Annotated in this window: 196 protein-coding genes, 3 tRNA genes and 4 pseudogenes (2 of these 203 running past the window's edge); 135 read left to right on the top strand and 68 right to left on the bottom strand. The window is 72.0% G+C overall.

All coding sequences use genetic code 11. The features are described 5' to 3' along the window. The 5 genes from ACF08N_RS20190 to ACF08N_RS20170 form a co-directional block, all read right to left on the bottom strand. Positions 1-501, bottom strand: partial view of an ABC transporter ATP-binding protein gene (locus ACF08N_RS20190; RefSeq protein WP_392326014.1) — the 5' portion only. 435 nt of this gene lie to the left of the window's left edge; the window shows 501 of its 936 coding nt (coding positions 1-501); the start codon lies at positions 499-501; the stop codon falls past the left edge of the window. Positions 502-590: 89 nt separating this feature from the next. Next, positions 591-1589 carry an ABC transporter ATP-binding protein gene (locus ACF08N_RS20185; RefSeq protein WP_392325983.1) on the bottom strand — a complete coding sequence of 333 codons (999 nt, stop codon included), beginning with the start codon at positions 1587-1589 and terminating at the stop codon, positions 591-593. Then, positions 1586-2575, bottom strand: a complete 990-nt coding sequence (locus ACF08N_RS20180) for an ABC transporter permease (protein WP_392325982.1) — start codon at positions 2573-2575, stop codon at positions 1586-1588. Before ACF08N_RS20180 ends, ACF08N_RS20185 begins: the two co-directional genes overlap by 4 nt. Further along, complete coding sequence (locus ACF08N_RS20175) at positions 2572-3519, bottom strand: ABC transporter permease (RefSeq protein WP_392325981.1); 948 nt, start codon at positions 3517-3519, stop codon at positions 2572-2574. The genes ACF08N_RS20180 and ACF08N_RS20175 overlap by 4 nt, the downstream gene beginning before the upstream one ends. A gap of 14 nt (positions 3520-3533) precedes the next feature. Next, a complete protein-coding gene (locus ACF08N_RS20170; protein WP_392325980.1) occupies positions 3534-5285 on the bottom strand; it encodes an ABC transporter substrate-binding protein in 1752 nt (583 codons plus the stop codon). Positions 5286-5479: 194 nt separating this feature from the next. Here ACF08N_RS20170 and ACF08N_RS20165 point away from each other — a divergent pair, with 194 nt between their 5' ends. From ACF08N_RS20165 to ACF08N_RS20125, 9 genes are all read left to right on the top strand, one after another. Beyond that, positions 5480-6643 (top strand): NAD(P)/FAD-dependent oxidoreductase, encoded by a 1164-nt coding sequence (locus ACF08N_RS20165; RefSeq protein ID WP_392325979.1) that lies wholly within the window; start codon positions 5480-5482, stop codon positions 6641-6643. 113 nt (positions 6644-6756) lie between these two features. Further along, on the top strand, positions 6757-7071 hold the full coding sequence (locus tag ACF08N_RS20160) for a (2Fe-2S)-binding protein (protein ID WP_392325978.1): 315 nt from the start codon (positions 6757-6759) through the stop codon (positions 7069-7071). Continuing rightward, on the top strand, positions 7052-8506 hold the full coding sequence (locus ACF08N_RS20155) for an FAD-dependent oxidoreductase (RefSeq protein WP_392325977.1): 1455 nt from the start codon (positions 7052-7054) through the stop codon (positions 8504-8506). Before ACF08N_RS20160 ends, ACF08N_RS20155 begins: the two co-directional genes overlap by 20 nt. Positions 8507-8577: 71 nt before the next feature. Then, a complete protein-coding gene (locus tag ACF08N_RS20150) occupies positions 8578-9486 on the top strand; it encodes a dihydrodipicolinate synthase family protein (protein WP_392325976.1) in 909 nt (302 codons plus the stop codon). A gap of 20 nt (positions 9487-9506) precedes the next feature. Further along, positions 9507-10511: a proline racemase family protein gene (locus tag ACF08N_RS20145; RefSeq protein WP_392325975.1), complete on the top strand. Its 1005-nt coding sequence runs from the start codon at positions 9507-9509 to the stop codon at positions 10509-10511. Further along, the gene (locus tag ACF08N_RS20140; protein WP_392325974.1) at positions 10508-11890 is read left to right on the top strand and encodes an aldehyde dehydrogenase family protein; all 1383 of its coding nucleotides are present in this window, start codon (positions 10508-10510) and stop codon (positions 11888-11890) included. Before ACF08N_RS20145 ends, ACF08N_RS20140 begins: the two co-directional genes overlap by 4 nt. A gap of 51 nt (positions 11891-11941) precedes the next feature. After that, positions 11942-12628, top strand: coding sequence for a GntR family transcriptional regulator (locus ACF08N_RS20135; protein WP_392325973.1), 687 nt, complete (start codon positions 11942-11944; stop codon positions 12626-12628). A gap of 182 nt (positions 12629-12810) precedes the next feature. Further along, a complete protein-coding gene (locus ACF08N_RS20130) occupies positions 12811-14076 on the top strand; it encodes an alpha/beta fold hydrolase (protein ID WP_392325972.1) in 1266 nt (421 codons plus the stop codon). Positions 14077-14118: 42 nt separating this feature from the next. Beyond that, entirely contained in the window at positions 14119-15324 is a 1206-nt protein-coding gene (locus ACF08N_RS20125) for a M6 family metalloprotease domain-containing protein (protein ID WP_392325971.1), read from the top strand. A gap of 342 nt (positions 15325-15666) precedes the next feature. Here ACF08N_RS20125 and ACF08N_RS20120 read toward each other — a convergent pair whose 3' ends face one another. Beyond that, positions 15667-16893: a M6 family metalloprotease domain-containing protein gene (locus tag ACF08N_RS20120; RefSeq protein ID WP_392325970.1), complete on the bottom strand. Its 1227-nt coding sequence runs from the start codon at positions 16891-16893 to the stop codon at positions 15667-15669. Positions 16894-17608: 715 nt separating this feature from the next. Here ACF08N_RS20120 and ACF08N_RS20115 point away from each other — a divergent pair. The 6 genes and pseudogenes from ACF08N_RS20115 to ACF08N_RS20090 all read left to right on the top strand — a co-directional run. Then, the gene (locus ACF08N_RS20115) at positions 17609-18016 is read left to right on the top strand and encodes a hypothetical protein (protein ID WP_392325969.1); all 408 of its coding nucleotides are present in this window, start codon (positions 17609-17611) and stop codon (positions 18014-18016) included. Positions 18017-18477: 461 nt separating this feature from the next. Further along, positions 18478-19275, top strand: coding sequence for a hypothetical protein (locus tag ACF08N_RS20110; RefSeq protein WP_392325968.1), 798 nt, complete (start codon positions 18478-18480; stop codon positions 19273-19275). 395 nt (positions 19276-19670) lie between these two features. Further along, the gene (locus ACF08N_RS20105) at positions 19671-20024 is read left to right on the top strand and encodes a PadR family transcriptional regulator (RefSeq protein ID WP_392325967.1); all 354 of its coding nucleotides are present in this window, start codon (positions 19671-19673) and stop codon (positions 20022-20024) included. Between the two features lie 12 nt (positions 20025-20036). After that, positions 20037-20603, top strand: a complete 567-nt coding sequence (locus ACF08N_RS20100) for an HAAS signaling domain-containing protein (protein ID WP_392325966.1) — start codon at positions 20037-20039, stop codon at positions 20601-20603. 110 nt (positions 20604-20713) lie between these two features. After that, positions 20714-20968, top strand: a complete 255-nt coding sequence (locus tag ACF08N_RS20095) for a PLD nuclease N-terminal domain-containing protein (protein WP_392325965.1) — start codon at positions 20714-20716, stop codon at positions 20966-20968. A 39-nt stretch (positions 20969-21007) separates the two neighbouring features. After that, positions 21008-21730 (top strand): annotated as a pseudogene (locus ACF08N_RS20090) (tyrosine-type recombinase/integrase); the annotation flags it as partial. Between the two features lie 51 nt (positions 21731-21781). Here ACF08N_RS20090 and ACF08N_RS20085 read toward each other — a convergent pair. Beyond that, positions 21782-21855, bottom strand: a tRNA-Gly gene (locus ACF08N_RS20085). A gap of 221 nt (positions 21856-22076) precedes the next feature. Between ACF08N_RS20085 and ACF08N_RS20080 the strand changes: the two genes are divergently transcribed. The 3 genes from ACF08N_RS20080 (at position 22077) to ACF08N_RS20070 (ending at position 23414) form a co-directional block, all read left to right on the top strand. Further along, complete coding sequence (locus tag ACF08N_RS20080; RefSeq protein WP_392325964.1) at positions 22077-22253, top strand: hypothetical protein; 177 nt, start codon at positions 22077-22079, stop codon at positions 22251-22253. 73 nt (positions 22254-22326) lie between these two features. After that, positions 22327-22902, top strand: coding sequence for a dCTP deaminase (dcd, locus tag ACF08N_RS20075; protein WP_307714409.1), 576 nt, complete (start codon positions 22327-22329; stop codon positions 22900-22902). A 14-nt stretch (positions 22903-22916) separates the two neighbouring features. Then, entirely contained in the window at positions 22917-23414 is a 498-nt protein-coding gene (locus ACF08N_RS20070) for a phosphoribosyltransferase (RefSeq protein WP_392325963.1), read from the top strand. Between the two features lie 94 nt (positions 23415-23508). Here the strand turns inward: ACF08N_RS20070 and ACF08N_RS20065 are convergent, their stop codons facing one another. The 3 genes from ACF08N_RS20065 to ACF08N_RS20055 all read right to left on the bottom strand — a co-directional run bounded on the left by ACF08N_RS20065 (position 23509) and on the right by ACF08N_RS20055 (position 27570). Continuing rightward, positions 23509-24408 (bottom strand): Yip1 family protein, encoded by a 900-nt coding sequence (locus ACF08N_RS20065; RefSeq protein ID WP_392325962.1) that lies wholly within the window; start codon positions 24406-24408, stop codon positions 23509-23511. A 239-nt stretch (positions 24409-24647) separates the two neighbouring features. Then, positions 24648-26918, bottom strand: coding sequence for a heterodisulfide reductase-related iron-sulfur binding cluster (locus ACF08N_RS20060; RefSeq protein ID WP_392325961.1), 2271 nt, complete (start codon positions 26916-26918; stop codon positions 24648-24650). 130 nt (positions 26919-27048) lie between these two features. Then, positions 27049-27570, bottom strand: a complete 522-nt coding sequence (locus ACF08N_RS20055; protein WP_392325960.1) for a sugar transferase — start codon at positions 27568-27570, stop codon at positions 27049-27051. 219 nt (positions 27571-27789) lie between these two features. On the opposite strand from ACF08N_RS20055, the gene dnaK reads away from it, so the two are divergent. From dnaK to ACF08N_RS20035, 4 genes are all read left to right on the top strand, one after another. After that, entirely contained in the window at positions 27790-29634 is a 1845-nt protein-coding gene (gene dnaK / locus ACF08N_RS20050) for a molecular chaperone DnaK (protein ID WP_392325959.1), read from the top strand. Beyond that, positions 29631-30284, top strand: a complete 654-nt coding sequence (gene grpE, locus ACF08N_RS20045; protein WP_392325958.1) for a nucleotide exchange factor GrpE — start codon at positions 29631-29633, stop codon at positions 30282-30284. Before dnaK ends, grpE begins: the two co-directional genes overlap by 4 nt. Before the next feature lie 103 nt (positions 30285-30387). Next, complete coding sequence (gene dnaJ, locus ACF08N_RS20040) at positions 30388-31566, top strand: molecular chaperone DnaJ (protein WP_392325957.1); 1179 nt, start codon at positions 30388-30390, stop codon at positions 31564-31566. Position 31567: 1 nt separating this feature from the next. Next, complete coding sequence (locus ACF08N_RS20035) at positions 31568-32038, top strand: heat shock protein transcriptional repressor HspR (protein WP_177149732.1); 471 nt, start codon at positions 31568-31570, stop codon at positions 32036-32038. Positions 32039-32319: 281 nt separating this feature from the next. Here the strand turns inward: ACF08N_RS20035 and ACF08N_RS20030 are convergent, their stop codons facing one another. Continuing rightward, on the bottom strand, positions 32320-32826 hold the full coding sequence (locus ACF08N_RS20030) for a hypothetical protein (protein WP_392325956.1): 507 nt from the start codon (positions 32824-32826) through the stop codon (positions 32320-32322). A 352-nt stretch (positions 32827-33178) separates the two neighbouring features. Between ACF08N_RS20030 and ACF08N_RS20025 the strand changes: the two genes are divergently transcribed. The 4 genes from ACF08N_RS20025 (at position 33179) to ACF08N_RS20010 (ending at position 37842) form a co-directional block, all read left to right on the top strand. Continuing rightward, the gene (locus tag ACF08N_RS20025) at positions 33179-33553 is read left to right on the top strand and encodes a hypothetical protein (protein ID WP_392325955.1); all 375 of its coding nucleotides are present in this window, start codon (positions 33179-33181) and stop codon (positions 33551-33553) included. Between the two features lie 80 nt (positions 33554-33633). Continuing rightward, complete coding sequence (locus tag ACF08N_RS20020) at positions 33634-34341, top strand: ABC transporter ATP-binding protein (RefSeq protein ID WP_392325954.1); 708 nt, start codon at positions 33634-33636, stop codon at positions 34339-34341. A gap of 338 nt (positions 34342-34679) precedes the next feature. After that, positions 34680-36599: an ABC transporter permease gene (locus tag ACF08N_RS20015; RefSeq protein ID WP_392325953.1), complete on the top strand. Its 1920-nt coding sequence runs from the start codon at positions 34680-34682 to the stop codon at positions 36597-36599. Positions 36600-36867: 268 nt separating this feature from the next. Continuing rightward, the gene (locus tag ACF08N_RS20010) at positions 36868-37842 is read left to right on the top strand and encodes a LuxR C-terminal-related transcriptional regulator (protein ID WP_392325952.1); all 975 of its coding nucleotides are present in this window, start codon (positions 36868-36870) and stop codon (positions 37840-37842) included. A gap of 71 nt (positions 37843-37913) precedes the next feature. On the opposite strand, the gene ACF08N_RS20005 is transcribed toward ACF08N_RS20010, so the two are convergent. Further along, complete coding sequence (locus ACF08N_RS20005; protein ID WP_392326013.1) at positions 37914-38903, bottom strand: helix-turn-helix transcriptional regulator; 990 nt, start codon at positions 38901-38903, stop codon at positions 37914-37916. A 196-nt stretch (positions 38904-39099) separates the two neighbouring features. Between ACF08N_RS20005 and ACF08N_RS20000 the strand changes: the two genes are divergently transcribed. Both ACF08N_RS20000 and ACF08N_RS19995 read left to right on the top strand, forming a co-directional pair. Continuing rightward, a complete protein-coding gene (locus ACF08N_RS20000) occupies positions 39100-39237 on the top strand; it encodes a hypothetical protein (RefSeq protein WP_392325951.1) in 138 nt (45 codons plus the stop codon). Then, a complete protein-coding gene (locus ACF08N_RS19995; RefSeq protein WP_177149720.1) occupies positions 39234-39551 on the top strand; it encodes a (2Fe-2S)-binding protein in 318 nt (105 codons plus the stop codon). Before ACF08N_RS20000 ends, ACF08N_RS19995 begins: the two co-directional genes overlap by 4 nt. Positions 39552-39681: 130 nt before the next feature. Here the strand turns inward: ACF08N_RS19995 and ACF08N_RS19990 are convergent, their stop codons facing one another. Next, positions 39682-40095 (bottom strand): pyridoxamine 5'-phosphate oxidase family protein, encoded by a 414-nt coding sequence (locus ACF08N_RS19990; RefSeq protein WP_392325950.1) that lies wholly within the window; start codon positions 40093-40095, stop codon positions 39682-39684. A 122-nt stretch (positions 40096-40217) separates the two neighbouring features. Between ACF08N_RS19990 and clpB the strand changes: the two genes are divergently transcribed. Next, positions 40218-42803, top strand: a complete 2586-nt coding sequence (clpB, locus tag ACF08N_RS19985; protein WP_392325949.1) for an ATP-dependent chaperone ClpB — start codon at positions 40218-40220, stop codon at positions 42801-42803. 129 nt (positions 42804-42932) lie between these two features. Then, positions 42933-43478: a YbjN domain-containing protein gene (locus tag ACF08N_RS19980; RefSeq protein ID WP_392325948.1), complete on the top strand. Its 546-nt coding sequence runs from the start codon at positions 42933-42935 to the stop codon at positions 43476-43478. A 64-nt stretch (positions 43479-43542) separates the two neighbouring features. On the opposite strand, the gene ACF08N_RS19975 is transcribed toward ACF08N_RS19980, so the two are convergent. Beyond that, positions 43543-44730, bottom strand: a complete 1188-nt coding sequence (locus ACF08N_RS19975) for a pyridoxal phosphate-dependent aminotransferase (protein ID WP_392325947.1) — start codon at positions 44728-44730, stop codon at positions 43543-43545. 204 nt (positions 44731-44934) lie between these two features. On the opposite strand from ACF08N_RS19975, the gene ACF08N_RS19970 reads away from it, so the two are divergent. The 7 genes from ACF08N_RS19970 (at position 44935) to fbaA (ending at position 51829) form a co-directional block, all read left to right on the top strand. After that, complete coding sequence (locus ACF08N_RS19970; protein WP_392325946.1) at positions 44935-45195, top strand: hypothetical protein; 261 nt, start codon at positions 44935-44937, stop codon at positions 45193-45195. A gap of 368 nt (positions 45196-45563) precedes the next feature. After that, positions 45564-46112 carry a DUF2617 family protein gene (locus ACF08N_RS19965; protein ID WP_392325945.1) on the top strand — a complete coding sequence of 183 codons (549 nt, stop codon included), beginning with the start codon at positions 45564-45566 and terminating at the stop codon, positions 46110-46112. A 53-nt stretch (positions 46113-46165) separates the two neighbouring features. Continuing rightward, entirely contained in the window at positions 46166-47770 is a 1605-nt protein-coding gene (locus ACF08N_RS19960; protein WP_392325944.1) for a polyamine aminopropyltransferase, read from the top strand. A 105-nt stretch (positions 47771-47875) separates the two neighbouring features. Further along, a complete protein-coding gene (locus ACF08N_RS19955) occupies positions 47876-48907 on the top strand; it encodes an SRPBCC domain-containing protein (RefSeq protein WP_392325943.1) in 1032 nt (343 codons plus the stop codon). Positions 48908-48926: 19 nt separating this feature from the next. After that, on the top strand, positions 48927-49736 hold the full coding sequence (locus tag ACF08N_RS19950) for an aldose 1-epimerase (protein ID WP_392325942.1): 810 nt from the start codon (positions 48927-48929) through the stop codon (positions 49734-49736). A gap of 9 nt (positions 49737-49745) precedes the next feature. After that, positions 49746-50285, top strand: a complete 540-nt coding sequence (pyrE, locus tag ACF08N_RS19945) for an orotate phosphoribosyltransferase (protein ID WP_392325941.1) — start codon at positions 49746-49748, stop codon at positions 50283-50285. Positions 50286-50806: 521 nt separating this feature from the next. Next, entirely contained in the window at positions 50807-51829 is a 1023-nt protein-coding gene (gene fbaA / locus ACF08N_RS19940; protein WP_392325940.1) for a class II fructose-bisphosphate aldolase, read from the top strand. Between the two features lie 71 nt (positions 51830-51900). Here the strand turns inward: fbaA and ACF08N_RS19935 are convergent, their stop codons facing one another. From ACF08N_RS19935 to ACF08N_RS19925, 3 genes are read right to left on the bottom strand one after another with little or no spacing between them, the layout of a single operon-like run. Then, the gene (locus ACF08N_RS19935) at positions 51901-52350 is read right to left on the bottom strand and encodes a nuclear transport factor 2 family protein (RefSeq protein ID WP_392325939.1); all 450 of its coding nucleotides are present in this window, start codon (positions 52348-52350) and stop codon (positions 51901-51903) included. Beyond that, positions 52347-53009, bottom strand: coding sequence for a DUF1579 family protein (locus tag ACF08N_RS19930; RefSeq protein WP_392325938.1), 663 nt, complete (start codon positions 53007-53009; stop codon positions 52347-52349). Before ACF08N_RS19930 ends, ACF08N_RS19935 begins: the two co-directional genes overlap by 4 nt. Then, a complete protein-coding gene (locus ACF08N_RS19925) occupies positions 53006-53896 on the bottom strand; it encodes an alpha/beta hydrolase (protein ID WP_392325937.1) in 891 nt (296 codons plus the stop codon). Before ACF08N_RS19925 ends, ACF08N_RS19930 begins: the two co-directional genes overlap by 4 nt. Positions 53897-54052: 156 nt before the next feature. Here ACF08N_RS19925 and ACF08N_RS19920 point away from each other — a divergent pair, with 156 nt between their 5' ends. Both ACF08N_RS19920 and ACF08N_RS19915 read left to right on the top strand, forming a co-directional pair. After that, positions 54053-55024, top strand: coding sequence for a LuxR C-terminal-related transcriptional regulator (locus ACF08N_RS19920; protein ID WP_392325936.1), 972 nt, complete (start codon positions 54053-54055; stop codon positions 55022-55024). An 87-nt stretch (positions 55025-55111) separates the two neighbouring features. Next, positions 55112-56578 (top strand): MFS transporter, encoded by a 1467-nt coding sequence (locus tag ACF08N_RS19915; RefSeq protein ID WP_392325935.1) that lies wholly within the window; start codon positions 55112-55114, stop codon positions 56576-56578. 152 nt (positions 56579-56730) lie between these two features. On the opposite strand, the gene ACF08N_RS19910 is transcribed toward ACF08N_RS19915, so the two are convergent. Then, entirely contained in the window at positions 56731-57150 is a 420-nt protein-coding gene (locus ACF08N_RS19910; RefSeq protein ID WP_392325934.1) for a DUF3151 domain-containing protein, read from the bottom strand. Positions 57151-57284: 134 nt separating this feature from the next. On the opposite strand from ACF08N_RS19910, the gene ACF08N_RS19905 reads away from it, so the two are divergent. The 12 genes from ACF08N_RS19905 (at position 57285) to ACF08N_RS19850 (ending at position 69866) form a co-directional block, all read left to right on the top strand. Then, the gene (locus ACF08N_RS19905; RefSeq protein WP_392325933.1) at positions 57285-58184 is read left to right on the top strand and encodes a DUF3152 domain-containing protein; all 900 of its coding nucleotides are present in this window, start codon (positions 57285-57287) and stop codon (positions 58182-58184) included. An 88-nt stretch (positions 58185-58272) separates the two neighbouring features. Continuing rightward, on the top strand, positions 58273-59094 hold the full coding sequence (locus ACF08N_RS19900) for a tryptophan 2,3-dioxygenase family protein (protein ID WP_392325932.1): 822 nt from the start codon (positions 58273-58275) through the stop codon (positions 59092-59094). Next, positions 59087-60307: a kynureninase gene (kynU, locus tag ACF08N_RS19895; RefSeq protein WP_392325931.1), complete on the top strand. Its 1221-nt coding sequence runs from the start codon at positions 59087-59089 to the stop codon at positions 60305-60307. The genes ACF08N_RS19900 and kynU overlap by 8 nt, the downstream gene beginning before the upstream one ends. A 317-nt stretch (positions 60308-60624) precedes the next feature. Next, complete coding sequence (locus ACF08N_RS19890; RefSeq protein WP_392325930.1) at positions 60625-61494, top strand: alpha/beta hydrolase family protein; 870 nt, start codon at positions 60625-60627, stop codon at positions 61492-61494. Positions 61495-61550: 56 nt separating this feature from the next. Then, positions 61551-62372 (top strand): NAD(P)H-binding protein, encoded by an 822-nt coding sequence (locus ACF08N_RS19885; protein WP_392325929.1) that lies wholly within the window; start codon positions 61551-61553, stop codon positions 62370-62372. A gap of 126 nt (positions 62373-62498) precedes the next feature. Continuing rightward, the gene (locus ACF08N_RS19880; protein WP_392325928.1) at positions 62499-63470 is read left to right on the top strand and encodes an alpha/beta hydrolase; all 972 of its coding nucleotides are present in this window, start codon (positions 62499-62501) and stop codon (positions 63468-63470) included. Beyond that, positions 63463-64629 carry an acyltransferase gene (locus ACF08N_RS19875; RefSeq protein WP_392325927.1) on the top strand — a complete coding sequence of 389 codons (1167 nt, stop codon included), beginning with the start codon at positions 63463-63465 and terminating at the stop codon, positions 64627-64629. The genes ACF08N_RS19880 and ACF08N_RS19875 overlap by 8 nt, the downstream gene beginning before the upstream one ends. Next, a complete protein-coding gene (locus tag ACF08N_RS19870) occupies positions 64622-65929 on the top strand; it encodes a sensor histidine kinase (protein ID WP_392325926.1) in 1308 nt (435 codons plus the stop codon). The genes ACF08N_RS19875 and ACF08N_RS19870 overlap by 8 nt, the downstream gene beginning before the upstream one ends. Then, positions 65926-66591 carry a response regulator gene (locus ACF08N_RS19865; RefSeq protein WP_392325925.1) on the top strand — a complete coding sequence of 222 codons (666 nt, stop codon included), beginning with the start codon at positions 65926-65928 and terminating at the stop codon, positions 66589-66591. The genes ACF08N_RS19870 and ACF08N_RS19865 overlap by 4 nt, the downstream gene beginning before the upstream one ends. 53 nt (positions 66592-66644) lie before the next feature. After that, complete coding sequence (locus tag ACF08N_RS19860) at positions 66645-67985, top strand: sensor histidine kinase (protein WP_392325924.1); 1341 nt, start codon at positions 66645-66647, stop codon at positions 67983-67985. Next, a complete protein-coding gene (locus tag ACF08N_RS19855; RefSeq protein ID WP_392325923.1) occupies positions 67982-68641 on the top strand; it encodes a response regulator in 660 nt (219 codons plus the stop codon). Before ACF08N_RS19860 ends, ACF08N_RS19855 begins: the two co-directional genes overlap by 4 nt. Positions 68642-68660: 19 nt before the next feature. Beyond that, a complete protein-coding gene (locus ACF08N_RS19850; RefSeq protein ID WP_392325922.1) occupies positions 68661-69866 on the top strand; it encodes a cytochrome P450 in 1206 nt (401 codons plus the stop codon). A 241-nt stretch (positions 69867-70107) separates the two neighbouring features. Here ACF08N_RS19850 and ACF08N_RS19845 read toward each other — a convergent pair whose 3' ends face one another. After that, entirely contained in the window at positions 70108-71718 is a 1611-nt protein-coding gene (locus ACF08N_RS19845) for an ABC transporter permease (RefSeq protein WP_392325921.1), read from the bottom strand. Continuing rightward, complete coding sequence (locus ACF08N_RS19840) at positions 71715-72626, bottom strand: ATP-binding cassette domain-containing protein (protein ID WP_392325920.1); 912 nt, start codon at positions 72624-72626, stop codon at positions 71715-71717. Before ACF08N_RS19840 ends, ACF08N_RS19845 begins: the two co-directional genes overlap by 4 nt. 75 nt (positions 72627-72701) lie before the next feature. On the opposite strand from ACF08N_RS19840, the gene ACF08N_RS19835 reads away from it, so the two are divergent. Beyond that, positions 72702-73172: a GbsR/MarR family transcriptional regulator gene (locus tag ACF08N_RS19835; RefSeq protein ID WP_392325919.1), complete on the top strand. Its 471-nt coding sequence runs from the start codon at positions 72702-72704 to the stop codon at positions 73170-73172. A 114-nt stretch (positions 73173-73286) separates the two neighbouring features. On the opposite strand, the gene ACF08N_RS19830 is transcribed toward ACF08N_RS19835, so the two are convergent. After that, a complete protein-coding gene (locus ACF08N_RS19830) occupies positions 73287-75092 on the bottom strand; it encodes an FG-GAP repeat domain-containing protein (protein WP_392325918.1) in 1806 nt (601 codons plus the stop codon). Between the two features lie 191 nt (positions 75093-75283). Continuing rightward, entirely contained in the window at positions 75284-76045 is a 762-nt protein-coding gene (locus ACF08N_RS19825; protein WP_392326012.1) for a diacylglycerol kinase, read from the bottom strand. Between the two features lie 204 nt (positions 76046-76249). On the opposite strand from ACF08N_RS19825, the gene ACF08N_RS19820 reads away from it, so the two are divergent. Further along, positions 76250-77533, top strand: a complete 1284-nt coding sequence (locus ACF08N_RS19820; protein ID WP_392325917.1) for an adenylosuccinate synthase — start codon at positions 76250-76252, stop codon at positions 77531-77533. An 87-nt stretch (positions 77534-77620) separates the two neighbouring features. On the opposite strand, the gene ACF08N_RS19815 is transcribed toward ACF08N_RS19820, so the two are convergent. The 4 genes from ACF08N_RS19815 to ACF08N_RS19800 all read right to left on the bottom strand — a co-directional run bounded on the left by ACF08N_RS19815 (position 77621) and on the right by ACF08N_RS19800 (position 81264). Continuing rightward, positions 77621-79561, bottom strand: coding sequence for a WD40 repeat domain-containing serine/threonine protein kinase (locus ACF08N_RS19815; protein ID WP_392325916.1), 1941 nt, complete (start codon positions 79559-79561; stop codon positions 77621-77623). 138 nt (positions 79562-79699) lie between these two features. Further along, entirely contained in the window at positions 79700-80149 is a 450-nt protein-coding gene (locus ACF08N_RS19810; protein ID WP_392325915.1) for an SRPBCC family protein, read from the bottom strand. Between the two features lie 30 nt (positions 80150-80179). Beyond that, on the bottom strand, positions 80180-80431 hold the full coding sequence (locus ACF08N_RS19805; protein WP_392325914.1) for a DUF397 domain-containing protein: 252 nt from the start codon (positions 80429-80431) through the stop codon (positions 80180-80182). Further along, positions 80428-81264, bottom strand: a complete 837-nt coding sequence (locus ACF08N_RS19800; protein WP_392325913.1) for a Scr1 family TA system antitoxin-like transcriptional regulator — start codon at positions 81262-81264, stop codon at positions 80428-80430. Before ACF08N_RS19800 ends, ACF08N_RS19805 begins: the two co-directional genes overlap by 4 nt. Positions 81265-81420: 156 nt before the next feature. Between ACF08N_RS19800 and ACF08N_RS19795 the strand changes: the two genes are divergently transcribed. Further along, on the top strand, positions 81421-81828 hold the full coding sequence (locus ACF08N_RS19795; RefSeq protein WP_392325912.1) for a hypothetical protein: 408 nt from the start codon (positions 81421-81423) through the stop codon (positions 81826-81828). A 30-nt stretch (positions 81829-81858) separates the two neighbouring features. Here ACF08N_RS19795 and ACF08N_RS19790 read toward each other — a convergent pair whose 3' ends face one another. After that, positions 81859-83691 carry a serine/threonine-protein kinase gene (locus ACF08N_RS19790; RefSeq protein WP_392325911.1) on the bottom strand — a complete coding sequence of 611 codons (1833 nt, stop codon included), beginning with the start codon at positions 83689-83691 and terminating at the stop codon, positions 81859-81861. A gap of 134 nt (positions 83692-83825) precedes the next feature. Here ACF08N_RS19790 and ACF08N_RS19785 point away from each other — a divergent pair, with 134 nt between their 5' ends. Continuing rightward, a complete protein-coding gene (locus ACF08N_RS19785) occupies positions 83826-85172 on the top strand; it encodes a S1 family peptidase (RefSeq protein WP_392325910.1) in 1347 nt (448 codons plus the stop codon). 22 nt (positions 85173-85194) lie between these two features. Here the strand turns inward: ACF08N_RS19785 and ACF08N_RS19780 are convergent, their stop codons facing one another. From ACF08N_RS19780 to ACF08N_RS19770, 3 genes are all read right to left on the bottom strand, one after another. Continuing rightward, positions 85195-86919, bottom strand: coding sequence for a serine/threonine-protein kinase (locus tag ACF08N_RS19780; RefSeq protein WP_392325909.1), 1725 nt, complete (start codon positions 86917-86919; stop codon positions 85195-85197). 110 nt (positions 86920-87029) lie between these two features. Then, positions 87030-87575: a MarR family winged helix-turn-helix transcriptional regulator gene (locus ACF08N_RS19775; RefSeq protein WP_392325908.1), complete on the bottom strand. Its 546-nt coding sequence runs from the start codon at positions 87573-87575 to the stop codon at positions 87030-87032. Further along, positions 87572-88165: a DJ-1/PfpI family protein gene (locus ACF08N_RS19770; RefSeq protein ID WP_392325907.1), complete on the bottom strand. Its 594-nt coding sequence runs from the start codon at positions 88163-88165 to the stop codon at positions 87572-87574. The genes ACF08N_RS19775 and ACF08N_RS19770 overlap by 4 nt, the downstream gene beginning before the upstream one ends. Positions 88166-88323: 158 nt before the next feature. Here ACF08N_RS19770 and ACF08N_RS19765 point away from each other — a divergent pair, with 158 nt between their 5' ends. Both ACF08N_RS19765 and ACF08N_RS19760 read left to right on the top strand, forming a co-directional pair. Next, entirely contained in the window at positions 88324-89679 is a 1356-nt protein-coding gene (locus tag ACF08N_RS19765) for an aspartate aminotransferase family protein (protein WP_392325906.1), read from the top strand. A 456-nt stretch (positions 89680-90135) separates the two neighbouring features. Next, complete coding sequence (locus tag ACF08N_RS19760; RefSeq protein WP_392325905.1) at positions 90136-91902, top strand: FG-GAP repeat domain-containing protein; 1767 nt, start codon at positions 90136-90138, stop codon at positions 91900-91902. A 71-nt stretch (positions 91903-91973) separates the two neighbouring features. Here ACF08N_RS19760 and ACF08N_RS19755 read toward each other — a convergent pair whose 3' ends face one another. Then, on the bottom strand, positions 91974-92909 hold the full coding sequence (locus ACF08N_RS19755) for an NADP-dependent oxidoreductase (RefSeq protein WP_392326011.1): 936 nt from the start codon (positions 92907-92909) through the stop codon (positions 91974-91976). Between the two features lie 114 nt (positions 92910-93023). Between ACF08N_RS19755 and ACF08N_RS19750 the strand changes: the two genes are divergently transcribed. Next, entirely contained in the window at positions 93024-94040 is a 1017-nt protein-coding gene (locus ACF08N_RS19750) for a GlxA family transcriptional regulator (RefSeq protein ID WP_392325904.1), read from the top strand. Positions 94041-94073: 33 nt separating this feature from the next. Here ACF08N_RS19750 and ACF08N_RS19745 read toward each other — a convergent pair whose 3' ends face one another. Next, positions 94074-94523 (bottom strand): hypothetical protein, encoded by a 450-nt coding sequence (locus tag ACF08N_RS19745; RefSeq protein ID WP_392325903.1) that lies wholly within the window; start codon positions 94521-94523, stop codon positions 94074-94076. A gap of 104 nt (positions 94524-94627) precedes the next feature. On the opposite strand from ACF08N_RS19745, the gene ACF08N_RS19740 reads away from it, so the two are divergent. The 6 genes from ACF08N_RS19740 to ACF08N_RS19715 all read left to right on the top strand — a co-directional run bounded on the left by ACF08N_RS19740 (position 94628) and on the right by ACF08N_RS19715 (position 102706). Further along, the gene (locus ACF08N_RS19740) at positions 94628-95434 is read left to right on the top strand and encodes a GntR family transcriptional regulator (protein WP_392325902.1); all 807 of its coding nucleotides are present in this window, start codon (positions 94628-94630) and stop codon (positions 95432-95434) included. After that, positions 95431-97863, top strand: coding sequence for a dolichyl-phosphate beta-glucosyltransferase (locus tag ACF08N_RS19735; RefSeq protein ID WP_392325901.1), 2433 nt, complete (start codon positions 95431-95433; stop codon positions 97861-97863). Before ACF08N_RS19740 ends, ACF08N_RS19735 begins: the two co-directional genes overlap by 4 nt. A 133-nt stretch (positions 97864-97996) precedes the next feature. After that, on the top strand, positions 97997-98647 hold the full coding sequence (locus ACF08N_RS19730; protein WP_392325900.1) for a hypothetical protein: 651 nt from the start codon (positions 97997-97999) through the stop codon (positions 98645-98647). Between the two features lie 84 nt (positions 98648-98731). After that, a complete protein-coding gene (locus ACF08N_RS19725; protein ID WP_392325899.1) occupies positions 98732-99700 on the top strand; it encodes a class I SAM-dependent methyltransferase in 969 nt (322 codons plus the stop codon). 185 nt (positions 99701-99885) lie between these two features. Further along, on the top strand, positions 99886-101538 hold the full coding sequence (locus ACF08N_RS19720) for an FG-GAP repeat domain-containing protein (protein WP_392325898.1): 1653 nt from the start codon (positions 99886-99888) through the stop codon (positions 101536-101538). Positions 101539-101824: 286 nt separating this feature from the next. After that, entirely contained in the window at positions 101825-102706 is an 882-nt protein-coding gene (locus ACF08N_RS19715) for an SGNH/GDSL hydrolase family protein (protein ID WP_392325897.1), read from the top strand. Between the two features lie 22 nt (positions 102707-102728). Here the strand turns inward: ACF08N_RS19715 and ACF08N_RS19710 are convergent, their stop codons facing one another. Beyond that, entirely contained in the window at positions 102729-103478 is a 750-nt protein-coding gene (locus ACF08N_RS19710; RefSeq protein ID WP_392325896.1) for an SLATT domain-containing protein, read from the bottom strand. A 324-nt stretch (positions 103479-103802) separates the two neighbouring features. Between ACF08N_RS19710 and ACF08N_RS19705 the strand changes: the two genes are divergently transcribed. The 7 genes from ACF08N_RS19705 to ACF08N_RS19675 all read left to right on the top strand — a co-directional run bounded on the left by ACF08N_RS19705 (position 103803) and on the right by ACF08N_RS19675 (position 110394). Next, a complete protein-coding gene (locus ACF08N_RS19705; protein WP_392325895.1) occupies positions 103803-104138 on the top strand; it encodes a YbaB/EbfC family nucleoid-associated protein in 336 nt (111 codons plus the stop codon). Between the two features lie 92 nt (positions 104139-104230). Continuing rightward, complete coding sequence (gene recR / locus ACF08N_RS19700) at positions 104231-104830, top strand: recombination mediator RecR (protein ID WP_392325894.1); 600 nt, start codon at positions 104231-104233, stop codon at positions 104828-104830. Then, on the top strand, positions 104823-105482 hold the full coding sequence (locus ACF08N_RS19695) for a DUF5063 domain-containing protein (protein ID WP_392325893.1): 660 nt from the start codon (positions 104823-104825) through the stop codon (positions 105480-105482). The genes recR and ACF08N_RS19695 overlap by 8 nt, the downstream gene beginning before the upstream one ends. 230 nt (positions 105483-105712) lie before the next feature. Then, positions 105713-106984, top strand: a complete 1272-nt coding sequence (locus tag ACF08N_RS19690; RefSeq protein WP_365992437.1) for an aspartate kinase — start codon at positions 105713-105715, stop codon at positions 106982-106984. A 184-nt stretch (positions 106985-107168) separates the two neighbouring features. Next, complete coding sequence (locus tag ACF08N_RS19685) at positions 107169-108194, top strand: aspartate-semialdehyde dehydrogenase (protein WP_392325892.1); 1026 nt, start codon at positions 107169-107171, stop codon at positions 108192-108194. 350 nt (positions 108195-108544) lie between these two features. After that, positions 108545-109207, top strand: coding sequence for a SigE family RNA polymerase sigma factor (locus ACF08N_RS19680; protein ID WP_392325891.1), 663 nt, complete (start codon positions 108545-108547; stop codon positions 109205-109207). Between the two features lie 95 nt (positions 109208-109302). Next, on the top strand, positions 109303-110394 hold the full coding sequence (locus ACF08N_RS19675) for a hypothetical protein (RefSeq protein WP_392325890.1): 1092 nt from the start codon (positions 109303-109305) through the stop codon (positions 110392-110394). Positions 110395-110820: 426 nt separating this feature from the next. Here ACF08N_RS19675 and ACF08N_RS19670 read toward each other — a convergent pair whose 3' ends face one another. The 5 genes from ACF08N_RS19670 to ACF08N_RS19650 form a co-directional block, all read right to left on the bottom strand. Then, a complete protein-coding gene (locus ACF08N_RS19670; protein WP_392325889.1) occupies positions 110821-111579 on the bottom strand; it encodes an SURF1 family protein in 759 nt (252 codons plus the stop codon). Positions 111580-111646: 67 nt separating this feature from the next. After that, a complete protein-coding gene (locus ACF08N_RS19665; RefSeq protein WP_392325888.1) occupies positions 111647-113461 on the bottom strand; it encodes a prolyl oligopeptidase family serine peptidase in 1815 nt (604 codons plus the stop codon). A 205-nt stretch (positions 113462-113666) separates the two neighbouring features. Further along, positions 113667-118643, bottom strand: a complete 4977-nt coding sequence (locus ACF08N_RS19660; RefSeq protein WP_392325887.1) for a DNA repair ATPase — start codon at positions 118641-118643, stop codon at positions 113667-113669. A gap of 353 nt (positions 118644-118996) precedes the next feature. After that, positions 118997-121090 carry an SPFH domain-containing protein gene (locus tag ACF08N_RS19655; RefSeq protein WP_392325886.1) on the bottom strand — a complete coding sequence of 698 codons (2094 nt, stop codon included), beginning with the start codon at positions 121088-121090 and terminating at the stop codon, positions 118997-118999. Between the two features lie 179 nt (positions 121091-121269). Further along, positions 121270-121929, bottom strand: coding sequence for a hypothetical protein (locus tag ACF08N_RS19650; protein WP_392325885.1), 660 nt, complete (start codon positions 121927-121929; stop codon positions 121270-121272). A 288-nt stretch (positions 121930-122217) separates the two neighbouring features. On the opposite strand from ACF08N_RS19650, the gene ACF08N_RS19645 reads away from it, so the two are divergent. Then, positions 122218-123258 (top strand): PucR family transcriptional regulator, encoded by a 1041-nt coding sequence (locus ACF08N_RS19645; protein ID WP_392326010.1) that lies wholly within the window; start codon positions 122218-122220, stop codon positions 123256-123258. A gap of 34 nt (positions 123259-123292) precedes the next feature. On the opposite strand, the gene ACF08N_RS19640 is transcribed toward ACF08N_RS19645, so the two are convergent. The 6 genes and pseudogenes from ACF08N_RS19640 to ACF08N_RS19615 all read right to left on the bottom strand — a co-directional run. After that, positions 123293-123991 (bottom strand): 4'-phosphopantetheinyl transferase family protein, encoded by a 699-nt coding sequence (locus ACF08N_RS19640; RefSeq protein ID WP_392325884.1) that lies wholly within the window; start codon positions 123989-123991, stop codon positions 123293-123295. Between the two features lie 190 nt (positions 123992-124181). Next, positions 124182-124757 carry a TerD family protein gene (locus tag ACF08N_RS19635; protein ID WP_392325883.1) on the bottom strand — a complete coding sequence of 192 codons (576 nt, stop codon included), beginning with the start codon at positions 124755-124757 and terminating at the stop codon, positions 124182-124184. A gap of 402 nt (positions 124758-125159) precedes the next feature. After that, the gene (locus ACF08N_RS19630) at positions 125160-127211 is read right to left on the bottom strand and encodes an ABC transporter permease (protein WP_392325882.1); all 2052 of its coding nucleotides are present in this window, start codon (positions 127209-127211) and stop codon (positions 125160-125162) included. Between the two features lie 68 nt (positions 127212-127279). Next, complete coding sequence (gene modA / locus ACF08N_RS19625; protein WP_392325881.1) at positions 127280-128083, bottom strand: molybdate ABC transporter substrate-binding protein; 804 nt, start codon at positions 128081-128083, stop codon at positions 127280-127282. Positions 128084-128249: 166 nt separating this feature from the next. Then, the gene (locus ACF08N_RS19620; protein ID WP_392325880.1) at positions 128250-128645 is read right to left on the bottom strand and encodes a molybdopterin-binding protein; all 396 of its coding nucleotides are present in this window, start codon (positions 128643-128645) and stop codon (positions 128250-128252) included. 144 nt (positions 128646-128789) lie between these two features. After that, positions 128790-129305: pseudogene (locus ACF08N_RS19615) on the bottom strand (ABC transporter permease); the annotation flags it as partial. 91 nt (positions 129306-129396) lie between these two features. Here ACF08N_RS19615 and ACF08N_RS19610 point away from each other — a divergent pair. The 4 genes from ACF08N_RS19610 (at position 129397) to ACF08N_RS19595 (ending at position 133344) form a co-directional block, all read left to right on the top strand. After that, on the top strand, positions 129397-129612 hold the full coding sequence (locus ACF08N_RS19610; protein ID WP_392325879.1) for a hypothetical protein: 216 nt from the start codon (positions 129397-129399) through the stop codon (positions 129610-129612). A 160-nt stretch (positions 129613-129772) separates the two neighbouring features. Further along, entirely contained in the window at positions 129773-131461 is a 1689-nt protein-coding gene (locus ACF08N_RS19605; protein WP_392325878.1) for a LuxR C-terminal-related transcriptional regulator, read from the top strand. Positions 131462-131611: 150 nt separating this feature from the next. Continuing rightward, positions 131612-132505, top strand: a complete 894-nt coding sequence (locus tag ACF08N_RS19600) for an alpha/beta fold hydrolase (protein ID WP_392325877.1) — start codon at positions 131612-131614, stop codon at positions 132503-132505. After that, complete coding sequence (locus ACF08N_RS19595) at positions 132502-133344, top strand: class I SAM-dependent methyltransferase (protein ID WP_392325876.1); 843 nt, start codon at positions 132502-132504, stop codon at positions 133342-133344. The genes ACF08N_RS19600 and ACF08N_RS19595 overlap by 4 nt, the downstream gene beginning before the upstream one ends. A 262-nt stretch (positions 133345-133606) precedes the next feature. Here the strand turns inward: ACF08N_RS19595 and ACF08N_RS19590 are convergent, their stop codons facing one another. Together ACF08N_RS19590 and ACF08N_RS19585 are read right to left on the bottom strand one after the other, a co-directional pair. Further along, entirely contained in the window at positions 133607-133948 is a 342-nt protein-coding gene (locus tag ACF08N_RS19590; protein ID WP_392325875.1) for a hypothetical protein, read from the bottom strand. A 943-nt stretch (positions 133949-134891) separates the two neighbouring features. Further along, positions 134892-135281 (bottom strand): annotated as a pseudogene (locus tag ACF08N_RS19585) (NUDIX hydrolase). Between ACF08N_RS19585 and ACF08N_RS19580 the strand changes: the two are divergent. After that, positions 135232-136016 (top strand): annotated as a pseudogene (locus ACF08N_RS19580) (tyrosine-type recombinase/integrase). The pseudogenes ACF08N_RS19585 and ACF08N_RS19580 overlap by 50 nt on opposite strands. A gap of 77 nt (positions 136017-136093) precedes the next feature. Here the strand turns inward: ACF08N_RS19580 and ACF08N_RS19575 are convergent. The 4 genes from ACF08N_RS19575 to mptB form a co-directional block, all read right to left on the bottom strand. Next, positions 136094-136167, bottom strand: a tRNA-Pro gene (locus tag ACF08N_RS19575). A gap of 123 nt (positions 136168-136290) precedes the next feature. Further along, the gene (locus ACF08N_RS19570) at positions 136291-137229 is read right to left on the bottom strand and encodes a metallophosphoesterase (RefSeq protein WP_392325874.1); all 939 of its coding nucleotides are present in this window, start codon (positions 137227-137229) and stop codon (positions 136291-136293) included. A 21-nt stretch (positions 137230-137250) separates the two neighbouring features. Then, positions 137251-138489, bottom strand: coding sequence for a glycosyltransferase 87 family protein (locus ACF08N_RS19565; protein ID WP_392325873.1), 1239 nt, complete (start codon positions 138487-138489; stop codon positions 137251-137253). Next, positions 138486-139943, bottom strand: coding sequence for a polyprenol phosphomannose-dependent alpha 1,6 mannosyltransferase MptB (mptB, locus tag ACF08N_RS19560; RefSeq protein ID WP_392325872.1), 1458 nt, complete (start codon positions 139941-139943; stop codon positions 138486-138488). The genes ACF08N_RS19565 and mptB overlap by 4 nt, the downstream gene beginning before the upstream one ends. A 189-nt stretch (positions 139944-140132) precedes the next feature. Here mptB and ACF08N_RS19555 point away from each other — a divergent pair, with 189 nt between their 5' ends. Then, positions 140133-140597, top strand: a complete 465-nt coding sequence (locus tag ACF08N_RS19555; RefSeq protein ID WP_392325871.1) for a GatB/YqeY domain-containing protein — start codon at positions 140133-140135, stop codon at positions 140595-140597. 144 nt (positions 140598-140741) lie between these two features. On the opposite strand, the gene ACF08N_RS19550 is transcribed toward ACF08N_RS19555, so the two are convergent. After that, positions 140742-142979: a transglycosylase domain-containing protein gene (locus tag ACF08N_RS19550; protein WP_392325870.1), complete on the bottom strand. Its 2238-nt coding sequence runs from the start codon at positions 142977-142979 to the stop codon at positions 140742-140744. A 393-nt stretch (positions 142980-143372) separates the two neighbouring features. Here ACF08N_RS19550 and ACF08N_RS19545 point away from each other — a divergent pair, with 393 nt between their 5' ends. Further along, on the top strand, positions 143373-143717 hold the full coding sequence (locus ACF08N_RS19545; RefSeq protein ID WP_177149633.1) for a WhiB family transcriptional regulator: 345 nt from the start codon (positions 143373-143375) through the stop codon (positions 143715-143717). Between the two features lie 217 nt (positions 143718-143934). On the opposite strand, the gene ACF08N_RS19540 is transcribed toward ACF08N_RS19545, so the two are convergent. Together ACF08N_RS19540 and ACF08N_RS19535 are read right to left on the bottom strand one after the other, a co-directional pair. Continuing rightward, positions 143935-145287, bottom strand: coding sequence for an ArsA family ATPase (locus ACF08N_RS19540; protein WP_392325869.1), 1353 nt, complete (start codon positions 145285-145287; stop codon positions 143935-143937). Then, the gene (locus ACF08N_RS19535; RefSeq protein WP_392325868.1) at positions 145284-146246 is read right to left on the bottom strand and encodes an ArsA family ATPase; all 963 of its coding nucleotides are present in this window, start codon (positions 146244-146246) and stop codon (positions 145284-145286) included. Before ACF08N_RS19535 ends, ACF08N_RS19540 begins: the two co-directional genes overlap by 4 nt. Positions 146247-146388: 142 nt before the next feature. Between ACF08N_RS19535 and ACF08N_RS19530 the strand changes: the two genes are divergently transcribed. The 6 genes from ACF08N_RS19530 to ACF08N_RS19505 all read left to right on the top strand — a co-directional run bounded on the left by ACF08N_RS19530 (position 146389) and on the right by ACF08N_RS19505 (position 152124). Then, the gene (locus tag ACF08N_RS19530; protein ID WP_005314434.1) at positions 146389-146550 is read left to right on the top strand and encodes a DUF4177 domain-containing protein; all 162 of its coding nucleotides are present in this window, start codon (positions 146389-146391) and stop codon (positions 146548-146550) included. Further along, a complete protein-coding gene (locus tag ACF08N_RS19525) occupies positions 146547-147017 on the top strand; it encodes a RidA family protein (protein WP_392325867.1) in 471 nt (156 codons plus the stop codon). Before ACF08N_RS19530 ends, ACF08N_RS19525 begins: the two co-directional genes overlap by 4 nt. A 221-nt stretch (positions 147018-147238) precedes the next feature. Then, on the top strand, positions 147239-149359 hold the full coding sequence (locus ACF08N_RS19520) for a PQQ-dependent sugar dehydrogenase (protein ID WP_392325866.1): 2121 nt from the start codon (positions 147239-147241) through the stop codon (positions 149357-149359). Positions 149360-149431: 72 nt separating this feature from the next. Continuing rightward, on the top strand, positions 149432-150295 hold the full coding sequence (locus ACF08N_RS19515) for an NUDIX hydrolase (RefSeq protein WP_392325865.1): 864 nt from the start codon (positions 149432-149434) through the stop codon (positions 150293-150295). Next, on the top strand, positions 150292-151131 hold the full coding sequence (locus ACF08N_RS19510) for an MBL fold metallo-hydrolase (RefSeq protein ID WP_392325864.1): 840 nt from the start codon (positions 150292-150294) through the stop codon (positions 151129-151131). Before ACF08N_RS19515 ends, ACF08N_RS19510 begins: the two co-directional genes overlap by 4 nt. Before the next feature lie 108 nt (positions 151132-151239). After that, positions 151240-152124: a prohibitin family protein gene (locus tag ACF08N_RS19505; protein ID WP_392325863.1), complete on the top strand. Its 885-nt coding sequence runs from the start codon at positions 151240-151242 to the stop codon at positions 152122-152124. Between the two features lie 67 nt (positions 152125-152191). On the opposite strand, the gene ACF08N_RS19500 is transcribed toward ACF08N_RS19505, so the two are convergent. After that, positions 152192-152866 (bottom strand): Crp/Fnr family transcriptional regulator, encoded by a 675-nt coding sequence (locus ACF08N_RS19500; RefSeq protein ID WP_215183860.1) that lies wholly within the window; start codon positions 152864-152866, stop codon positions 152192-152194. Positions 152867-153159: 293 nt separating this feature from the next. On the opposite strand from ACF08N_RS19500, the gene nth reads away from it, so the two are divergent. From nth to ACF08N_RS19485, 3 genes are all read left to right on the top strand, one after another. Next, positions 153160-154002 carry an endonuclease III gene (gene nth, locus ACF08N_RS19495; RefSeq protein ID WP_392325862.1) on the top strand — a complete coding sequence of 281 codons (843 nt, stop codon included), beginning with the start codon at positions 153160-153162 and terminating at the stop codon, positions 154000-154002. A 58-nt stretch (positions 154003-154060) separates the two neighbouring features. After that, positions 154061-154783 carry an NUDIX hydrolase gene (locus ACF08N_RS19490; RefSeq protein WP_392325861.1) on the top strand — a complete coding sequence of 241 codons (723 nt, stop codon included), beginning with the start codon at positions 154061-154063 and terminating at the stop codon, positions 154781-154783. A 115-nt stretch (positions 154784-154898) separates the two neighbouring features. Beyond that, entirely contained in the window at positions 154899-156098 is a 1200-nt protein-coding gene (locus ACF08N_RS19485; RefSeq protein ID WP_392325860.1) for a MarP family serine protease, read from the top strand. Between the two features lie 195 nt (positions 156099-156293). Here ACF08N_RS19485 and ACF08N_RS19480 read toward each other — a convergent pair whose 3' ends face one another. The 6 genes from ACF08N_RS19480 to ACF08N_RS19455 all read right to left on the bottom strand — a co-directional run bounded on the left by ACF08N_RS19480 (position 156294) and on the right by ACF08N_RS19455 (position 164389). Next, positions 156294-156482, bottom strand: a complete 189-nt coding sequence (locus ACF08N_RS19480) for a hypothetical protein (protein WP_392325859.1) — start codon at positions 156480-156482, stop codon at positions 156294-156296. Positions 156483-156646: 164 nt separating this feature from the next. Continuing rightward, on the bottom strand, positions 156647-157594 hold the full coding sequence (locus ACF08N_RS19475; RefSeq protein WP_392325858.1) for an alpha/beta fold hydrolase: 948 nt from the start codon (positions 157592-157594) through the stop codon (positions 156647-156649). Between the two features lie 79 nt (positions 157595-157673). Continuing rightward, positions 157674-158165 (bottom strand): phage holin family protein, encoded by a 492-nt coding sequence (locus tag ACF08N_RS19470; RefSeq protein WP_392325857.1) that lies wholly within the window; start codon positions 158163-158165, stop codon positions 157674-157676. 40 nt (positions 158166-158205) lie between these two features. Next, on the bottom strand, positions 158206-159600 hold the full coding sequence (nhaA, locus tag ACF08N_RS19465) for a Na+/H+ antiporter NhaA (RefSeq protein WP_392325856.1): 1395 nt from the start codon (positions 159598-159600) through the stop codon (positions 158206-158208). A gap of 242 nt (positions 159601-159842) precedes the next feature. After that, positions 159843-161798, bottom strand: coding sequence for an acetate--CoA ligase (gene acs / locus ACF08N_RS19460; RefSeq protein WP_392325855.1), 1956 nt, complete (start codon positions 161796-161798; stop codon positions 159843-159845). Between the two features lie 251 nt (positions 161799-162049). Further along, positions 162050-164389 (bottom strand): bifunctional SulP family inorganic anion transporter/carbonic anhydrase, encoded by a 2340-nt coding sequence (locus ACF08N_RS19455; protein WP_392325854.1) that lies wholly within the window; start codon positions 164387-164389, stop codon positions 162050-162052. Between the two features lie 296 nt (positions 164390-164685). Between ACF08N_RS19455 and ACF08N_RS19450 the strand changes: the two genes are divergently transcribed. Further along, positions 164686-165972 (top strand): hypothetical protein, encoded by a 1287-nt coding sequence (locus ACF08N_RS19450; protein WP_392325853.1) that lies wholly within the window; start codon positions 164686-164688, stop codon positions 165970-165972. 56 nt (positions 165973-166028) lie between these two features. Here the strand turns inward: ACF08N_RS19450 and ACF08N_RS19445 are convergent, their stop codons facing one another. Continuing rightward, a complete protein-coding gene (locus ACF08N_RS19445) occupies positions 166029-167015 on the bottom strand; it encodes an ATP-binding protein (RefSeq protein ID WP_392325852.1) in 987 nt (328 codons plus the stop codon). A 102-nt stretch (positions 167016-167117) separates the two neighbouring features. On the opposite strand from ACF08N_RS19445, the gene ACF08N_RS19440 reads away from it, so the two are divergent. Then, positions 167118-167948 (top strand): oxidoreductase, encoded by an 831-nt coding sequence (locus ACF08N_RS19440; protein ID WP_392325851.1) that lies wholly within the window; start codon positions 167118-167120, stop codon positions 167946-167948. Positions 167949-168295: 347 nt separating this feature from the next. Here ACF08N_RS19440 and ACF08N_RS19435 read toward each other — a convergent pair whose 3' ends face one another. Next, a complete protein-coding gene (locus tag ACF08N_RS19435; RefSeq protein ID WP_392325850.1) occupies positions 168296-169174 on the bottom strand; it encodes an HAD family hydrolase in 879 nt (292 codons plus the stop codon). A 490-nt stretch (positions 169175-169664) separates the two neighbouring features. Between ACF08N_RS19435 and ssd the strand changes: the two genes are divergently transcribed. The 7 genes from ssd to ACF08N_RS19400 all read left to right on the top strand — a co-directional run bounded on the left by ssd (position 169665) and on the right by ACF08N_RS19400 (position 174749). After that, positions 169665-170768 carry a septum site-determining protein Ssd gene (ssd, locus tag ACF08N_RS19430; protein WP_392325849.1) on the top strand — a complete coding sequence of 368 codons (1104 nt, stop codon included), beginning with the start codon at positions 169665-169667 and terminating at the stop codon, positions 170766-170768. Then, the gene (locus ACF08N_RS19425; RefSeq protein ID WP_392325848.1) at positions 170765-171913 is read left to right on the top strand and encodes a TadA family conjugal transfer-associated ATPase; all 1149 of its coding nucleotides are present in this window, start codon (positions 170765-170767) and stop codon (positions 171911-171913) included. Before ssd ends, ACF08N_RS19425 begins: the two co-directional genes overlap by 4 nt. A 14-nt stretch (positions 171914-171927) precedes the next feature. Further along, positions 171928-172761, top strand: coding sequence for a type II secretion system F family protein (locus ACF08N_RS19420; RefSeq protein WP_392326009.1), 834 nt, complete (start codon positions 171928-171930; stop codon positions 172759-172761). Further along, positions 172758-173552, top strand: a complete 795-nt coding sequence (locus ACF08N_RS19415; RefSeq protein ID WP_392325847.1) for a type II secretion system F family protein — start codon at positions 172758-172760, stop codon at positions 173550-173552. The genes ACF08N_RS19420 and ACF08N_RS19415 overlap by 4 nt, the downstream gene beginning before the upstream one ends. 180 nt (positions 173553-173732) lie before the next feature. Further along, complete coding sequence (locus ACF08N_RS19410) at positions 173733-173870, top strand: DUF4244 domain-containing protein (RefSeq protein WP_392326008.1); 138 nt, start codon at positions 173733-173735, stop codon at positions 173868-173870. A gap of 40 nt (positions 173871-173910) precedes the next feature. Further along, a complete protein-coding gene (locus ACF08N_RS19405) occupies positions 173911-174357 on the top strand; it encodes a TadE family type IV pilus minor pilin (RefSeq protein ID WP_392325846.1) in 447 nt (148 codons plus the stop codon). Beyond that, on the top strand, positions 174354-174749 hold the full coding sequence (locus tag ACF08N_RS19400; protein ID WP_392325845.1) for an Rv3654c family TadE-like protein: 396 nt from the start codon (positions 174354-174356) through the stop codon (positions 174747-174749). The genes ACF08N_RS19405 and ACF08N_RS19400 overlap by 4 nt, the downstream gene beginning before the upstream one ends. Before the next feature lie 229 nt (positions 174750-174978). On the opposite strand, the gene ACF08N_RS19395 is transcribed toward ACF08N_RS19400, so the two are convergent. After that, positions 174979-177567 (bottom strand): DEAD/DEAH box helicase, encoded by a 2589-nt coding sequence (locus tag ACF08N_RS19395; protein WP_392325844.1) that lies wholly within the window; start codon positions 177565-177567, stop codon positions 174979-174981. Positions 177568-177646: 79 nt separating this feature from the next. Here ACF08N_RS19395 and ACF08N_RS19390 point away from each other — a divergent pair, with 79 nt between their 5' ends. The 11 genes from ACF08N_RS19390 to ACF08N_RS19340 all read left to right on the top strand — a co-directional run bounded on the left by ACF08N_RS19390 (position 177647) and on the right by ACF08N_RS19340 (position 194605). Further along, positions 177647-178000 (top strand): STAS domain-containing protein, encoded by a 354-nt coding sequence (locus ACF08N_RS19390; protein WP_003967428.1) that lies wholly within the window; start codon positions 177647-177649, stop codon positions 177998-178000. 93 nt (positions 178001-178093) lie between these two features. After that, positions 178094-178522 carry an ATP-binding protein gene (locus ACF08N_RS19385; RefSeq protein ID WP_392325843.1) on the top strand — a complete coding sequence of 143 codons (429 nt, stop codon included), beginning with the start codon at positions 178094-178096 and terminating at the stop codon, positions 178520-178522. A 662-nt stretch (positions 178523-179184) separates the two neighbouring features. Then, entirely contained in the window at positions 179185-181593 is a 2409-nt protein-coding gene (locus ACF08N_RS19380; RefSeq protein WP_392325842.1) for a sodium-translocating pyrophosphatase, read from the top strand. A 189-nt stretch (positions 181594-181782) separates the two neighbouring features. After that, a complete protein-coding gene (locus tag ACF08N_RS19375) occupies positions 181783-182370 on the top strand; it encodes a small secreted protein (RefSeq protein ID WP_392325841.1) in 588 nt (195 codons plus the stop codon). A 143-nt stretch (positions 182371-182513) separates the two neighbouring features. After that, the gene (locus tag ACF08N_RS19370; protein WP_392325840.1) at positions 182514-184049 is read left to right on the top strand and encodes a methyltransferase; all 1536 of its coding nucleotides are present in this window, start codon (positions 182514-182516) and stop codon (positions 184047-184049) included. Between the two features lie 321 nt (positions 184050-184370). Then, the gene (locus ACF08N_RS19365) at positions 184371-184568 is read left to right on the top strand and encodes a hypothetical protein (RefSeq protein ID WP_392325839.1); all 198 of its coding nucleotides are present in this window, start codon (positions 184371-184373) and stop codon (positions 184566-184568) included. A gap of 224 nt (positions 184569-184792) precedes the next feature. Further along, complete coding sequence (gene topA / locus ACF08N_RS19360) at positions 184793-187663, top strand: type I DNA topoisomerase (RefSeq protein WP_392325838.1); 2871 nt, start codon at positions 184793-184795, stop codon at positions 187661-187663. A 264-nt stretch (positions 187664-187927) separates the two neighbouring features. After that, positions 187928-191104, top strand: a complete 3177-nt coding sequence (gene tmk, locus ACF08N_RS19355) for a dTMP kinase (RefSeq protein ID WP_392325837.1) — start codon at positions 187928-187930, stop codon at positions 191102-191104. Between the two features lie 428 nt (positions 191105-191532). Then, positions 191533-192738: a DNA polymerase III subunit delta' gene (locus ACF08N_RS19350; protein WP_392325836.1), complete on the top strand. Its 1206-nt coding sequence runs from the start codon at positions 191533-191535 to the stop codon at positions 192736-192738. A gap of 130 nt (positions 192739-192868) precedes the next feature. Beyond that, positions 192869-194401, top strand: a complete 1533-nt coding sequence (locus tag ACF08N_RS19345) for an alpha/beta hydrolase (RefSeq protein WP_392325835.1) — start codon at positions 192869-192871, stop codon at positions 194399-194401. A 130-nt stretch (positions 194402-194531) separates the two neighbouring features. Then, positions 194532-194605: transfer RNA gene (locus tag ACF08N_RS19340), tRNA-Thr, on the top strand. Between the two features lie 76 nt (positions 194606-194681). On the opposite strand, the gene ACF08N_RS19335 is transcribed toward ACF08N_RS19340, so the two are convergent. Further along, the gene (locus ACF08N_RS19335) at positions 194682-195422 is read right to left on the bottom strand and encodes an ArsR/SmtB family transcription factor (RefSeq protein ID WP_392325834.1); all 741 of its coding nucleotides are present in this window, start codon (positions 195420-195422) and stop codon (positions 194682-194684) included. 66 nt (positions 195423-195488) lie between these two features. Between ACF08N_RS19335 and ACF08N_RS19330 the strand changes: the two genes are divergently transcribed. Together ACF08N_RS19330 and ACF08N_RS19325 are read left to right on the top strand one after the other, a co-directional pair. Then, positions 195489-196211, top strand: a complete 723-nt coding sequence (locus ACF08N_RS19330) for a flavin reductase family protein (protein ID WP_392325833.1) — start codon at positions 195489-195491, stop codon at positions 196209-196211. A 144-nt stretch (positions 196212-196355) separates the two neighbouring features. Next, on the top strand, positions 196356-196937 hold the full coding sequence (locus tag ACF08N_RS19325) for a histone deacetylase (protein ID WP_392325832.1): 582 nt from the start codon (positions 196356-196358) through the stop codon (positions 196935-196937). A gap of 7 nt (positions 196938-196944) precedes the next feature. Here ACF08N_RS19325 and ACF08N_RS19320 read toward each other — a convergent pair whose 3' ends face one another. Beyond that, positions 196945-199512, bottom strand: coding sequence for a polysaccharide lyase family 8 super-sandwich domain-containing protein (locus ACF08N_RS19320; protein ID WP_392325831.1), 2568 nt, complete (start codon positions 199510-199512; stop codon positions 196945-196947). Positions 199513-199724: 212 nt separating this feature from the next. Between ACF08N_RS19320 and ACF08N_RS19315 the strand changes: the two genes are divergently transcribed. The 14 genes from ACF08N_RS19315 (at position 199725) to ACF08N_RS19250 (ending at position 215866) form a co-directional block, all read left to right on the top strand. After that, a complete protein-coding gene (locus ACF08N_RS19315) occupies positions 199725-199949 on the top strand; it encodes a hypothetical protein (protein WP_392325830.1) in 225 nt (74 codons plus the stop codon). Positions 199950-200312: 363 nt separating this feature from the next. Continuing rightward, the gene (locus tag ACF08N_RS19310) at positions 200313-200972 is read left to right on the top strand and encodes a hypothetical protein (RefSeq protein ID WP_392325829.1); all 660 of its coding nucleotides are present in this window, start codon (positions 200313-200315) and stop codon (positions 200970-200972) included. 22 nt (positions 200973-200994) lie between these two features. Next, the gene (locus ACF08N_RS19305; RefSeq protein ID WP_392325828.1) at positions 200995-203928 is read left to right on the top strand and encodes a BTAD domain-containing putative transcriptional regulator; all 2934 of its coding nucleotides are present in this window, start codon (positions 200995-200997) and stop codon (positions 203926-203928) included. Positions 203929-203993: 65 nt separating this feature from the next. Then, positions 203994-204503: a SigE family RNA polymerase sigma factor gene (locus ACF08N_RS19300; RefSeq protein WP_392325827.1), complete on the top strand. Its 510-nt coding sequence runs from the start codon at positions 203994-203996 to the stop codon at positions 204501-204503. 76 nt (positions 204504-204579) lie between these two features. Further along, entirely contained in the window at positions 204580-205824 is a 1245-nt protein-coding gene (locus tag ACF08N_RS19295; RefSeq protein ID WP_392325826.1) for a hypothetical protein, read from the top strand. Positions 205825-206209: 385 nt separating this feature from the next. After that, a complete protein-coding gene (locus ACF08N_RS19290) occupies positions 206210-206746 on the top strand; it encodes a hypothetical protein (RefSeq protein ID WP_392325825.1) in 537 nt (178 codons plus the stop codon). A 514-nt stretch (positions 206747-207260) separates the two neighbouring features. Next, positions 207261-208484 carry a 3-deoxy-7-phosphoheptulonate synthase gene (locus ACF08N_RS19285; RefSeq protein WP_392325824.1) on the top strand — a complete coding sequence of 408 codons (1224 nt, stop codon included), beginning with the start codon at positions 207261-207263 and terminating at the stop codon, positions 208482-208484. Between the two features lie 213 nt (positions 208485-208697). After that, positions 208698-209483, top strand: coding sequence for a 2,3-dihydro-2,3-dihydroxybenzoate dehydrogenase (locus ACF08N_RS19280; protein ID WP_392325823.1), 786 nt, complete (start codon positions 208698-208700; stop codon positions 209481-209483). A gap of 36 nt (positions 209484-209519) precedes the next feature. Continuing rightward, positions 209520-210176, top strand: coding sequence for an isochorismatase family protein (locus tag ACF08N_RS19275; RefSeq protein WP_392325822.1), 657 nt, complete (start codon positions 209520-209522; stop codon positions 210174-210176). A gap of 1 nt (position 210177) precedes the next feature. After that, entirely contained in the window at positions 210178-212061 is a 1884-nt protein-coding gene (locus ACF08N_RS19270; RefSeq protein WP_392325821.1) for an anthranilate synthase family protein, read from the top strand. A gap of 207 nt (positions 212062-212268) precedes the next feature. Beyond that, on the top strand, positions 212269-212601 hold the full coding sequence (locus ACF08N_RS19265; protein WP_307714227.1) for a YdhR family protein: 333 nt from the start codon (positions 212269-212271) through the stop codon (positions 212599-212601). After that, entirely contained in the window at positions 212585-213148 is a 564-nt protein-coding gene (locus ACF08N_RS19260; protein WP_392325820.1) for a shikimate kinase, read from the top strand. Before ACF08N_RS19265 ends, ACF08N_RS19260 begins: the two co-directional genes overlap by 17 nt. After that, complete coding sequence (locus ACF08N_RS19255) at positions 213145-214263, top strand: 3-dehydroquinate synthase family protein (RefSeq protein ID WP_392325819.1); 1119 nt, start codon at positions 213145-213147, stop codon at positions 214261-214263. Before ACF08N_RS19260 ends, ACF08N_RS19255 begins: the two co-directional genes overlap by 4 nt. Positions 214264-214666: 403 nt before the next feature. Further along, a complete protein-coding gene (locus tag ACF08N_RS19250; protein ID WP_392325818.1) occupies positions 214667-215866 on the top strand; it encodes an IS701 family transposase in 1200 nt (399 codons plus the stop codon). 261 nt (positions 215867-216127) lie between these two features. Here ACF08N_RS19250 and ACF08N_RS19245 read toward each other — a convergent pair whose 3' ends face one another. Further along, complete coding sequence (locus tag ACF08N_RS19245; RefSeq protein ID WP_392325817.1) at positions 216128-217024, bottom strand: shikimate dehydrogenase; 897 nt, start codon at positions 217022-217024, stop codon at positions 216128-216130. Between the two features lie 368 nt (positions 217025-217392). On the opposite strand from ACF08N_RS19245, the gene ACF08N_RS19240 reads away from it, so the two are divergent. The 11 genes from ACF08N_RS19240 to ACF08N_RS19190 all read left to right on the top strand — a co-directional run bounded on the left by ACF08N_RS19240 (position 217393) and on the right by ACF08N_RS19190 (position 229303). Then, complete coding sequence (locus ACF08N_RS19240; RefSeq protein WP_392325816.1) at positions 217393-218847, top strand: multicopper oxidase family protein; 1455 nt, start codon at positions 217393-217395, stop codon at positions 218845-218847. A gap of 159 nt (positions 218848-219006) precedes the next feature. Then, positions 219007-219624 (top strand): NAD(P)H:quinone oxidoreductase, encoded by a 618-nt coding sequence (wrbA, locus tag ACF08N_RS19235; protein ID WP_392326007.1) that lies wholly within the window; start codon positions 219007-219009, stop codon positions 219622-219624. A 37-nt stretch (positions 219625-219661) separates the two neighbouring features. Continuing rightward, on the top strand, positions 219662-220579 hold the full coding sequence (locus ACF08N_RS19230; protein WP_392325815.1) for an arylamine N-acetyltransferase: 918 nt from the start codon (positions 219662-219664) through the stop codon (positions 220577-220579). A gap of 90 nt (positions 220580-220669) precedes the next feature. Next, positions 220670-221767, top strand: a complete 1098-nt coding sequence (locus ACF08N_RS19225) for a DUF6081 family protein (protein WP_392325814.1) — start codon at positions 220670-220672, stop codon at positions 221765-221767. A gap of 281 nt (positions 221768-222048) precedes the next feature. Continuing rightward, the gene (locus ACF08N_RS19220) at positions 222049-222792 is read left to right on the top strand and encodes an SDR family NAD(P)-dependent oxidoreductase (RefSeq protein WP_392325813.1); all 744 of its coding nucleotides are present in this window, start codon (positions 222049-222051) and stop codon (positions 222790-222792) included. Beyond that, positions 222792-224060, top strand: a complete 1269-nt coding sequence (gene aroA, locus ACF08N_RS19215) for a 3-phosphoshikimate 1-carboxyvinyltransferase (protein ID WP_392325812.1) — start codon at positions 222792-222794, stop codon at positions 224058-224060. The genes ACF08N_RS19220 and aroA overlap by 1 nt, the downstream gene beginning before the upstream one ends. Positions 224061-224141: 81 nt before the next feature. Next, positions 224142-225356, top strand: coding sequence for a 3-hydroxybenzoate 6-monooxygenase (locus ACF08N_RS19210; protein ID WP_392325811.1), 1215 nt, complete (start codon positions 224142-224144; stop codon positions 225354-225356). A 2-nt stretch (positions 225357-225358) separates the two neighbouring features. Further along, positions 225359-226543, top strand: a complete 1185-nt coding sequence (gene aroC, locus ACF08N_RS19205; protein WP_392325810.1) for a chorismate synthase — start codon at positions 225359-225361, stop codon at positions 226541-226543. Positions 226544-226588: 45 nt separating this feature from the next. After that, entirely contained in the window at positions 226589-227647 is a 1059-nt protein-coding gene (locus ACF08N_RS19200) for a ketoacyl-ACP synthase III family protein (RefSeq protein ID WP_392325809.1), read from the top strand. Between the two features lie 124 nt (positions 227648-227771). Beyond that, positions 227772-228188 (top strand): PPOX class F420-dependent oxidoreductase, encoded by a 417-nt coding sequence (locus ACF08N_RS19195; RefSeq protein ID WP_392326006.1) that lies wholly within the window; start codon positions 227772-227774, stop codon positions 228186-228188. A 26-nt stretch (positions 228189-228214) separates the two neighbouring features. After that, positions 228215-229303 (top strand): LLM class flavin-dependent oxidoreductase, encoded by a 1089-nt coding sequence (locus tag ACF08N_RS19190; protein WP_392325808.1) that lies wholly within the window; start codon positions 228215-228217, stop codon positions 229301-229303. Between the two features lie 69 nt (positions 229304-229372). Here the strand turns inward: ACF08N_RS19190 and ACF08N_RS19185 are convergent, their stop codons facing one another. Both ACF08N_RS19185 and ACF08N_RS19180 read right to left on the bottom strand, forming a co-directional pair. After that, on the bottom strand, positions 229373-230467 hold the full coding sequence (locus ACF08N_RS19185; RefSeq protein ID WP_392325807.1) for a sensor histidine kinase: 1095 nt from the start codon (positions 230465-230467) through the stop codon (positions 229373-229375). A gap of 153 nt (positions 230468-230620) precedes the next feature. Beyond that, on the bottom strand, positions 230621-230686 hold the 3' portion of the coding sequence (locus tag ACF08N_RS19180) for an oxidoreductase (RefSeq protein WP_392326005.1). The gene runs 870 nt beyond the window's last position; 66 of the gene's 936 nt are visible here — the last part of the coding sequence; its start codon lies beyond the right edge, outside the window; its stop codon occupies positions 230621-230623.

The following is a 230686-nucleotide window of genomic DNA, read 5'->3' as shown; positions in this document are numbered from 1 at the left end:
GGAGACCGGTTCATCGGCGACGACGAGCCGGGGGCCGGTGGCCAGCGCGCGGGCGATGCCGATGCGCTGGGCCTGGCCGCCCGAGAATTCGTGGGGATAGCGGTCGACGTGCTCAGGGATGAGACCGACCAGATCCATCAGCTCGACGGCGCGCTGCCGCGCCTCCGCCGCCGAACTGCCCTGCACCATCAGCGGATCGGAGATGATCCTGGCCACGGTCTGCCGTGGGTTGAGTGAGGAGTGCGGGTCCTGGAAGACCATCTGCAGTTCGCGTCGCAGGGGCTTGAGTTCGCGTTGCGAGAGGTGGCTGATGTCCTGGCCGTCGTACGAGATGGAGCCGGCGGTCGGTTCGAGTAGCCGCACGATCATGCGGCCGGTGGTGGACTTGCCGCAGCCGGACTCCCCGACCAGCCCGAGCGTCTCCCCAGCGGCCAGGTCGAAGCCGATGCCGTCGACGGCCCGCACGGGTGCGGTCCCGCGCCGCTTGGCCGGGAAGGCCATCGACACGTTCCGAAGGGAGAGCAGCGGTTGCGGCGCTGCGCTCGTCGGCCTTGCCGCACTCGTCGTGTTTGCCGTGCTTGTTGTGCCTGTCATGCGGTCACGCCTTCGTACGAGGGGAGGTGGCAGGCGGCCGGATGGCCGGCCGGCCCGCTGAGCAGGGGCCGTTCGGTTTCGCAGCGCAGCCGCTCGCTCGCCGGAGCGGCCGCCGCCAGGGCGCAGCGGGGTGCGAACGCGCAACCGGGGGCGGGGGTGAGGAGCGAAGGAGGGCTGCCGGGGATCGCCCGGAGCGGGGCGTCGTCGGTGTCGTCGAGGCGGGGCAGGGAGTCGAGCAGGCCACGGGTGTACGGATGGGCCGGGCTCGCGAACAAGGCGTCCACGGGTGCCTCTTCGACCGCACGGCCTCCGTACATCACCAGGACGTCGTGGGCCACCCGGGCCACCACCCCCAGATCGTGGGTGATCATGACGACCCCGAGCCCGCGTTCCTGCTGGAGGCGGGCGATCAGCTCCAGGATCTGGGCCTGCACGGTGACGTCCAGGGCGGTGGTCGGTTCGTCGGCGATGAGCAGCTCGGGTTCACAGGCCAGTGCCATCGCGATCATCACGCGCTGGCGCATCCCTCCGGAGAATTGGTGCGGGTACTCGCCCGCCCGGCGCTCCGGCTCGGGGATGCCGACCTCGGCGAGCATCTCCACGGCCCGCCGCCGGGCGACGGCGCGGCGGGAGCCGAAGTGGACGCGGTGGTGCTCGGCGATCTGCTCGCCCACCGTGTAGTAGGGGTGGAGGCTGGAGAGCGGGTCCTGGAAGATCATGGCCATCCGGCGGCCGCGCAGCCGGCCCAGTTCGCGTTCGGTCAGGCCCGTCAGTTCCTGTCCGTCGAGACGGATGCAGCCGGTGACCTCGGCCGCGGTGTGCAGTCCCATGACCGCCATGGAGGTGACGGACTTGCCGGAGCCGGACTCCCCGACGATTCCGAGGGTTCGACCGCGCTGGACATCGAAGCTGAGCGCGTCCACGGCCTGGACCGGTCCGTTCCTGGTCGCGAATCGGACGGTCAGGTCCCTGACGGAGAGCAGCGCGCTGGTCATCTGAGCCTCACCCTCGGGTCGACAACGGCGTACAGCAGATCGACGGCCAGGTTGGCGACGACGATGAAGGTGGCGGCGAGCAGGGTGACGCCGAGGATGACCGGCTGGTCGCCGGTGGACAGGGCGCCGTAGAAGAGCCGTCCGATGCCCGGCAGGCCGAAGATGGACTCGGTGATGACGGCGCCGGCGAGCAGTCCGCCCAGGTCCATGCCGAAGATGGTCAGGATCGGGGTCATGCCGGCCCGCATGCCGTGCTTCACGACGACCGTGCGCCGCGGGAGCCCCTTGGCGCGGGCCGTGCGGATGAAGGGTTCCGCCATCGTCTCGATCATCGAGCTCCGGCTCTGGCGCGCGTACATGGCCGCGTACAGGACGGCGAGCGCCAGCCACGGCAGCAGCAGGTTCGCTGCCCAGCCGACGGGGTCGGAGCCGAACGCCACATACTGCGGATAGGGCAGCAGGCCCGCCACCCGGATGAGGCCGTAGATCAGCATCATCGAGGTGAAGTAGACCGGCACCGAGGCGGCGCCGACGGCGCCGACCATCAGGGCGCGGTCGGTGAGGGTGTCCTTGCGCAGGGCGGCGGTCACTCCCGCGGTCAGCCCGAGGAGCAGCCAGAGCGCCGCGGCGCCGACGGCGAGTGAGGCGGAGACCGGCAGCCGGTCCATGAGCAGGTCCCACACGCCCTGGCTGTTCTCGTAGGAGTAGCCCAGACAAGGGAAGTCGCAGTGCAGGGCGTACGTGCCGCTGCCCATGGTGCGCCCGGTGAAGATGCCGGTGACGAAGTCCGCGAACTGCCGCCACAGCGGCTGGTCCAGGCCCATGTGGGCCCGGATCGCCTCCAGCCGTTCGGCGCTGCACGACTTGCCGCAGGCAGCCGCCGCCGGGTCGGAGGGCAGAACGTAGAAGATGGTGAAGGTGACGGCGCCGATGGCGATCAGCACGCCGGCCACGCCGAGCAGTCGTCGGCCCAGGTAGAGGATCACGAGCGGCTTCCCCTCGGGTCGAGGACGTCCCGCAGCGCGTCTCCGAGCAGGGTGAACGCCAGCACGGTCAGGAAGAGGCAGGCGCTCGGGATGACGAAGTACATGGGGTCCGTGTCGTAGAAGGCGACGCTCTCGGCGATCATCTGGCCCCAGGAGGGGGTGGGCGGTCGCACCCCGACGCCGAGGTAGCTCAGCGCCGCCTCGGTGGCGATCATGCCGGGGATGATCAGGGTGGTGTACGCGATGACGGGCCCGGCGACGCCGGGCAGGATGTCGCGGGTGAGGATCCGCCAGGAACCGGAGCCGCCCACGCGAGCGGCGTCGACGTAATCGCGGTGCTTGAGCGAGAGGGTCTGGCCGCGTACGACGCGGGCGATGCCGGGCCAGCCGAAGAGGCCGATGACGGCGGTCATCAACAGGATCCGGTTGACGTCCCTGGCCACCGACATCATCGCGATCATGAAGATGAGGGAGGGGAAGGACATGGTCAGGTCCATGATCCGGCTGAGTACGGCGTCGGTGCGGCCGCCGAAGTAGCCGGCCGCGATCCCGGCCGCGGTGCCCGCGACCACGACGATGGCGGTCGCGGCGAAGGCGATGAGGAGGGAGACCTGGGCGCCGTGCACGACCCGGGCGAACAGGTCGCGGCCGGTGACGGGTTCGACGCCCAGCCAGTGCTCGGCGGAGATCCCGCCGAACGGTCCGATGGGCAGGCCGCCGAGGTAGGGGTCGACGGCGGTCTTGTCGAACTCGTCGGGGGACCAGCCGCCCAGGCCGCTGAGCAGAGGAGCGGCTGCCGCCATCACGGCGAAGAGCGCGACGATGACGAGGGAGACCCTGACGGAGGCGCGGCGGAGCAGTTCCGCGCGGGCCAGCTGCCAGGGACCGCTGCCCGCCGGTGGCGCCGCCGGTGTCTTCACCGGAGTTCCTGCCTGCGTGGTCATGATGCGACGGCCCCTCAGCCCTGGCTCGTCGAGGGGTTCTTGAGCCCGACGGTGGCGTAGTCGATCTGGCCCCCGAAAGAGGTGTGGCCGTAGGCGCCCGCGATGTTGGTGCCGAGCAGCAGAGGCATGCGCTCGACGACGGTCGGCGCCGTCGGCGCCTTGGCGAGGATCTCCCCGTCCAGCCGCTGCCAGGCCGCGTTGGCCTGTGCGGCGTCGGTCATGGCGGCGATCTCGTCCATCCGCTTCATCGTGGGCTGGTCACGGAAGAGCGAGTGATTGCCGGAGTTGCCCTTCTCCTTGATGTACCGGCCGTCGAAGACGAAGGGCAGGAAGGTGGAGCCGGAGGGATAGTCGGGGCACCAGCCGGTGTAGACGAGGTCGGTGCGGTTCTTGGTGTCGCCGATGGTGTCGTAGAACGCGGACGGGTCGACGGTCTCGATGGTGACCTTGATGCCGGCGCGGCCCAGGGACTGCTGGACCGCCTCGGCGACTCCCTTGTCCCCGTTGGACACGGTGATGCTGGTGGCGAAGCCGTCCGGCTTGCCCGCCTCCTTCAGGAGCTGCTTCGCCTTCTCCACGTCACCGGACACCGGGATCTTGAGGGTGTCGGGCTGCTTGCCGTCGAACAGCGGCCCCGGCATCAGGGCGGTGGCCACGTCGTTGAGGGCCGGCCCGCCCGAGGCGGTCATGACGGCCTCGCGGTCCAGGGCGTATTGCACGGCCTGGCGGACCTTGACGTTGTCGAAGGGGGCACGCCCCGTGTGCATCTGCACCATCTCGGTGCAGTTGGTGGACTCGGCGAGCAGCCGGGCCCTGACGTCGGCCTTGGTGAGCACCTTGGGGGTGGACTCGGGGCGCAGCTTGCCCCAGGAGACGGCGGAGGCGTCCGCGCCCTGGGAGGCGATCAGCCGGTCGTCGATCTGGTTGGGCTTGAGCCCCATCGTCACGACCACCTTGTCCGGGTACGCCTTGCGTACCGTGTCCGTGGCCGGGTCCCAGTGGGTGTTGCGGACCAGGACGAGCCGCTTGTCCCGGGCGTACGACTCGATCTTGTACGGGCCCGAGGAGAAGGGCCGGTTGTCGTACTGGGGTCCCTTGTCCTGCTTCCGCGGCACGGGGGCGAAGGTCGGCAGGACGGTCGCGTAGGGGAATTCGGCGAAGGGCTTGCGCAGCTCGAAGACGACCGTGCGGTCGTCCGGGGTCTTGATGGAGTCGAGGTGTCTGCCCTGGGCCGGGCCCTGGTAGCCCTCGGCGCCGGCGAGATAGCGGGCCGCGTAGTCGGGGCCGCCGGGCAGGTCCGGGGAGAAGGACCGCTCCACGTTGTACTTGATGTCCTGGGCCGTGATCGGGGTCCCGTCCTCGTACTTCAGGCCCTTCTTGAGCTTGAAGGTCCAGGTCTTGGCGCCATTGGAGGAGCTGCCGAGGTCCTCGGCGAGGTCGGGGACCAGCTCGCCGCCCTTCACGCCGGGTTCCGCCTGGTACGTCACGAGGGTGCGGTAGAGGAGCCGGGTGCCGAAGTCCATGTCCCCGACCACCCAGTTGCGGGCCGGGTCGAGGTGGGTGAAGTCCTGGTTGGACAGCACGGTCAGCGTGCCGCCCTTGACGGGGGTGCCTCCCACCGCCGTGCCGATGTTGGCCGTCGCCGGGTTCTTGCCGTCCGCGTCGCGGCTGCCGCCCGAGTGCTTGTTGTTGGTGCAGCCGGCCGCGCCGAGGGCGAGGGTGGCCGCCGCAGCCGTGGCGACAGCGTGCAGGGTGCGCTTGTTCATCAGTGGTCACTCCGTAAATGGCCGAACGATTGTTCGAGGCTGATGGAATGTGACCTGTAACATAGTAATGTGAAATTGTACTGTGCAAGCCCCGGGGCCCTCCGTTATCGACCCGTGTCCGAGGTGGCGTGCCGCGCCGGTGCGATCGATCGAGGGGTCTTGGCAACGGCAGTGCAATGTGAAATGTTACTGCCGTGCTCAAGGGAAACACGTCGGACGTCATCGTCGTCGGGGCGGGTGTGGTCGGCGCTGCCTGCGCCTACTACGCGGCTCGGGCCGGGCTCACCGTCACCGTGATCGACCGGGGCGCCGTCGCGGGCGGCACCACGGGCGCGGGCGAGGGGAACCTCCTGGTCTCCGACAAGGAGCCCGGGCCCGAGCTCGAACTCGCCTTGCTCTCCAGCCGGTTGTGGCGAGAGCTGGGTGAAGGGATCGCGTCCGCGGTCGAGTACGAGGCGAAGGGGGGACTCGTGGTCGCCTCCGCCGAGTCCGGCATGGCGGCGCTGCGCGCCTTCGCGGCCGGACAGCGTGCGGCGGGCGTCGCGGCCGAGGAGGTCCCGGCGGACGGGCTGGGCGAGTTGGAGCCCCACCTCGCCCCCGGTCTGGCGGGCGGCTTCCACTATCCGCAGGACGCCCAGGTGCAGCCCGCGCTGGCCGCCGCTCATCTGCTGCGGGCGGCGGGGGAACGGGTGCGGTTGCGGCTGGGCGAGGAGGTCACCGGCCTGCTCACCGGGGCGGCGCGCGAGGTCCGCGGCGTCCGCACCGCGAAGGGGGAGGTTCATGCCCCGTACGTGGTCAACGCCGCCGGGACCTGGGGCGGCGACCTCGCCCGGCTCGCCGGGGCGGAGCTGCCCGTCCTGCCCCGGCGAGGGTTCGTCCTGGTCACCGAGCCACTGCCGCGCGTGGTGCGGCACAAGGTGTACGCCGCCGATTACGTCGCGGACGTTGCCAGTGGCTCGGCGGCGTTGCAGACCTCCGCCGTGGTGGAGGGGACCCCCGCGGGCCCGGTCCTGATCGGTGCCAGCCGGGAGCGGGTGGGGTTCGACCGCTCGCTGTCCACCGAGGTGCTGCGGCGGCTGGCGCTGGGGGCCGTGGCCCTGTTCCCGGTGCTTGCGGGTGTGCGGGTGATGCGGACGTACGCGGGTTTCCGGCCCTACCTGCCGGACCACCTCCCCGCGATCGGCGCCGACCCGCGCGTACCCGGGCTGCTGCACGCCTGCGGCCACGAGGGCGCGGGCATCGGGCTCGCCCCGGCCACCGGCCTCGTGATCGCACGGTGCCTGACCGGCGGCGAACCACCGGTCGGCATCGCCCCGTTCGACCCGACCCGGTTCGGGCCGGCGCCCCGAGCCGACTGACCCCTCGGCCGGGCGGCGCAGCCGCACCGCCGAGGTGACCGCCCGGGTTCCTTGTGTACGAGACCCGCGGTCCAGACCCGTACAAGACGACGCTGGAAGAGAGGAGGCCCGCCGTGGCCCGTACCCCCGCCGAACTGGTCGGCGCGCAGCCCGGCCCGCCCTTCGAGATCACCCTGGACGGGCGGCCGCTACCCGCCCTGTCCGGGCAGTCCGTCGCCGCCGCGCTGTGGTCGGCGGGCATCCTCGCCTGGCGCACCACGCGCGTGGGGGGCCGGCCGCGCGGCGCCTTCTGCGGCATCGGGCAGTGCTACGACTGCCTCGCCACCGTCAACGGCACGCCCAACCGCAGGGCTTGCCTGGTCCCGGCCCGTCCGGGCGACGAGATCACCACCCAGGAAGGACACGGCCGTGCCGAGCTCAGCGTCTGAACCGTACGACCTCGCGGTCATCGGCGCCGGGCCGGCCGGGCTGTCCGGGGCTGTTACCGCCGCCGAATCCGGCCTGTCGGTTGCTCTGCTGGACGCCTCCGGCCACGTCGGCGGACAGTTCTACCGGCACCCCGCCGCCGCCCTCGGAGCCGTACGCCCCGAGGCCCTGCATCACGACTGGTCGGTCTTCGCCGATCTGCGCCGCAGGCTCGAATCGAGCGGCGTCAGCCGCCTGGCCGGGCACCACGTCTGGTCCGTGACCGGAGAGGACGGCTGTTGGGCGGTGCACGCCGTGACCGGGGCGGACGGCGACGAGAAGCGGCCCGTACGCGTGCGGGCCCGGACGCTGCTCCTGGCGACGGGGGCGTACGAACGTCAACTTCCCTTCCCCGGCTGGACCCTTCCCGGTGTCGTGGGGGCCGGAGGCGCGCAGGCGATGCTCAAGTCCGGGCTCGTGCTGCCCGGCAAGCAGGTCGTCGTCGCGGGGAGCGGACCGCTGCTCCTGGCCGTCGCCGTCTCGCTCGCCGCCGCCGGGGCCCGTGTCCCCGCCGTGGTGGAGGCATCCGGCTATCTGCGGTACGCCCGCCATCCCCGGGCGCTCGCCGCCAACCCGCACAAGCTGGTCGAGGCGGTGGTGCACGGCGGAGCGATGCTGAGGCACCGGGTGCGCCCGCTGCTGCGCAGTGCCGTGACGCACGTGCACGGTACCGAGCGCGTGGAGGCGGTGACCGTCGCCCGGCTCGACCGCGACTGGCGGCCCGTGCCCGGCTCGGAGCGGCGCATCCAGTGCGACGCCCTCGCCGTGGGACACGGCCTTGCCCCCCAGATCGAACTCGCCACGGCACTCGGCTGCGCCACCCGCCGCACCGCGGACGCCACAGAAGCCCTCGTCCTGGACGGACTTCAGCGGACGACGGTGCCCGGCGTCTGGTCGGCGGGCGAGACCGGCGGCGTCGGCGGCTCCCGACTGGCCATCGCCGAGGGCGAACTGGCGGCGCTCGCGATCGCCGCCCGGCTGACCGGGCGGAGCGGGCTGACCCGGGGAAGGCGTGCGGAGAGGCTGCGCCGCCGGCGCGACCGCATGCGCGCCTTCGGCGACACCCTGGCCGCCTGCCACGCGCCCGGACGGGGATGGCCGCAGTGGCTTCCCGACGACACGGACGTGTGCCGCTGCGAGGAGATCACCGCCGGGCGCGTCCGCGAGGCGGTCACCGACCTCGGTGCCGGCGACGCACGGACCGTCAAACTCCTGACCAGGGCGGGCATGGGGTGGTGCCAGGGCCGGATGTGCGGTGCGGCCGTGGCCTGCCTCGCGGCGGGCGGCGGCGAGGTGCCGCCGCCCGCCGGACGACGCCTGTTCGCGGTCCCCGTACCGCTCGGAACACTCGCCGGGCTCGAACCGGCCACCGCTCCCTCCGACCCGACCGACGACTGACCCCCGGCGTACCCAGCCGGGGTAGCCGCTGCCCTTGTGAAATGTCACATTCCATAGAGAGGTTCACTGACATGACCGCCACCACCTGGAACTCCACTCAGCCCTGGCGCGGCATCATGGTCGCCACCGCCCTGCCCCTGCGCGCGGACCTGTCCGTCGACTACGACGCGTACGCCGAGCACGTCGCCTGGCTGATCGAGAACGGCTGCGACGGCGTCGTCCCCAACGGCTCGCTCGGCGAGTACCAGACGCTGACCGACGAGGAGCGCGCCCGCGTGGTGCGCACCGCCGTCGAGGCCGCGGGCGACGGCGCCCGGGTGATGCCCGGCGTCGCCGCGTACGGCAGCGCCGAATCGCGCCGCTGGGCCGAGCAGGCCGCCGAGGCGGGATGCGGCTCCGTGCTGCTCCTGCCGCCCAACGCCTACCGCGCCGACGAGGACGCCGTACGCGCCCACTATGCCGAGGTCGCCAAGGCCGGTGTTCCGGTCGTCGCGTACAACAACCCCATCGACACCAAGGTCGACCTCACGCCCGGTCTGCTCGCGCGGCTCCACCAGGACGGGACCATCGTCGCGGTCAAGGAGTTCACCGGCGATGTGCGCAGGGCGTACGAGATCGCCGAGCTTGCCCCGGGCCTCGACCTGCTGATCGGCGCCGACGATGTGCTTCTCGAACTCGCCCTCGCCGGCGCGGTGGGCTGGATCGCGGGCTACCCCAACGCTTTCCCGACCACCTGCGCCGCCCTCTACCACGCCGCCGTCTCCGGCGACCTGGAGACGGCCGTCCCGCTGTACAAGTCGCTGCACTCGCTGCTGCGCTGGGACTCCAAGACCGAGTTCGTCCAGTCCATCAAGCTGTCCATGGACATCGCCGGGCGCCACGGCGGCCCGGTCCGCCCGCCACGCGCCGCGCTGACGGGTCCGGTCGAGGCCGCGGTACGCGAGGCGACCGAGAAGGCCCTCGCCCACGGCCACCACTGACCACGCCGCAAGGAGCCGTCATGCGCACCCGCCATGTCTTCCACGCCGTCGACTCGCACACCGAGGGGATGCCCACCCGTGTGATCACCGGTGGTGTCGGGGTGATTCCCGGCGCCACCATGGCCGAGCGGCGGCTGCACTTCATCGAGCACCTGGATCACCTCCGTACGCTGCTGATGTACGAGCCGCGCGGGCACGCGGCAATGAGCGGCGCGATCCTCCAGCCCCCCACCCGCCCCGACGCCGACTACGGCGTGCTCTTCATCGAGGTCTCTGGGCTCCTGCCGATGTGCGGACACGGCACCATCGGGGTGGCCACCGTGCTGGTCGAGACCGGGATGGTCCCGGTCGCCGAACCGGTGACCACCGTGCGTCTGGACACGCCCGCGGGTCTGGTGAGTGTGGACGTACACGTCGAGGACGGTGCGGCGAAGTCGGTCACCCTGACCAACGTGCCGGCGTTCTGCGCGGGGCTCGGGCTGGCGGCCGAGGTCCCCGGGTACGGGACGGTCGGCTACGACCTGGCGTTCGGCGGGAACTTCTACGCATTCGTCGAACTCGACGCGCTGGGGCTGCCGTTCGACCGGACCCGCAAGGACGACCTGTTGGCCGCCGGGCTCGCGATCATGGACGCGATCAACCGGTCGCCGAACCGGCCGGTCCATCCCGAGCGCCCGGAGATCGCCGGCGTCAAGCACGTCTACCTCGCCGCGCCCGGATCCGATGCCCGCCGCTCGCGGCACGCGATGGTCATCCATCCGGGCTGGTTCGACCGCTCGCCGTGCGGTACGGGCACCTCGGCCCGGATGGCCCAGCTGCACGCCCGCGGCGAACTCCCGCTGGACCGGGACTTCGTCAACGAGTCGTTCATCGGCACGGAGTTCACCGGCCGACTCGTCGCGGAGACGGAGGCCGGCGGGGTGCCCGCCGTCGTACCCGCCATCACCGGTCGCGCCTGGATCACGGGCACCGCCCAGTACTTCCTGGACCCCGACGACCCCTTCCCCGGAGGCTTCCTCCTGTGACCACCCACCTGGACACCCTCACCTCCCGCAGCCCGGCCGACCCCTCCGATGTCCTCGTGCGGATCCCGGCTCCCGGCGCCTTCGCCGCGGTGGACGCCGTGGACCGGGCACGAGCCGCACAGCCGGACTGGCAGGCGGGCGGGGCGGCCACCCGGTCGGCCGCGCTCACCGCGGTCGCCGACGACGTCGAGGCCGCCGCCGGCGAACTGGCTGCGCTCGCCGTACGCGAGGTGGGCAAGCCGCTCACCGAGGCCCGCGCCGAGGTCGCCCGTACCGCCGCGATCTGGCGGTACTACGCCCAGGCGCCCTACGAGCCGACCGGCGAGGTCCACGAAGTGGCCGCCGGAGCCGGACTGCTGCTGAGCCGGCGCCGCCCGCACGGTGTCGCCGGGCTGATCACCCCGTGGAACTTCCCCTTCGCCATCCCCAGTTGGAAGGCCGCACCCGCCCTCGCGGTCGGCAACGCGGTCGTCCTCAAGCCCGCCCCCGAGGCGACCGCCTGCGCTCAGCGCCTCGCGGAGATCGTCCAGAGGGCGCTGCCCGCCGGGGTGTTCACCGTCGTCCCCGGCGGTGCCGTCGAAGGCAACGCGATCGTCTCCGCCGCCGACGTCATCTCCTTCACCGGCTCGACCGCCGTCGGCCAGGCGGTCGCGCGCGCCGCCACCGGCCGGGGCGTCCCGGTCCAGGCCGAGATGGGCGGCCTCAACGCCGCGATCGTCCTTCCGGACGCCGACATCGGGCAGGCGGCGGGCCACATCGCCGCCGCGATCGCCGGATACGCGGGCCAGAAGTGCACCGCCACCAGCCGTGTCATCGCGGTCGGCGCCGCGCTCGACCCGCTGCGCGAGGCGCTGGCCGAGGCGCTGCGCGCCGTCCCGGTGGGCGATCCGGCCGACGCCGCGACCGTGTGCGGGCCACTCATCAGCGAGCATGCCCGTGGCCAGGTCCTTGACGCCTTGCACGGGCTGCGCGCGCTCGTCGGAGGAACTGTTCCGCACGGCCCCGGCTGGTATGCCGCCCCGACCCTGGTCGAGGGAGCGCCGGCCGGACACCGGCTGCTGCGCGAGGAGGTCTTCGGCCCCATCGCCGCCCTGCTGCCGGCCGACGACCTCGCCCATGCGGTGCGGATCGCCAACTCCGTTCCGTACGGGCTGGTCACCTCCGTCCACACCGCCGGTCTGAACACGGCCCTGTCCGGTCTCGACCGGCTGGACACCGGCATGATCCGGATCAACGCCCCGTCCAGCGGTGTCGACTTCCACCTGCCCTTCGGTGGCACCAAGGCATCCAGCCACGGCCCGCGCGAGCAGGGCCGCGCCGCCCTGGAGTTCTATACGGCCGGCCGCACCTACACCCTCTCACCAGCAGGAGAAATGTGACATTGTAATCTGGAGGTCCTGTTCGGTACGAAGAGAACGCCAGGGGACCCCATGGGCCATCTGATCCGCCGCGACCTCGGCGCCACCCGCGAGCGGCTGCGCGACCAGGTTGCCCACGCCCTGCGCGCCGCCTTGATCTCCGGCGAACTGCGGCCGGGGCAGGTGTATTCGGCACCCGCGCTCGCCGAGGACTTCGGGATCTCGGCGACGCCGGTGCGCGAGGCGATGCTCGACCTCGCCCGCGAGGGCCTGGTCGAGCCGGTCCGCAACAAGGGCTTCCTGGTCACCGAGGTCGACGAGCGCGACCTGGACCAGTACACCGAGATCCGGTCCCTGATCGAGGTGCCCACGGTCGGCAGGGTCACGCGCACCGCCGCCCGCGCCGACCTGGAGGCGCTGCGCCCGGTCGCCGAGGAGATCGTGCGCGCCGCTCGTGAACACGACCTGATCGGCTACCTGGAGGCGGATCGCCGATTCCACCTCTCCCTGCTCGCCCTGGCGGGCAACGACCGGCTGGTCGAGGTCGTCGGCGACCTGCGCAAGCGCACCCGTCTGTACGGCCTGACGGCCCTGGACGAGCGGGATCGGCTGCTGCCCTCCGCCGAGGAGCACTTGGAGCTGCTGGACCTGATGCTCGCGGGGGACGCGAAGGGGGCGGAGGAGTGCATGGTCAAGCACCTCGGTCATGTCCGCTCGCTCTGGGCCAAGCCTGATTCCGCTACGGGAGCCGACGCGTAGCGGCGGGCGGGATCGCCGCGTTCCGGATCCCGAGCCGGCGCGAAGGGCAGCTCCATAACGCGGAGTTATGGGCGAACGAGGGCTCCTCACAGGCCGCCGATCGCAGCATGCTGGCTGTGCCATGTCACACCGTACGGTGGGCTGCGACCGGAGTCGCGGCTCCCGGGCCGTGAAAGGGATCCATGAACCCTGCGTACGCGACCGTCGACCACGTCTTCACCGTTCCCCTGGACCACGCGGCCCCGCACGGTCCGACCATCGAGGTCTTCGCCCGCGAGGTCGTCGACCCCGGCCGGGCGAACGAACGCCTGCCCTGGCTGCTCTACCTGCAGGGCGGTCCGGGCGGCAAGTCGCCCCGCCCGTCGGCCGGTTCACCCGGCTGGCTCCCCCAGGCGCTCAAAACGCACCGGGTGCTCCTCCTCGACCAGCGCGGCACCGGCCGCTCCACCCCGGTGACCGCCCGGGTGGCGGCCCGCTGCGCGTCCCCCGGCCGACTCGCCGACCATCTGGGCCACTTCCGCGCCGACGCCGTCGTCGCGGACGCCGAGCTGATCCGCCGGGAGCTGTGCGGTGACGAACCCTGGGAGACGCTGGGCCAGAGCTACGGCGGGTTCATCACGCTCACCTACCTCTCCCTGGCACCCGAGGGACTCAAGGCGTGCTACGTGACCGGAGGTCTGCCCGGCCTCGCCGCGACCGCCGACGACGTGTACGCCCGCACCTACCCGAGGGTGCGGGACCGCGTCCTCGACTTCTACGCGCGCTATCCGGGCGACGAGCCCCTCCTCCGCAAGATCGCCGATCGCTTCACCGCCGGTGATGTGCGCCTGCCCGACGGGGACCGTCTCACCGTCCGCCGCCTGCGGACCCTCGGTCTCGCCCTCGGCATGGGCGATGGGTTCGAGCGGATCCACTGGCTCCTCGACGAGGCCCTGGACGCGCAGGGCGAGCTGACCGACACCTTCTTGCAGCAGGTGATGGTCCTGACCGGTTTCACCGACAACCCGCTCTTCGCCGTCATGCAGGAGACGCTGTACGGCCAGGGCGCGGGGCCCACCGGCTGGGCGGCGTCCAGGGCGCTCGCCGGCCGGTCGGAGTTCGCCGAGGACGCCGACCCCCTCCTGCTCACCGGAGAGATGATCTACCCCTGGATGTTCCGCGAGATCAGGGGCCTGCGCCCCTTCGCGGACGCCGCCGACCTCCTGGCCGAACGCACCGACTGGCCACCGCTGTACGACCCCGCCCGCCTCGCCGCCAACGAGGTCCCGCTCGCGGCGGTCGTCTACCACGACGACATGTACGTGGACGCCGGACTCTCTCTGAGCACCGCGCGCCAGGTCGGCGCCACCCGCGTCTGGGTCACCAATGAGTGGGAGCACGACGGGGTCACCGCCTCCAGCGGGCGTGTGCTCAGCCGTCTGATGGACCTGGCCGCGGGCCGGGCGTAACTCCTGCCCCTTCTCTTCCTCCTCTTCCCTCTCAGGAGAGTCATGCCCGCTCTGCCGACCCGGCTGTCCCACCTCGCTCCGGCGCTCGCTCTCGTCCCGCATCTCCTCCTCGCCGTTCCCGCCGCGGCGACCGCGGGCACGCCGGCCGGCTCGCCCGCCGCCCGCCCCGCTTCCGCATCCGCCTGTGCGCTGGAAGGCAGGACCGGCTGGACCGACGAAGGCCATGACACCGACCGGAACCAGTTCCAGCCGTCCACCGGAACCCGACGCGTCCTGACGCTGTTCGTGGACTTCCCGGACGCCCCGGCCACCGGTTCCACGGCGCCGTACGAGGCCCAACTCGCCCCGTCCGCCGACTGGTTGAAGCGCGCCAGCTACGGGCACCTCCGGCTGGAGGACACCGCGCTGCCCCGCTGGATCCGCATGCCCGCCGACTCCACCTCGTACGGGTTCCAGCGCGGCCTCACCTTCGAGACCCACGAGAAGTACGTACGCGACGCGATCCGCGCCGCCGATCCATACGCCGACTTCGCCCGCTACGACATGGTCTACGTCGTTCCCTCCAAGACGGCCGCGGCCATTCCCTTCTCCCCGACGTACCTCTACGACCCGGCCACGCCCGGAGTCACCGCCGACGGCACCCGCCTGAAGTGGGCCGTCACCTTCGGCCAGGACATGTGGCGCTGGGGCCACAAGGTCGCCGCCCACGAGACCGGCCACACCTTCGGCCTTCCCGACCTGTACTCCTTCACCGGGGACACCCACCGGTACGTCGGCGGCTGGGACGTCATGGGCAACATCGCCGGGCACGCCCCGCAGTTCCTCGGCTGGCACTCCTGGAAGCTCGGCTGGACCCGCGACAACCAGGTCGCCTGCCTGTCCGCGCCCGGACACCGCACGGTCCGCCTGACCCCGGTGGAGCGCCCCGGCGGCACCAAGATCGCCGTACTGCGCACCGGGGAGACGACGGCGTACGTTGCCGAGTCCCGCCGTGCCCGGGGCAACGACCGAGCCGCCTGCTCGACCGGCGTCCTCGTCTACAAGGTCGACTCCGCGACGCAGACGGGAGAAGGACCGGTGAGGGTCATGAACGCGAACCCGACCGCCACGCCGCCCACCGGCTGCACCCAGCAGGACATGGCCGCGCTCGCACCGGGCCAGACCTTCACCGACCCGGACACCGGCATGCGCATCGCCGTCCTCGCGGGCGGCCCGGCCGGGGACACCGTACGGATCAGCAAGGGGTGACCACCAAGGCGGCCGGTGGGTCCGCCGCTCGCCGCCCCTCTGCTTTTCGGCAGAGGGGCGGTCCTCCGTGAGGGGCAGGAGCCGCGCAGGGGCGGGAGCGACAATCGGCGGTACGCCATCCAATGCCCCGCCGGCCTCTGCCACCGTCCGGCCACTCAGAGCCCCTTCGCGGCGACGGGTGTGCTCGGGCTGTCCGTGCTGACGGGCCTTCTGCCCCCACGGGGCTGCTCACCGCGGTGGTCTCGTAACCGCGGCCCGGCTGCTGGAGCGTACCGCCCTCTCGGGCTGGGGCTGCCCGCCGACTCCAGGCGGGCAGTCCCGGAAACGTCCGGTGCTATGCGGTCACCACTTGTAGGTCCAGACGGTGTCGTTGTACGCGTCGGAGCTGTTCACGTGGATGCGGATACGGGCAGTGCTGTCCTGGAACGTCTGGCCGGGCTTCCAGGTCTGCATGTCCAGCGTGGTGCAGTTCCCGGTGGGTGCGGTGGCCTTGGGGTTGCTCACCACGCGGACCGGTCCGTCGCCGCTGGCGACCGAGGTGTCGACCTTGTAGATCAGTACGCCGGTGGCGCAGGCGCCTGAGTCGTTGTTGGCGGCCTTGCGGGACTCGGCGACGTAGGCGGTCGTGGCGCTGGTCTTGATCACCGCGAGCTTGTAGCCGTTGCCCCCGTACTCCACGCCGTTCAGGGTGGTGGAGTACGTGTTGTTCGTGGACAGGCAGGAGATCTGGCTGTCGGTGATCCAGCCGAACTTCCACGCGTGCCAGCCGAGGAACTGCGGGGCCGGGCCGCTGATCTTGCCCATGAGGTCCCAGCCGCCGACGTACTGGTGCTGTTCGCCGCTGAAGGCGTAGAGATCGGGGAGGCCGAAGGTGTGGCCGGTCTCGTGGTTGGCGACCTTGTACCCCCAGTGCCACATGTCCTGTCCGAAGGTCACCGCCCACTTGATCGCCACCCAGCGGTTCGTCGCCTTGTTCCAGACCCAGGTCGGGTTGGCGGGGTCCTGGACCCAGGTGGGGGTGTGACTGATCGCGGCCGCGGTGCTGGTCGCCACGATGTAGAACATGTCGTAGTTGGCGAGGTTGACGCCTGCGTTGGCGGCACCGGCGAGCGCGTCCTTCACATAAGTCCGGTGCGTGTCCCAGGAGAACCCGCGCGCCCAGTTGTAGTCGGCGGAATTCTTCGGCATACGCACCCAGTTGCCGTACGGGGCCTGCATGTCCAGCCAGACCTTGCCGTTGGATGCCTTCCACATCCAGTCGGCGGCACCGGATATCTGGTTGTAGTAGGGCGTGAGAGGCAGGGACGTCCCGGCGGCGTCGGGGAAGTCCACGTAGATCACGCCCACGCGCTTGGTGCCCTCCGGTCTCTGGAACCGGTTGTAGTCGGTTTGCTGCCCCTCATCGGTGTAGCCGGTCGTCCCCTGGAGCGCACACGCCGAGGTGCTCCCGTTGTACGCGTGGGCGGGGCCGGCGGGGACGACGACCAGGGCAAGCAGAGCGAGCATGGCGGACAGGACGAGGAGGGGCGCTGCGCGGAAAGTGCGCCACGTCCCAGGTGAAGAGCCCATGTTGTGCCTCCGTGGGGGAGTGATCCGGGCAGTGTGGCCCGGGTGGCTACGACTGGAGCGGTCGGTGTCAACGGGGATGGCCGCCTGTTCGCAGCTCTCTATGAGTGATGCGGGCATGACAGGGAGTTGGTCGTCGCCGCCATGAGATCGCATCGGCTTCCGGAGCTTCACGCCGGATCACCCGCGATCGCGGACCTTGCGCGCCCGTCAGAGGCGGGCACCTCCCGAAACGGCCACTGAGCAGGACCCGCTGGCGGATACGTTGGAGACAGCATGCGGATGCGGCACTGACACCGGAAGCTCTTGCATTCCCATAACGTCGCGCTATGGGCTCGCCGTTCGGATCGGCTCACACGCCGACCAGCAGGCCGCCCATCGGGCGCCCGGTCCGCGCCCCGATCGGAATGGCGAGCGCGTACCGGCCGACGTGTTTGGGCGTACTTGAGGCACGCGGGTGGCACGGGCGCCGATAGAGATCTAGACAACAAGAAGGGCCCGGGTCTGTGACCTGGGCCTTCTGCGTGGAGCGGGTGACGGGAATCGAACCCGCGCTCTGAGCTGGGAATCACTGATCGTTTGACCACGACTTCGTCCCTGAACTGCAAAGATGCTCCCATCCGGCCCGGTCGCTGCCCTTCGGACTTCGCCCCGGAATGACCGTGGTTCACCGCTGCTTCTGGTGCTCATCCGGTGCGGCTGCTGGTAGACAACCGCCATGACGTACTACGCAGACCTGACGCCGTACACGTACGACAGGGACAACCGGGATCCGTCGGCGTCGGGCGTCTGGCGGGGCGTCACACTGCTCAACGTCGGCTGGCTCGACCGTGGCAAGATGTACGCGAAGGGTGCTCCACCGCCCGGCCTGGTGGAGGCGCTGAAGGGTATGACCCGCACCTACCGAGCACAGCAGACCCGAGGCTTCCACCTCTGTCCATGGTGCACTTCGCTCCTCGCGGCAAGGCGACTCGACGGCCCTCGGGGAAGCGCCGAGATACGAGTGATGGGCGACGGCGTCGCCTACGCCGCCCCTGAGCTGATCGCCCACTACGTCGAAGCCCATGGCTACCAGCCGCCGGCCGACTTCATAGAGGCGGTGCTGTTGCAGGACGAAGCTGTCTGAGTTGCGAATCACCGTGCTTCTGGGCGGCGTTGGTGACCTGACCAGCGGCAACAGATGCCATGGGAAGCCGGAAGGTCTCCCTGGCGCCCGCTGTTGACCGTGACTTACCGACGCGTCGGGCACGCATCGGGCACGCGCAGAGCACCGCGAGGTCTGACGGGCAGGCCGCTCGGCTCCTCCGATGCTTTGGCGGTCGATTGCGGCCGGCGTGGTTGCTGTACTGCGCTGCTGCACAGCACGACCACTGACCACCGCCTCAGGAGCTCGATCAGAGGGGCGTAACGGCACTCAGGGACGTGGGAGGCACGGTCGTAGCGGGTCGCTCTTGGCTGCTGTCGTCTGGCGTCGTTGACGTCAAGCCTGGATGTCAGGGCGAGGCCGGGGCCTCGGACATCGCCAAGTGGTAGAGTCCCGCTCTTCGCCAGGTCTCCTTGTGCGGAGTCCCCTCGGCAGGTCGTATCATGTCCGATCTTCTTGACCCCGATCCGTACACAATGTGGCGGCACGCGCTGGCCGAGGCTGACCGGGTCTTCGCGTCACCTCCCGAGATTGACCGCCCGGTGGACGGCTGCACTTACTGCACCCCGGAGTCGGAGCTGCGCATTCTCGGTGGCGATCCCGCTGCCGTACCAGACGATCTCCTGGGGCATTTCATGCGTGAGGTCGTCAGCCACTGGGAAGCGGACCAGTACCCCGTCCTGTGGCGTCGTCTCATGCCCCGTGCGCTGCGCTACTGGGGGCCGGAGGGCCATGGCGCCGATCCGTCTGAGGAACTCAGTCATCTCGGCCGGCACGGGGCGAAGTTCGTTGACTGGCCTGCGCCCGAACGTGCCGTTGTAGAACAAGCCTTCCGAGCGCTGCTGGCGATCGCCCTGGTTGATGGTCGGCCCCCTTCTGATATCACCGACCTTTTGGAAGGAGTCGCCCACGCAACGGGTGATATGGAGCCGTGGCTGGAGCATATTGCTGGGCTTGCCGGCCCCGAGGCGGACGCCGGGCACATCCGCCTCGCCCTCGACTGGGCAACCGCCCTACTCTGGGAGGAACTCCAGTTCACGTGGTGGTACGACGGCGATCCCCAGGTGATCGCCGCCTGGCTGCCCACCCAGCGAGCCCGCATCGCCACCTTTGCCACGCGGCATCCGCGCTGCAAGACCGCGGCCGACGCGCTGATCGCGGTCGACCGACTCCAAGCCGGTGACCATAGCCCATGGCTGTACCCATACGGTATGAACGAGTTCCTCAGGCTGGCCCCATGAGCAGGAAGTGTCGTCGGCGGTCAGCACCGGTCGACGTTACCTGACCAGACGACATCAGCCGCGCGTTGCCCTTTTTCTCGATCGGCCGGTGCGCTCATCGTCACGGCGGGCGACCCTGTTCTCACAAGTGCGCGCTAGCCACGGCAGGCGGCGCCTCTACCCGCGCGGGTGAACCGAGATCCGCCAGGCATGTGCGGCGAGGTGGTGCGTGACAGAGCGGTGCTGTACAGCCCGAGTGGCACGTTCTCCCACGGTTCGGCCAGGTGCAGACGTGACGGAGGGCGGCGTCGTCCCCGTGGGTGTCCCAGGCGGCGGGGCTTGAGTGCGGGGGCCGCATCCCGGGTGCACCGACATCACCTTTGGACTTGTAGAGATAACCAGGTACTGTGCAATGCATGGAACCTGACATCGCAGGTAAGCCGGTCGCGGGTAAGGCGGAGAGCCAGCTCCGCAAGGGGGTGCTGGAGTACTGCGTGCTTGCGATCTTGAGGGACCGCCCGCGCTACGGCGTGGAGCTGCTCGAAACCCTCGGCGCGGTGAACGTCATGGTCACCAGCCAAGGGACCATCTACCCCTTGCTGTCGCGGCTGCGCCGTGACGGCCTGGTGGAGACCCACTGGCAGGAGTCCCCCAGCGGGCCCCCGCGGCGCTACTACGAGCTGACGCCGTCGGGGCATGCGGCGTTGAAGGAGTTCACCGCCATCTGGCCGCACTTCCGTGACGCGGTCGACCACTTCATCACCGACTGACAGGAGACCACCGTGACCATCACCGAGCACCCGCTGGTGAAGAGTTACCTGGCCGCCGTGGCGCGTGAGACGGCCGGACTCAGCCCGGAACGCCGCAACGAGCTGCTGGCCGACCTGGAGGAGCACATCGCCGTGGCACTCGCGGAAGAGGCCGCATCCGGCGACGACGAGATCCGCACCGTGCTCGCCCGCCTCGGCGACCCGCGCACCATCGCGGCAACCGCACTCGGCGACGAGCCCCACGCTCCGCAGGCGAGCCTGTGGCGCACGCTGGCCATCCTCGCACTGCTGTACATGACCGGCCCCCTGACGCTCTTCACACCCCTGCTGGGCGTACCCCTCCTGATCGGCGCGCTCTGGTGGCTGTGGACCGCGCCGCAGTGGCGCAACCGGGACAAGATGATCGGAACGGCAGCCGCCCTCGCGCCGCTGCTGTTCTGGGCGGCGCAGTTCGTGGTGGCCACGGGCGGGCTGCACTTCGGCCTCGGAGCGTTGTTCATCCCGGCCACCCTGGCCGCCCTGGCCCTCCCGGCCGCCATCGGCCTGTACCTGCTGCTTACGGCGAGGCGCCCGTCGTGACAGCGGCTTGCCTATGACGCGGTCGGCATCCCGGAACAACCGGACTGCCATCAACCGAGGCTGCCCGACCGGGGGCTCTGAGAATCCCCCACGAGCAAGAGGAATGAATGATGCACGCACAGCTCACACACCAGATGGCCCTTGCCCCTACGGGCGACATCGTGATCGCCTGCGCAGGAGCCGCTGTGGTCCTCGGCGCTCTCGCGTTGTTCTTCGGCGCTCTGCTCAGCATCGTCAGGTCTGACCTCACTGGAGGAATGCAGCTGGTCTGGGTCGTCTTCGCCCTCATGGCCCCCTTCCTCGGGAGCCTGCTCTGGTTCCTCATCGGTCGCCGCGGCACCCAGCGCCGGCCAGGCATCGCCTGATTCCAAGAGCGCACCATCGCCCTCGTCGCGATCGGTAGTGAGACCGCAGCCGATGACGAACTGATCCGGCGCAGCCCGTGCCGCATCAGGGGAGCAGGCAAGGAAGCGGCAGCCGAGCGGGAGATCGCCACCGTGGAACAGGTGGATGCCCTCGCCAACGCCGTCGGTCCGCGCTGGAGGCTGATGGTGTTCCTCGGGGCGTACGGGCCGCTGCGGCCGGAGGAACAAGCCGAGCTGCGCCGCAAGGACGTGGGCCTCGACAACCTGACGATCCGTGTCCGGCGGGCCGCGCCGGAACTCACCACCGGGAAGCGGGCCGAAGGGCCGACCAAGTCGGAGGCGGGCAAGCGGTTCGTCGTCCTGCCGGCCTTTCTGCGGACCGACCTTCGGCGGCATCTCGACTGGTACGCGGAGAAGGGGGCGGACGGACTTCTGTTCGTGGGCGAGAAGGGCAAGCCGTTCCGGCGGTCCACCTTCGGGCGGAAGTGGCGCGCGGCCCGTACGAAGGTGGACCTTCCCGAGGGCTTCCGCTTCTACGATCTTCGTCACACCGGGCACACTCTGACGACCCGCTCCGGCGCGACGCTCAAGGACACGATGGTGCGGGCCGGACAGTCGACCGAGCGAGCCGCGCTGATCTATCAGCACTCGGACGTCGAGCGTCAGCGCGAGGTCGCGGCCGGTCTCGACAGGCTCGTCCGGCAGCGGCGGGATGCAGTGGATTCGCCAGCATCTGGCACGGATGTGGCACGGGACGCCTAGACAGGTCCAGACAACAAAGAAGCCCCGGGCCGCTGGCCTGGGGCTTTCTCGTGGAGCGGGTGACGGGAATCGAACCCGCGCTCTGAGCTTGGGAAGCTCATGTTCTACCATTAAACTACACCCGCGTAGCGCACCGGTGATCGGTGCCGCATCGTCGCACACTCTACCTCATCGCCCACCCCTCGGTGTATGTCGCCGCGGGGTGTTCGTGGTGTCCGGGGGTCGGATGTGTGTGCGGGGGGCGGGAGTTGGGGCGTAACCTCGGGGCGCGGAGTGCCGCCTGTGGTGCTGTCCGGGTCATCCCCTAATGTGGGCCTTCGTCCGTATTCGTTGGGGAAGGGGCCCGATGGACTTGATGGAGCGCACCGTCGTCCGCTGTGCCGAGGGGCACGTGTTCACCACCGCTTCGTTTCCGATGCAGCAGCTCGGCCCCGGCCGGCTGGGACCGGGGCGGCTGATCCGGTGTCCGCGGTGTGCGCGGCTGCGGCATGCCGTGCCCGTCGTGGAGCAGAACAAGCGGTAGCCGGGGCGGCGGCGAGGCGCGTGGGCCGGTGTCCGATTGGGGGCCGCCCGCGCGCTCTGCGTATCCTCGGGGCGTGCTTCTCTCAGACAAGGACATCCGGGCCGAGATCGACGCCGGGCGCGTGCGCATCGATCCGTACGACGAATCCATGGTGCAGCCCTCGAGCATCGATGTGCGGCTGGACCGCTACTTCCGGGTGTTCGAGAATCACCGTTACCCCCACATCGACCCCGCCGTCGAGCAGGCCGACCTGACGCGGCTCGTCGAGCCGGAGGGGGACGAGGCGTTCATCCTGCACCCGGGCGAGTTCGTGCTCGCCTCGACCTACGAGGTCATCTCGCTGCCGGACGACCTCGCGTCGAGGCTGGAGGGGAAGAGCTCCCTCGGGCGGCTCGGGCTGGTGACGCACTCGACGGCCGGCTTCATCGACCCCGGGTTCTCCGGGCACGTGACCCTGGAGCTGTCGAACCTCGCGACGCTGCCGATCAAGCTGTGGCCGGGAATGAAGATCGGGCAGCTCTGCATGTTCCGGCTCAGTTCCCCCGCCGAGGAGCCGTACGGCAGCGAGCGGTACGGGTCCCGGTACCAGGGCCAGCGGGGGCCGACGGCCTCCCGCTCCTTCATGAATTTCCATCGGACGCAGGTGTGAGGGCCGGAACGACCATGAGTGAAGTACGGGAGAACCTGACGTACGAGAGGTTCGGCGGCGCGATCCGGGAGCTCGCGCAGACCATCGCCGACGACGGGTACGAGCCCGACATCGTGCTCTCCATCGCGCGCGGCGGCGTCTTCGTGGCCGGCGGGCTCGCGTACGCGCTGGACTGCAAGAACATCCACCTGGTCAATGTGGAGTTCTACACGGGCGTGGGGACGACGCTGGAGATGCCGGTCATGCTGGCGCCGGTGCCCAACGCCATCGACTTCTCCGACAAGAAGGTCCTGATCGCCGACGACGTCGCCGACACGGGCAAGACGCTGAAGCTCGTCCACGATTTCTGCGTCGACCACGTCGCCGAAGTCCGCAGCGCGGTGATCTACGAGAAGTCGCACTCGCTCGTGAAGTGCGAGTACGTCTGGAAGCGCACCGACGACTGGATCAACTTCCCCTGGAGCGTGGAGAAGCCCGTCGTCCGCAGGTCCGGGCAGGTTCTCGACGCGTAAGGCACACAGGACCGCTCAGGGACCTCAGGGGCCTCAGGGACACGGAAAGGCCCCCGCCGGCTGCTCGCCGGCGGGGGCCTTTCCTTCGTCCGGATCAGATCGTGCCGAGCTTGATGATCGCCAGCAGTGCGATCAGCTGGATCGCCGACGCGCCCAGCGCCTTCGGCCACGGCAGGTCGTGGGACTTGCTCACCATCGACGTGAACAGCGTCCCGGCCGCCAGCCAGGTCAGCCAGCCCAGGATCTGGACCAGGGAGTTCTCGCCGCCCAGGAAGACGGCGAAGACAAGACGCGGTGCGTCCGTGATCGACATGATCAGCATGGAGAGGCCGACGGTCGGCTGCCACGCGCCGTCGCCGCCGAGCTGGCGGGCCAGCGTGTGGGTCACGGCGCCGAGGATCAGACCGCTGATGACGAACGCGACGCCCGTGCTCAGCACGTACGGGATCGCGGTCGAGATCGTCGCGTTGATCGCCTCCTCGCGCGGCTCGTCGAATCCGAAGATCGCGAGCAGGCCGTAGAGGAACGTGACGACGAGCGCGGGGCCCCACACCGGGTGGTCGCGCATCTGCAGGAACGTCGGGCCGGGGCGCAGCACGATGCCGCTCAGCAGCTGCTTCCAGTGCAGGCGCGGGCCGACGGGCGCGGCCGGGGCGGCGCCGGCGCGGTAGGTGGCGCCGTCGCCGTAGACGTCGTCGTCGTGGACGCTGAACGCCTGCGTGTGGCCCGGGTGGTTGGCCGCGTACGGGTCGGGCGCGGGCGGCGCCTGGTGGTACGGGTCGCCGAAGTACTCCGGCTCGTCGTACCCGCCCTGGTGGCGGTGCTGCTGCTGGTACTGCTGAGGCCCGCCGCTCGTCTGGGGCCACTGCGGCGCCTGCTGCCCGTACGGAGGCGCGGCACGGCCGCCGCCCGGGTAGGGCGGCGGCGCCTGGGGCGCCTGCTGCTGTTGCGGGGTGCGGTTGTCCCGGCCGCGTCCGATCCTGAATCCAGCCACGTCATCGAACGTACCGGGTCCGCGCAGGCGCGGTGACGGCGGACCGGGGAACCGGGGGCCTTTGCGGCCGAGCTGTGACATCCCCTAGGGGAACCCTGGGGTGTTGGCCGTAGTGCGCTTTCGCCGAGGTCAGCGCGGTGGGCGGGAGAAGCCTGCCGCAGAACGGCAGAAGCGGCCGGTCCTGCCCCCGAGGCAGGTCCGGCCGCTCACTGTTTCGCGCGGTTCGTACGGGAGGACGGTTACTTCACCGGCTCCGGTTCCGGCGTGTCCTCCGTCTCGGCGGAGGGCTCCGGGTCGGTCGGCGGGGTCTTGACGGAGTCGAGCAGCAGCTGCGCGACGTCGACGACCTGGAGCGACTCCTTGGCCTGGCCGTCGTTCTTCTTGCCGTTGACGGAGTCGGTGAGCATGACGAGGCAGAAGGGGCAGGCGGTGGAGACGATGTCGGGGTTGAGGGACAGGGCCTCGTCGACGCGTTCGGTGTTGATGCGCTTGCCGATGCGCTCCTCCATCCACATGCGCGCGCCGCCGGCGCCGCAGCAGAAGCCGCGTTCCTTGTGGCGGTGCATCTCCTGCTGGCGCAGGCCCGGGACGGCGGACATGATCTCGCGCGGGGGCGTGTAGACCTTGTTGTGGCGGCCCAGGTAGCACGGGTCGTGGTACGTGATCAGGCCGTCGACCGGGGTGACGGGGATCAGCCTGCCCTCGTCGATGAGGTGCTGGAGCAGTTGCGTGTGGTGGATGACCTCGAACTCGCCGCCCAGCTGCGGGTACTCGTTCGCGATCGTGTTGAAGCAGTGCGGGCAGGTGGCGACGATCTTCTTCGCCGACTTCGGCTTCTTCGTCGAGGGGTCTTCGTCGTCCTCGCCGAAGGCCATGTTCAGCATCGCGACGTTCTCCTGGCCGAGCTGCTGGAATAGCGGCTCGTTGCCCAGGCGGCGCGGGGAGTCGCCGGTGCACTTCTCCTCGCCGCCCATGATCGCGAACTTGACGCCCGCCATGTGCAGCAGTTCCGCGAAGGCCTTGGTGGTCTTCTTGGCGCGGTCCTCCAGGGCGCCGGCGCAGCCGACCCAGTAGAGGTAGTCGACCTCGGTGAGGTCCTCGACGTCCTTGCCGACGATCGGGACCTCGAAGTCGACCTCCTTGGTCCACTCCACGCGCTGCTTCTTGGCCAGGCCCCAGGGGTTGCCCTTCTTCTCCAGGTTCTTGAGCATCGTGCCCGCCTCGGACGGGAAGGCAGACTCGATCATGACCTGGTAGCGGCGCATGTCGACGATGTGGTCGATGTGCTCGATGTCGACCGGGCACTGCTCGACACAGGCGCCGCACGTGGTGCAGGACCACAGCACGTCCGGGTCGATGACGCCGTTCTCCTCCAGCGTGCCGATCAGCGGGCGCTCGGCCTCGGCCAGCGCGGCCGCGGGCACGTCCTTCAGCTGCTCCTCGGACGCCTTCTCCTCGCCCTCCATGGTCTTGCCGCCGCCGGCCAGCAGGTAGGGGGCCTTGGCGTGCGCGTGGTCGCGCAGCGACATGATCAGGAGCTTCGGGGAGAGCGGCTTGCCCGTGTTCCAGGCGGGGCACTGCGACTGGCAGCGGCCGCACTCGGTGCAGGTGGAGAAGTCGAGGATGCCCTTCCAGGAGAACTGCTCGACCTGGGAGACGCCGTAGACGTCGTCCTCGCCCGGGTCCTCGAAGTCGATCGGCTTGCCGCCCGACGTCATCGGCTGCAGCGCGCCCAGCGCGCTCTCGCCGGTCGCGTTGCGCTTGAACCAGATGTTCGGGAAGCCGAGGAAGCGGTGCCAGGCCACACCCATGTTCGTGTTGAGCGCCACCGTGATCGCCCAGATGAACGAGGTGGAGACCTTCACCATCGCGGTGGCGTAGATCAGCTGCTGGAGCGTGGACACGCTCAGGCCCTTGAAGGCGAGCACCAGCGGGTACGACGCGAAGTAGGCGGCGTCGTAGCTCTCGACGTGGTGGATCGCGCCCTCGAGGCCGCGCAGGACCAGGATCGCCAGGCCGATGGTGAGGATGACGTACTCGACGAAGTACGCCTGCCAGGCCTTCGAGCCCGCGAAGCGCGACTTGCGGCCGGCCCGGGAGGGCAGGTTGAGCAGCCGGATCGCCATCAGGACGACGATGCCGACGACCGTCATCACGCCGATGAACTCGACGTACATCTCGAACGGCAGGAACCCGCCGACGATCGGCAGTACCCAGTCCGCCTTGAACAGCTGGCCGATGGCCTGCACCAGGGTGGGCGGCAGCGTCAGGAAGCCGACGGCGACGAACCAGTGCGCGAAGCCGACGATGCCCCACCGGTTCATCCGGGTGTGGCCGAGGAACTCCCTGACCAGGGTGATGGTCCGGGCCTTCGGGTTGTCGGTGCGGCTGCCCGCGGGCACCGGCTGACCGAGCTTGACGAACCGGTAGATCTGCGCGACCGCTCGGGAGATGAGCGCAACGCCGACCACGGTCAGGGTCAGCGACACAATGATCGCGGCGAGTTGCATTGGGGGCTCCTCGGGCCTGCGAGGGTGGGATGGTCCAGCACTACTACTAAGCGGTAACTTATTCAGTCCGTGCTGAGCGTACCCACTTATTCCGCCGCACTGTAGCTGGGCGGGCGGTGATCTGTGTCGCTCAGGCAACCCTGACCGGAGGGCGCCCGGCGACCGCGGTGGGGACCGTTCTGACCAGGATCATCAGGTCGAGTCCCAACCAGTGCTGTTCCACATAATGCAGGTCGAGCACCGTCATTTCCTCCCAGGGCAGGTCGGACCGACCGCTGATCTGCCACAGGCCCGTGATTCCGGGCCGTACGGCGAGACGGGCACGTTCCGGGCCGGTCGGGGCCGCTTCGACGGGGAGCGGGGGCGGGCCGACGAGGGACATCTCGCCGCGCACGACGTTGATCAGCTGCGGCAGCCCGTCCAGGAAGCGGCGGCGCAGCGCACCGCCCACCGGGGTGAGCCGGCCGGCGCGCGTCGTGCGGAACGTGAGCCTGTCGAAGGGGCGGCCGCCCAGGCCCCTGCACGGTGAACGGTGCAGGACCGGGCCCGGCGAGGTCGCGGCGACGGCAGCCGCAGCGGCCAGCAGGACGGGGGACAGCAACAGCAGCAGGACCAGGCCGCCTGCGAGATCGACGACTCGCTTCGCCGGCATGAGCGCCCACCCTTCGTCGCGAATGATGGTTCTTGACCGTTTTTGCGACTATGACTGTGGCAGACGGGCCCGATTCGCACGGTGCGCCACGCGCGCGTCACCAGGCTGCATATAAGCGCCGGATAAAACTTGAGCCGCCTCGACTCAGGTCTGTTGACTCGTTGGAACAGGTGGGGCATCCTTGAGCCAGTTCCACTCAAGTCAGCTGGAGGAATTGAAATGGCACGTGCGGTCGGCATCGACCTGGGCACGACTAACTCCGTCGTCAGCGTTCTGGAGGGCGGCGAGCCCACCGTCATCACCAACGCCGAGGGTGCCAGGACCACGCCGTCCGTCGTCGCCTTCGCGAAGAACGGTGAGGTGCTGGTCGGCGAGGTGGCCAAGCGTCAGGCGGTCACCAACGTCGACAGGACCATCCGGTCCGTCAAGCGCCACATGGGCACGGACTGGAAGATCGAGCTCGACGGGAAGAACTTCAACCCGCAGCAGATGAGCGCGTTCATCCTGCAGAAGCTGAAGCGGGACGCGGAGTCCTACCTGGGTGAGAAGGTCACCGACGCGGTGATCACCGTCCCGGCGTACTTCAACGACTCCGAGCGCCAGGCCACCAAGGAGGCCGGTGAGATCGCCGGTCTGAACGTCCTGCGCATCGTCAACGAGCCCACCGCGGCCGCCCTGGCCTACGGCCTGGACAAGGACGACCAGACGATCCTCGTCTTCGACCTCGGTGGCGGCACCTTCGACGTCTCGCTGCTGGAGATCGGCGACGGCGTCGTCGAGGTGAAGGCCACCAACGGTGACAACCACCTCGGTGGTGACGACTGGGACCAGCGCGTCGTCGACTACCTGGTGAAGCAGTTCGCGGGCGGTCACGGCGTCGACCTGTCCAAGGACAAGATGGCTCTCCAGCGTCTGCGCGAGGCCGCGGAGAAGGCGAAGATCGAGCTGTCGTCCTCGACCGAGACGACGATCAACCTGCCGTACATCACGGCCTCCGCCGAGGGCCCGCTGCACCTGGACGAGAAGCTCACCCGCGCCCAGTTCCAGCAGCTGACGGCCGACCTGCTGGAGCGCTGCAAGACCCCGTTCCACAACGTCATCAAGGACGCCGGCATCCAGCTGTCCGAGATCGACCACGTGGTCCTGGTCGGCGGCTCGACCCGTATGCCCGCCGTCGCCGAGCTCGTCAAGGAGCTCACCGGCGGCAAGGACGCCAACAAGGGTGTGAACCCGGACGAGGTCGTCGCGATCGGCGCCTCGCTCCAGGCCGGTGTCCTCAAGGGTGAGGTCAAGGACGTCCTGCTCCTCGACGTGACCCCGCTGTCCCTCGGTATCGAGACCAAGGGCGGCATCATGACCAAGCTCATCGAGCGCAACACCACGATCCCGACGAAGCGTTCGGAGATCTTCACGACGGCCGAGGACAACCAGCCGTCCGTGCAGATCCAGGTCTACCAGGGCGAGCGCGAGATCGCGGCGTACAACAAGAAGCTCGGCATGTTCGAGCTGACCGGTCTGCCGCCGGCCCCGCGCGGTGTCCCGCAGATCGAGGTCTCGTTCGACATCGACGCCAACGGCATCATGCACGTGACCGCGAAGGACCTGGGCACGGGCAAGGAGCAGAAGATGACCGTCACCGGCGGCTCCTCGCTGCCGAAGGACGAGGTCGACCGCATGCGCCAGGAGGCCGAGCAGTACGCGGACGAGGACCACCGCCGCCGCGAGGCCGCCGAGACCCGCAACCAGGGCGAGCAGCTCGTCTACCAGACGGAGAAGTTCCTCAAGGACAACGAGGACAAGGTTCCCGCCGAGGTGAAGACCGAGGTCGAGACCGCCGTCGGCGAGCTGAAGGAGAAGCTCAAGGGCGAGGACACGGCCGAGATCCGCACCGCGACCGAGAAGGTCGCCGCGGTCAGCCAGAAGCTCGGCCAGGCGCTGTACGCGAACGCCGCCCCCGAGGGCGCGGCCGCGGGTGCCGGTGCCGGTGAGGCCAAGGCCGACGACGACGTCGTCGACGCCGAGATCGTGGACGACGAGAAGGACGCCAAGGGTGGTGCCGCATGACGGAGGAGACCCCGGGCTTCGACGAGAAGCCCGACGTCCCCTCCGGCGCCACCCCTGAGGACGCCGCTGAGACCGCCGAGTCCTCCGAGAAGGAGGGCTCGGCGGCCCCGGCAGGGGACGAAGCGAAGATCGCCGGCCTGACCGCGCAGCTGGACCAGGTCCGCACCGCGCTCAACGAGCGCACGGGCGACCTCCAGCGGCTCCAGGCCGAGTACCAGAACTACCGCCGCCGCGTGGAGCGCGACAGGATCACGGTCAAGGAGATCGCCACGGCGACGCTTCTGACCGAGCTGCTGCCCGTGCTCGACGACATCGGCCGCGCGAGGGAGCACGGGGAGCTGGTGGGCGGGTTCAAGTCCGTCGCCGAGTCCCTGGAGACCGCCGCGGCCAAGATGGGTCTGCAGCAGTTCGGCAAGGAGGGCGAGCCCTTCGACCCGACCGTGCACGAGGCCCTGATGCACTCGTACGCGCCCGACGTCACGGAGACGACGTGCGTCGCGGTCCTCCAGCCGGGGTACCGCATCGGCGAGCGCACGATCCGCCCCGCGCGGGTCGCGGTGGCCGAGCCCCAGCCGGGCGCGGCGCCGGCGGCGGCAAAGGAAGAGAAGCCGGCCGACGAGGAGAGCGGTGGCCCGGAGGAGGGTGCGTGATCTGGCGCCGCGTGGATGAGGGGCCGGGAGTCGCGAGCCCACGCGGAGCCGGGGCACGAACCCTGCGGGCTGACGCAGGAAACGTCCGGGAGGAGGGACGTCGATGAGCACGAAGGACTTCGTCGAGAAGGACTACTACAAGGTTCTCGGCGTCCCCAAGGACGCCACCGAGGCCGAGATCAAGAAGGCGTACCGGAAGCTCGCCCGCGAGAACCACCCGGACGCCAACAAGGGCGACGTCAAGGCCGAGGAGCGCTTCAAGGAGATCTCCGAGGCGAACGACATCCTCGGCGACCCCAAGCGGCGCAAGGAGTACGACGAGGCCCGCGCCCTCTTCGGCAACGGCGGCTTCCGGCCCGGTCCCGGCGCCGGCGGCACCTTCAACTTCGACCTGGGCGACCTCTTCGGTGGCGCCCCGGGCGGGGGCCAGAGCGGCGCCGGCGGTTTCGGCGGCGGCCTGGGCGACGTGTTCGGCGGCCTGTTCAACCGGGGCGCCGGCGCGGGCACCCGCACCCAGCCGCGCCGCGGCCAGGACATCGAGTCCGAGGTGACGCTCAGCTTCACCGAGGCGGTCGACGGGGCCACGGTCCCGCTGCGGATGTCCAGCCAGGCGCCCTGCAAGGCCTGCTCGGGCACCGGCGACAAGAACGGCACGCCCCGGGTGTGCCCGACCTGCGTCGGCACCGGCCAGGTCTCGCGCGGCGGCAGCGGATCCTTCTCGCTGACCGACCCGTGCGTGGACTGCAAGGGGCGCGGTCTGATCGCCGAGACGCCCTGCGACGTCTGCAAGGGCAGCGGACGCGCCCGCTCCTCGCGCACCATGCAGGTGCGCATCCCGGCGGGGGTGTCCGACGGGCAGCGCATCCGGCTGCGCGGCAAGGGCGCGCCCGGCGAGCGCGGTGGACCGGCCGGCGACCTGTACGTCGTGGTCCATGTCGACGCCCACCCGGTCTTCGGCCGCAGGGACGACAACCTGACCGTCACCGTGCCCGTCACCTACGCGGAGGCGGCGCTCGGCGGCGAGGTGAAGGTGCCCACCCTCGGCGGCCCCGCGGTCACGCTGAAGCTCCCCGCGGGCACGCCCAACGGCCGCACGATGCGCGCCCGCGGCAAGGGTGCCGTCCGCAAGGACGGCACGCGCGGGGACCTGCTGGTCACCATCGAGGTGGCCGTGCCGACCGAGCTCAGCGACAAGGCGAAGGAAGCGCTGGAGGCCTACCGCGAAGCCACCGCGGAGGAGGACCCGCGGGCCGAGCTGTTCCAGGCCGCGAAGGGAGCATGACATGGAGGGCCGTCCGGGACGCAGTCGCAGCCCCTACGAACTGACCGACGAGTCGCCGGTGTACGTCATCTCGGTGGCCGCGCAGCTGTCGGGCCTGCACCCGCAGACCCTGCGGCAGTACGACCGCCTGGGCCTCGTCTCCCCCGACCGCACGGCCGGACGGGGCCGGCGCTACTCGGCCCGCGACATCGAACTGCTGCGCACCGTCCAGCAGTTGTCGCAGGACGAGGGCATCAACCTGGCCGGGATCAAGCGCATCATCGAGCTGGAGAACCAGGTCGCGGCGCTCCAGGCCCGTGTCGCCGAGCTGTCGGCGGCCGTGGAGGGCGCTGCGGCGGCGATGCAGCAGCGTGAGGCGCAGGTCCATGCCTCCTACCGGCGCGACCTCGTGCCGTACCAGGACGTGCAGCAGACGAGTGCGCTGGTGGTGTGGCGTCCCAAGCGGCCCGACCAGGGCGGCAGATCGTCCTGATCCATGTGCGTGAGGGCCGGGGAGCGTGTGCTCTCCGGCCCTTTCGTGTGTCCGGGGCCACGGCGGCGGCGCGGCAGGAAGGTGCCGGGCCCCGGGCAGGAAGCTGACATACCGTCAGCCGATTGCCGGTAGAGCCGCCCGGCGTCGGCCGGCCGCGCCAGCAGGGTTCCGGTGTGCCTAGGTGAGGGAGCCGATCTCGACGTACGCGTCCGGGGCGTGGCCGTGTTCGGCCCGTACGGGGCCGGTGATCGCGCACACCGGCATGGGGCGCAGCAACCGCCTCATCCGCCGGTCCACTTCCGCAGCAGCGCCAGACGCTCGGACGGCTTCGGAGTCGTGCCGCCGGCGACCCTGCCCCGCGCAGTGACAGTCCGGGGGGATGCGGCGCCGTCGACGAACCGGGCGAGCAGGTCCTGGGAGAGGGCGGACTCCCCCTCGCCGTACGCACCGGCGGCCGCCGAATGGACGGCCAACCCCTCGGCGCCCTCGGCGGTTTCGAGCCGCAGGAGCATCTCCGGCGATTCGCCGGTGCCGCCCAGAGCCGGCGTGAGCACGGTCTCCACGGCCAGCGCCAGCCGCCGGCGGGAGTCTCCGGGTCCGCGGAGGCGAGCGGGCCCGGTCCGGTGAGGTTCGGCACTCTCAGCACACACAGCCGGGCGCACGCTCGCGCCCACCTCGTGCCGATCCAGTCCCAGCAGTGTGTGGATCTCGTCGTCGGAGGTGTCCAGGTTCCTCAGGAAGTCCCGGTACACGGCCTCTTCCGGGACGGAGAGTCCCAGCCCGGACATGTCTGATCCCATTGCGTCACCCCCGGTCGTCCGCCGCCCCGACCAACCCCTGCGCACGCCGGGCAGGATTCTCGGTCCCGCCCTGGCACAAGGCCGCTCCGGCCGGTGACCTGGAGTCTAACCAGGCGCTGTTGCGGGGGAGTTCGGTGTGCGGTGTCGGCGACGCCTGTGCACAGCTCCGCTTCGTGCAGTGCAACAACATGACTGTGGCGGCTGCGTCGTGGTTGGGCGAGAGTCGACGACGCGGCGGCGGGAGACGCGATGGGCGCCGGCCTACGGAGCCCAGACCGGTGGGAGAACAAGCCTTCACCGCGTCCGCATGTTCAGTGACTCGAACAACAGGGGAGGATTCATGTCCATCGGCAGAACTGCAGCCAAGATCCTGGTGGGTGGCGCGGCCGTGCTCGCGCTGTCAGGGGCCGGCCAGGCTTACGCCGGAGCCGGGGAGAACCTGGACTCGTCGGTCTACGGAGCGTCGGCCTGGAGCCACGGCACCAACGGCCAGGTGGCCGTCAAGGACACCGCGCGAGACAGCCACTCCGTCTACACCCTGTACGACCGGCGATACAACACCGGCCTGCGCCTCGACAACTCCAAGGGCTACAGCTACACCGTCTACAGCGGCATGGACGAGATCAACTACGTCCGCAAGGTGACCGCCTGCGTCAACGTTCAGCTCAGCCCGGACCGCTGTGGCCCTGACGACCGACCCGGTGACGGTATCTAGGAGACAGTGATGCGGTGGGGCGTTCCGGAACGCCCCACCGCTTTCCGTGTTTTCGGGCACATGCAGTGAGGACAGGACGAGTGGGGACAGAACACGGTGCCGCAGGGAACGCGCGGCAGGTACTTGAGATCGCGGGACTACGGCATGCGATCGGTGAGCGGCTGCTGTTCGATGGTCTTGCCCTGTCGTTGCGGGCAGGCGAGTCGATCGCCGTGACCGGGCCTTCCGGCTCCGGAAAGAGCACGCTGCTGTCGTGCGTGCTCGGCCTGATCAGACCGGACAGCGGATCGGTCACAGTGACCGGTACCGAGATCGCCGGCCTGCGGAACGCCCGGCTGGCCCAATTGCGTGCGCAGTCGATCGGCATGGTCTTCCAGTTCGGTGAACTCCTCCCGGAACTGAGCCCGCTGGACAACGTCGTTCTCGCGGCCCTGCTGTCTCGTCGCAGCCGTCGCGATGTGCGGGAGCGGGCACAGAGGCTCCTCGACGAGCTCGGGGTGCCGCAGGCGGCGACGAGTCAGGAACTGTCCGGCGGGGAGCGGCAGCGTACGGCAGTGGCACGCGCCCTGATCAACGAGCCGGCTCTCCTGCTGGCCGACGAGCCGACGGGTGCACTGGACGCCGAGACCCGTGACAAGACCGCCGAGATGCTGTTCGCCCTGCCTCGGCAGTACGCCTGCGGACTGCTCGTGGTCACCCACGATCCGGGCATCGCCGCCCGTGCGGACCGCACCCTGCGGCTTGCGGCCGGGACCCTGGAGCAGGCCTCCACCCGAGGGGTGGAGTGATGGTCACCACTGACACTGGGGGGCTGGCACGCCAGCTCCTCGCCGCCGGGCGTACCGCCGGCCGACGGGCCGAAGCCGGTGGCGTGCGCTTCGTCGCGCTTCTTCTCGCCACCGCGGTCCTCACTCTTGGGCTGGGCAGCCTTGTCGCGGTGCACGCCGTGTACGCCGGCAAGGAGGAACGCCGGGTCGGCAGAACCCCAGTACTGGCAGAGCAGGCTCCAGACCGCTCGCGTGACTCCACCATCTGGCTCGTGGGTTCCGACTCCCTGGACGGCGAGCGGCGTTTCAGCGTCGTATACCTGGCCCCGCACCAGGGCAACGCCCCGCTGCCGCCCGGAGTGGAACGCTGGCCGGCGCCCGGTGAGGCAGTGCTGTCTCCGGCCCTGAGGGAAGCGGGTGCAGATGAGGGCATCGACCACCGATACGGCGAACTGACCGGCACCATTCAGTCATCCGGCCTGGACGAGCCGACCGAATGGCTCGCCTACGTCCGCCCGCGCGAAGGCCTCAGCGCCGAATGGCCGAACGAGGTCGTCACCGGTTTCGGCCCGGCCAGCGGCCGACTCGATGCCGGCCTGGAGCCCGGCTCGGGACGACAGGACGACAAAGCTGAGTGGATGTTCCAGGCCGCCGTGGCCGGCATGTTCGTCCTGCCGGGCCTCGTCCTGCTGGTGGTCGCCGCGCGCACGGGGGCGCACGCCCGCGACCGCAGGACCGCACTGGTCGCCGCGCTCGGCGGGCGGCGCAGGGATCGTGCCCTCGTAGCCGTCGGGGAGGCTGGGCATCCGGTCCTGTTCGGCGCGCTGCTCGGTGCCGCAGCTGTCGCCTCGGCCTTGCTGTATGACATCCACGTCCCCTACACCGACTACGTCATATCGTCCGCGTATCTGCGCGAGTACGGCTGGTGGGCCGGGCTCACGCCTGTTGCGGCGCTCCTGGCCGTTGTGGCGGCAGCAGTCGTGGCCGACCTCGCACAGCGCCGGAGCACTGTCGGTACGCGGCCCCACAGCACGGTCCCATCCGCCTGGTTGCCCCGTCTTGCCGCATTGTGTCCTGTCATGTTCTTCCTCGCGGTGCGTGGCCCCGGCTTGTTCGGGTCGGAATCCGTCTGGCGCATTCTCATCAGCTGGGCGGGGATTGCGGGCACGATCCTCACCCTGCCTGCCGCTGTCGCGGTGCTGACCGCGGCAGCGGGGCGTGTCCTCACCCGCCACGCGCAGGCGCACGGCTTGGCGGGGACTCTTGTGGCGGGACGCCGCACCAGCACCTATCCGGGGGCGACCGCCCGGCTCGTCACCGGTGTCACGGTGGCGCTCATCGTCCTCATGCAGGCGGTCGCCTGGCAGGGACTGTTCGGCTCACAGAGCGCTGAAGCACAGCGCACCCTCGACCGCATCGGCCGCAGTGCCCTCGTCGTCGGGACCAACGGCAAGGTGTCCGCCTCGGACATGACCACCTTCCTGAACCGGCTGCCCGACACCGAAGCAGCCCTGCTCCTACCACCAGCCGGCGGCCCCAACAGCGCTGACAGCCCCATGACGCTGTACGGCGGCTGCGCCGCCCTCGCCGCCCTGCATCTTCCATGCCCCTCCGAAACAGTCCGCACCAGCGAGGTTCCGCAGGATCCCAAACTGCAGGAAATAATCAGGTGGACCACGCACGGCGCACTGATCCTGGATATCCGCCGCACCGATGCTCGCGAGCTCGCGAAGCGTGCCGCGTCCTCCGGGGAGGATTCCCGCCTTATCGTCCTCCGCCCGGACGGGCAAGATCTCTCTGTCCCCACCATCAAGCGGCTGTCCTACGAGGTGTTCCCGCGCGGCGCAGGAGCCCGCGCTCCGGGCGAGGAGCATGTGACCGCGGGTATCCCCAACCGGGACCAGGGGCGTTGGAGCACGCTGCTCGGCGTGGCAGGCATCGCCGTGTTGGCGGTGGCAGCCGGCCTCAGTGGAATGGCGGAGTTCCTGCGCCACGGGCGGGCGCTAGCGCCTCTGACTGTTCTGATCGGCGGCCTGCGCGTCTTCCGTACGAGCGCGGCGTGGTCCGTCCTTGCCCCGCTGGCCCTGGCAGGTCTCGCCGGGAACGTCGTCGCTGCGGGCCTTGCCGCACCGGTCAACGCTGATGGGCAGTCCTACATCACCCGCGAACTGCTCTGGTCCGCGTCGGGGATCGTCCTGCTCGTCAGCGTCCTCATGTGGCTGTGGGCAGCCACCGTCGCGGTCCGTCAGGCCCGCGCGTGGCGCCCGCGGGGCGACTGACCGCGCCAGCACAAGTGACCCACAGGCGGCTCCGCTTCGTGCACTGCAACAACATGACGGTTCCAGCTGGGCTGCGTCCGCGAGAGAGTCGACGGCGAGGCGGTCGGACCGTGATGGGGTCCGGCCTCCATGCGGGCCGTGGCCGTGCGACCCCCTCGTACGGCCACGGCTGTCATCGTCTCCCGGACGGCTGCATCCCCCCACCGGGCCTCGTAGGATCACCGGTTGGCGTTGACGGTGGTCCACGTGGCGGCCCGGGGGGGCGGGGATGACGCATCACACGCATGATCTGGAAGAGCTGTGCGAGGCGGGCGCCTCAGGCTACGGAGAGGCACTGCGGCGCGGCCGCGTGCGGCGCGGGGAGGTGGCGGAGGCGCCGTGCCTGATCGACCTGGGCCTGGTGCACCCGGACCCGGATGACGGGGAGTGGCTGGTGCCGACACCGCCGTCGGTGGCGCTGCACACGGCGCTGGAGAGCATCGAGGCGGAGATCCACGAGGGGCGGGCGCGGGAGGCGAGGATTGCCCGCGTACTCGAGGGCTTCCGCTCGCCGGAGCGCGGTGACCGGATCGCTTCCGCGGGCGGGCTCGTCGTTCTTGAGGGTCTCCCGCGTATCAACGCCGCGATCGACCGGGCGCTGCGCGCCTGCCGCACGGAGCTCCTGTGCGTACAGCCCGGCGCGCGCAGTGAGTCCGTCCTTCGCGAGGCTCTGCCGAAGCATCTGCGGCTGCGGGACAAGGGCGTGCGGATGCGCAGCCTGTATGGGCGCGCCTCGCTGCACAGCCCGGCGCTGAAGAGCTTCCTCCACCACGTCGGTGACGCCCTGGAGGTGCGCAGTCTGAGCGACCTGCCGCAGCGCATGTTCATCATGGACCGGGTCGTGGCTTTCATCCCTGCCGGCCCGGACGGCCTCTCGTCGGCGCTGGAGCTCCGTCAGCCGGCCCTGGTCGAGTACCTGGTCTCCGTATTCGAGCGGTTGTGGCACCAGGCGTTGCAGATGTCCGGGGCCACGCCGTCCTCTTCCACGGTGGACGGTGTGACCGAGCGGCAGGCGGCCATCGCGCGGTTACTTGCCGAGGGACACGCCGACGAGATCGTCGCGCGACGGCTCGGCATCAGCGTGCGCACCTGCCGCAAGCATGTCGCGCACCTGTCCGCGGTCTTCGGCAGCACGAACCGGGTGCAGCTGGGGGTGAGCATCGTGCGGTCGGGGCTGCTCGACGCTCCGGTTGCTGCACTGTAACAAGAGGACGGTGGTCCCGGCGCGCCCGCCGCAGGCATAGTGGAGTAAAACCGTCCGGTACTGAGGGGTGATCAGTCGTTCGCGACGCTGGGCAGGCACTCCTCTTCCAGGATGCCGGATTTCGCGATGAGGAAGCCGAGTTGGGCGCGGCTGCCGCTGCCGAGCGCGGCGGCGAGCTTGGCTATGTGGGCGCGGCAGGTGCGGACGTTCATGCCGAGCCGGCGGGCGATGGCCTCGTCGACGTGGCCCTCGATCAGAAGCCTTGCGATGGAGCGCTGGACGCCCGAGATGCCGTCCGGTGTGTGATCGTACGGCACCTCTTCCACCAACGGCACAGCACGCCGCCAGAGTTGCTCGAAGACCTTAATGAGGTACTCGACCAGTCCCGGGTGTCGCAGCTCCAGGGCCACGCGGCGGTCGTCCCGTGCCGGGATGAAGGCCACCGTGCGGTCGAACACGATGAGTCGCTCGATGAGTTCCTCGAGGGTGCGGATCTCCACCTTGCCGGCGGATATGCGCTCGACGTAGGCGAGTGTGCCCTGGCTGTACCTGACCGTGTGCTGGTACAGCGTGCGGATGCTGACACCGCGGTCGATCAAAGGGCGGTCGCGCTCCAGGGCCTGGGTCAGGACATGCGCGCTGCGTCCCCCGCCGGGCTGGATCGTCAGCATCTCCGTGTGACACTCCGCCGTGGCGAGATTGAGCGCGGCGTTTATCCGGTCGAAGCCTTCCAGCACGGTGATGGCGTGGGTGCTCGCCGGGCTCTGGGCGCTGATGGCCATGAACGGTTCGAACGCGTCGGTCAGTTCGATGGACAGCCGACGGCGGTCCACGATCTCGCGTTCGATGGGGTGCAGTCGCTGCGCCAGCGCGACGGACGGCGGGACCGGACGCAGCCAGTTTGCATCGTCCGGATCCGGATGCAACAGGGCGAATTCCAGGAGGCAGGGTGCGGCTTCCGCGTCGGATCGGCTGATCCGTCCGGTGTTGAGCGCACTGACGTAGAGCCGTGCTCCTTCGTCGCAGAGATCGGTGACCGCATGGGGATGTGTCGGTTTCATGGTGTTCTGCGGCAAATCTCCACCCCCCAGGGTCCTGTACGTACAGGAACATGATGCATCGACCCTGTGGCATTGACATGCCTGAATGAGCCATCGTCTTGTGATGCGGGGGAGAAGAAACCATCAAGTGAGGACGAAGCCGACTATGCGCGAAAGAATGCTTCGCTCAGTGCTTGCCGCTGTCTTCTCTGCGCCCGTGGCGTTCGGCGTCTTGGGTGCCACGGGGTTCCATCTGGCCGACTTCCCGGCGGACAGCGGTTGGGACAGTGTGCAGGCCGTCGCCGAACCGCCGGACAGCGGTTGGGACGCCCCGCCGGCGAAGGCGGACGCATGACCATACCCCCGGACGACAGGGTCTTCCGACGGGAGATGGCGACGGCATATCGCTCCGGGTGGCACTTCATCGACCTCGTCACGGCAATCCCCCACCGTGGCGACTCGTTGATGGTCACCCTGTTCGGAGAGCCCATCGTCGTCGCCCGCGAAGAGGACGAGGACGTCCGCGCCTACCGGTGCCTGCGACGGCCGCGCGGAGCCCCGCAGCCCGTCCGCTGCGCCATCCGGTACGGCATGATCTTCGTCAATCTCGACGCGCGTGACCACCAGCTCGTCGAACCAGACACCACCGCCACCCCCCGCAGTGCCTGAGCGATTCCCCCGTCGTTTCAAATCGCTCGGGTGCTTCCCCCACACAACGGCGCCATCGTGGACCTGAAACACGATGGCGCCGTTGTGCTGCCCGGAGTCCGCGAGAAAGACCTCTCCGGTGCTCGGCCGGCTACGCCCGGCCCATCGCGCGGGTCAGCGCGATCTCGATGACGACCCGGTCCGGGTTGGGCGCCGGCGTGCGCCCGTACCGCTGCGCGTAGCGGCTCACCGCGTCGGCGACGACCTCCGGCTCCGTACGGATCGTCGCGACGCCCTCCAGCGTCGCCCAGCGGCCCTTGTCGACCTGGCACACCGCCACCCGTGCCCCCTCCGGGCCGGCGGCCAGGACGTTGGCGACCTTGCGGCTGTGCTTGTTGGTGATCACTCGCGCCAGGCCCCGCGTCCCGCCCTCGGGGTCGTACGTCACGCCCACCGCGACGACGTGCGGGGTGCCGTCCGGGCGGGGGGTGGTCAGCGTGCACATGTGGTAGTCGCGCCAGAAGCTGAGATACGACGCGCCGGGGTTGCGGGGATCGATGGCCATGGGCCGGAACCTACCTCCGCAACCCCTGTCCCTCCGCACCCTGAGTGGAATAGACTCAACTTTGTGTACGTTGACGGAGTCAGCGTTGGGGAGAGCCCATCAGCAAGGAGGAGAGAGGGCACGTGGACGCCGAGCTGACCAACAAGAGCCGTGACGCGATCAACGCGGCCAGCAACCGGGCCGTACAGGACGGGCACGCCGACCTGACCGCGGCGCACCTGCTGCTCGCGCTCCTGGCGGGCCAGGAGAACGAGAACATCACCGACCTGCTGGCCGCCGTCGACGCCGACCAGGCCGCCGTCCGGTCCGCTGCCGAGCGCCTCCTCGCGTCGCTGCCCAGCGTCACCGGCTCCACCGTCGCGCCGCCGCAGCCGAACCGGGAGCTGCTCGCCGTCATCGCCGACGCCGCGCAGCGCGCCAAGGAGCTGGGCGACGACTATGTCTCCACCGAGCACCTTCTCATCGGCATCGCCGCCAAGGGCGGGCAGGCCGGAGAAGTACTGGCCGGGCAGGGTGCCACGGACAGGAAGCTGCTGGACGCGTTCGAGAAGGCAAGAGGAGGGCGCCGGGTGACCACACCCGACCCCGAGGGTCAGTACAAGGCGCTGGAGAAGTTCGGCACGGACTTCACGGCCGCCGCCCGCGAGGGCAAGCTCGACCCGGTCATCGGCCGGGACCAGGAGATCCGCCGCGTCGTGCAGGTGCTGTCGCGGCGCACCAAGAACAACCCCGTGCTCATCGGCGAGCCCGGCGTCGGCAAGACCGCCGTCGTCGAGGGCCTCGCCCAGCGCATCGTCAAGGGCGACGTGCCCGAGTCGCTGCGCAACAAGCGGCTCGTCGCGCTCGACCTCGGCGCGATGGTCGCGGGCGCGAAGTACCGCGGTGAGTTCGAGGAGCGGCTGAAGACCGTGCTCTCCGAGATCAAGGCGAGCGACGGGCAGATCATCACCTTCATCGACGAGCTCCACACCGTCGTGGGCGCGGGCGCCGGCGGCGACTCCGCGATGGACGCCGGCAACATGCTCAAGCCCATGCTCGCCCGCGGCGAGCTGCGCATGGTCGGCGCCACCACCCTCGACGAGTACCGCGAGCGGATCGAGAAGGACCCGGCGCTGGAGCGGCGCTTCCAGCAGGTGCTGGTCGCCGAGCCGACGGTCGAGGACACCGTGGCGATCCTGCGCGGTCTCAAGGGCCGCTACGAGGCCCACCACAAGGTGCAGATCAACGACTCCGCGCTGGTCGCCGCCGCCACCCTCTCCGACCGGTACATCACCTCCCGCTTCCTGCCCGACAAGGCCATCGACCTCGTCGACGAGGCCGCCTCGCGGCTGCGCATGGAGATCGACTCCTCGCCCGTGGAGATCGACGAACTCCAGCGCGCCGTCGACCGTTTGCGCATGGAGGAGCTGGCGCTCAAGAACGAGTCCGACCCCGCCTCCGTGCAGCGCCTGGAGAAGCTGCGCCGCGACCTCGCCGACCGCGAGGAGGAGCTGCGCGGGCTGACCGCACGCTGGGAGAAGGAGAAGCAGGGCCTCAACCGCGTCGGTGAGCTCAAGGAGCGGCTGGACGACCTGCGCGGCCAGGCCGAGCGCGCCCAGCGCGACGGCGACTTCGACACCGCGTCCAAGCTGCTCTACGGGGAGATCCCAGCCCTGGAGCGCGACCTGGAGGCCGCGTCCGAGGCCGAGGAGGAGGCGTCCAAGGACACCATGGTCAAGGAGGAGGTCGGCCCGGACGACATCGCGGACGTGGTCGGCTCCTGGACCGGCATCCCGGCGGGCCGCCTCCTTGAGGGCGAGACGCAGAAGCTGCTGCGCATGGAGCAGGAGCTCGGACGGCGGCTGATCGGGCAGGGCGAGGCGGTGCGGGCCGTGTCGGACGCGGTCCGGCGTACGCGCGCGGGCATCGCCGACCCGGACCGGCCGACCGGCTCGTTCCTCTTCCTCGGCCCCACCGGTGTGGGCAAGACCGAGCTGGCGAAGGCGCTCGCCGACTTCCTCTTCGACGACGAGCGGGCGATGGTCCGCATCGACATGTCGGAGTACGGCGAGAAGCACACCGTCGCCCGTCTGGTCGGCGCGCCCCCCGGCTACGTCGGCTACGAGGAGGGCGGCCAGCTCACCGAGGCCGTGCGGCGCCGCCCGTACAGCGTGGTGCTGCTGGACGAGGTGGAGAAGGCCCATCCCGAGGTCTTCGACGTCCTGCTCCAGGTCCTCGACGACGGACGGCTGACCGACGGCCAGGGCCGGACGGTGGACTTCCGCAACACCATCCTGATCCTGACGTCCAACCTCGGCAGCCAGTACCTGGTGGAGCCTCTGACCAGTGCCGAGCAGAAGAAGCAGCAGGTGCTGGAGGTGGTGCGGGCCACCTTCAAGCCGGAGTTCCTCAACCGCCTCGACGACCTGGTGGTCTTCTCCGCCCTGTCGAAGGACGAGCTGGCGCACATCGCCCGGCTCCAGATCGACCGGCTGGCCCGCCGCCTCGCCGAGCGCAGGCTCACCCTCGACGTCACCCCGGCGGCGCTGGAATGGCTCGCCGACGAGGGCAACGACCCGGCGTACGGCGCCCGGCCGCTGCGCCGGCTGATCCAGACGGCGATCGGCGACCGCCTCGCGAAGGAGATCCTCGCGGGGGAGGTCAGGGACGGCGACACGGTGCGGGTGGACCGCTTCGAGGACGGGCTGATCGTGGGAGCGGCGCAGTAAGGCGCACAGGGCTCCGGGGGTGAAAACCCCCGGGCCGATCAGCTCGCAGCGGATCGCGCGCGGCGGGGCTTGCCACGCCCCCGCGGGAATGGGAGAGGATGGCGGCATCCGTACGAAGGGAAATACACGGTGACCATCGATCCGTCCTCGATTCCGAATTTCGGGGGCCAGCCCCAGCCCCAGGCCGCAGGACCGGCGGGCCCCGTCGTTCCCGACCAGGACCTGGTCAAGCAGCTGCTCGAGCAGATGGAGCTGAAGTACGTCGTCGACGACGAGGGTGACCTCGCGGCGCCGTGGGAGGACTTCCGCACGTACTTCATGTTCCGCGGCGAGAACGAGCAGCAGGTCTTCTCGGTGCGGACGTTCTACGACCGTCCGCACGCGGTCGAGGACAGGGCGAAGCTCCTCGACACCATCGACGACTGGAACCGCCGCACCCTGTGGCCGAAGGTCTACACGCACCTGCACGAGGACGAGGAGACGAAGGAGAAGTCCCTCCGCCTCATCGGTGAGGCGCAGATGCTGATCGGCACCGGCGTCAGCCTGGAGCACTTCGTGTCGTCCACAGTCAGCTGGGTGCGCGCGTCGATCGAGTTCGACCGTTTCGTCGTCGACCAGTTCGGCCTCGAGAAGGCCGAGGACGCCGGCGAGGACAAGCCGGCCGACGAGTCCTGACACGTCGCAGACACAAGGGCCCGGCGGGAGACCTCCCGCCGGGCCCTTGCGCGTACCGCCGCGCTCAGACGGCCAGGGACTTCAGCCGCGCGACCGCGTCCTCGAGGACCTCCGTGCGCTTGCAGAACGCGAACCGCACGAACGGGGCGCCCTGCTCGCGGTGGTCGTAGAAGACCGCGTTCGGGATGGCGACGACCCCGCACCGCTCGGGGAGCGAGCGGCAGAACGCGAAGCCGTCCGACTCGCCGAGCGGGCGGATGTCGGTCGTCACGAAGTACGTCCCCGCCGGGCGGTACACGGTGAAACCGGCGGCCGCGAGCCCCGCGCTCAGCACATCGCGCTTGGCGCGCAGATCGGCGCGCAGGCCCTCGTAGTACGCGTCCGGCAGCCGCAGCGCCTCCGCGACCGCGTACTGGAAGGGCCCCGCCGACACGTACGTCAGGAACTGCTTGGCCGAGCGGACCGCGCTCACCAGCTCGGGCGCCCCCGTCACCCAGCCGACCTTCCAGCCGGTGAACGAAAATGTCTTGCCCGCACTGGAGATGGTGACGGTCCGCTCGCGCATCCCGGGGAAGGACGCGAGCGGCACGTGCTCGCCGTCGAAGACGAGGTGCTCGTAGACCTCGTCCGTGACCACCAGCAGATCCCGTTCCACGGCGAGGTCCGCGATCGCCGCGAGTTCGTCGCGGGTGAGGACCGTGCCGGTCGGGTTGTGCGGCGTGTTGAGCAGGATCAGCCGGGTGCGGGGGGTCACCGCGTCGCGCAGTTCGTCGAGGTCGAGCCGGTAGGCGCCGTCGTGGGGGCGCAGGGTCACCGGCACCCGTGTACCGCCCGCCATGGCGATGCAGGCGGCGTACGAGTCGTAGTACGGCTCCAGGGCGATCACCTCGTCGCCCGGCTCCACCAGTGCCAGCAGCGCGGCCGCGATCGCCTCGGTGGCACCCGCGGTGACCAGCACCTCTGTGTCGGGGTCGTGGACGAGCCCGTAGCGGCGGCTTTGGTGGTCGGCGACCGCTGTGCGCAGCTCGGGGACGCCGGGGCCGGGCGGGTACTGGTTGCCGCGTCCGTCGCGCAGTGCCCGGACGGCCGCCTCCCTGACCTCCTCGGGGCCGTCGGTGTCGGGGAAGCCCTGCCCGAGGTTGATCGACCCGGTTTTGGCCGCCAGGGCGGACATCTCGGCGAAGATCGTGGTGCCGAACTCCGCCAGCCTGCGGTTCAGCAGCGGTCGTGATCCCGGTTCGCGTCCTGTCATGGGCGCCATCCTGGGCCGAACCTCTGGACTTGCTCAAGTCGGCTTTGGGTCCGCAAGGGCGGGGGCATCCCCCTGTCACGCAGGTGAGCACCACAGGAACACGACCAAGAGGAAGCGGTCGCGCAGCGTCGCGGGGGACTCTCCGCCAGAGCCTTGGGCCTGGGAGGTGCCCGCGTCGGGGGAACGAGAAGGACGGTGGGTGTGATGGCGGTTTTCGGTGCGGTGGCCCTCGTGGCGATCATCGGCCTGGTGCTGGTGATATCCAGCAGGAGCACGGCGAAGGCGAAGGCCGGCGGCAAGAGGCGCCGCAGCGGCAGCGGCAGTGGCAGCGACGGTTCGATCAGCTGGTGGGCGGGCGGTGACGGCGGCGGCTCCTCGTCGTGCGGCAGCGGCTCGTCCTCGTGCGGGAGCAGCTCCTCGTCGTGCGGGGGTGGCGGCGGGGGTGGATGTGGCGGAGGCAGCTGACACGGGGCAGCTGGTCCGCGACCGGTGAAGGTGCCCGGCGGGTGAACTCCCGCCGGGTGCCTTCTCGTTGGTTCTTCGCAACACAAGTGCCCGGTGACGGGCGGCACTTCACGTGCCCGACGCGCGCCGTTTTTCGTTGAACAGGTGAACCGGCTGGCCCCCTAGGGGATGGAAACCATGCCAAGTTGGGTAAAAACGCTGCGGTTGTCGCGTAGTTCGTGATTCCCTCACTGTGGAACCTGTTGGATCCATCCAGCCCTCGGACCTTCTGTGGACCCGAGCAGGCCACCCCCCATGTCGTGCGCCCCGTCTCCGGGGTGCCAGGTCCACGTGTCCACCCCGCCGAAGCGCGTATGCGGAGCCGACCCATGCTCACGACCATCGATACCGCCTACACCGACACCCGTGCCGACGACCTCGCCTGGGCGCTCGGCCGGGAGCCGCTGCCCGCCCTCGCCGTCCTCGACGTCGAACTGTCAGGTGCCAAGCTCCAGTTGCGACTGCTCGGAGCGTCCCATCAGGTGCTGCTCGACCAGGACGACGGCTCGTGCTCGGAGACCGTCGCCTGCATCCCGGGCAGCAGCACGCCGCTGCCGCTCGGGGTGGCCAAGCGGCTCGGCGACTGGGATTACGAGTTCGCCGCGCGGGTCGAGACGCTGCCGGGGCAGTCGTTCGCCGGCCGGGCCCAGGAACTGCTCGCACTGGTGGCCGACCATCCCCACGGCCTCGCGGGCACCTTTCCCGGCTCGCCGCACGCCTTCACCGCCATGCTGGCCCAACGCGGCGAGGGCCAGGTGCGCTGGCGCACCTGGCACGCCTATCCGCAGGAGGGCCGCCTCGTGGTCACCCGTACGCGGATCGGTGTGCTGCACCACAGCCAGCGCCCGGAGCGCCGCAGCGGCCGTGCCGCCCTGTAGTCAACACCTGTGGGTGACAAGGTGGACACGGTGTGTGACGTAGCGTTACGGGGATGATCGACCGGCAGCTCACGTCCCCGCCCCGCACCGCGGCGGTGCTGCCCGTGCGCCCCGGCGCCGGGCGCTGTCTCGTCCTGGCCGCGGCCTTCGTCTGCGCCGCGTGCGGGCTGGTCTACGAGCTCGAACTGGTCGCGCTCGCCTCGTACCTGATCGGCGACTCCGTCACGCAGGCGTCCGTCGTGCTGTCCGTCATGGTCTTCGCGATGGGCGTGGGCTCGCTTCTCGCCAAGCGGCTGCGCTGCCGGGCCGCCGTCGGCTTCGGGGTGCTGGAGGCGGTGCTCGCGCTCGTCGGCGGCACCTCGGCGATGGTGCTGTACGCGGCCTTCGCCTGGGCGGGCGGCTCCCGCGTGGCGCTTGTGGCCTTCTCCCTGGCCATCGGAGTGCTCATCGGGGCCGAGATTCCGCTGCTGATGACCCTCATCCAGCGTGTCTCCCGGCGGGACGCGGAGGGCACCGTCGCCGACCTGTTCGCCGCCGACTATGTCGGCGCGCTGGTGGGCGGACTCGCCTTCCCCTTCCTGCTGCTGCCCTGGCTCGGCGAACTGACGGGCGCGCTCGTGACCGGCGCGGTCAACTCCGTGGCGGGGGCCGTGCTCGTGCTGTGGCTGTTCCGCGGAGAGATGTCGGCGCGCTGGCGGCTGCGGCTCCTCGTGCTCAATGGGGTGGTCCTCGCCCTGCTCGGCCTGGCGACCGCGCTCGTCGGCGACTTCGAGCAGGCCGCACGCCGCGCCGTCTACGGCGACCAGGTGCGGGTCGCCGTGCACACCGGCGTGCAGGAGGTCGTCCTCACCGGCCGGCCCTCCCGCGCGCCCGACCTGTTCATCGACGGGCTGCTGAAGGTGCGCGGCCGCGACGAGCACCACTACCACGAAGCGCTCGTCCACCCGGCGATGAACGGGCCGCACGAGCGCGTGCTGATCCTCGGCGGCGGCGACGGCCTCGCCGCCCGCGAGGTGCTGGGTTACGGGGACGTCGGCTCGGTGACGATCGTCGAACTGGACCCCGGGCTCGTGCGCCTCGCCCGCACCGACCCCGCCCTCGCCGCGCTCAACCGCCACGTCCACGACGACCCGAGGCTGCGCGTGGTCACGGCGGACGCCTTCTCCTGGCTCCGCGGCGCGCACCAGGAGCGGTACGACGTGATCGTCTCGGACCTTCCCGACCCCGGTATCACCGCCGGCGCCAAGCTGTACTCACTGGAGTTCTACGGTCTCGCCCGCCGGCTCCTCGCGCCGGGCGGACGCCTCGCCGTCCACGCGGGCCCCGCCTCCCGGCCGCACACGTACTGGACGGTCGACGCGACGCTGCGGGCGGCCGGGTTCTCCACCGCCGCGTACCTCGACGGAGATCCCGGCCCGGGGACCGGGCGCGGGGGCACCGGGCTCGACCGGTTCCGGGACAGCAGCGTGACCGCGGCCGAGCGGGGCTTCCTGCTCGCCTCGGCGGACCGTGCCCCGCGGCTCGCGCTGGACCCCGGTGTGCCGTCGCTGCGCTCGCCGCTCGCGGACGAGCTCGCGGCGTACGGGCGGGCGGCCGAGCGCACCCGGGTGCCGGGGCTCGAACCGTCCACGCTGGTGCGCCCCCGCTACATCCGCTGATACGCCCGCTGAGCAGCCGCGCGCGTGCCCCGCCTGCCGTACCACGCCGACGAACCGGCGCGCGGAGGCAGACGCGGCGCGCCCGGCTGAGTAGGCTCGGCTCCCATGGAGCATGAGGTGTTCGTACCGGTTCCGGCTGAGACCCTCCGACAGGTGCTGCGGGACCCTGCCCGGGTCGCCCGCTGCGTTCCGGGGCTCCAGAGGGACGCCGACGAGGCGGCGGGACCGCTCACCGGCAGACTCAAGGTCCGGGTCGGCAGCCACAGCATCACCTACCGCGGCGCCCTGCGCCTCGTGGAGCAGGAGCGCGTCTTCGCGGTCGAGGGCGAAGGCGTGGAGGCGCGCGGCAGCGGCGCGGTGAAGATCGCGCTGACGGTCCGCCCGGAGCCGGCCGACGGCGGTACGACGGTGACGTTCAGCGGCTCGGTGACGGCCGAGGGCCGGCTCGCGGACCTCGACGAGTCCGCGCGGACGTCCGCCGCCCACCGTCTGCTGGACCGGTTCGCCGAGGCGCTCGTGGCCGTGGCCTTCGAGGAGACGGACGCATCTCCCGCGCGCCCGTCCGACGACGCATCCGACGACGGCGGGTCTGCTGAGGAGGCGTCCGCCTCGGGACCGGCCGCGGCGGATGCCGAGGCGGCCGGGACCCCGGAGGAGCCCTCCCGGCCGGAGTCCGCCGAGCCCGGCGCCGCTCCCTCCGTCTTCGACGCACCGGTGCCCCCGCCGTCGCTCGGCCCGGACGCCGAGGACGAGTTCGCCGATCTCGATGCCGCCGCGGAGGACGCCCTCGACGCCGACCCCATTTCCCCCATGTCCCCCGCCGGCGAGGACGAGCTCGACGATCTCGACGGTCTCGACGACATCGACGAGCTGGACGGTCTCGACGACATCGACGGTCTGGACGAGCTGTCGGGCGTGCCCGAGGAACCCGCCGCCGAGGCGGCCCATGCGCGGCGCACCATGATCGGCCGGAGCGCCGAGGAGGTCGACCACGCGCCCCCGCGCGGCCGTTACGCGCCGACGCCGGGCCCCGACGCGTCCGGCTCCGGCGCCACCCTGCGGTGGATCGCGCCCGCCGCGGCTCTCGCGCTCGCCTCCGCGGTCGTCGTCGGCCGTGTGCTGCGCCGCCGCAAGTAGTGCGGGCTAGTGTCGTCGTGTGAGTAGCGAAGAGAGCGTCCGGCTGGGCGCCGGCGACGTCGAGTTGACCGTGCATCCGACGAACGGCTGCCGTATCGGAAGCCTGCGCGTCGGCGGCACCGAGGTGCTGCGCCAGGGGGAGCGGTACGGCTCGTTCCCCATGGTCCCCTGGTGCGGCCGCACCAGGGACGGACAGTTCCGCAACGGGGACGTCGTCCATCAACTCCCGCTCAACGCGGGCCCCCACGCCATCCACGGCACCGGCCGCGACACGGCCTGGCGCACCGCGACGGCGGGCAAGAGCGAGGCCGCGTTCACCTATGACCTCGCCGAGCCCTGGCCGTACACCGGCAGGGTCACGCAGACCTTCGAGCTGACGCCGGAGTCGCTGACCCTCGTGATGGGCGTGGAGACGTACGGGAATTCGTTCCCCGCCCAGGCCGGCTGGCACCCCTGGTTCCTGCGCAACCTCGGTGGCGGCGAGGACGTGCGCGTCGACTTCGCGGCGGCGTGGCAGGAGGAGCGCGGCGAGGACCACCTGCCGACGGGACGCCGCATCGACCCGCTGCCCGGACCGTGGGACGACTGCTTCGGCATGCCCGACGGCGTGTCGGTCACGCTGACGTGGCCGGGGCAGCTGGAGCTGACGGTGGCGAGCCGCGCCGAGTGGGTGGTGATCTACGACGAGCAGGCCGAGGCGGTCTGTGTGGAACCGCAGTCCGGCCCGCCGAACGGTCTGAACACCCACCCCGAATTCGTGACCCCGATCGAGCCGCTGGAGGTCGCGACGACCTGGACCTGGCGGCGGCTCCAGCCGGACAGCGCCTAAGCTCATGGCATGACTGACGTACGTGCTGAGCTGCTCCAGCAGATCAAGGACAAGGCCGTGGTGCACGGCAAGGTGACCCTCTCCTCGGGCATCGAGGCCGACTGGTACATCGATCTGCGCCGGATCACGCTCGACGGCGAGGCCGCGCCCATGGTCGGCCAGGTCATGCTCGACGCCACCGCCCACCTGGACTACGACTGCGTCGGCGGTCTGACCCTGGGCGCCGACCCGGTGGCGACGTCGATGCTGCACGCCTCGGCCGCCCGCGGCCGGCGCCTCGACGCCTATGTCGTCCGCAAGGCCGGCAAGGCGCACGGCATGCAGCGCCGGATCGAGGGCACGGACGTGAAGGGCCGCCGCTGCCTCGTCGTCGAGGACGTCTCCACCACCGGCGGCTCCCCGCTGACGGCCGTCGAGGCGGTACGGGAGGCGGGCGGCGAGGTCGTCGCCGTCGCCGTGATCGTCGAGCGCGGCGCGGCCCCGAAGATCGCCGAGGCGGGGCTGCCGTACGTCAACGCGTACTCGCTCGACGAGCTCGGTCTCGCCTGAGCCGAGCCTGACCTGCACGGATGTCGAAGGGCGTCCTGTTTCACGTGAAACAGGACGCCCTTGGCGCATCTAGGTCCTGTCCGGCCGATCTTGCCGGGCTCGCGTGCCCTGGCTCCCCCGCAGCCTCCGGCGCGGGAGGTACCCCCACGCCCGTAGCCCTTCGGGCACGGGTGGGGGTCCCCCCGGCGAAGCCAGGGGGAGTGCCCCCAGCTGCGTTGTCGTCGGTCGCCAATGTCCCCCGTAGCCCTTCGGGCAACGGGGGAGGCTCCTCCCCCTACGCCTCCGGCGTGGGAGGTACCCCCACCTCCGCCTTGCATCTGCACGCACCAGACCCTCCCCCTACGCCCTGCGGGCGTGGGGGGACCCCCACTCACTGATCCGGCCTGATCGACCGGACAGGACTTGGGCACGGCGGGCTCTGTGGAGCCGGGCGGAGAGTCTGGAAAGATAGGCCGCGACGATGACGTCGCCCCCAGGTCAGGGCCAGCACCACACACCCGCACATCACAAGGAGCGGACATATGCCCATCGCGACTCCCGAGGTCTACAACGAGATGCTCGACCGGGCGAAGGCAGGCAAGTTCGCCTACCCGGCCATCAACGTGACTTCGTCGCAGACCCTGCACGCCGCCCTGCGTGGCTTCGCCGAGGCCGAGAGCGACGGCATCATCCAGATTTCCACCGGCGGAGCCGAGTTCCTGGGCGGCCAGCACAACAAGGACATGGTCACCGGCGCTGTCGCCCTGGCCGAGTTCGCGCACATCGTCGCGGCCAAGTACGACATCACCGTCGCGCTGCACACGGACCACTGCCCGAAGGACAAGCTGGACACCTACGTACGTCCGCTGCTCGACATCTCCGCCGAGCGGGTGAAGGCCGGGCGCAACCCGCTCTTCCAGTCCCACATGTGGGACGGCTCCGCCGAGACCCTCGCCGACAACCTGGCCATCGGCCAGGAGCTGCTGGCGCAGGCCGCCGCCGCCAAGATCATCCTTGAGGTCGAGATCACCCCGACCGGTGGCGAGGAGGACGGCGTTTCGCACGAGATCAACGACGAGCTGTACACCACCGTCGACGACGCGCTGCGCACCGCCGAGGCCCTCGGCCTGGGCGAGAAGGGCCGCTACCTGCTGGCCGCCTCCTTCGGCAACGTGCACGGCGTCTACAAGCCGGGCAACGTGGTGCTCCGTCCCGAGCTCCTCAAGGACCTCCAGCAGGGCGTCGGCGAGAAGTACGGCACGAACGCGCCGTTCGACTTCGTCTTCCACGGCGGCTCCGGCTCGACGGCCGAGGAGATCAGCACCGCGCTGGAGAACGGCGTCGTGAAGATGAACCTCGACACCGACACCCAGTACGCCTTCACGCGTCCTGTCGCGGCCCACATGTTCCAGAACTACGACGGCGTCCTGAAGGTCGACGGCGAGGTCGGCAACAAGAAGGCCTACGACCCGCGCAGCTGGGGCAAGCTGGCCGAGGCGGGCATGGCCAAGCGTGTGGTCGAGGCCTGTGCGGCCCTGCGCTCCACCGGCACCCGGATCAAGTAGGCCACGGGGGAGGGCCCGGCACCGTACGCGGTGCCGGGCCCTTCTCCTTGCGCGGACTCACCGCCCGGGCATCAGGTCCCGGCCGCCAGGGTGGGCAGGTGCTGGTTGCCGTCCGCCCAGGTCGCGGTCATCACCAGCGCGGAGATGCGCCACTCCCCGGCCGTACGGACCAAGGTGAAGCGGTACGTGCCCCCGAGCGTCCACAGCGGCGAGCCGTGCGGGGTGGCCAGGCGGTGGGTGGCCTGGAACGCCGCGGTGCAGACGGCGGTGTCGCCCTCGATGTCCACCAGGTGGTTGGTGACGAGGTGCTGGGTGGCGTCGTAGCCGCCCAGCGCGCTCTTCCAGCCGGCCACGATCTCGGCCGGCGTCAGCTCGACGGGCTCGCCTCCGTTGAGGCTGGTGTAGTCGAGGGCGACCTTCTCGGCGAAGATCCCGGCCAGCCGGTCCCACTCCCGCTGATCGGCGTGCCACGCCATCCGGGTGCAGGTCTCGACGACGGCCAGGCGGTCCTCAACGCTCACGGTCGTGTGCTCCTTCGTTCGTAGACGACACGGTCGACCAGCCGCTCCGGCTGCCCGGGCGGGGTGAAGTACAAGTCGATCGTGTGGCGGTCGTCGGACCGGATGCTGATGACGGTCCGCATGGGGATGGTCCTGCCCACGTATTCGGGGCCGAGTACGCCCGGGTCGGTGAACTCCCCCGGGATCGAGATCGTGGACGTCGGCGCGGTCTCCGGCATGCCCCGGTAGGTCATGGTCGTCGGTGTGACGCTGTCGAAGGTGGTCCACTCGTACCGCTTGTCGATGTTCGAGTAGCCGAGAACACCCAGGCGGAAGTACGGCCGGCCGGCGAGCGTGCCCCGGGTCTCCTCGGAGAGGAAGCGTCCACCGGTCCTCTTGATCCACCGCACGGTGACGACCATGTCGGTGGAGACCACCGGCTTGCCGCCCTCGCCGAGGAGCCAGTTGGTCTTGGTGGCCTTCCACGTGCCGACGAGCGGATCGAGCCGCATGTGCGCGGGTCCCGGTGTCAGGGTGTCGTTCTGCGCGGCCGCGGCGGTCGCCGTGGTCTGGGCAGCGGTCGCGGTCGTCGTGGTCGTGGCGGTCGCCGACGGTGCGAAGGCCAGGCCGAGGACCGCGGCCGGCACCACGACCCGGCGCAGCAGCCGGCGCCCGTTCACCGCAGCGTCCTGGCGAAGTGCGCGTCGGCCGCGTCCACTGCCGTCGTCACCTGGGGCTCCTGGTCGTAGAAGTCGAACTGGGTGCCCTCGGTCCACAGCAGCTCCTTGGGGCCGGCCAGACCCGCGTGGAAGCGCCGGGCGCCGTCCGGGATGGCCGCCTCCTCGCTGTGCACGAGCAGGGTGGGCGCGCTGATCGCGGGGGCGAGCGCCACGGAGTCGAAGGTCAGCCACTCCTTCCAGGCCATCACGGCGAACCGGTTGGGCCAGGCGGGGACGGCCCCGCGTTCGGGGTTCAGATAGAAGTCGATCTCGTACGGCATCGGGGCCCGCTCGTCGGTCGCGCTGACCACCGGCACGTAGTCGACCTCGCCGGTGGCCTCGTACCGGGCGCGCGCCTCCTCGCCGGCGGCGATCTTGGCGCGCACCGCCTCCGGTCCTCCGTACGCCTCCTCGCAGATCGCCGGGTCGTGCAGCCACGGCGCCACCAGGGCGAGCGCCTTGACCCGGTCGTCGGCGGCGGCGTTGGCGGACATGTACATCGCGGCGGCGCAGATGCCGAGCGCGCCCAGCCGTTCGCCGTCCACGGCCGGGTGTCCGGCGAGGAACGTCACCGCGTGGCGGATGTCGTCGATCTTGCGGCGGGGTGACTCGGCGTCCCGGGGCTCGCCCTCGGACGCGCCGAAGCCCGTGAAGTCGAAGGACAGGGCCGCGTAGCCGCGCTCGGCCAGCCGCTCGGCATAGCGGTCGGCCATCAGCTCCTTCACGCTCGTCCACGTACCGGCCACGACCACGCCCGGCAGCGGCCGGTCCCCGCCGCCGGGCGACTGCGCGGTGTCGGGAAGGTAGAGATGGCCCGCCAGCTTCGCCTCGCCGCTCGCGAAGCTCACGTTCTCGCACTGTGGCACAGGTGCCCCCCTCGTCCTTAAATGCCGGGAAATGCCGTCTCGGATGACGGCCTGGGACGAGCATGCGGGCCAACTCGCTGGTACTGGTGGGGTGTTCGGATGCACGATCACGCAGTGCAGAAAGACACGGGGGGATGTATGTGTCGAGATACGGAGAAAATCCATCCGGACGAACCGGCCGTCCTGTGCCAGGCGGGCTTGGCGGCCTACCGCGCGGCCCTCGCCCACGGGTCGGCCCTGGCCCCGGTCCCCGAGTGCGTACGCGAGCTGGGCCTGCTCCGTCCCCACGGCGACGATCCGGACGTGTACGTCCCCGTTCCGCCGGACGTCGCGGCCCATCGCCTCGGCAGGCCCGTCGAGCGGGCCCTCCTCGAAGGCCAGCAGTGGCTGCTGTCGCTGCGCGACTCCCTCGCCCCGGCGGAAAGGCTGTACCGCGAGGAGCAGCAGCGGGCCGTCTCACCGGTCCGCGTCCTGCGCGAACGCGGGGTCATCCGGGACACCCTGCGCACCCTGAGCGAGTCCTGCCGCCACGAGTTCCAGGCCGCGCAGCCCGGAGGTCCCCGGGACCCGGAGCGGCTCGCCGTGTCGCTGCCGGGGATGCTCGCGCTGCTCGGCCGCGGGGTCCGCTACCGCACCCTCTACCAGCACTCGGTCCGCACCCACGGCCCGACGCTCGACTTCATGGAGCAGGTCCAGGCGGCGGGCGGCCGGTTCCGCACCCTCGACGAACTCTTCGACCGGATGATCATCTACGACCGGGCCGTCGCCGTCGTCCGCGACCAGCGGTACTCGGCCACCGGCTACGCCCTGCTGATCGAGCACCCCGGAATCGCCGGCTTCCTCGCCGGTGTCTTCGACCATGCCTGGGCCCGGGCCGAGCCCGTCGCCCACGACGCCGCCCACGCACGTCCGGCGCCCCTGACCGACGAGAAGCGCCGCACCGTGCTGCGTCTGATGGTCGAGGGCCACACGGACGCGGGCATCGCGAGCCGCCTGGGCATGAGCCCCCGTACCGTCGCCACGCACATCAAGCGGGCCGCGGACCAGTTCGGCAGCCGGAGCAGGGCCCACCTCGCCTATCTGCTGGGAAAGTCGGACATCCTCGACTAGCCCGCGGTGACCGGGGCCGGGGCGAGGCGGGGGGAACGCGGGCGTCCTCGGCTGGCCCGCAGTGACCGGGGCCGGGAGGATGCCCGTATGGACATCAGGCTGTCCTCGGCCCAGGGGCGCTGGGTGGTCCTCACGACCGTCCTCGGTTCCGGTATGGCGTTCCTCGACTCGACCGTCGTCAACGTCGCCCTGCCCCGGATCGGCAGGGACCTCGACGCCGACCTGGCCGTCCTCCAGTGGACCGTCAACGCGTACATGCTCACGCTGGCCGGGCTCATCCTGCTCGGGGGAGCGCTCGGCGACCGCTACGGCCGGCGGCGGATCTTCGTGCTCGGCGTGGTCTGGTTCGCGATCGGCTCGCTGCTGTGCGGACTGGCCCCGAACGGCGGCGTGCTGGTCGCCGCCCGCGCCCTTCAGGGCATCGGCGGCGCGCTGCTCACCCCGGGGTCGCTGGCCCTCATCCAGGCGAGCTTCCATCCCGACGACCGGGCCCGCGCGGTCGGACTGTGGTCCGGGCTCGGCGGCGTCGGCGCAGCGATCGGACCGTTCGTCGGCGGCTGGCTGGTCGACGGGCCCGGCTGGCGCTGGGTCTTCCTGCTCAACGTGCCGCTCGCCGCCCTGTGCGTGCCCGTGGCGCTGCGGCACGTCCCCGAGTCGCGCGATCCGCAGGCGACGGGCCGCTTCGACGTCCTGGGCGCGGTGCTCGGCGCGGCGGCGCTGGGCCTGGTGACGTACGCGCTCATCGACGCGAAAGTGTGGCCGGGGCTCGTCGGCGCGCTCGTGGGCGCGGTCTTCGTCCTCGTCGAGCGGCGGCGGCCCGAGCCGATGCTGCCGCTGTCGATCTTCGCGATCCGGCAGTTCACCGCGGTCAACCTGGTGACGCTGTGCGTGTACGCGGCCTTCAGCGGGTTCTTCTTCCTCGTCGCGCTCCAGCTCCAGGTCGTCGCGGGCTACTCGGCGCTCGCCGCCGGTACGGCGCTGCTGCCGACCACCGTGCTGATGCTCCTGCTGTCGGCGAAGTCCGGGGAACTGGGCGAACGGATCGGGCCGCGCATCCCGCTGACCGTCGGCCCCCTGCTGTGCGCCGCCGGGACGATGCTGATGCTCCGGGTCGGCGAGGGCGCCTCGTACGTCATGGACGTGCTGCCCGCGATGGTGGTGATGGGCCTGGGCATGGTGATCCTGGTGGCGCCGCTGACCGCGACCGTGCTCGGGGCCGTGGACACCGGGCGGGCCGGGATCGCGAGCGGCATCAACAACGCGGCGGCCCGCGCGGCCGGGCTGCTCGCGGTGGCGGCGCTGCCGCTGCTGGCGGGCATGGGGCCGGAGGCGTACCGCTCGGCGGCGGAGTTCGGGGAGACGTTCCGGCGCGCGATCCCGATGTGCGCGGGGGTGCTGGTGGCGGGGGCCGTGGTCGCCTGGGCGACGGTGCGGGCGCCGTCGCCGGTCGAGGCGGCGGAGCGGGGGCAGCCGGAGTGCAGGATGAACTGCGGGGTGGCGGCGCCGCCGCTGGAGCCGCCGAGGGGGCGGGGGCGCCGCCCCGACGACGCGTGAGCCCCGTCGGGGCCGGTGCCGTCGGGGCTCCGCGCCTGCGGCCTGTCGGGGCTCCGCCGAACCCCGCGCTTGCGGTCCTGGCGGGGCTCCGCCCGAACCCCGCGCCTCGAACGCCGGCGGTTCCGGATTGGCCCCCGTGACTGGACTTGCCGTCAGCGCTTGAGTTCGGCGTAGGCCTCGTCGCTGCTGTCCTTCAGGAACTGCCAGCAGCGCTCCGCCTCCTCCGTCTCCTCGATCGCGCCCGCGGCGCGCGCGAGCGCGGCCAGGCAGCGCAGGAAGCCGCGGTTGGCGCGGTGGCTGAAGGGGATCGGGCCGTGGCCCTTCCAGCCCGCGCGGCGCAGGGCGTCGAGACCGCGGTGGTACCCCGTCCGGGCGTACGCGTAGGACTCCACCACGCGCCCCGCCTCGAAGGCGTCGTCGGCCAGCATGGCCCAGGCGAGCGAGAAGGTGGGGTGCGCGGCGGCGACCTGGGTGGGCGACGCGGACTCCTCGGCGAGCATCCGGTAGGCGTCTTCGTTCTCCGGCAGGTGAGTGGGGGGCGGGCCGCCGAGCAGGTTCTCGTGAAGGTTCATGCCTGAAGTCTGCCATCGGAGCTCCGCACCGGGACCGGGCTGTGGAACCGGTGGCCGGGACTGCCGGGTACGATCGCACACGCTGTCGATTTACCTGTTCGAAGCTGATGTACACCGCCGGAGAGAGTTCTGTCGTGGGCAAGCGCGCCGCCACCGCACGAGGGCGTGGACGTGGCCGTGGAGCCCCGTCCCGCCGGGGCCGGGCGCGTCGCCGTCCGCTCGCTCCGCTCCTCGTGCTCGGCCTGCTCGTCGGCGTCCTGTCCATCGGTGCCGGCGCCGCGATCGCGCACTGGCGCAGCGGTGGCACGGCCGCCGGGTCCGCGGCCCCGGCCGGGACGCCCCGCGCCGAACCGCTGATGTCCCCCGACACCTCCCCCTCGGCCGACCCCGAGCCGTCCGCCTCCGCGTCGCCGCGCCCCACCGTGTCCGCGTCGCCCAAGATGTCCCCGCCGGCGAGCGGGCCGCCGAGGGTGCCCGCGTCCGGGAAGGGGACGTTCACCGTCGCGCAGGCCACCGGCGCGGCGACCGGGACCGGGACGCTGCGCCGCTACAAGGTCGAGGTCGAGGACGGCATCGACCTGTCCGCGCGGCAGGCCGCGGCCGAGATCGAGGACATCCTCGCCCACCCGCGGGGCTGGGCCGCCCACGGCCGCGGCCGGTTCCAGCTCGTCTCCTCGAACGCCGACTTCGTCATCAGGATCGCCACCCCGGTCACCGCCGACCGGCTCTGCCTCGCCCAGGGCCTCAACACCCGCGGCGAGCTGAACTGCGAGACCGTCGAGGGCGTCGTCGTCAATCTGAAGCGGTGGATGCTGGGGTCGCCGACGTTCGCCGGGACGCCCGCCGAGTACCGGCACCTGATCATCAACCACGAGGTCGGGCACGAGATCGGCATCCGGCAGCACATGGGCTGTCCCGGGCCGGGACGGCCCGCGCCGGTGATGATGCAGCAGATCAAGGGCCTGAACGGCTGCGTCTCCAACGCCTGGCCCCACGACGAGGACGGGACGTATCTCACCGGCCCGCCCGCGTGAACCTCGTCTTATGATGCCGGTGGGGACCGGGGCCCACACCGATACAGGAAGGGGCGGACCGCTACCCGGATTCGTCGAGGAGACAGCAATGTCACATGACGCCGCCCCGAATCTGGATTTCGCGGGCACCACTCCGTACGAGGACTACGTCCAGGCGGACGTCCTCACCCACCTCCAGCACCCCCGCTCGGACGACCCGGGCGAGATGGTCTTCCTGGTCACGACCCAGGTCATGGAGCTGTGGTTCACGGTGATCGTCCACGAGTGGGAGACCGCGGCCCGGGCCCTGCGGGAGGACCGCGTCCCCGTGGCGATGGACGCGCTGAGGCGGTCCGTACGGGAGCTGGAGGCGCTGAACGCGTCCTGGCGGCCGATCGCCAACCTGACCCCGGCCCAGTTCAACGCCTATCGCGACGCGCTCGGCGAGGGCTCCGGCTTCCAGTCGGCCATGTACCGGCGCATGGAGTTCCTGCTCGGCGAGAAGTCCGCGTCGATGCTGGTGCCGCACCGCGGCGCGCCGCGCGTGCACGCGGAGCTGGAGAAGGCGCTGCACGAGCCGAGCCTGTACGACGAGGTGCTCAGGCTGTTGGCGCGGCGGGGGTACGCGATACCGGCCGAGGTGCTGGAGCGGGACCTGTCGCAGAAGTACGAGCCGTCCGAGCAGGTCGAGCGGGCGTGGGCCGACCTGTACTCCGCCGAGGACCAGGACTCCGAGCTGGTGCGCCTCGGCGAGGCGCTCACCGACGTCGGCGAGCTGGTGTGGCGATGGCGCAACGACCATCTCGTGGCGACGCGGCGGGCGATGGGCTCGAAGGTCGGCACGGGCGGTTCGGCGGGTGTCTCCTGGCTGGAGAAGCGGGCCGGCAAGAACGTTTTCCCCGAGCTGTGGACGGCGCGCAGCCATGTCTGAGTCGCCGGCCCAGAAGGCCGCGGCGCTGGACGCCGCAGACGAACTGGCCGCAGCGCGCAAGCTGTTCGCGCTGGACGCTGTGTCCGATCATGCGTCTGACGACGCGGGCGTGTACCTGGACGGCAACTCGCTGGGCGCCCTGCCCGCGCACGTGCCGGCCCGCGTCGCCGATGTGGTGACGCGCCAGTGGGGTGAGCTGCGCATCCGCTCGTGGGACGAGAGCGGCTGGTGGACGGCCCCGGAGCGGATCGGCGACCGGATCGCGCCGCTGGTGGGCGCGGCGCCGGGGCAGGTGGTCGTCGGCGACTCCACCAGCGTCAACGTCTTCAAGGCGGTTGTCGGCGCGGTGCGCCTGGTGGACGATCCGGCGCGTACGGACATCCTGGTGGACGCCACCACGTTCCCCACGGACGGGTACATCGCCGAGTCGGCGGCCCGGATGACGGGCAGGCGGATTGTGCCGGTGACCCCGGCGGACCTGCCCGCGGCGCTCGGGCCGCACACCGCGGTGGCTCTGATGAACCATGTGGACTACCGCTCGGGCCGGCTCCACGACCTGCCCGCGCTGACGGCGGCGGTCCACGGCGCGGGCGCGCTCGCGGTCTGGGACCTGTGCCACAGCGCGGGCGCGCTGCCCGTGGGGCTGGACGAGCACGGCGTGGACCTGGCGGTCGGCTGCACGTACAAGTACCTGAACGGCGGGCCCGGTTCGCCGGCGTACCTGTACGTGGCGCGGCGTCATCAGGCCGCGTTCGACTCGCCGCTGCCGGGGTGGACCTCGCATGCGGATCCCTTCGCGATGACGCCCGGCTACGAACCGGCGGCCGGTTCGGTCCGCGGCCGGGTCGGCACGCCCGACATCCTGTCGATGCTGGCGCTGGAGGCGGCGCTGGAGGTGTGGGACGGGGTCTCGATCGACGCGGTACGGGCGAAGAGCCTGGCTCTGACGGACTTCTTCCTGGAGTGCGTCGAGGCGTACGTCCCGGCCGGGGCGGTGACCTCGCTGACCCCTTCCGCGCATGCGGAACGGGGCAGTCAGGTGGCGCTGCGCTGCGAGGACGCGCCGCGGGTGATGCGGGAGCTGATCGCCCGCGGCGTGATCGGCGACCTGCGCCGGCCGGACGTCCTGCGCTTCGGCTTCACGCCGCTGTACGTGGGGTTCGGGGACGCGGAGCGGGCGGCGCGGGTGCTGTCGGAGGTACTGGCGGGCTGACGCGGGGGGCTCCGCTGCGCGGCCGGTAACCGGGGGCTCCGCCCCCGGGCCCCCGCGCCTCAAACGCCGGCGGGGCTGGAAGTTGCCCTGCGGGCAACTCCAGCCCGTCTGGGGGCACTCCCCCTACGCCTGGCGGCGTGGGAGGTACCCCCACCCACGGCCGCCAGGCCGTAGGGGGAGTTTGAGGACACCGCGCGAAGCGCGGTACGGGTCCGGGCGGAGCCCGGTGGACGGGTCCGCCGCCCGCCCCAGGGCCTGGTAGCGTCCGCGCTGGTCAGGTTGAATACGCCATCCACGCGGGACTGTTGGAGCAACACATGCCGGACCCCGTCGCCCGTGACGCCGCCGAGGAAGAGTCGGCCTTCTCGCATCCTGCTGTCGCGCCGGACGCCTCCGTCGCCTACGGGGAGCATCCCGATCAGGTCGTCGACTTCTACGCGCCGCGCGACGGCCGGGTCGGCGCCCCGCTCGTCGTGCTGCTGCACGGCGGGGCCTGGCGGGCGCCGTACGACCGGCAGCACGTCACCCCGTTCGCGGACTTCCTCGCCCGTCGCGGGCTCGCCGTCGCCAACGTCGAGTACCGGCGCGGGCGCGAGATCCCGCAGCAGCGGGGGACCGGGCCCGTCGCGGGACGGTGGCCGGAGACGTTCGACGACGTCGCCGCCGCCCTGGACGCGCTGCCGGACCTCGCGCGGCGCGCCCTGCCGCAGGCCGATCCGCGGCGCATCGTCGTCACGGGGCACTCCGCGGGCGGGCACCTCGCGCTGTGGGCAGCGGCACGGCACGTCCTGCCGACCGGCTCCCCGTGGCGGCTTCCCGCGCCGCCCGCCCTGCGCGGGGTCGTCGCGCTCGCCCCGATCGCCGACTTCGCGCACGCCGTCGGGCTCGACGTGTGCAGCGGGGCGGTGCGTCAACTGCTGGGCTCCGAGAGCGAGTACGAGCAGCGGGCCGCGCACACCGACCCGGCCGTCCTGCTGCCCACGGGCATCGCGACCGTCGTCGTGCAGGGCCGGACGGACATCGTCGTGCCGCAGGCGGTGAGCGAGGCGTTCGTCGACGCGGCGGCGAAGGCGGGGGAGACGGTCGGGCTGACCCTGCTGGAGGAGGTCGGGCACTTCCCGCTCATCGACCCGGCCGCGGACGCCTGCGCCGTCGTCGCCGAGGAGATCGCCCAACTCGCCTGGTGACAAAGGCTCACGGCTTGCGGACAGAAGCTGACCGCAAGTCTTCCTACGGTCGTCCCATGACGAATCTCGTGACCGGAGCAACCGGAACCGTCGGCCGCCAGGTGGTTGCCGAACTGCTGCGCCGCGGACACTCCGTCCGTGCCCTGACCCGCGACCCCGCCAAAGCCGCCTTCCCCGCCGGGGTGGAGGTCGTCCGGGGCGACCTCACCGATCCCGGGACGCTCGCCGACGCCCTGGAGGGCGTGACCGGCCTGCACCTGATCACCTTCGGCGGGCCGTACTTCGCCCCGCTGGAGACCGGCCCGCGCATCCTGGACCTGGCCCGCGAGGCCGGTGTACGGCGGATCACCGTGCTGCACGGCGGCGGCCCCAGCCTGCTGGAGGACGCGGTGCGGGGCGGGGACATCCCGTGGACCGTGCTGATGCCGGTGGAGTTCATGGGCAATGCCCTGGAGTGGGCGGACGGCGTGCGCACCGCCGACGAGGTGCGCGAGCCGTTCACCGACCGGCTCAGCGCCATGGTCCACGAGGCCGACATCGGCGCCGTCGCGGCCGTCGCCCTGACCGAGGACGGCCACGGCGGACAGGAGTACGTGATCACCGGGCCCGAGGTGCTGACCCTGAAGGACAAGACGGAGACGCTGGCGGCCGCGCGCGGGCGGGCGATCGGGCTCGTCGAGCTGAGCGAGGAGGAGGCCGTCGGGCAGTGGCGCGCCTCCGGTCTGGCCGAGGACGTGATCGGCTTCCTGCTGGAGGCGTACGGGAACACCCCGCCGGTGGGCCGTACCGTCACCGACACCGTGAAGAGGGTGACGGGCCGGCCGGCCAGGACGTTCGCCGAGTGGGCCGCCGAGCACGCGGACGCCTTCCGGGCCTGAGGGCCGCCCCTACCCGTCATACCTGGGAGCTACGCGCCAATTGGGCTCTCGCGCGGGACGCAGGCGGGATACCGGGATTCCTAACGTCCTTTCCGGATCAGCGATTCGGACCGGAAGGAACCCCCCATGGTGTCCCGCCTGCGCCGCACCCTGCTCGCCGCGCTCGTCGCCGCGGCCGTGGCCGTCCCGGTGTCGGCCGCGGCGCGGCCGTCCGCCGTACCGGCCCCCGCGCCGGCCGCCCTCGCGCCGCTCGGCGCCGCCGAACTGCCCGTGCTGGACGCCCGGTACGCCGCCACGCGGGCCGGTATCCGCGCCGCTGCCCGTGCCGCGGACGGCCACGGCGACCACCGGCGGGCCCGCGCGCTGCGGGCGATGGCGGCGGACGGGCGGCAGTTCCTCGCGTTCGACGGGCGCGACGGGGGCCGCGCGGCCGAGGTGTTCGGGGACCTCGCCCGCGCCGACCGCGTCACCGTCCTCGTGCCCGGCGCGGACACCCATCTCGACACGTACGCGCGCTTCCGCGCCGGGGCCGCCGCGCTCCACCGCGCCCTGCGCTCCACCGGAGCGGACCGTACGGCGGTCGTCGCCTGGCTCGGCTACGCCACCCCCAGGACCCTCGGCACCGACGCGCTGACCAGTGGTCTGGCGGACGAGGCCGCAGCCGAACTGGCCGCTTTCGCCGCCGAGTTGAGCGCCGCCAAGGGCGACGCGGTCGGTCTCACGCTCCTGTGCCACTCCTACGGCTCCGTCGTCTGCGCCCGCGCCGCCGGCCGCCCGGGCACCGCCGGTGTGTCCGACATCGCCCTCTTCGGCAGCCCTGGCACCGGCGCCGAAACCGCCGCCGGCCTGCGCACCCGCGCCACCGTCTGGGCCGGGCGCGGCGGCGACGACTGGATCGCCGACGTCCCGCACGTACGGCTCGAACTCCTCGGCACCGATGTCGGTTTCGGCACCGACCCCGTCGCGGACTCCTTCGGCGCCCGGGTCTTCGACGCGGGCGGCGGCGGCCACAGCGACTATCTGCGGCCCGGGTCCACCGCGCTGCGCAACCTCGCGCTGATCGCCGCCGGCCGCACGGCGGAGGTGTCCCGTGCCTGACCCGCGTGCCCTCTTCCGCCGGATCGACGCCGCGACCCCGCCGGGCAGGGACCGGGCCGTGGACGCCCTGCGCGCGTTCGCGATCGCCGGCGTCGTCCTCGGGCACTGGCTGGTCACCGCGCTCGTCGCGGACGGCGGGACACTGCGCGGCGACTCCCCGCTCCGCCATCTGCCCCAACTGGCGCCGGTTTCCTGGGTGTTCCAGACCCTGGCCGTCTTCTTCCTCGTCGGCGGACACGCGGCGGCCCGCAGCCGTGCTGCGTACGCCGACGGCCATCTCGCCTGGCTGCGCGCCCGGCTCGTCCGCCTGTTCCGTCCCGTGGCCGCCGTGCTCGTGCTGTGGAGCGTCGTGGGCGCCGGCGCGCTGGCCGCCGGGACCGGCCGGGAGACCGTGCGCACCCTGCTCGGCCTCGCCCTGTCTCCGCTGTGGTTCCTGCTGGTGTTCGCCGCTCTGACCGCGGCGACCCCGCTCGTCGCCCGCCTGCACCCGCTGTGGCCCCTCGCCGTCGTGCTGCATGTGGACCTGTTCCGGTTCGGCTTCGGCGCGCCCGCATCCCTGGGCTGGGTCAACCTCGCGGCCGGCTGGCTCGTCCCCTACTGCCTCGGCACCGCCTGGGCCCGCCGGGAGCCGGGCACGGGGGTGCGCTGGACGCTGCTGCTGGGCGGCGCGGCGGCCACGGCCGCGCTCGTCGCGTGGGGCGGGTACCCGCCGTCCATGGTCGGCGTCCCGGGCGCGCCCGTCTCCAACCTGAACCCGCCCACCCTCGCCGCCGTCACCTTCGGCCTCGCGCAGTGCGGCGCGGCCCTGCTGCTGCTCGGCCCGCTGCGCCGCGCGCTGCGAAGGCCCGCGGCCTGGGCGGCCGTCGCACTGCTCAACCTCTGCGCGATGACCGTCTTCCTGTGGCACCAGACCGCGCTGATGGCGGTCACGGCCACCGGGCTGTGGCTGGGCCGGCTGCCCGGGATGCACACCGTGCCCGACGGCGCAGGCTGGGTGCTCGCCCGGATCGCCTGGCTGCCGGTGTTCACGCTCGTCCTGCTCGTGTGCCTCGCGGCCTTCCACCCGTACGAGCGCGGCCGTCCGAAGGGCGGGGGCCGTGTGGTGCGGGCGCATTGCCCGGACCGGGACGCGGCGGCGGAGGTGCACAGCAGTGTCTAGGGTGGGGCGTGTGACGACGACGGGGCCCCAACACGCGCTGCTGCGCGGGGTTCTGAGCTGGCTGCGGGTGCTGTGGGAGGGGATGTGGACCTTCCGGTCGGATCCGCTGCCGCCCTTCGTCCGGCTGCGCCGGCTCCCGCACGGTCTGCTCTGCATCGCCGCGTTCGGGATCACGTTCGGCGGCGTGGCGCAGCTGGTGGACAACGGCGGTCTCGGCCCCCAGATCGGCTTCCTGATCGGGTTCGCGCAGGGCGGTGCCGTGGTGCTCGCGCTGCGGCGGCCGGTGGCGGCGTGGTGGCTGTCGACGACGGCCATGGTGGTGGGCGCCGTGCTGGTGCGCCACCAGCTGTTGAGAGGCGACGCACACGACTTCACCTGGCCCTGGACAGGGGCCGGGATCCTGGGCCACATGGCTGTGCTGCTGCTGCTCGCACTGCGGGTGCGCACCCGGGTGTCCACGGCGGCACTGGGCCTGACGGCGTTCCTCACCTATGCCGTCCAGGGCCTGCTGGGGGCGGCCGACTACCAGTCCACCGGGGTGGTCGCGGTCGTCCTGTGCACGGTCGTCGTGCTGCTCGGCACAGCCCTGCGCGGCCGCCGCCAGGCGCGTGCCGCACTCGTCGAGCAGGAGGTGCTGACCGCCGAGGAGCGCACCCGGCGCACGGTGCTGGAGGAACGCAACCGGATCGCCCGCGAACTGCACGACGTCGTCGCCCACCACATGTCGGTGATCTCGATCCAGGCGCAGGTCGCCCCGCACCTGGTGAAGGCCCCCACGGACGAGCTGAAGGAGAACCTGGCGGGCATCCGGCAGAACGCGCTCGACGCGCTCACCGAACTCCGCCGCGTCCTCGGCGTCCTGCGCTCGGAGCACCCGGAGGCGGCCGAGACCGCCCCCCACGCGCCGCTGCCCACGCTCGCCCGCATCGACGCCCTCGTCGAGAACGCGCGGGCCGCCGGGCTGACCGTGCGGTGCGCGACGACCGGCGACGTGCGCCCGCTGCCGCCGGGCGTGGAGCTGTCCGCGTACCGCATCGTGCAGGAGGCGCTGAGCAACGCGATCCGCCACGCGCCGGGCACGGCCGTACGGATAGAGCTCGCCCACACCGGGCCCGGGCTCCGTGTCCGGGTCACCAACACGGCGCCGCTCGGTTCCGCGCCCCCGTCCCCGGGCGCCGGGCACGGGCTGCTCGGGATGCGTGAGCGTGCCGCCATGCTGGGGGGCGACCTCGCCGCCGGGCCCACCCCGGGCGGCGGCTACGAAGTGACCGCCCTTCTCCCCACGGAGCCGCAGACATGACGATCCGGGTCCTGATCGCCGACGACCAGATGATGGTCCGCCAGGGCTTCACGGTGCTGCTGAACGCCGAGCCGGACATCGAGGTCACCGGCCAGGCCGTCGACGGGCTCGACGCGGTCGCCAAGGTCATGGACTCGCCGCCCGACGTGGTCCTGATGGACATCCGGATGCCCGAACTCGGCGGCATCGAGGCCACCCGCCGGATCACCGCCGGCCTCCCCGGCGTGAGGGTACTGGTGCTCACCACGTTCGACCTCGACGAGTACGTCTACGAGGCGCTCCGCGCCGGCGCGTCCGGATTCCTGCTGAAGGACGCCTCCGCGGACGAGCTGGCGAACGCGGTCCGGGTGATCGCGGGCGGGGACGCGCTGCTGTCGCCGAACATCACCAAGCGGCTGATCGCCGAGTTCTCCCGGACGACCGGTGCGCCCCGCGCGCCGCTCAAGGAACGGATCGGTGATCTGACGGAGCGGGAGACGGAGGTGCTGTCGCTGATCGCCCAGGGCCTGTCGAACGCGGAGATAGCCGGCACTCTGGTCGTCGCCGAACAGACCGTGAAGACGCATGTGAGCAGGGTCCTGGTGAAGCTCGGGCTCCGCGACCGCACCCAGGCGGCGGTCTTCGCCTACGAGACGGGTCTGGTGCGTCCCGCCGGTTACTGAAACCCCGGCCCCACCAGGTAGTACTCAAGGCGGACGCCCCAGGATCCGCAGTGATGCTGACGACCGGGGCCCTGCCGCCCGCTTACCTTCATGGGGTGACCCAGAAGACCCGCAGCCCCGAATACGACCTGGCCCAGGGTGCGCTCAGCGGCCTCCGCCAGGACCTCTTCCACGACGCGTTCGCCTACCGGCCGCTGCCGCCGCTGAGCGCCGAAGGGCCGCTGGTCCGCCGGCTGCCGGGCGAGCGGATACGCCGGGGCGCGGTGTGGCTGCCGCACGCCGTGGTGCTGTTCCTCGCCCTGTGCACCCTGCTGCTCGCCTACGCCGATGACGAGGGCGGCCTCGCCCTCGTCATCGGCGGTTTCGTCCCCGCGGCGGCTGTCGCGATGACCCTGGTCAGGCCCGTGGGCGCCTGGTGGGTGTCGATCGTGAGCACACCGTTCGTGGCGGTGCTGGGCTCCTGGAACGACTGGCCCTGGGCGCCCGCCGGGTTCCTCTCCCACCTGACCGTGATGACCGTCGTGGCCCTGCGGACCCGCCCCCGGACGGCCGGCTGGATGTGGATGATCACCGCGGCGTACGGGATGTTCGCCGACACGGTGATCAGCCGCGGCTACGGCCCCGGCGCGGCGCCCATGCTGTTCACCTCCGCGGTCTTTCTGCTGATGGTGAGCATGTTCCTCACCCGCCGTGAGGCGAAGCAGGAGGTCGCCGCCCAGCAGACCGTGACCGCCGTCGAGCGCGACCGGCGCACGCTGCTGGAGGAGCGCACCACCATCGCCCGCGAGCTGCACGACGTGGTCGCGCACCACATGTCCGTCGTCGCGATCCAGGCCGAGGCCGCGCCCTACCGGGTGGAGAACCCGCCGGAGGAGCTGGAGCGGGCGTTCGCCACGATCCGCGAGAACGCGGTGGCCGCGCTGACCGAGCTGCGCCGCATCCTGGGCGTCGTACGGGCGGAGGACTACGAGGCGCCCGACGCGCCGCAGCCGATGCTCGGCGACCTCGACAACCTGCTCGCCAATGTCCGCGACGCGGGTCTGGAGACGGAGAAGACGATCACGGGGGCGGTGCGCGGGCTGCCCCAGGGCGTCGAGCTGTCGGCGTACCGGATCATCCAGGAGGCGCTGAGCAACGCGCTGCGGCACGCCCCCGGCTCCACCGCCCGGGTCGAGATCTCCTACGTCCTGGGCGGCCTGGGCCTGCGCGTGGTGAACACCGCGCCCCGCGGTCTCGTCAAGCCCTCACCGGGCGCGGGTCACGGCATCACGGGCATGCGCGAGCGTGTGACGATGCTGAACGGCGTGATGACCGCCGAGCCGACCGAGGAGGGCGGCTACGAGGTGACCGCCTTCATCCCCGTCACCGCGACCCCCGCCGAGGAGCTGTCATGACGATCCGCGTGCTCATCGTGGACGACCAGGCCATGGTCCGGGAGGGCTTCTCGGTCCTGCTGAACGCCATGCCCGACATCGAGGTCGTCGGCGAGGCGGTCAACGGCCGCGAGGCGGTGCGCCGGGTCGCCGAGCTGGCGCCCGACGTCGTCCTGATGGACATCCGCATGCCGGAGCTGAACGGCATCGACGCCACGCGCGAGATCGTCGCCGCCGACGGCGGGGCCAAGGTGCTGGTGCTGACCACGTTCGACCTGGACGAGTACGTGTACCAGGCGCTGCGCGCCGGGGCGTCCGGCTTCCTGCTCAAGGACGCCTCCGCCCGGCAGCTCGCCGACGGGGTCCGGGTGGTCGCGGCGGGCGAGGCGCTGCTCGCGCCGACGGTCACGCGGCGGCTGATCACCGAGTTCTCCCGGCTGGCGGAGAATCCGCGCCCGGCCGCGATGACCCAGGTCGGCGACCTGACCGAGCGTGAGACGGAGGTCCTGGTACTGATCGCGCAGGGCCTGTCGAACGCGGAGATCGCCTCGCACCTGGTCGTCGCCGAGTCCACGATCAAGACGCATGTGAGCAGGGTCCTGGTGAAGCTGGGGCTGCGGGACCGCACGCAGGCGGCGGTGTTCGCGTACGAGGCGAGGCTGGTCACGCCGTCGTAGGCGGGGTTAGCGTCCCGTCATGGACGTACCGTTCGAGCCCTGGTCCCCCGCCTTCGCCGCCGACCCGTACCCGGCCCTCGCCGAGCTGAGGGCACGGGGGCGGGTGCACTGGTTCGAGCCGACGCGGCAGTACCTGGTGCCGCACCACGCGGATGTGTCGGCGCTGCTGCGGGACCGGCGGCTGGGGCGCACGTATCTGCACCGCTTCACGCACGAGGAGTTCGGCCGTACGCCGCCGCCCGCCGCGCACGAGCCGTTCCATACCCTCAACGACCACGGGCTCCTCGACCTGGAGGCCCCGGACCACACGCGGATCAGGCGCCTGGTGACCAAGGCGTTCACGCCGCGGACCGTGCAGGCGCTGGAGCCCGTGGTGCGCCGGCTCGCGGCGGACCTGGTCGCGGACCTCAGGCGCGCGGGCGGGGGAGACCTGCTGGCCGAGGTCGCCGAGCCGCTGCCCGTCGCGGTCATCGCGGAGATGCTCGGCATTCCCGCGTCTGACCGGGCCCTGCTGCGGCCCTGGTCGGCGGACATCTGCGGGATGTACGAGCTGAACCCGTCCGAGGAGACGGCGGCGCGGGCGGTGCAGGCGTCGCTCGAATTCAGCGCCTACCTGCGGGAGTTGATCGCCGTACGGCGGGCGGCGCCGGGCGAGGACCTGATCTCCGCGCTGATCGCGGCGCACGAGGAGGGCGACCGGCTCAGCGAGCAGGAGATGGTCTCCACGTGCGTGCTGCTGCTGAACGCGGGCCACGAGGCGACCGTGAACACCACGGCCAACGGGTGGTGGACGCTCTTCCGCCACCCCGAGCAGCTGGCGGCGCTGCGGGCGGACCACTCGCTGCTGTCCACAGCTGTGGAGGAACTGATGCGGTACGACACCCCGCTGCAGCTCTTCGAGCGCTGGGTGCTGGACGACATCGAGATCGACGGGACGGTGATCCCGCGCGGCTCCGAACTGGCGCTGCTGTTCGGCTCGGCGAACCGCGACGGCGCGCGCTTCGCCCGCCCCGACGAGCTGGACCTCGCGCGCACCGACAACCCGCATGTGAGCTTCGGCGCGGGCATCCACTACTGCCTGGGCGCCCCCCTGGCGCGGATCGAATTGGCGGCGTCGTTCGGGGAGCTGCTGCGGGAGGCGCCGGGAATGCGGTTGGTGGCGGAGCCGGAGTGGAAGCCGGGGTTTGTGATCAGGGGGGTGCGGGAGCTGCGCGTGGAGCTGTGACCTTTCCCCACCCCGCCCTTTCCCGTAACCGGGGGCGCTGCCCCCGGACTCCGTACCGCGCTGCGCGCGGTGTCCTCAAGCGACTTCCAGCCCCGCCGGCGATTGAGGCGCGGGGGTCCGGGGGCGGAGCCCCCGAATACCGCGCGAAGCGCGGTACCGGGCCCGGGGCGGAGCCCCGATTACGGGATGGGGGTACCTCCCACGGCCGCCAGGCCGTAGGGGGAGGGCGGGGTAGGGAGCGTCACGTGCGGATGTCGCGGTGGCGCAGGCCCACCAGACCCGCAACCACCAGCAGCACCGCCACCCCCACCAGCACCCCCACCGGCGCCCACTCCATCCCCGTGCCCGGCAGCTTCGGCAGGTGGCCGAAGGGGGACACGTCCAGCACCGCCTGCGGCAGGTTCAGCACCGGGCCGATCCAGCCCAGCAGCAGCGCGAGCCCCGCCGCGCCCCACGCGGCCACCGCCGCCTTCGGACAGGCCCCGTGGAGCAGGACGGCGATCCCGCCGAGTGTCCAGATCGCCGGGAGCTGGACCAGGCAGGCGCCCAGGATCGGGCCGAGGTCCTTGCCGTACGAGAGCCACAGTCCCAGCCCCGCCGTCGTCATGATCAGGACCGCGCCGCCGAAGGCGATCACCAGGTGGCCCGCGGCCCACCGCAGCCGGCCGACGGCGTTCGCGAGGACCGGCTCGGCGCGCTGCGAGGTCTCCTCGCCGTGCAGCCGCAGCACCGAGGCGACGACGTACAGCGCGGCGACCATCCCGAACAGGCCGACCATCGTGGCGAGGAACGCGTCGGTGAGCGCCGACCGGCCGCCCATCCGCTCGAAGATCTCCCGGGCCTGTTCGTTGTCCCCGACCAGGTCCGCGGCACCCTCGACCATCCCGCCGAAGACGACCCCGGCGACCAGGAAGCCGAGGGTCCAGCCGATCAGGCTGCCGCGCTGGAGCCGCAGGGCGAGCCCGCCGGCGGTCGCGAGACGGCCCACGGCCGGGCCGGGCCGGGCGGGCAGGAAGCTCATGCCGATGTCGCGCCGACCGGTCAGCTCGTACGCAACCGCCGCCTGCACGGCGACCGCCGCGGCGATCAGCGCCAGCACCCACCAGCGCTCGTGAGCGTAGGCGCGCACCTGCTCGGCCCAGCCGACGGGCGACAGCCAGGTCAGCGGCGACCGTCCGTCGGCCGTGCCCGCGTCACCCGCCGCCCGCAGGACGAAGGCGAGGCCGAGCACGGCCGCAGTCGCCCCCTTGGCGAGCCGGGCGCTCTCGGTGATCTGCGCGATGCTCGCGGCCATGGTGGCGAACACCATGCCCGTGCCGCCGACGGCGAGTCCGAGAGCGAGCGCGCCGCCCGTGCCCTGTCCGGCGAGACCCGCGGTGATGATCAGCGCGACGGCCGCGTTGGCGACGAGCGCGGTGAGCAGCGCGGCGGTCAGCGGGGCGCGCCGTCCCACCATGGCGGAGGAGAGGAGTTCCTGACGCCCGGTCTCCTCTTCCTCCCGGGTGTGCCGGACGACGATGATCAGGCTCATCACGGCGGCGAGCGTGGCGGAGAAGGTGCCGAACCGCCACGCGACGAGCCCGCCGACCGAGTCGCCGAACACCGGCCCGTACAGGGAGCGCAGGGAGCTGTTGCCGGTCATCGACGCGGCCAGCTCCGCCCGCTTCGCGGCGGTGTCGTACAGCGTCTCCAGCGAGCCGGCGCCGCCGGCGACCATGCCGCCGACGACCAGGGCCCACAGGGGCAGCACCACCCGGTCGCGCCGCAGCGCGAGCCGGAACAGGGGGAGGGTGCCCGCCAGTTGGCGTGGCCCGGTGGCCCGCCGGGTCGGCAGGGCGGCGACGGCGGTCATCGTGACATCGCCCCTTCGGCGCGGACGTCGTCCTGGTAGTGGCGCAGGAAGAGCTCTTCGAGGGTGGGCGGGGTGCTGGTGAGGGACCGCACCCCGGACTCGGCGAGCGAGCGCAGCACGGCGTCGAGCTTGTCGGTGTCGACCTGGAGCCGGACGCGGTGGCCCTGCACGTCGAGGTCGTGGACGCCGGGCAGCCGGGTGAGCCCGTTCGGCGGCCCGGCGAGCTCGGCGGACACGCTCGTGCGCGTCAGGTGGCGCAGCTCGGCGAGCGAGCCGGTCTCGACGGTCCTCCCCTTGCGGATGATGCTGACGCGGTCGCAGAGGGACTCGACCTCGCTGAGGAGGTGCGACGACAGAAGGACGGTGCGCCCGCGGTCGCGTTCCTCGGTCACGCACCTCTGGAATGCCTCCTCCATGAGGGGGTCGAGGCCGCTGGTCGGCTCGTCGAGGATCAGCAGGTCCACGTCGGAGGCGAAGGCGGCGACGAGGGCGACTTTCTGGCGGTTGCCCTTGGAGTACGTGCGTCCCTTCTTGGTGGGGTCGAGCTCGAACCGTTCGATCAGGTCCGCGCGCCGTGCCCGGTCGAGGCCGCCGCGGAGCCGTCCGTAGAGGTCGATGACCTCGCCGCCGGACAGGTTGCGCCAGAGCGTCACGTCACCGGGGACGTAGGCGATGCGGCGGTGCAGGGCGACGGCGTCGTGCCAGGGGTCCTTGCCGAGCAGCTGGGCGGCGCCGGAGTCGGCGCGCAGCAGGCCGAGGAGGACCCGGATGGTGGTCGACTTGCCGGCTCCGTTGGGGCCGAGGAAGCCGTGGACCTCACCGGTCTCGACGGCGAGGTCGAGGCCGTCCAGCGCGTGGGTCCTTCCGAACGACTTGTGGAGTCCGGAGACGGTGATGGCCTTCGTCATGTCTCTGAACATACGCGGCGTTCACAAACTTGTGAAGTTAAGGAAGCGTATGAACCGCCCTATAGACTCGCGTCCATGAGCAGCAACGAAGAGGCGGCGAACCGCTTTGTGGAGCGCTTCGCATCGGAGCTGACCGAAGCCGGGATGCAGCGCATGGCGGCCCGGGTCTTCGCGGCGCTGCTGGCGTCGGAGACGGCGTCGATGACGTCGGCGGAGCTCGCCGAACGCCTGCAGATCAGCCCGGCGGCGGTCTCGGGCGCCGTGCGCTACCTCTCCCAGGTCAACATGGTCGGCCGCGAACGCGACCCCGGCTCGCGCCGCGACCGCTACGTCCTGCACGACGAGCTCTGGTACGAGACCTTCACGCGCCGCGACCAGATCCTCACCCGCTGGGAGAAGATCCTGCGCGACGGCGCGGAGACGCTGGGCCCGGACACGGCGGCGGGGGCGCGGGCAGCGGAGACGGCGGAGTTCTTCGCGTTCCTGCAGAAGGAGATGCTCGGCGTGATGGACCGCTGGCGGGAGCACCGCGCGTCGGCCCGGTGAGCACGGGGCCATTGCGAGCTCCTGGGCGGGGCCGTAGCTCCGGGCGGGGCCGTAGCTCCGGGCGGGGCCGTAGCTCCGGGCGTGGCAGGTGCCACGCCCGGGCAGGCTCCTGGCTCAGCTCATGTGGTTGTACGTGTTGCCCGTGTGGGCGTCCGAGATCGCGCGGGACGTGAAGGGGCGGTGGCGGTCGCCGGTACCGGAGTAGAGGTAGACGGTGTCGGTGCCGCGGTGGTGGGCGAAGAGGTCGGCCTTGCCGTCGTGGTCGACGTCGCCGGCGCCGATGAGCTGGGAGTAGGTCTGCCAGCCGCCGCCGATCCTCGTGCGCTGGGTGTAGGTGCCGTCGCCCTTGCCCAGGTAGAGCCACAGGACGCCGTCCTTGTCGCGGGCGACGAGGTCTCCGGCGGGTCCACCGGCGAGGTTTCCGACGGCGCTGAGCTGGTTGTAGATGTTCCAGCCGGTGCCGATGCGCTTGCGGGTCTCGAAGGGGCGGGCGGTGTCGCCGGTGCTCCGGTAGAGCCAGAGGACTCCGGTCCTGTCGATGGCGGCGACGTCGGGGCGGCCGTCGCCGGTGAGGTCGCTGCCGCCGGTGATGTGGGCGTACGTCTGCCAGCCTGCGCCGATCCGCACTCGCTTGCCGAAGCCGCCGTCCTCTCGGCCCTCGTACAGCCAGAGCACACCGTCCCTGTCGCGGGCGACGAGCTCGGGGGTGAAGCCGGGGCTGTCCCGCCCCGCGATGTCGCCGACGGCCTCGATCTTGTCGTAGATCTGCCAGCCGTCGCCGATCCGCGACCGCTGGTGTCCGTCCTTGGCGCTGTCCCGCCACAGTGCGCCCGAGGCGTCCCGGCCCAGCAGGTCGGCGAGACCGTTGTTGTCGAAGTCGTGCAGGGCGGAGGTGGGAGTGCCGGCGTGTGCGAGGAGCCGCACGACCGGCCGGCCGTCCGTGCCGAGTGAGACGCGGAAGATGCCCTCGCCCTGGCCGGCGAGTCCGCCCTGGACGATCTGGGCCGAGCCGTCAGGGGTGGCGAACGAGGTGTCGACACGGTCGAGGAGCGTGACCTTCTCGCCGGTCGTGATGTGAAGGGCCGTCGCCCCGTACGTCACCCAGTCGCCGAGCAGGCTGATCTTCAGGTCCGCCCCTGCCGTGGTCCCCGGCACGGGGACGATCGTGTCGGCGCCGCTGGTCCGGTCGCGGACGACCACACGGAGCGTGTTCGTGGCGGTGTCGTCCTCCACCCAGGCCAGACGGTTGTCGGAGATCACGGGGTTCCGCGCCTGTTGAGGGTAGGGCTGGGTGAGGGTGGCGTCGGTCAGGTCGATCAGGCCGAGGCGCTGCTCGCCTTCCGTCCAGAAGCTGATCAGGCCGTGCGTGGCGTCGCCCGGCCACACCGAGCCGTGAGCGGCCTCCGGGGGGCCCTGCACGACACGCGGTTCGGTGTCCTTGGTCTGCAGCCACAGACGCGTGTACCCGCTGGTGAAGAGGGCCGAGCCCGCGGTGCCGGCGAAGAAGCTGTCCAGCCCGTCGTCAACCGGCCGCTTGCGGAAGGATGTGCCGGTGGACATGTCCACCGCCTCGGTCCCGAAAGCGTCGCTGGATGTGACGACCATGTCCCCTGATGTCCGGGCGATCCCCTCGATCGTGTAGAAGAGGTGGTCGCGTGTCGCCCCGCCCTCGTACGGGGTCCATCGGAGCTTCCCGTCCTCGCCGTTGTGCGGGACGTACGTCAGGAAGCCTCGGGGGCCCGCGGATGCCAGCCAGGCGCCGGGCACCATCGGGAGCAGACTGCTCGGCCCCTCCGTCGCGGCGGGGACCTCCGTCGCGTGCACCGGGGTGGTGGTCAGCGAGCCCGCGCCGAGCGTGACGGCGAGAACGGTGGCGACGGCGGCGCCGAGACGGCGCCGGCCGGTGTGTAGGGAGAGCAAAGGGACGTTCCTCCTGCGCGAATGGGCTGGGACGCCACAGGTGCGTCCCACCTGGTACGACCACCGACCGGGCGACGTGGTTGTACGAGGACCCGCGGCCGGCTCGCCATCCCGGGCGTCGGCCCGCCACTCCCAGGCGCCGTGCCCTGGCGCCCGCCCCCTCGGTGGGGCCGCCCCGTCCGCGACCGGACCTACGTCTCCGCCGCCTGCGCCGCCGGCAGCGTGAGCCCCCACGCCCCCGGCCGCACCGTCCAGGTGCGGGTGCGGACCGGGCCCGTCACGTGGGTGTCCGCCCGGTAGCGGAAGTCGGGGCCCGACACCGTCACCGTCAGGGCGCTCGTGCGGACCGGCTCCGGGGCCGAGGGGTGCCGGATCAGGACCTCCGCCCGGCCGTCGCGGTCCGCGCGGACCGACACGGCCTGCACCGGGCGGTCGAGGTCCGTCAGCAGGACTCCGTCGGCCTCCACGCGCAGCCGGTGCGCCTTGATCGCCACCGACGGCGGGGCCGGGCGCACGAGTGTGCGGACCAGGGAGCGGCAGGCGTTCCACACCGACGCCTCCGCCCGCGCCGCCGCCCGCACCGCCGGGATCGACAGGCCGCCCAGCACCACGCCGTCGGACTCGTCGACCAGCAGGTCCAGCCGGCGCACCACGCCGTCGAGCACCGCACGCGCCGCCGCGACCGGCCCGGCCGGCACGCCGAGCGAGTGCGCCAGCTGCACCGATGCGCCCACCGGGACCAGCGCCAGCGCGCCGTCGCCGAGCCAGCGGTCGCGGTGCAGGAGGGCGACGGCCCGCAGCAGGGCACGGTCGTCGCCGACCACGACGGGCCTGCGGTGACCCCTCCGGGCGAGTGCCCGCGCGAATTCCTCAGGCCCGTCGGGGAGACAGATTTTCGCCTCCGAGCCCCCGCACAGCACATCTTTCGCGATGCGTACGGACTCGCCGTCCATTCGGCGGGCGACCGGGTCGATGACCACCAGCAGCTGGTCGTGATCCGACACCTCGGTCCTTCCTCGGGTAGCATCTTTGTGCAAGAGCCCCTTGCGCTATTGCGCCAGGGGCTTCGTCTATTCCGGGGCAACCGGTCCGAGTACTCAGGCACGGCTTCGGCCCCCTGACCTTGGTCTTGCCCCGCCCGGAAGGGGTGTACGCCTGTGCCCGCACTTGTGCTGCTCGGTGCTCAGTGGGGTGACGAAGGCAAGGGAAAGGCCACCGACCTGCTCGGTGGGTCCGTGGACTATGTGGTGCGCTACCAGGGCGGCAACAACGCCGGCCACACGGTTGTCGTCGGCGACCAGAAGTATGCGCTGCACCTCCTCCCTTCCGGAATCCTCTCGCCCGGATGTACTCCGGTCATTGGCAACGGCGTCGTCGTGGACCCGGCGGTTCTGCTCTCCGAGCTGAGCGGGCTGAACGACCGCGGCGTCGACACGTCCAAGCTGCTGATCAGCGGCAACGCCCATCTGATCACCCCGTACAACGTCACCATCGACAAGGTGACGGAACGGTTCCTCGGTAAGCGCAAGATCGGCACGACCGGCCGCGGCATCGGCCCGACGTACGCCGACAAGATCAACCGCACCGGCATCCGCGTCCAGGACCTCTACGACGAGTCGATCCTGACGCAGAAGGTCGAGGCGGCGCTGGAGTCCAAGAACCAGCTGCTCGCGAAGGTCTTCAACCGGCGCGCGATCGAGCCGGCGAGGATCGTCGAGGAGATGCTCCAGTACGCGGAGCAGATCAAGCCGTACGTCGCCGACACCACGCTGATCCTGAACGATGCCATCGACGAGGGCAAGGTCGTCCTCTTCGAGGGCGGCCAGGGCACCCTGCTCGACGTCGACCACGGCACGTACCCCTTCGTCACCTCCTCCAACCCGACCGCGGGCGGCGCCTGCACCGGCGCGGGCGTCGGACCGACGAAGATCAGCCGGGTCATCGGCATCCTCAAGGCGTACACGACCCGCGTCGGCGCGGGCCCGTTCCCGACCGAGCTGTTCGACGAGGACGGCGAGGCGCTGCGCCGCATCGGCGGCGAGCGGGGCGTCACCACCGGCCGCGACCGCCGCTGCGGCTGGTTCGACGCGGTCATCGCGCGCTACGCGACCCGGGTCAACGGCCTCACGGACTTCTTCCTCACCAAGCTGGACGTGCTGACCGGCTGGGAGCAGATCCCGGTCTGCGTCGCGTACGAGATCGACGGCAAGCGCGTCGAGGAGCTGCCGTACAGCCAGACCGACTTCCACCACGCGAAGCCCGTGTACGAGTACCTGCCGGGCTGGTCCGAGGACATCACCAAGGCGAAGACCTTCTCCGACCTGCCGAAGAACGCGCAGGGCTACGTGAAGGCGCTCGAGGAGATGTCGGGCGCGCCGATCTCCGCCATCGGTGTCGGCCCCGGCCGGACCGAGACGATCGAGATCAACTCCTTCCTGTAGGAGGAGCGGACCACCGCCGAGGGCGTCCCGGATTCCGGGGCGCCCTCGGCCGTTCCCGGCGGGTCCGGGGCGTGCCGCCGGGCCGGATCAGGACAGCTTCCACACGCGGATGGTCCGGTCGAGGCCGGCGCCGGCGAGATACGTGCCCTCGGGGTCGAAGGCGACCGACATGACGCGGTCGGTGTGGCCGGTGAGGGTGGCCGTGCTCGTGCGGCTCGCGACCTCCCAGATGCGGACGGTCCTGTCGTAGGCCGCGCCGGCGAGGTACCTGCCGTCGGGGCTGAAGGCGATCGACGTGATGTAGTCGGTGTGACCGGTCAGGGTCGCGATCGTGGTGCGGTCGGCGACGTCCCACAGGGGGATCGTGTGGTCGGCGCCCGCGCCGGCCAGGGTCTTGCCGTCCGGGGCGAACGCCACGGAGTGCACCGCGCCGGTATGGCCGGTGAACGTGGCGGTGGTGGTGCGGGTGGCGAGGTCCCAGGTCCGTACGGTCCTGTCGCTGCTGCCGCTGGCGAGCGTCCTGCCGTCGGCGCTGAACGCCACCGCGTTCACCAGGTCGGTGTGCCCGGTCGGAGCGGCGGCGTCCCCCAGGCGGACGGTGTCCCCGTCGTCCGACGCCAGGATCCCGCCGTCGGGGCTGTAGGCCAGCGACTGCACGATGCCGCGGTAGTCGGACACGGATCCGGTGAGGGTGTTGCCGGCGAGGTCCCACAACCGGACGGTGTTGTCGCTGCTGCCGCTGGCGAGCGTCCTGCCGTCGGGGTGGAAGGCGAGCGCGTGCACGGTGGAGCGGTGGCCGGTGAAGGTCGCGGTGGTGGTCCGGGTCGCGAGGTCCCACAGCCGGACGGTGTTGTCGCTGCTGCCGCTGGCGAGCGTCCTGCCGTCCGGGCTGAACGCCACCGCGAACACGCCGCTTTCGTGGCCGGTGAGCATGAACGCGTGCGTGGGCTCGGCGTCGCCGGGGAGGTAGCGCACCGCGAGGGACGCCCCCGTGGCCGTCGCCAGAACGCCGAGGCTCCCGAGGACTATGCTCCGGCGGCTCGGTCCCCGGCGTGCGGTGGTGGCAGCCGTGGGCACGGGTGGCGCCGGTTCGTCCGCCGGCGCGTTCTGGGTGGGGGCCGAGTGCAGGTCCGGCGTGGTGGGACGCGGTTCCGGCGCAGTGGGCGCGACCGGGTCGGTGCGCGGCTCCGGTGCGGGGCCGGCGTCCTCGTGCCGCAGCGCGCGCAGGCGGAGGGCCGCCGCGTCCGCGTCCGGACGCTCCTGCGGGTCCTTGGCCATCAGGGCGCCGAGGAGCTCGGCCAGGGGCCCCGCGTACCGGGGCGGCGGCAGCGGCTGGGTGAGGACGGCGACGATGATCGCCGTGAGCGTCGGGCCGTCGAACGGCGGATGTCCTTCCACCGCCGTGTACAGCGTCGCGCCCAGCGCCCACATGTCGGCCGGGGCTTCCGCCCGCTTGCCCTCCAACTGCTCGGGCGGCATGTACTGCGGGGTGCCGATGATGCTGTTCGTCCTGGTCAGGTGGCGGGTGGCCGCGTCCAGGATGCGGGCGATCCCGAAGTCGGTGATGACGGGACGGTCACCGGCGGCGAGCAGGACGTTGTCGGGCTTCAGGTCCCGGTGCACCACGCCTGCGGCGTGCGCGTGCCCGAGGGCGTCCACCATGGCGGCCGCGATCTCGGCGGTCCGCTGCGGGGACAGGCGGCCGTCGCGGGCGACGAGGGCAGCGAGCGAGGGCCCGGGGAGGAACTCCATGACGATCCACGGCGCACCGTCGTGCTCGGTCACGTCGTAGACGGTCACGATGCCCGGATGCCGGAGCCGGGCGGCGGCCCGCGCCTCGCGCTTCGTGCGCGCGATCAGCTCGTCGTGCAGCTCGGGCGGCAGGTCCGACAACAGGACTTCCTTGACCGCGACTTCGCGGTCCAGGACTTCGTCGTGGCCGCGCCACACCCGGCCCATGCCTCCGCGTCCGACCGGCTCGACCAGCCGGTAGCGCCCGCCCACCAGGAGTCCCGCCGTCCCCGCCATGGCGGCCACTCTAGCGAGCGTGATCACGGCGTCGCGGACATGTCCGTGATCTCAACCGGCTTGTCCCGCAACGCCCTTGAGGCACACCTGCGGGGCCCGGACCGCGTCCGGACCCCGCATCCGCCGTACCGGGCCGCGTCACACGCGGTGTTCGAGCACGTCCTTGAGTTTCTGCTCGTTCCGGGGCATCTCCTTGCGCGCGCGAGGCATGACGACGAGCGGCACGAGCACCTTGCCGATGCCGTGCGACTCGAAGTCCAGGTCCAGCGTCACGCGCGACCGCTCCCCGTCGCCGATCGGCTCGACCGTGCCCTTCACGTGGCCGCGGACGGGACCGTCGACCCCGTCCATGCGCCAGCTCCTCGGCGGGTCCATCTCGCCGAGCTCCATGGTCATCGGGATCTCCCGGCGACCGACCCGCCGGGTTACCACGACCCGCGAGCCCAGAGTGCCCATCGGGGCGTCGCCGACCGGGCGTACCGATACGGCGCTCTCCTGCCATTCGGTGAGGTGAGAAGGGTCGGTGACGTAGGAGTAGACCTCTTCGGGGCGACGAGAGATCTCGATGCTTTCCTTGATCGCTGACATTTCGCCCCCTTTCTCATGTTTTCCTACGAATCAGCCTACTCGTCCCCTGTGCGCCTGTGCCACGAACGCCGCCCAGGCGTCGGGGGCCACGGCGAACACCGGGCCGTCGGGGACCTTGGAGTCGCGGACGTGGACGGAGTGGGGGCAGGCGGCGACCTCGATGCAGTCGCCGCCGCTGGAGCTGCTGTAGCTGGACTTGCGCCAGTCGAAGGCGACCTCGATGCATTCGCCGCCACTGGCGTTGCTGTAGCTGGACTTGAACCACCGCAGAGTGCTGCTCATTGCCGGTCTCCTGCCAACCGCTCGATGAGGTCCAGCGATTCACGAGGACCCAGGGCCTGGGCCCGGATCTTCGCATAGCGCTGGGCGTACGTGCTCACCTTTGTCGGGTCCTTGATCAACAGGCTCTCTTCCTGGATCTCCAGATAGACCAGATGGTCGTGCTCCGGGGTCTCCACCAGAGTCATGCCGCCGTGGCCGCCCGCATACTCGCCACTCAACCCGACGTCCAGCGGCAGCACTTGAAGCGTCACGTTACGCCTCCTGCCGCACTCTGCCAGATACCGCATCTGGCCGCGCATCACCTCCTCCCCGCCGATCGTCCGCCGCAGCACCGACTCCTCCAGCACCACCTCGATCAGCGCCACCGGCTCCCGCTCGAACAGCGCTCGGCGCGCCATCCGCGCCTCCACCAGCTCCTCCACCCGGTGCTCCGGCAGCGGCGGATAACCGCCGCCGATCAGCGCCCGCGCGTACTCCTCCGTCTGGAACAGGCCGTGCACCACCAGCGTCGCGTACAGGTGCAGTCCCAGCGCCTTCTGCTCCAGCAGCGCGTAGTTCTTGAACTGCGCCGGGTACTTGTCCAGCCGCACGTACTCCCGCGCCTGCTCGAAGAGCCCGAGTCCGTCCCCGAGCGCAGCCTCCAGCTGGACGAGCATCTCGTCGCTCGCGGGCTGGGCGCAGGTCTCCATCGCGCTCACCGCCGACGCCGTGAAACCGATCCGGTCGCCTAACTGCTCCTGCGTCCAGCCTTTCCTGGCCCGCATCCTGCGCGCCATATCGGCCACGAGCCGCGTCGTCGGACCTGCCGACTCCTTGTTCTCCGCACGCGCCATTTTCGATCACCTCCCGACTCGACCGGACTCAACCGGTCACTACTCGTCACCGCCGAATTCCACCCGGCCCCACCGACGTCGCCCCAGGTCAACCCGTATGTGACGCCACGCCGCCGGGCATGGAAAACGCTAATGCGCGCTCGCCAGACTGGTCCGGTGGATACACAAAGTCGCGAGGCAAACCTCGACTGGATTCCCGTTTCCGGATTCCATCTCCGCAAGGCCGGCGTCCAATTCGACGCCGTACGGGTCGTAGGCGACACGGGCCGCCGCCTCGTCGAGCTCATGGACCACATGACGGGAGGGGAGCCGGGCCCGGTCGTCGTCGACGTGAGCGGCCGCCGGTGCGCGTACTTCCTGGTCCCTGCGGGCAGTACCGTCCGCCGCTCCTGGCCGCGCGGCGCCCTGTGCTACAACTCCGCCAGCGGCTACGACAGTTACGTACCCGTCCCTGCGCTGGCCGGGCGCACCTGGCCCGTGCTGTGGCGCTTCCCGCCCGTCGCCGCCGACCGGTTCGTGCACCCGGTCCTGCTGCGCAGTGCGGCGCTCACGCTGCTCGGGTGACCGCACCGGCGAACACGCCGGAACCGCACGTCACTTCCGGAGGTACACGCCCGGCTCGCCGTCCGCGCTCATCCCGTACACCAGCAGGCGCTCCTCGCCCTCGAAGCGGTCCGTCCGCAGGTTCTGGGAGGACGTGTCCGGTGTGCATTCCGGGTCCGACGCCTGCTCGTCGGATGTGGGCGGGCCGAGGACCAGCAGGTTGCCGATGCCGCCCAGCACGGCCGTGGACGCGCACTGGAACGTGCCGCCTGTGGGCTCGCCCGTCGTCTCGTCGGTCCTCGGGGTCGTGGTCTCGAAGCGCACGACGGCCGAGCCGACCGGGCCCTGGGTGACCGTCACCCGGCGTTCGAACAACTCGGCCTGGCCCGGGCCCCATTCGGCGCCCGACTCGTCCTCGGTCCAGGTGCCGAGGAACCTCGCGGGCACCGCCTCCGGGCCGGAGGCCGTCCTGCGGAAGGTGGCCGTGGCCGCACCCGATGTCCACTGGAGGACGTCGGGCGAGCGGACGGTGAGCGTCTGGTGCGCGGCCGGGGTGCACTGCCCCTCCGGCACGCTCAGCGTCACGTCGCTCTCGCCGAAGACGATCCGGTCGGCGTCCGCCGAGACGAGCACGGACCGGCCCATGCACAGCCGTTCGCCGGTGACGGTGACGTACACGGCGGTCTTCTCGCCGGTACGGCCCTGGGTGATCTGGATGCGGCCCGTGGAGTAGGGGGAGTCCGCGGTGCCGTCGAGCACGCCCTCCCAGGCGCCGACGAAGGACTGCGGCACGTCCCCGGCGGTGTCCGGTCCCGACGCGGGGCGTTCGCCGGTGTCCGCCGGTTTCTTCTCCGGCCAGAGCGCCGCCGCGCCCACGCCCCCGGCCGCGAGCAGCACCGCGGCGAGGGCGGCGGCGAGCGCCTTGCGCCTGCCGGGCCGGCGCGGCGGGGCCGCGTCCGTGACGGGGGTCGGGTCGCCGGCGCCGGGCACCGGGGTGTCGGCGTCCAGGACCCGGGCCGCGCTTCTGCCCACGCGCGCCAGCACGTCGGCGGGCAGCCAGGCACCGGAGGTGCCGGGGTCGGCCGCGGCGAGCACGGAGGCGGGCGGGCGGCGGTGCGGGTCCTTGTCCAGGCAGGCGCGGACGAGCGGTTCGAGCTCGGGCGGCAGCCCGGTGAGGTCGGGCTCGTCGTGCGCGATGCGGAACATCGTCGCGTGCGCGCCGCTGTCCGCCGAGCCGAAGGGCGCCACCCCGGTCGCCGCGTAGGCCAGCACCGCGCCCAGGCAGAAGATGTCCGACGCGGGCGTCAGCTTCTCGCCGCGCACCTGCTCGGGCGACATGAAACCGGGCGAGCCGACGACCGCGCCCGTGCCGGTCAGCCCGCCGTCGGTGACGGTGTCCACGGCCCGTGCGATGCCGAAGTCGATGACGCACGGACCGTCGACGGTGAGCAGGATGTTGGACGGCTTGAGGTCCCGGTGCACGAGACCGGCCCGGTGGACGTGCGTGAGCGCGTCGGCGAGCCTGCTCGCGAGCGCCAGTACGGTGGCGGCCGGCAGCGGGCCGTACTCCTCGGCGACGACGTTCCGCAGGGAGGGGCCGGGGACGTAGGTGAGGGCCACCCAGGGCGCGTCGGCCGCGGTGTCGGAGTCGATCACGGGCGCGGTCCCGGCGCCGCCGACGCGCTCCAGCGAGGCGACCTCGCGTGCGAACCGCCGCCGGAACTCGTCCTGTTCGGCGAGCTGCGCGTGCACCACCTTCACGGCGACGGTCCTGCCGCCCTCGGACCGGGCGAGGTACACGCGGCCCATGCCGCCGGTGCCGAGCCTGCCGATGAGGCGGAAGGGCCCGATCCGGGTGGGGTCGTCGGGAGTCAGGGCGTCCACGGCCCGATCCTTCCACAGGGCACGGTCACCGGTGACATGTTCACGGCCCGCTCGGCGGCGGATCGGTGAACGCCCCGGCGCGCGACCGCGTATAGAGCGGGTGACACCGGGACGGTACGACCTTGGGGCCGCGTATGAGGCACGCACGACGGAAGCTGCGGCGGCTGGTGCGGCTGGCCGCCGCGGGCGGACTGGTCTGCGGCGGGCTGATGGTCACGGACGCCGTGGCGGGCGAACCGGCGGACGGGCAGGGCGTGGCGGACACCGTCGCGCGGCTCGGCACCTCCCGTACGGCGGGCAGCTGGACGACCGACGACGGGCGGACGGTCGTCGCGGTGACCGACGCCGGGGCGGCCGAGGAGGTGCGGGCGGCCGGCGCGGACGCCCGCGCCGTGCCCCACAGCATGGACCGGCTCCGCGCGGCCACCGAGGCCCTGCGCGCCGCGCCCCGCGTCGCGGGGACGGCCTGGGCGGTCGACTACGCGTCCAACGAGGTCACCGTGCGGGCCGACAGCACGGTCTCCGCCGCCGACTGGTCGCGGATGTCGCGGCTGGCCCAGCGGATCGGCGGCCATGTCCGCATGGAGCGCACCCAGGGCACCTTCGCCACCAGGGTCGGCGGCGCGTCCCCGATCTTCGGCGAGCGCCGGTGCTCGGCGGGCTTCAACGTCACGGACGGCACCGACACCTACATCCTGACGGCGGGTCACTGCGGGCCCGAGGGCACCTCCTGGTTCCTGGACCGGCAGGGCGCCGAACTGGTCGGCACCACCACCGACGCCGCCTTCCCGGGCAAGGACTACTCCCTGGTCCGGTACGAGAGCGCGGACACGCTCGACCGCACCAACGTCGCCTCGATCGGCGGTGGCAGGGGCGTGCGGATCGTCGGGGCGGCCGAGGCCGTCGTCGGGCAGCGGGTGTTCCGCAGCGGCAGTACGACCGGCTTCCGCTCCGGCGAGGTGACCGCGGTGAACGCGACGGTGAACTACCCCGAGGGCACGGTCACCGGCCTGATCGAGACCACGGTGTGCGCGGAGCCCGGGGACAGCGGGGGCCCGCTGTTCTCGGAGGGGCTGGCGCTCGGCGTGACGTCGGGGGGCGACGGGGACTGCGCGAGCGGCGGCACGACGTACTTCCAGCCGGTGACCGGGGCCATGGAGGCCCTGGGCGTGGACCTGACGGGCGGACCGCCCCGCCCGCCGGGCAGCGGCGACGGGGAGGGCGACGGCGCGGAGGGTGCGCAGGGGACGCAGGGCACGGGCGGCACAGAGGGCGCGGGCGCCACGGGCGGCGCCGGTGCGGGGGACTCCGGGGCGGCCGGTGGCTCCCGGTCGGTCACGAGCATCGTGGACGTCGACGACCCTCGCCTGGGCCTGGGCGTCATCGCCGTGAGCCTGGGGGTCCTGGTGTCCGCGCGCTGGATCGTGTCGGTGCAGGAGCGCCGGGAGTACCGGAGCTTCCACTCCGCGAGCTGGGGCTGACCCGCCCGCCGCCCGGCGCCGCTCAGCCCGTCTTCGTGTAGGTGAGCGGCGCGCCGCCCGAACCGACCAGCTCGCGCACGATTCGGGAGTCGTCCGGCATGTTGAGGCGGCTCCACTGGCCGGGGGAGCAGGACACCCGGTCGCCGAACGTGACCGCTGTCGGCCCCAGTTCGAGCGGCGGGCCCGGCGCGCGCAGTGTGGCGGACCAGCGGCAGTCGTAGTTCGGGCCGGTACCGGACAGCGTCATGACCTGTTCGCCCTGCTCGCCCTGAGTGATCGTCATGACGCGGACGTTGGTGCCGTCCGCGGTGTCGAACGACGCCCGCCACGTGCCGACGTACTCCTGCGGGACCCCGCCCGTCGCGGTGGACGGCGACGAGGAGGGCGACGGGGACGGCCCCTTGGCATCGTCCGACGGGCTCGTGGAGCCGGAGCCGGACGCGGAGGAGGAGCCGGGCCCCGGCTCGGGCCCGGCCGTCGTGCCGCCGTCCTTGTCCTTGGACATGAAGGTGTACACCGCGCCGCCCGCGCCGACCGCCACCACCAGGGCGACGGCGATCAACGCGAGGGTGCTGCCGCGCGAAGTGCGCGGCTCCGGTGCGGGGGGCGGCGTCGGAGCCGAGACGGGTGTGTAGGCGGCGGGCGGGTAGGCGGCGGGCGCGTAGCGGGCGGGCCCGGGCGCCGGGTGCGGGTAGCCGTACGGCGGTGCGGGCGGGCCGACCGGTCCCACCGGGCCGGGCGGGGGCGGCTGCGGCGCGGGCGCGGACGGGGGCGGCGTCCGGGGGGCCGTCATCGTGGGCGGCTGCGCGGGGGAGGGGGCGGGCGCCGGTTCGGGAGCGGCGGAGCGCGGCTGCTCGTACTCCAGCAATTCCACGGCGTGGCGGCCGAGTTGGGCGACCAGCGCGCCCGGAAGCCACGGCTCCCCATCCGCTTCCTGGGCGGTGCGCTCCAGGATCTCGGCCGGTGTCGGCCGGGCCGCCGGATCCTTGTGCAGGCAGTCCCGCACCAGGTCGCGCAGGCCCTCGGGGACGCCCTCCAGCGACGGCTCCTCCTGCGCGATGCGGAACATCTGCGCGTGCACCCCGCTGTCGCCGGGGCCGAACGGAAGCCGGCCGGTGACCGCGTAGGCGAGGACGGAGCCCAGGCAGAAGATGTCGCCGGCGGGCGTGACCCGGTCGCCGCGGATCTGCTCCGGGGACATGAACCCCGGGGAGCCGACGAGCGCGCCGGTACGGGTGAGCCCGCCGTCCGTGACCGTCTCCAGCGCGCGGGCTATGCCGAAGTCGATCACGCGCGGGCCGTCGATCGTGACCAGGATGTTCGACGGCTTCAGATCGCGGTGGACCAGGTCGGCCGCGTGGATGCTGGTCAGGGCATGCGCGAGGCCGGAGGCGAGGAGGCGGACGCTGCGCTCGGGCAGCGGGCCGTGCGCACCGGAGACGACGGTGTGCAGGGCGGGCCCCGCGATGTACCCGGTCGCGACCCAGGGCACGGGCGCCTCGGTGTCGGCGTCGAGGACCGGCGCGGTCCACCGGCCGCCGACCCGCAGGGCGGCCCGCACCTCCAGACGGAACCGGTTGCGGAACTCCTCCCGCTCGGCCAGCTCCTGCCGTACGAGCTTGACGGCCACGGTCCGCCCGCGGTCGGAGCGGGCCAGATACACCTGGCCCATGCCGCCCGCGCCGAGCCGCGCCAGCAGCCGGTACTCGCCGATGTGCCGTGGATCCCCCGGTGCCAGCTGCTCCATGGCCCGTGGCCCTCCCCCGTGTCCGATGGTTCGACGGACCGAGGATAGTGCCGTGCCCCAGGGCCCGCGGGTGCGGCGAGGGGCCTCAGGGGGTGTCTCGGCCCGGGCGGTCAGGCGCCCGTGGTGACCGCTGTGTCCTCCGCGCCGGCCCCGCCCGCCGGGTCGGCAGTGCTCTCCGGGCCCGCCGCGTCCGCGGTCTCCTGCTCGATGGCGTCCATCGCCCGCGACAGCCGCTCCAGCACCCGCACGGTCTCCGCGAACTCCTCCGGGCCGAGGTGCCCGAGCAGTTGGCGGGCGAGCCGCGCGTGACCCGGGTCGATCTTCTGTATCGCCTCGCGCCCCGCCTCCGTCACGTGCAGCAGCTTCGCGCGGCGGTGGGCCGGGTTGGGGCCGTACTCCGCGAGTCCCTGCTCGGCCAGCAGGTCGGCGATGCGCTGCACGCTCTGCCGCGTGATGCCCATCGTGCGGGCTATCCCGGCCACCGTCTGCGGCTCGCGCAGCACGGCGCCGAGGACCTGCCAGCGGGCCGCCGTCAGCCCGGCCTCCCGGGCCAGGCCGTCCGAGACGGTGATGAACTGGCCGTTCAGCCGGAAGACGCCGAGGGCCGTGCGGGTCAGCAGTTCCTGCGGGTGGGTGTCGGGTCTGTGCGTGCTCATGCCGAAAGGATCTCGTACGCCGCCGGGTCCGAGTCGTGGAAGAGCCGGTACCAGGCGTCCAGCTTCTCGCCCTCGTACACCCCGAGCCGGGCGAAGACCTCGCGGGCGAAGGCGACCGGCTCGGTCGGGCCCGCGGTGATCAGGTCGCCGTCGGTCACGGCGTCCGCCTCCACGTACCGGGCGCCGCCGCGGTAGCCCGTGGCGTCCAGGTAGAAGGACACGGCGCTGGTGTGCGCGCGGTCGTCGAGCAGGCCCTCGCGGGCGAGACCGGCGGTCGCGCCGCAGATCGCGGCGACCGGGACGCCCGCGTCGAGGAAGGTGCGCGCCGCCGCGGCGAACGGCGCGAGCTTGTCGCCGGTGTCCCACAGCGAGGCGCCGGTGAGGATCAGCAGCGCGCTGTCGGCCGGGTCCAGGTCGTCGAGCGCGAGATCGGGCTGGACGCGGACGCCGCCCATGGTGGTGACGGGGTCGGTCGTGAGGCCGACCGTCCGCACGGCGAAGCCGTTCTGCACGAGGTGGGCGGTGGTGTGGCCCGTCTCCCAGTCGGCGTAGGTGTCGTACACGGCCAGATGAACGGTCTTGCGGGTCATGGTGCCCTCCTCGACTTTCAATGACAGTAGCCTGTCATATCGACAGCATGCTGTCAATGTCGCGAGGCGGCGGCCCGACACCCTGCCCAGACAAAGAGGCCGAGGTCATACAAGGTGGCCATGTCGGCTCTCACCTGCCCTTCCTTACGCTGGCCCGCATGACCCCTCATGCCGATCCCCAGACCGGTGCCGCCGTCAAGGCGGCCGACCGCGCGCACGTGTTCCACTCCTGGTCCGCCCAGGGACTGATCGACCCGCTCGCCGTCGCCGGCGCCGAGGGTTCGTACTTCTGGGACTACGACGGGAACCGCTACCTCGACTTCACCAGCGGCCTCGTCTACACCAACATCGGGTACCAGCACCCGAAGGTCGTCGCCGCGATCCAGGAACAGGCGGGCAGGCTCGCCACCTTCGCGCCGGCGTTCGCGGTCGAGCCGCGCTCCGAGGCCGCCCGGCTGATCGCCGAGCGCACCCCGGGCGACCTGGACAAGATCTTCTTCACCAACGGCGGCGCCGAGGCCGTCGAGAACGCCATCCGCATGGCCCGTCTGCACACGGGCCGCCCGAAGGTGCTCTCCGCCTACCGCTCCTACCACGGCGGCACGGCGACCGCGATCAACGTCACCGGCGACCCGCGCCGCTGGGCCAACGACAACGGCACGGCGGGCGTCGTCCACTTCTGGGGACCGTTCCTCTACCGCTCGCCCTTCTACTCCTCGACGCAGGAGGAGGAGTGCCGGCGCGCCCTGGCGCACCTGGAGGACACCATCGCCTTCGAGGGCCCGCAGACGATCGCGGCCGTCATCCTGGAGACGATCCCCGGCACCGCCGGCATCATGACGCCGCCGCCCGGCTACCTCGCGGGCGTCCGCGAGATCTGCGACCGCTACGGCATCGTCTTCGTCCTCGACGAGGTCATGGCGGGCTTCGGCCGCACCGGCACGTGGTTCGCGGCCGAGCACTTCGACGTGGTGCCGGACCTGATGACCTTCGCGAAGGGCGTCAACTCCGGATATGTGCCGCTGGGCGGTGTCGCCATCTCGGCCGAGATCGCGGCGACGTTCGACAAGCGCCCGTACCCGGGCGGACTGACGTACTCCGGCCACCCGCTGGCCTGCGCGGCCGCCGTCGCCACGATCCGGGTGATGGAGGAGGAGAAGATCGTCGAGCACGCCGCCCGCATCGGCGAGACGGTCCTCGGCCCGGGCCTGCGGGACCTGGCCGAACGCCACCCGTCGGTGGGCGAGGTGCGCGGCACGGGCGTGTTCTGGGCGCTGGACCTGGTCCGCGACCGCGAGACGCGCGAGCCGCTGGTGCCCTACAACGCGACGGGCGAGGCGAACGCGGCGATGGCGGCGTTCGCGGCCGCCTGCAAGAAGAACGGCCTGTGGCCCTTCGTCAACATGAACCGCACGCATGTCGTGCCGCCGTGCAACGTGACGGAGGCGGAGGCGAAGGAGGGCCTGGCGGCCCTGGACGCGGCCCTGTCGGTGGCCGACGAGTGGGTGGCTTAGCCGGGGCCTCCGCCCCCGGTCCCCCGGCCGAGGGCCGCGCCCCGCGTGCCGGCGGCCTGTGTTGCTGCCCAGGCGGCAGTTCCGCCCTCGGGCCCGTCGGCCCGGGGCGGAGCCCCGGGCCGGCCCGGGCTTCGGCCCCCCAGGCCCGCGGCGGGGGCTCCGCCGTGAAGCCGGCGCACCCCGCGCCCCCGACGCCGGCGGGGTCGGCGATGCCCGCCGGGCATCTCCAGCCCGTCCGGCGTTTGAGGACACCGCCGAAGGCGGTACTCGCCGGCCGCGCGCCGTCGCGAAAAAAGATCGCGTTACCCGTACATCCCTCGCCCCGCCTCGCACGTCTGTACCGGTGCCACTTCCCTGCACCGCCGGCCTCCACATCCCCCATGGGGCGCGCGCCCACGCGCAGCGCCGCGGAGCGGCCGTGCAGGTGACACCACCCGAGGGGGGACCTTGACGTCCATGGAATCCGGCCGCGCCGCGGCCGGGCCGCGCAGAAACACCCGTGCCCGCGTGCGCGTCGCCGCCTGCACCGCGCTGGCCCTGGCCGCCGGCATGCTGCTGGCGGCGCCGGCGGCCCAGGCCGACGAGACGCCGGCGCCGAACCGTACGGTCGAGCGGCCCAAGGCCGGCGGCGCCGCCCAGCCGCCCAGCCTCGACCTGCCGCGCCCCGACGTGAACCGCGGCGCGTTCAGCGCCCAGGACGAGGGCGCCCCGCTCGCCGCGCCGCGCAGCGACGTGGACGGCGACGGCTGGTCCGACATGGTCCTGCAGGGCCTGGACGGGACCGTGTGGGTCGACACGGGCGCCGAGAGCCACGAGCTCGGCTACTACGTCCCCGGTGAGACCGGCACCCAGATCTACAAGGACGTCTTCACCGCGGCCGGGCTCCGCCCCGACGGCCCCGTACACTTCACGCTGACGGCCGCCGGACGGCTCTCGGCGTTCACGAACGACCTGTACTACCCGAGCCACTTCTGGTCGGGCCACGGCTGGCAGATCTACAACAAGGTCTTCTCGCCCGGTGACCTGACCGATGACGGCATCAGCGACGTGCTCGCGCGGACCCACGCCGGCGACCTGTACCTGTACCCGGGCACCACGAGTACGTCCAGCCCGCTCGGGTCGCGGATCAAGGTCGGTCCCGGCTGGGCGCAGTACGACCAGCTGGCCGGCATGAACGACGTCAACAACGACGGCATCGCCGACCTGTTCGCCCGGAACACCGGGGGCGAGCTGTACTTCTACAGCGGCACCGGCGAAGCCGGCCGGCCCTTCAAGGACAGGGTCAAGGTCGGCACCGGCTGGAACATGTTCAACACGCTGCTCAGCCTCGACGACCTCGACGAGGACGGCAACGCCGACCTGCTCGCCCGCACGTACAGCGGCGACCTCTACAGCTACTCCTCCACCGCCACGGGTGCCTTCCTGCCCCGGGTGAAGCTCGGCAGCGGCTGGAACACGGTGAGCCGGTTCGCCAACGGCAGCAGCCTCCCCTCCTGGGGCAAGGACGAGATCTTCGGCCTCGACACCCGCGGGACCCTCTACTACTACTGGGACCTGAACAACGGCCGGTTCGCCCCGCGCTTCAAGATCAGCGACGACGGCGGCTTCCCGAACGCGAAGCTCGCCCACTTCTCCTCGCTCGACGACGACAGCTACGGCGACCTGTTCGAGATGTACAACGGCCACCTCTACAACCTCAGCCACTCGTCGGGCACCCCGTACGACATCGGCGGCGGCTGGGGCGTCTACAACACCCTCGTCGGTCCCGGCGACCTGTCCGGCGACGGCAAGGGCGACGTGGTGGCCCGTGACGGCTCGGGCGTGCTCTACCTGTACCGCGGCTACGGAACCGGCAGCGGCTTCGCCGCCAAGCAGCGGATCGGCACCGGCTGGGGCCAGTTCAACGCCCTGCTGGGCGCCGGCGACATCTCCGGCGACGGTCGCGCGGACCTGATCGCGCGCGCCAAGGACGGCAAGCTCTACCTGTACGAGGGCACGGGCGTCGCCTCCGCGCCGTTCAAGGCGAAGAAGCTGATCGGCTCCGGCTGGGGCTCCTTCACCAAGCTGGCGGCGCCGGGCGACATGAACGGCGACGGCCGCGCGGACCTCGTCGCGCGCACCAGCGGCGGCACGCTGTACCGCTACGACTCCGACGGCCGGGGCAACTTCAAGCCCAAGGCGTCGATCGGCACCGGCTGGAACACGTACACCGGCCTGTATTAGGCCCAACGGCCCGTTCGAGGCCAACGGCCCCCGGGGCGCCGTCACACGGCGGCGCTCCCGGGGCGCCCCGCTCACGCGACCGTGAGCACGATCTTTCCCTGCGTCCGGCCCGTCTCGCCGATCTCGTGCGCCTTGCCCGCCTGCTCCAGCGGCAGCACCGTGTCCACGTGCACGCGCAGCCTGCCCGACTCCACCAGCGCGACGATCTCCCGCAGCCCGCCGTTGTCGGGCTCCACGATGGTGAACCCGGCGCGCAGCCCGCGCTGTTCGGCCGCCTCGGCGAGGTACGCCTCCGCGGGGGAGGCGAGGGAGACCAGCATGCCGCCCGGCCGGAGCACGTCCAGCGAGCGCGGGCCGTACGCACCGCCCACGGTGTCCAGCACCACGTCCACGTCCCGGACGGCCTCGGTGAAGTCCGTCGTCCGGTAGTCGACGGCCTCGTCCGCGCCGAGCCCCCGCACGAAGGCGTGCTTGCCCGCGCTCGCCGTGCCGATCACGTACGCGCCGCGTGCCTTGGCGATCTGGACGGCCACATGTCCGACGCCGCCGCCCGCCGCGTGTACGAGCACGCGCTGTCCGGGGCGTACGTCCGCGGTGTCGACCAGCGACTGCCAGGCCGTCAGCGCGGCGATGGGCAGCGCGGCGGCCTCCACGTGCGAGACGCCCGCCGGCTTGCGGGCCAGATGTCGGGCCGGTGACGTCATGAACTCGGCGTACGCGCCCGCCGGTTCGGGCAGCCGGGGCATGCCGAACACCTCGTCGCCCGGCCGGTACATCGTCACACCGAGGCCGACGGCCTCCACGACACCCGAGACGTCCCAGCCGAGCGGCACCGGGCGTCCGTCACCGAGCAGGCCGCCCGTCGAACGGTGCCACCAGTCGGTCGGGTTGACCCCGGCGGCGTGGACGCGCACGAGGACCTCCGAGGGGCCGGGTTCGGGACGGTCGACCTCGACGATCCTCAGCACGTCCGGTCCGCCGAGGGTGTCCTGCCTGATGGCCCGCATCATGTCCGCTCCTCGTCAAGGGAATTGACCCCGATCGGGGCCCGGGACCAACCCTGCGGCAGCGGAAAGCGGCATTCGAGTGGCCAGATGGCCATGATGTGCAAGGATCTGGCCATGGCCGCGTCTTCCGCCCCGCACCGCGTCGTCGTCCTCGCGCTCGACGGCGTCTACCCCTTCGAGCTGAGCATCCCGGTCCGGATCTTCGGCACCGCCGTAGGACCCGGCGGCGAACCGCTGTACGAGGTGATCACCTGTGGCCTCGACGGCGGCACGGTGCGCACCAGTGCCGATTTCTCCGTCACCGTCGAGCACGGTCTCGACGCGCTCGCCACGGCGGACACGCTCGTCGTCCCGCCGTTCACCTGCGGCCCGGACCGGCCCCAGGAGTGGCTGCCCGCGCCGCTCGCCGCCGCCCTCACGACGCTCCGCCCCGGCACGCGCGTCGTCTCCATCTGCACCGCCTCGTACGTCCTCGCCACCGCGGGCCTGCTCGACGGACGCCGCGCCACCACGCACTGGAACGACGCCGACGCGTTCCAGCGCGCCTTCCCCCGGGTCGAGGTGGACCCGGGCGTGCTGTTCGTCGACGACGGAGACGTGCTGACGGCGGCGGGTGTCGCGGCCGGGGTCGACCTGTGCCTGCACCTGCTGCGCCGCGACCACGGCAGCGAGGTCGCCAACCGGGTGGCGCGGCTGTGCGTCGTCCCGCCGTGGCGGGACGGGGGCCAGGCCCAGTTCATCGAGCGGCCCGTACCGCCGCCGTCCGCGGCGTCGACCTCCGCGACCCGCGCCTGGGCCCTGGACCGGCTGGGCGGCCCGCTCACCCTCGCCGAACTGGCCGCGCACGCCCGGATGAGCGTGCGCACGTTCTCCCGCCGCTTCCGCGAGGAGGCCGGCATGACGCCGGTCCAGTGGCTGACCGCCCAGCGCGTGGAGCACGCCCGCCGCCTGCTGGAGACGACGGACCTCCCGGTGGACCGGGTCGCAGCGGAGTCGGGCTTCGGGACGGCGGCGTCACTGCGCCAGCACATGGCGGCGGCGATCGGGGTGTCCCCGATGGCATACCGCCAGACGTTCCGCGCGGGGGCGGCCGAGCCGGCCGCGGGGCGCGGGGTGCTGGTGGCGCCGTAGCCCCCGGGCGCGCCCGCGCCACCGCTGCCCGGCTCACGCGCCCCGTTCCACCTCCAGGAAACGTCTGCGGCGCGGGCCCCGGTACAGGAGGGCCTCCCAGCCGAGGCGGCCCAGGGCCGTCGCGCACGCCCTCAGCTCCGCCTCCTCCGCCTGCGGGGCGCCGCTGCCCGGCGGGCCCAGCCATTCCACGTACACCGTGGCCGGGCGCTCGCCGGGGCGGACGCGGTAGCCGGTCGCCGTCCTCGCGCCCCCGGCGTCGACCGCCGACGGCGGGAAGCCGGACGCCTCCAGGGCCAGGGACACCGCGCGCACCATGCGGTTCAGCTCCCAGGGCGCGGGGACGGCCACCGGGTCCGCGGCCGTCGCGTTGGTCACACGGCGTATCTGCAACAGCCCCTCGAACGCCGTGCGGACCTCCGCCGCCCGCCCGGCCCCCGCCACCGGGCCCCCGTCGCCGTCGGCCGGTTCGAACACATCCGTCACATCCGCCTCGCTTCCGTCACGGTGCGGGCCCCATGCCCCACGACCCCGTCACGACCCCTGGCCTATCGTGTCCGGGACCGAAGCAGAAGGAGAAGGCCACCACGATGCCCGGCAACGCCAGCGGCGGCGGCACCGCCGTCACCCGCAGCACCCTGCGGCAGCAGATCGCGGATGCGCTGCGTGACGAGGTGCTCGCCGGGCGGCTCCAGCCCGGGCAGGAGTTCACGGTCAAACAGATCGCCGACCAGTACGGCGTCTCCGCGACCCCCGTGCGCGAGGCGCTCGTCGACCTGTCCGCGCAGGGCCTGCTCGAATCGGACCAGCACCGCGGCTTCAGGGTCCACCGGTTCTCCGTCGACGACTACCGCACGATGGTCGAGGCACGCTCGATGGTCGTCGACGGCGTCTTCCGGCAGCGCACCGAGTGCGGCTCCCCGGTCCCGAGCGCTCAGGCCCTGCTGTCCGTGCGCCGCCGGGCCGAGGAGGCCGCGCGGGCGGCCCGCGCCGGTGACCTCGACATTCTGATCGGCTACGACCTGCGGTTCTGGCGCGAGCTCGGCGTGCTCCTGACCAACTGCTACATCTCCGAGTTCCTGCACCGGCTGCGGGTGCAGTCGTGGGTGTTCGCCGTGCCGTACCTGCGGGCCGACCCGGATCTGTCGCAGTGGCTGTGGAGCGGTCACGAGACCCTCGTGGACGCCGTGACCCGCGGTGACGCCGAGGCCGTCCGCGAGGCGATCCGCGCCTACAACGCGCACGCGCTCGCCTGGGCGGACCGGCTCCAGGGCGGGCCGTGCCCCGGCGACGGGGCCGATGACGACGGCGACGGGCCCCGCGACGGCGACGGGCCCCGCGACGGCGGTGCAGACGAAGGCCCCGCCCGGTTCCCCGACGGCCGGCCCGAGCGGTGAGCGTGGACCTGAGCGTCGTCGTCCCCGCGTACAACGAAGAAGCCCGGCTCGGCCCGACGCTGGACGCCATCGGCGCCTACCTGCGCGCCGACCCGGAGCGCTGGGGCAGCTGGGAGGTGATCGTCGTCGACGACGGCTCCACCGACGCCACCGCGAAGATCGCCCAGGAGGCGGCGGCCGAGGAGCCACGCATCCAGCTGGTGTCGAGTCCGGCCAACCGCGGCAAGGGCCACGCCCTGCGCCTGGGCGTCCTCGCCTCCTACGGGCGCCGGGTGCTGTTCACGGACGCCGACCTCGCCGCCCCCATCGACGAGCTGGCCCGCCTCGACGACGAGCTCGCCGCCACCGGCGCGGCGGCCGCCATCGGCTCCCGTGCCCACCCCGAGGCCCGGATCGAGGTGCGCCAGCGGCGCCTGCGCGAGTGGCTCGGCCGTATGGGAAACCGGCTCATACGCCTCGTCGCGGTGTCCGGCATCCGCGACACCCAGTGCGGCTTCAAACTCTTCGACGGCGACAAGGCGCGCGCCGCGTTCGCCGACTCCCGGCTCACCGGGTGGGGCATCGACGTCGAGATCCTGCGCTTCTTCCGCCGCGCGGGCTGGCGCGTGACCGAGGTCCCGGTGCGCTGGTCGCACGTCGACGGCTCCAAGGTCGGGCCCGCCGACTACGGCAAGGTGCTGCTGGAGCTGCTGCGGCTGCGGACCCGCGCCGTGCGGCGCGTGGACCTCGCCGTCGCCGGGCTCTTCCTCCTCGCGTCCGTCCTGCTCTACCAGGGCCTGTGGACGGACCTCGACCGCGGCTACCTGCGCGACGCGGGCCAGGACCAGAACCAGTGGGAGTGGTTCTTCGCGGTCACCGCCGACAACGTCACGCATCTGCGCAACCCGCTCTTCACCACCCTCCAGGGACATCCCGAGGGCGTGAACCTCATGGCCAACACGGTCATGCTGGGCCTGTCGGTGCCCCTCACGCCCGTCACGCTGGCCTTCGGCCCGACCGTCACCTGGGCGCTCGTCCTCACCCTCGGCCTGACCGCGACCGCCGTCTCCTGGTACTGGCTGATCGCCCGGCGGCTGGTGCGCCACAGGGCCGCAGCCGCGCTCGGCGGCGGCTTCGCCGCCTTCGCGCCGCCGATGATCTCGCACGGCAACGCACACCCGAACTTCCTCGTGCTGTTCATGCTGCCGCTGATCGTCGACCGGGCGCTGCGGCTCTGCGAGGGCAGGAACGTGGTCCGCGACGGCGTGCTGCTCGGCCTGTTCGCGACGTACCAGATCTTCCTCGGCGAGGAGCCGCTGCTGCTCGCCGCCGTGGGCATGCTGCTGTTCGCGCTGTCGTACGCGCTCGCGCGGCGCGACGTGGCCCGCGCGGCGTGGCGGCCGCTGCTGCGCGGCCTGGGCATCGCGCTGCTGGTGTGCCTGCCGCTGGTGGCGTTCCCGCTGGGCTGGCAGTTCTTCGGGCCGCAGAGCTACAAGAGCGTGCTGCACGGCGACAACGCGGGCAACAGCCCGCTCGCCTTCCTCCAGTTCTCCGGCCGCGCGCTGCTCGGCTCGGACGCGGGCGCCGATCCGCTCGCGATGAACCGCACCGAGCAGAACGCCTTCTTCGGCTGGCCGCTGGTCGCGCTGTCGGTCGCGATCGTGATCCAGTGGTGGCGGCTGGCGCTGGTGAAGGCGCTGGCGTTCACGGCGGTGGCCGCCGCCCTGCTGTCGCTCGGACCGAAGTTCCGCATCCCGTACACCGACATCGTGCTGACCGGGCCCTGGCGGGCGCTCGCGCACCAGCCGCTGTTCGAGTCGGTCATCGAGTCGCGGGTGGCGATGGTCTGCGCGCCCGTGCTCGGCATGCTGCTCGCACTCGCCGCCGACCGTCTCGCCGCCGCGAGGAGCCGCTCCCTCGCCGTGCGGGCCGCCGGTTTCGCGGCGCTGGCGGCGGCCCTGGTGCCGGTGCTCCCGACGCCGTACCCGGTACGGGAACGGGCCGAGGTCCCGGGCTTCATCACCCACGGCGCCTACCGCTCCTACCTCGGCGAGGGCGAGTCGCTGGTCACCGTCCCGCTGCCGACCCCGGGCAGCGCGGACGCCCTGCACTGGCAGTCGGCGAGCGGCCTCGGATTCCCGCTCGCGGGCGGCTACTTCAACGGCCCCTGGGGCCCCGACCGCATCGGCATCTACGGTGCGACGCCCCGCCACACCTCCAACCTGCTCATCGACGTCCGCAACACCGGCCGGGTGCCCGTGATCGGCCCCAACTGGCAGGCGCAGGCCCGCGCCGACCTCGCGGCCTGGAAGGCGGGCGTGGTGGTGCTGGCGCCGACGTACAACGAGCAGGCGCTCTACGAGACGGTCACGAAACTGCTCGGCAGGCCGGGCGAGCGCGTGGCCGGGGTATGGGTATGGGACGTGGGAGCGGAAGGCGGTACGCGATGAAGGCCCTCTTCGCCGGTGCTCCGCACGGCATTACGCTGTCCCGTCCACCGTCCGCGCGACCCATCACCCTCCCCCGCGGCCCCGCCGCCGTGGGTGGTACCACCGTCCCGAACCGCTGAGAGCGAGCCTTCCCTTGGCCTGTGACCTGTGGCTGGTCCCCCTTGTCGATGTGCTGTGCCACAGCCCCGACAATCCCTTCGCCGAAGAGATCGCCTCCTACGACAAGGCCCTGACCGGCGCCGGTCTGCCCACCGTGCCCGTCTTCGCCTACATGCCGGGCCTGTCGGGCGATGTCGCTCCGGTCGCCGGGTTCGACTACGACGCGCTGCACTTCCTGCGGCGGGCCTACCTGCTCCAGCTGTGCGGCCTCGCGGTGACACCGGTCGACGAACTCGGCGGTGACTACGAGCAGTTGCTGGAGATGTTCGAGTCGACGGCGCAGCAGTCGCACCTGGTGTGGCACTACGACCACGCGGGCGCGTACGTCCCCGTGGACTTCGCCGCGCCGCTGTTCAACGACGAACTGCTGGAGGGCGGCGGGCCTCTGGGCTCCACGCAGGGCCTGCTGCGGGAGCTGGAGTACGTGGCTCCCGCGATCGGCATCGACCCGGCGAACCCGCCGGCCGCACCGGAGCCCCCCGAGCGTCCCACGGCCCTGGAGGAGCCGGCCGGCCCGATTCCGTACGACGACAGCCCGTTCGCCCGGGAGCGCCATGTGTGGCTGGGACTGCACGCGGCGGCGACCCGGAGTCTCGGCCAGGGCTCGATGATCATCTTCAGCTGACGGACAGGTGCGCGCCCCGGACGGTTAAGACGCCGGACAGCCGGCCGACGGACGCCGGACACCTTCCACCGGTAGGACCGGGGCATGTCACAGACGAGCAACCCCGCCCAGGCGGCGGCCGAGGAAGAACTTCCCAGGCCGGAGCGGTTCGACGACGTCAAGGGCTGGTTCTGGCCGGCCGACCAACTCCTCTTCGACTGGTTCCTGCGGCGCCAGCACACCACGGAGCAGAAGGGAGACCTGCTGGAGCTCGGGGCGTATCTCGGCAAGAGCGCGGTGTTCCTGGGGAGTTATCTGCGGGAGGGCGAGTCGTTCACCGTCTGTGACCTGTGGGACTCCCCGGCACCGGACGACTCCAACAGCGCCGAGATGGACCGCTCGTACGCGACCCTCACCCGGCGCGCCTTCGAGGCCAACTATCTTTCCTTCCACGACCACCTGCCCACCCTGGTCCAGGCGCCCACCTCGGTGATCACCTCCCGGGTCGCGCCGGCAAGCTGCCGCTTCGTGCACGTCGACGCCTCGCACCTCTACGAGCACGTCCACGGCGACATCGAGGCCGCCCGCACGCTGCTCGTCCCCGAGGGGATCGTGGCGTTCGACGACTTCCGGGCCGAGCACTGCCCCGGCGTGGCGGCCGCGGTGTGGGGCGCGGTCCCGACGACGGACCTGCGGCCCATCGTGATCACCGGCACCAAGCTGTACGGCACATGGGGCGACCCCGACCCGGTGCGCGAGGAACTGCTGGAGTGGCTGTCCGGGCGCACGGACATGTGGCACGGCGTGGAGGAGGTCGCCGGCCGTCCGCTCATCCGGATCAAGGCCGGCAAGTCGACGGGCACGCCGTCCCATCCGGAGTCCCGCCACGAGCCCCTTCCGACGCCCGAGCCGCCGTCGCAGCAGCCCGATCCCGAGCCGGTCGCCGCGGCAGCCGTGCCCGAGGCGGCCGCCGCAGAGCCCGAGCGCCGCCGCCCGTCGCCGGCCCGGCGGTTCGCGAGGGACGTCCTGCCGCCCATCGTGACCCGCGCCCTGACCTCGAAACGACGGCGCTGAAAGGGCGGCGCGCAAACCCCTCGTCACCGCGTCGGCGAGCGGAAACCGGCAGGCCAGGAACGGCCCGCGCCTGTTAAGCTCCGCGAGCTTTCGGACACTGGCCAGAACTGGGTGGGGACCTGCACGGCAGGCCGGTCGTCCGCCGATACCGCGCGCAGCGCGCGGTGACGCAAGGGGAGGGTTTCTTGATCCGTTCACGTACGTCCCGGCTGCGGGCCGTCGCCACCGCGGCTGTCGTCGCGGGTGTCGTCGCGACCGCGGTGGTGGGCGGTCCCGCCGCCGGCCGGGCCACGGCGGCCCCGGCGGCCGGGCCCGTCTCGCCGCGCTTCGACGTCGACGGAGACGGTGTCACCGACCGGATCGCGCAGCTCGCGGACGGCACGACCACCATCACGCGCAGCACCGACGGCAGCTCCGCGCCCTTCACCATCGGCAATGATGCCCACGCGGGGAAGCAGCCCAAGGACATCGTCCCCATGGGCAACCTCTACGGAACTGCCGCCCCTGAGCTGATGGTGCTGTGGTCCAACGGGGACCTCATCGCGTTCGAACAGGACGGCACGCACGCCGGCGGGGATCCGTATTACATCGGCCCCGGCTGGCAGATGTTCAACAAGATCCTGTCGCCGGGTGACGTCACCGGGGACGGCAGGCCGGATCTGCTCGGCCGTACCCCCGAGGGCACCCTCTACCTCTACCGCACCACCGGCACAACGGGCCTGTTCGCCAAGCGCGTCGCGGTGGGCAGCGGCTGGCAGGTCTACGACCAGCTCGTGGGCACCGGAGACGTCGACGGCGACCGCATCGGCGACATCCTCGCCCGGACCGTCTCGGGCGACCTGTACTTCTACAAGGGCACGGGCTCGGCGACCGGGGCGCCGTTCAAGGCGCGGGTCAAGGTCGGCTACGGCTTCCAGATGTTCAACCAGCTGATCGCCGCCGACGACCTGAACGCGGACGGCCGCGCCGACTTCCTCGCGCGCACCCCGGACGGCACGGTGTACCGCTATCTCGCCTCCGGCGGCGGCAAGTTCTCCGGCCGTCAGGCGCACGGCAGCGGCGGACAGAACGTCCTGCTGTACGCGGGCGGCGCCGGTGTGCCCGCCTACGGCAAGCACGAGCTGCTGACGATCGACGACGCGAACCAGGTCCATCTGCGGCCGGCGCTGTCCGACGGACGGTTCGGCGACCCCGTGCTGCGGGGCACCAACGAGAAGGGCTACTTCGACGGCACGCTGAGCTCCGCGCTCGACGAGCGGGGCAAGGCCCACCTCGTGGAGATCGGCCCGGGCTACGCGTACACCGACGGCGTCGGGTTTCTCGGCGAGGGCGAGGAGTGGAACAGCTACGACAACCTCGTCGGCCCCGGCGACCTCACCTCCGACGGCAAGGGCGACGTGGTGGGCCAGGACTTCTACGGCTCCCTGTACCTGCACAAGAGCGAGAGGACCGCGGCGGAGCAGCCCCTCGACACCAGGGTCCGGGTCGGCGGCGGCTGGGGGGTGTACGACCAGCTCGTCAGCGGCGGCGACCACAGCGGCGACGGCCGGCCCGACCTGATCGCGCGGACGTACGACGGCGAGCTGTACCTGTACAAGGGCACCGGTTCCGCCTCCGCCCCCTTCACGTCCCCCGTCCTGATCGGCGGCGGCTGGAACACGTACACGACGCTGGCCTCGCCCGGCGACATGACCGGTGACGGACGCGCCGACCTCATCGGTGTCACCGCCGCCGGCGACGTCTACCGGTACGCGGCCACCGGCCGCAGCGGCACGGCGACCTTCTCCGCGCGCGTGAAGTTCACATCCGGCTGGCAGGGCTACGAGTACATCTTCTGACGTCACGTCATGCACGGTGGCGGCCCCGGGGCTTCGAGTCCCGGGGCCGCCGCTGTTGTTGCACGGAAAACAAGCACACGTGGTTCGCCAGGCGTTCGTGACGGCTCACGAAAAAACCGTCAAGGGTTGGGATTCCGTCACAGGGGCGCGCGGCCGGATCCCGCCTACGCTTCTCGCACCGATCGGGTGAACGCGCCCCGGCGAACAGGTCGTGGCTCCGTGAACCGGCGCCCAGGGCGCCGGAGCATGCCAGAGCCGCACCATTCGCCTGAAGGAGCCACCCCCCATGCCGCTTCGCGCCAAGAACCGAGCCCTGTCGGTGGTCCTCGCGACCGTCGGGACCGCCGCCCTCGTGCTGGGGACCGCCGCCCCCGCCGGGGCCTCCGCCGAACCACTGAACTACGTCGCTCTCGGGGACAGTTACAGCGCGGGGTCGGGCGTCCTCCCGCTCGACCCGGAAGCCTCACTCCTGTGCGCCCGCACCACCCGCAACTACCCGCACCTGCTCGCCGCCCGGACCGGGGCCGACCTCAGGGACGTCACCTGCGGCGGCGCGAAGACCGAGCACTTCACGCAGGCGCAGTACCCGGGCGTCGCCCCGCAGTTCGACGCGCTGGGCAGCGACACCGACCTCGTCACGCTGACCATCGGCGGCAACGACAACAACACCTTCATCAGCGCCATCCTTGCCTGCGGCGCCCTGGGCACGCTCACGGTCGGCCAGGGCAGCCCCTGCAAGGACACCTACGGCAGCCGCTTCTCCGACGAGATCGCCGAGACGACGTATCCCGCGATCAGGACGGCCCTCAACGAGATCAGGGCCAGGTCGCCGAAGGCGGAGATCGCGATCCTCGGCTACCCGTGGATCCTGCCCGAGCGGGCCGTCCCCGGCTGCTTCCTCAAGATGCCGGTCGCCAAGGGCGACGTGCCCTACCTGCACGAGCTGCAGACCGACCTGAACGCGGCCGTGGAGAAGGCCGCCGGGGACACCGGCGCCACCTTCGTCGACATGGCCGAGGTCTCGAAGGGCCACGACGCCTGCAGCCCGATGGGCACGCGCTGGATCGAACCGCTCCTGTTCGGCACCAACATCGTCCCGGTGCACCCGAACGCGGCGGGCGAGGCAGCGATGGCCGACCGGGCGGCCGCGGTGCTGAACCTGGGCTGACGTAGAGCGCCCCCGGGGCCGCTCAGCGCGGCGGCTCCGGCGGCCGCTGCCGGGGCATGTTCGGGCGGGTGCCCGGGGGCAGCGGGAAACGGCCCTGGATCACGCCCGCGGAGTGCGGCGACGGGCCCGACTCCGGGCGGGCCTGGGACAGGGGCGTCAGGCGCAGCGGCGCCGGGCCCGCGCGGAAGTCGGTCATCCAGTCGGCCGTCTCCGTGCGGACCAGGCCCGACACGTCCTCCGAGAAGCGGCGCAGCACCCCGAGGCAGCGCTCGGCCGCCTCGCTCGCCGTGCCCTCCGTCGGGCCCAGCACCTCCCGCACGCTCTCGGACGCCCAGTCGAACTGGAGCGTCTGCAACCGGTACTGCACGGCCTGGGCCGTGGCGACGTCGCGCATCCAGCCCGCGGTGAGGCCGAAGTACCGGTCGCAGGCCACGCAGGCCGCGGCCAGCAGGAGGGAGACGTATCCCCAGGAGACCGCCCCGGACACCGCGCCCGTCAGGTCGAGCAGCGGCAGGACCGCCCCCGCCGTCGCGCCCAGCGCCGTACCGAGGCGCAGCAGCCGGGCCCAGCGGCGCTTGCGCGGGCGGTCCGCGAGGTACCAGTCCGCCGTCCGCAGGGCATCGGACTCCACCCACCGGTACAGCTCGTCGAGGCGGACCGCGGGCTCTCCCCAGTCGCCGAGCGGGAAGGCCCGTCCCGTCAGATCACCCAGCGGCGTGGTGCCGCCCTCCTCCCGGGCCGGCCCCCCGGGCTGCATCTCCGGCTGGCTCACCGGTGCGCTCCTCTACCCTCTACGGCTTCTGCGGCTTCGCTGAAAAGGTGCTCAAAAGGTGCTGACGTTACACCGTGTGACGTACGGTGCGCGCGTTCGTTCTGATGCGCCCGCGGATGCGCACGCCCTTCATACCGCCGAATGGTGGGCGGTGCGTCCCCGATCCCCGTATTTCCGCCCGCACGGGGGTCTTGATCAGGTAGAGGAGCCTGGTCGGGGCCCGTGGCTCTCACTCGAAAGAGTTGGTCACCGCCGAGTGGGGCATGGCGCCCGGTGACCACGTAGGCTCGGCCGTATCGAAGCAACGTACGGACAGGAGTGACCGTGATTCCCGGTGGTGGCCAGCCCAACATGCAGCAGTTGCTCCAGCAGGCCCAGAAGATGCAGCAGGATCTCGCCCGGGCCCAGGAGGAGTTGGCGCAGACCGAGGTCGAGGGCCAGGCGGGCGGCGGTCTGGTGAAGGCCACCGTCACCGGCTCCGGCGAGCTGCGCAGCCTTGTCATCGATCCGAAGGCCGTCGACCCCGAGGACACCGAGACCCTCGCGGACCTCGTCGTCGCCGCCGTCCAGGCCGCGGGCGAGAACGCCCAGCAGCTCCAGCAGGAGAAGCTCGGACCGCTCGCGCAGGGCCTCGGCGGCATGCCGGGCCTGCCGTTCTGATCCCGGCTTTTCCCGCCGGTCCCGTCAGGACCTTCTAAGCGTCATATTCACCAACTACCGTTAGCGGCAAGCACGCAAGGAAAGGCGTTCCGTTGTACGAAGGCGTGGTTCAGGACCTCATCGACGAACTGGGCAGGCTGCCCGGCGTCGGTCCCAAGAGCGCGCAGCGGATCGCCTTCCACATCCTGCAGGCCGAGCCGACCGACGTCCGCCGGCTCGCGCACGCCCTGCTGGAGGTCAAGGACAAGGTCCGCTTCTGCGCCGTGTGCGGCAACGTCGCACAGCAGGAGCAGTGCGGCATCTGCCGTGACCCCCGCCGCGACCCGGCCGTCATCTGTGTCGTGGAGGAGCCGAAGGACGTCGTCGCGATCGAGCGGACGCGAGAATTCCGCGGCCGGTACCACGTCCTGGGCGGCGCGATCAGCCCCATCGAGGGCGTCGGCCCGGACGACCTGCGCATCCGCGAGCTGCTGGCCCGCCTCGCGGACGGCACGGTCACCGAGCTGATCCTGGCCACGGACCCCAATCTCGAGGGCGAAGCGACGGCCACCTACCTCGCACGCATGGTGAAGCCGATGGGACTCAAGGTCACGCGGCTGGCCAGCGGCCTCCCGGTAGGGGGAGACTTGGAATACGCCGACGAGGTCACGCTCGGTCGTGCCTTCGAGGGGAGACGACTGCTCGATGTCTGACGCCATGCTGCACGCCGTAGGCCAGAATCCGGACGACTTCGCGGTCCAGATCGCCGACTCGATCGAGTCCTTCATCGTCGCGACCACAGAGGTCGCGAAGGGCGACGAGCCGGACAGCGCGGTGCCGTTCCTGCTGCTGGAGGTCTCCCAGCTGCTGCTGACCGGAGGGCGCCTGGGCGCGCACGAGGACATCGTCCCGGACGAGCGGTACGAGCCGGACACCGGCCCCGAGCCGGACGTCGACGACCTGCGCGAGCGCTTCGCGGTCCTCCTCGACCCGGTGGACGTCTTCTCCGAGGTCTTCGACCCGTACGAGCCCCGCAAGGCACCGGTCCCCTCGCGGATCTCCGACAGCCTCGCGGACATCGTCACCGACCTGCGCCACGGCCTCGCCCACTACCGGGCGGGCCGCACCAGCGAGGCGCTGTGGTGGTGGCAGTTCTCGTACTTCTCCAACTGGGGCCCGACCGCCTCCGCCACGCTGCGCGCCCTGCAGTCCCTCGTCGCCCACGTCCGCCTCGACCAGCCGCTGGCCGAGCTGGACGGCCTGGACACCGACGAGGACCTCACCGAGGAGCGGCTGGCGGAGGAGGCGGGCAAGGTCATGGTCGACGAGATCGCCGGCCCGCTGGGGCTGCGACGGGCCCACTGACGGGGCTTCTGGCGCCGGCGACCGCTGTGAGGCGGGCCACATACCCGCGTACCTCGCCGCTCCAGGGGCAGCAGCCATTCGAGCGGCCGCGGATGTCCCTGGACCCTTCCTGGATGATCACCTGGTGAGCGGGACATCTCACCATGTGACATCACAGGGGCGTATCGCGGCCGCTCGATAGACTGAGCCGACCGCAGTAGTGACTGCAGAAGACCGAGCGAGGAGCGCACGTGGGCCTTGTCGTGCAGAAGTACGGAGGCTCCTCCGTAGCCGATGCCGAGGGCATCAAGCGTGTCGCCAAGCGGATCGTCGATGCCAAGAAGAACGGCCACCAGGTGGTCGTCGTGGTTTCGGCGATGGGCGACACGACGGACGAGCTGATCGATCTCGCCGAGCAGGTATCCCCCATCCCTGCCGGACGTGAATTCGACATGCTGCTGACCGCGGGAGAGCGGATCTCCATGGCCCTGCTGGCCATGGCGATCAAAAACCTGGGCCACGAGGCCCAGTCGTTCACCGGCAGCCAGGCAGGTGTCATCACCGACTCGGTCCACAACAAAGCGCGCATCATCGATGTCACGCCGGGCCGGATCCGTACCGCGCTGGACGAGGGCAACATCGCCATCGTCGCGGGGTTCCAGGGGGTGTCCGCGGACAGCAAGGACATCACCACGCTCGGCCGGGGCGGGTCGGACACGACCGCCGTCGCCCTCGCCGCCGCGCTGGACGCCGAGGTGTGCGAGATCTACACCGATGTCGACGGCGTCTTCACCGCCGACCCGCGGGTCGTGAAGAAGGCCCGGAAGATCGACTGGATCTCCTTCGAGGACATGCTCGAGCTCGCCGCGTCGGGCTCGAAGGTGCTGCTGCACCGGTGCGTGGAGTACGCACGCCGTTACAACATCCCGATCCACGTGCGCTCGTCCTTCTCCGGACTGCGCGGCACCTGGGTCAGCAACGAACCGCAAGGGGATCAGAAGGTGGAGCACGCCATCATCTCCGGAGTCGCCCACGACGTCTCCGAGGCCAAGGTCACCGTCGTCGGCGTCCCGGACAAGCCGGGCGAGGCCGCGGCCATCTTCCGTGCGATCGCCGATGCCGAGATCAACATCGACATGGTCGTGCAGAACGTCTCGGCGGCCACCACGGCGCTGACGGACATCTCCTTCACCCTGCCGAAGACCGACGGCGCCAAGGCCATGGCCGCGCTGGAGAAGCAGAAGTCCGCGATCGGCTTCGACTCGCTGCGCTACGACGACCAGATTGGCAAGATCTCCCTGGTCGGCGCGGGTATGAAGACGAACCCCGGCGTGACCGCGTCCTTCTTCGAGGCGCTGTCCGACGCGGGCGTGAACATCGAGCTGATCTCGACCTCCGAGATCCGCATCTCGGTGGTCACCCGCGCCGACGACGTCAACGAGGCCGTGCGCGCCGTCCACACCGCCTTCGGGCTCGACTCCGACTCCGACGAGGCGGTCGTCTACGGAGGCACCGGGCGATGAAGCCCGGGTGGTCCATCGGCGGGGAGCGCGGATGAAGGAGCGGGTCGAGGGCCGAGCCTGGCAAGGCGCAGGAAGGAGCCATGGCGGAGCCCTGGCGACTGACGACAACGCAGCCAGGCGACAGCCATCGGCACGCGACGCCGCGGGCCCCGTCGACGGACCACCGAAACCGGCGCTCGCGGTCGTGGGAGCGACCGGAGCCGTCGGTGCGGTGATGCTCCAGATCCTGTCGCAGCACGCCGACATCTGGGGCGAGATCCGACTCGCCGCCTCCCCGCGCTCGGCCGGCCGCAAGCTGGCCGTGCGCGGGCAGGAGTGCGAGGTCGTGGCGCTCGGTGAGGACGTCTTCGACGGCATCGACGTCGCGGTGTTCCTCGTGCCGGGCGAGGTGTCCGAGCGATGGGCGCCGGTCGCCGTCGCCAAGGGCGCCGTGGTCGTGGACAACTCCCCGGCCTTCCGGATGGACCCGGACGTCCCGCTGGTGGTGCCCGAGGTCAATCCGCACTGCGTCCGGGTGCGCCCGCGCGGCATCGTCGCCAGCCCTCACGACACCACGCTGACGCTGGTGCCCGCGGTGGGGGCGCTGCACGCCGAGTTCGGGCTGCGGGAGCTGGTCGTGTCCTCGTACCAGGCCGCCAGCGGCGCCGGACGGGACGCGGTGGACGCCCTGCGCGCCCAGCTGTCCCTGGTCGCCGGTACGGAGCTGGGTACGGGTCCCGGGGACGTACGCCGTGCGGTGGGCGACGACGGGCTCGGCCCGCTGCCCGCGCCGCTCGCGCTGAACGTGGTGCCGTGGACCGGTGCGCCGTGCGACGGCGGCTGGTCGTCCGAGGAACTGGGCCTGCGCGCCGAGACGCGCAAGATCCTCGACCTGCCCGCCCTGAAGGTGGCGGCGACGTTCGTCCGCGTGCCGGTGCTCACCACGCACTCCCTGGTGGTGCACGCGCGCTTCGAGAACGAGGTCACGGTCGAGCGGGCGCACGAGATCCTGGCGACCTCGCCGGGCGTCGTCCTCTACGACGACCCGGAGGCGGGCGACTTCCCGACGCCCGCGGACGTGGTGGGGACCGATCCGACCTGGGTGGGGCGGGTGCGGCGGGCGCCGGACGACCCCTCGGCGCTGGAACTCTTCGTGTGCGGCGACAACCTGCGCAAGGGCGCGGCGCTGAACTCGGCGCAGATCGCGGAGACCGTGGCCGCCGAGTTCTGAGCCGCGCGGGCGGCGCGGATCCTTCTCGCCGACCGGCCCGGAGAACCTGCCGCGGACCCGGAACCGATAATCGGAACGGATTGTCTGCGCAGCTTTGTAGGATCTGCGTACGCCCTGTGAGCAACTCGAGGTCTGTGCCACTTGAACTGGGGCGCCAGCGTGTTCGATTATTCGCTTCCCCCTTGCTGCAACCGGTAGTTGGGCGGGAAGCGTCTTTGCGGTCGCCTCGGAACGGCGCCGCAAAAAGGGTGCATTGGGGATGAGCGAGTGCGCATAAGGGCATTTGGTGCACCGTCAAAAGCGGTGGCGTACGCGTACAACCCTGACGGGGGGCAGCGTGTCCAACAGGCGTGGCAGAGGTTCTCGACATCGCAGGGGTGGTCCCGGTCCGCGGCGCTTCGGTGCGCCCGCTCCGCAGGCCCCGCCCGACCGGCGGCATGCCGGTGATCGCACCCATGCCCGCCCCGCGGACCACGCGGCTCCCGGCTCAGCGGCAGGGCGCTGACGACGCCATGGCCGCCGGCACGACCGTCGATCACCTCACCGAGACCTACCGCGCCCACTACCGGTCGCTGCTGGGCCTCGCCGCCCTGCTCCTGGACGACACCGCGTCCTGCGAGGACGTGGTCCAGGAGGCGTTCATCCGGGTCCACTCCGCGCGCTCGCGCGTACGGGACCCCGAGAAGACCCTCGCCTACCTGCGCCAGACCGTCGTCAACCTCTCCCGCTCCGCGCTGCGCCGCCGCATCCTCGGCCTGAAGCTGCTCTCCAAGCCGATGCCCGACATGGCGAGCGCGGAGGAGGGCGCGTACGACCAGCTGGAGCGGGACGCGCTCATCAAGGCGATGCGGGGGCTGCAGCGGCGCCAGCGCGAGGTGCTGGTCCTGCGGTACTTCGCGGACATGACCGAGGCGCAGGTGGCCGAGACGCTGGGGGTCTCCCTCGGCTCGGTGAAGGCGTACGGCTCCCGGGGCATAGCGGCGCTGCGCGTCGCCATGGAGGCCACGGCATGAGCGGGGACGCGGACAGGTTTGACGCTGACAGGTACGAGCAGTACGAGCAGTACGGGCCGGACGGGCCGTTTGACGACCGGACTGGGAACGGAAAAGTGAGCAACGGGCCGGAGAACGAGCTGGGCGGCCTCGGCAAGGGCCCCGACGAGGACCTCTTCGCGGGCGTTCCAGGGGGACCGGGTGCGGATCCGGGCGGGGACGAGGAGGCCCTGCGCAGGATGCTGCACGGCATCGTCGAGGACCTCGAGCCCTCGGAAGGCGCGCTCGACCATCTGCGCCGGGCGGTCCCGGCGCGGCGCGCCCGCAAGCGCCAGGCGCTCGTCGGCGCCGCGGCGGCGGTGCTGCTGATCGGCACCGCGGTGCCCGCCTTCGTCCACGTGGCGAACGCGGGCGGCGGCGACCATGCCAACCCGGTCAACGCCGGGCACGGCGAGCAGGCCCAGGGCGGCACGGGCAACGAGCCGGGGGTGACCGGAGGGGACAAGGACCCGCTGGCCCCCTCGAAGGGCGGCGGGCAGGACCCCGAGGCCGAGGACCCGACCAGCGCGGCGCCGGGCGAGCAGCCGGGCGCGGGCGCGGGCGACGGCGCCTCGGGCGAACCGGTCCCGCCGGGCAGCGCGGGCGACACCGTGCCGGTGTGCGGCAGCGCCGACCTCGGAGTCGTCTCGGCCGAGACGAACCCTCCGGACCCCGACGGCAAGGTCTACGGCACCTTCCGCATCGCCAACGTCTCCCCGGGGAACTGCACGGTCGGAGGCGGCGGCGCCGTCGTCTTCCAGGCCATGGGCGCCGCCGACCAGGCCCGCATCAGCGTCGTCGCCCACACGTCGGGCGACGCGGCGGGAGGTCTGCCGGACCCGTCGGCGGAACAGGCGTCGCTGCTGCTGAAGCCGTCGTCCACGTACGAGGTCAAGTTCGCGTGGGTCCCGTCGGACACGTGCCCCACGACGGCCCCCTCGCCCGACCCGTCGCCCTCGGACGCCGGCTCGGGCGGCACGGACACGGGCGAGGGCACCTCGGCGGAGAACAACCCCGAGACCCAGCTGTCCTCGGAGGACGGCGGCACGCAGGACGGCAGCGTGGCGATCACCCACATCGCGGAGGCGGGCGCGCCGAACGCCCAGGCGACGATCACCAACGCCTGCGCCGGCACGATCTACCGCACGGGCCTGCTCCCGGGCCAGTGACCGTTGCCGCGGTGCGGCACGGTCTCGTCGGACGGGGGCGCGGACCCGGGGCCGGTGCCTGGCGGCGCCATGGGCACGTTCTCCTCGCACGGTGCGGGCGCGGCTGCCATGGCTCCGCGGTCCGATGCGCGTCCCCGCGCACGCCCCCCGCGGCTCATGTGACTGAGCGGGCGCTGTGTGCCACGCGGCGGGCCGGGGCGTGCGGCCGCGTGCGGATCCGGGCCGGAGGGCACCAGCTGTCCGTGGCGGGCGTGCGGATCCGGGTCGGAGCCAGCTGTCGCGTGGCCAGCGTGCGGATCCGGGTCGGAGGCACAGCTGTCGCGTGGCCGGCGTGCGGATCCGGGCTGGAGGGCACCCGCTGTCGCGCGGCGGCGTGCGGATCCGGGTCCGCCGGAGCGCAGTCGTGGGTGCGGCCAGGGCCTGGGGTCAGGACATCTCGGGCGTCAGCCCGAGTTCGCGGTCGCGGGACGCCTCCGCCTCGCGGCGGACCAGGCGGAACCACATGAACAGCACGAAGCCCGCGAACACGAACCATTCCCCGGTGTAGCCCAGGTTCTGGAACGCCTTCAGGTCCAGCCCGCTGTTCTCCGGGGCCGACGCCGGCACCGCCGTCAGGCCCTTGTCCGCCTTCGTCAGCGTGACCCACGCGTCGTACACGTCGTCCGGCACCAGGTTCACCAGCGACGCCGCGCTGATCATGCCCACCTGGCCGCGCGGCAGGCCGCCCGCCGCGTGGACCCCGTCCGTACCCACGGTCTCGGACGCCTGCAGCGCGCCCGTCACCGTCACCTCGCCGGAGGGGGCCGCCGGTGGGCGCTCGCCCTCGGCCAGCCAGCCGCGGACCACCGGCAGCGTCTTGCCGCCCTCCGTCCGCAGCAGCGTCAGCACATACGCGCCGCGCCTGCCGTCCAGCTCACGGTCCGGTACGAGGAACTGCTCCCCGTACCGGCCCGTCGCCGTCGCCTGCCGTCCCGACGTCTCCTTGTCGACGGGCAGGAGCTCGTCGAGGGGGGCCGCAGCGAGCCGCTCCTGCTCCGCGGGCCGCCGCTCGGCCTCCCGGTGACTGTCCACGCGGTCCTCGAACCTGCCCAGCTGCCACGAACCCATGAAGACGCAGAACGGGATCGCCAGCAGGACGAAGACGTTGATCCCCCACCAGCGGGGCGTCAGCAGGAATCGGTACACCCCTCCACGGTACGGAACGCGCCCGCGGTCCCTCGTCCCGGGGCCGGACCACGGGCCGTCCGCCGGTCTACGCCACCGCCCCCTTCAGATGCCGGTCCGCGAAGGCGATCTCCAGGCGCACCTGCTTGATGCGCTCCTCCACCACGAGCGAGCCGTGCCCCGCGTCGTACCGGTACACCTCGTGGACCGCGCCGCGGGCCGCCAGGCGGTCCACATAGTTCTCCACCTGACGGATGGGGCAGCGCGGATCGTTGACGCCCGCCGAGATGTAGACCGGGGCCAGGACGGCGTCCACGTACGTCAGCGGGGACGACGCCTCGAAACGCTCCGGCACCTCCTCCGGGGTGCCGCCCAGGAGTGTGCGGTCCATGGCCTTCAGGGCCTCCATCTCGTCGTGGTACGCCGTGACGTAGTCCGCGACCGGCACCGCGGCGAGGCCGACGGCCCAGGCGTCCGGCTGGGTGCCGAGCCCGAGCAGCGTCAGGTATCCGCCCCACGAGCCGCCCGCGAGCACGAGCCTTTCCGGGTCGGCGAGTCCCGACGAGACCGCCCACTCGCGGACCGCCGCGATGTCCTCCAGCTCGATCAGCCCCACGCGGTGCTTGAGCGCGTCCGTCCACTCCCTTCCGTAGCCGGTGGAGCCGCGGTAGTTGACGCGGACCACCGCGTATCCGTGGTCGACCCAGGCCGCCGGGCCCGCGGCGAAGGCGTCGCTGTCGTGCCAGGTGGGGCCGCCGTGGATCTCGAACACCGTCGGCAGCGGGCCGCTCGCACCGGCCGGCCGCTGGACCAGGGCGTGGATCCGGCCGCCGGGGCCCTCCACCCAGGCGTCCTCGACCGGCACCGAGGCGGGCGCCTTCATCCCGGGCGGGTCGAGCACGACGCCGCCCCCCGTCGAACGGACCTGCGGCGGCTGGGCGGCGGACGACCACAGGTACTCGACGGTGCGGTCGGGACGGGCGGTGGCGCCCGAGACGGAGCCGGCCGGGGTCTCCATCCGCGTCAGCTCGTGCGACGCCAGGTCGTAGCGCCAGAGCTCGCCACGTGCCTCGAAGTCGTGCGCGACCAGCAGGGCCGAGCCGTCCGGGTACCACTCGGCGTTCACATCGCCGGGGAGGTCGATCGCGAGGCCGGTCTGCTCGCCGGTCGCCACGTCCCAGATCATCGGCTCCCAGCGGCCCCGCCGCTGGTGCCCGACGAGCAGCCGGGTGTCGCCGTCGACCGGTGCGAAGCCGAGCACCTCCAGGCCCAGCTCCACCGTGCCGCCCTCGGTGTCGTCGAGCCCGGCCACCACCTGCCCGTCCAGCTTCAGCACACGCAGCGCGGAGTGCATCGCGTCCCCGTGCTCGGTGTGCTCGATGGCGAGGAGCGTCCCGTCACGGGAGAGGTCGCCGACGCCCGCCGACTCCCGGTGGCGGTAGATCTCGACGGGCTCCGCGCCCGGCCGTACGACATGGACGGTCGAGCCGTCCTCGTCCGTCGAGCGGCCGATCACGGCGGTGCCGTCCCGGCCTATGGCGAGACCGCCCGGATACGAGGGCTCCAGGCCGGGTGCGGCGGGCACGTCGTCCCCGCCGCCGAACGGCTGCCGCATCCAGACGCCGAACTCGTCGCCGTCGGTGTCCGAGAACCACCAGACGGCCTCGCCGTCCGGCGTGAGCACGCCGTCCGTGGTGCCGTTCGGCCGGTCGGTGACCTGTCGCTGGGTGCCGGTGGCGCGGTCCCATGCGTACAGCTCGTACGTCCCCGTCGCGTTGGAGACGAACAGGGATCGGTCGGGGGCATCCTCGGCCCAGTCGGGCAGCGAGACACGGGGCGCCCGGAAGCGCTTCTCCCAGTCGGGCATGCCGGGCATGTCGGGTGTGCTGAGTGCGTCGTCCATGCCCCCATCAAACCGGAAACCACCGACACGCTCCTCAGCCTGTGGACAACTCCTGGCACATACCTGACAACCGGGCGCCGGTCCGGAGCGGATCATCGTCACCGCCCACCCGAACATGCCCGCCGGCCCGAGTCCCGGGTCAAGAGCCCCGGCCCGCCCGGCCGGTGGCACGCCGCCGCCGAACGCGCCGTCACCGCACGACGGTTCACTCCCGCCCGGCCGGCGGTGCCGCATGGCGGCCCGGACCTGCGACCGGAGCGGCCGTCGCTCTCGTGATCGCCGACTCGACTGCCGCCACCCGGTCCGCGAGGAGCCCGAGTGACGCGACCGCTTTCGTCACCGGGTCGCCGTCCGGACCGCCCAGCGCCTGGGACCGGACGTACCGTGCCTTGATCTCCGACCAGCGGGCGGCCTGCTCGGGCGTGAGCGCCGAGCGGAGTTCGGCCAGCTTGAGCAGGGCCGCCTCGGCTCCGTCCGTCAGGGTCTGGGCCTCGTTCGTGTAGTGGTCGTCGATCACGGCGGCCAGCTCGGCGTCGTTCATCACCGGGCTGATCCGCTCCGCGATCCGGTTCAGGTTGCGGTAGGAGCCCTGGAGGCGGAACGGCGGTTCGGTGCGGGTCGCGTCGCTGCTCGCAGCCGAGGCGATGTACGCGCCGTTCACGGCGAGAACCGTGCGCACCGCGGTGAGCAGATGCCGCAGGACACCGAGGATCCGCTCCCGCTCGGCCGGTTCGTACGGGTGCCGCAGCTCCTCTGCCCGCGCCTCCGGGTCGCCGGACGCCAGCCGCACGAACACGTCGACGTCCGCGCGGTCGCGGCCCGCCAGGGGCGCGAGCACCGGGTGGGAGGTGAGCGCGTTCTCGACGAAGCTCAGCGCGAACACGTCCTCCTTGCCGCTCAGCACGTCGCCCAGGTTCCACACGTCCGCGCGGTTGGCGAGCATGTCCGGGACGCGGAAGCGCCCGCCGGTCCCGGTGTACGGATTGCCGGCCATGCACACCGCGAAGCGCTTGCCGCGCAGGTCGTAGGTGCGGGCCCTGCCCCGCCACACGCCCTCCAAGCGCCGCTGCGCGTCGCACAGCGAGATGAACCTCTGCAGCAGCTCGGGGGAGGTGTGCTGGATGTCGTCCAGATACAGCAGGACGTTGCTGCCCGCCTCCAGCGCGAAGTTGATCTTCTCCACCTCCTGGCGGGCGGTGGCGTTCGGTGCCTCCTCGGGGTCGAGCGAGGTCACCGAGTGGCCGAGGGCCGGGCCGTCGACCCTGACCAGGAGCAGGCCGAGCCGGTCGGCGACGTACTCGATGAGTGTCGTCTTGCCGTAGCCGGGCGGGGAGAGCAACAGGAGCAGACCGTTGCTGTCGGTGCGCCGGGACGCGTCCGCCGTGCCGAGCTGTTTGGCGAGGTTGTCGCCGATCAGCGGCAGGTACACATCGTCGATCAGCCGGTTGCGCACGAACGACGGCATGACCCGCGGCCGGTGCTCGTCCAGGCGCAGCCGCGCGCGTTCGGCGGCGGCCAGTGCCGTGCGGCGCTGCTGATAATCCCGGAATCCGGGCGCGACGGTCTCGCGGAACGCGCGGGTCCGGGCGAGGAACTCGTCGATCCGCACGGTCAGGGCGCGGCGCTCGATCCGCGGATGCGCGCCGAGCAGACCCTCGACCCGTGTCGTGAGCGGCGCCGCGCAGTCGTACCGGACGAGGTCCGGGCACAGCTCCACCGCGACCGCCTCGGCGAGGTCCTCGGCCCCCACGCCGGTATCGGTCGCCTGCGCGTAGGCGGACAGCCAGTTCTCGACGACCTGGCGGCGTGCCCGCAGGTCGTCGCCGAGCCCGGCCAGATCCTCCTCGTACGCCGAACTCCCCACGGCGCGGCGGAACTTCTCGAGGAGGGTGCGCACCGCGGCGCCGGTGACGAAGCCCTCCGGCGCGCTGGTCAGCTCCTCGAAGAGGTACTCCGCCGCGAGCGCACCGTCCGCTTCCCCCGCGATCGCGCCGGCCAGCTCCGCGCGGAACGCGCCGATCGCCGGCCCGAGTCCGAACGTCTCACGGGCGCGCGCCAGCGACACCGCCCGCCGCGTCCATGCCGTGCGCTGCGCCTCGTCGGTGCCGTGCGCCCAGAACAGCTGGGCGGCGGCCCGTGCCCGCGGCGGGTGGCGCAGCAGACCGGCGCCCGCGTGGAGCCGCAGCAGGGCCGCGAGGATCAGCGCCGCGTCGTGGTCGTGGACCCCGCGCTCGTAGCCCTCGTCGTACGCGGCCTCCGCCGCCTGCCGCACCAGAGAGGCGATGTCGTCGCGGCCGTCGAGGGCTTCGGCGCCGTGCTTGTCGAGCAGCAGGGCGGCCAGGTGCTCGGCGCGGTACACGTCCGCGTTCTCCGAGGGGAGCATCTGCTCCCAGTAGGGGCGGGTGTCCGCGAAGCGCGGGTCCGTACCGACGGGAGCCCGGTAGTCGGTGCCGGTCAGGGTGAAGGCCGGGCCGTCCCCGTGCGGTACGAGCGTCAGCTCGAACGGCCGGGTGTTGACGGCGAACCGGTGCCGGCCCAGCCGGATCACGGAGCCGCCGTCCGCGTACAGGTCGGTACGGTCCCGGTGTACGCGGGCCGCCTCCTGGCGGGCCGCCTTCAGCCTGCCGGTGAGCTCCTCCGCCCGTGTTTCGTCGCCCAGCCCGCGCAGCTCGTCGGCGGTGCGGCGCACCTTGGCGACCATCGGGTCGGTGGCGAAGTACGTGCTGACCGCGTCGTCCCCGTCGAGCGAGGCGGCCCGGCGCGCGACCGTCTCCAGCACCCGCGCGGCGGATTCGGCCAGCCGCTCCGCCCGCCGGGCCGAGGCGTCCTGCAGCGTCTGCCGGCGCGACGCGAAGGCCTCGTACACCTCGGTGCGCCGGGTGCCCAACTCGGCCAGGAAGCCGTCGGACTCGGCGAACCGCGACTCCAGGTCCTCCAGCCGCAGCAGCAGACCGGCCAACTGTTCATCGCAGGAGGCGGGGTCACCGGCGGCCGCGAGCGCGGCCGTCACGGCCTGCCCCAGCAGGGCGAGTTCGGCCGCGAACTCGGCCCGGCCCTCACGGGCGAGCAACTCGCGGCGGCGCGCCTCCAGGGTGGCGCGGGCCCGGTTGACGCCGCCGAGCACCTCGGCGATCCGCTCGAGGACCGACGTCCGCAGCACCGCGTCGCCGAACTCCAGCCCTGTCACGACCTCCGTGACGCTGCGCAGCGCCTCGGTCCGTGCGTCGAGCCGGTCCACGACGGGTGCGGCCTCCGCGACGGTGGTGACCGCCTCCGCCACGGCGGTCAGTTCCTCGATCTCGGCGTGGTACCCCGCGAACGCGTCCTCCCGCGCCAGGAACGACACCGCGCGCCGGGCGAAGGAGGCGATGTCCGCGTGGGTGTCCGTGACGAGCGCGTCGATGCGTTCGGCGTCGGCGTACGGCATCTCCTTGAGCGTGGCCAACTCGCCCTGCGCCCGCCGCAGTCCGGTCAGCCCGTCCACCCACGCGGCCGCGCTGCGCGGCACCTCGCCGCGCAGCCGCCGCACCAGGGAGCCGACGCGCTCGGCCGCGGCGTCCAGCGACGCGGCGGCCCGCGCGCTCAGCGTGCGCACGGTCTCGAACTCCGCGAGCACCTGACCGGCCGTGGCCCGCATCTCGTCCAGCGGCGTGCGCAGATCGCCCACGTCCGGGTCGCCGAGCCAGTGGTACGCGTCACCGGCCCGTGTGCAGGCGGCGACCAGCGCCTCGTAGACCCCGGTCGTCGTCGGCGTCGTGCCGGTGACGGAGCGGGCGAGCGACAGGCAGTCGGAGACACCGCGGACGAGGTCGGCGTTCCCGATCCGGGCCAGCGGACCCTCGCCGGCGGGGCGGGCGGCGGCGTACGTGTCGGAGACGTACGGGGACTGCCAGCGCTGCAGCGGGTGTACGCGGGCCGGCTCGTCGCCGCCGGCGCGCAGCACGAGCAGTGTGCCGTCCTCGAAGACGGCGTAGCCGTTGCAGACGAGCGGGGTGGCGACCGTCTTGTGGATCACGTTGTACGGGAGGAGCAGGCTGCGGCCAGCCGCCTGCGAGTGGAAGACGAACAGCACGTCCTCGCCGTTGGGCGAACGGACCGTCCGCTCGTGGCGCAGCGTGCCCGTCAGCCCGGCGTCGACGTCGAAGGTGCGGGCGGTGCCGGTCGCGGCGAGGTAGTAGCCGCCGGGAAAGACGAGGCCCTGGTCCTCGGGGAGGCGCAGACACGCCTGTCCGATGCCGTCGAGGCGCACGACGGACCGGGTGGCGGTGTTGAAGACGAGATGGCGGCTCGCCTCCTCCTTGTACGGGCTGATGCGCAGCAGGACCAACGGGCCCACGCGCGCGTACGCGACGTCCGCGTCGGCCAGGGACTGCAGCGGCTCGTCGACGGGCTCGCTGTGGATGCCCTCGCCGGTCTCCGTGTCGTTCTGCGTCTTCACGGTGAGCGCTCCGCCGACGGTGGAGACGAAGACGTCGCCGCGGATGGAGATGTGGGGGTGCCTGCCGAGGACGTGGTCGTCGCGGGTGGCCGCGGTCCACTCGACGTCGTGCGACGGCGGGAAGACGTGGTCGCGCTCGCCGCGTGCGTCGAGGAACCGGGCGGTGCCGTCCGGCGCGAGCGCCCAGCGCAGCACCCGGATGTCGCCCGCCGCCTCTCCGGTCCGGAAGACGGCCAGTAGCCTGCCGTCGACGCGGCGCAGCCGCAGGAGGCGTGCGTCGCGGTAGTAGCGGTGCAGCGCCTCGAACTCGTGACGGAAGGCGGCGTCGTCGAGCAGGCCGGGAACGGCGTCGTCGGGCAGCCGGTTCAGGTGGGTGTCGTGGAGGACGAGGACGTCCCCGACGGCGGCGGTGGAGGCGGCGCCTCCGGCACGTGCGCCGGGCGCGGTGCCGAAGCCGAAGAGCAGGCGCTCGCCGACCGCGACGATGTCCCGGGGCACGGTGTCGCTTTCGGTGGTGACGCGCTCGGTGCCGGCCAGGCGGAGCTCCATGGCGCCGAAAGTCTCGACTCGCCGGGCGTTCAACGCCTCGGCCCGCCGCGCGAGTTCCGCGGCCTGCGTCCTGAGCCGCTCCCGCAGCACCTCGTACGCCCCGGCCCCGGCTCCATCTACGGCTCCATCTGCGGATTCGTCCGCGAATGACGACGCCGTCTCGGACGGGGTGGGGTGTGCGGTAGGCGTGGTCATGTCCGTGCACTCGCTTCCTGCGCTGGTCGGCGGACGTGCGGCGTCGGGTGGGCGGTGGGTCGTGGGTGTGGCGGCCGGTGGGCCGGGGACCGGCCAAGCCCCGCGGGGCTTGCCCGGGCTCGCCCAGCCCCCGGCTCCCCGGGCGCCGCCCCCGGCGGGCGTACCGCCGAGGTCCCGCTCGCGGGCTCCTGGCCCCGGCGCCGCCGACCCCCGTGCGGCAGTGCCGGAGCCGGGGCGGCGCCCGGCCCCGAGGGCCGCCTCATTCGGCGTCCCTCGTGGACTGTGCTGTCGGTCGACCGGGGCCGGCTCTGCAAGGACCACCGCCCCTGCGCGCCGGCACGCGGTCGCGGCCGTCACGCCGCCGCTGAGCCGTTCAGCGTCGACTGCGAGGGCCGGTCGACCGGCGGGGACGGGGACGGCGTCGTCAGGGGGAGGTCCGACAGGCCCAGCCGGTGCGCCACCTCCAGCAGTTCACCCAGCCGGCCGCTCCGCTCCGCCCCGCCGTCCGACTGCATCAGCCGCATCAGCAGTGCCGACACCGTCAGGTTCTGCACGTCCCCCGTCGACGCCGACCCCAGAATCCGCGTCAGGTCGTCCGTGAAGCTGCCCGACCCGTCCAGCCACGGCTTCGCCAGTGCCTGCGCCGTGTCCGAGTGCCGGACGAACGAGTCCACGCTCCGGCCGAGCGACACCGCCGACACGAGCCGGTCGAAGAACACCGACTCCCCGCCCACGATGCTGATGTCCGCGTTCTCCAGCCCGGTGGCCAGTACCGTCGCCTGCGCCTCGGCGACCTGTCGCTGCACGTCGAGGCCCGCCAGCCGGATGTCCTTCTCCGCCTCCAGGCGCAGCCGGTACTCCTCGTGCCCGCGCGACGCCTCGTCCAGCGCCGCCATGGCCGCCGCCTTCTCCGTGAGCCCCGCGGCCTCGGCCCTCAGCTTCTCGCCGATCGCCGCCGCGCTCGCCGCGCCCTTGGCCCGTACGCCCTCCGCCTCGGCGAGCAGCCGCGCCTGCGCTGCCTCTGCCTCCGCGCGGCCGGCCTTCTCGATCGCGTCGGCCTCCTTCTCGCGGACCTGCACGGCCGCGAGTCCCGCCGCGGCCGCCTCCGCCTGGATGCCCTCCGCGAGCCGCAGTTTGGCGCGGGCGTCGAGGTCCGCGGACTTCACACGCGCCTCGGCGAGCGTGACCTCCTCCGCCGCGCGGTGCACCGCCGCCTGCTCGGCCGCCTCCGCCGCCTTGATGTCCTTGACCAGCTGCTCCTGCGCCTCGGCCTCGGCCGCGATCACGACCGCCTGGCGCTGTCGCTCGGCCTCCTCCACCGCGCGCAGCCGCTTGATGGACTCCTCCTGCTCGGCGACCGTGCGGTCCACCGCGACCCGCTCGCGCACGACCTCCGCGATCTCCCGCTTCTCCGCCTCGACCTCCTTGTCGGCGGCGATCCGGGTCAGCGCCGTCTCCCGCTCGCGGGCAATGACCTCCAGCAGACGGTCCTTCTCGATCCGCTCGCTCTCGATGGCGAGGACGCGCTCGCGGTTCTTCCCCGCGACGGCCACCTCGCGCGCCTGGTTCTCGCGCTGGACACCGAGCTGCTCCTCGGTGCGCAGAAACGCGCTCTGCGCCCGTAGCCGCTCCTCCTCCGCCACCCGCGCCGTCTCGGCCTCCTCACGCGCCCGTACGGTCTCGATCTCACGGCGCTGCTTGATCTCGGCGTCGGCCTGGCGGCGCTCCAGCTCCAGAATGGCCTCGCGGGCGTCGACGTTCTGCCGGGTGATCTCCTTCTCCTCGGTGCGCTGGAACTCGTTGGTCCGCACGTGTTCGACAGCCGTCAGCTCGGTGATCTTCCGGATGCCCTGCGCGTCCAGGACGTTGGAGGGGTCGAGCTGCGAGAGCGGCGTCTGCTCCAGGTAGTCGATCGCCGCGTCCTCCAGGCTGTAGCCGTTGAGGTCGGTGCCGATGAGCTCGATGATCCTGTCCCGCAGCTCGTCGCGTTTGGTGTAGAGATCGGTGAAGTCCATCTGCTTGCCGACCGTCTTGAGCGCCTCGGAGAACTTGGCGTTGAACAGCTCCTGCAGCGTCTCCTTGGCACTCGCCCGCGCGGTGCCGATGGCCTGGGCGACCTTGATGACGTCCTCGACGGTCTTGTTGACGCGGACGAAGAACGAGATCCGGATGTCCGCCCTGATGTTGTCGCGGCAGATCAGCCCGTCGCGTCCCGTGCGCGTGATCTCGATGGTCTTCACCGAGATGTCCATGATCTCGGCCTTGTGCAGGACGGGCAGCACGATCTGACCGGTGAAGGTGACGTCGACCTTGCGCATCTTGGAGACGATCAGGGCCTTGCCCTGTTCGACCTTGCGGAACAGCCGGGTGACGATCAGCAACAGGCATACGGCTATGAGCAGGACGACGGCGACGAGCACGCCGATGCCCAGAGTGATGGCGTCCATGACGCTCCTCGGGTGAGAGGTGGAGGAGAAGAAGAGGAGGTGGGCGCGGCGGCCCGCGGGTGCGAAGGGGTGGCGGCCGGGCCGCGCCACGGTCCCAGGGAAGCGGCCGGTTCAGGCGGCGGCCGGGTCCGGGCGGCGGTCGGGTCCGGGCGGCGGTCGGGTCCGGGCGGCGGTCGGGCTCAGGCCGCGGTCGGGCGGGCGGCGCCGGGCAGTTCGCCGAAGGGTGAGTACGGCGTGACCCAGAAGAACTCGCCGGCCTCGTCGTACGCGTAGAGCAGCCCGGTCGCGCCCTGCGTCAGCGGCTCCTCGACGCTGTCGCTCCCGGTCCGCCCGCCGAGCTGTCTGACCTGCACGACGGCCGTGGAGCCGTCCCGTGCGGTGACCTCCGCCTGGCCGAAGTGCGTGTCCACCCGCCCGGTGCGGACAGTGCACGTCATGCCGACGAAGTCCTGCCGGGACGGCCCGGGTTCGTCGGGGAAGAGCTTCGCCAGCACCCGGACCAGCCGTCGCGTGACGACCCAGGCGACGAGCGCGGCGGCCGCGAGGACGGCGCAGGCGAGGGCGGCGTACGGGACGCCGGTCAGGCCGAAGCGGCGCAGCGCCACGGAACCGGCGAGGCTGGTGAACCAGGCGACGGCGACCAGCAGGGACACGGCCACGGTGACCGGCACGCCGCCGAGTCCGGCGGCGGTGCCGCCCGGGAGGTCGGCGTCGGAGTCGAACAGGTCGGGACCGGCCGCCCCGCACAGCACCAGCGCCCAGAAGGCGACGACCACCACGAGGGCGGCGCTGAAGAACACGGTGGGAAAGACGACCGCGGCCATGAGGAACTCGTTCACCGGCGCGACCCCCGTCCCGTTGTTGCCGATTCACAGCATCCTGCGCATCCCTGCGCTCCGGAGCGACCCCATGGTGACAGTCCCGGCAGCTTGCTCGCATTGCCGGATTCCGGCAGTCTTGACGTGCTCTTTATGCAGGGCCGCCGGACACGAGCCGCCCGCCGGTGAGCGGGAGGGGCGGCAGTGCGGCAAACGGCGTGAGGGGCCGGGGGCGCGGCGCGGCCGTCGCGGGAGCGGCCGCCGGGACGACAACATCGAGGCGGGGGAGCCGTGCTGGGCACGACGGAGATGCCGGAGACATACGTCGACGGGTACGCGGAGATCCTCGCCGAGGTCGGCCGGACCGGGCGCCGGCTCACCCGCGAGGAACTCGACGGCCGGCGCGCGCTCGGCGAACAGGCTGCGGAGGACGGACACGACCTGCGGCCCCTGGTCATCCAGTACTTGGCGAAGACGCGCACCGCCTGGCCCCGGACCACCTCGCCGGAAAGCGTGCTGGCCGCGGTCGAGCAGGCGGTGGACGCGTTCGCCGGCGGATACGAGCGGGCACAGCGGCTGGCCGTGCGCAAAGAGGAGGCGGCCCGGCGGGAGTTCATCGACGACCTGCTGTACGGGCGCAGCGATCCGGGCCGACTGGCGCAGCGCGCCGAGCGGTTCGGGCTGCGGCTCGCCCACGCGCACGCGGTCGGCGTCGCCGAGGCCCCCGAGGCCTACGACGACACGCACCCGGTGACCCGCAGGGTGGAGGCGGCACTCCTCAGCCGCTTCGGAGACCGCCGGATCCTGCTGACCACCAAGGACGGCCGGCTGATCTGCGTCGTCCCGGCCGACCAGGAGGAGGTCGTACGGTACTTCGCCAAGCAGGCGTACGCGGCGACCGGCGGCGGCCGGGCGGCGATCGGCCGCCCCCACCCGGGCGCGGGCGGTGTCGTCCGCTCGTACGAGGAGGCCCTGAACGCCCTCGACCTCGCCCACCGCATGGGGCTCGACGAGCCGGTGCTCCACGCGGCCGACCTGCTGGTCTTCCCCGTCCTCGCTCGCGACCGGGAGGCCATGGCCGACCTCGTGCGCAGCGCGCTGGGGCCGCTGCGGCAGGCCAGGGGCGGGGCGAAGCCTCTGCTGGACACCCTGCACGCGTACTTCGACGCCGGATGCGTGTCGGCCCAGGCGGCCCGGCGGCTGAACCTCAGCGTCCGCGCGCTCACGTACCGGCTGGACCGCATCCACCGGCTGACCGGCTCCGACCCCACGGACCCGGTGCACCGGTACACCCTGCAGACGGCGGCGATCGGCGCGCGCCTGCTGGACTGGCCCGCGCAGGACCTCTGAGCGCGCGGCGCCCCCGGTCCTCCGAGCGGCAGCCCTAGAGCGTGCCCGGGCGGCGTACGGCGACGGCCGCCGAGTAGCCGGGGTCGGCGGGCAGGTCGGCGATCAGCCAGAGGTCCTGGGGGGCCGGCCGGGCACCGCTGCCCACGTACGCGAGCGCCAGGTCCTCGTTCAGACCGACACCCATCGCCTTGAGCATCGCCTCCTTGCGCGTCCAGCAGCGGGCGAACGCGGCGGTCCGGTCGGCCGAGGGAAGCGCGGCCAGCTCCGCCCGCTCGTCGGGGTGCAGTTGGTTCGCGACGTCGTCGGCGGTGCCGGCCGACGGCAGGATCTCGACATCGATGCCCACGGGGACGGAGGCGAGCGCGATCATCACCATGCCGCTGGTGTGCGACAACGAGAAATGGACGGCCCTGCCCGGGACATAGGGACGGCCGTGCGCCCCGCCGCAGTGCGCGCACGGCTCCCGCACGAGCGACACGTCCTGCGGCGCCTGCCCCAGCCGCTCCCCGAGCAGCCGACGCAGCGTCACATGCGCGACGGCGAAGGCGTCCCGGTCCGCGGGGCGCCGGAACACCGCGAGGCGCGCGGCCTCCTCGGCGTCCAGCACCTGCGCGTGCGCGAGGGCCTCCTCCGCGTGCTCGGGCACCCGGCCGGACCACACCAACTCCAGCCCGGGCAACGGCTGCCCTATGTCCCCGGCCATCACGTCCTCCGCATCGGTCGCACGGTTCACTGGCTGTGACCGTACTGCACCGCACGCCTCGCCGGCCCTGTTGTGGGCGCAGCTCACGGCGAGACGCGTGGCACCGCCGCGGCGGGACGCCGTCCCGGCGCGGATCCGGCCCGTGGCGGGGGCCGGACCCTCGAGCACCTCGAGCACCTCGAGCGCCGGGACGGCTGGACCGCTCGGACGCTCCGGACGGTCAGATGCCGACGCCGAAGTCCTGCGCGATGCCCCGCAGTCCGGAGGCGTAGCCCTGGCCGACGGCGCGGAACTTCCACTCCGGGCCGTTCCGGTACAGCTCGCCGAAGACCATCGCGGTCTCCGTGGACGCGTCCTCGCTGAGGTCGTAGCGCGCCAGCTCGGCACCGCCCGCCTGGTTGACGACGCGGATGAACGCGTTGCGCACCTGGCCGAAGGACTGGCTGCGGCTCTCGCCCTCGTGGATCGAGACCGGGAACACGATCTTGTCGACCTCGGCGGCCACGCCCGCCAGGTCGACCTTGATCTGCTCGTCGTCGCCCTCGCCCTGACCCGTGAGGTTGTCGCCGGTGTGCTCGACGGAGCCGTCGGGGCTCTTGAGGTTGTTGAAGAAGACGAAGTGCTGGTCGGTGAGGACCTTGCCGTTCGCATCGACCAGCAGGGCGCTGGCGTCGAGGTCGAAGTCGGTCCCCGTGGTGGTGCGGACGTCCCAGCCGAGACCCACGATGACCGCGGTCAGGCCCGGGGCCTCCTTGGTGAGCGAGACATTGCCGCCCTTGGAAAGGCTGACACCCATGGAAATCCCCTGCGCAATCCGGCGCGGGCCGCGCCTCTTGACGATTTCTTTGCCCGACCGAGCCAACGAGTGAGCCCCCGCGCCGGTTCCCCGCTTCCGCGGAGCAACCGGCTCGAGTGACACCGGCCCGCCGCGTTGACGGCTGCCGGGCGGCCCCGGCTCGCCGCACGGACGGCCGCGGGGCGGTCCTCCGCCCGCTCCTCGGGCTCCTGCGCGGTCGATCCCGGCCCGCTCCTCGGACGGGCCGCCGTACGGGTGTCCTCGCAGGTCACGGGCATCGCCAAGGTCGCCGGGCACAGGGGGTCGCCAGGGACCGCCGAGGTCACAGGCACGGATGGTGCCGGGCCCGCCGGGCCGCCCAGGGCACCGGGCACCGGGCGCAGGGGGCCGCCGGGGCCGGGGTCACCGGGGCACCGTGGTCACTTCCGTCGCCTTCACGCTCGTCCACACGGACACGCCGTCCGCGATCCCCAGTTCGGCGGCGGCCTGCGGGGTGATCTCGGCGACCAGGTCGGGCACCCGGTCCGACACGATCAGGAGGCGCAGCCGGCTGCCGGAGACGGTGATCTCGCGGACGGTGCCCGGCCAGACGTTGCGCGGGCTGCCCTCCGGCTTGTCCCGGTGCACCGAGACGGCCTCGGGTGCGATGACCGCCAGCGCTTCGGTGCCGGCGGGGAGCGGGTCCGCAGCCACCAGCGTGCCGCCGCCGTCCAGGTCGAGCCCATGGGCCGAGGCCGTGCCGGGCCACGCATTGCGGCCGAGCATGCGGGCCACCCACGGCGAGCGCGGGTGCCGGGTGACCTCGGCGGGCGGCGCGTCCTGGATCGCGCGCCCGTCGTCGAGTACGAGCACCCGGTCGGCGAGCGAGACGGCCTCCACCGGGTCGTGCGTCACGATCAGGCAGACGCCGCCGAAACCGTCGAGATGGCTGCGCAGGGTGTGACGTACGCGGGCCCGGGCGGTCTGGTCGAGCGCGGCGAGCGGTTCGTCGAGGAGCAGCAGCCGGGGCCGCGCCGCCAGCGCGCGGGCCAGGGCGACCCGCTGGGCCTGACCGCCCGAGAGCTGCGCGGGCCTGCGGTGGGCGAGGTGCCCGACGCCGAGCCGGTCCAGCCACTGCTGGGCGCTGCGGCGCGCCTCCGCGCGGCGCACACCCTGGGCGCGCAGCCCGTAGGCGGTGTTGGCGAGCGCGTTCAGATGCGGGAACAGCGCACCGTCCTGCGGCACCCAGGCGACACCGCGCCGGTGAGGGGGCAGGGAGGAGACGTCCGCGTCGCCGAGCCGGAGCACGGCGTGCGAGCGGGCGGTGAGGCCGAGCAGGGCGCGCAGCAGGGTGGTCTTCCCGGCTCCGTTGGGGCCGACGACGGCGATGGTGGTGCCGGGTCCGGCGTCCAGGGTGAGCCGGTTGAAGCCCGTGACCTCCGCGTGCAGCGCCCAGCCGTCCTGCGGAAGCAGGAGGTCCGGCCCGGCGGTCGAGGGACCTTCCGAGCCACCCTGTGCGTCCTCTGTGCCCTGTGCGTCGGGCGCGGGGGCCCGGTCGCCGCCGCGCGGGGTTCCCGCCCACCGGCCCCGCAGAGCCACGAGGACCACCAGGGCGATGGCGAGCAGCAGGAGCGACACGGAGGTCGCCGCGTCCGGGCGTTCCTGGAGCAGCAGATAGACCTGGAGGGGAAGGGTCTGCGTCGTCCCGGGCAGGTTCCCCGCGAAGGTGATCGTCGCGCCGAACTCGCCCAGGGCACGGGCCCAGGTCAGGGCCGCCCCGGCGATCAGCCCCGGCATCACCATCGGCAGCGTGACCGTGAGGAACACCCGTACCGGCGAGGCCCCCAGGGACGCCGCCGTCTCCTCGTACCGCGGCCGCAGACCGCCGAGCGCCCCTTCGAGGCTGATCACCAGGAAGGGCATCGCGACGAACGTCGCCGCGAGAACGGCGCCCGACGTGTGGAACGGCAGGGTGACGCCGAACGTGTCCTCCAGCCAGGGCCCGAGCAGTCCGCGCCGGCCGAAGGCCAGCAGCAGCGCGACGCCGCCGACGGTGGGCGGTAGCACCATCGGCAGCAGGACCAGGGAGCGTACGAGTGCCTTGCCGGGGAAGGGCACTCGGGCCAGCAGCCAGGCCAGCGGCACCCCGAGGACCAGGGACAGGCCGAGCGCCCAGAACGAGACCACCAGCGAGAGGCGCAGCGCCTCGGTGGTGCCGGGGCTGGTCAGGTGGCTGCCGAGCGCGCCCCAGTCCGTACGGGCGAGTACGCCGACGAGCGGCAGCAGCAGGAGGGCGACGGCGAGCAGCGCGGGCAGAGCGAGCGCGACGGGCGTGCGGACGCGCGGCGCGCGGCCCTTCGGCGCACGGTCCCGCGGCGCGCGGCCCTCTGGTGCACGCTCCCGCAGCGCGCGGCCGTCCGGCATGCCGGATTCGTGCGCCGACGCCTGGTCGGGAAGGCTGTGGTGACGTTTCATCGGAGATCTCTCGCCTCGCTGTGCAAGAGGGACCCGCGGTCGTGGACCTCGGGCCCCTGCCGCGTCCGTCACGGCTGCTGGAAGCCGGCGTCCCGGAAGAGCTTCTGAGCCTCGGGCGCGGCGAGCCACTTCACGAACGCGTCGGCCGCGTCCGCGTGCCGGGAGCTCTGCAGGGTCGCGGCCGGGTACCGCGCGATCGCGTTCTGCGCGTCGGGGATCTCGACCGTGTCGACCTTGCCGGTGGCGGCGTCCGTCTTGTAGACGAGGCCGGCGTCCGCCTCGCCCAGCTCGACCTTGCTGAGGACGGCGCGGACGTTGGGCTCCTCCGAGACGGGCCGTACGACGACCTTCCCGGCGTCGAGGATCTGCCGGCTGTACCGGCCGACCGGCACCTCGGGGGCGGCGAGCACGACCTCGACGTCCGGGTCGGCGAGGTCCCTCAGCTCGGCGATCTTCTCCGGGTTGCCCTCGCCGGTGGCGATGACCAGCCGGTTCCTGGCGATGATCACTGGGCTGTCCGTCTCGTCGCCGAGACCGTCCATGGTCCTGGTGTCGGCGGTGACCAGTACGTCGGCCGGTGCGCCCTGGCGCACCTGGGCGGCGAGTTCCTGCGATCCGGCGAAGGAGAAGGTGATCTCGGTGCCCGGATGGGCCTTTTCGTACGCCGCGCCGGCCTTCGTGAAGACATCGGTGAGCGAGGACGCGGCCAGTACGGTCAGCGCGGCACGGGGCGCGTCCGAACCGGATCCCGACGCGCCGGTGTCCTGCCGGTCGCCGCCTTCGCTGCCGCACGCGGCGAGCGGGGCGATCAGCGCGACGGCCGCGACGGCGACAGCGGCGCGACGCCGGGTGAGGTGGAGGGCCAGGGACATGACGGGGACTCCTTGCGGGGACGCGGTCGGCGGATGCCGCCCGAGCGGATGGTGAAGGGCCGAGCCGGTGACGGCGGCGCCGCTGGTCTGCGGTGCGCCCTGGTCTGCGATGCGGCCGCGCGACGGCTGGACGGCGGGTCCCGGGACCGGCCGCCGGGCCGGCCGGTCAGGTCCGGTCGATGTGCACGCTGGTCGACTTCACACGGGCGGTCGCCTCCACGCCGACCTCCAGGCCCAGTTCCTCGACCGCCTCCCGCGTGAGCAGGGACACCAGGCGGTGGGGTCCCGCCTGGATCTCCACCTGCGCCGCGACATCGCCGAGCTTGACGGCGGTGACGATGCCGGGAAAGGCGTTGCGGGCCGAGGTGTACGAGCCCTCGTCCTCGTCGTTGCCGCTCTGGGCGACCTCGACCGAGAACGCGGCCAGGTCGCGGCCGTCGATGAGGCGGCGCCCGCTCTCGTCGCGATGGGTCGCGACCCGGCCGGCGTCCGCCCAGCGGCGCGCGGTGTCGGGACTGACGCCGAGCAGACGAGCCGCCTGTCCGATGGTGTAGGACTGCATGTGCGACAGGATACGGCCCGAAAGCTCTCATCTGCCAAGCTTTGGATCAATACACATGGCAGATGCAGGGTTCATTGTGGGATCCGACACAGGAGGACCGGCCGTACGGCACCACAGCGGTGCGACCTGCGTACGCCCACGGGGTCAGGCGGCGGCCAGGGCCTCCGCCGGCGAGAGCCGGGAGGCCCGGACGGCCGGGTAGAGGCCCGCGAGGGCCCCGATGACCAGGGTCGCCCCGATGCCGCCGGCCATGGCCCAGGGCGGGACGACGGTCGGCCACCCTTGGTACAGGTCGTATCCGGCGGTGACGGCGATGCCGAGCACGGCTCCGCCGGTCCCGCCGAGCGCGGAGAGCAGCAGGGACTCCGTGAGGAGCTGCGTACGGATCCGGCCGCGCGTCGCGCCCAGCGCACGTCGCAGTCCGATCTCGGCACGGCGCTCCAGTACCGAGATGACCATGGTGTTCGCGACGCCGACCCCGCCGACGAGCAGCGCGACCGCGCCCAGTCCGAGGAGCAGCCCGGTGAACGCCTTGCCCGCGGCCTGCTGCGCGGCCAGGGCGTCCGATGGGCATGAGACCTCGGCCTCGCCGGGGGCTGGGGGGTTGGCGGTGGCGCCGAGGACCTCGCCGACGGCCTCGACGGCGGAGTCCTCGTGTCTGCGCAGCCGCCTTCTGCTGCGCCGGGGGGACGCGCACGCGGCGCAGTCCGCGGCCCGTGAGGCGCTTCGCATCCTCGACGAGGTCGGGGCCATGCCCGCCCTGCGGACCGAGGAGGTGCTGTACCACTCCGCCGCCGTGCTCTCCGCCTGCGGCGCTCGCGACGAAGCCGAGCGCCTGCTCGAACGCGCACGCGCCGAGGTCGCTCGCAAGGCGGAGCTGATCGGCGACAGCGCTCTGCGTCAGCGCTTCGTCGCAGAGGTGCCCCTCGACCGGGCTGTGCGTTCGGGCGAAGGGATCGTCCGCTGAGCATCGGGGAGTACGGGCCGGAGCCCGCCCTGCACCCCTGACCGGCCACTCGTACGGTGGAGGAAGAAGCAGGGAACGGGCGGGGACGAAGACGGAGGCGACGCCTCCGGCCGATGGGCCCGACCGGCCGACGGGCCGACCCAAGAGTGCGGAGCCTGCCATGGCGGAGCGTTCGGCGGCACAGCAAGCCGCGGCAGCGGAAGGCTCCGCCGCCACCGGGCCCCTGGACGAGGGCCGGGACGCGTTCCGCCGACATGCCTGGGCGGAGGCGTACGACCGCCTCGCGGCCACCGACGCGCGGGAGCCGCTCCCGACACCCGACCTGGACCTGCTCGCCCGCGCCGCCTACCTGATCGGCCGGGAGGACCGGGCCGTGGAGTGCTGGGAGCGGGCCCACTTCGCGCTGGGCGAGGCGGGCGCGGTCGGCCCCGCCGCACGCTGCGCCTTCTGGATGGGCCTCACGCTCGCCCTGCACGGGCACCACGAGCGCGCCGGAGGCTGGTTCGGCCGCGCCGCCCGCTTGCTGGACGACGCGGGCGGGGACCACGTGGAGAGCGGCTACCTGCTGGTGCCCGCCGGTCTCCGGGCGATGGGGGCCGGCGACCACGAGGCGGCGCGCGCCGCGTTCGCCGAGGCCGCCCGGATCGCCGACCGGTTCGGCGACCCCGACCTCGTCGCCCTCGGCCGCCTCGGTCAGGGGCAGGCGCTCATCGGCGGCGGCGACGTCGTCCGCGGCCGGGCGCTGCTCGACGAGGCGATGGTCGGCGTCACCGCGGGGGAGGTCTCCCCGATCACGGCCGGCATCGTCTACTGCGCCGTGATCATCGCGTGCCGGGACACGTTCGACGTCCACCGCGCCGCCGAGTGGACCGCCGCACTCAGCCGCTGGTGCGCCTCCCAGCCCGACCTCAGGCCGTACCGGGGGCAGTGCCTCGTCCACCGCTCCGAGATCATGCAGCTGCACGGCGAGTGGGCAGACGCCCTGGCCGAGGCACAGCAGGCCTGCGCCCACACGGACGCCCCGGCCGCCGACCCCGCCGCGGGCATGGCCCACTACCAGCGCGCCGAACTGCTGCGCCTGCGCGGCGCCTTCGGCCGTGCCGAGGAGGCATACCGCCAGGCCGACCGGTGGGGACACCCGCCGCAGCCCGGGCTCGCCCTGCTGCGGCTGGCGCAGGGCCGGACCGACGACGCCCTGGCCGCTGTCCGCAGGGTCGCGGCCGAGGCCGAGCACGACCCCGTGCGGCGCTCCCGCGTCCTCGCCGCCTACGCCGAGATCGCCCTCGCGGCGGGCGACACCGACGCCGCCCGCAACGCCGCCCGCGAACTCGCCAGGGCCGCGGACGACCTGGCCGCGCCCTACCTTCGCGCGGTCGCCGCCGGCGCCCGCGGCGCAGTCCTGCTCGCCGGGGGAGACCCGGAGGGGGCCGGGCAGGCGCTGCGCGACGCGTGGGCGGCCTGGCAGGAACTGGAGGTCCCGTACGAGGCGGCGCGGGTGCGCGTGCTGATGGCGGAGGCGTACCGGGCGCTCGGCGACCACGACTCGGCCGAAATGGCACTGGACGCCGCCCGCGCCGTGTTCGAGCGACTGGGAGCCGCCCCGCAGCTGGAGCGCGTGGACCGACTGTCCCGGCGCGCCACGGCACACCGGCTGCCGGGCGGGCTCACCCCGCGCGAGGCGGAGGTGCTGAAGCTCGTCGCGGCGGGCGCCTCCAACCGCGAGATCGCGACCGCGCTCGTCATCAGCGAGAAGACCGTCGCCCGGCATCTGAACAACATGTTCCACAAGCTGGACGTCGGCTCGCGCGCGGCGGCCACGGCGTACGCGTACGAACACGACCTGGTCTGACGCGGATGTGGGTGGTTTCACCCACACCGATACGGCAGCCGAGATGCACATTTCCCCCGATGTGCCGGAAACCCCGCCGCCGCCACACTCTCCATGGATCCGCGGAACAACCGCCGAAGAAGACCGCGGATCCGAGGAGAGGAGGCGGCGATGAACCGCACATCCACCGTGGGAGCGGAGGCCCGGCAGCGGCTCCTCGCGGAGATCCCGCTCACCGAGCACCACCGTGACCTGGCCGGCGTCCCCACCGCCGTACTGGAGGGCGGCAGCGGACCCCCGATGGTCCTCCTCCACGGCATCGGGCAGTCCGCCCTCGGCTGGATCCGGGTGATTCCGGACCTGGCCTCGTCCTGGACGCTGATCGTCCCCGACCTGCCCGGCCAGGGCGCCTCCCGGGTCCCCGGCGACGGCCCCCTCACCGCCGGCCGGGTCGTGGAGTGGCTGGCCGAACTCGTCGCGACCACCTGCGGCGCCCCGCCCGTCCTGGTCGGCCACAACGTGGGCGGTGCCGTCGCCGCCCGCTTCGCCGCCGCGCACGGCGACCGGGTCGCCGCGCTGGTCCTGGTCGACGCGTTCGGCCTGGGCCCCTTCCGCCCGGCCCCGCGCTTCGCGGTCAGCATGGCCGCGTTCCAGATGCGCACCACCGAACGGACGCGTGACCGCATGCTCGGACGCTGCATGGTCGACTTCGACGGCGTACGGGACGACCTCGGCGAGCGCTGGGACGGCATCGCCGACTACGCGCTCGACCGCGCCCGCACCCCCGACGTGAAGGCCGCGGGCCGCGCGCTCATGAAGGAGTTCGCGCTCCCCGTGATCCCCCCGGCCGACCTCGCCGCCATCCCCGCCCCCACGACCCTCGTCTGGGGCCGCCAGGACCCCGAGGCGCGGCTCCGGTACGGCGAGGAGGCCGCCGCCCGGCACGGCTGGCCGCTGCACGTCATCGACGACTGCGGCGCCGACGCCCACCTCGAACAGCCCGACGCCCTGGTGGCGGCCCTGCGCACCGCCCTGCGCGCCACGCACGGAAGGACCCGGCCATGACCACCCCCACCAAACCCCCCACCACGGACCGGATCCGCACCGCCTGGGACACCCTGGCCCCCGGGTTCGACCGCCACACCACGCCGCACACCATGCGGTTCGGTGAACAGGCCTTGGCCGGGACCACCATCGGCCCCGGCACCCGCTTCCTGGACGTGGCCGCGGGCAGCGGCGCCCTGGCCCTGCCCGCGGCGCGCCGGGGTGCCCGGGTCGTCGCCGTCGACATCGCACCGGCGATGGTGGAGCGGCTCACGGCCCGCGCCCGCGCCGAGGGCCTGGAACACGTCCGCGCGCTCGTCATGGACGGCGAGCACCTGGACCTGGACGACGACACCTTCGACGTGTCCGCGTCCCTCAACGGAGTGTCGCTCTTCCCCGACCTGGGGCGCGGTCTCGCCGAGATGGCCCGGGTCACCCGCCCGGGCGGCACGGTGCTGGTGGCGGCGTTCGGCCCGCTGCAGAAGGCCGAGTTCATCGCGTGGACGGTGGGCGCCCTGCGGGCTGCCGTCCCCGGCTTCGCCGGCCTGCCGACGGACCCGCCGCCCCTGCCCTTCCGGCTCACGGACCCGGAACGCTTCGCGGCCGTACTGCACGAGGCGGGCCTTGCCCAGGTGACCGTCCGTCAGGCCGTGATGGACATGCCCTTCGGCTCCGCCGCGGAACTGCTGGACACCATCCGCAGCAGCCACCCCCTCGGCGCCCAGTGGATCGCCGGCCTCACCGAGGCCCAGTCCACCGAGGTCCGCCAGATCCTGGACGGCATGCTCCGCGAACGCTCGGGCGGCGCCCCGGGCACGGTCCTGCACACCACGATCAACGTCGCCAAGGGGACGCCCTAGGCGTTCACAGGGAGGCTGTCGCGCAACGCATCAGGGCCGGTTTCCCGTGAAGGAAACCGGCCCTGACCTGGTGTTTCAGCTGTCGGGGTGGCGAGATTTGAACCCACGACCTCTTCGTCACGAAGGAACTTGGGTGGGCGGCTGACCTTGGGCGGTGTGCCTCTCGCCCGCTGTGATGGTCCGCAGGTGTGCGCGGTTGTCCGCCGCTGTCCGTCGGCATTGTCACGCAGTTAGACACTCACACAGCAAGCTGGCGGGAGCTTCAGTCGCCCGCGAACCACAAGTAGCTGCCTGGGGTAGCCGCGCACTGTTCCAGCATCGTTGTGAGATCGTCCAGCGCAGCGAGCTGACGCTCATCAGCGCAACTCCGCCTCAAGCCGTGGATCTCCTGGAGGGCGGCCGCGGCCTCCTGCTCGTTCATCAACGTGTCCCCGTACGGATCGACGGCGGTAAGCCTCCCGGATACTCCGAGGAGCTGGAGCGAGCCGAGTGCATCGGCCTGTGCGTCGCCGTGCCCGAAGGAGCTCCGCAGGAGTGTTGCACGGGACTTGCGCCAGTTGTTGCGTGCCGGCCGTGACGAGTGCAGCTCCAGATCAATCCCCATGCTGCAGGATGACGCGCTGCGCTGCTGCACAGCCACTACTGCCGAACGGAGTCGCTCGCTTGCCTCACGTCAGCGTTGAGGGACTGTCGCACGTGATCTACGAACGCTTGCCGAGCACGCCTGTACAGCGCGGGGACATAGCTCCCGAGCACCATCCCGTCGTCGGTTGGCCACTCGACGTCTTCTTCGCTCTGGGAAGAGAGAAGACATACGTCAGCAACATGCTTGAGTCGTTCCATCAGCGGGATGACCGCCTCGGGCGCGTCCAATCCGACCAGGCTGGCGGCCTTGCCCAGAGCTGTGTGCGCATCATTCAGCCTGGTCTCTGCATCCTCACGAGCTGCGGACCCTGGCGGAAGCGAAGCACACCATGACATGCTCACGGCTGCCTTCTCGAACCCGTCTGCTGCTACGAGAAGATCTACGTAGGCCTGTCTCTGGGCGGTGCGACGCGCTTCGGCGTGTAGGGCACGAGCGGCTATCTTCGCCGCTTCTACCGCATTGTCCGCAGCGCATCGGGCTGCTCTGGCCTGCAGATACGTCGCTGGAAGTCCCAGAGCCGTGAATCCGGCTGCGACTACGGCGGCTATCCCTCCAAGATCCATGCACCTCATCATGGTGGAAGCTCTGCTCGCTCACCGGGTATGTCGGGAATGGGTGAACACGAGGTCGGTGGAGCGGCTTTGGGCTGGAGCTGCTTTGAGGCAAGTGATCATGGCCCCGTAAGCTTCCGACGCGTCGGGCAGTCTGTGGACCTGCCCGTTAAAGCACGACGTTGGGGCCATGATCTTAGAGCCTCGCCCCAAAGTGGCTGCCTAAAGCCGTGGAGCCGACCGCCCCAGCCACAGAGGGTGTCTCCCAAGTCGTGCCCGCAGTCCGCCAGCGCGCCGCAGAGGCGGCCGCGCCCGCGCCGTGCGCGGGCCTTGATGAAGTAGGGAAAGTCTTATCCCGCTGGGATGAGGCGCTTGCCGTCGTGGCTCCGCACGTGGGGCCCGTTGCCGTCCAAGGCGTCCAAGAGCCGGATCGCGAAGACCTCGGACATGCGCTCGCTGACCTCTTCAGGCGTGAGCCAGGAGACGGCCGTCGACTCGCTCGACGTGCGCTCGGTGCCGCCGGAAGGCTTGCAGCGGAAGACCAGGGCCACGATGCCCCGGGTCGTGTTCTTTTAGACCCCGGTGAGCTCGTCCACCTCGACGTGGATGCCCGTCTCCTCAAGGACCTCGCGAGCGACCCCGGCCTCGGGGGCCTCGTCCAGTTCGAGCACTCCGCCAGGGAGTTCCCAAGTGCCGTTGCCAGCGCGGCGGATCGCCAGGAGGCGTCCGTCCTCGCGCACCACGACCCCGGCCACGGACACAAGCCGTCACACCGGCTTACACAAAGAATCTGACACTCCCAGGGACCACGAAGATGGTCTGGCGATCGCGCCCACGGACTACACCGTCGCTGACGCTGTGAACGACTGGCTTGCGTACGGCCTGGCTGGCCGCGACCCGGGCACCGTCGTCGCCCTTCTGACCGGTGCCCGCACTGAGGAGCTGCGAGCGCTCACCTGGGAGCACGTCTTCCTGAAGGGCAGGCCGGACGCCGACCCGCCGCAGCCTCCGCACATCGCGGTGTGGCGCTCGGTCCGGCGTGGCGGCGACACGAAGACCCGGAAGTCCCGGCGAACGCTCGCCCTGCCGGCGCGCTGCGTGGAAGTTCTCTGGCGGCACTTCGAGGACCAGGGCTGGGAACGGCTCGCTGCTGGTGACAAGTGGGAGGAGCACGGGCTCGTCTTCTCGTCGGCCGTGGGCAAGCCGCTCGATGCCACGAAAGTCCGGCGCGCCTTCCGCCAGGCGCTCAAGGATGCCGAGGGCATCAACGCCGATGAGTGGACTCCTCGGGAGCTCCGGCACAGCTTCGTGTCCCTGCTCTCCGACCGTGGCGTCCTCTGGAGGAGATCTCCCGCCTCGTCGGCCACTCCGGTACGGCCGTGACCGAGGAGGTGTATCGCAAGCAGATCCGCCCCGTGATCCAGACCGGGGCCGTGGTCATGGACCGCATCTTCAAGGCCGATCCGAAGCCGTAGTCACGCAGATAGTCACGCACACCAAACAGGTCAGGCACCCACTCAATTGAGTAGGTGCCTGACCTGGTGTTTCTCTGTCGGGGTGGCGGGATTTGAACCCACGACCTCTTCGTCCCGAACGAAGCGCGCTGCCAAGCTGCGCTACACCCCGATGTCGCCCACTGTCCCGGCGACGTCGTTTACTTTAGCCCACCCGCGGCCGGAGACGAAATCCGATTCCGGGAGGCTCCCGCGCGGTCACGTCCGCAGGCCAGGGCCCGCGCGGAGACGGGGGTCAGTCCCTCGGGGTCAGGGTCAGCAGCGTCGCCTCCGGGGGGCAGGCGAAGCGGACCGGGGTGAAGCGGTTCGTGCCGCAGCCCGCCGAGACGTGGAGGTAGGCGGTGTTGCCCTCAGCCGTGTGCGTGGACAGGCCTTTCACCCGGTCCGTGTCCAGGTCGCAGTTGGTGACCAGGGCGCCGTAGAACGGGATGCACAGCTGGCCGCCGTGGGTGTGGCCCGCGAGGATCAGCGGGTAGCCGTCGGCCGTGAACGCGTCCAGGCTGCGCAGGTACGGGGCGTGCACCACCGCCAGCGACAGGTCCGCGTCCTTCTCCGGGCCGCCCGCGACCAGCTCGTACCGGTCACGCTTGATGTGCGGGTCGTCGAGGCCCGCGAAGGCGATCTCGTAGCCCTCCAGCTTCAGGCGCCCGCGGGTGTTCGTCAGGTCCAGCCAGCCCGCCGCGTCGAAGCCGTCGCGCAGCTGCTCCCACGGGTTGTGGACCGCGCCGACCGCCGGGGCGTTGCCGTTCAGGCCGTGGCGGCCCTGGGCCTTCTCCAGGAGGTAGCGGGCGGGGTTGCGCAGCTTCGGGCCGTAGTAGTCGTTGGAGCCGAAGACGTACACGCCGGGGTAGTCCATCAGCGGGCCCAGCGCGTCCAGGACCTCCGGGACGCCTTCCGTGTCGGAGAGGTTGTCGCCGGTGTTCACGACGAAGTCGGGGCGCAGGCCGGCCAGGGACTGCAGCCAGGCGCGCTTCTTGCGCTGGCCGCTCACCATGTGGATGTCGGAGACCTGGAGGACGCGCAGCGGCCGCATACCGCGCGGCAGGACCGGCACGGTGATCCGGCGGAGCCGGAAGGAACGGGCTTCGAACCCGGCGGCATAGGCGAGGCCGGCCGCGCCGACTGCCGTGATTCCTGCGGTGATCTTCAAGGGCATCCCGTAGCGTGCGCGCATACGCCCATCGTTGCAGACCGTTCAGGGCCTGGGGAGCGGCGGGCGGTCACCGGCCGGGTCGCACGCGGCCGGCGGCGTGCGCAGCGGCAGCGCGAGGAGCAGCGCCAGCGAGATCCAGACGTACGTGTTGCCGCCGAGGAAGCCGTCGACTCCGGACGAGTCCCTGCTCCACAGCCACACCACACTGCTGCTCAGGACCACGGGCAGTGCCACGGCCCAGGTCAGCAGGCGGCGACGGTCCTGTCCCTCCGGCGCGCGCAGGGCGGCGTCGGTCAGCACCACGAGGGCCGGGGCCAGCCAGACCAGGTGGTGCACCCAGGTGACCGGGCTGATCAGGCAGGCGAGGACGCCGGTCAGGGCGAAGGCGGCGGCGTGATCACGGGCGGCGTTCGCCTTGCGGACGCGTACGGCCCAGACGGACAGCAGCGCGACCACCCCGAGCGCCCAGACGGCCCGGCTCGGCTCGGCCGGGTCGAAGAGGCGCGCCACCAGTCCCTGCCACGACTGGTTGGAGACGTACGCGAGCGCGCCGACGCGGTCGGTGTCCCACAGCGCCTCGGTCCAGTAGACGCGGGAGGCGTCCGGCGCCGCCCATGCGGCGATCCCGGTGGCCCCGAGGGCGACGGCCGTGGCGGTGGCGGCGGCGCGCGGCCGGCCGGTGAGGAGCAGATGGAGGACGAAGACGGCGGGGGTGAGCTTGATCGCGGCGGCCAGGCCGATGCCGATGCCCGCGTACCGCGAGCCACGGCCGCCGGCGAGCAACCGGGCGTCGATGAGGACGAGCGCCAGCAGGAGCAGGTTGACCTGGCCGAAGCTGATGGTGTCGCGGACCGGTTCCAGCAGGGCGAAGGCGCAGCCCGCGAGGGCGAGGGCGTACCAGGGCGTCCAGCCCTTCCGGCGGACGAGGGGGCCGGCGGTCCAGCGCAGGATCACGGCGACGGCCGCCGCGTTGGACAGCACGCTGAACGCCACGGCGCTCCGCCAGTCGACGAGCGTCATCGGCAGCATGCACACGGCAGCGAAGGGCGGGTACGTGAAGCCGTAGTGCGTGCCCGGGACGAGGTAGTCGTAGAGGGCGCCGCCGCCCGTCCAGTGGTGCACGGCCCCGTAGTAGACGCCCAGGTCGAACCAGTCCCGGTGCAGCGGGACCGTCGTGAGGAACAACAGGACGGCGGCGGCCAGTCCGGCGATCAGGAGCAGCCGCCCGCGCGTGGTCACGGGCCACCGCCAGGCGGTCCCCGTCGTCTCCAGTTGTGTCATGCCGTACTCCCAACAGGCCGGTGGGCGAACCGATGGACGCCCCACAGCGCCGTCAGCGCGAGCAGTCCGCCGCTGACGGCGAGCGCCAATTGCGTGGCGTCGGGGGCGAATCCGCTCGGCAGCACGGCCAGAGCGAGGACTGCGCTGGCCGCGGCGGCAGCCCGGCGCAGCGGCCTTCCGGGGCCGGCGGCGGCGATCAGGAACAGGCCCCACAGCACGTACCAGGGCCGTATCGCCGGGCCGAGGAGGGCCACCGCCATCAGGCTGAGGCCCAGCGCGTGGACCGGGCGCAGCCGATGGTGGCGGCGCCAGGCGACCAGAACGGCCAGGCCCGTGGCGGCGAGGCCGAACAGGTGCCAGGCGGGCAGCGCATGGCGGGCGAGGTCCGCGAGACCGCTGCCCGCGTCGCTCAGCACGGCGGTGGTCATGCGGCCGAGGGTGGAGGTCAGGGACCAGTTCTCCGCGGAGACCGGGGTGTCGAGCGCCGCGAGCCAGCCGTAGCCGGTGCCGACGAGCGCGGTCGTCGCCACCGTGGCCCCCGCGCACACGCACAGCACCGCGAGGGCGGCGGACAGCCGCGGAGCCCGCGCCCAGGGCGCCGCCTGCCGGGACCACAGCACGACGACGGCGATCAGCCCGAGCGCGGCCGGAGCCTTCACCAGGGCGGCGAGCGTGATCAGGACGACCGCGACGACCGGCCTGCGGCCGAGGGCGGCGAGCAGCCCCGCGCCCAGCAATCCGATCATGATCGCGTCGTTGTGGGCGCCGCCGACGAGGTGCAGCAGCACCAGCGGATTGAGCGCGCCGAGCCAGAGCGCGACGGACGGATCGGTTCCGCAGTGCCGGGCAAGTCGCGGCAGACACAGCGCCATCAGGGCGACGCCGAGCAGGGCCAGCAGCCTCATGCCCAGCACACCGCCGGTCAGCCGGTCCGCCGAGAACGTGCCGAAGTCCGCCGCCCCCGCTATCGCCGAGGCGAAGGCCAGGAAGACCGGGCCGTACGGGGCGGGGGTGTCGCGCCACAGCGGCGCGACCTCGGCCGCGAGCGGACCGCCGAGGTGGGAGGGGCCGTATGTGTACACGTCGAGCCGGGCGTCGACCATCGTGCCCTGCGCGAGGTAGCTGTAGACGTCCCTGCTGAACAGGGGCGGTGCCACGACGAGCGGCGCCGCCCACAGCACGAGCGTCACCAGCAGGTCGCGGCGCCCGGGCGGCCGCGGTCCGCGCACCGCCCGGCCCGCCAGGGCCCAGGCCGCGATCAGGACGACGAGCCCGAAGTACGCGCCGACCAAACCGATCGCGGCGGCTCCCGAGTCAGGGGCGAGCACCTCCCGCACGGGCAGCGCTCCGGCGCCCACGCCGCCCGCCGCGAGCGCCGTCGAGCCGATGAGCCCGAGCAGTTGGCAGTGGCGGAAGTCGACGGCTCGGCCGACGGGGAGACGGAGGGACGACACCAGCGCAGGCTGTCAACGGACGGTGTCGGGGAGGCGACGCCCCGGTCGCCCGGGAGGGGCCGTCGGGTGTCCGCGGCCTTACGAGCCCGGCGCGCGCGCCTCTCCGCGCCGCGACCCGGCGCCGCAGGCGGCGCGCGTCGTGCGAAATGCGCGGGCGTATCCCGTCGCGTACCTGCGACACTTGGGCGCATGACCACGCTCAAGTCCAAGCTGCAGGAAGACCTCACCGCGGCGATCAGGGCGCGCGACGAACTGCGCTCCTCCACGCTCCGGCTGACCCTCGCCGCTGTCACCAAGGAGGAGGTCTCGGGCAAGACGGCCCGTGAGCTCTCCGACGACGAGGTGCAGAAGGTGATCGCCAAGGAGGCGAAGAAGCGCCGCGAGGCCGCCGACGCCTTCGCGCAGGGCGGTCGTGCCGAGCAGGCCGAGCGCGAGAAGGCCGAGGGCGCGATCCTCGACGCCTACCTGCCGCAGCAGCTGACGGACGACGAGCTCCACGCGATCGTGGCGCAGGCCGTCGAGGAGGCCAAGGCGGCCGGCGCCGAGGGCCCGCGGGCCATGGGCGCCGTCATGAAGATCGTGAACCCGAAGGTGGCGGGACGCGCGGAGGGCGGCCGAGTCGCGGCCGCGGTGAAGCAGTTGCTCGCGGGCTGAGCGCCCGCGAAGTCGACGAAGGGGGACCCGGTCACCGGGTCCGCGCACGAAGCCGACGAGGCGCACCGGTCACCGGCGCCGCCCGCGAAGTCGACGAAGGGGGACCCGGTCACCGGGTCCCCCTTCGTCACGACTGCGAGGTCTCTACGGCCAGTTGCCGCCGCCACCGCCCCCGCCGTTGCCCTGACCGCGGTTGTTTCCGCCGCCGATCAGGTCCGGCGCGATGCTGATGCCGGGGAAGGGCTCGTTGTCGCCGGGCTTGTCCTCGTCACGGGGCCGGTCGCGGCCCTTGTCCTTGTCATCCTTCTCCTTCCCGCGTGGGACGGAGACGGGGTTGAACGTGGGCGTCTCGGCGGCGTCCAGCGCCCCCGTCATCGCGATCTTCCAGATCGGGCCGGGGAGGCAGCCGCCGCAGACCTTGTCGTAGTACTGGCCGCCGATGGTGATCCTGTACATCGACGTCTTCTCGCCGACGTCGTCGCCGACCCACACCGCCGTGGACAGGTTCGGCGTGTAGCCCACGAACCACGCGTCCTTGCGGTCGTTGGTCGTACCGGTCTTGCCCGCGTTGTCGCGGTCCTGGAGGCCGGCCTGCGTACCCGTGCCGTCCTCGACCACGCCCTTGAGCATCTGGTTGATCGTGTCCGCCGTCTGCTGGCTCATCACCTGCGAGCACTCGGAACCGGGCACCTTGATCCGCTTGCCGTTGGCGTCCGACACGGACTCGATGGCGACCGGGGTGCAGTACGTGCCGCGGTTCGCGAACGTGGCGTACACCGAGGCCATGTCCAGCGGGGTGCTCTCCTGGCCGCCGAGGGTGATGGACGGGAGCTCCTGGAGCTTCTTGCCCAGTTCGCGCTCGTAGCCCATCTTCTTCGCCATGTCGACCGTCTCGCACAGACCGGTCATCTGCTCGAGGCGGGCGAAGTAGGTGTTGATGGACTTGCCGAGGGCGCTCGTCATGTCCCAGGCCCCGGCCTCGGACCGCAGCTCGTTCTGCAGGGGCCACTGGCCGCCGCCCGACGGGCCGCCCGCGCAGGTCCGGAAGGAGTCCATCGGCAGCGAGATCTTCCACGGCGTGGCGAAGGACTGCGCCGGGCTGATGCCCTTCTCCAGCGCCGCGGCCGCCGTGATCGGCTTGAAGGTCGAACCGACCTGGAAGCCGTACGTCGTGCCGCCCATCTTGCTGCCGACCGAGAGGTTGAGCACCGTCTCGTGCTGCTTCTGGTCCAGGCCGTACGGGCGGGACTGGCCCATCGAGAGGATCTTGCCCGTGCCGGGCTGGACCTGGACCACGGCCGCGGCGACCTTGTCGGTCTTGTTGACCTTCGCGGTGGCCGCCTCGTTCGCCGCGGCCTGCGCCCTCGGGCTCAGCGTCGTGCGGATGGTGAGGCCGCCCAGGTTCCAGAGCTTCGAGCGCTCCTCGTCCGTCTTCCCGAAGGCGGGGTTGTTGAGGATCGTCTTGCGCACGTAGTCGCAGAAGAAGCCCGCGCCGTCGACGGCGGTGATGCAGCCGTTGTCCGGCTTGCTGACGTTCAGCTTGATCGGTGTGGCCTTGGCCTTGTCCGCCTCCTCCTGGGAGATGTCGCGGACGTCGGCCATGCGCTGGAGCACGATGTTGCGGCGCTTGGTCGCCTCTTCGGTGTCGTTGACCGGGTCGTAGCGGCTCGGCGACTGGACGATGCCGGCCAGCAGCGCCGCCTCCTCCAGCTTCAGGTCCTTGGCGGACTTGGAGAAGTAGCGCTGCGAGGCGGCCTCGACGCCGTACGCCTGCTGGCCGAAGAAGGTGATGTTGAGATAGTTCTCGAGGATCTTCTTCTTGCCCAGCTCCTCCTCGACCTGGATCGCGTACTTCAGTTCGCGGATCTTGCGGCCGATGGTCTGCTGGGTGGCCTGGGCGACCTTGTCGGGATCGTCGCCGGCCTCCTCGACGAAGACGTTCTTCACGTACTGCTGGGTGAGCGTGGAAGCGCCCTCGGTCACGCCACCGGTCTGCGCGTTCTTGTTGAGCGCGCGCAGCACGCCCTTGAGGTCGACCGCGCCGTGCTCGTAGAAGCGGGCGTCCTCGATCGCGACGATCGCCCGCTGCATGTGCGGCGAGATGTCCTTGAGGGGCACCACCGTGCGGTCGCGCGAGTACACCGTGGCGATCTTGCCGCCCTCGGAGTCGAGGATGGTGGTGCGCTGACTCAGCGGCGGCGTCTTGAGGTTGGCGGGAATCTCGTCGAATCCTTCGACCGTGCCCTTGGCCGCCAGCCCCAGCGCGCCGGCGGCGGGCAGGGCGATGCCCGCCAGCACCGCTCCGGAGAGCACGCTGACACCGAGGAACTTGGCGGCCTGCTGGGTCCCGGTCAGACCGCCGCCCGAGCGCTTCTTTGGCATGAGGGCAGCCTACGTTCTCATTTGCCGGACAGGCGTAAAGGCCTTGGCCTAAGCTGCTCTCAACTGTCACAGCAGTGCGGTCCCGCATCAAGTACCTGGCAGAACTCCGCTGTACCCGAATCCGGCGGAGCCCTGCCCGAATCCCCTGCATGTGTCGTGGAAGTCCGTTGCCCGGCAGATGAAGTGCCCAGCTTTGTCTGGTTTGTTACGCATGTCCCCAGGTCACTCCCCTGGGTGATCTGCCGCGTACGCATAGTCCGTTCGGACCATTCAAGATTGGGCCCCGTGGGGGTGTTGCGCTGTGCCCACCTTCCGTAACGTCCTCAACTGGCAGCGGTGAATATGCCGCTGCCGCCGTGGGGGAGCCTCGATTCGGGAGAGGACGGCGCCGGCATGGGCTGGGTTACCGACTGGAGTGCGCAGGCAGCCTGCCGCACGACGGATCCGGATGAACTGTTCGTACAGGGTGCAGCGCAGAACAGGGCCAAGGCGGTGTGTACCGGATGTCCGGTGCGTACCGAATGTCTGGCCGATGCGCTGGACAACCGCGTCGAGTTCGGCGTGTGGGGCGGCATGACCGAGCGGGAGCGGCGAGCGCTGCTGCGCAGGCGCCCCACGGTCACGTCCTGGCGGAGGCTGCTCGAGACCGCGCGCACGGAATACGAGCGCAGCGCGGGCATTCTGCCGGTGGGCCTCGACGACGACGAGACCTACGAGACGTACGCGGCGGTGGGCTGACGCGGACCCGCGTCGGCGCGCACGGCGGCACGGCGGATACGCCGGCATGCCGGAGCGTGCTGCGCGGTGGGGCTGCACCGGGGCGCGCCGTGACCGGCGCGACTGGCGCGTGGCCCAGCGCACAGCGCATACCCGCGCTGCTGCTGCGGCCCCGTGCTCCGGCGTGCGTACGCGAAGGGGCTACGCCTCTGTACTCCGGCGCGCCTACCCGCGGGTGCTACGCGCCCGAGTCCGCCGCTCCCGCCGCCAGGCGTGCGCCGATCGCGCGGAGGCCGTCCAAGTCGTGGACGTCGCCCGGCAGGGCAGGGACCTCGGTGACGGACACCTCGGGGTGGAGCGCCGTGAAACGGTCGCGGGTGCGCTGTTCGCGCGCCAGCACCTGCATCCTTTCGGCATGCAGGCGCAGCAGACCCGCCGTCAACTGCTGCGCGGTCCGCGCGTCGTCGACGTCACGCGCTTCATGTGTTCCATGTGCTTCTTGAACGTCGTGCACCTCAGGAGCCTCGGACGACGATCCGAGTGTTTCGGGGGGAACCTCGTGTGCTTCGGGGGAGTGGTCCACGGCCGGGGAGTCGGGAGAGACGGCCGCGGCGTCACGAACACCAGTCTTCCCGGGCCCCTGATCCACAATGCCGGGCTCGTCAAGATTTTCCGCGGCCGCGAGCGCCCGCTCGGCGGACAGCCGCGCGGCCCCGCTGCCGTGCACCCGGTTGAGGACGAGACCGGCGAGCGGCATGTCCTCCGCGGCCAGCCGCTCCACGAAGTACGCCGCCTCCCGCAGCGCGTCCCGCTCCGGCGCCGCGACCACCACGAACGCCGTGCCGGGCGCCTGCAGCAGCCGGTAGGTCGCGTCCGCGCGGGTACGGAAACCGCCGAACATCGTGTCCATCGCGGCGACGAACGTCTGCACGTCGCGCAGCAGTTGGCCGCCGAGCAGCTTGCCCAGCGTGCCCGTCATCATCGACATGCCGACGTTCAGGAACTTCATCCCCGCCCGACCGCCCACCTTCGCGGGGGCCATCAGCAGCTTGATGAACTTGCCGTCGAGGAACGACCCCAGGCGCCCCGGCGCGTCCAGGAAGTCCAGCGCGGAGCGCGACGGCGGGGTGTCGACGATGATCAGGTCCCACTCCTCCCGCCCGCGCAGCTGCCCCAGCTTCTCCATCGCCATGTACTCCTGCGTACCGGCGAAACCGGCGGACAGCGACTGGTAGAAGGGGTTCTCCAGGATCGCGCGGGCGCGGTCGGGTTCCGCGTGCGCCTCGACGATCTCGTCGAAGGTGCGCTTCATGTCGAGCATCATGGCGTGCAGTTCGCCGTCGCCCTCGATGCCCTTGACCCTGCGCGGGGTGTTGTCGAGCGAGTCGATGCCCATGGACTGGGCGAGTCGCCGCGCCGGGTCGATGGTCAGGACGACGACCTTGCGGCCGCGCTCCGCCGCCCGTACGCCGAGGGCCGCGGCCGTCGTCGTCTTGCCGACACCGCCCGCGCCGCAGCACACGATGATGCGCGTGGCCGGGTCGTCGATGAGCGGGTCGACCTCCAGGCGGGCCGATGCGTCCAACGTCATGAGCCGGCCCCCTGCCTGCGCAGTTCCCTCGCCAGTTGATACAGCCCGGCGAGGTCGACGCCCTCGCTGAGCATGGGCAGTTCGTACGCTCCCAGGTCCAGCGAGTTCAGCACCCGCCGCTGCTCGCGCTCCAGCTCCACCCGCTGGGCGTGTTCGGCGGCCTGCTCCAGCAGCGGGGTGACGAGCTTCGCCGAGCCGGGGACGCCCGCCGCCGTGAGTGCTTTCGCGATCTCGCCGCGGCGGCCGTCCGACGCGTGGCGCACCGCGTCCTCGTCGAGGACGTGGGGGCGGACCATGTTCACGATGACGCTGCCCACGGGGAGTGCGGCGGCGTGCAGCTCGGCGACGCCGTCCGCGGTCTCCTGCACGGGCATCTCCTCCAGCAGGGTGACCAGATGGACCGCCGTCTGGGGGGACTTGAGCACCCGCATCACGGCCTGGGCCTGGTTGTGTATCGGGCCGATCCTGGCCAGGCCCGCGACCTCGTCGTTCACGTTCAGGAAGCGGGTGATGCGGCCAGTGGGCGGCGCGTCCATGACCACGTGGTCGTAGACGTACCGCCCCTGTTTGTCCCGGCGTCGTACGGCCTCACACGCCTTGCCGGTCAGCAGCACGTCCCGGACGCCCGGCGCGATGGTCGTCGCGAAGTCGATCGCGCCGAGCTTCTTGAGGGCGCGGCCCGCGCTGCCGAGTTTGTAGAACATCTGGAGGTAGTCGAGGAGCGCGCGCTCGGCGTCGATGGCCAGCGCGAACACCTCTCCGCCGCCGGACGAGACGGCGATCTTGCGCTCCTCGTACGGAAGGGCTTCCGTCTCGAAGAGCTGGGCGATGCCCTGCCGGCCCTCGACCTCGACGAGGAGGGTGCGCTTTCCCTCGGTCGCGAGGGCGAGCGCGAGGGCGGCGGCCACCGTGGTCTTACCGGTACCGCCCTTGCCGCTGACGACCTGGAGCCTGCTCACGTATGCGAGCCTAACCAGTCGTGCACCGGCCTACGCACGAGGCTGCCTGCGGGCTGCGTCACGTCCCGTGCCCGACGTGTGTCCGTGCCGGTGCGTGGACTGCCTCGCGAACGCTCCCGCCAGTGCGGCTACAGTCGGCTCCATGACCAAGTGGGAATACGCGACCGTGCCCCTCCTCGTGCACGCGACGAAGCAGATTCTGGACACCTGGGGCGAGGACGGCTGGGAGCTCGTCCAGGTCGTGCCCGGGCCGAACAACCCCGAGCAGCTGGTGGCCTACCTGAAGCGGGAGAAGTCCTCGTGAGCGGCGTGGTCGAGCGCAGGCTGGCCGAGCTGGGTCTGACGCTGCCGGAGGTCGTTCCGCCGCTGGCCGCCTATCAGCCGGCTGTGGTCTCGGGCGCATACGTGTACACCTCGGGCCAGCTCCCGATGGTCGAGGGCAAGCTTCCGGTCACCGGCAAGGTGGGTGGCGAGGTCACCGCCGACGAGGCCAAGGAGCTCGCCCGTATCTGCGGGCTGAACGCTCTGGCCGCCGTGAAGTCGGTCATCGGCGACCTGGACCGCATCGCCCGGGTCGTGAAGGTCGTGGGCTTCGTGGCGTCGGCCGCGGACTTCACCGGCCAGCCCGGTGTCGTCAACGGGACGAGCGAGCTGCTCGGCGAGGTGCTCGGCGACAAGGGTGTGCACGCGCGCAGCGCGGTGGGTGTCGCGGTGCTTCCGCTGGACGCTCCGGTCGAGGTCGAGATCCAGGTGGAGCTCGTCCAGGACTGAACAGGTCATCAGGTTCCACGGCCCCGAGCCCGCCGGTCCGCCGGCGGGGGCGGGGCCGTCGTCGTCGCACCGCCGGTCGGGGGAATCCGGCGCGTCAACTCTTGACGTGGACGCGTCGGGGGTGTGCTCTGGTCGCGGTGTTCACGATCAGGAATGCTTCCTATCCATGTGAATCGCCAACGTGAATCCCCTCGTCCCCCACACGAAAGCGGGAGGAATCCGTGGCACCCCCTTTGCGTCCCCGTCCCCGTTCCCGTCCGCGCGCCGCGGCCGGCACCCTCGTCGCCGCGACCGCGGCCCTGTCGCTCGCCCTGCCACCGGGCAGTCAGGCGGCCGCGACCGCCGCCCACGAGCACGTCGCCGAAGCCGTCGCCTACGAGGCGGAGGCGGCCCGCCTCTCACGGGGCACCGTCGAGTCCGACCACGCAGGCCACTCGGGCAGCGGCTTCGTGAACTTCCAGGCGGTCACGGGCGCGTACGCCGAGTTCACCGTCGACTCGGCCCGCGCCGGTACGGCCGCGCTCGAACTCCGCTACGCCAACGGCACGACGGCGAACCGCCCCCTGGACATCACCGTCAACGGCACCCTCGTCGCCGACAACCTCGCCTTCCCCGCCACCGGCGCCTGGAGCACCTGGAAGACCGTCTCGGCCGCCGCGACGCTCAAGGCGGGCACGAACACCGTCCGCGTCACCACCGCGGCGGCGGACGGGCCGAACCTCGACCGGCTCACCGTCACCTCCACCGGAGCCGCCGACACCGAGAAGCCGACCGCGCCCCGCAACCTGCGGGGCGACAAGGAGCCCACGGCGACCGCCGTCTCGCTCGCATGGGACGCGGCCGCGGACGACACCGGGGTCGCCGGCTACGACGTCTACCAGCACGGCCAGTTGATGAAGCAGGTCGGCGGGAGCACGCTCGCCGCCACCGTCGACGGCCTCGACCCGGAGACGTCGTACGACTGGACCGTCTTCGCCCGCGACGCCGCCGGCAACGTCTCCGCCGCCAGCAACGCCGTCACGATCGCCACCCGGCCCGCGCCGCCCGACACCGAGGCGCCCAGCACGCCGGGCGGCCTGCGCTCCACCGGCAGGACGGCGACCAGTGTCGACCTCGCCTGGAACGCCTCCACGGACAACGTGAAGGTCACCGGCTACGAGATCTTCCGCGACGGCGCCGCGTCCGGGACCGCCGACGGCACGACGGCCACGGTCGCCGGACTGAAGCCCGGCACGGCCTATCGCTTCAAGGCCCGGGCCGTCGACCTCAAGGGCAACCGGTCCGCCTTCGGGCCGGAGATCACCGTCACCACGTCCGCGGCCCTGCCCGGCGGCACCCCCGACCCGGGCGCCGTCTCCACCCTCGCGAGCGGTGCGGACGTGCCCTGGGGCCTGGCCTTCCTGCCGGACGGCTCGGGCGTCTTCACCGAACGGAACACGTTCAACGTCTATCGGCTGACGAAATCCGGGCAGAAGACGCTGCTCGGCAAGGTGCCCCAGTCCGAGACCACCGGGGGCGAGGGCGGCCTGATGGGTCTGGAGGTCAGTCCGGACTTCGCCACCGACCACTACCTGTACTTCCTGCACACCTCCACGGACGGCAACCGCATCGCGCGCATGAAACTGGAGAACAACGCGCTCAGCGGCTACACCGTCCTGCTCGCCGGCATGGAGAAGAGCCGCTTCCACAACGGCGGCCGGCTCCGCTTCGGCCCCGACGGAAAGCTGTATGCGTCCATGGGCGACGCGCAGAGTTCCAGCAAGGCGCAGGACAGGAACTCGCTCAACGGCAAGATCCTGCGCATCAACCGGGACGGCTCCATCCCGTCCGACAACCCGTTCGGCAACGCCGTCTGGTCGATCGGCCACCGCAACCCCCAGGGGCTCGACTTCGACTCCCGGGGCAGGCTGTGGCAGGCCGAGTTCGGCAACAGCGTCATGGACGAGGTCAACCTGGTCCAGAAGGGCGGCAACTACGGCTGGCCGCACTGCGAGGGCACCAACGGCAGCTGCGCCGGCTACATCCCGCCCAAGAAGACCTGGTCCACCGCGTCCGCCTCGCCCAGCGGACTGACCGTCGTCAACGACCATGTCTTCGTGGCCACGACGAGGGGCGAGCGCGTCTACCGGCTCCGGATCGACGCGAGCGCCGACCTGGTCGAGCAGAAGACGTACTTCCAGGGGACGTACGGCCGGCTGCGCACCGTCGAGGTCGACCACGACGGCGACATCTGGCTCACCACGTCCGCCGACAAGGACGGCACACCCGGCAACGACCGGGTCCTGCTGATCGACATCCAGTACACGGGCGGCGGCCGGCAGCGCGGCACGCCCGGGCACTGACGGCGCCGGGGGGTGGCCGGCCGGCCCGGCCACCCCTCGAACATCCGCGCGTGAGCGCATAGCATCCGCCCCATGTCCAATGGTCAGTGGTACCCGCCGGAATGGCCCGACCGCATCCGTGCCCTCGCGTCCGGTGAGCTCACGCCCGTGACCCCCAAGAGGGCCGCCACCGTGATGCTGCTGCGCGACGCCGCGGACGGCCCTGCTGTCCACATGCTGCGCCGGCGCACGTCCATGGCCTTCGCCGGCGGCGCGTACGCCTATCCGGGCGGGGGAGTGGACCCGCGCGACGACCGGCCCGTCGGCTGGGCGGGGCCGTCACTGGACACCTGGGCGCGACGCCTGGGCACCGACACCGGGTCCGCGCAGGCCATCGTGTGCGCGGCGGTCCGCGAGACGTACGAGGAGGCGGGCGTCCTGCTCGCGGGGCCGACGCCCGGCACCGTCGTCGGCGACACGACGGGGGACGACTGGGAGGCGGACCGGCAGGCGCTGGTGGACCGGAACGTGTCGTTCGCCGAGTTCCTGGACCGGCGCGGCCTGGTGCTGCGCTCGGACCTGCTCGGTGCGTGGGCGCGCTGGATCACCCCGGAGTTCGAGCCGCGCCGCTACGACACCTGGTTCTTCGTGGCTGCCCTGCCCGAGGGCCAGCGCACCCGCAACGCGTCCACGGAGGCCGAGAGCACCGTCTGGATCCGCCCGGCGGACGCGACGGCCGGCTACGACAAGGGCGAGCTGCTGATGATGCCGCCCACCATCGCCACCCTGCGCACCCTGCGGCCGTACGCGACGGCCGCGCAGGCACTGGAGGCTGCCGCCGGGCAGGACATGACGCCCGTGCTCGCCGAGGCGCGCCTGGAGGGCGGCGAGGTCGTGCTGAGCTGGCCCGGGCACGACGAGTTCACCAAGCACGTGCCCACCGGAGGCCCGCGATGACCGACGCCGCAGCACTGCCCGGACAGCCCCGCGGAGGCGCGCTCTCCGGTCCCGCCACCGCCCGCGCGGTCAACGTCCTCGCGCCCAACGCGTCCGCGATGACCCTGGACGGCACCAACACCTGGATCGTCTCGGAGCCCGACTCCGGCCTCGCCGTCGTCGTCGACCCGGGACCGCTGGACGACGCCCATCTGCGCGCCGTGATCGACACGGCCGAGAAGGCGGGCAAGCGGGTCGCCCTGACCCTGCTCACCCACGGGCACCCCGACCACGCGGAGGGCGCGGCACGCTTCGCGGAGCTGACCGGCACGAAAGTCCGCGCCCTCGACGCCGCGCTGCGGCTCGGCGACGAGGGCCTCGCGGCCGGCGACGTGATCACCACGGGCGGGCTGGAGATGCGGGTCGTCCCCACCCCCGGTCACACAGCCGACTCGCTCAGCTTCCACCTGCCCGCCGACCGCGCGGTGCTGACCGGTGACACGATCCTGGGCCGCGGCACCACGGTCGTGGCCCACCCCGAGGGCCGGCTCGGCGACTACCTCGACTCGCTGCGGCGGCTGCGCTCGCTCACCGTCGACGACGGCGTCCGCACGGTGCTGCCGGGCCACGGCCCCGTGCTCGACGACGCCCAGGGCGCCGTCGAGTTCTACCTCGCGCACCGGGCGAGCCGCCTGGCGCAGGTCGAGACGGCCGTCGAGGACGGCTTCACGACGGCGTCCGAGGTCGTCGCGCAGGTGTACGCGGACGTCGACCGGTCCCTGTGGCCGGCGGCCGAGCTGTCGGTGCGGGCCCAGCTGGAGTACCTGCGCGAGCACGGGCTGATCGGCCAGGGCTGACCCCTGCCGCAGGGGCGGAACCCGACGCCGCCCTCCCGCGTCACCACCGCTGGTGATGCTTTACGCTCCGCTTACTTTTTGCGCGTCCGTCACTGGGGGGATCAAGCCGTGTTCGTCCTGTTCGTCATCCTCGTCATCGCCGCCGCGGTGATGTACGCCGTCGCCCGAGGCGGCGACAACAGAGGTCTCAAGATGGGCGCTCTGGGCGCCCTGGTCGCCGGGCTCTTCTCCGGCGTGGTCAGCTGTGTCCATGTCGTCAGCGCCTACGAGGTCGGCGTGCCGGTCACGTTCGGCAAGGTCGGCTCACCGATGACCTCCGGGGTGAACTTCACCTCGCCGTTCACCACCGTCACGACGTTCTCCACCCGGCCGGTGGACCTCAACCTCTCGGACAAGGACGTCGTCGAGGTGCGCTCCTCGCAGGGCGGCGTGATGTACGCGGAGCTGACCGTGAAGTGGGCGGTCACTCCGGCGAAGGCCGTCGAGCTGTACCGCCTCGCGGGCAGCGAGGACGCGATACAGCAGCGCCTGGTCTTCCCCGACAGCCGGGAGATCGTGCGCAACGTCTTCGCCCGCCACACCAGCGAGGAGGGCTACACCTCCGCCCGCGAGAAGATCAACGCCGAGATAGGTGACCTGATCAAGGAGCGGCTCGCTCCGCGCGGCATCGACGTCACCACGGTCAACCTGCGCAATGTGAAGCCCTCGGAGAAGCTGCAGGACCAGATCGACCGCAAGATCCAGCAGCAGCAGGCCACCGAGCGCGCGACGGAGGCGGCCCGTACGGCCAAGGCGGAGGCCGAGCGCCGCCGCATCGAGGCCGAGGGCATCGCCAGGGCCAACCGCATTCTCAGCAACTCGCTGACGGACAAGGTGCTGACCAACCAGTGCATCGAGGCGTTCCGGGAGGCGGCCGAGAAGAACCCGGTGTACGCCGTGCCCTGCGGCTCCGGCTCCGGTAATCCGCTGATCGTGGACGGCAGCAAGAACTGACCGCCCGCGCATGCGAAGAGGGCCGCCCGCATCACGCGGGCGGCCCTCTTCGCGGATGCGGTGGGTGTCAGCGCGAACGCTTGGCCAGGCGCTCCACGTCCAGCAGGATCACGGCACGCGCCTCCAGGCGCAGCCAGCCGCGCTGGGCGAAGTCGGCCAGAGCCTTGTTCACGGTCTCGCGGGAGGCGCCGACCAGCTGGGCCAGCTCCTCCTGGGTGAGGTCGTGCACCACGTGGATGCCCTCCTCCGACTGCACGCCGAAGCGGCGCGACAGGTCGAGGAGCGCGCGGGCGACTCGGCCCGGGACGTCGGAGAAGACCAGGTCGGACATCTGGTCGTTGGTCTTGCGCAGCCGGCGGGCGACCGCGCGCAGCAGGGCGGTGGCCACCTCGGGGCGCGCGTTCAGCCAGGGCTGGAGGTCGCCGTGGCCGAGGCCGAGGAGCTTCACCTCGGTCAGGGCCGTGGCGGTCGCGGTGCGCGGGCCGGGGTCGAAGAGGGACAGCTCGCCGATGAGCTCGCCCGGGCCGAGGACGGCGAGCATGTTCTCGCGGCCGTCGGGGGACGTGCGGTGGAGCTTGACCTTGCCTTCGGTGACCACGTAAAGGCGGTCGCCAGGTTCGCCCTCGTGGAAGAGCGCGTCGCCACGGGCGAGCGTCACTTCACTCATCGAGGCGCGGAGCTCCGCGGCCTGCTCGTCATCGAGCGCCGCGAAGAGCGGGGCGCGCCGCAGAACGTCGTCCACGAGTTCTCTCCTTGTCGACCTGCTCAGGGGACGTTGTCCCCATGATGCCGGACCGTCGCTGTGCTGTTCGGGGACTCGGTGCCCCGCGGCGGCATCGTCGGGGATCGGGACCCCGGTAGTAAACAATCGTGCGATCAATCACAACAAGTTTGACGCACTGGCGCGCCCAACCGTGCGGCAGGGGCCCGATTGGGTCGTGATTCACGGGGACCGGGGCAGATGTCAGTGGCGCCCCTTAGGCTGGCCGGGTGTCCAATTCGCCGGTGAGAGCGCAGGCCAAGGGGGCTGGAAGCGTGTCCGGAAAGCAGAATTCCGCTGTGGGCGAACAGCTCTCCCCCAGTCCGGACAAAAGGAAGAAACCGGACAAACAGGAATCGCGTCTCGCCATGGTCCGCCGCGCCCGCCGGATCAACCGCGAGCTCGCCGAGGTCTTCCCCTACGCGCATCCGGAGCTCGACTTCGAGAATCCGTACCAGCTGCTGATAGCGACCGTGCTGTCGGCCCAGACGACCGACCTCCGGGTCAACCAGACGACCCCCGCCCTCTTCGCCAAGTACCCCACCCCGGAGGACCTGGCCGCGGCGGTGCCCGAGGAGGTCGAGGAGCTCATCCGCCCGACCGGCTTCTTCCGGGCCAAGACCAAGTCGATCATGGGGCTGTCCAAAGCCATCCGCGACGACTTCGGCGGAGAGGTTCCCGGCCGGCTCGAAGACCTGGTCAGCCTGCCGGGCGTGGGCCGCAAGACGGCCTTCGTCGTCCTGGGGAACGCTTTCGGAGTCCCCGGCATCACCGTGGACACGCACTTCATGCGACTCGTGCGCCGCTGGAAGTGGACCGACCAGGACGACCCGGTGAAGATCGAGGCCGAGATCGCCACGATCTTCCCGAAGTCGGAGTGGACGATGCTCTCCCACCGGATCATCTTCCACGGCCGCCGCATCTGCCACGCCCGCAGGCCCGCCTGCGGCGCATGCCCGATCACGCACCTCTGTCCTGCCTACGGGGAGGGCGAGACGGACCCCGAGAAGGCCAGAAAGCTCCTGAAGTACGAGATGGGCGGCCACCCCGGCCAGCGGCTCAAGCCGCCGCCGGACTACCCGGGCAAGCCGGCCCCGGCCCTGGGCGCGATCGGGTGATCCGCCCCCACGAGGAACGATCCGGGCTGCCCCGGGCGTTGAGCCCGAGGGGGTGCACATGACGCGCGCAGGCGAAGAGACCTATATGACGTACGAGCAGTCGGGCAGGCACGGCGAGGTGTCCGTCACCACCGATGGCCTGCCCGACTGGCTCGACCCCGTCGTGCGCGCCGCCGACACCGTGCAGCCGCACCAGCTGAGCCGCTTCCTGCCGCCCGAGAGCGGCCGCGGCCGCCAGTCCGCCGTGCTCATCCTGTTCGGCGAGGGCGACCGAGGACCCGAGCTGCTGCTCATGGAGCGCGCCGGCACCCTGCGCTCGCACGCCGGGCAGCCGTCGTTCCCCGGCGGCGCCCTCGACCCGGAGGACGGCGACCCCGCCACCACAGGACCGCTGCGCGCCGCGCTGCGGGAGGCCGAGGAGGAGACCGGACTCGATCCCTCCGGGGTCCAGCCCTTCGGCGTGCTGCCCAAGCTCTACATCCCGGTGAGCGGATTCGTCGTCACGCCCGTACTGGGATGGTGGCGCACCCCGAGCCCGGTCGGAGCGGTCGACCCCGCCGAGACCGCGCGGGTCTTCACCGTGCCCGTGGCGGATCTCACGGACCCGGACAACCGCGCGACGGCCCTCCACCCGAGCGGCCACGCCGGACCCGCGTTCCTGGTCGAGGGCGCTCTCGTCTGGGGTTTCACGGCCGGAGTGATCGACCGGATCCTGCACTTCGCCGGCTGGGAGCGACCATGGGACCGCACCCGCGAGGTCCCGCTGGACTGGCGCGCATGACAGGCTGACCCAGTAAGAAGCGCACCCCGGGGCGCACAGAGAAGCGGCCGCGCCGCGGACCCGGATCCACCAGCCGGCAGGAGCACCCGGCGACGACACTGCGAGGCTAATGACGGTGAACGTGCTGGACATCCTGTTGCTGGTCGCCGCCGTGTGGTTCGCGATCGTCGGCTACCGCCAGGGCTTCGTCGTCGGCATCCTCTCGGTGATCGGCTTTCTCGGCGGCGGGCTCGTCGCGGTCTACCTCCTCCCGGTGATCTGGGAGGCGCTGACCGACGACGCCGAGGTGTCGACCACGGCCGCCATCGTCGCCGTTGTGATCGTGATCGTCTGCGCCTCGGTCGGCCAGGCGTTCACCACCCACCTCGGGAACAAGCTGCGCCGGCACATCACCTGGTCACCCGCCCGCGCCCTGGACGCCACCGGCGGTGCACTGGTCAACGTCGTCGCGATGCTGCTGGTCGCCTGGCTGATCGGCTCCGCGCTCGCCGGCACCTCGCTGCCCACGCTGGGCAAGGAGGTCCGCAGTTCCAAGGTGCTGCTCGGCATCTCCCGCGTGATGCCCGATCAGGCCAACACCTGGTTCGCCGACTTCACCTCGGTGCTCGCGCAGAACGGCTTCCCGCAGGTCTTCAGCCCCTTCGTCAACGAGCCCATCACCGAGGTCCAGGCGCCGGATCCGGCGCTCGTCGGCAGCCCCGTCGCCGCACGCGCCAAGCAGTCCATCGTCAAGGTCGTCGGCACGGCCCCCAGTTGCGGCAAGGTCCTCGAAGGCACCGGCTTCGTCTTCGACGAGCGCCGGGTGATGACCAACGCGCATGTGGTCGGCGGCGTGGACGAGCCCACCGTCCAGATAGGCGGCGAGGGCAGGCTCTACGACGCCAAGGTCGTGCTCTACGACTGGGAGCGCGACATCGCGGTCCTGGACGTCCCCGACCTCAAGGCCCGCCCGCTGCAGTTCACCGAGGGCGACGCCCGCAGCGGCGACAGCGCGATCGTCGCGGGCTTCCCGGAGAACGGCGCGTACGACGTCCGATCCGCCCGCGTCCGCGGCCGGATCAACGCCAACGGCCCCGACATCTACCATCGGGGCACCGTCCGCCGCGACGTCTACTCGCTGTTCGCGACCGTGCGCCAGGGCAACTCGGGCGGTCCGCTGCTCACCACCGACGGCAAGGTCTACGGCGTCATTTTCGCCCGCTCCCTCGACGACGCCGACACGGGCTATGCCCTGACGGTCGACGAGATCCGCGACGACATCGCACAGGGCAGGTCCGCCGGCCAGCAGGTCGACAGCCAGGGATGTGCGCTGTAGAGACGCGCGATGCGGGGGCGTCCGGGCCATGTGGCGCGCTGTAGCGGTGCGCGATGCGGGCCGTGCGGTCCGCGTGGTGCGCGGTGCCGGTGCGCGATGCGGGGCGTCCGGTCCGGGCCGCCGGCGGCCTGGCCGCGGATGCGCCAGGCCGGCCAGCGGCTCAAGTCCGCGGGTGCCGCCGGTCCGCCCGGCGGCTCAGGTCCGCGAATGCCGCAACCGCGCGGACACCCAGCGCGCACGGCGCCGGAGGATACGCGGAATGCCCATTCCCTGTCCCGGATGCTCCGGGCTCTCGTGCTGAGAGCCACCACTGTCGTGGGTGATCGGCCCATTGGCCGAGCGGCGGTTGCGTGCTGCGTCACCGTAGTCGTGCGTCCAGCCCATACCCCGACGTCTGCCCGGGCCCCATGGTCGGTAACCGTGTCCGGGCCCGCCAATTGGCCTATGCGCCAGGCATGTGGCCGTTCGTAGGACAACCGTTCCAGCGGCCCGCCCGAACGGCCCCCTTCGGCCGCCGATCGACGGCCCCGGTGCCGTACGGGGACGGCTCAGCGGTCGGGTTCGGGGTCCTTGAGCCAGCTGATGAGCTCGTTCGAGAAGGCCACCGGGTCCTCCTCATGGGGGAAGTGGCCCAGACCGTCGAACAGCCGCCAGCGGTACGGCGCTTCGACGTACTCGCCCGAACCGGCCGCGCTCCGCGTGCGCATCGCCGGATCGAGTGACCCGTGCAGATGCAGTGTGGGCACCCGCACGGGGCGCTTCATCCGGCGGTTGAACTGGATGCCGTCCGGCCGGGCCAGCGAGCGCACCATCCAGCGGTACGGCTCGATCGAGCAGTGCGCCGTCGAGGGGATGCACATCGCGCGCCGGTAGACGCCGACCGCGTCCTCGTCGAGCGGCTGCGGCCCCGACCAGTCCTCGATGAGCCGGCCCACCAGCGCGGCATCGTCGGCGACCAGCTGACGCTCCGGGATCCAGGGCCGCTGGAAGCCCCACACGTACGACCCGGCACGGCTCTGCGCGACGTCCGACAGCATCGCGGAACGCCAGCGCCGCGGGTGCGGCATCGACGAAACGGCCAGGCGGCGCACCAGCTTGGGGCGCATCACGGCCGCCGTCCACGCCAGATAGCCGCCCAGGTCGTGTCCGACCAGCGCGGCGTCCGGCTCGCCGAGGGACCGGACGACGCCGGTGATGTCGAGCGCCAGGTTGGCAGGGTCGTAACCCCGCGGCGTACGGTCGCTGCCGCCCACCCCGCGCAGGTCCATCGCCACCGCCCGGAATCCCGCGTCGGCGAGCGCCGGCAGTTGGTGCCGCCAGGTCCACCAGAACTGGGGGAACCCGTGCAGCAGCATCACCAGCGGCCCGTCGCCCATCTCGGCGATGTGGAAGCGGGCACCGTTGGCCGCGACGTCGCGGTGGGTCCACGGACCGTCGAGACGTACGGGACTGCCGGGGCCGCCGAGGCCGCCGGGGCTGGAATCAGGTGCCGTCATGCTGATGAGCGTGCCACACCCGCGCACCGCGCGTCCGCCACGCCCGGCCCGCCGCGCCCGCGCCGGTTTGTCCGCCGGGTCACACCGGGACCCTGTCCTCCCGGCTGCCGGCAGGCAGTTCGGGCTGTGCGGGGCGGCGCGGGTGCGGCTTGGCGTTCTGCAGCACCGCCGCGGACTCCTTGGCCGAGGCGACCGCCTTCTGCGGGCCCTTGCCCCTCTTCGCCTTCTTCACGAAGACCAGGCCGATGAGCGCGAGCAGCCCGGCGACGAGGACGTTGACGGCGAACGACAGCAGGAAGCAGACGGACAGGTGCCAGCCGGTCCAGACCTGGAAGCCGTAGGCGAGCGCGAAGCTCAGCATCGGCAGCGAGAAGAGGAGCACCGCGCCCGCCGCGATGAACGCACCACTGCCGATGCCCGCCTTCTTCACGTCCTGTCGCAACTGGGCCTTGGCCAGCGCGATCTCGTCGTGCACCAGCGTCGACATCTCGGCGGTCGCCGAGGCGACCAGCTGACCGAGACTGCGGTCGGCGCCGACAGCGTTCGCCGTGGTGTTGCCGCGGTCGCTCATCGCTGACTCCCTCTCCAAAGTTCTACGGTCCGATGTCAGATCATGCCGGACTGTCGCGGCCGTCGCGCGATGCCCCCGCCGCTTGGGCCTTCCTGCGGTGCTCCGCGGCCTTCTCCTCGTAGATGGCGGCCATCCTCAGGTGGTACGCGGGATCGTCCTGCTCGTAGATGTCGGGGACGCCGGACATGTCCTCGTCGCGCTCCTCCTCCGCCGCCAGTGCCTGGTACGTGCGGACCCGCAGTTTGAGGAGGACGCCGGAGAGAACGGCGGCGATCAGGGAGCCGATCAGGACGGCGGCCTTCACCTCGTCGGTGAGCGTGGCGTCCCCGGCGAAGGCGAGTTCGCCGATCAGCAGCGAGACGGTGAAGCCGATGCCGGCGAGGGAGGCGAGCGCGAAGACGTCCGGCCAGCGCAGGTCCTCGTTCAGTTCCGCCCTGGTGAAACGTGCCGCCAGCCAGGTGCCGCCGAAGATGCCGAGCGCCTTGCCGAGCACCAGGCCCAGCACGACGCCCAGCGTCTCGGGCTTGGTGAAGACATCGCCGAGGGACTTGCCGGTGACGGTGACTCCCGCCGAGAACAGCGCGAACAGCGGGACGGCGACGCCCGCGGACAGGGGCCGTACGACATGCTCGATGTGCTCGCCCGGGGAGTACGCCTCGCCCTCCCGGCGGCCGCAGCGGAGCATCAGGCCCATGGCGACACCCGCGATGGTGGCGTGGACGCCGCTGTTGTACATCAGGCCCCAGATGACGAGGGCGAGCGGCACGTACACGTACCAGCCGCGGACGCCCGTGCGCAGCAGCAGCCAGAAGAGGGCGAGACCGGCGAAGGCGCCGCCGAGCGCCGCGAAGTTCAGGTCGTTCGTGAAGAAGATCGCGATGATCAGGATCGCGAAGAGGTCGTCGACGACCGCGAGCGTCAGCAGGAACGCGCGCAGCGCGGACGGCAGTGACGTGCCGATCACCGCGAGGACGGCGAGGGCGAAGGCGATGTCCGTGGCGGTGGGGACCGCCCATCCGGCCGTGGAGCCGTCGCCGAGCGTCGTGACCGCCAGGTAGACGACGGCGGGCATGATCATGCCGCACAGCGCGGCGATGACGGGCAGCGCGGCGGCCTTGGGGTCACGCAGTTCGCCGACGACCAGCTCGCGCTTGAGCTCGATGCCGGCGACGAAGAAGAAGACGGCCAGCAGGCCGTCCGCCGCCCAGTGCTGGAGCGACAGGTCGAGGCCGAGCGATTCGGGGCCGATGTGGAAGTCCCGCAAGGCGGCGTAGCTGTCGCCGAGGGGGGTGTTGGCCCACATCAGTGCCGCCACCGCGGCGAGCAGGAGCAGGACACCGCCGACCGTCTCGGTGCGCAGCGCGTCCGCGACGAAGTTCCGCTCGGGAAGGGACAGACGTCCGAAGAGCTTGGGGGCGGTCCTGGGCGCGGTCACGGTACGCAACCTCCGGTCGGTCGGGCACGACAAAACTGTTGCCGACCAGACTTCCCGGCGCACCTGACAGCGTTCGTTGCGTCATTGACGCGTTCTTTACTCTACCTAATGATCTCGTCGGCCGCCGGGCGAGCCCCCTTCCGGCAACGATGAGTGAGCCCGTTCCGGTACCGCATGCGCATGGCCCCGGCGCCGGTGCGCCGGGGCCATGCGGGTGCCTCGGAGGTCGAGCGGCGTGCCGGTCAGTCCTCGCTGGGGGCGCTGGGCAGGCGGGACTGGATCAGGTCCATCACGGAGGAGTCCGTGAGCGTGGTGACGTCACCGAGCTGACGGTTCTCGGCGACGTCGCGCAGCAGGCGGCGCATGATCTTGCCGGAGCGGGTCTTCGGCAGCTCGGCGACCGGCAGGATCCGCTTGGGCTTGGCGATCGGGCCGAGGGTCGTGCCGACGTGGTTGCGCAGGTCGTTCACCAGGGCGTCGTCCTCGCTGGCCGTCCCCCGCAGGATGACGAACGCGACGATCGCCTGACCGGTCGTCTCGTCCGCCGCCCCCACGACCGCGGCCTCGGCGACCTTGGGGTGGGAGACGAGGGCCGACTCGACCTCGGTGGTCGAGATGTTGTGCCCGGACACGAGCATCACGTCGTCGACGCGGCCGAGCAGCCAGATGTCACCGTCGTCGTCCTTCTTGGCGCCGTCGCCCGCGAAGTACTTGCCCTCGAAGCGGGACCAGTACGTGTCGATGAAGCGCTGGTCGTCGCCCCAGATGGTGCGCAGCATCGACGGCCACGGCTCGGTGAGCACGAGGTAGCCGCCGCCCCCGTTGGGCACCTCGTTCGCCTCGTCGTCGACGACGGTGGCGGCGATGCCCGGCAGCGGGCGCTGCGCGGAGCCGGGCTTGGTCTCGGTGACGCCGGGCAGCGGCGAGATCATCATCGCGCCGGTCTCGGTCTGCCACCAGGTGTCGACGATCGGGGTCTTCCCCGCGCCGATGTGCTCCCGGTACCAGATCCACGCCTCGGGGTTGATCGGCTCACCGACGGACCCGAGGATCCGCAGGCTGGAGAGGTCGAACTTGGCGGGGATGTCGTCGCCCCACTTCATGAACGTGCGGATCGCGGTCGGCGCCGTGTAGAGGATCGTGACGCCGTACTTCTGCACGATCTCCCAGAACCGGCCCTGGTGCGGGGTGTCCGGCGTGCCCTCGTACATGACCTGCGTCGCGCCGTTGGCCAGCGGGCCGTAGACGATGTACGAGTGGCCGGTGACCCAGCCGATGTCCGCCGTGCACCAGTAGACGTCGGACTCGGGCTTGAGGTCGAAGACCGCGTGGTGGGTGTAGGCCGCCTGGGTGAGGTAGCCGCCGGAGGTGTGCAGGATGCCCTTCGGCTTACCCGTGGTGCCTGAGGTGTAGAGGATGAAGAGCGGGTGCTCCGCCTCGAATGCCTCGGGGACGTGACTGGCAGGCTGTCGTTCAACGAACTCGTGCCACCACACGTCGCGGCCCTCGGTGAACGCCGTCTCCTGGCCGGTGCGCCGCACGACCAGCACGTGCTCGACCTGCGGGCAGCGGGAGACGGCCTCGTCGATCGCGGGCTTGAGCGCGCTGGGCTTGCCGCGGCGGTAGCCGCCGTCGGCGGTGATGACGAGCTTGGCGTCGGCGTCCTGGATGCGGGAGGCGACGGCGTCGGCGGAGAAGCCGCCGAAGACCACGGAGTGGGCGGCGCCGATTCGGGCGCAGGCCAGCATCGCGACCGCGGCCTCGGGGATCATCGGCATGTAGACGGCGACGCGGTCGCCCTTGCGCACACCCAGCTCGGTCAGGGCGTTGGCAGCCTTGGCGACCTCGTCCTTGAGCTCGGCGTAGGTGATGGCGCGGCTGTCACCGGGCTCGCCCTCGAAGTGGATGGCGACGCGGTCGCCGTGACCCGCCTCGACATGGCGGTCCACGCAGTTGTACGCGACGTTGAGCGTGCCGTCCGCGAACCATTTCGCGAAGGGCGGGTTGCTCCAGTCGAGGGTCTCGGTCGGTTCGGTGGCCCAGTCCAGCCGCCGTGCCTGCTCGGCCCAGAAGCCAAGCCTGTCCGCGGCGGCCTGCGCGTACGCCTCCGTGGTCACGTTGGCATGCGCGGCCAGCTCGGCCGGAGGTGCGAACCGCCGCTCTTCTTTAAGAAGGTTGGCCAGGCTTTCGTTGCTCACGACATCTCCCTTTCTCAGGGCGTCTTCTGTGCGTATGTGTCCCAGGCCATAGCTCATCAGCCAGAAGGCCGGGTGACAAGGGCCTTCCGAAAATTGGTTTAGACCTGTGGGGTGGCCCCTCGACCCCGGGCGGTGGGGAAGAGGGGCCACACGTTCTCACGGACGCCGCACAGCGCCGGTTCAGCCACGCGGTGTGCGCTCGCTCACGCGTGTGCACCCGCAGCCCCGGCCGGCGACGGGTGCACACGTGCTCAGACGCGGGCCTTCTCCAGCGCCGACGGTGCGGGCGCCACCCGGTCGAAGACCTGCTCCATGTCGTGGTCGCTCGTGCTCGTGAGCAGATACGCCTGGGCCTCGCCGACATGGAAGTACATGCCGTGCAGCCGCAGCGTGCCCTCGGCGAGCCGGCGCGCCACCGAGTCGTGGGCCCGCAGGTGCTCCAACTGCTGGACCACATTGGTCAGACACAGCTGCTCCACCGCGTCCGTGGGCATGCGCCCCGAAATCCTCGGCCACGCATGGCGGCGGTTGCGCATGCGCGCCAGGCTGGGCAGGCCGTGTCGCAGCCAGCGGCGCAGTGGGGTCGGCGCGCCGTCGGGCGGGCTGTGCAGCAGGGCCTGCATCGCCCCGCAGCCCGAGTGGCCGCAGATCGTGATGGACTCCACCTCCAGCACGTCGACCGCGTACTCGATGGCGGCAGCGACGGAGTCGTCGCCGCTCTCCTCGCCGGGCAGCGGAACCAGGTTTCCCACATTGCGCACCGTGAACAGGTCACCGGGACCGCTCGCCGTGATCATGCTGGTGACCAGCCGGGAGTCGGCGCAGGTGAGGAAGAGCTGTGAGGGCCGCTGGCCCTCCCGGGCGAGCCGCGCCAGCTCGTCGCGGACCAGGGGAGCGGTGTTGCGCTGGAACGCGCTGAGTCCGGTGGCCAGTTGATGCTCATCGGTCGGCTGGGGGCGCGCGCCGCAGTGGTGGTTGCGCCAGGGCGTCCAGGGGCGGCAGCAGCCGTGCGTCTCATGCGCGGGCTCGCTGATCCGCGCCCCGGACCGGCCCGTGAACTCCACGGTGCCGCCCTGTGCGGTGTGCGCCGTCTGCCAGTCGTGCAGCGCCTCGTACGCCGCGTGGTCCATGAAGGAACCGTCCAGCTCGACCACGCAGTCGACGCCGTGCGGCACCTGACCGAGGACCCGGCTCAGGCGGGGGACGGCCAGGAACGTCAACTGGCCGCGCACGCACACCCGGTGGACGCCGTCCTTCTCCTCGGCGGTGATCCGGGTCCTGGTGAGCCGGTGCAGCGCGACCGCGACGGCCACGGCGATCCCGATCAGCACCCCCTCCAGGACGCCGGTCAGCACGACCGCGCCCAGGGTCGCCGCGTATACCAGGATCTCGCGATTGCGCTTGACGCTGCGCAGGTGCGTGATGTTGACCATCTGCACGCCGACCACCATGACCAGCGCGGCGAGCGTGGCCAGCGGGATGAGATCGAGAACGGGCACCAGTAGGAGCGCGGCCACCGTGATCCACAGCCCGTGGAGCATGGTGGAGTGGCGGCTGACCGCCCCGGCGGACACGTTCGCCGAGCTGCGGACCGCGACGCCGGTGATGGGCAGTCCGCCGAGGGCGCCCGACACCACGTTGGCCGCCCCCTGTCCGGCGAGCTCGCGGTCGAGGTCCGCGCGGGGGATCCGTACCGCCGGCTGCTTGCGGGCCGCGGCCAGCTTGTCGATCGCGACGGCCGACAGCAGTGACTCCACGCTGGCGACGAGCGTGATGGTGAGCACGGCGGCGAGCAGCCCGAGCACAGGCCCCTCGGGCATCTCGGGCAGCGCGTGGGAACGCCACGACGGCAGGTCGACGCGCGGCTGGTGGAGCTGCGCGAAGGTCGCGAGCGCGGTCGCGGCGGCGACGGCGGCCAGCGCCGCCGGAACGGTCCGCAGGATCCGCCCCGCTCGCCCCGGGATGCGCGGCCACGCCAGGAGCACGGCGACGGTCAGCACGCTGACGGACAGCGCGGCCGGGTGCAGCCCCGCCAACTGACCGGGCAGCGCGCCCACATTGGCGACGGCCGAGCTCTGCGGCGTGCCCCCGAGGACGATGTGCAGCTGAGCCAGGGCGATGGTGACGCCGATGCCGGCCAGCATCCCGTGGACGATCGCGGGGCTGACGGCGAGGGCGGAGCGCGCCACCCGCAGGGCGGCGAGCCCCAGTTGGCACAGGCCCGCCAGAACGGTGATGGCACAGGTCGTGCGCCAGCCGTACCGCTGGATCAACTCGGCGGTGACGACGGTCAGTCCGGCAGCCGGACCGCTGACCTGGAGCGTCGATCCGCCGAACCGGCCCGCCACGAGGCCGCCGACAGCGGCGGCGACCAGCCCGGCCTGGAGCGGCGCTCCGGTGGCGAGGGCGATGCCGAGGGACAGCGGCAGGGCGATCAGGAAGACGGAGACGGACGCGGACAGGTCGGCGCCCGCGATGCGGAAGCGTCGGCGAGGCCCGGTGGGCGGCGGGCTGTGCGGTCGCCGGAAACGGGCGGTCGGGGACGTGGGCGGGTGAGAGGCATCGTCGGTGCGGGTCGGGACGCAGGACATTCCCGTCTCCTCCAAGGTGGCGCGGTCGCGGAACGTGGGGGACGCGGCCGTGGGTCACGGCATGCAGCGGCGGGATGCTCGAATCGCACGAGCGCTCAACGTTAAGTAAATGGATCGTAATGCAGAGTAAAGACTCGGGCATGATTTTCTGGGCAAATGGGGCAATCAATCACCTGATTCAGTGATTAGTCATTTCATCTCGGCTTGTCGATCGGCTCCCCCCACCCCCGCGAGCGACGGTGTCGGCTCCATCGCTGTCAGACAGTCGTATCGCCATACGGAAGAGGGTGGGGCGGATGCGGGCCGCCACAAAAAAGGCCGCCGTCGGCGCGGTCGCCACGGCACTGATCGCAGGACTCGCCGGCTGTTCGGACTCAGAGGACGGCGCGGGCAGCCGGCACGGTGCCCCGGTACAGAAGAAGCGGACCGCCGCGGCCCCCAAGAGCGCGGTCCGCCTCATCGGCGACGGCTCCACCGCCTTCACCGGCACCCAGCCCGGGCTGCTCGAGCCGCAGCGGCTCAAGCCCGGTGAGAAGCCTCCGCAGTTCGTGGTGTTCTCGTGGGACGGCGCCGGCGAGGACAGCCAGAAGCTGTTCTCCCACTTCCGCGAGGTCGGCAAGAAGTACGACGCGACGATGACGTACTTCCTCAGCGGCGTCTACCTGCTGCCCGAGGAGAAGCGGCACCTGTACGACCCGCCCCGGCACGCGGAAGGCCGCTCCGACATCGGCTTCAACGACATCCGGGGAATCAAGGACACCGTGCGCGAACTGCGTGGCGCCTGGCTGGACGGCAACGAGGTGGGCACCCACTTCAACGGGCACTTCTGCGGCAAGAACGGGGGAGTGGGCACCTGGTCCGTCGAGGAGTGGAAGAGCGAGATCCGCCAGGCCAAGTCGTTTGTGAAGAACTGGAAGACGAACGCGGGACTCGCCTCGGCCGAGCCGCTCCCCTTCGACTACGAAAAGGAGCTCATCGGAGCCCGCACGCCCTGCCTGGAGGGCCGTGCCAACTTCCTGCGCGCCGCGCGCGACCTCGGCTTCCGTTACGACAGCAGCGGCATCAACGACCAGGTCTGGCCCAAGAAGGAACTCGGCCTGTGGGACCTGTCCCTCCAGATGGTCCCCGTCCCCGGCCGCGCCTTCGAGACGCTGGCGATGGACTACAACTTCATGGTCAACCAGTCGGGCACGTCCCGGGGCAACCCGTCGAAGCACGACTACTGGGGCGACCAGATGCGCGACGGCCTGCTGAAGGCCTTCGACCGCGCGTACAAGGGCAACCGCGCGCCCCTCATCATCGGCAACCACTTCGAGTCCTGGAACGGCGGGACGTACATGAAGGCGATCGAGGAGACGATCGCGAAGGTCTGCGTGAAGAGCGACGTGCGGTGCGTGTCGTTCCGGCAGTTGGCCGACTGGCTCGACGCCCAGGACCCCCTGGTCCTCGAGAAGATGCGGCAGCTGGACGTCGGCGAGGCGCCCAAGGGCGGCTGGTCCGCCTTCCTCTCCAAGCCGCCGGTGGCCCCGGCCGGTCCGCCCGCCGCCAAGCGGGAGGCGAAGGAACGCGCGTCGCGGCACTGAGCGCGGCATGACGCGAGGGCGGCCCGGCACCGGCCGGGCCGCCCTCGTCGCACGGATCAGCCCGGCTGCGGCACCGGCGCGTGCTCGCCGAGCACGAACGCCGGGTCCACCTGCGCGGCCAGGTCCGCACCCGTCTTCGCGTTCCCCCAGCTCTCCGCGTTCTTCAGGTGGAAGTGGACCATCTGCCGGGTGTAGCGCTCCCAGTCCCGCTGCGCGTACGAGTCCTCCGCCGCGTCCTGCAGGGTCTGCAGCGCCATACGGTTGGCGGCCTCCAGCAGCTCGAACCGAGGCGGCCGGCCCTTCTCCATGGCCCGCACCCAGTCCGAGTGCCCCACCGTGACGAGCAGGTCGTCGCCCACCTCGTCGCGCAGGAACTCCAGGTCGTCGGGGCCCTGGACCTTGTTGCCCACGACCTTCAGCGACACCCCGAAGTCCCGGGCGTACTCCTTGTACTGGCGGTAGACCGACACGCCCTTGCGGGTCGGCTCGGCGACGAGGAACGTCATGTCGAAGCGGGTGAACATGCCCGAGGCGAAGGAGTCCGACCCCGCCGTCATGTCGACGACGACGTACTCCTGCGGGCCGTCCACCAGATGGTTCAGGCACAGCTCGACCGCGCCGACCTTGGAGTGGTAGCAGGCGACGCCGAGGTCGGACTCCGTGAACGGCCCCGTCGCCATGAGCCGGATCTCACCGTCGTCGAGCCGCACGGTCCGGGCGCACGCCTCGTACACCGGGTTGTCCTCGACCACGCGCAGCAGCCGGGAGCCCTCCCCGGGCGGCGTGGTCTTGATCATCGTCTCGGCCGAGACGATCCTCGGATTCGTCCCGCGCAGGTACTCCTTGATCAGCGGCAGGTGCGCGCCCATCGCGGGCAGAACGGCGGCCGCCGCGTCGTCGAGGCCGAGCGCGGCGCCCAGGTGCTGGTTGATGTCGGCGTCCACCGCGACGACAGGGGCCTCGGCGGCGGCCAGGTGGCGGATGAAGAGCGAGGACAGCGTCGTCTTCCCGCTGCCGCCCTTCCCTACGAAAGCGATCTTCATGTTCACCTAGAGTAGTGCTATGAGTGCGTGCAGTTGTCAAGGCGGGTGAAGAAGACCACTCCAAGGTGGGGCGCGGGCCCGGGGCGCGTAGCCTCGCTACCTATGAGTACGAACGCCTCGCCGGCCGACCCTCTCGCCACCCTCGGCACCCTGCCGGGCGTCGCCGACTCCGTGGACTCCGTACGCAAAGCCGTCGACCGGGTCTACGGGCACCGGGTCATGCGGCGGCGCAGCAACGAGATCACGTCGGAGGCCGCGCTGCGCGGAGCCCGCGCGTCCGCGGCCCTGTCCGGCGCCGACTGGGCGCTGGAGGAGGTGCGCCGGCGCACCGACTTCAGCAGCGAGCCCGAGGCGCGCACCGTCGGTGCGGCGCTGCGGCTGACGGCGGAGGCGGGCCAGCTGCTGTCGATCTGGCGGCAGTCGCCCCTGCGGGTACTCGCCCGGCTGCACCTGGTCGCGGCGAGCGGCAGCGGCGCCGACGAGGCGGTGGGCAGGCCGCGCCTGGCCGGCGAGCCGGTCGACGAACCGCTGATCGAAGGCCCCCTGCCGGGTGCGGACGAGGTGGCGGGACGTCTGGACGGGCTGGCCGAACTGATCATCAGGGGCAGCTCCGCGCCGGCCCTGGTGGCGGCGGCCGTCGTGCACGGCGAGCTGCTGGCACTGCGTCCGTTCGTTTCCCACAACGGTCTGGTCGCGCGGGCTGCCGAGCGGATCGTGCTGGTCGGCAGCGGCCTCGACCCCAAGTCGATCTGCCCGGCGGAGGTCGGACACGCGGAGCAGGGGCGCGCTGCGTACGCGGCGGCCTTCGAGGGCTACCTCTCGGGGACGCCGGAGGGCATGGCGACCTGGATCGCCCACTGCGGGCGGGCCGTGGAGCTCGGGGTCAGGGAGTCGACGGCGGTGTGCGAGGCGCTTCAGCGCGGCGCGGCCTGAGGGGCCGATCCGGGGGAGCGGCCTGGCGGGCCGAAAGCCCGAATACCTGCCGAAAAGGGTTGCGGCGGTACCAATTGGTACCGCCGCTGGCATGTCCACCCAGTTACCATGCGTCCTCGAAAGTTGCCCATCAGGTCGGGAACTTTGCCCGTCACCTGGTGCGGCTGGCCCGTAATCGACGGGTCGACGTCGCGTGGGTGCTCGGCTTCCATGCTTCGGTCCGTGGGGCCTTCTCTGCGTTTAAAGGTGATCCTTTCGGATGTCCTCGGTCTCGCGGGCCGTTGATTCATTTGTACTACCGCAGGCCGGGAAGGGAAAGCCCTCGGCGGACTTCTTTACTTTTAGGTTCAAATACGGGCGAAGCGGCTGCCGGGTACGGCCGCCGCCCCGGCCGCGCGCGCCGCTCCCCGGCGGCGGTTGGCATACCAGACCAGTCCGGCGGTCGCGGCCGCCGCTCCCACCGCCGCGGCGGCCATCAGGGCCGGGCGCGGCGGCATCGAGAAGGCCGGCAGCCGCTGCTTCAGTCGCACCGGCCTGTTGAAGACGAGAACCGGCCAGCCCCGCACCGCGGCCTCGCGGCGCAGCGCGCGGTCGGGATTCACGGCGTACGGATGGCCCACCGCCGAGAGCATCGGGATGTCGGTGGCCGAATCGCTGTACGCGTAACAGCGCTCGAGGTCGTAGCCCTCCGAGGCGGCGAGCTCCCTGACCGCCTCGGCCTTCGTCGGCCCGTACGCGTAGTACTCCACCTCGCCCGTGAAGCAGCCGTCGTCGCCGACGACCATGCGGGTGGCCACGACGCGGTCCGCGCCGAGCAGCTCGCCGATGGGCTCGACGACCTCGGCGCCGGACGTGGACACGATGACCACGTCCCGGCCGGCCATGTGGTGCCCCTCGATGAGGGAGGCGGCCTCGTCGTAGATGATCGGGTCGATGAGATCGTGCAGCGTCTCGGCGACGATCTCCTTGACCTGTTGCACGTTCCAGCCCCTGCAGAGCGCGGACAGGTACGCGCGCATCCGCTCCATCTGGTCGTGATCGGCCCCGCCCGCGAGAAACGCGAACTGGGTATAGGCGGTGCGCAGCGCGGCACGCCGACTGATCAGCCCGCCTTGGTAGAAGGACTTGCTGAAGGTCAGCGTCGAAGACTTCGCAATGACCGTCTTGTCCAGATCAAAGAAGGCAGCTGTGCGCGGCAAGGAGTGGTTTTCCACGGGGCTGAGCATATGTGCCCGCCATTCGGCGTACGCTGGGGCGCGTGGGTTTGCCTGAGAAGGCTCTCGGGTACACCATGGAAGTCACGGATCGTTCGCGACCGTGCTAACCCGGTCCGGCTCCTCCCCCCCCGAGTCGGCCGGAAAGACGACCCCCGCTCTCCCCCCCGGCGGGGGTCGTCGCATGTCCGGACGGGTTTCTCCCTCTTTTTCGCGGCCGTCGCCGCCTGCTGCCCGCCTCCGTCCGCCCTCGGAGACGTGGAAGGCTCACTCCCAAATTTGTCACCCTGCGTAGTCATGGAACTGCGTTCCGGGAGCCTTTCGACGTCTCACCGGTTTGGGCTACGGGGATATTCACAAGTGGCCAGTTGTCCACAGTTTTTCGGCAAGATCCACACGGTTTTTCGGTGGGCTGCACCGTGATTCCAGCCGCGAAGTTCGCGGACCGAAGGAATCACGGATCTCGCCGTCGGGTGAGATCGCCGGGAGAGGGGTGGAGATCGTGGCCGGATCCATCACATCGGAGCGTCCCCGCACTGCCGAGGAGCGCCGAGAGGGACCGCTGATCGTCACCGAGGACGCGGACCTGCTCGACGACCTGCTGAGGCTGTGCGCCGCGGCAGGGGCCGAGCCGGACGTCCACCACACGGTGCCCGACCGGAAGGGAGCCTGGGAGGGTGCCCCGCTGGTCCTCGTCGGGGACGACGCGGCCGAGCGGTGCCGCGGGGCCACCCGCAGGCGCGGGGTGCTGCTCGTGGGCCGCGACCAGGACGACCCGGAAGTCTGGCGGCGGGCGGTGGAGATCGGGGCCGACAGCGTCCTGCGCCTGCCCGACGCGGAGAGCTGGCTCGTCGACCGGATCGCGGACGTCGCCGAGGGGGTCGGACGGCAGGCGCTGACCGTCGGGGTCATCGGCGGCCGGGGCGGCGCCGGGGCGTCGACGCTGGCCTGCGCCCTCGCTGTGACGGCCGCCCGCGCGGGCCGGCGCACCATGCTCGTCGACGGCGACCCGCTCGGAGGCGGCCTGGACGTTCTGCTCGGCGGTGAGCACACCGAGGGCAGACGATGGCCGGACTTCGCCGCCTCGAAGGGCCGTGTCGCGGGCGGTGCGCTGGAGGAGTCGCTGCCGGAGCTGCACGCGCTGCGGGTGCTCAGCTGGGATCGCGGGGATTCCGTCGTCGTCCCGCCGGAGGCGATGCGGTCGGTGCTCGCGGCGGCGCGCCGCCGGGGCGGCGTGGTCGTCGTCGACCTGCCGCGCCGTGTCGACGAGGGCGTGGCCGAGGCGCTCGCCCAGCTGGACCTCGGACTGCTGGTGGTCCCCGGCGAGCTGCGCGCGGTCGCCGCGGCGAACAGGGTCGCGTCGGTGGTGGGCATGGTCCTCTCGGACCTGCGCGTGGTGGTCCGCGGCCCGTACGCCTCCGGGCTGGACGAGCAATGGGTGGCGGCCGCCCTCGGTCTGCCGCTCGCGGGGGAGCTTCCTGTGGAGGCAGGGCTGTCGGCGGCCCAGGACGGCGGAGTGCCGCCGGGCGCGAGCGGGCGCGGACCGCTGGCCAGGTTCTGCACGGCCTTCTGGGCGAAGGCACTCGCCGGGGAGACGGTCTCATGAGCACCGGACTGCTGGAGGCCGTGCGGCAGCGGCTGGCGGAGAGCGGCGCGGAGCCGACACCGGCCAGGGTGGCGGCAGCCCTGCGGGCGCAGGGCCGCCTGCTGGGAGACGCCGAAGTGCTGGGCGGGACAGAGAAGTTACGGGGCGAGCTGGTGGGCACGGGACCGTTGGAGCCCTTGCTGTCCGACCCGTCAGTCACCGATGTGCTGGTCTCCGCACCGGACCGGGTGTGGGTGGACCGGGGCAGGGGCCTGGAGCTCACGGAGGTGACGTTCCCGGACGCGGCCTCGGTGCGCCGACTGGCCCAGCGGCTCGCGGCGGTGGCGGAGCGCAGGCTCGACGACGCCCGGCCCTGGGTGGACGCCCGGCTGCCGGACGGGACGCGGATGCACGCCGTGATCCCTCCGGTGGCGGTCGGCTCGACGTGTCTGTCGCTGCGGGTGGTGCGGCCGCGGGCGTTCACGGTGCGGGAGCTGGTCGCGGCGGGCACGGTCCCCCCGGACGGCGACCGCCTGCTGCGGGCGCTGATCGCGGCCCGGCTCTCATTTCTGATCAGCGGCGGGACCGGTTCGGGGAAGACGACCCTGCTGAGCAGTCTGCTGGGGCTGGTGGGCGAGCGGGATCGCATCGTGCTCGCCGAGGACTCCGCCGAGCTGAGGCCCGACCATCCCCATGTGGTGCGGCTCGAATCGCGCACCGCCAATCAGGAGGGCGCGGGCCGGGTGACCCTGCGGGACCTGGTCCGGCAGGCACTGCGGATGCGGCCCGACCGGCTTGTCGTCGGAGAGGTCCGCGGCGCCGAGGTCACCGAGTTGCTGGCCGCGCTCAACACCGGTCACGAGGGCGGCTGCGGCACCGTGCACGCCAACGCGGCGGCGGACGTGCCGGCGCGGCTGGAGGCGCTGGGGACCGCGGCCGGACTCGACCGGGCGGCGCTGCACAGCCAGTTGGCCGCGGCGCTGTCCGTGGTCGTCCATCTCGCACGGGACGCGGACGGCCGGCGCCGCATCGCGGAGGTCCACGTGCTGGAGCGGGACGCGGCCGGTCTGGTGATGACGGTTCCGGCGCTGAGATGGGGCGCGGAGGCGTTCACGCGCGAGGACGGCTGGCCGCGGCTTCGCGCCTTGATCGGGGAGGCGTTGTGAGGGTCACCGAGTCGATGTGCGCGGCGGCGGCCTGCGCCGGGGCCGCCGCCTGGCTGATCACCGGCCAGGACCAGGGACTGCGCCGTGCGCGGCTGCTCTTCGCGGGCGGTGGTGCCATCACGGGACCGCCGTGGTGGGCGTGGGAGCGCGTGCTTCCGGTGGTGCGGCTGCGCAGGGAGTGGCTGTGCCTGCCGGTGGCGCTCGTGGTCGCCGTCCTCGGGCAGTCCGTCGTGCCCCTCGTCGTGGGGGCAGCGGCGGTGCCGTTGGTGCGGCGGCGGTTGCGGGCCCGGGAGCAGCGCAAGGAGAAGGACCGCAGGGCCGAGGAGGTGGTGGCGCTGTGCGGAGCGGTCGCGGGGGAGCTGCGGGCGGGCCTGCAGCCGGGGCAGGCGCTGTCGTTCGGAGCCCGGTCGACCGATGCGCTCGGTCAGGGGGAGGCCGCCGTCCTGGCGGCGGCGCGGTTCGGCGGCGATGTGCCGGGCGCGCTGAAGGCCGCGGCCCGGCAGCCCGGGGCGGAGGGGCTGGTCGGGGTCGCCGCCTGCTGGCGTGTTGCGGTGGACAGCGGTGCGGGGCTGGCCGCCGGGCTGGACCGGCTGGAGGCGGCGCTGCGGGCCGAGCGGGATCAACGGCAGGACCTGGCAGCACAGTTGGCGGGCGCCTGGTCGACCGTCGTCCTCCTCGCACTGCTGCCCGTTGCCGGGCTCGGGATGGGCTGGGCGCTCGGAGCGGACCCGCTGGAGGTGTTGTTCCACACACCGGGCGGCATCGCCTGCCTGGTCGCCGGAGGGCTGCTGGAGGCGGCCGGCCTGTTCTGGGCAGGGCGGATCGTGCGGGCGGGTGAGGAGGCATGAGCCCGGACGTCGTCCACAGGCTGGGGGCAGTGCTGGCCGGCCTGGCGGCGGTGAGCTGTGTCGGCTCGCTGATCGCCGCACACCGCCGTGGCAGGGCGGTGCGCGGACGGATCGAGGCGCTGCTGTCGGTGGAGCGGGAACAGCGCCGCAGCAGAGCGGAGTTGGTGGCCCGGGCGAAGACGTGGGCGGCGCCGTTCGGAGCGGCAGCCGTCTGTTACGTCCTGCTCGGTGGCGTGGTCGGCGCCGTGGCGGCGATCGCTGCAGGATTCGGCGTACGGCACTGGTTCCGGCGCCGGGAGCGTGCCGCGGCGACGATGGCCGAGAAGCTGGGCATCGGCGGCGGGAATGAGACGGCACGCCAACTGCCGCTCGCCGCCGACCTCCTGGCCGCGTGCATCTCGGCCGGCGCGGGACCGCGCGAGGCGGCCGAGGCCGTGGGCGAGTCACTGGGCGGGCAGCTCGGCGAACGGCTCGCCAGAGCCGCGGCCGAGCTCAGACTCGGCGGCGAACCGGCACACGCATGGGGCTGGTTCGCCGCGACAGCAGGCGCCGGACCACTGGCCCGATGCCTGGAGCGCGCCGATCTGACGGGCGCCCCGGCGGCGGAGCAGGTGGCTCGCCTGGCCGAGAGGCTCCGGGCGGACCGTGCCCGAGAAGTGGCTGCGCAGGGCCGAAAGGCACAGGTGCTGATCACGGCACCCGTGGGCCTGTGCTTCCTGCCCGCCTTTCTCGCCGTCGGCGTCGCACCGGTGGTGATCGGACTCGCCGGCGGACTGCTGTCCGGCGACTGACCGCTTCGATTTCTCCAACTTTCTTTCCCTACAAGGCAATACGACAACAGGGGGTTGAGCATGTGGACAACGTGGTGGCACCGGCTGTGCGGAAGCCGGGCAGCCGACGGACATCGGCAGGACGGAGCACGGCTCCCCGCACTGCACGGCCTGGTGGGCAGGCTGCGCACGGACCGGGGCATGACGACGTCCGAGTACGCGGTGGGGACGATCGCCGCCTGCGGCTTCGCGGCCGTTCTGTACAAGGTGGTCACGAGCGACGCCGTGTCGAAGGGACTCCAGGAGCTGATCGGCAAGGCCCTCGATGCCCAGTTCTGAGAGGAGAGGCGCGGGGCGGGAAGGAGGCGACCGGGGGTCGGTGACCGCCGAGGCCGCCGTGGCGATTCCTGCCCTGGTGGTGTTCGCCATGGCCCTGGTCTGGGCCCTGATGGCCGCGTCCGCGCAGATCCAGTGCGTGGACGCGGCCCGGGCCGGGGCACGGGCGGCGGCCAGGTCCGAGCCGCGGGCGGCGGCGCTCGCCGCGGCGCGCTCGGCGGCCCCGACCGGTGCCCACGTCACGCTGGCCAGGGCAGGCGACCTCTGGCGGGTCCGGGTGGAGGCGGACGCGCCCGGCCCCGGTGGGCTGGGGCTGACGTTGGGAGCGGAGGCGGCGGCCCTGGCGGAGGACACGGTGGGGCAGGGCACGGACGACGCCTCGTCCGTCAGCGCGGCAGCCGCGCGGACCGGCGGGGCGCGGGTGACCGCGCCGCGTGCTCCGGTCCGCTCCGGTGATGCTGTGCCGGGCCGCGTGGCGGTGGCGCCGTGATCCGGGACCGGGGCTCGGCCACCGTCTGGGTGGCCTCCGCCACCACGGTCCTGTGCGCGGTCTTCGCGCTCGTGCTGGCGATGGGCCAGGCGGTCGTCGCACGCCACCGGGCCGGCGCGGCTGCGGACTTGGCGGCTCTGGCCGCTGCGGACCATGCCCTGAGCGGCCAGGACGAGGCGTGCGCCAAGGCGGCCGAGGTCGCCAGGGCGCAGGCAGCGGAGGTCGCCCGGTGCGTGATGACGGGCGAGATCGCCGACGTGATCGCCCGCTCCCGATTCGGGCCGTACGCACCTGAGGTCAGGTCGAGAGCGGGGCCGCCCGGCGGGGCGGCCGACGGGGCACCGCAGGTGCCTGAGCCGCGTGAGGCGCCTGAGCCGCCTGAGCCGCCTTAGGCGCCGGCTGCCCGGGAGGTCCTGTTGCCGGGCCCTGGGGGCTTGGCCCACCGGATCCCCGGCCGGCCCCTCCGGCGCCGCCGGCCCGGTTGGATCCGAGACAGGCCCGTCTCCCGGTCCGCGCGCCACCGGGGGCCCCGGCGGACGGCTCCGCGGGGCCGTGCGCAGCCTCGGCTCCGATGCCCTCGCGGGCCCTAGTCCCGGATCGCCGTCCGGTGCCGCAGCCTGGTCACTGCCCCCGCTCGCCCTCCGGCTCGCCCGTCTGTCCCTCAGCCTGCTCCTCCGCACGTTCGCCCGCCGGTTCCCGCGGAGACGCCTCCGCAGGCGTCTCGGCGGACTCGCCCGGCAGGTCCGCTTCCCGCGGTGCTCCCTTTGGGGCTGCCCGGAGCAGTTCGGTGAGCAAGCGGACCGCGCCGCGCTTGTGCAGAGGGTCGTTGCCGTTGCCGCACTTGGGGGACTGGATGCACGAGGGGCAGCCCGCCTCACACTCGCAGGAGGCGATGGCCTCGCGCGTCGCGGTGAGCCATTCGCGGGCCGTATGGAAGGCACGTTCGGCGAAGCCCGCTCCGCCGGGATGTCCGTCGTACACGAAGACCGTGGGGAGCAGCGTGTCGGGATGGAGCGGGACGGACACACCGCCGATGTCCCAGCGGTCGCAGGTGGCGAACAGCGGCAGCATGCCGATCGAGGCGTGCTCGGCGGCGTGGAGTGCTCCGCCGAGCTGTTCCGGGCCGACCCGGGCGGCGTCGAGCTGGTCGTCGGTGACCGTCCACCACACGGCCCGGGTGCGCAGGGTGCGCGGCGGGAGGTCGAGCTTCGACTCGCCGAGCACTTCGCCGGTGATGACCCGGCGGCGCAGGAAGGAGACGACCTGGTTGGTGACCTCGACGGAGCCGTAACACAGGCGCCCGTCGCCCCACGGGGTCTCGATGTCGGTCTCGAGCACGGAGATGGAGGTGGTGTCACGCGCGGTGGTCGAGTACGGCGGGTTGGCCTCCTCGACCAGGGCGACCGAGTCCTCCAGGTCGAGCTGCTTGACCAGGTAGGTGCGGCCCTGGTGCAGGTGGACGGCGCCGTCGTGCACGGCCGTGTGGGCTGCGGCCTCGTCGACCGTGCCGAGCAGGCGGCCGCTGGAGGCCTCGACGATCTGGACGGGGCGCCCGCCTCCGCCGCGGATGTCGGTGAGATCGGCGGCCCGCTCGCGGCGCGTCCAGTGCCAGCCGGAGGCGCGCCGGCGCAGCAGCCTGGCGGTCTCCAACTGGGGCATCAGCTCGGCGGTGGCGGGGCCGAAGAGCTCCAGGTCGGCTTCCGTGAGGGGCAGTTCGGCGGCGGCGGCGCACAAGTGGGGAGCGAGGACGTAGGGGTTGTCCGGGTCGAGGACGGTGGACTCGACCGGCCGCCGGAACAGTGCCTCGGGGTGGTGGACGAGATACGTGTCCAGCGGGTCGTCGCGGGCGACGAGGACGGCCAGGGCGCCCTGGCCCGAGCGTCCCGCGCGGCCGGCCTGCTGCCACAGGGAGGCGCGGGTGCCCGGGTATCCGGCGATGACGACCGCGTCGAGTCCGGAGACGTCGACGCCGAGTTCGAGGGCGGTGGTGGCGGCGAGGCCGAGGAGGTCGCCGGAGTGCAGGGCGCGTTCCAGGGCGCGGCGTTCCTCAGGGAGGTAGCCGCCGCGGTAGGCGGCGATGCGCTGCGGCAGCGAGCGGTCCACCTCGGCGAGGCGCTCCTTGGCGATCACGGAGATGAGCTCGGCGCCGCGGCGGGAGCGCACGAAGGCGACGCTGCGCACCCCCTGAACGGTCAGGTCGGTCAGCAGGTCGGCGGTCTCGGCGGTCGCGGTGCGGCGGACCGGCGCGCCCTTCTCGCCGTGGAGCTCGGTGAGCGGGGGCTCCCAGAGGGCGAAGACGAGCTCGCCACGCGGTGAGGCGTCGTCGGCGACCTCCCGGACGGGCAGACCGGTGAGGCGGCCGGCGGCCAGGGCGGGGGCCGCGGCGGTGGCCGAGGCGAGCAGGAAGACGGGGTCCGCCCCGTAGCGGGCGCACAGGCGGCGGAGGCGGCGCAGCACCTGGGCGACGTGGGAGCCGAAGACGCCGCGGTAGGTGTGGCATTCGTCGATCACGACGTAGCGCAGGGAGCGCAGGAAGGAGGACCAGCGCGGGTGGGAGGGGAGTATCCCGCGGTGCAGCATGTCCGGGTTGGTGAGCACGTAATTGGCGTATTGCCGCACCCACTCCCGTTCCTCGACGGGCGTGTCCCCGTCGTAGACGGCAGGGCGGATGCGGTTCCCGAGGGGCGCGGCGAGCTCTCTGACGGCGCGGAGCTGGTCGGCGGCGAGGGCTTTGGTGGGGGCCAGGTACAGGGCGGTGGTGCCGCGGCCGTTCGGCGCCTCGGCGCCGTCGAGGAGGGTGCTGAGAACGGGGGCGAGGTACGCCAGGGACTTGCCCGAGGCGGTGCCGGTCGCGATCACCACGGACTCGCCGTCCAGGGCGTGCTCGGCGGCGGCCGCCTGGTGGGCCCAGGGATGGTCGATGCCCGCCTCCTGGACGGCGCCGATCACTTCCGCGCGGATGCGGTCGGGCCAGACGGCATGCCTGCCCGGTCGCGGGGGCAAGTGCTCCGTATGAGTGATGCGCGCAGCCCGGTTCGCCCCCGTGGTGAGCCGGTCGAGGACTGCACCGGGGGAGGGGCGGGTTTCCCTGCTCTCGGGAGGTCGTCTGGGACGGTGATTCATGGCCATCGGCACCGAGTGTGTCACTGGCGTGACGGACAATGGTCCCAAGGCGTCGTGCATGGCTGCTGGTAAGTGATTGAATGCCATCGCGGCTGGCGACCGTCCTCCGGCTCCGTCGGGGAGACCTGAGGGGGCGGCCGCTCGATAGCAAGGTGCTGGAGGATCCGTGGACCTGTCCCTGTCGACTCGCAATGTGTCCGGCCCTGGTGGCGACCGTACGGTCGTCGAGGTCGGTGGCGAGATTGATGTGTATACCGCGCCCAAGCTGCGCGAGCAGTTGGTCGAGTTGGTGAACGACGGCAGCTACCACCTGGTTGTCGACATGGAGGGTGTGGATTTTCTCGACTCCACCGGCCTCGGCGTGCTCGTCGGCGGCCTGAAGCGCGTGCGTGCGCATGAGGGCTCGCTGCGCCTGGTGTGCAACCAGGAGCGCATTCTCAAGATCTTCCGGATCACGGGTCTGACCAAGGTGTTCCCGATTCACACCACGGTCGACGAAGCCGTCGCGGCGACCGACTGACGGTCGGCCGGAGACCACCGGAAGCAGTGAGGGGCACCGGGCACCCAGCCCGGGCCCCTGAGAGGCACGCTCGTACGTCCGAGGGGGATCTGCATGGCCACCGTTGAGCTCCGCTTCAGCGCCCAGCCCGAGCACGTCAGGACGGCCCGGCTGGTCGCCGCTGCCGTGGCACGCAGGGCCGGGGTCGACGAGGCGGTGCTGGACGAGGTCCGCCTCGCCGTCGGTGAGGCCTGCAGCCGGGCGGTCGGGCTGCACCGCAGCCATGGCCTCACGGCGCCCGTGCGGGTCGTGCTGTCCGAGGAGGAGAAGACCTTCTCGATCGAGGTCGGGGACGAGGTTCCCGGCTCGGGCGGTGCGGCCGCCGGCGGTGCGGCGGACGAGGAGGCCGACGCCGAGGGCGAGGACGAGATGGGTCTCGCCGTGATCAGCGGTCTCGTCGACGACATGGAGGTCTCGTCCTCCGAGGAGGGCGGCGTGATCCGGATGAGCTGGCCCGCGGCACCGCCTCCAGCGGCGTCCTGACGCCTTCGGTCGGCTCCTGACGCCTTCGGTCGGCTCCTGGCTCCGCCTCGGCCGTGCCTCCTGACGCGTCCAGCAGGCTCCCGGCTACGCCCCGGTCCTGGGGCCCCAGTGAGTACGGCCCGCGGCCCTGGCACCCCCTCTGCGCGTCCGGACGGGCACGTCCTGCGGCCCGGCCGCGCTTCCTGACGCGTGCGCCCCCACCGTCATGCCACCCGCTCCGTGCGCCCTGACGCCCGCGACCCGCCGTCCTGCCGGCCCCCGCCGACGCCGGACAGGCACCGCCGTGACCCGATCGGCCCAACGCGGGCCGACCAGATCGACGAACCGCCCGAGGGATCCACGAGGCCGTCGCGGCGGACCGGCCAGATTCGGAGGGCGGCCCCCTGCGTGCGGTTGACGGCTGTCCGGGTGATTGATCTTCCGGTTCTCCGGTCGTACTGCCCTGAAAGAGGCCCCGCTGAGCAGGGTCTCTTTCATTTTTCTAGATCATCGATCAAGGGTCAATGCTTTTGCCCCATTACCGCTTCCGGGTGCATTTTCGGAACGCGATCATTTGCTGAGTAGCCGGTGAAGGTCAATTACATTTGCCGCGCCCTGTTTTGATCAGGTTCCGCTACCTACAATCCGTCCACATCTTGAGCTCTGAACGTCAAGGAGGACGAATGGCGGGGCTCTTCAACCCACAAATGACCGATCATCCCACTTCCTATGCGGCTGCGGTGCTCACGGACGACAACCGGATGATCGTCGTAGTCATCGCAGCCGTCGCACTGGTGGCCCTGGTCGTCGCCCAGCTGTTGGTGCGCCAGGTCCTCGCCGCCGGCGAGGGCACCGATTCCATGAAGAAGATCGCGGCGGCGGTGCAGGAAGGCGCGAACGCCTATCTCGCACGGCAGCTGCGCACTCTCGGCATCTTCGCCGTCGTGGTGTTCTTCCTGCTCATGCTTCTTCCGGCCGACGACTGGTCGCAGCGCGCGGGGCGCTCGGTGTTCTTCCTGGTGGGCGCTATTTTCTCGGCGGCCACCGGATACATCGGCATGCGTCTTGCCGTACGGGCCAACGTCCGGGTGGCGGCGGCCGCCCGGGAAGCCACACCGCGGGAAGGAGAGCCGGAAAAGGATCTGACGGCCGTCTCGCACAAGGCCATGAAGATCGCCTTTCGTACGGGCGGCGTGGTCGGCATGTTCACGGTGGGCCTCGGTCTGCTCGGTGCCTCCTGCGTCGTGCTCGTCTACGCGGCCGACGCGCCCAAGGTGCTCGAGGGCTTCGGCCTCGGCGCCGCGCTGATCGCCATGTTCATGCGTGTCGGCGGCGGCATCTTCACCAAGGCGGCCGACGTCGGCGCCGACCTCGTCGGCAAGGTCGAGCAGGGCATCCCCGAGGACGACCCGCGCAACGCCGCCACCATCGCCGACAACGTGGGCGACAACGTCGGCGACTGCGCCGGCATGGCGGCCGACCTCTTCGAGTCGTACGCCGTCACGCTCGTCGCGGCGCTCATCCTCGGCTCGGCGGCCTTCGGTGACGCCGGGCTCGCCTTCCCGCTGATTGTCCCGGCGATCGGCGTGGTCACCGCGATGATCGGCATCTTCGCGGTCGCCCCGCGGCGCGCCGACCGCAGCGGGATGACCGCAATCAACCGCGGATTCTTCATCTCCGCGGTGATCTCGATCGTCCTGGTGGCCATCGCGGTGTTCGTCTACCTGCCTTCTTCGTACGCGGAGTTGGACGGCGTCGGCGACGCCGCGGTCCGGGTGCACGACGGCGACCCGCGCGTGCTGGCGCTCGTGGCCGTCGCCATCGGCATCGTGCTGGCAGCCCTGATCCAGCAGTTGACGGGCTACTTCACCGAGACGAACCGGCGTCCGGTCCGGGACATCGGCAAGTCGTCGCTGACCGGCCCGGCCACCGTCGTCCTGGCCGGTATCTCGATCGGCCTCGAATCCGCTGTCTACACCGCGCTGTTGATCGGCCTCGGTGTCTACGGGGCGTTCCTGCTGGGCGGCACGTCGATCCTGCTCGCCCTGTTCGCCGTGGCGCTCGCCGGTACCGGCCTGCTCACCACGGTCGGCGTCATCGTGGCGATGGACACCTTCGGACCGGTCTCCGACAACGCCCAGGGCATCGCGGAGATGTCGGGCGACGTCACCGGCGCGGGCGCGCAGGTCCTCACCGACCTGGACGCCGTCGGCAACACGACCAAGGCCATCACCAAGGGCATCGCCATCGCCACGGCCGTGCTCGCGGCGGCCGCGCTCTTCGGCTCGTACCGCGACGCCATCGGCACCGCGGCCAGGGACGTCGGCGAGAGGCTCGGCGACGGCGCCCCGATGAACCTGGTGATGGACATCTCCCAGCCCAACAACCTGGTGGGCCTGGTCCTGGGCGCCGCGGTCGTCTTCCTCTTCTCCGGGCTGGCGATCAACGCCGTGTCCCGTTCGGCGGGAGCCGTGGTCTATGAGGTGCGGCGGCAGTTCCGAGAGCACCCGGGGATCATGGACTACTCGGAGAAGCCGGAGTACGGGCGCGTCGTCGACATCTGCACCAAGGACGCGCTGCGGGAGCTGGCCACGCCGGGTCTGCTCGCGGTGATGACGCCGATCGCGGTCGGCTTCTCGCTCGGAGTCGGCGCGCTCGGCTCGTTCCTCGCGGGGGCGATCGGCACGGGAACGCTGATGGCCGTCTTCCTCGCCAACTCCGGTGGCGCGTGGGACAACGCCAAGAAGCTGGTCGAGGACGGACACCACGGCGGCAAGGGCAGCGAGGCCCATGCGGCGACGGTGATCGGTGACACGGTCGGCGACCCGTTCAAGGACACGGCCGGTCCGGCGATCAACCCCCTGCTGAAGGTGATGAACCTGGTGGCGCTGCTGATCGCGCCGGCGGTCGTGCAGTTCAGCTACGGGGACGACTCCAGTGCCGGTGTCCGCGCGCTGGTGGCCGTGGTCGCCATGGCGGTCATCGTGGGTGCCGTGTACATCTCCAAGCGGCGCGGAATCGCGGTGGGCGACGACGGGGACAACCCGGCCGAGCGCAGCGCGAAGTCGCCCGATCCAGCGGTGGTTTCCTGACGGGTTCTCAAGGGACGGGCGGATGCCGCACAGTGACGCGGCGTCCGCCCGTTCGCGCGTGTGGGTGAGTCATGTCTCTCTTGGTGCAAATGGCTGCAATAGGTGATGAACCGGGCGTACGACACGCGTTTGTCGCCCACTTGGCGTGTATGTTCCGGGGCCGAGAGAGCCTTGGAAGGGACCAATCCGGTGAACAAGAAGCTTGCGGCCGCACTGTCCGGCGGTGCGGTACTGGTACTGGCGCTGTCGGGATGCGGGGACGACAGCGAGGAGAAGGTGAACGACTGGGCCAAGAAGGTCTGTGACCAGGCACAGCCGCAGATCCAGAAGAGGGCCGACGCCCAGCAGGCCATCATCTCGACGGCCGCGGACGGCAAGCCCGCCGACATCCAGTCCGCCGACTCCAAGGCTTTCGCGGACATCGCCGCCGCGGACAAGGCACTTGCCAAGGCGGTCAGGGACGCCGGCGTCCCGCCGGTCGAGAACGGCGAGAAGCTCCGCTCGGACGCGGTGAACGAGCTGGAGGCCACCGCCAAGGAGTACCTGGCGCTCAAGCAGAAGGTCGACGGACTCGACCCGAAGGACCAGCAGAAGTTCGCCGACGGCCTGCAGGAGGTCGCGGACGGCCTGAAGAAGATCGAGCGCATGGACCAGGACGCGCTGGCCAGGCTGCAGTCCGGCGAGTTGGGCCAGGCGATGGCGAAGCAGCCGGGCTGCCAGAAGGCGAGGACGTCGACCCCCGCCTCGGGCGCGTCAGCGTCGCCCAGCAAGGCGTGACCTGAGCTCGTACGCACGGCAACGAGGCTGTTGTGAGGGCCCACTCCGCCCGTGACTGAGGCGTAGGCGCCATGCCGCACGGCCCGGTCCCGACGGGGCCGGGCCGTGCGGCGATTGTCGGTGGCGGCCCCCACAATGGGTTCGTGAGTACGACCAGTCTTCCCGCGCCCGATCACGCTCCCCGGCTCCGCGACGCCCTCCTCGCCGCCGGCTTCACCGCCGACGGCCTGCTCGACCTGCTCGGAGCTCCCGCGTACGCGGCGCTCGCCCGCAGCGAGACCGTGCCCGCCCTGCGCGCCACCCGCGGGGAGGGAGCGCTGGAGACGCTCGTCCGGTTGTTCCTGCTTCAGCGGCCCGTGGCGTCCGAGCGGGCCCGCGCCGCGCTGCCCGTCGACGTGTGCCTGGCGGACGGCTGGGTCGTGCGCGACGGCGACGAGGTCCGGGCCGCCGTGGACGTGCGGCCGTACGGGGGGCCCGAGGGCCAGGACTGGTTCATCGTGTCCGACCTGGGCTGCGCGGTCGGCGGCGCGGGCGGGGCCGGAGGACAGGGCGAGGGCGTCGTCCTCGGCGTCGGCGGCGCCTCCACCACGCTCGCCGGCATCACCGTGCGGACGCCTGTCGCGTCCGCGCTCGACCTGGGCACGGGATCGGGTATCCAGGCGCTGCACGCCGCACAGCACGCGATCCGGGTGACCGCCACCGATCTCAATCCCCGCGCCCTGCACTTCGCCCGGCTCACCCTCGCGCTCTCCGGCGCGCGGGAGGCCGACCTGCGCGAGGGTTCGCTGTTCGAGCCGGTCGCCTCGGACACGTACGACCTGATCGTTTCCAACCCGCCCTTCGTCATCTCTCCCGTGGCCTCCGGCATGGGAGGCCCCGGTGCCCGGCTGACCTACCGGGACGGCGGGATGGGCGGGGACGATCTGTGCCGCTCGCTCGTCCAGCAGGCGGGAGACCGGCTGAACGAGGGCGGCTTCGCCCAGTTCCTCGCCAACTGGCAGCACATGGAGGGGGAGGACTGGCAGGAGCGGCTGCGCTCGTGGGTACCGCGCGGCTGCGACGCCTGGATCGTGCAGCGCGAGGTGCAGGACATCACGCAGTACGCGGAGCTGTGGCTGCGCGACAGCGGCGACCACCGCGGCGATCCCGCGCAGTACGCGGCGCGGTACGGCGCGTGGCTGGACGAGTTCGAGGCGCGCAAGACCAAGGCGGTCGGCTTCGGCTGGATCACGCTGCGCAAATCCGGTGCGGACCGGCCGTCGATCGTGGCGGAGGAGTGGCCGCATCCCGTGGAGCAGCCGCTCGGCGATGCCGTGCGCGCCCACTTCGACCGGCAGGACTATCTGCGGACGCACGACGACGCGGCGCTGCTCTCCGACCGCTTCCGGCTGGCGCCCGAGGTGGTGCAGGAGCAGGTCGGGCTGCCGGGCGCCGAGGACCCGGAGCACGTGGTCCTCCGCCAGAACCGCGGCATGCGGCGGGCGACCAAGGTCGACACCGTGGGCGCGGGGTTCGCGGGGGTGTGCGACGGGACGCTGAGCGCCGGACGGATTCTGGACGCGATCGCCCAGCTGATCGACGAGGACCCGGTGCTCCTGCGCGACCGCACACCGCAGGCGCTGCGGCTGCTGGTGGAGGAGGGCTTCCTCGAACCGGCCGGTCCGGCCACGACGGCGTAGGTACGACGGCGCAGGGACGACGGCGTCGGCAGCGGCGGAGGCACGACGGCGTCGGAAAGCGCACGGTTTGCGCCTGCCGATGCGGGCAAACCGGCCATTGTCCGGTCAGCGGCCCCGCTCTCCGTGCCGGGTACGGGAACGATCAAAGGAGCGAGATCGGCGGGGGAGAGAAAGAGGAGGGTGTCCCTCCGGAAAAATTGCCGACGCGACCGCGCGAGTGAACCCACGCGTCGTTCACCCGGAATTCGCGCGGACGACGCCCAGGGGTGCCAGCCTCGGCATCCGGACATCCATGGCGCCAGGGAAAGGCCGGGTACGGGCATGGAGAGCGGGCCAGCGATCTTCGCCGGAACGGCATTCGCGCTGTTCGGAGCCGGGCTGCTGCTGTGGACGGGGACGCGGCTCGCGCATCGCGCACCGGTCGCGCACGGAGTGAGCCCCGCCACGGCCACCGCCTTCGGGATCTTCTTCGGTGCGGCCTTCCTCACGCTCGGGGTGTGGTGCTTCGCTCGCGTCTGAGGAGGCGCACGGCCGCCGACGTGCCGGTCCGGGCGGCAGAAAAGGCTGGAGTCGGGTTACCGTTCGAGTGGCCGTTGCGGTCTTTTGCCGTTTGACACGGGGGCGGGTTGTACCGTCACACTCCGCAGCGACAGCAGCGCCACAGCAGTGCCGTAACGCTTGTAGAACCGCGTACCGCACCGCAGTGAGCGCCCATCGAGCGTCGACCGGAGAGAAGAGCGAAGTTGTCCCCGACCAGCGAGGCCGCACAGGGCGGCCGCCGACTCGTGATTGTCGAGTCGCCTGCCAAGGCGAAGACGATCAAGGGCTATCTCGGCCCTGGATATGTCGTCGAGGCGAGCGTCGGGCACATCCGCGACCTGCCGAACGGCGCCGCCGAGGTGCCGGAGAAGTACACCGGCGAGGTGCGCCGGCTCGGCGTCGACGTCGAGCACGACTTCCAGCCGATCTACGTCGTCAACGCCGACAAGCGGGCCCAGGTCAGGAAGCTCAAGGAGCAGCTGGCCCAGTCCGACGAGCTCTACCTCGCCACCGATGAGGACCGCGAGGGCGAGGCCATCGCGTGGCACCTCCTCGAGGTGCTCAAGCCCAAGGTGCCCGTCCACCGCATGGTGTTCCACGAGATCACCAAGGAAGCGATCCGCGACGCCGTCGCCAACCCGCGCGAGCTCAACAAGCGCATGGTCGACGCCCAGGAGACCCGCCGCATCCTCGACCGCCTCTACGGCTACGAGGTCTCGCCGGTCCTGTGGAAGAAGGTCATGCCCCGGCTGTCCGCCGGGCGTGTGCAGTCCGTCGCCACCCGGCTCGTCGTCGAGCGGGAGCGCGAGCGCATCGCGTTCCGCTCCGCCGAGTACTGGGACCTGACCGGCACCTTCGCCACCGGCCGCGCCGGTGACACCTCCGACCCCTCGACCCTCACGGCCCGCCTCAACACGGTGAACGGGCAGCGCGTCGCGCAGGGCCGTGACTTCGGTGCGGACGGCCGGCTCAAGAGCGACCAGGTGCTCCACCTCGACGAGACGAACGCCCGTGCCCTGGCCGCGGCGCTCCAGGACGCGTCCTTCGCGGTCCGCTCCGTCGAGTCCAAGCCCTACCGCCGCTCGCCGTACGCACCGTTCCGCACGACGACGCTGCAGCAGGAGGCCTCGCGCAAGCTGGGCTTCGGTGCCAAGGCGACCATGCAGGTCGCGCAGAAGCTGTACGAGAACGGCTTCATCACCTACATGCGTACGGACTCCACCACGCTGTCCGACACCGCCGTCGCGGCGGCCCGGGCGCAGGTGACCCAGCTGTACGGCTCCGACTACCTGCCGGACAAGCCCCGCACCTACGCCGGCAAGGTCAAGAACGCGCAGGAGGCGCACGAGGCGATCCGTCCCTCGGGTGATCGTTTCCGCACGCCTGCCGAGACCGGACTGACCGGCGACCAGTTCCGGCTCTACGAGCTGATCTGGAAGCGGACCGTCGCGTCCCAGATGAAGGACGCCGTCGGAAACAGCGTGACCGTGAAGATCGGCGGCCGGGCCTCCGACGGCCGCGACGCCGAGTTCACCGCGTCCGGCAAGACGATCACCTTCCACGGCTTCATGAAGGCCTACGTGGAGGGCGCCGACGACCCGAACGCGGAGCTGGACGACCGCGAGCGGCGCCTCCCGCAGGTCGCCGAGGGCGACGCGCTGTCCGCCGAGGAGATCTCGGTCGACGGCCACGCCACCAAGCCGCCCGCCCGCTACACCGAGGCGTCGCTGGTCAAGGAGCTGGAGGAGCGCGAGATCGGCCGCCCGTCGACGTACGCGTCGATCATCGGCACGATCCTGGACCGCGGCTACGTCTTCAAGAAGGGGACGGCGCTCGTGCCGTCGTTCCTCTCCTTCGCGGTGGTCAACCTGCTGGAGAAGCACTTCGGCCGGCTCGTCGACTACGACTTCACCGCCAGGATGGAGGACGACCTCGACCGCATCGCCCGGGGCGAGGCGCAGGCCGTGCCGTGGCTGAAGCGGTTCTACTTCGGCGAGGGCGACGCCGCCGGCGCCGCCTCCGAGGCGGGCAACGGCGACGGCGACCACCTCGGCGGCCTCAAGGAGCTGGTGACCGACCTCGGCGCCATCGACGCCCGCGAGATCTCCAGCTTCCCCGTCGGCAGCGGCATCGTGCTGCGCGTCGGCCGCTACGGCCCGTACGTCGAGCGCGGCGAGAAGGACGCGGACGGCCACCAGCGCGCCGACGTGCCCGACGACCTCGCGCCCGACGAGCTGACCGTGGAGTACGCGGAGGAACTGCTCGCCAAGCCGAGCGGTGACTTCGAGCTGGGCACCGACCCGGCGACCGGACACCAGATCATCGCCAAGGACGGCCGCTACGGCCCGTACGTCACCGAGGTGCTGCCCGAGGGCACGCCGAAGACCGGCAAGAACGCGGTCAAGCCGCGTACGGCGTCGCTGTTCAAGTCCATGTCGCTGGACACGGTCACCCTCGAGGACGCGCTGAGGCTGATGTCCCTGCCGCGTGTGGTCGGCACCGACGCCGAAGGCGTCGAGATCACCGCGCAGAACGGCCGCTACGGCCCGTACCTGAAGAAGGGCACCGACTCGCGCTCGCTGGAGAACGAGGAGCAGCTCTTCAGCATCACGCTGGACGAGGCCCTCGCGATCTACGCGCAGCCCAAGCAGCGCGGGCGGGCCGCGGCCAAGCCGCCGCTGAAGGAGCTGGGCACCGACCCGGTCAGCGAGCGTCCGGTCGTCGTCAAGGACGGCCGCTTCGGCCCGTACGTCACCGACGGCGAGACCAACGCGACGCTGCGCACCGGCGACAGCGTCGAGGACATCACGCCGGAGCGCGGCTACGAGCTGCTCGCCGAGAAGCGCGCCAAGGGACCGGTCAAGAAGAAGACGGCGGCGAAGAAGGCGCCCGCCAAGAAGACCGCGGCCAAGAAGACGGCGGCGAAGAAGACCGCCGCCAAGGCCACGGCAGCCAAGAAGACGACGGCCGCGAAGAAGACGACGGCCGCCGCCAAGAAGGCTCCGGCGAAGAAGACCGCCACGAAGAAGGCCGCCGCGTCGGCCAACGCCGCGACGGCTCCGGGCGAGGAGTAGCAAGCGGCTTCGGGCTGGGAGCAGGAAACGGCTCCGCGCGACGAGCGGGAAGCGGCTCGGGCGAGGAGTAGGAAACGGCTCCGCGCGACGAGCGGGAAGTGGCTCGGGGCGCGGGAGCAGGAAGCGGAGATGCGGCCGGGGTCACTCCCGGCCGCTGCGCACCGGGCGCTTTGCCGCACGAGGACCTTCACACTCGTGTGACAAAGCGCCCGTGTGTTCGGACACCCCCTCCGGGGAGCAACGCGCTCCGGATAGGCTGGGCGGATGACGCGAGCCGAGCAGCCAGCCGAGCAGCAGGCGGTCACGAGGACCGCTGCAGAGACTGCTTCCGACGCATCTGATTCCGGCGCACTCGCCGCCGACTCGCGGGAGCGCGCCGTGCGCGCCCTCCTGCGTCACGCACCGCTGAGGCGGCTGTGGAACGCCCAGGTGGTCGGCGGGATCGGGGACGCACTGGGTGTCCTCGTCCTGATGCTGCTGGCGTTGCAGGCGGCCGTGGCGTCGGGCACGTTCGGGACCGGTTACCGCGGAGCGGCCTTCGCCGTCGCGGCCGTGCTCGGCGCGCGCGTACTGGCCACGCTGCTGTTCGGAGCCGTCCTGCTCGGCCCCCTGACCTCGCTCACCGCGAAGCCGAACGGCCCGCTGGACCGACGCTGGACCATGATCGGCGCGGACGCCGTGCGGGTCGCGCTGCTCGTCGTCGCGCCGCTGTGGATCGACTGGACCCGCGCCAACGCCCTCGCGATCCTGCTGATCACCGTCTTCGTGGCCGGGGTCGCGGAACGCTTCTGGACCGTCGCCCGGGAGGGAGCCGCGCCGGCGCTGCTGCCCGCGCCGCCCCTGGAGGGCGCCGCCGTACGGCCGCTGCCCGATCACCTCGACGCGCTGCGCAGGCTGTGGCTGCGCACCGCCTTCGCGGTCGTTCCCGCCGCGGCCGCCGTCCTGCTCGTCGCCACGCTGATCGGCAACCTGCTCGGGTCGGGCATCGAGTGGTTCACGCTGCACCAGGCCGCGCTCGCCTCCTACCTCGCGGCCGGCCTGTTCGCCGCGTCCGTGTCGACGCTGTACTTCGTGGAACTGCCCGCCGCGCAGACGCCCCGGCCGCGTTCGCCGCTGGAGGGCCTGCGCCGCCCGTCGACCGGCAGCGGCGTGGACAAGGGGCGCACCGGCAGCATCCCGCTCTTCGTGATCGCCTGCGCCGCCGTCACCGGAGCCATCGCCTCCGCGACGGCCGTCGCCGTGCTCCACGCCGTCGACCTCGGCGGCGGCCCGGCAGCCTTCGCGCTGCTCGTCCTTGCCCTCATCGGCGGCACCGGAGCGGGGATCCGCGCGGCCGGGGCCGTACTGCCCTCGCTGTCGCGGCGGCGGCTGCTCGCCCTCGCGCTCACCGTGACCGGCGTGGCCCTGCTCGCCATGGGGCTCGTCCCCGACACGGCCACCGTGCTGTTCATCGCGGCGCTCGCCGGCTTCGCGGCCGGTGTCGCCGCGAACACCGGACACGCCCTGATCGACCAGGAGACCGAGGACTTCCGCCGCCCCCGCATCACCGATCACCTCCAGGCGGTCGTCCGCGTCGCCATCGGGCTCGCCGCGATCGCGGCCCCGCTGCTCGCGGCGGCGATCGGACCGCACCGGCTCGCGAGCGGCGACTTCGTCTTCGCCCACGGCGGGGCCGCGTTCACGCTGATGCTCGTCGGCGCACTGCTGCTGCCCGTCGCCGCGGTCGTGCTGGCCAAGACCGACGACCGGTCCGGGGTGCCGCTGCGCCGCGATCTGCGCGACGCGGTGCGCGGCGGCGCGGACCCGGCGCAGGTGCCCGCGGCGAACGGATTCTTCATCGCCATCGAGGGCGGCGACGGCGCCGGCAAGTCCACCCAGGTCGAGGCACTCGCCGAGTGGATCCGCGCCAAGGGCCACGAGGTCGTCGTCACCCGTGAGCCCGGTGCCACCCCTGTCGGCAAGCGCCTGCGCTCCATCCTGCTGGACGTGTCGAGTGCCGGACTGTCCAACCGGGCCGAGGCCCTGCTGTACGCCGCCGACCGCGCGGAGCACGTCGACTCGGTCGTCCGCCCGGCACTGGAGCGCGGCGCGATCGTCATCTCCGACCGCTACATCGACTCCTCGGTCGCCTACCAGGGCGCGGGCCGCGACCTCTCGCCGACGGAGATCGCGCGGATCTCGCGCTGGGCGACGGACGGACTCGTACCCCACCTGACCGTGCTGCTCGACGTCTCCCCGGAGACCGCGCGCGAACGCTTCACCGAGGCGCCGGACCGGCTGGAGTCGGAGCCTGCGGAGTTCCACCAGCGGGTGCGGGCCGGGTTCCTGACCCTGGCCGCGGCCGACCCCGGGCGCTACCTCGTCGTCGACGCGGGCCAGGAGCCCGAGTCCGTCACCACCGTCGTGCGCCACCGGCTCGACCAGATGCTTCCCCTGTCCGACGCCGAGATCAAGGCCCGGGAAGAGGCGCGCAGGGCGGCCGAGGAGGAGGCCCGGCGCAGGGCCGAGGAAGAGGCCCGGCGCAAGGCGGAGGAGGAGCGCCTGGAGCACGAGCGCCAGGAGCAGCTCGAACGGCTGCGCGCCGAGGAGGAGGAGCGCAAGCGGCGCGAGGAGGACGAGGCGCGGCAGCGCGAGGCCGAGCGCCAGGCCGAGGAGGCCAGGCAGCGTGCCGAGGAGGCGCGCCGGCGCGCGGAGGAGGAACGCCGCCGCCGCGAGGCCGAGGAGAAGGCCCGCCAGGCGGAGCAGGAGCGGCTGCGCCGCCAGGCCGAGGAGGAGGCCCGGCTGCGGGCCGAGGCCGAGGCGCGCCGGCTGGAGAAGCAGCGCAAGGCGGAAGAGGCGCTGCTGAAGGCCGAGCAGGCGCGGCGGGCCGCGGAGGCGGCCGCCGCAGCGGCGGCAGCGGCGTCCTCGCAGTCGGCGAACGAGATCACGGTGCCGACGCCGGTCGTGCGGCCCGAGGAGGGCCCGTCGGCCGGTCCCGACGAGATCACGCAGGAGGTCCCGAGGCCGGGCGCGGCCCAGGGGGACGACGAGACGACGCTGCTGCGGAAGGTCCCGGACGAGGCGGAGACGTCTGTGCTGCCGGCCGTGGACCCGCGGGCGGAGGACGAGACGTCCGTGCTGCCGGCCGTGGAGGATCCGAGGGCGGCCGACGAGACGGCGGTACTGCCGCCGGTCCGGGACGCCCGCCAGGACGCGGACCCCGCCGACCGGGTGCCGCCGGGCTTCTTCCGCGACGAGCGCCCTGCGGGCGCCGAGGGCGCCGAGAGCCCGAACGAGCGGACCCGGGAGCTGCCTCAGGTCGACCCGCAGCAGGGCGGCCGGCGTGCCCGCCCGGACTGGGCGGAGGAGACGCCGCTGGACGACCTCCCGACCCTGGCGGACGAACTGCTCGGCCCGCACGAGGACGACGACGACCGCGGCGGCCGCGGCCGCAGGCGCTGAGGGGGCGGGCGCGCTCCGGCGCGGGGCGCGTTCCGCGCGGGCGCGGCGCCCGAGTGGGCTCCCTGCGCGGGTCTGACCTGCCGCGGCGCCTCGGTAGGGCCGCGCGCGGGTCCGGCCTCCCGCAGGCCAGGCGCGGCGCGCGCCCCCGGGCCGGAGCCTCGCGGCGAACGTATGGGCCCGGTCGGTGGGGACGAAGCGGCTGCCCGACCCGTAGGGGTGCCTCCCGCACGCCAGGCGCGGCGCCCCCTTGGACCAGGCAGGACGGCTGATCGGCCCGGCAACGGGGCGTTCCCCGGGCGTGGCGGACCGGTGTGCGCCGCGAGGCGGGTGGTGGCGAGTCGGCACCGGCCCGGTCGACCGTGTGGGACGCGTTGTCAGAGCGCTCCTCCACAATGGGAGACCGCAGTACGGAAGGGCGGTGACGGCACATGGCCGTTTGGGACGACATGGTCGGCCAGGAGCGCGTCCAGACGCAGCTCTGCGCCGCCGCGCGGGACGCCGACACCCACGTCACCGCGCACGCCCAGGGCGCCCCCGTCCCCGCCGCCTCGAAGATGACGCACGCCTGGCTGTTCACCGGGCCCCCCGGATCGGGGCGGGCCACCGCCGCTCGGGCCTTTGCCGCCGCCCTGCAGTGCACCAGCCCCGACCGGGCCCTCGGCGGCGTGCCCGGCTGCGGATTCTGCGACGGCTGCCACACCACCCTCGTCGGGACGCACGCCGACGTCGAGGTGATCCGCACGGACCTGCTCTCCATCGGCGTCAAGGAGACCCGCGAGCTGGTGCGCCGCGCGCAGCTCTCCCCGGCCGGCGGCCGCTGGCAGGTGATCATCATGGAGGACGCGGACCGCCTCACCGAGGGCGCGGGGAACGTCCTGCTGAAGGCCGTCGAGGAGCCCGCCCCCCGCACCGTGTGGCTGCTGTGCGCGCCCTCCCTGGAGGACGTGCTCCCCACCATCCGCTCCCGCTGCCGCCACCTCACCCTCCGTACGCCGCCGGTCGCCGCGGTCGCCGACGTGCTGATCCGGCGCGACGGCATCGAGCCCGAGGTCGCCGCCGCGGCGGCGCGGGCCACGCAGGGCCACATCGGCCGCGCCCGCAGGCTCGCCACGGACGAGCGCGCCCGCGCCCGGCGCGCGACCGTGCTCAAGCTGCCGCTGCGGGTCGAGGACATCGGCGGCTGTCTCAAGGCCGCGCAGGAGCTCGTCGACGCGGCGGCGGAGGACGCCAAGGAGATGGCCGAGGAGGTCGACGTCAAGGAGACGGAGGACCTGAAGGCCGCGCTCGGCGCCTCCGCGACCGGCCGCATGCCACGTGGCACGGCCGGTGCCATGAAGGAGCTGGAGGACAGGCAGAAGCGCCGCAAGACGCGTACCCAGCGCGACAGCCTGGACCTCGCGCTCACCGACCTGACGGGCTTCTACCGCGACGTGCTCGCGCTCCAGCTGGGCTCGCAGGTCCCGCTCGCCAACGAGGACGTGCGCGACGCGCTCGACCGCATCGCCCGCGGCTCGACGCCCGAGGGCACCCTGCGCCGGATAGAGGCCGTCGTCGCCTGCCGTGACGCCCTGGACCGCAATGTGGCCCCGCTGCTGGCGGTCGAGGCGATGACGATGGCGCTGCGCGCGGGCTGACGCCGATGCCGCGCGCGGGCTGACGCCATGGCCCCGGCCGGGCGACACAGCCACCCCACGCCAGGGTTGACCACGTCACCCGTGCGAGTACCGACGGGCAACGGCGCTCTGCGGGGATTACGCTCCGGGGATGGACACCAGGCGCCTGCTCCGCACCTTCGCCCTTCCCCTGGCCACGGTCGGCCTGCTCGTCTCCGGCTGCAGCGGTGACGTCGGTTCGTCTCCCGGTTCCTCGCCGTCGGGCCGGGCGGCCCCCTCCGCCGACCTCGAGCGGTTCTACGGGCAGAAGCCGGCCTGGCGCTCGTGCGGTGTGCCCGGCTTCCAGTGCGCGACCGTGAAGGCCCCGCTGGACTACGCGGACCCCGAGGGCGAGACCGTCGACCTCGCGGTCGCCCGCAAGAAGGCCACGGGCCCGGGCAAGCGGCTCGGCTCCCTCCTGGTCAACCCGGGCGGGCCCGGCGCGTCGGCTGTCGGCTACCTCCAGAACTACGCGGGCATCGGCTACCCCGCACCGGTTCGCGCCCGCTACGACATGGTCGCCGTCGACCCGCGCGGCGTCGCCCGCAGCGAACCGGTCGAGTGCCTCACCGGCCCCGAGATGGACACGTACACGCAGACCGACCAGACCCCGGACGACGCCGGCGAGAGGGCGAAGCTGGAGGCGGCCTACAAGAACTTCGCCGCAGGGTGCGAGAAGCGCTCGGGCAAGGTCCTTCCGCATGTCTCCACCGTCGAGGCGGCGCGGGACATGGACGTCGTCCGCGCGGTGCTGGGCGACGAGAAGCTGAACTACGTCGGCGCCTCGTACGGCACCTTCCTCGGCGCGACGTACGCCGAGCTGTTCCCCGACCGGACCGGCCGGCTCGTGCTGGACGGCGCGATGGACCCCTCGCTGCCCGCCCGCGAGATGAACCGCGACCAGACGGCCGGTTTCGAGACCGCGTTCCAGTCCTTCGCCGAGGACTGCGTCAAGCAGGCCGACTGCCCCCTCGGCCGGACGTCCGCCGCGGACGCCTCCGCCCGCCTCAAGGCGCTGTTCGAGAAGCTGGACGCCACCCCCGCACCGACCGGCGAGAGCCGGAAGCTCACCGAGTCGCTGGCCACCACCGGGGTGATCGCGGCCATGTACGACGAGGGCGTCTGGCCCCAGCTGCGGTCGGCGCTGGCCGCGGCCCAGGAGGGCGACGGCGCCTCGCTGCTGGCGATGGCCGACATGTACTACGAGCGCGAGGCGGACGGCTCGTACGCGAACCTGATGTTCGCCAACGCCGCCGTGAACTGCCTCGACCTCCCGCCCGCCTTCGACGGGCCCGAGGCTGTCGAGGCGGCCGTCCCGGAGTTCGAGAAGGCGTCCGCTGTCTTCGGCGAGGGCTTCGCCTGGGCCTCCCTGAACTGCGGCCACTGGCCGGAGAAGGCCACCGGCAAGCCCCACCGCATCGAGGCGAAGGGCGCGGCCCCGATCGTGGTGGTCGGCACGACCCGCGACCCGGCCACTCCGTACAAGTGGGCCAGGAGCCTCGCCGAGCAGCTGTCCTCTGGCCGGCTGCTGACCTACGACGGCGACGGCCACACCGCGTTCGGCCGGGGCAGCGACTGCATCGACACGGCGATCAACACCTACCTCCTGGAGGGCACACCCCCGGCGGACGGAAAGCGCTGCTGAGCGGGCGGACGGGCGCCGGTACGGGGTGCGGCCGGAGGTGGTTCGGGGCACCCCGAAGAACCCTGTAGACTTGGCGCCGCTGCTGATGAGAGCGTGTCCCCGCGGGGACGGGTGTCTCGTCCGGTAGCGCGCCGCCTTAGCTCAGTTGGCCAGAGCAACGCACTCGTAATGCGTAGGTCTCGGGTTCGAATCCCGAAGGCGGCTCCGGTGAAGGTCCAGGTCAGTATCCGCTGACCTGGACCTTTTGCGTGTCCGGAACTTTCGTTCGGTCCCGGCTCGATCACGTCGTCCCCGTGGCGTCTCCCGGGGGCAGCAGCACCTCGTCCGGCAGGCCCAGGTGCTCCTGCAGCGCGGTGCGTCCCTGTGACGTCAGGGCGATCACGCGGGTGGTGCCCCGGCGCGAAGCCCAGCCGGAGGCCAGGGCGTGGGTCAGGAGCGCGGCGCCCAGTGCGCCCGCCAGGTGGTGGCGGCGCTCCGTCCAGTCCAGGCAGCTGCGGACGTGGGCGCGGCCGGTGCCCGAGTCGTGGTCGGCGATGCCCAGGGTGTGCAGCCAGTCCCGTCCTGCCGGTGTGAGGGCGGGGCCGTAGTCCCAGGCCAGCAGGGCGCGTTCGGTCATCGCGTCGGTGATGGCGACGGCGACAGTGCCCGCGAGGTGGTCGTAGCAGGAACGGGCGTGGGCCAGGGCGCGGCGGCGGTGGGTGTCCCTGAGGGAGCGGACCGGTGTCGCGCGCAGGGGGGCGTGCGATGCCAGGCTCTCGATCATCTCGGCGGTGGCGGGGCCCGAGAGACGCACGTACCGGTGCCGCCCCTGGCGTTCCTCGGAGAGGAGACCGCTCGCGACCAGTTGGTGGAGGTGCCCGGTCGCGGTGGATGCCGCGACGCCCGTGTGCCGGGCCAGCTCAGTCGCCGACCAGGCGCGGCCGTCCAGCAGTGCCAGGCACATCGCGGCGCGGGTGCGGTCCGCGAGGAGCCTCGCGAGGGAGGCGAGGTCCGGGCTGTCGACGGTCCATGGGGAGGTCACGCCGTCATTCTGGCCGCCGTTCCCTTCGGCGCCCACCGAAGTGTCGGCGCCCTAGCGTTCCGGACCATGAACACCACGACAGCCGAGACGGCGCAGGCCGGCGACCGGCATCTTCGGATATCCCCGAGCATCCTCTACTTCGGCACCCCCGTCGCTCTGCTGACCACCCTGAACGACGACGGCAGCCCCAATCTCGCCCCCATGTCCTCGGCCTGGGCCCTCGGCCACAGCGTCGTCCTGGGCCTCGGCCGCGACAGCCACACCGCCCGTAATCTCGACACCCGCCCCGAACTGGTGATCAACTTTCCCTCGCCGGACCTGTGGCAGACGGTGGAGGCCCTGGCCCCGCTCACCGGGGCCGACCCGGTGCCGGAGGCGAAGAAGGCCGTCTACCGCTACGAGCCCGACAAATTCGGCGCCGCGGGGCTGAAGTCGGAGGACTCGGAGGTGGTGGCCCCGCCGCGTGTGGTGGAGTGTCCGCTCCAACTCGAGGCCCGGGTACGGTCGATGACACCGGGCGGGGCGGACGGCCACTTCCGGGTGATCGAGTGCGAGGTCGTACGCGTTCACGCCGCCGCGTCCATCGTGGTCCCCGGCACCCAACACATCGACCCCGGCGCGTGGAGCCCGCTCATCTACAACTTCCGTCACTACCACGCTCTGGCACCGGAGTTGGGCCACGGCTTCCGCTCCGAGACGGCGGCCTTGCGGCGTGCCTCGTCGGAATGGGGATCGGCGCAGAGCCGGGGTTCGGTAGTTTCGGGGCCGGACACCGACCCTCGCGCGTGATGAGACGGGCTCCGCCGGGGGCCCGTACACCATCCGCCATGACCTGACCGCGGAGCAGCCATGGCGGCGCCTCATCTCGTGGTTCCGGGGCCTCCTCGCGGGCCGGCGACCGGGCACGTCTGGTACGCCTCCTACGGATCCAACATGCACGTCGCCCGCCTGCACTACTACCTCGTGGGCGGGCGGCCGCCCGGAGCCGCGCGGACGTACCCGGGGTGCCGGGACAGGACCGGGCCCCAGCGCTCCGTGCCCGTCGTGCTGCCGGGGACCGTGTACTTCGCCACGGAGTCGCCGGTCTGGACCGGTGGCCGGGGGTTCTACGACCCGTCGGCCGACGGGTTCGTCTGGGCGCGGGCGCACCTCATCACGGCAGGGCAGTTGTCCGACATCGCGGCGCAGGAGATGTACCGGCAGCCCGGTGCCGATCTCGACCTGAGCGAGGCGATGAGCCTCGGTCGTTCCGTGCTCGGCGCGGGGCGCTACGAGACGCTGGTGTGTCCGGGGACGCTCCACGGCATCCCGGTGATCACGTTCACGGCGCCGTGGCGGGTGACCGACGTGGTGCTGCGGCAGCCCTCCGCGCCGTACGTGCAGCACCTGGCCGCAGGGCTGAGCGAGTCCGGCGCGTGGGGTGCCCAGGAGATCGCCGCCTACCTGGCCACATGTCCCGGCGCGGCCGGGCACTGGACCGCCGATACCATCGCGGCGCTCATCGCGGCGGACTGACGGCACGTCACCGGCGCAGCGTCGCCGTGAGGCTGCGGCCGTAAGCCTGGTGGGTCGTCACCTCGACGCGGGTGCCGCCGGGGGCGGGAGTGATCCGGACGCCCTCGTCGGCCGTGACCGGGCGCAGGGCCGGGCCGTGGAGCAGCAGTGTGACCGTCCGGCGCCGCGTCGTCGGGTCGGCGACCGCGAGCGTCGTCGTGCCGTCGGGGGACCGGCGGACGAGCACCGAGGCCGGGCCGTCGACGGTGAGGCGTTCCACGTGGTGCGTGCCGGGGGTGAAGGTGTTCGCGGCGACGAGGCCCAGGTGCGCGTGCCGGACGGCCTGCGCGGTGGGCGTGTTGGTCAGCACGGTCAGCGGGCCCGTCCCGTAGGAGGCCGTCCGGCGGGCGGTGGCGTTCGGGACGAGGACGTAGGCCATGGCCGTGGGCGGGGCGGCGGGGGGCCGGTCGATCGAGAGCGTGAAGACCTGCTTCGTCACCGGGGTCGCCGGATTCGACTGGCGGACCACGCGGCGGCTGCGGGTGACGGTCTCCAGGGCCGCGGTGGTGTCGGGCCCGTCGAGGAGGGCGTAGCCGACCGCCGTGCCGCGTGTGGTGTTGGCGTAGTGCAGCCATGCCAGGGGCGCCGTGCCGGTGCCCGACCACGGGCTGCCGTCGCGCAGCCCGCCGGTGAGCGCGACCGTGTCCGAGGGGGCCGCGATCCGGGCGTCGACCGTGGTCGTCACCGCGCGGCCCGCCGGGTCGCCCACGCCCGCCGCGAGCACCACGATCTCGTCGTCGAGCAGGAACCACGACTTCGTGGCGCGGGCGCTGCGGTAGGCCACGAAGTCGTCGGGGAGGGTGCCCGCCTGTTTCGCGGTCCACGGGACGTCGTCGGCCAGGACCATGCCGGCCGCGCCGTAGGCGCCGAGGCGGGCGCCGCCGGAGAAGGCGTTGGTGGCGCGGGGGAAGTAGACGTAGGTGTTCTGCGACTCCGACGACGCGGTGAAGCCGCGGGCCGGGTTGTCGTACCAGAGGCCGCCGTAGAGCTCGGGGACCGTGCGGCGGGCCTCCACGGGGGCGGTGACGCCGGCGAGGCGGTACGGGGAGACGGCGGTGTAGTAGTCGACACCGTACGACCCGGTCTGGTCCTCGCCCGACAGGTAGAGGTAGTGGGCGCCGTCGCCCTGGAACCAGGGCATCAGGTTCTCGCCGCTCATGTACTCGTACTTGCTGATGCGTTCGGAGCTGCGGGCCAGCGCGAAGGCATAGCCGGGGCGGCGGTGGACGGTCCGGTCCATCGCGTTGAAGGCGACGTGGTGGGCGGCGGGGGCGAGGTCCTTCGCGGGGACCGGTGAGGCGAGGATGTCCGCGTATCGGGCGATGCTGACCGGCGAGACGAAGCCCGTGGGGTCCAGGGGCGACTTCGAGGACCGGTGGACGTGTTTGACGTAGGCCGCGAGCGCGTCGGCGCCGGAGCCGGCTCCTGCGCCGACGCCGGTCGCGTACGCGGAGAGGTCGACGACGGCTTCGACGACCGCGGCGACGTCGCTGTAGCCGGTCGTGGTCCGGGAGACTCCCCTGCCCTTCACGATCTCCATCATCCAGCCCTCGAAGATCACGGGGGCGAAGCCGTCGGTCACCCATCGCCGGACGGTGCCGGTGAGGTCCTCACCGGGGGCGTAGGCGGTGCCGTCGAGGATCTTGACGGTCTGGACGACACGGGTGAGCAGGCCCTTGCCGTACGAGCCCGTGTAGGCGACGGAGGCGTGCTGGACGAAGGAGCCGTCCGCGTAGAACCCGTCGGTGACACCGTGCCGCAGGTCGTACGGGTCGATCGTCGCGAAGACGGTCAGCTGGTCGGCGACGGCCTTGCGGATGCGGGCGTCGTCGCCGAGGGCGGCGCCCTGGAGGATCCGGTTCGTCGTGATGTCGGCCAGGTTGGCGCCGGTGTGGAACCGCGAGTCGAGGTCGACGTCGCCGTCCTTGCCGTTGCGCAGATAGGCGTCCATCGAGGCGACGTAGGTGGCGGGGAGGCCCGGTTCGAGGGCCGTGATGTCGTCCTTGAGGAGGGCGAGGATCTTGCTCACGTGGGCGGAGATGCCGATCTCCCAGGTGAACCAGTTGCCGTAGTAGCCCTTCGACTGGTCGCCGTAGTACGTGTCGTGGAGATGGACCAGGCCGTCGACGACGCGTCGTCGCACCGCCGGATCGTCCCGCAGGCCGGAGGTGGCGGAGCCGGGAGTGCGGGTGGCGAGTGCGATCTCGTACAGGTACTGGAACGACCTGTTCAGGTTCGGGTCGCTCGTCCCGAGGGGGACGCCCTTGAACAGCTCGCCCGGTCCGGCGTCGTCCATCGCGGTGAGCCGGGCCCGGGCCGTGGACGCGATGGCGGCGAGCTTCGGCGCGACTTCGGGCCGGGCGTTGGACTCGGCGGTTCCGGCGAAGACCGCGGTGGTGTTGCGGAGCAGCGCGGCGTGGTCGGAGAGGGCGCCCTCGGGGGCCCGGCGGGCCGCCGCCCAGGCCCGGGACTCGCCCGCGGCCGGCACGGCCACCGCGGGAAACAGGGACAACAGGGTGCGACGCGAAAGATGCACCTGGGCTCCAGGGTCGGCCGGGACGCCGGGAAAGCGCTTGCCGCGCATCCAAGCAACGGCGACCACCCCTGTCAACGGCAGCGGCGGGCACCTCTGTCCACGGTAGTGGCAGCGGGCCTGCCGGGCTCGGCCTGGCGCGGCGGGAGACGTGCGTGCGCTGCGGAAGGCCGCTGGGCTTGGCACCGGCGCGGCGCGCGGCGCACGCTGGGGCCATGGCCGGGAACCCGCCGATCGTCGTGCACCGGATCTCCCCCTCGGGCGGCCGGCGCGTCACCGTGCGCGGACGCATCATGGGCCTCGCCCACTCCGACGAGGAGGTCCTGGAACTGGTCCGCCGGTCGGGCGAGGCGGGGGCGGTGGTGCTGGAGGACCCGACGTGGGTGGAATGGACGGGCGGCAGACCGCACCAGTACGAGCCGCTGGAGCTGTTGCCGTGACGCTCCGACCGGGCGCCTCACATCGGCGGCCCGCCGAGGACGAACGGACGAGAGCCCCGGCACCGGAGGTGACCGGGGCTCTCTCTGTCCGCGAATCCGGCCGCGGCGGCGACACTCCCCCGAGTGTGGCTTCCCCACGCCGAGCACCAGCGGGCCGGATCCGATGAACCGATCCAAACAGGCGTCTCCAACAGATCGCTAACATGTGCCAGGCGCCCAAGGGACGGGCGTGTTGGCAACTGTTTGGCTGGGTTGTAGGTCACAGCTGGCCATCGGGTACCCCACATAGGTGAATCGTGCTGGTTTGCGGGCGTGGTGGCTGGTGGTCGTTAGGCTCGCTGTAAGGCATGGGGGGAGGGCGGGGTGCGGGATGCTCGTGGTGGCAGGCGTGAACTGCGTTCGATCGCGGCGCCGTTCACTGTGGCCGCGCCGTCGGGTGCGCGTATCCGTGACCGGCTGAGGGTGTCCCCGGCCGATGCCGAGGTGCTGGTGCTGGTCGGTGGGCATCTGGGCCGCCTGGCGCGGGCGGATCTGGCGGAGAGGGTCCGGATCGGTACGGTGCCGGTCCGGGAGAGGCGGCGGGCGGAACGCAAGAAGGCGTTGACGCGGCACTCCTCGTCCCGGTGGGCCGGGGCGATCACGCGTGCCTCGGAGGACCAGTACCAGCTCGGCATGCGCTGCCTGCACGCGGAACGCACAGCTCTGCTCCGCTCGGTGCGGAAGATCCGGCAGCGTCTCGCGGTGCCGTGCGGGCGGCGCATGGGCAGGGTGCGCGGCTACGCCGATCAGGCCGAACGCTTCCAGAAGCAGCGCCGCCTGGCCCTGCTCGAAGCCCGGCCGGCACCCAGGGCACGCGGGACCACGAGCCCACCCAGGACGCCGGGCACGCCCCGTGAGGGCGGCAAGAGCCGAGCGCGCCGAGGTGACCAGCCCGCGCTGTTCCCCGCACCCAAGACCGTTCGGGGTGCAACCGGACCCAGTCCGATATCAGGCGATCCGGCCAACAACGGCCAACATCGCTAGGAACGGTACGGGGAGGAAGACGATGCGGTTCGGTCTGCTCGGCGCGCCCGCCGTGCACGACGCCGCGGGTGAGCCGCAGCACCTGGGCAGTGCCAAAGTCCGCGCGCTGCTCGCCACCTTGCTGCTGCGCCCGAACAAGGTGGTTCCCGTGGACGAGTTGAAGGCCGCGCTGTGGGGGGACGAACCGCCCGCCTCCGCCCATGCCTCCCTGCACAACCATGTGACCCGGCTGCGCCGCATCATCGCGGAGGAGGGCCGGCTGCGGGCCGTGGCGCCCGGGTACGTGCTGCGGGTGGCGCCCGGTGAGCTGGACACCGAGGTGTTCGAGGAGCAGGTGCGCACCGCGCGGGCCGCGTACGGCCGCGGCGACTGGGCCGCGGTGGTCGCCGCCGCGCGGGACGGCCTCGCGCTGTGGCGGGGCAGCCCGCTGGCCGGGGTGTACGGCCCCGACGAGGCCGAGCCCGCACTCGCGCAGCGGCTGCGGGAGTCGCGGCTGCTGCTCCTGCAGTGGCGTTACGACGCCGAGCTGGCCCTCGGCCGGCACGACGGCCTGGGGCCCGAACTCGCGGCGCTGGTCGCCGAGTTCCCGCTGCGGGAGGCGTTCCACCGGCAGCTGATGCTGGTGCTGCACCGTACGGGCCGGCAGGCCGAGGCGCTCGACGTGTACCGCTCGCTGCGCCGCACCCTGGTGGACGAGCTGGGCGTGGACCCCGGGCCGGCGGTGCGGGAGGCGCACGAGGAGGTGCTGCGGGGCCCGGTCGCGACGCCGCCGCCACCGCAGCCGCTGCCGCCCCCGGTGCCCGAGCGGCGGCCGCCCGCTCAACTGCCGCCGAGCCCGGCGCACTTCACCGGCCGCGAGGAGACCGTCGCCGCTCTGCGCACCGCGCTCACCAGGGGCGGAGCCGTCGTGGTCGTCTCCGGAATGGCAGGGGTCGGCAAGTCCGCCCTCGCCGCGCATGTCGCGCACACGCTGCGCGAGGAGTTCCCCGACGGCCAGCTCTACTTCAATCTGCACGGCGCGACCCCCGGCGTCCCCCCACTGGAGGCGTCCCAGGCCGTTGCCGCAATGCTCAGGGACCTCGGCGTCGGGCCGCGGCAGATACCGGAGGCGCCCGACGCGGCGACCGCGCTGCTGCGTTCGGTCCTCGCCCCCACCCGGACGCTCCTCCTGCTGGACGACGCAGCGTCCGCGGCGCAGGTGCGGCCGCTGCTGCCCGCCGGGACGGGGTGCGCGGTCGTCGTCACGAGCCGGTCCCCGCTGACGGCCCTGGACGGCGCCGAGCGTTTTCCCCTCGGTCCGCTGAGCGCCGGTGACAGCGAGCAGCTGGTGCGCGCGGTCTCCGGACGCGGTCCGGACGAGCGGCTGGAGAGGCTGGTCGAGCTGTGCGGGCGGCTGCCGCTGGCGCTGCGGGTCGTCGGCGCCCGGCTCGCCGCCCGCAGTGCGCTCACGCCGGACGTGCTCGCCGGACTGCTCGACGCCGAGGCGGGGCGGCTCGACCACCTCGACTACGACGATCTGAGCGTGCGCGGCTCGCTCGCCGTGGCCCACGACGGCCTGGATCCCGATGCCGCGCTCGCGTTGCGCGGGCTGGGCGCGGTGGACCTGCCGGAGTACGGCGTGCCCGCCGTGGCCCGGCTGATGGACACCGACGAGCCGCGGGCGGTGGCGGCCCTGGACCGGCTGGTCGAGGTGGCCCTGCTCCAGGAGGTGTCGTACGGCCGGTTCGTCCCGCACGACCTCGTACGGGACTACGCCCGTGAGCTGGCCGAGCGGGCGGGCGGCACGCAGGCGGCGCTCGATCGCGTGCTGCGGTGGTACGGGGAGCGGGCCCGGCAGGCGGCGCTGACGCTGTCCCCGGTCGGCTCCGACACCGAACTGCGCCTGCCCGAGCCGATCGGCGAGGCGGAACCTTTCTCCTGCGGTGACACGGCGCTGGCCTGGTGCGACGCCGAGGTGGTGAACGCGGTCGCGCTGACCGAGCGCTACGCCTTCGCCTCCCGGACCGTCCCCCTCCTCGTCCGCGCCTGGTCCATCCTGCTGCGGCACCGCGGCCGGCTCCAGGAGCTCGCAGTCGTGGGCCGTATCGCCCTCGACGCGGCCCGCGCCCACGGCGACGCCGAGTCGGAGGCGAACGCGCTGAGCGACCTCGCCGGGCTGCACTTCCTCAGCGGCCGCCCGGACCGCGCCCTGCCGCTCAACGAGGAAGCCCTCGCGGCCTGGCGCACGCTTGGCAACGACCGCCGTATGCAGCGCAGCCTCAGCAACCAGGGCCTCCTGCTGGAGGCCCTGGGGCGGCACGAGGAGGCGGCCGAGGTGCTGCGGGAGAGCCTGGAGCTGGTCCACCGCATCGGCGACGCGTACGCAGAGGGGGTCGTCCTCATCGCGCTCGGCAACCTCTACGAGCACTCGGACGCCCGGGCCGCCATCGGCTACCACGAGCGCGCGCTGGAGATCGGGGTGCGGCTCGGCGGCGACGTACTCGTCCAGACCTCCCACTGCAACATCGGGTACGCGCATCTCACGCTCGGCGAACCGGCCGCCGCCCTGCGCCACTTCGAGGAGTGCCTGCGCATCCTCGGCGACGACGGGCCCTGGCACGGCGAGTCCCAGGGCCGTGTCGGGCTCGTCCGGGCCCTGCGCGGACTCGGCCGCGACGCCGAGGCGGCGGAGGAGTGCGCGCGGCTGCTGGAGAGCGCCGAGGTGCGGGCCGACGCGCAGATGGTGGGCCTGGCCCGGCACCAGCGGGGGCTGCTGCTGCGGGCGGCCGGGCGGGTGGGCGAGGCGCGGGAGCAGTGGCGGGCCGCGGTGCGGACGCTGGAGGCGTTCGACGGCGCGCACGGCAAGACTCTCGCCGAACTGCGCGAACTGCTGTGCCCGACCGCGACGGAGGCCGACGCGCCCGCGCCGCGAGCGGCCCCGCAGGAGGCCGACCACCGGTTCGCGGACGGGGCCTGAAACATTTCGGCCGTGCCGTCGCGTCGAGTGGGTGAAGACGTCATCGAGGGGGAGTGGGTACGGACATGCGAGCGTCCCGAGCGGAGGAGTTCAGAGAGTTCGCGGCGAGCCGTGCCGCGCACCTCTACCGCTCCGCATGCCTGCTGACCAGCGGCGACATCCATCTCGCCGAGGACCTCGTGCAGGAGACGCTCGGCCGGATGTACCTGCTCTGGGGGAGGGCCTCCCGCATCGACAATCCGGCGGCCTACGCCCAGACCGTGCTCGTGCGCTGCTTCCTCACGCACAAGCGCCGGCGCTCGGCGTCCGAGCGTCCCGTCGGCGAACTCCCGGACACCGTGAGGCTGTCCGGTGACGACCCTGAGCTGCGGCTCGCCCTTCTCGGCGCGCTCGGGCGGCTGTCCGCGAAGGACCGCGCCGTGGTGGTGCTGCGGTACTGGGAGGACCGCAGCATCGAGGAGACCGCGGACGCCATGAACGTCAGCTCGGCAGCCGTGCGCACCAGGGCCGTGCGCGCGCTCGCCAAGCTCCGCGAACACCTGGGCGGCAGCCTCGTGGACCTCGCCGCCCGCTGAGCACGGGGCGCGCCGGACGTGCGGCGCGCTCCCTTCGACTTCTTTCGTACCCGTCGAGCAGAGAGTGTGGTTCCCCATGCCTTTCGAGGACGAACTCGGCGATGCGCTGCATCGCACCGGAGACGGCATCCGGCCCGCCAACCGGCGCGCGCTGGTCGAGGGCGGACTGCGCCGGGGCCGCCGCAAGCAGGGGGTGCGCCGCGCCGCCGTTGCCGGCAGCGCGCTGGCGCTTGCTGCGGTCGGCCTGGCCGGTACGTACGCGACCGGCGTGATCGGCGAGCGTGACGGCGGCGGGAAGGGCTCCGTCGCCTCCGCGGGGGAGGTCCCGCAGCTGTCGGTGGAGAAGACCGACGGCGCGGTCACCGCCGAAGAGATGATCGGCGCGCTCAAGGCGCTGCTGCCGGCAGGCGACGTTGTCCACGAGGGCGGCCGCGGCAGCAGCAAGGTCGGCCCCTCGATGCCGTACGCCGCGGTCGTCTTCGACGACGGGAAGGGGCAGGCGCAGATCTCGTTCGGCTTCAACACCGTCGAGCCGGACGGCGACATGGCGGACGACTACGTCACCTGCCCCTCCAAGGCGCTCGTCGACCACGACGGGTGCACGGCCGAGACCCTCGCGGACGGCTCGCGGTACATGCTGATCAAGGGCTTCGTGTACGACCGGGGGGAGGGCGCGAAGCAGTGGCGGGCGACCATGGTCACCCCCCAGGGCGTCCTGGTCGACGCGAGCGAGTACGACTCCCCGGCCGAGAAGGGCGGCGAGATCACCCGGTCCGCGCCGCCGCTCACCGCCGAGCAGATGAAGGCCCTGGTCACGGACGCCTCCTGGCAGCCGCTGATGAAGGAGTTCCGTGCCGAGGCGGGCGCGCCGCCGGCGGACGACACCCGGCCCGGTGAGCTGTCCGGGGAGGACATGACGAGGACGCTCACCGAACTGATGCCGGAGGGCCTGGAGGTCACCGACAAGGGCGGTGACGTGGGGTACGGCTTCGTCGTCGTCGACGACGGCAAGGGCGGGAGCTTCGTCCAGATCAATGTCCAGCCGCGCATGGACGACCTCGCCCCCGAATTCGCCGGAGCCGAGCCGCTGCCGGACGGCACGCGGGTGAAGGAGGGCCAGGAGGCCGATCCGGACCAGAAGGGCGGTGCCGGGGTCGTCGGCTGGACGGTCGACACACTGCGGCCGGACGGGTTCCGTGTCGTGATCACGGCGTTCAACGCGCCCGGTCAGGGGCAGGACGCCGGCCGGGAGCGGCCGGCCCTGACGATGGAGCAGCTGCGGGCCATCGCCCTGGACGAGAAGTGGCTGCCGCGGGGGTGACGCCGGCGCGCGGCCGGACGGCCCGCAGGCACCCCTGCCGGCCGGCCGGGGCGGCCTGCCACCCCCGCTGCCGGCCGGCCGGAGGCGCCCGACACCACCCCGCCCGGGCATATGACAAGGTCGGCCGCCTGCGCTTGTCCGCGGCGCGCCCGCCCCGGCAGAGTCGCTGCCCACGAAGCACCGCCGAGTTCCGTGGGCGGGCCGGGGCCTGACCGACCGGGCTCCCAGGAGGGGCCGATCCTCCTCGCCAACGCGCCTTGCTCCACAGTATGTTGATCGTTCGTCACCAATTGTGGCCGCGGGGTCCGGCAGCCCACCCGGGCGGCCGGGCTCCGGTACGACCGGCAGCCGCCGCGCGTCCACGGGGAAGAAGAACATGATGCGGATGGAAGAGAGCACGGTCCGGCTGCCGCTCGACGAGGCGGCGTGGATCCGCGCCGTATGGACGGACCCGGTCGTCGAGGCGCTGGAGTCGGCCGGGTACGACGTGTCCGTCGACGCGCTGGACGCCGAGGTCGGCCCGGCACCCGAATGGGCCGTCGGCGACGCCGAGGAAGGGAGCGAGGGAGTCCTCGGCCTGCGCCTGGGCCTCGGCTACCGGGTCGGCGGCACCCTGCTGTGCGCGGCGCGGATCTGGCTGCCCCGGGCGGTGTCCGTGCCGCAGGTCCCCGCCCTGTGGCCGCTGCGCCGCTGGGACGAGCCGCTCCAGCTGGTCGACGACCTGCGCTGCCGGCTGCCCTACGCCCAGGAGCGGGCCCGGTTCGGACTGGGCGACCAGGTGCCGGTGCTCGAGCTGGAGCGCACCGGCGTGACGCTCACGGGCCGGATCACCGACCAGATGCTGCTGGTGCTGCCGGCCGACCGGGTCGTCCTCGGCCAGGGTGCGCTGCGCCGGCGCCGCAGCACGGTGCCGGTGGCCTAGCGGTGTCCGGCGGATCTGGGCCGGACACCCCCTAGGGGGTGTCTCGCCGATCATGCCGGGCTCGCGACGCCCTGCGGCCCCGTCTCCCGCGTTGTCGTCGGTCGCCATGGCTCCGCCATTGTCTCCTTCCTCCGCCTTGGATCCGGGGCCGCAGGACGCCGCTCACTGATCCGGCCTGATCGGCGAGACACCCCCTAGCCCTCCCGACGAAAAATACCGCCCGTGCTCTTTCCCGAAGGAAAAAGGACGGGCGGCTTTTTTCTGCCCGCGCGACCTGACCAGGTAGGGCCGATACTTTCTGGATTCGCCGCCACCTGACAGAAAAAGGCGCCGAATTTGTCGTGAGAATGTGGCGCCCGCATCACGTGACGAAGTTCGAAGGTCGGTTTTGACCCATCAAATTCCCACCCTGAGACTCGACTTGGGGTTCGATTCTCGGAAATGCGGGACGGGATGGGAGTCGATACACCGGAGCCGCAGCAACAATGGGGAATTCTCACGATGGAGGTCCTGGGTGACGAGTCATACAATCTCGGAAAGGCCGACCGGATTCGGAGAAGTGCTTCCTGAGGGCGAAACGCAGCGCTGGCGCAGGCTGCCGGCTCTGCAGCAGCCCGAATGGGAGGACGCCGGAGCCGCCGACCGAGCGGTGCGCGAGCTCTCCCGCCGACCACCGCTCGTCGCGGCGGAGGAGATACGGACCCTCGGCTATCTGTTGGCAGAGGTGGCCGAGGGGCTGCTCCAGGTGGTCCAGGCGGGCGACTGCGCCGAGGACCCGCTCGAATGCCAACCCGAGCACGTCATACGCAAGACGGCGCTGCTGGACGCTCTCGCCGGCGTCATGTCGCTGAACTCGCTGCGTCCGGTCCTTCAGGTGGGCCGGATGGCGGGGCAGTTCGGCAAGCCGCGCTCCAGCTCGACCGAGGTCGTCGGCGGCGTCGAACTGCCGGTCTACCGCGGCCACCTGGTCAACAGCCCGGAAGCCGACCCGGAGCTGCGCAGGCCCGACCCGCGCCGGCTGCTGTCCGCGCACGATGCGGCAGCCACGGCGATGGACGCCCTGCGCTCGCGGTCCGTGCGCTCGCTCTCGCCGGTCGACGCACCGGTCTGGACGAGCCACGAGGCGCTGGTGCTGGACTACGAGCTCCCGCAGCTGCGCCGCGACGAGGAGGGCCGCCTGGTCCTCACCTCGACGCACTGGCCGTGGATCGGCGACCGGACCAGGCAGCTGGACGGCGCCCATGTCGACCTGCTGGCCTCCGTCGCCAACCCGGTGGCGTGCAAGGTCGGTCCGACCATGGACCGCGACGGGCTGCTCGCCCTGTGCGAGCGGCTCGACCCGGACCGTACGCCGGGCCGGCTGACGCTCATCTCCCGGATGGGCGCCGACCGGGTCGCCGAGCGGCTGCCCGGGTTCGTCCGCGCGGTGCGGGAGGCCGGACACCCGGTCATCTGGCTGTGCGACCCGATGCACGGGAACACGTTCGCCTCGCCCGACGGCTTCAAGACCCGCCTGGTCACCACGGTGGTCCATGAGGTCGAGGAGTTCCAGAAGGCCGTCACCGAGGCCGGCGGCACGGCGGGCGGACTGCACCTGGAGACCACGCCCGACGAGGTCTCCGAGTGTGTCCACGACGCCTCGCTGCTCGACCGGGTCGGGGACAAGTACACCAGCCTGTGCGACCCGCGGCTCAATCCCGGACAGGCGCTGGAAGTCGCCTCCGCCTGGCACATCTAGGCGAACGGTACGGCGCGACCCGCAAGAAGTGACGGAACCAGCCGGCACGCCGCATGAGAAACGCCGCACGGGTCTTTTCATTCGTGCGGCAGCCATACCCGTACATCCGCAGCAGGAAATGGCGGCGGGCCGCCGGGATTTCGTGGTGCGGCCATACAGCCCACGGAATCCCGGCGGCCCCGGCCGCCGCAATCCCCGAGCTTTGGGACCACGATGAATGTCGACAAGACGGAAAAGAAGGTAGCCCTCGTCACCGGTGCCGCCGGTGGCATCGGCGAGGCAGTGGTGCGCGCTCTGGCGGCCGACGGCGCCGCGGTCGCCATGGTCGACCGGAACCTGGAGCCACTGGAGGAACTGGCCAAGGAACTGCGCGCGGTGGGGCAGGTGGCCGAGGCCTACCCCGCGGATGTCACGGACAGCGCGGACGTCGATGCCGTGGTGGACGCGGTCGAGCAGCAGCTCGGCGGCATCCAGTACCTGGTGAACGGCGCCGGCGTGCTCCGCCTCGGCAAGGCGAAGGCGCTCACCGACCAGGACTGGGCCACGACCTTCGCGGTGAACACCAGCGGCGTGTTCTTCATGTCCCGCGCGGTGGTCAACCGCATGGTCGAGCGCGGCTCCGGCGCGATCGTCACGATCGCGTCCAACGCCGCGGGCACGGCGCGCGTGGACATGTCCGCGTACTCCGCGTCCAAGGCCGCGTCCACCATGTTCACCAAGGTCCTCGGCCTGGAGGTGGCGCGGTACGGCATCCGCTGCAACGTGGTGGCGCCCGGTTCCACCGACACCCCGATGCTGACCTCCCTGTGGGACGACGGCAGCGCGGCGCGTTCCTCGATCGAGGGCGTTCCCGGCGCCTTCCGCGTCGGCATACCGGTGGGACGGCTGGCCCAGCCCTCGCACATCGCCGACGCCGTGCTGTTCCTCCTGTCCGACCGGGCCGCCCACATCACCATGCACGACCTCACCGTGGACGGCGGTGCCTCGCTCGGTCACTGACCGCCCGTAAGCCACCAGCCGAGAGGAAGATCCCGGATGGCTCTGCCCACGATCAGCCCCTATCCGATGCCCGGTCAGGGGGACATGCCGGAGAACATCGCGCAGTGGACCGTGGACCCGCGACGAGCGGTCCTGCTGATCCACGACATGCAGAAGTACTTCCTGCGGCCGTTCCCGGCCGGGGAGTCACCGGTGACCGACCTGGTCCGCAACGCCACCGCCCTGCGGGAGCGCTGCGCGGCCCTCGGCATCCCGGTGACGTACACCGCCCAGCCGGGCGGCATGACCGACGAGGAACGCGGCCTGCTCAAGGACTTCTGGGGTCCCGGCATGACCGTGTCCCCGGAGCACAGGAAGGTCGTCGCCGGCCTCGAACCCGCCGACGGCGACACCGTCTTCACGAAGTGGCGCTACAGCGCCTTCTTCCGCACCGAACTGCTCGACCTGCTGCGCCGTACCGGACGCGACCAGCTCATCGTCTGCGGTGTGTACGCGCACGTCGGTGTCCTCATGACGACCACGGACGCCTTCACGCACGACATCCAGCCGTTCCTCGTCGGCGACGCCATCGCGGACTTCACCCACGAGTACCACCGGATGGCGCTGGAGTACGCGGCGCAGCGCTGCGCCATGACCGTGACCACCAAGACCGTGCTGGACCAGCTCGGCCCGGCGGAGCAGGAGGAGGTCTGACATGACCGACGACGGAACACTGGATCTCGTCCTCGCCGCCGACCCGCCGCCGTTCGCGCTGCTGTACCGGCCCGAGGCGGCCGGCGCCGACCGGGTCGACGTGCTCATCGGCGAGCTGTCCACGCCGGACGTCCTCGCGGACGTGCCGTCCAGCGGCGGCCTGCGGATGGCCGGCACCGGGCGCGCCGAGCACGAGGTGCTGGTGGTCGTGCCGTACCGGCAGATCACCGAGCGCGGTTACGCGGCGGCCGACGACGGCGCCCCGCTGATCACCCTGTCCGTGCGCGACCAGGACTCGGTGCCGCTGGGGGAGCTGCTGGACCGGCTGCCCAACCAGCCCATCGAGGTGTCGGAAGGCCACTTCGACGTCGCCGACGACGCCTACGCGCAGACCGTGCGGGAGATCCTCGCCGACGAGATCGGCACCGGCGAGGGAGCCAACTTCGTCATCCGCAGGTCCTTCGTCGCCGATATCGGCGACTGGTCGCCGTCCGCGGCGCTGACCTTCTTCCGGCGGCTGCTGGAGGGCGAGCGCGGCGCGTACTGGACGTTCGTCGTGCACACCGGCGACCGCACGTTCGTGGGTGCCAGCCCCGAGCGGCATGTGAGCCTGCACGGCGGCACCGCCGTGATGAACCCGATCAGCGGCACCTACCGCTATCCGGCCACCGGGCCGACGCTGGAGGGCGTGACCGCCTTCCTCGCCGACCCCAAGGAGGCCGACGAGCTCTACATGGTGGTCGACGAAGAGCTCAAGATGATGGCCGGGATCTGCGACGGCGGCGGGCGCGTGGTGGGCCCGTACCTCAAGGAGATGGCGCGCCTCGCGCACACCGAGTACTTCATCGAGGGCCGCAGCACCCGCGACCCGCGCGAGATCCTGCGCGACACCCTGTTCGCCCCCACGGTCACCGGCAGCCCGCTGGAGAGCGCGGCGAAGGTGATCGCCAAGTACGAGCCCCAGGGCCGCGGTTACTACAGCGGCGTACTGGCCCTCATCGGCCGGGACGCCGAGGGCGGCCCGACCCTGGACTCGGCCATCATGATCAGGACGGCGGAGATCTCCGCCACCGGGCGGGTCGCCATCGGCGTGGGCGCCACCCTGGTCAGGGACTCCCGGCCCGAGTCGGAGGTGGCCGAGACGCGGGCCAAGGCGTCCGGGCTGCTGGCCGCGCTCGGGGCGACGGAGTCGGGGCTCTCCGGGCACCCGGACGTCCTGGCCGCGCTGGACCAGCGCAACCGGTCGATCTCCGCGTACTGGCTCCAGGAGCCGGGCGCGCGCGATCGCACGGTGCCCGCGCTCGCCGGCCGCAAGGTCCTCGTCGTCGACGCCGAGGACACCTTCACCGGCATGCTGGCGCACCAACTGCGCTCGCTCGGCATGGAGGTGACGGTCCGGCGCTTCGACCAGGAGTACTCAGTCGACGGCTGCGACCTGGTCGTGCTCGGGCCGGGCCCCGGCGATCCGCGCGATGTGGACCATCCGAAGATCGCCCACCTGCACGGCGCGACCCGTGAGCTGCTGGCGCGGGGCATTCCGTTCCTCTCGGTGTGCCTGAGCCACCAGGTGCTCAGCACCCTCCTCGGCCTGGACCTGGTCCGCAGGGACAAGCCCAACCAGGGCGTGCAGCGGAAGATCGACCTGTTCGGCAGGCCCGAACAGGTGGGCTTCTACAACACGTTCGCCGCGCGCAGCGCGACCGAGACCGTGCGGCCCGAGCTGATCGGGGCACCCGTCTCGGTGAGCCGGGACGCGGTGACCGGCGAGGTGCACGGACTGCGCGGACCGGGCTTCCGCTCGGTGCAGTTCCACCCGGAGTCGATCCTGACCGAGGACGGTGTGCGGATCCTGAGCGATCTGCTCACACCCCTGACGGCCGACTGATCCAGGGGCGGTTCCCTGCCCCGGTCGGCCCGCCGGTCCGGCACCATCCCCCGCCGCCGGACCGGCACGGACAGCGGGCCGCGGGCGCGCGGTGTCGCCTCCCCCTGGCACCCCGCCCGCGGCCGCTGCTCCGCGACCGCACCACACACCCGACAGACCCACAACCGACCCGACACAGGCGGGCGTTCACCGCCGAGGAGGACAGCCATGCATGCCGTAGTCGTCTGGTGGGAGCTCGCGGGCACCGGCCGCACCATCGCCGAGCTGCGCGACTTCCTCCGGGACGAGGCCGTGGACCGGTTCGCGGCCGTACCCGGCCTGGTGCTCAAGACCTGGATCTCCGACGAGGCCCGCGAACGCTGGGGAGCGATCTTCCTGTGGGAGTCCGCCGAGGCGGCCGCCCAGCCGATCCCCACCCGCGCGGCCGAGATCATCGGGGCACCGCCCGGACACCGCCACGCCTTCGACGTGGAGGCCACCGTCCAGGGTGTGCACACCCTGGACTCGCTCTCCGGACACGGCCTTGCCTTCGCGTCCTGAGCGCCGCCCGGCCGCCGTGCTCATCGGCGCGCCCGGCGCGGGCAAGACCACAGTGGGACGGCTGCTCGCCGGCCTGCTCGGCGTCGGCTTCCGGGACACGGACGCCGACCTGGAGGCCGCGGCCGGCACGGGGATCCCCGACATCCTGCACCGCACGGGCGAGGCGCACTTCCGGCTGCTGGAGCGGGCCGCGGTGCACCGTGCGCTCGCCCGGCACGACGGGGTCCTCGCACTGGGCGGGGGATCCGTCCTGGACGCCTCCGTGCAGCAGGCGCTGCGCGTGCACACGGTCGTCCATCTCGCCGTACCGCTGGAGCAGTTGCTCGACCGCATCGGCGACGCCGCGAGCCGTCCGCTGCTGGCCGACGACCCGGGCGGACGGCTGCGCACCGCCCTCGGCGTCCGTACCCCGATCTACCGCAGACTGGCCCGCCACACCGTGACGGTGGCGCCCGGGGAGCGCCCCGACGAGGTGGCCGGCCGGATCGCCGCCCTGCTGACCGGCAGGCCCGCAGGGGCCTTGCGACGAGCGAAGGAGTCCGTGTGAGCACCATATTCCCAGGTCTCGTGCCCGCCTCTCCCGAAGCGCTCGGCGGACGTCATCCGCTGCGCGTCAGGGCGGGCGGCGAGCGGCCGTACGACGTGCTGATCGGGCAGAAGGCCGCCTCCGCGGTCGTCAGCCTGCTGCCGGAGCGGGCGAGGACGGTCGCCCTCGTCCACGACGAGTCCCTCAGCTGCCAGGTGCGGTCGATCCGCGCGGCGCTGGAGGCCGACCGCCGCCGTGTCGCCGTGCTGCAGATCCCGCAGGGCGAGGCGGCCAAGCAGATCGGTGTCCTGGCCGGTGTCTGGTCCCGGTTCGCCGCGGCCGGCGTCACCGGCGACGACGTCGTGGTGGCCTTCGGCGGCGGCGCGACCCTGGATCTCGCCGGTTTCGCCGCGGCGACCTGGCGGCGCGGTGTGCCGACGGTCCTGGTGCCGACGACGCTGCTCGGCATGGTCGACGCGGCCGTCGGCGGTGCCGCCGGGATCAACGTGCCCGAAGGCCGGGAGCTGGTGGGCGTGTGCCATCCGCCGGCCGGGGTGGTCTGCGATCCGGAGCTGCTGGAGACGGTCCCCGACGGCGGTCATCTCGGCGGGCTCGCCGAGATGACCAAGGCGGGCTTCGTCGGCGACCCCGTGATCCTGGATCTGATCGCAGCCCATCCGGCGCGGGCCGCCCGCCCGGCCGGCTGCGACGCCGCCGGACTGATCGAGCGCGCGGTGCGGGTCAAGGCCGCGGCCCTCGCCCGCCGGGACGGCGAGCCCGCCTGGAGCCTCGGGTACGGGCACACCCTCGGCCGCGCGATCGAGCGCGTGGAGCACTACCGCGTACCGCCCGGGCACGCCCTGGCCGTGGGCATGGTCTTCGCCGCGGAAGTGGCGCGGCTCGCGGGCCGGTTGGACGACGCGTCGGTGGAGCGCCATCGCGAGGTGCTGGCCGCCGTCGGGCTGCCCACGTCGTACCCCGGCGAGGCGTGGGCCGGGCTGCGGGAGGCCCTGACGGCCGGCTCGGGGGACGCCCCGGCGCCGCTGGTCGTGCTCGACGCCATCGGCAGGCCCGGGCTGCTGCACGACCCGGAGGGGGCGCTGCAGGACGAGGCGTACCGCCGGATCGGTTCCTGAGGGCCGTGCGCAGGCCGCCCGGCCGCCGTCCCCCGGACCGCCGTCCGCCGCCCGCGGGTCGCCACGGGCACAGCACGCGCGGTACGGAAGCGGCCGACGGTGATTTTCCGACGACAAGTGGATGACAAAAAACCGACCATCTTCCTTGTTTAAGAGCCCCGAGAGGCGCCTGCGAGGGCGACCCTCTCGGGGCTCTCATCTGCTTCTTCTCTTCCGGCGCACCCTCCTGACCTGCATATGCCGCTGGAACGCTCCCCTGACCTGACGGAGTGTGGTTGGCGTGTTTCGAATAAAAACCGACTGCGTGGTTTGGTAAGGTGGTCGAGTTGGCCAGGTCAGGCACTCCTCGCGGCCATGCCGCGAGGAGCCGGCGGACCGGGTCGCATCCAGGGAAGGGGGCCCTGTGGAAGGGACCAGGGACAGGGAAGGACGACCGGACATCGCTTGGGGCGATGTCGACGACGACTTCGTGACCGAGTTCTCGAAGCGCATGCTCACGTCACTGCCGCGCCGGGATCAGCGCGAGCGCGGTGAGTGGTACATCTCCGGACTGCTCTCGATCCCCGGGCGCAAGTCCATGCGGTCGATCGCGTCGGTGATCGGCGGTGGCGCGGCCGAACAGCGTCTGCACCACTTCATCAGCAAGTCCTCGTGGGACTGGCTGGCGGTGCGCAGAGCACTGGCCGGCCACCTGGACCGGACGCTGCTTCCGCACGCCTGGGTGGTCCGGCCGATGTACGTGGTCAAGACCGGAGAGCACACGGTCGGAGTGGAGGAGTCCTTCGTCCCGCAGCTCGGGCGGGTCGTCAACAGCCAGAAGTCGTACGGCGTCTGGCTGGCCAACGAGGAGCAGAGCGCACCCATCAACTGGCGGCTGATCCTTCCCACGGACTGGCTGCAGGACAAGGAGAGGCGCAAGCGCGCCGAGATACCGGAGGGCGAGGGCGAGGCCGAACCGGGCGCCGTCGCCCTGCACGCCGTCCTGGAACCGCTGCGGGCCTGGGGGCTGCGCTGCCGTCCCGTGGTGATGGACGCGCGGGACCACGACGCCGCCCTGCTGGCGAGGAACTTCGCGCACAAGGGCGTGCCGTTCGTCCTGCGCATCGGCGGGACGACGCTGCTGCTGCCCAACGAACTGCTGCCCACCGGGCACGGCGAACGGCTGCTCCAGGCGCAGCAGGTGATCGAGTGGGTGAAGAAGGCGTCCCGGCAGGTCGGCTGGGTCGACCCGCACAGCGCCATCAACCGCTCGGCGCTCGTCACCGGTACGAAGGTCACCCTGCCCGCCCCGGGCCGGGGCCTGCCGCTGCAGCTGGCGGGCGCCTGGTCGGGCTGGGAACGGCAGCCCGGGGAGCTGTGGCTGACCAACCTGACCGACGCGCCGCCCGCGGTGCTGCTGCGGCTCGGGAGGCTGACGGAGCGGGTCGAACACGACTTCGCCGAGATCAGCACGCGGGTCGGGGTACGGGACTTCGAGGGCCGTACGTTCGGCGGCTGGCACCGCCATGTCACGCTCAGCTCGGTGGCGCACGCCATCGTGACGCTGTCCGCGGCGCGGCAGCAGGGTGCACGGAGTGAACGGAGCCTGATCCGCTCGGCGTGAGCGGGTGGCCGGGGCGGGCGGGCCCCGGGCATAGGGCCGGTCCTCCGCGCCTGCGCGAGGCGCGCGTGTACGACTCCGGACCCCGCCGGGGTCGCCACGCGGGCCGGCGCGCCAGGAGGCCGCCGTGGCCGACGGGAACGGCCCGCGGGCGGCCCCTCGATCTCTTCCCCGGACGTCGTCCGGGACCCATGACGGGCCGGACGGCCCGCCGGTGAGCAGCGGTCGCGGGACCGCGCGGTGCCGCGTCGTGAGCAGCGGTTCTCAGCCGTGGGACGGGCCGGACTGCGCCTGGCGGTCGATCTCCGCCGTGACCGCGCGGCGCATCTCCTCCACCGGGACGTCCGTGCGTCCCGTCATCAACTCGACCTGGCGCACCGCCTGGTGCAACAGCATGGTGTGGCCGCCCACCGCGCGGGCGCCGCCGAAGAGAGCCGCCCTGGCGAGCCGGGTCGGCCAGTTGGCGTACACGACGTCGAAGACGTCCGCCCCGCTGCGCGCGATCGCCGCCGCGTACGGATCGGCCGCGCCCGCAGGCAGCGTCGAGACGACCAGGGCCGCGCCGTTCAGCACGTCCCCGAGTTCGTCGAAGGTGTGGAACCGTACGGCCACGCCGAGCCGTGTGGCGGCCGCGCACACCAGTGCGCCGCGGCTGCGTTCCCGTACGACGACCGGGATGTCGGTCTGTCCCAGCTCCCTCAGCGCCGCCAGCGCCGAGCACGCGGTCGCGCCGCCGCCGAGGATCACCGCGTCCGGGCGGCCCGCGGCCAGGCCCTCCTCGTGCAGCGCCGTGACGATGCCGTGGACGTCGGTGTTGTGGCCGTACCGCCTGCCGTCCCGCAGGACGACGGTGTTCGCGCCGCCGACGTCCAGCGCCAGCGGGGTCACCTCGTCGACGAGCGGCAGCACCGCGCGTTTCAGCGGCATGGTCAGGGAGAGCCCCGCCCAGGAGTCGTCGAGCGAGTCCAGCAGCCCGGGGAGCTGCTTCTCGTCGCATTCGACGGCCTCGTAGGACCAGTCGAGTCCGAGCGCGGCGTGTGCGGCGCGGTGCAGGACGGGGGAGAGGGAGTGGGCGATGGGGGACCCCAGCACCGCGGCGCGCGGGCGGCGCCGGCGCCCGGTGGCGATGCGCTGCCGGGGGGAGAGGCGAGCAGTGCTCATGACGGTGCTCCTTGTCGGGTCGGCGGGGAGAGGACGGGGAGGAGGGGGACGGGGGAGCGGGCGGGAACGGAGGCGCGGTCGGCACACGGGGGACGCCCGTTCAAGGGGGCTCGACCGACCGCTCGCGTACGGGGGGAGTGAGCGTGATCACACGGATTGCCGGCTTCCGCTATCTGACACAGGGTGACGGGAGTTGGGTGACCTGGGCACCGACCGCCGGATACTTCGTCACAAGGAGTCCGGATTTTCACGGGCGTCATGACAAAGTCCCCCCGCGTACCGGCCACGCATGGCGAGTTCGCGGCAGTGTGCAGCGCACCGCAGGAGCGCCACGGGGGCGCTCGGCGGCTTCGATTCTGGGGGGAATCATGATCAGTCGACGTACTGCGCTCAGAGCCGGCATAGGCGCGGCGGGGGCCGTCGGCGGCGCCGCTCTGATTGCGCCGGCCTTCTCCGGCGGTGTCGCGCTCGCGGCCGACCTCGACCCGAGCGCGATCGCCAAGTACGCCGTGCCCATGCCCGTGCCGCGTGTGCTCCAGCCGACGTCGGTGTCCGGCACCACCAGCACGTACACGGTGACGATGAAGGAGATCACCAAGGAGATCCTGCCGGGGCGCAGGACCAGGCTGCGGACGTACAACGGCGAGTTCCCGGGACCGGTCATCAAGGCGCGGTCCGGTCAGCGAGTGGTGATCAAGCAGATCAACAATCTCGCCCAGCCCACCTCGGTCCACCTGCACGGCGCCCACGTCCCGCAGGACAGCGACGGCGGCCCGATGGACCTCATCCCGCCGGGCGGGTCCAAGACCTACACGTACCCGAACCAGCAGCCGCACGCGAACCTCTGGTTCCACGACCACGCCCATCACGAGGAGGCGGAGCACGTCTACCGCGGGCTGTCCGGCTTCTACCTGCTGACCGACGACATCGAGTCGCGTCTGGACCTGCCCGAAGGTCTGGACGACATCCCGATCGCGCTGCGCGAGGCGCGCTTCGACGAGTCGGGTGAACTCGTCTACGTGATGGACGACTTCATGAACCGGAACACCATCCTGACGAACGGGGTTCCGTGGCCGTACTTCTCCGTCGAGGCCCGCAAGTACCGCTTCCGCGTCTTCAACCAGTCCAACCTGCGGTTCTTCGACCTCAGGCTGGGAGCGGGGGAGACCTTCTGGCAGATCGGCGGCGACGGTGGCCTGCTGGAGAAGCCGCTGCAGACGACCGCGGTGAAGCTGTCGCCCGGCGAACGCGTCGACATCGTCGTCGACTTCGCCAAGTACGTCCCCGGCACTCGCCTGGAACTGACCAACACGGAAGGGCCCGGACCGGCCGAGCACGTCGGCAAGGTCATGCAGTTCCGCGTGATGAAGAACCTCACCGTGGGCGCGGGACCGCTGCCGTCGGTCCTGCGCACCATGCCCGCCCTCCCGCCGGCCACCGTCCAGCGCACGTTCGACCTGAGCATGGACGAGGACGGCAGGCCGAACGCCCAGGGATACATCAACGGCAAGGTGTACGACATGCACCGGATCGACACCGAGGTGAAGCTCGGCGTCCCGGAGATATGGACAGTCACCAACTCCAACAAGCTCGCGCCGCACAACTTCCATGTGCACCTGGCGATGTTCCGGGTACTGGAGCGCAACGGGAGGCCCGTCGCGAACGACGGCGAGAGCGCCTGGAAGGACACGGTCAGCCTCAAGGCCGGCGAGAGCGTGAAACTGCAGGTGACGTTCGAGAGCTACCGCGGCGACTACGTCTACCACTGCCACCTCATCGACCACGCGGCCATGGGAATGATGGGCAATCTGCGGGTCGTCTGACCCGCACGCGCGGGCGGCCTGTGCGGCCCGCCCCGCCGCACCCTCACACGTGACGAAATCGCCCCGAATCATTTGAGGGCGCAACGACCGCTGCGGGATGGTCAGGTGCGGTTTCTGGAACCGTCCACGCCCGCATATCCGATCAAGGAGCGCACCACCGTGACGAACGTCGCCGTCATTTACTACTCGTCCACCGGTAACGTCCACAAGCTGGCCCTGGCCGCCGCCGAGTCGGCGGAGAAGGCAGGCGCCGAGGTCCGGCTGCGTCAGGTGGCCGAGCTCGCGCCCGAGGGCGCCATCGCCTCCAACCCGGCCTGGGCCGCCCACCGCGAGGCCGCCAAGGACGTGGCCGTCGCGAGCCTGGACGACCTGGAGTGGGCCGATGTCATCCTCTTCGGCACGCCCACCCGCTACGGCCTGCCGGCCGCCCAGCTCAAGCAGTTCATCGACACCACGGGCGGCATCTGGGCCCAGGGCAAGCTGGTGAACAAGGTCGTCTCGTCCTTCGTCTCGACCTCGCAGACCCACGGGGGCCAGGAGAGCACCCTCCTGGCGCTCAACAACACCTTCTACCACTGGGGCGCCATCATCGTCGCTCCCGGCTACGCCGACGCCATCCAGTTCGACATCAAGAACGGCAACCCGTACGGCGCGAGCCACGTCGGCTACAACAACGAGGCCCCCGGCGCGGAGAACCTGGCCGCCGTCGAGTTCCAGGCCCGCCGTGCCGTGGAGATCGGGACCGCGCTGAAGCGCGGGCTCGAGGCCGCGGCCTGATCCGCCGCAGTCACTTCCGTACCACCGCGGGGACGCGATGAGCGATCCGACGACGGTGCGGGCGTATCTGGACCGGCTGGGCGTCGACGGAGCCGCCCGGCCGGATCTGGACACCCTGCGCAGACTGCAGGCCGCACATCTGGAGAGGGTCCCGTTCGAGAACCTCGACATCCAGCTGGGCCGGCCGAGCCCGGTCGACGACCCGGGCGCGCTGCCCCGCATCCTGAGCGGACGCGGCGGCTACTGCTTCCACCTCAACGGGTCGTTCGCCACGCTGCTCACCCTGCTCGGCTACCGCGTCACCCGCCATCGCGGCGGCGTCCAGGACTCCGCGGACCAGCCGCCACCGGGGGACAGCGGCAACCATCTGACGCTCACCGTGCGGCTGGCGGACGAGGACGGGAGCGGACCGGGCGGCACCGGACCGGGCGGCACCGGACGGGACGGTAGCGGGTTCACCGACTGGTTCGTCGACGTCGGCATCGGCGGCGACGGCCCCCGGGAACCGATTCCGCTGCGTCCCGGCACCAGCCGCCAGGGCCCGTTCACCTACCGGCTCGGCCGTTCACCGGTCGTACCCGGCGGCTGGCGGTTCACGCACGACGCGCGCGGCTCCTTCGCCGCGATGGACTTCGCGCCGGGCCCCGCCGGCCGGGGCGACTTCACCGTCCAGAACGAGTTCCTCACCACCCACCCGGACTCCCGGTTCGTGCGCACCGCGGTGGTGGGGCTCCGGGACGCCGAAGGACTCACCCGCCTCCTCGGCACCGTACTGACGAGGATCGACGGCTCCGGCCGCCGCTCGCACACGGTCACGAGCGAGGAGGAGTACTACGGGACGCTGCAGCGCGTCTTCGGAATCACCCTCACCGATGTGCCGCAGGCGGAGCGCAGCGCGCTCTGGCGCAGGCTCAGCGCCGCGCACGAACACTGGCTGGCCACCCGCAGCAGCTGACGCGCGGCCTCCTCAGGAGCCGTCCCCCTCGCACGCGTTCCGCCTCCCCCGTTTTGACGATCCGTTCTGACGACACAGGGAGCCAGTCTTGTGAAACGTGCACTGTTCCACCTGCCGGTGGTGCTGACGGTCGCCCTCGCGGCGGCCCTCATGCCGGCCGCCGCGGGCTCGGCCACCTCACCGGCCGCGTCCGACACTCGGGCGCGGACCACCTGGGACGACTTCCGGAGCGGTTTCGACCACACCGGCGACGACGCCAAGTGGTCGCTCGCGCCGCTCGGTTCGTTCCCCTACGGCGACGGGAAGACCTCCACGTCGTCGGCGGGACTGCGGGTCGTGCCCACCGGCACCAACCCCCGGACCGGCGCCCCCGCCTTCGCGTACACGACGGGCAAGGAGTCCGACGGCGGTGACGGCGGGCTCGACCACGTCAAGTGGTACGCCCTCGCCAACCACCGGGCGAGCTCCGGTGTGATGGGCTTCGACGCCGACCCCGGGTCGGTGCTGACGTTCGACTCCACCTTCAGCGCCAGTACGTACGGCACCGATCAGCATCCGTTCGGTGACGCGGTGGCCAACCCGCGGGTCGATCTGCGGCTCGCGGCCGGCGCGATGACCACCATCGACCAGGAGTCGAACATGGTCTTCGACTTCTTCGTCACCAACGGCTGGATCTACGCCTTCTACGAGCGGCTGCCGACCCCCGGCGCCGACCACGTCGCCTTCTCCTACGCCCTGCCGGTCGAGCGCCGCTTCCGCGCCGACCAGGTCAACGACCTCGCCATCTCCTACGACCGGTCCGCCGGCACCGTGGTGTGGAAGGTGGACGGGCGCCAGGTCTACAAGGTCGACAAGATCGGCTTCAGGCCCAAGGACCGCACCCACCTGATCATCGACCTCGGCGGACGCGAGGAACTGATCGCGCCGCGCCAACTCGCTCCCGGCTTCGGCATGTTCGCGCTGCTGGACGCGGACGCCCCCGACCTGGGCGAGGACCCGAGCGGTGATCCGCCGGCCGACGGTGCGCTCGTGAAGCTCACCGACACCACCTCGTACTACGACCCCGACGCCGGCGTCCCGGTGCCGCAGACCTTCGTCGACCCGGACAGCCGGGAGGGCAACCGGCTCTGGGGACAGGGCGCACAGCTCGATGTGAAGCAGCTGAGCATCACCGGCGCCCGGTTCTGACACATCCCGGCCCCGCATTCCCTCCCGGTCATTGCGCCGGAAAGGGAATGCGGGGCTTTTCTGTGGCCGCGGGCACATGCCGTCAGCTGACGAAGTAGTCCGGTGCGCATTGATCGGTGGCCAGGGCACGGCGCAGAGTGAAGGGGATTCCAGGGGTGATTCCGGCGTCACACAGATCACGAGTAACGCGCACGCCGCACACCGAATTGCCCGCGGTAATCCACTGGTGGACGCCGCCTGTTTCTCCGGCCACTCCCCTAGCCCGCTACAGGAGAATCCTGATGACTGCACGATTCACCGGCAAGGTCGCACTCGTCACCGGAGGGGGTTCCGGCACCGGCAGAGCCACCGCGCTGGCCTTCGCGAGGGAAGGCGCCACCGTGGTGGTCGCCGGACGGGAGCCCCGGGACCTGCGGGAGACCGTCGCCCTGATCGAGAAGGAGGGCGGCACCGCCGACGCCGTCATGGCCGACGTGACGCACGGAATGGACGTCATCCGGCTGGTGAAGTCGACGGTGGAACGCCACGGCGGACTGCACATCGCCTTCAACAATGCCTGCTGGGTCCCCCACCCCCACATGCTCGCGGAAACCTGCGAAGCCGTCTGGGGCGAAGTACTTTCCACCAATCTCACCGGCGTCTGGCTGCTGATGAAGCACGAGATCGCCCATATGCGCGAGAACGGCGGCGGTGTGATCGTCAATCACTCCACCAATGTCAGCGTGAACGGCCGCCGGCTCGGATTCGGCGCCTACGCGTCCACGAAAGCGGCACTGTCCGCCCTCACCCGGACCGCCGCGCAGGAGCACATCGGCGAGGGCATCCGGATCAACTCCATCAGCCCCGGCGACGTGGAGGCCACCAACGGCCGTGCCGAGTGGGAGGAGCACGTGAAGACGTCGGCCCCGGCCGGCCGGGTCGCGCGCACCGAGGAGATCGCCGACACCGTCGCGTGGCTCGCGAGCTCCGAGTCGAAGTTCGTCGTCGGCCACGACCTGGTGCTGGACGGCGGGGTGACCCTCTGATGTCCGGGATACGTGCCCGCGTGGCCCGTATCCCAGGGTCCAAGAGCATCACCAACCGGGCCCTGCTGCTGGCCGCCGCGGCCGACGGGACGAGCGAACTGATCGCCCCGCTGGTCAGCGACGACACCGTCGCCTTCCGCGAGGCGCTCACCGACCTCGGTGCGGCCATCGAGGTACGCGAGGACAGCTGGACGGTCACGGGGCTCGGCCGCGCGCCGCGCACCGGGGCGGCGATCTGGTGCGCCGACGCGGGCACCGCGGCACGCTTTCTCCCGGTCCTCGCGGCCGCGGGCGAGGGCGAGTTCTGCTTCGACGGCTCCGATCAGCTCAGGGCGCGCCCGCTCGGTCCGCTGAGCCGTGCGCTGGTGGAGCTGGGCGCGCGGGTCGAGACCGGTGAGGGTGGCGGTCTGCCGCTGCGCATCACCGCGCGGGGGCTCGCCGGCGGCGAGCTGGCGCTCGAGTCCTCCGTCAGCAGCCAGTACCTGACCGGGCTGCTGCTGTCCGCGCCGCTGATGCGCGAACCGCTGAGCGTGGATGCGCGCGGGCTGGTCAGCCGCCCGTACATCGACATGACGACCGCCCTGATGCGCCACTTCGGCGCCGGGGTCTCGATCGACGCCGAGGGGCGGCTGCGGGTGGAGCGCGGGGGCTACACCGGCAGCAGGCTGCGGATCGAACCGGACGCCTCGACCGCCTCGTACGTCTTCGCCGCCGCGGCGGTCACGGGAACCACCGTCACCGTGCCGCACCTGGGCAAGGACAGCCTGCAGGGCGACCTGCGCTTCGCCGAGGTCCTGGCCCGCACGGGAGCCCGCGTGGAGATCGGCCCTGACGCCACCACCGTGACCGGCACCGGACGGTTCCGCGGCGGCTTCGACGTGGACATGGGCGACATCTCGGACACCTTCATGACCTTGGCGGCCGTGGCACCCCTCGCCGACGGCCCGATCACCGTCCACGGCATCCGGCACGCGCGGTTCAAGGAGTCCGACCGGATCACCGCGATCGCGGCGAACCTGCGCGCCGGCGGCATCGCGGTCGACGAGGGCGAGGACCGGATCACCGTCCACCCCGGACGGATGGCGGCCACGGAGATCGCCTGCCACCGGGACCACCGCATCGCCATGGCCTTCTCCGTCCTCGGGCTGTGCACCCCCGGGATCACTCTCGACGACCCGGGCTGCGTCGCCAAGACGTTCCCCGGCTTCCACGAGGAGCTGTCGAGGCTCTTCGGCCCGCAGGCCGGATTCCCCCCGCCGGCGCACTGAGCACGGCACGCCGCGGACGGCATGCACGGCACAGCGGCGCCCCACGACCAGCAGACACACGTAGCGAGAAGAGAGAGCGAGATGACGGACATCATCATTGCCGGCGGTGGGATCGGCGGGCTGGCGGCGGCCCTGAGCATCTCCCGTCGTGGCCACCGGGTCATCGTCCTGGAAGCCCGCGACACCTTCACCGAACTCGGCGCCGGCATCCAGCTCGGCCCGAACGCCTTCCAGGCCCTCGACCAGCTCGGCGTGGGCGACGAGGTCCGCGCCCGCGCCGTGCACATCGACGAACTGCGCTTCATGGACGGCACGACGGGCGAGAAGGTCGCCGCCATGCCGCTGACCGGCGACTACCGCCGCCGCTTCGGCAACCCGTACGCGGTCGTGCACCGCATCGACCTGTACGCGCCGCTGCTGGACGCCTGCCGTGCCACCGACACGATCGAACTGCGCACCGACGCGAACGTGGAGAGCTACGAGCAGAGCGACGGATGTGTCACCGTGCGCCTCACCTCCGGCGATGAGGTCACCGGCGCGGCGCTCATCGGCGCCGACGGCATCAACTCCTTCGTCCGCAAGCAGCTCGTCGGCGACGGCTTCCCGCGCGTGTCCGGGCACACGATCTACCGCTCGGTGATCCCGATGGAGCAGGTCCCCGAGGAGCTGCGCTGGAACACCGTCACCCTGTGGGCTGGTCCCAAGTGGCACTTCGTCCACTACCCCATCGGTGAGGGCAAGTTCCTCAACCTGGCCGCCACCCGTGACGACGGCGCCACCAAGGCCGTTCTCGGCGAGCCCGTGGCCAAGGAGCACGTCCTCGGCGAGTTCCCGGAGCTGGGCGAGACCGCGCGGCGCCTGCTGAACCTCGGCGAGGACTGGCGCAGCTGGGTCCTGTGCGACCGCGACCCGGTCGACACCTGGGCCGACGGCCGGGTCGTCCTCGTCGGCGACGCGGCCCACCCGATGCTCCAGTACGCGGCCCAGGGCGCCTGCCAGGCGGTCGAGGACGCGGTCATGCTCGGTGAGCTGATCGGCACCGAGGAGTCCGAGTTCGAGGTGAACTTCCAGAAGTTCAACGCCGAGCGCCGCGAGCGCACCGCCGCGACCCAGCTCGTCGCGCGCGAGATGGGCCGGCAGCTGTACCACCCGGCGGGCGAGGCGGCCAAGGAGCGCAACGCGATGCTGGCTTCCCTCAGCCCCGAGGACATGTACGACAAGGTCGCCTGGCTGCACGGCAGCAAGGTCGGCGTCGCCGGCCACATCGCGCCGCCCGTGCCCGCCGGACTGGTCTGATCATGGGAAGTCTGCGCTGGCTCACCGCGGGTGAGTCGCACGGCCCGGCGCTGGTCGCGACGCTGGAGGGGCTGCCGGCCGGCGTGCCCGTCACCACGGAGGTGGTGGCGGACGCGCTGGCACGGCGGCGCCTCGGCTACGGCCGCGGGGCCCGGATGGCGTTCGAGCGGGACGAGGTGACCTTCCTCGGCGGCGTACGGCACGGCCTGACGCAGGGCGGGCCGGTCGCCGTCATGGTCGGCAACACCGAGTGGCCCAAGTGGGAGCAGGTGATGTCGGCGGACCCGGTCGATCCGGAGATCCTGGCGGGCCTGGGCCGCAACGCCCCGCTGACCCGGCCGCGTCCCGGCCACGCCGACCTGGCGGGCATGCAGAAGTACGGGTTCGACGACGCCCGCCCGGTGCTGGAGCGGGCGAGCGCCCGGGAGACCGCGGCGCGCGTCGCGCTCGGCGCGATCGCCCGCGCGTTCCTGTGGGAGACGGCCGGGATCGAGATCCTGTCGCACGTCGTCGAGCTGGGGGCCGCGCGGACACCGTCCGGGCCGCTGCCGGTCCCCGGCGACGTGGAGCGGCTGGACGCGGACCCGGTGCGCTGCCTGGACGCGGCCGGGAGCGAGGCGATGGTCGCCGAGATCGACCGGGCCCACAAGGACGGCGACACGCTCGGCGGCGTCGTGGAGGTGCTGGCGTACGGGGTGCCGGTCGGGCTGGGCAGCCATGTCCACTGGGACCGCCGCCTGGACGCCCGGCTGGCCGCCGCGCTGATGGGCGTGCAGGCGATCAAGGGCGTCGAGGTGGGCGACGGGTTCGAGCTCGCCCGGGTGCCCGGTTCCCGGGCGCACGACGAGATCGTGGCCACCGAGCAGGGCGTGCGGCGCACGTCCGGCCGCTCGGGCGGCACCGAGGGCGGCATGTCGACGGGCGAGGTGCTGCGGGTGCGGGCGGCGATGAAGCCGATCGCGACGGTGCCGCGGGCGCTCGCCACCTTCGACGTGCGCACCGGTGAGCCGGCCAGGGCGCACCACCAGCGGTCCGACGTGTGCGCGGTGCCGGCCGCCGGAATCGTCGCCGAGGCGATGGTCGCGCTGGTGCTCGCGGACGCCGTCGCCGAGAAGTTCGGCGGCGACAGCGTCACCGAGACCCGCCGCAATGTCACCTCCTTTCTGGAAGCCCTGGCCGTCCGCTGAGCGACCGGGCCGACCGATCACCTCCGAGGCCGAGGGAAGGCTCCGATGAGACATGAAGACCTGTACATAGCCGGTGTCGGGTCCTGGTACCCCAAGCCGGTCACCGCGGACGAGGCCATCGAGGCCGGTCTGTGGGACGAGGCCGGACGGCGGCGCACCGGGCAGGTGAGCGCCGCGGTCGCCGGGGACGACGACACCCAGCCGGAGATGGCGGTGCGCGCCGGGAAGCTGGCGGTCCGCCAGTCCGGCCATGCCGAGAGCGACTTCGGCGTGCTCATGCACGCGGCCGCCGGGTTCAACGGCCTCGACGGCTGGAACATCACCTCCTACCTGCAGCACGAGATCCTCGCCGGACACGGACTGTCCATGGAGGTCCGGCAGCAGTCCAACGGCGCGATGGTCGCCATCGAGCTGGCCGCGGCCTATCTCGCGGCGGGCACCGACCGCACGGCCGCGCTGATCACGGCCTCCGACCGGTTCGTCCTGCCGGTCTGGGACCGCTGGCGCGCCTACGCCGGCCTGGTGCTCGGCGACGGCGCGAGCGCCGCCGTGCTCTCACGGCGCTCGGGCTTCGCCCGGGTCCTGTCGGTCGTCACGAGGAGCCGGCCGGAGCTGGAGCGCGCGCAGCGCGCGGACCTGCCGTTCAAGCCGTACGCCGACCCGCACGACACCGACCTGTACCCGATCAGCCTGATCCGCCGCATGCAGGACTACGCGGCGGCGAGCGGCATGGGCATGTCGGGAGTGTTCCGGCGGATGAACGAGACACTGGTGGAGACCGTCAACACGGCCGCCGAGGAGGCAGGGACGCGGCTCGCCGACGTCGAGCACCTGATCTTCCCCAGCTTCGGCCGCCAGATGATGCAGCAGGAGGTCCTCGGCCCGCTCGGCATCGACAAGGAGCGGACGCCCTGGCAGTGGGTGGCGGAGGTCGGACACGTCGGTGCCACCGACCAGTTCGGCGCGCTGGACCACCTCGGCCGCGCGGGTCTGCTCCAGCCGGGCCAGCGCGTGATGATGACCGGCATCGGGCTCGGTTTCAACTGGACGACCGCGGTGATCGAGATCCTGGAGCCGCCGGTGACCGTCGAATCCGCCCTCTGACGGGGCCCTTCGTTCACCCGCGCCCCGGAGCGTGCCCATGCGCTCCGGGGCGCGACCTGACGGAGTACGGGCCGGATCGTTCGACGTCGGGTCCTGCGCGGGAACACTGTCTGCCGTGAAGAAGATGACGGAATTCGAGCGGCGGGCCTTTCTTCTGGAGGGCACCCGCACGGGCAAGCTGGCCACGGCACGGGCCGACGGGCGTGCCCATGTCGCGCCGGTGTGGTTCGTGCTGGACGGCGACGACATCCTGTTCAACACCGGGAAGACGTCCGTCAAGGGACGCAATCTGGCCCGCGACCCGCGCGCCACGATCTGCGTCGACGACGACCGGCCCCCGTACGCCTTCGTCCTTGTCGAGGGCGAGGCGGTGATCTCCGAGGAGCCCGCGGAGCTGCGGCACTGGGCTGCCAGGATCGGCGGCCGCTACATGGGCGAGGACCGCGCCGAGGAGTTCGGCGCGCGCAACGGAGTCCCGGGCGAACTGCTCGTGCGCCTGCGCCCCACCAGGATCATCGCGGCCGGCGGCATCTCGGAGTGAGCCCGGGCGGAGATGGGGTGGACAGCATGCAGTTCGGCATATTCAGCGTCGGTGACGTGGGCACGGACCCCAACACGGGCCGCACGCCCAGCGAACACGAGCGCCTCAAGGCGATGGTCGCGCTCGCGGAGAAGGCCGAGGAGATCGGTCTGGACGTGTTCGCGACCGGCGAGCACCACAACCCGCCCTTCGTGCCGTCGTCGCCGACGACCCTGCTCGGCCACATCGCCGCGCGCACGGAGCGGATCATCCTCTCGACGGCGACCACGCTGATCACCACGAACGACCCGGTGAAGATCGCCGAGGACTTCTCGGTCCTCCAGCACCTCGCCGACGGCCGCGTGGACCTGATGATGGGCCGCGGCAACACCGCGCCCGTGTACCCGTGGTTCGGCCAGGACATCCGTCAGGGCATCCCGCTCGCCGTCGAGAACTACGCACTGCTGCACCGCCTGTGGCGCGAGGAGGTCGTCGACTGGGAGGGCCGCTTCCGCACCCCGCTGCGGGGCTTCACCGCCACGCCGCGGCCCCTGGACGGCGTTCCGCCGTTCGTCTGGCACGGCTCGATCCGCTCCCCGGAGATCGCCGAGCAGGCCGCGTACTACGGCGACGGCTTCTTCGCGAACCACATCTTCTGGCCCAAGGAGCACTTCGTCCGGCTCGTCGGCCTCTACCGCGAGCGGTACGCGCACTACGGGCACGGCACCCCTGAGCAGGCGATCGTCGGGCTCGGCGGCCAGTTCTTCATGCGGAGGAACTCCCAGGACGCGATCCGCGAGTACCGCCCGTACTTCGACAACACGGCCCTGTACGGGGGCGCCCCCATGGAGGAGTTCATGGAGGGGACGCCGCTGACCGTCGGTTCGCCGCAGGAGGTCATCGACAAGACGCTGACCTTCCGGGAGACCTTCGGCGACTACCAGCGGCAGCTGTTCATCGTCGACGGAAGCGCGGTTCCGCTGAAGGTCGCGCTGGAGCAGCTGGACATGTTCGGCGAGGAGGTGCTGCCGGTGCTCCGCAAGGAGTTCGCGTCGGGCCGCCCCGCCGACGTGCCCGCGGGCCCCACCCACGCGGAGCGGGTGGCCCGCAGGGACCGGGAGCGCGCCGGACAGTGAACACCGAAGGGGCCTGCCGGCGGCATCCGGCAGGCCCCTTCGTCGTGCCGGCGGCGCCGCGCCGGCGGTTCACCGCTGTGTCTGCGGGTGCAGCGGGAGATGGATGTCGACGCGGGTGCCCGCACCCGTCGTGCTGGTCACGGTCAGGCGCCCGCCGGCCGCCGCCGTCCGCTCGGTCATGCAGCGCATTCCCTGGTGCGGGTGGCCGGGGGCGAGCACCTGCTCCGGGTCGAAGCCCGTGCCGTCGTCCTGCACGCTCGCATGCACCCAGTGGCGGGTGAACCGCAGACAGACCGTGACCCGGCCCGCCGCCGCGTGCCGGAAGCTGTTGCCGAGCGCCTCGCGGACCGTCAGGAACAGGTCCCGCCGGCACGGATCGGGGGCGATGTGCTCGCTGCCGCTCGTCTTCACCGTCACCTCGACACCGGGCGGGGCCGCCTCGTCCGCGTACTGGCGGATCGCGTCGGGCAGCGGCGGCGGGGTGGAGGACTCCGCGAGGGAGGAGGCGAGCGAGCGCAGCCTCTCCCTCGCCTGCCGGATCGCCTCGCGTACGGGTCCGAGGCCGCCGCGGCCCTCGACGAGGTGCTGCGCGGTGGCGAGCGAGAAGCCGAGCTGGTCGTGCAGATCGCGCAGGATACGGCGGCGTTCGTGCCAGCAGCAGTCGGCGGTGGAGCCGTCGGCGGCGCGCTCGGTGCCGGGGGCGTCCGGCGGCACCGTGCGCCGTATCGCGTCCCCCAGCAGCTGTGCGGTGCGCGAGGCGTCGTCGCCCGGCGCGAGGTACGGCAGCGCGCACTCCATCAGGAGCGTCGCCGTCACGGCCGCGTGCTGCGCGGAGGCGGGGCCGGTGGGGGAGCCGGCGGGGCCGTCCGGGGCGAGGACGGGCCGGGTCGCGCGCGCCAGGGCTGTGCGGGCCCGTGCGGTCAACTCCGCGCGCAGCGCTGTGTCGTGGCGGTCGAACGGGTCGAGCACGGCGGGCAGGCGCGACTCGAACCGGCGCAGTATCGCCGGCGCGTGCTCCGCCAGGGCGACGGAGGTGTTCGCGGCCGTGGTGCGTTCACCGGCGACGCGGGACAGACCCGCGTGGAGGGCGTCGGCGAACGCCCTGCCGATCCCGTCGGTGGCCTCCGTCTGTTCACCGGCGGGGGTGAGAACCGATCCGGCCATGGTGACGTCACGCTCCTTTCACGGGTTCGTGGTGCGGAAGTGGGCCGGGGGAACGAAAAAGGGAAGGGCGCCGCGGCCGGCCGGGGGTCCGGCCGCGGCGCCCCTTCGTACGGGGGCTCCCGTTCCGGACCGATACGGAACAGGGCCCCCGGGTCAGGCCTGGAGCCCGTCCAGTTCGAGCAGATCCTGCTCGGTCAGTCGCAGCGCGGCCGCCGCGAT

The organism is Streptomyces sp. NPDC015127, from assembly GCF_043080095.1.
Taxonomy (GTDB): Bacteria; Actinomycetota; Actinomycetes; order Streptomycetales; family Streptomycetaceae; genus Streptomyces.
The sequence above is the reverse complement of the archived record's forward strand: the minus strand, read 5'-3'. Positions and strand labels throughout refer to the sequence as shown.

Excerpts from the sequence above, each read along its gene's own strand:
- ACF08N_RS19865 (WP_392325925.1), top strand. The coding sequence starts at position 65,926 with ATGACGATCCGGGTCCTGATCGCCGACGACCAGATGATGGTCCGCCAG.
- ACF08N_RS19990 (WP_392325950.1), bottom strand. The coding sequence starts at position 40,095 with ATGGCCATCGATCCCCGCAACCCCGGCGCGTCGTATCTCAGCTTCTGG.
- ACF08N_RS19330 (WP_392325833.1), top strand. The coding sequence starts at position 195,489 with ATGAACACCACGACAGCCGAGACGGCGCAGGCCGGCGACCGGCATCTT.
- ACF08N_RS19660 (WP_392325887.1), bottom strand. The coding sequence starts at position 118,643 with ATGACCACGCCTACCGCACACCCCACCCCGTCCGAGACGGCGTCGTCA.
- ACF08N_RS20135 (WP_392325973.1), top strand. The coding sequence starts at position 11,942 with ATGGGCCATCTGATCCGCCGCGACCTCGGCGCCACCCGCGAGCGGCTG.
- ACF08N_RS19900 (WP_392325932.1), top strand. The coding sequence starts at position 58,273 with ATGTCACATGACGCCGCCCCGAATCTGGATTTCGCGGGCACCACTCCG.
- ACF08N_RS19620 (WP_392325880.1), bottom strand. The coding sequence starts at position 128,645 with ATGCAGTCCTACACCATCGGACAGGCGGCTCGTCTGCTCGGCGTCAGT.
- ACF08N_RS19350 (WP_392325836.1), top strand. The coding sequence starts at position 191,533 with ATGGCCGTTTGGGACGACATGGTCGGCCAGGAGCGCGTCCAGACGCAG.
- ACF08N_RS19195 (WP_392326006.1), top strand. The coding sequence starts at position 227,772 with ATGACGGAATTCGAGCGGCGGGCCTTTCTTCTGGAGGGCACCCGCACG.
- ACF08N_RS19230 (WP_392325815.1), top strand. The coding sequence starts at position 219,662 with ATGAGCGATCCGACGACGGTGCGGGCGTATCTGGACCGGCTGGGCGTC.
- ACF08N_RS19715 (WP_392325897.1), top strand. The coding sequence starts at position 101,825 with ATGCCGCTTCGCGCCAAGAACCGAGCCCTGTCGGTGGTCCTCGCGACC.
- ACF08N_RS19890 (WP_392325930.1), top strand. The coding sequence starts at position 60,625 with ATGCCGGACCCCGTCGCCCGTGACGCCGCCGAGGAAGAGTCGGCCTTC.
- ACF08N_RS19855 (WP_392325923.1), top strand. The coding sequence starts at position 67,982 with ATGACGATCCGCGTGCTCATCGTGGACGACCAGGCCATGGTCCGGGAG.
- ACF08N_RS19610 (WP_392325879.1), top strand. The coding sequence starts at position 129,397 with ATGCCCGCCCTGCGGACCGAGGAGGTGCTGTACCACTCCGCCGCCGTG.
- ACF08N_RS19590 (WP_392325875.1), bottom strand. The coding sequence starts at position 133,948 with ATGGGGATTGATCTGGAGCTGCACTCGTCACGGCCGGCACGCAACAAC.
- ACF08N_RS19770 (WP_392325907.1), bottom strand. The coding sequence starts at position 88,165 with ATGACCCGCAAGACCGTTCATCTGGCCGTGTACGACACCTACGCCGAC.
- ACF08N_RS19970 (WP_392325946.1), top strand. The coding sequence starts at position 44,935 with ATGGCGGTTTTCGGTGCGGTGGCCCTCGTGGCGATCATCGGCCTGGTG.
- ACF08N_RS20030 (WP_392325956.1), bottom strand. The coding sequence starts at position 32,826 with ATGTCCGGGCTGGGACTCTCCGTCCCGGAAGAGGCCGTGTACCGGGAC.
- ACF08N_RS19695 (WP_392325893.1), top strand. The coding sequence starts at position 104,823 with ATGTCTGACGCCATGCTGCACGCCGTAGGCCAGAATCCGGACGACTTC.
- ACF08N_RS19755 (WP_392326011.1), bottom strand. The coding sequence starts at position 92,909 with ATGCGGGCCATCAGGCAGGACACCCTCGGCGGACCGGACGTGCTGAGG.
- dnaJ (WP_392325957.1), top strand. The coding sequence starts at position 30,388 with ATGAGCACGAAGGACTTCGTCGAGAAGGACTACTACAAGGTTCTCGGC.
- ACF08N_RS20115 (WP_392325969.1), top strand. The coding sequence starts at position 17,609 with ATGACGTACTACGCAGACCTGACGCCGTACACGTACGACAGGGACAAC.
- ACF08N_RS19240 (WP_392325816.1), top strand. The coding sequence starts at position 217,393 with ATGATCAGTCGACGTACTGCGCTCAGAGCCGGCATAGGCGCGGCGGGG.
- ACF08N_RS19365 (WP_392325839.1), top strand. The coding sequence starts at position 184,371 with ATGGAGAGCGGGCCAGCGATCTTCGCCGGAACGGCATTCGCGCTGTTC.
- ACF08N_RS19380 (WP_392325842.1), top strand. The coding sequence starts at position 179,185 with ATGGCGGGGCTCTTCAACCCACAAATGACCGATCATCCCACTTCCTAT.
- ACF08N_RS20080 (WP_392325964.1), top strand. The coding sequence starts at position 22,077 with ATGGACTTGATGGAGCGCACCGTCGTCCGCTGTGCCGAGGGGCACGTG.
- ACF08N_RS20070 (WP_392325963.1), top strand. The coding sequence starts at position 22,917 with ATGAGTGAAGTACGGGAGAACCTGACGTACGAGAGGTTCGGCGGCGCG.
- ACF08N_RS19410 (WP_392326008.1), top strand. The coding sequence starts at position 173,733 with ATGACGACGTCCGAGTACGCGGTGGGGACGATCGCCGCCTGCGGCTTC.
- ACF08N_RS20110 (WP_392325968.1), top strand. The coding sequence starts at position 18,478 with ATGTCCGATCTTCTTGACCCCGATCCGTACACAATGTGGCGGCACGCG.
- ACF08N_RS19450 (WP_392325853.1), top strand. The coding sequence starts at position 164,686 with ATGCGGGCCGCCACAAAAAAGGCCGCCGTCGGCGCGGTCGCCACGGCA.
- ACF08N_RS19555 (WP_392325871.1), top strand. The coding sequence starts at position 140,133 with ATGACCACGCTCAAGTCCAAGCTGCAGGAAGACCTCACCGCGGCGATC.
- ACF08N_RS19480 (WP_392325859.1), bottom strand. The coding sequence starts at position 156,482 with ATGGGCTGGACGCACGACTACGGTGACGCAGCACGCAACCGCCGCTCG.
- ACF08N_RS19290 (WP_392325825.1), top strand. The coding sequence starts at position 206,210 with ATGGAAGAGAGCACGGTCCGGCTGCCGCTCGACGAGGCGGCGTGGATC.
- ACF08N_RS19275 (WP_392325822.1), top strand. The coding sequence starts at position 209,520 with ATGGCTCTGCCCACGATCAGCCCCTATCCGATGCCCGGTCAGGGGGAC.
- ACF08N_RS19245 (WP_392325817.1), bottom strand. The coding sequence starts at position 217,024 with ATGAGCACTGCTCGCCTCTCCCCCCGGCAGCGCATCGCCACCGGGCGC.
- ACF08N_RS19425 (WP_392325848.1), top strand. The coding sequence starts at position 170,765 with ATGAGCACCGGACTGCTGGAGGCCGTGCGGCAGCGGCTGGCGGAGAGC.
- ACF08N_RS19780 (WP_392325909.1), bottom strand. The coding sequence starts at position 86,919 with ATGGAGCAGCTGGCACCGGGGGATCCACGGCACATCGGCGAGTACCGG.
- ACF08N_RS20125 (WP_392325971.1), top strand. The coding sequence starts at position 14,119 with ATGCCCGCTCTGCCGACCCGGCTGTCCCACCTCGCTCCGGCGCTCGCT.
- ACF08N_RS20175 (WP_392325981.1), bottom strand. The coding sequence starts at position 3,519 with ATGACCACGCAGGCAGGAACTCCGGTGAAGACACCGGCGGCGCCACCG.
- ACF08N_RS19955 (WP_392325943.1), top strand. The coding sequence starts at position 47,876 with ATGGAGCATGAGGTGTTCGTACCGGTTCCGGCTGAGACCCTCCGACAG.
- ACF08N_RS19455 (WP_392325854.1), bottom strand. The coding sequence starts at position 164,389 with ATGTCCTGCGTCCCGACCCGCACCGACGATGCCTCTCACCCGCCCACG.
- ACF08N_RS19475 (WP_392325858.1), bottom strand. The coding sequence starts at position 157,594 with ATGACGGCACCTGATTCCAGCCCCGGCGGCCTCGGCGGCCCCGGCAGT.
- ACF08N_RS19740 (WP_392325902.1), top strand. The coding sequence starts at position 94,628 with ATGCCCGGCAACGCCAGCGGCGGCGGCACCGCCGTCACCCGCAGCACC.
- ACF08N_RS19545 (WP_177149633.1), top strand. The coding sequence starts at position 143,373 with ATGGGCTGGGTTACCGACTGGAGTGCGCAGGCAGCCTGCCGCACGACG.
- kynU (WP_392325931.1), top strand. The coding sequence starts at position 59,087 with ATGTCTGAGTCGCCGGCCCAGAAGGCCGCGGCGCTGGACGCCGCAGAC.
- ACF08N_RS19630 (WP_392325882.1), bottom strand. The coding sequence starts at position 127,211 with ATGAAACGTCACCACAGCCTTCCCGACCAGGCGTCGGCGCACGAATCC.
- ACF08N_RS19200 (WP_392325809.1), top strand. The coding sequence starts at position 226,589 with ATGAGACATGAAGACCTGTACATAGCCGGTGTCGGGTCCTGGTACCCC.
- ACF08N_RS19655 (WP_392325886.1), bottom strand. The coding sequence starts at position 121,090 with ATGGACGCCATCACTCTGGGCATCGGCGTGCTCGTCGCCGTCGTCCTG.
- ACF08N_RS20035 (WP_177149732.1), top strand. The coding sequence starts at position 31,568 with ATGGAGGGCCGTCCGGGACGCAGTCGCAGCCCCTACGAACTGACCGAC.
- ACF08N_RS19775 (WP_392325908.1), bottom strand. The coding sequence starts at position 87,575 with ATGAGCACGCACAGACCCGACACCCACCCGCAGGAACTGCTGACCCGC.
- ACF08N_RS19325 (WP_392325832.1), top strand. The coding sequence starts at position 196,356 with ATGCACGTCGCCCGCCTGCACTACTACCTCGTGGGCGGGCGGCCGCCC.
- ACF08N_RS19760 (WP_392325905.1), top strand. The coding sequence starts at position 90,136 with ATGGAATCCGGCCGCGCCGCGGCCGGGCCGCGCAGAAACACCCGTGCC.
- grpE (WP_392325958.1), top strand. The coding sequence starts at position 29,631 with ATGACGGAGGAGACCCCGGGCTTCGACGAGAAGCCCGACGTCCCCTCC.
- aroC (WP_392325810.1), top strand. The coding sequence starts at position 225,359 with ATGGGAAGTCTGCGCTGGCTCACCGCGGGTGAGTCGCACGGCCCGGCG.
- ACF08N_RS19815 (WP_392325916.1), bottom strand. The coding sequence starts at position 79,561 with ATGGCGGGGACGGCGGGACTCCTGGTGGGCGGGCGCTACCGGCTGGTC.
- ACF08N_RS19825 (WP_392326012.1), bottom strand. The coding sequence starts at position 76,045 with ATGGACGGCGAGTCCGTACGCATCGCGAAAGATGTGCTGTGCGGGGGC.
- ACF08N_RS19805 (WP_392325914.1), bottom strand. The coding sequence starts at position 80,431 with ATGAGCAGCACTCTGCGGTGGTTCAAGTCCAGCTACAGCAACGCCAGT.
- ACF08N_RS19995 (WP_177149720.1), top strand. The coding sequence starts at position 39,234 with ATGACCATACCCCCGGACGACAGGGTCTTCCGACGGGAGATGGCGACG.
- ACF08N_RS19645 (WP_392326010.1), top strand. The coding sequence starts at position 122,218 with ATGCCGGAGACATACGTCGACGGGTACGCGGAGATCCTCGCCGAGGTC.
- ACF08N_RS19210 (WP_392325811.1), top strand. The coding sequence starts at position 224,142 with ATGACGGACATCATCATTGCCGGCGGTGGGATCGGCGGGCTGGCGGCG.
- ACF08N_RS19765 (WP_392325906.1), top strand. The coding sequence starts at position 88,324 with ATGACCCCTCATGCCGATCCCCAGACCGGTGCCGCCGTCAAGGCGGCC.
- ACF08N_RS19920 (WP_392325936.1), top strand. The coding sequence starts at position 54,053 with ATGTGTCGAGATACGGAGAAAATCCATCCGGACGAACCGGCCGTCCTG.
- ACF08N_RS19470 (WP_392325857.1), bottom strand. The coding sequence starts at position 158,165 with ATGAGCGACCGCGGCAACACCACGGCGAACGCTGTCGGCGCCGACCGC.
- ACF08N_RS19835 (WP_392325919.1), top strand. The coding sequence starts at position 72,702 with ATGAGCAGCAACGAAGAGGCGGCGAACCGCTTTGTGGAGCGCTTCGCA.
- aroA (WP_392325812.1), top strand. The coding sequence starts at position 222,792 with ATGTCCGGGATACGTGCCCGCGTGGCCCGTATCCCAGGGTCCAAGAGC.
- tmk (WP_392325837.1), top strand. The coding sequence starts at position 187,928 with ATGACGCGAGCCGAGCAGCCAGCCGAGCAGCAGGCGGTCACGAGGACC.
- dnaK (WP_392325959.1), top strand. The coding sequence starts at position 27,790 with ATGGCACGTGCGGTCGGCATCGACCTGGGCACGACTAACTCCGTCGTC.
- ACF08N_RS20095 (WP_392325965.1), top strand. The coding sequence starts at position 20,714 with ATGCACGCACAGCTCACACACCAGATGGCCCTTGCCCCTACGGGCGAC.
- ACF08N_RS20005 (WP_392326013.1), bottom strand. The coding sequence starts at position 38,903 with ATGAAACCGACACATCCCCATGCGGTCACCGATCTCTGCGACGAAGGA.
- ACF08N_RS19725 (WP_392325899.1), top strand. The coding sequence starts at position 98,732 with ATGTCACAGACGAGCAACCCCGCCCAGGCGGCGGCCGAGGAAGAACTT.
- ACF08N_RS19265 (WP_307714227.1), top strand. The coding sequence starts at position 212,269 with ATGCATGCCGTAGTCGTCTGGTGGGAGCTCGCGGGCACCGGCCGCACC.
- modA (WP_392325881.1), bottom strand. The coding sequence starts at position 128,083 with ATGTCCCTGGCCCTCCACCTCACCCGGCGTCGCGCCGCTGTCGCCGTC.
- ACF08N_RS19510 (WP_392325864.1), top strand. The coding sequence starts at position 150,292 with ATGACCGACGCCGCAGCACTGCCCGGACAGCCCCGCGGAGGCGCGCTC.
- ACF08N_RS19490 (WP_392325861.1), top strand. The coding sequence starts at position 154,061 with ATGACGCGCGCAGGCGAAGAGACCTATATGACGTACGAGCAGTCGGGC.
- ACF08N_RS19605 (WP_392325878.1), top strand. The coding sequence starts at position 129,773 with ATGGCGGAGCGTTCGGCGGCACAGCAAGCCGCGGCAGCGGAAGGCTCC.
- ACF08N_RS19345 (WP_392325835.1), top strand. The coding sequence starts at position 192,869 with ATGGACACCAGGCGCCTGCTCCGCACCTTCGCCCTTCCCCTGGCCACG.
- ACF08N_RS20010 (WP_392325952.1), top strand. The coding sequence starts at position 36,868 with ATGACGCATCACACGCATGATCTGGAAGAGCTGTGCGAGGCGGGCGCC.
- ACF08N_RS19600 (WP_392325877.1), top strand. The coding sequence starts at position 131,612 with ATGAACCGCACATCCACCGTGGGAGCGGAGGCCCGGCAGCGGCTCCTC.
- ACF08N_RS19185 (WP_392325807.1), bottom strand. The coding sequence starts at position 230,467 with ATGGCCGGATCGGTTCTCACCCCCGCCGGTGAACAGACGGAGGCCACC.
- ACF08N_RS19280 (WP_392325823.1), top strand. The coding sequence starts at position 208,698 with ATGAATGTCGACAAGACGGAAAAGAAGGTAGCCCTCGTCACCGGTGCC.
- ACF08N_RS19750 (WP_392325904.1), top strand. The coding sequence starts at position 93,024 with ATGGCCGCGTCTTCCGCCCCGCACCGCGTCGTCGTCCTCGCGCTCGAC.
- ACF08N_RS19880 (WP_392325928.1), top strand. The coding sequence starts at position 62,499 with ATGGTGTCCCGCCTGCGCCGCACCCTGCTCGCCGCGCTCGTCGCCGCG.
- ACF08N_RS19515 (WP_392325865.1), top strand. The coding sequence starts at position 149,432 with ATGTCCAATGGTCAGTGGTACCCGCCGGAATGGCCCGACCGCATCCGT.
- ACF08N_RS19550 (WP_392325870.1), bottom strand. The coding sequence starts at position 142,979 with ATGCCAAAGAAGCGCTCGGGCGGCGGTCTGACCGGGACCCAGCAGGCC.
- ACF08N_RS20120 (WP_392325970.1), bottom strand. The coding sequence starts at position 16,893 with ATGGGCTCTTCACCTGGGACGTGGCGCACTTTCCGCGCAGCGCCCCTC.
- ACF08N_RS20060 (WP_392325961.1), bottom strand. The coding sequence starts at position 26,918 with ATGCAACTCGCCGCGATCATTGTGTCGCTGACCCTGACCGTGGTCGGC.
- ACF08N_RS19785 (WP_392325910.1), top strand. The coding sequence starts at position 83,826 with ATGAGGCACGCACGACGGAAGCTGCGGCGGCTGGTGCGGCTGGCCGCC.
- fbaA (WP_392325940.1), top strand. The coding sequence starts at position 50,807 with ATGCCCATCGCGACTCCCGAGGTCTACAACGAGATGCTCGACCGGGCG.
- pyrE (WP_392325941.1), top strand. The coding sequence starts at position 49,746 with ATGACTGACGTACGTGCTGAGCTGCTCCAGCAGATCAAGGACAAGGCC.
- ACF08N_RS19910 (WP_392325934.1), bottom strand. The coding sequence starts at position 57,150 with ATGAACCTTCACGAGAACCTGCTCGGCGGCCCGCCCCCCACTCACCTG.
- ACF08N_RS19395 (WP_392325844.1), bottom strand. The coding sequence starts at position 177,567 with ATGGCATTCAATCACTTACCAGCAGCCATGCACGACGCCTTGGGACCA.
- ACF08N_RS19850 (WP_392325922.1), top strand. The coding sequence starts at position 68,661 with ATGGACGTACCGTTCGAGCCCTGGTCCCCCGCCTTCGCCGCCGACCCG.
- ACF08N_RS19845 (WP_392325921.1), bottom strand. The coding sequence starts at position 71,718 with ATGACCGCCGTCGCCGCCCTGCCGACCCGGCGGGCCACCGGGCCACGC.
- ACF08N_RS19810 (WP_392325915.1), bottom strand. The coding sequence starts at position 80,149 with ATGTCAGCGATCAAGGAAAGCATCGAGATCTCTCGTCGCCCCGAAGAG.
- ACF08N_RS20130 (WP_392325972.1), top strand. The coding sequence starts at position 12,811 with ATGAACCCTGCGTACGCGACCGTCGACCACGTCTTCACCGTTCCCCTG.
- ACF08N_RS19435 (WP_392325850.1), bottom strand. The coding sequence starts at position 169,174 with ATGCTCAGCCCCGTGGAAAACCACTCCTTGCCGCGCACAGCTGCCTTC.
- ACF08N_RS19570 (WP_392325874.1), bottom strand. The coding sequence starts at position 137,229 with ATGCGCGCACGCTACGGGATGCCCTTGAAGATCACCGCAGGAATCACG.
- ACF08N_RS19445 (WP_392325852.1), bottom strand. The coding sequence starts at position 167,015 with ATGAAGATCGCTTTCGTAGGGAAGGGCGGCAGCGGGAAGACGACGCTG.
- ACF08N_RS19540 (WP_392325869.1), bottom strand. The coding sequence starts at position 145,287 with ATGACGTTGGACGCATCGGCCCGCCTGGAGGTCGACCCGCTCATCGAC.
- ACF08N_RS20105 (WP_392325967.1), top strand. The coding sequence starts at position 19,671 with ATGGAACCTGACATCGCAGGTAAGCCGGTCGCGGGTAAGGCGGAGAGC.
- ACF08N_RS19530 (WP_005314434.1), top strand. The coding sequence starts at position 146,389 with ATGACCAAGTGGGAATACGCGACCGTGCCCCTCCTCGTGCACGCGACG.
- ACF08N_RS19305 (WP_392325828.1), top strand. The coding sequence starts at position 200,995 with ATGCGGTTCGGTCTGCTCGGCGCGCCCGCCGTGCACGACGCCGCGGGT.
- ACF08N_RS20170 (WP_392325980.1), bottom strand. The coding sequence starts at position 5,285 with ATGAACAAGCGCACCCTGCACGCTGTCGCCACGGCTGCGGCGGCCACC.
- ACF08N_RS19960 (WP_392325944.1), top strand. The coding sequence starts at position 46,166 with ATGATCGACCGGCAGCTCACGTCCCCGCCCCGCACCGCGGCGGTGCTG.
- ACF08N_RS19915 (WP_392325935.1), top strand. The coding sequence starts at position 55,112 with ATGGACATCAGGCTGTCCTCGGCCCAGGGGCGCTGGGTGGTCCTCACG.
- ACF08N_RS19385 (WP_392325843.1), top strand. The coding sequence starts at position 178,094 with ATGGCCACCGTTGAGCTCCGCTTCAGCGCCCAGCCCGAGCACGTCAGG.
- ACF08N_RS19635 (WP_392325883.1), bottom strand. The coding sequence starts at position 124,757 with ATGGGTGTCAGCCTTTCCAAGGGCGGCAATGTCTCGCTCACCAAGGAG.
- ACF08N_RS19440 (WP_392325851.1), top strand. The coding sequence starts at position 167,118 with ATGAGTACGAACGCCTCGCCGGCCGACCCTCTCGCCACCCTCGGCACC.
- ACF08N_RS20145 (WP_392325975.1), top strand. The coding sequence starts at position 9,507 with ATGCGCACCCGCCATGTCTTCCACGCCGTCGACTCGCACACCGAGGGG.
- ACF08N_RS19190 (WP_392325808.1), top strand. The coding sequence starts at position 228,215 with ATGCAGTTCGGCATATTCAGCGTCGGTGACGTGGGCACGGACCCCAAC.
- ACF08N_RS19420 (WP_392326009.1), top strand. The coding sequence starts at position 171,928 with ATGTGCGCGGCGGCGGCCTGCGCCGGGGCCGCCGCCTGGCTGATCACC.
- ACF08N_RS19220 (WP_392325813.1), top strand. The coding sequence starts at position 222,049 with ATGACTGCACGATTCACCGGCAAGGTCGCACTCGTCACCGGAGGGGGT.
- ACF08N_RS19315 (WP_392325830.1), top strand. The coding sequence starts at position 199,725 with ATGGCCGGGAACCCGCCGATCGTCGTGCACCGGATCTCCCCCTCGGGC.
- ACF08N_RS19975 (WP_392325947.1), bottom strand. The coding sequence starts at position 44,730 with ATGACAGGACGCGAACCGGGATCACGACCGCTGCTGAACCGCAGGCTG.
- ACF08N_RS20025 (WP_392325955.1), top strand. The coding sequence starts at position 33,179 with ATGTCCATCGGCAGAACTGCAGCCAAGATCCTGGTGGGTGGCGCGGCC.
- ACF08N_RS19840 (WP_392325920.1), bottom strand. The coding sequence starts at position 72,626 with ATGACGAAGGCCATCACCGTCTCCGGACTCCACAAGTCGTTCGGAAGG.
- ACF08N_RS19800 (WP_392325913.1), bottom strand. The coding sequence starts at position 81,264 with ATGGCGCGTGCGGAGAACAAGGAGTCGGCAGGTCCGACGACGCGGCTC.
- ACF08N_RS19415 (WP_392325847.1), top strand. The coding sequence starts at position 172,758 with ATGAGCCCGGACGTCGTCCACAGGCTGGGGGCAGTGCTGGCCGGCCTG.
- ACF08N_RS19270 (WP_392325821.1), top strand. The coding sequence starts at position 210,178 with ATGACCGACGACGGAACACTGGATCTCGTCCTCGCCGCCGACCCGCCG.
- ACF08N_RS19965 (WP_392325945.1), top strand. The coding sequence starts at position 45,564 with ATGCTCACGACCATCGATACCGCCTACACCGACACCCGTGCCGACGAC.
- ACF08N_RS19595 (WP_392325876.1), top strand. The coding sequence starts at position 132,502 with ATGACCACCCCCACCAAACCCCCCACCACGGACCGGATCCGCACCGCC.
- ACF08N_RS19885 (WP_392325929.1), top strand. The coding sequence starts at position 61,551 with ATGACGAATCTCGTGACCGGAGCAACCGGAACCGTCGGCCGCCAGGTG.
- ACF08N_RS20185 (WP_392325983.1), bottom strand. The coding sequence starts at position 1,589 with ATGACCAGCGCGCTGCTCTCCGTCAGGGACCTGACCGTCCGATTCGCG.
- ACF08N_RS19300 (WP_392325827.1), top strand. The coding sequence starts at position 203,994 with ATGCGAGCGTCCCGAGCGGAGGAGTTCAGAGAGTTCGCGGCGAGCCGT.
- ACF08N_RS19295 (WP_392325826.1), top strand. The coding sequence starts at position 204,580 with ATGCCTTTCGAGGACGAACTCGGCGATGCGCTGCATCGCACCGGAGAC.
- ACF08N_RS19665 (WP_392325888.1), bottom strand. The coding sequence starts at position 113,461 with ATGGACGACGCACTCAGCACACCCGACATGCCCGGCATGCCCGACTGG.
- ACF08N_RS19565 (WP_392325873.1), bottom strand. The coding sequence starts at position 138,489 with ATGACACAACTGGAGACGACGGGGACCGCCTGGCGGTGGCCCGTGACC.
- ACF08N_RS19860 (WP_392325924.1), top strand. The coding sequence starts at position 66,645 with ATGCTGACGACCGGGGCCCTGCCGCCCGCTTACCTTCATGGGGTGACC.
- ACF08N_RS20055 (WP_392325960.1), bottom strand. The coding sequence starts at position 27,570 with ATGCCGGCGAAGCGAGTCGTCGATCTCGCAGGCGGCCTGGTCCTGCTG.
- ACF08N_RS20150 (WP_392325976.1), top strand. The coding sequence starts at position 8,578 with ATGACCGCCACCACCTGGAACTCCACTCAGCCCTGGCGCGGCATCATG.